228 protein-coding genes, 1 tRNA gene, 6 pseudogenes and 1 riboswitch (2 of these 236 only partly in view) are annotated in these 221286 nt (G+C 63.3%); of the genes and pseudogenes, 132 read left to right on the forward strand and 103 right to left on the reverse strand.

Annotation, left to right across the window (positions count from 1 at the left end; all coding sequences use genetic code 11):
• Positions 1-445: the 3' portion of a DeoR/GlpR family DNA-binding transcription regulator gene (locus tag AC5RU9_RS16295; RefSeq protein WP_494017250.1), read on the forward strand. Its footprint begins 323 nt before the window's first position; only the last 445 of its 768 coding nucleotides appear in the window; the start codon falls outside the window, past its left edge; the stop codon is at positions 443-445.
• The gene (locus tag AC5RU9_RS16300) at positions 442-1629 is read left to right on the forward strand and encodes an MFS transporter (RefSeq protein ID WP_494017251.1); all 1188 of its coding nucleotides are present in this window, start codon (positions 442-444) and stop codon (positions 1627-1629) included. Before AC5RU9_RS16295 ends, AC5RU9_RS16300 begins: the two co-directional genes overlap by 4 nt.
• Here the strand turns inward: AC5RU9_RS16300 and AC5RU9_RS16305 are convergent.
• Positions 1574-2278: a phosphatase PAP2 family protein gene (locus AC5RU9_RS16305; RefSeq protein WP_494017252.1), complete on the reverse strand. Its 705-nt coding sequence runs from the start codon at positions 2276-2278 to the stop codon at positions 1574-1576. The genes AC5RU9_RS16300 and AC5RU9_RS16305 overlap by 56 nt on opposite strands.
• 61 nt (positions 2279-2339) lie before the next feature.
• Here AC5RU9_RS16305 and AC5RU9_RS16310 point away from each other — a divergent pair, with 61 nt between their 5' ends.
• The 5 genes from AC5RU9_RS16310 to AC5RU9_RS16330 all read left to right on the forward strand — a co-directional run bounded on the left by AC5RU9_RS16310 (position 2340) and on the right by AC5RU9_RS16330 (position 7797).
• Positions 2340-3842 carry a bifunctional phosphatase PAP2/diacylglycerol kinase family protein gene (locus AC5RU9_RS16310; protein ID WP_494017253.1) on the forward strand — a complete coding sequence of 501 codons (1503 nt, stop codon included), beginning with the start codon at positions 2340-2342 and terminating at the stop codon, positions 3840-3842.
• Positions 3843-3993: 151 nt separating this feature from the next.
• Entirely contained in the window at positions 3994-4938 is a 945-nt protein-coding gene (locus AC5RU9_RS16315) for an ABC transporter ATP-binding protein (protein WP_211710278.1), read from the forward strand.
• A gap of 2 nt (positions 4939-4940) precedes the next feature.
• Positions 4941-5792, forward strand: coding sequence for an ABC-2 transporter permease (locus AC5RU9_RS16320; RefSeq protein ID WP_494017254.1), 852 nt, complete (start codon positions 4941-4943; stop codon positions 5790-5792).
• 26 nt (positions 5793-5818) lie between these two features.
• On the forward strand, positions 5819-7108 hold the full coding sequence (locus AC5RU9_RS16325) for a sensor histidine kinase (protein ID WP_494017255.1): 1290 nt from the start codon (positions 5819-5821) through the stop codon (positions 7106-7108).
• The gene (locus tag AC5RU9_RS16330; RefSeq protein ID WP_211710261.1) at positions 7105-7797 is read left to right on the forward strand and encodes a response regulator; all 693 of its coding nucleotides are present in this window, start codon (positions 7105-7107) and stop codon (positions 7795-7797) included. The genes AC5RU9_RS16325 and AC5RU9_RS16330 overlap by 4 nt, the downstream gene beginning before the upstream one ends.
• Here the strand turns inward: AC5RU9_RS16330 and AC5RU9_RS16335 are convergent.
• Positions 7791-8537, reverse strand: a complete 747-nt coding sequence (locus tag AC5RU9_RS16335; RefSeq protein WP_494017256.1) for an HAD hydrolase-like protein — start codon at positions 8535-8537, stop codon at positions 7791-7793. The two genes, AC5RU9_RS16330 and AC5RU9_RS16335, sit on opposite strands and share 7 nt — an antisense overlap.
• 35 nt (positions 8538-8572) lie before the next feature.
• Between AC5RU9_RS16335 and AC5RU9_RS16340 the strand changes: the two genes are divergently transcribed.
• Entirely contained in the window at positions 8573-9022 is a 450-nt protein-coding gene (locus AC5RU9_RS16340; protein ID WP_494017257.1) for an Lrp/AsnC family transcriptional regulator, read from the forward strand.
• A gap of 1 nt (position 9023) precedes the next feature.
• On the opposite strand, the gene AC5RU9_RS16345 is transcribed toward AC5RU9_RS16340, so the two are convergent.
• Genes AC5RU9_RS16345 through AC5RU9_RS16355 form a run of 3 tightly spaced genes read right to left on the reverse strand, consistent with a single transcriptional unit; the run spans position 9024 to position 12878 of the window.
• Entirely contained in the window at positions 9024-10412 is a 1389-nt protein-coding gene (locus AC5RU9_RS16345; protein WP_494017258.1) for an aspartate ammonia-lyase, read from the reverse strand.
• A complete protein-coding gene (locus AC5RU9_RS16350; protein ID WP_494017259.1) occupies positions 10409-11839 on the reverse strand; it encodes an aldehyde dehydrogenase family protein in 1431 nt (476 codons plus the stop codon). Before AC5RU9_RS16350 ends, AC5RU9_RS16345 begins: the two co-directional genes overlap by 4 nt.
• Positions 11832-12878, reverse strand: a complete 1047-nt coding sequence (locus AC5RU9_RS16355; RefSeq protein WP_211710248.1) for a homoserine dehydrogenase — start codon at positions 12876-12878, stop codon at positions 11832-11834. Before AC5RU9_RS16355 ends, AC5RU9_RS16350 begins: the two co-directional genes overlap by 8 nt.
• Positions 12879-13162: 284 nt before the next feature.
• Here AC5RU9_RS16355 and AC5RU9_RS16360 point away from each other — a divergent pair, with 284 nt between their 5' ends.
• Together AC5RU9_RS16360 and AC5RU9_RS16365 are read left to right on the forward strand one after the other, a co-directional pair.
• Positions 13163-14605, forward strand: a complete 1443-nt coding sequence (locus AC5RU9_RS16360; protein ID WP_494017260.1) for an amino acid permease — start codon at positions 13163-13165, stop codon at positions 14603-14605.
• A 174-nt stretch (positions 14606-14779) separates the two neighbouring features.
• A complete protein-coding gene (locus AC5RU9_RS16365; RefSeq protein WP_494017261.1) occupies positions 14780-15550 on the forward strand; it encodes an IclR family transcriptional regulator in 771 nt (256 codons plus the stop codon).
• On the opposite strand, the gene AC5RU9_RS16370 is transcribed toward AC5RU9_RS16365, so the two are convergent.
• Genes AC5RU9_RS16370 through AC5RU9_RS16380 form a run of 3 tightly spaced genes read right to left on the reverse strand, consistent with a single transcriptional unit; the run spans position 15547 to position 17538 of the window.
• Positions 15547-16326, reverse strand: a complete 780-nt coding sequence (locus tag AC5RU9_RS16370; protein ID WP_494017262.1) for an IclR family transcriptional regulator — start codon at positions 16324-16326, stop codon at positions 15547-15549. The two genes, AC5RU9_RS16365 and AC5RU9_RS16370, sit on opposite strands and share 4 nt — an antisense overlap.
• A 25-nt stretch (positions 16327-16351) precedes the next feature.
• Complete coding sequence (locus tag AC5RU9_RS16375; protein ID WP_494017263.1) at positions 16352-17092, reverse strand: cyclase family protein; 741 nt, start codon at positions 17090-17092, stop codon at positions 16352-16354.
• On the reverse strand, positions 17089-17538 hold the full coding sequence (locus AC5RU9_RS16380; protein ID WP_494017264.1) for a hypothetical protein: 450 nt from the start codon (positions 17536-17538) through the stop codon (positions 17089-17091). Before AC5RU9_RS16380 ends, AC5RU9_RS16375 begins: the two co-directional genes overlap by 4 nt.
• Positions 17539-17716: 178 nt before the next feature.
• Between AC5RU9_RS16380 and AC5RU9_RS16385 the strand changes: the two genes are divergently transcribed.
• The 3 genes from AC5RU9_RS16385 (at position 17717) to AC5RU9_RS16395 (ending at position 21580) form a co-directional block, all read left to right on the forward strand.
• Positions 17717-18595, forward strand: coding sequence for an intradiol ring-cleavage dioxygenase (locus AC5RU9_RS16385; protein WP_494017265.1), 879 nt, complete (start codon positions 17717-17719; stop codon positions 18593-18595).
• A gap of 37 nt (positions 18596-18632) precedes the next feature.
• Positions 18633-19940: a M18 family aminopeptidase gene (locus AC5RU9_RS16390; protein WP_494017266.1), complete on the forward strand. Its 1308-nt coding sequence runs from the start codon at positions 18633-18635 to the stop codon at positions 19938-19940.
• Between the two features lie 224 nt (positions 19941-20164).
• Positions 20165-21580, forward strand: coding sequence for an amino acid permease (locus tag AC5RU9_RS16395; protein WP_494017267.1), 1416 nt, complete (start codon positions 20165-20167; stop codon positions 21578-21580).
• Between the two features lie 81 nt (positions 21581-21661).
• On the opposite strand, the gene AC5RU9_RS16400 is transcribed toward AC5RU9_RS16395, so the two are convergent.
• Positions 21662-22321 carry a DUF1345 domain-containing protein gene (locus AC5RU9_RS16400; protein ID WP_494017268.1) on the reverse strand — a complete coding sequence of 220 codons (660 nt, stop codon included), beginning with the start codon at positions 22319-22321 and terminating at the stop codon, positions 21662-21664.
• A gap of 141 nt (positions 22322-22462) precedes the next feature.
• On the opposite strand from AC5RU9_RS16400, the gene AC5RU9_RS16405 reads away from it, so the two are divergent.
• Positions 22463-22545 (forward strand) — tRNA-Leu (locus tag AC5RU9_RS16405).
• Between the two features lie 55 nt (positions 22546-22600).
• Here AC5RU9_RS16405 and AC5RU9_RS16410 read toward each other — a convergent pair.
• Complete coding sequence (locus AC5RU9_RS16410) at positions 22601-22939, reverse strand: YnfA family protein (RefSeq protein ID WP_211710218.1); 339 nt, start codon at positions 22937-22939, stop codon at positions 22601-22603.
• Positions 22940-23169: 230 nt separating this feature from the next.
• Between AC5RU9_RS16410 and rpsF the strand changes: the two genes are divergently transcribed.
• From rpsF to rplI, 4 genes are all read left to right on the forward strand, one after another.
• Positions 23170-23475: a 30S ribosomal protein S6 gene (gene rpsF, locus AC5RU9_RS16415; RefSeq protein WP_011776755.1), complete on the forward strand. Its 306-nt coding sequence runs from the start codon at positions 23170-23172 to the stop codon at positions 23473-23475.
• A gap of 50 nt (positions 23476-23525) precedes the next feature.
• On the forward strand, positions 23526-24110 hold the full coding sequence (locus AC5RU9_RS16420; protein WP_211710216.1) for a single-stranded DNA-binding protein: 585 nt from the start codon (positions 23526-23528) through the stop codon (positions 24108-24110).
• A 128-nt stretch (positions 24111-24238) separates the two neighbouring features.
• The gene (gene rpsR / locus AC5RU9_RS16425) at positions 24239-24478 is read left to right on the forward strand and encodes a 30S ribosomal protein S18 (RefSeq protein WP_003800144.1); all 240 of its coding nucleotides are present in this window, start codon (positions 24239-24241) and stop codon (positions 24476-24478) included.
• 18 nt (positions 24479-24496) lie between these two features.
• Positions 24497-24949 carry a 50S ribosomal protein L9 gene (gene rplI / locus AC5RU9_RS16430; RefSeq protein WP_211710215.1) on the forward strand — a complete coding sequence of 151 codons (453 nt, stop codon included), beginning with the start codon at positions 24497-24499 and terminating at the stop codon, positions 24947-24949.
• Between the two features lie 78 nt (positions 24950-25027).
• Here rplI and AC5RU9_RS16435 read toward each other — a convergent pair whose 3' ends face one another.
• A complete protein-coding gene (locus AC5RU9_RS16435; protein WP_494017269.1) occupies positions 25028-25450 on the reverse strand; it encodes a DUF1801 domain-containing protein in 423 nt (140 codons plus the stop codon).
• 58 nt (positions 25451-25508) lie between these two features.
• Between AC5RU9_RS16435 and AC5RU9_RS16440 the strand changes: the two are divergent.
• Positions 25509-26358 (forward strand): annotated as a pseudogene (locus AC5RU9_RS16440) (PhzF family phenazine biosynthesis protein).
• An 8-nt stretch (positions 26359-26366) separates the two neighbouring features.
• On the opposite strand, the gene AC5RU9_RS16445 reads toward AC5RU9_RS16440, so the two are convergent.
• Genes AC5RU9_RS16445 through AC5RU9_RS16455 form a run of 3 tightly spaced genes read right to left on the reverse strand, consistent with a single transcriptional unit; the run spans position 26367 to position 28829 of the window.
• The gene (locus AC5RU9_RS16445; RefSeq protein ID WP_494017270.1) at positions 26367-27896 is read right to left on the reverse strand and encodes a DUF6297 family protein; all 1530 of its coding nucleotides are present in this window, start codon (positions 27894-27896) and stop codon (positions 26367-26369) included.
• A 4-nt stretch (positions 27897-27900) separates the two neighbouring features.
• Entirely contained in the window at positions 27901-28578 is a 678-nt protein-coding gene (locus tag AC5RU9_RS16450) for an ABC transporter ATP-binding protein (protein WP_494017271.1), read from the reverse strand.
• A gap of 41 nt (positions 28579-28619) precedes the next feature.
• Positions 28620-28829 (reverse strand): hypothetical protein, encoded by a 210-nt coding sequence (locus AC5RU9_RS16455; RefSeq protein ID WP_211710201.1) that lies wholly within the window; start codon positions 28827-28829, stop codon positions 28620-28622.
• Positions 28830-29002: 173 nt separating this feature from the next.
• Here AC5RU9_RS16455 and AC5RU9_RS16460 point away from each other — a divergent pair, with 173 nt between their 5' ends.
• Both AC5RU9_RS16460 and AC5RU9_RS16465 read left to right on the forward strand, forming a co-directional pair.
• The gene (locus tag AC5RU9_RS16460; protein WP_494017272.1) at positions 29003-29920 is read left to right on the forward strand and encodes a diacylglycerol/lipid kinase family protein; all 918 of its coding nucleotides are present in this window, start codon (positions 29003-29005) and stop codon (positions 29918-29920) included.
• A 57-nt stretch (positions 29921-29977) separates the two neighbouring features.
• The gene (locus AC5RU9_RS16465) at positions 29978-30715 is read left to right on the forward strand and encodes an ANTAR domain-containing protein (protein ID WP_494017273.1); all 738 of its coding nucleotides are present in this window, start codon (positions 29978-29980) and stop codon (positions 30713-30715) included.
• Between the two features lie 7 nt (positions 30716-30722).
• Here the strand turns inward: AC5RU9_RS16465 and AC5RU9_RS16470 are convergent, their stop codons facing one another.
• On the reverse strand, positions 30723-31631 hold the full coding sequence (locus AC5RU9_RS16470; protein ID WP_494017274.1) for a putative periplasmic lipoprotein: 909 nt from the start codon (positions 31629-31631) through the stop codon (positions 30723-30725).
• A 147-nt stretch (positions 31632-31778) separates the two neighbouring features.
• Here AC5RU9_RS16470 and AC5RU9_RS16475 point away from each other — a divergent pair, with 147 nt between their 5' ends.
• Positions 31779-32072, forward strand: a complete 294-nt coding sequence (locus AC5RU9_RS16475; protein ID WP_494017275.1) for a DUF4287 domain-containing protein — start codon at positions 31779-31781, stop codon at positions 32070-32072.
• 84 nt (positions 32073-32156) lie between these two features.
• Positions 32157-32606, forward strand: coding sequence for an SRPBCC family protein (locus AC5RU9_RS16480; protein WP_211710189.1), 450 nt, complete (start codon positions 32157-32159; stop codon positions 32604-32606).
• On the opposite strand, the gene AC5RU9_RS16485 is transcribed toward AC5RU9_RS16480, so the two are convergent.
• Both AC5RU9_RS16485 and AC5RU9_RS16490 read right to left on the reverse strand, forming a co-directional pair.
• Positions 32603-33556 carry a hydroxymethylglutaryl-CoA lyase-like TIM-barrel protein gene (locus AC5RU9_RS16485; RefSeq protein WP_494017276.1) on the reverse strand — a complete coding sequence of 318 codons (954 nt, stop codon included), beginning with the start codon at positions 33554-33556 and terminating at the stop codon, positions 32603-32605. The genes AC5RU9_RS16480 and AC5RU9_RS16485 overlap by 4 nt on opposite strands.
• Positions 33553-34803 carry a CaiB/BaiF CoA transferase family protein gene (locus tag AC5RU9_RS16490; protein ID WP_494017277.1) on the reverse strand — a complete coding sequence of 417 codons (1251 nt, stop codon included), beginning with the start codon at positions 34801-34803 and terminating at the stop codon, positions 33553-33555. Before AC5RU9_RS16490 ends, AC5RU9_RS16485 begins: the two co-directional genes overlap by 4 nt.
• 61 nt (positions 34804-34864) lie before the next feature.
• On the opposite strand from AC5RU9_RS16490, the gene AC5RU9_RS16495 reads away from it, so the two are divergent.
• From AC5RU9_RS16495 to AC5RU9_RS16515, 5 genes are all read left to right on the forward strand, one after another.
• Positions 34865-35377, forward strand: a complete 513-nt coding sequence (locus AC5RU9_RS16495; protein ID WP_494017278.1) for a GNAT family N-acetyltransferase — start codon at positions 34865-34867, stop codon at positions 35375-35377.
• An 83-nt stretch (positions 35378-35460) separates the two neighbouring features.
• The gene (locus AC5RU9_RS16500) at positions 35461-36540 is read left to right on the forward strand and encodes an alpha/beta hydrolase (RefSeq protein WP_211710176.1); all 1080 of its coding nucleotides are present in this window, start codon (positions 35461-35463) and stop codon (positions 36538-36540) included.
• A 57-nt stretch (positions 36541-36597) separates the two neighbouring features.
• Complete coding sequence (locus AC5RU9_RS16505) at positions 36598-37554, forward strand: alpha/beta hydrolase (protein ID WP_494017279.1); 957 nt, start codon at positions 36598-36600, stop codon at positions 37552-37554.
• Positions 37555-37646: 92 nt separating this feature from the next.
• A complete protein-coding gene (locus tag AC5RU9_RS16510) occupies positions 37647-38273 on the forward strand; it encodes an FMN reductase (protein WP_211710172.1) in 627 nt (208 codons plus the stop codon).
• Between the two features lie 77 nt (positions 38274-38350).
• Positions 38351-38719, forward strand: coding sequence for a TFIIB-type zinc ribbon-containing protein (locus tag AC5RU9_RS16515; RefSeq protein WP_494017280.1), 369 nt, complete (start codon positions 38351-38353; stop codon positions 38717-38719).
• 6 nt (positions 38720-38725) lie between these two features.
• Here the strand turns inward: AC5RU9_RS16515 and AC5RU9_RS16520 are convergent, their stop codons facing one another.
• Entirely contained in the window at positions 38726-39301 is a 576-nt protein-coding gene (locus AC5RU9_RS16520; protein ID WP_211710168.1) for a hypothetical protein, read from the reverse strand.
• 7 nt (positions 39302-39308) lie between these two features.
• Positions 39309-39782, reverse strand: a complete 474-nt coding sequence (locus AC5RU9_RS16525) for a hypothetical protein (protein ID WP_494017537.1) — start codon at positions 39780-39782, stop codon at positions 39309-39311.
• A 594-nt stretch (positions 39783-40376) separates the two neighbouring features.
• Here AC5RU9_RS16525 and dnaB point away from each other — a divergent pair.
• Together dnaB and AC5RU9_RS16535 are read left to right on the forward strand one after the other, a co-directional pair.
• Entirely contained in the window at positions 40377-41762 is a 1386-nt protein-coding gene (gene dnaB / locus AC5RU9_RS16530; RefSeq protein WP_235518206.1) for a replicative DNA helicase, read from the forward strand.
• A gap of 21 nt (positions 41763-41783) precedes the next feature.
• Entirely contained in the window at positions 41784-42371 is a 588-nt protein-coding gene (locus AC5RU9_RS16535) for a hypothetical protein (RefSeq protein WP_494017281.1), read from the forward strand.
• Between the two features lie 89 nt (positions 42372-42460).
• On the opposite strand, the gene AC5RU9_RS16540 is transcribed toward AC5RU9_RS16535, so the two are convergent.
• The 4 genes from AC5RU9_RS16540 to AC5RU9_RS16555 form a co-directional block, all read right to left on the reverse strand.
• A complete protein-coding gene (locus tag AC5RU9_RS16540) occupies positions 42461-43435 on the reverse strand; it encodes an acyl-CoA thioesterase (protein ID WP_494017282.1) in 975 nt (324 codons plus the stop codon).
• 73 nt (positions 43436-43508) lie between these two features.
• The gene (locus tag AC5RU9_RS16545) at positions 43509-44075 is read right to left on the reverse strand and encodes a hypothetical protein (protein ID WP_494017283.1); all 567 of its coding nucleotides are present in this window, start codon (positions 44073-44075) and stop codon (positions 43509-43511) included.
• On the reverse strand, positions 44075-44401 hold the full coding sequence (locus AC5RU9_RS16550; protein ID WP_211710159.1) for a PEP-utilizing enzyme: 327 nt from the start codon (positions 44399-44401) through the stop codon (positions 44075-44077). The genes AC5RU9_RS16545 and AC5RU9_RS16550 overlap by 1 nt, the downstream gene beginning before the upstream one ends.
• Positions 44398-44799 (reverse strand): hypothetical protein, encoded by a 402-nt coding sequence (locus AC5RU9_RS16555; protein WP_494017284.1) that lies wholly within the window; start codon positions 44797-44799, stop codon positions 44398-44400. Before AC5RU9_RS16555 ends, AC5RU9_RS16550 begins: the two co-directional genes overlap by 4 nt.
• A gap of 119 nt (positions 44800-44918) precedes the next feature.
• Between AC5RU9_RS16555 and aztD the strand changes: the two genes are divergently transcribed.
• Positions 44919-46232 carry a zinc metallochaperone AztD gene (gene aztD, locus AC5RU9_RS16560; protein ID WP_494017285.1) on the forward strand — a complete coding sequence of 438 codons (1314 nt, stop codon included), beginning with the start codon at positions 44919-44921 and terminating at the stop codon, positions 46230-46232.
• Positions 46233-46440: 208 nt separating this feature from the next.
• On the opposite strand, the gene AC5RU9_RS16565 is transcribed toward aztD, so the two are convergent.
• The 3 genes from AC5RU9_RS16565 to AC5RU9_RS16575 form a co-directional block, all read right to left on the reverse strand.
• A complete protein-coding gene (locus AC5RU9_RS16565) occupies positions 46441-46875 on the reverse strand; it encodes a DoxX family protein (protein ID WP_494017538.1) in 435 nt (144 codons plus the stop codon).
• Between the two features lie 194 nt (positions 46876-47069).
• Entirely contained in the window at positions 47070-47228 is a 159-nt protein-coding gene (locus tag AC5RU9_RS16570) for a hypothetical protein (RefSeq protein ID WP_494017286.1), read from the reverse strand.
• On the reverse strand, positions 47225-47821 hold the full coding sequence (locus AC5RU9_RS16575) for an antibiotic biosynthesis monooxygenase (RefSeq protein ID WP_494017287.1): 597 nt from the start codon (positions 47819-47821) through the stop codon (positions 47225-47227). The genes AC5RU9_RS16570 and AC5RU9_RS16575 overlap by 4 nt, the downstream gene beginning before the upstream one ends.
• 42 nt (positions 47822-47863) lie before the next feature.
• Between AC5RU9_RS16575 and AC5RU9_RS16580 the strand changes: the two genes are divergently transcribed.
• The 4 genes from AC5RU9_RS16580 to AC5RU9_RS16595 all read left to right on the forward strand — a co-directional run bounded on the left by AC5RU9_RS16580 (position 47864) and on the right by AC5RU9_RS16595 (position 50854).
• Positions 47864-49204 (forward strand): MATE family efflux transporter, encoded by a 1341-nt coding sequence (locus AC5RU9_RS16580; protein WP_494017288.1) that lies wholly within the window; start codon positions 47864-47866, stop codon positions 49202-49204.
• Between the two features lie 9 nt (positions 49205-49213).
• Entirely contained in the window at positions 49214-49798 is a 585-nt protein-coding gene (locus tag AC5RU9_RS16585) for a hypothetical protein (protein WP_494017289.1), read from the forward strand.
• Positions 49799-49867: 69 nt separating this feature from the next.
• On the forward strand, positions 49868-50224 hold the full coding sequence (locus tag AC5RU9_RS16590; protein WP_494017290.1) for a hypothetical protein: 357 nt from the start codon (positions 49868-49870) through the stop codon (positions 50222-50224).
• Between the two features lie 180 nt (positions 50225-50404).
• Entirely contained in the window at positions 50405-50854 is a 450-nt protein-coding gene (locus AC5RU9_RS16595; RefSeq protein WP_494017291.1) for a hypothetical protein, read from the forward strand.
• Positions 50855-50873: 19 nt separating this feature from the next.
• Here AC5RU9_RS16595 and AC5RU9_RS16600 read toward each other — a convergent pair whose 3' ends face one another.
• The 4 genes from AC5RU9_RS16600 to AC5RU9_RS16615 form a co-directional block, all read right to left on the reverse strand.
• Positions 50874-51830: a class C sortase gene (locus tag AC5RU9_RS16600; RefSeq protein WP_494017292.1), complete on the reverse strand. Its 957-nt coding sequence runs from the start codon at positions 51828-51830 to the stop codon at positions 50874-50876.
• Between the two features lie 111 nt (positions 51831-51941).
• A complete protein-coding gene (locus AC5RU9_RS16605) occupies positions 51942-53426 on the reverse strand; it encodes a SpaH/EbpB family LPXTG-anchored major pilin (protein ID WP_494017293.1) in 1485 nt (494 codons plus the stop codon).
• Positions 53427-53516: 90 nt separating this feature from the next.
• Positions 53517-56258: a DUF7927 domain-containing protein gene (locus AC5RU9_RS16610; protein ID WP_494017294.1), complete on the reverse strand. Its 2742-nt coding sequence runs from the start codon at positions 56256-56258 to the stop codon at positions 53517-53519.
• A gap of 162 nt (positions 56259-56420) precedes the next feature.
• Complete coding sequence (locus AC5RU9_RS16615) at positions 56421-56969, reverse strand: CGNR zinc finger domain-containing protein (RefSeq protein ID WP_494017295.1); 549 nt, start codon at positions 56967-56969, stop codon at positions 56421-56423.
• A 71-nt stretch (positions 56970-57040) separates the two neighbouring features.
• On the opposite strand from AC5RU9_RS16615, the gene AC5RU9_RS16620 reads away from it, so the two are divergent.
• Entirely contained in the window at positions 57041-58075 is a 1035-nt protein-coding gene (locus tag AC5RU9_RS16620) for an EamA family transporter (RefSeq protein ID WP_494017296.1), read from the forward strand.
• Positions 58076-58143: 68 nt separating this feature from the next.
• On the opposite strand, the gene AC5RU9_RS16625 is transcribed toward AC5RU9_RS16620, so the two are convergent.
• Positions 58144-58407, reverse strand: coding sequence for a WXG100 family type VII secretion target (locus AC5RU9_RS16625; protein WP_011776688.1), 264 nt, complete (start codon positions 58405-58407; stop codon positions 58144-58146).
• Between the two features lie 157 nt (positions 58408-58564).
• Here AC5RU9_RS16625 and AC5RU9_RS16630 point away from each other — a divergent pair, with 157 nt between their 5' ends.
• Positions 58565-58837, forward strand: a complete 273-nt coding sequence (locus tag AC5RU9_RS16630) for a DUF2277 domain-containing protein (RefSeq protein WP_211710125.1) — start codon at positions 58565-58567, stop codon at positions 58835-58837.
• A 27-nt stretch (positions 58838-58864) separates the two neighbouring features.
• Here the strand turns inward: AC5RU9_RS16630 and AC5RU9_RS16635 are convergent, their stop codons facing one another.
• The 4 genes from AC5RU9_RS16635 to AC5RU9_RS16650 all read right to left on the reverse strand — a co-directional run bounded on the left by AC5RU9_RS16635 (position 58865) and on the right by AC5RU9_RS16650 (position 64220).
• On the reverse strand, positions 58865-61225 hold the full coding sequence (locus tag AC5RU9_RS16635) for a heavy metal translocating P-type ATPase (RefSeq protein ID WP_494017297.1): 2361 nt from the start codon (positions 61223-61225) through the stop codon (positions 58865-58867).
• 8 nt (positions 61226-61233) lie between these two features.
• Positions 61234-61467 carry a heavy-metal-associated domain-containing protein gene (locus AC5RU9_RS16640; RefSeq protein WP_026541102.1) on the reverse strand — a complete coding sequence of 78 codons (234 nt, stop codon included), beginning with the start codon at positions 61465-61467 and terminating at the stop codon, positions 61234-61236.
• A 49-nt stretch (positions 61468-61516) separates the two neighbouring features.
• The gene (locus AC5RU9_RS16645; protein WP_211710122.1) at positions 61517-61882 is read right to left on the reverse strand and encodes a metal-sensitive transcriptional regulator; all 366 of its coding nucleotides are present in this window, start codon (positions 61880-61882) and stop codon (positions 61517-61519) included.
• Positions 61883-62015: 133 nt separating this feature from the next.
• Complete coding sequence (locus tag AC5RU9_RS16650; RefSeq protein ID WP_494017298.1) at positions 62016-64220, reverse strand: FG-GAP repeat domain-containing protein; 2205 nt, start codon at positions 64218-64220, stop codon at positions 62016-62018.
• A gap of 291 nt (positions 64221-64511) precedes the next feature.
• On the opposite strand from AC5RU9_RS16650, the gene AC5RU9_RS16655 reads away from it, so the two are divergent.
• From AC5RU9_RS16655 to AC5RU9_RS16680, 6 genes are read left to right on the forward strand one after another with little or no spacing between them, the layout of a single operon-like run.
• Positions 64512-65804 carry an extracellular solute-binding protein gene (locus tag AC5RU9_RS16655; RefSeq protein ID WP_494017299.1) on the forward strand — a complete coding sequence of 431 codons (1293 nt, stop codon included), beginning with the start codon at positions 64512-64514 and terminating at the stop codon, positions 65802-65804.
• 34 nt (positions 65805-65838) lie between these two features.
• The gene (locus AC5RU9_RS16660; protein ID WP_494017300.1) at positions 65839-66831 is read left to right on the forward strand and encodes a carbohydrate ABC transporter permease; all 993 of its coding nucleotides are present in this window, start codon (positions 65839-65841) and stop codon (positions 66829-66831) included.
• On the forward strand, positions 66828-67739 hold the full coding sequence (locus AC5RU9_RS16665; protein WP_211710119.1) for a carbohydrate ABC transporter permease: 912 nt from the start codon (positions 66828-66830) through the stop codon (positions 67737-67739). Before AC5RU9_RS16660 ends, AC5RU9_RS16665 begins: the two co-directional genes overlap by 4 nt.
• Entirely contained in the window at positions 67736-69346 is a 1611-nt protein-coding gene (locus tag AC5RU9_RS16670; protein WP_494017301.1) for a beta-N-acetylhexosaminidase, read from the forward strand. Before AC5RU9_RS16665 ends, AC5RU9_RS16670 begins: the two co-directional genes overlap by 4 nt.
• Complete coding sequence (locus tag AC5RU9_RS16675; RefSeq protein ID WP_494017302.1) at positions 69347-70162, forward strand: IclR family transcriptional regulator; 816 nt, start codon at positions 69347-69349, stop codon at positions 70160-70162.
• The gene (locus AC5RU9_RS16680) at positions 70159-70563 is read left to right on the forward strand and encodes a rhodanese-like domain-containing protein (protein WP_211710116.1); all 405 of its coding nucleotides are present in this window, start codon (positions 70159-70161) and stop codon (positions 70561-70563) included. Before AC5RU9_RS16675 ends, AC5RU9_RS16680 begins: the two co-directional genes overlap by 4 nt.
• 16 nt (positions 70564-70579) lie before the next feature.
• On the opposite strand, the gene AC5RU9_RS16685 is transcribed toward AC5RU9_RS16680, so the two are convergent.
• Positions 70580-71017: a VOC family protein gene (locus AC5RU9_RS16685; protein WP_494017303.1), complete on the reverse strand. Its 438-nt coding sequence runs from the start codon at positions 71015-71017 to the stop codon at positions 70580-70582.
• A gap of 77 nt (positions 71018-71094) precedes the next feature.
• Here AC5RU9_RS16685 and AC5RU9_RS16690 point away from each other — a divergent pair, with 77 nt between their 5' ends.
• Complete coding sequence (locus AC5RU9_RS16690; protein ID WP_494017304.1) at positions 71095-72105, forward strand: YdcF family protein; 1011 nt, start codon at positions 71095-71097, stop codon at positions 72103-72105.
• 6 nt (positions 72106-72111) lie between these two features.
• Here AC5RU9_RS16690 and AC5RU9_RS16695 read toward each other — a convergent pair whose 3' ends face one another.
• Positions 72112-74139, reverse strand: a complete 2028-nt coding sequence (locus AC5RU9_RS16695; protein WP_494017305.1) for a glycoside hydrolase family 3 protein — start codon at positions 74137-74139, stop codon at positions 72112-72114.
• Between the two features lie 185 nt (positions 74140-74324).
• Between AC5RU9_RS16695 and ppk2 the strand changes: the two genes are divergently transcribed.
• From ppk2 to AC5RU9_RS16710, 3 genes are all read left to right on the forward strand, one after another.
• The gene (ppk2, locus tag AC5RU9_RS16700) at positions 74325-75260 is read left to right on the forward strand and encodes a polyphosphate kinase 2 (RefSeq protein ID WP_494017306.1); all 936 of its coding nucleotides are present in this window, start codon (positions 74325-74327) and stop codon (positions 75258-75260) included.
• 105 nt (positions 75261-75365) lie between these two features.
• A complete protein-coding gene (locus tag AC5RU9_RS16705; protein WP_494017307.1) occupies positions 75366-75887 on the forward strand; it encodes an RNA polymerase sigma factor in 522 nt (173 codons plus the stop codon).
• Positions 75887-76552 carry a hypothetical protein gene (locus tag AC5RU9_RS16710; RefSeq protein ID WP_494017308.1) on the forward strand — a complete coding sequence of 222 codons (666 nt, stop codon included), beginning with the start codon at positions 75887-75889 and terminating at the stop codon, positions 76550-76552. Before AC5RU9_RS16705 ends, AC5RU9_RS16710 begins: the two co-directional genes overlap by 1 nt.
• Before the next feature lie 68 nt (positions 76553-76620).
• On the opposite strand, the gene treS is transcribed toward AC5RU9_RS16710, so the two are convergent.
• The 5 genes from treS to AC5RU9_RS16735 form a co-directional block, all read right to left on the reverse strand.
• Positions 76621-78915, reverse strand: a complete 2295-nt coding sequence (gene treS / locus AC5RU9_RS16715; RefSeq protein WP_494017309.1) for a maltose alpha-D-glucosyltransferase — start codon at positions 78913-78915, stop codon at positions 76621-76623.
• A gap of 192 nt (positions 78916-79107) precedes the next feature.
• A complete protein-coding gene (locus tag AC5RU9_RS16720; RefSeq protein WP_494017310.1) occupies positions 79108-79824 on the reverse strand; it encodes a YoaK family protein in 717 nt (238 codons plus the stop codon).
• Positions 79825-80019: 195 nt separating this feature from the next.
• Entirely contained in the window at positions 80020-80592 is a 573-nt protein-coding gene (locus tag AC5RU9_RS16725) for a flavin reductase family protein (RefSeq protein ID WP_494017311.1), read from the reverse strand.
• A 2-nt stretch (positions 80593-80594) separates the two neighbouring features.
• A complete protein-coding gene (locus tag AC5RU9_RS16730) occupies positions 80595-81641 on the reverse strand; it encodes a methionine synthase (RefSeq protein ID WP_494017312.1) in 1047 nt (348 codons plus the stop codon).
• 20 nt (positions 81642-81661) lie between these two features.
• Complete coding sequence (locus AC5RU9_RS16735; RefSeq protein ID WP_211710105.1) at positions 81662-82654, reverse strand: DUF1852 domain-containing protein; 993 nt, start codon at positions 82652-82654, stop codon at positions 81662-81664.
• A gap of 120 nt (positions 82655-82774) precedes the next feature.
• Between AC5RU9_RS16735 and AC5RU9_RS16740 the strand changes: the two genes are divergently transcribed.
• Entirely contained in the window at positions 82775-83716 is a 942-nt protein-coding gene (locus AC5RU9_RS16740; RefSeq protein ID WP_494017313.1) for a LysR family transcriptional regulator, read from the forward strand.
• Positions 83717-83853: 137 nt separating this feature from the next.
• On the opposite strand, the gene mtr is transcribed toward AC5RU9_RS16740, so the two are convergent.
• Positions 83854-85278, reverse strand: a complete 1425-nt coding sequence (gene mtr / locus AC5RU9_RS16745) for a mycothione reductase (RefSeq protein ID WP_494017314.1) — start codon at positions 85276-85278, stop codon at positions 83854-83856.
• A gap of 125 nt (positions 85279-85403) precedes the next feature.
• Here mtr and AC5RU9_RS16750 point away from each other — a divergent pair, with 125 nt between their 5' ends.
• The 3 genes from AC5RU9_RS16750 (at position 85404) to AC5RU9_RS16760 (ending at position 88619) form a co-directional block, all read left to right on the forward strand.
• The gene (locus AC5RU9_RS16750) at positions 85404-86381 is read left to right on the forward strand and encodes an NAD-dependent epimerase/dehydratase family protein (protein WP_494017315.1); all 978 of its coding nucleotides are present in this window, start codon (positions 85404-85406) and stop codon (positions 86379-86381) included.
• A 66-nt stretch (positions 86382-86447) separates the two neighbouring features.
• Positions 86448-87761: an LssY C-terminal domain-containing protein gene (locus AC5RU9_RS16755; protein ID WP_211710101.1), complete on the forward strand. Its 1314-nt coding sequence runs from the start codon at positions 86448-86450 to the stop codon at positions 87759-87761.
• A 93-nt stretch (positions 87762-87854) separates the two neighbouring features.
• Positions 87855-88619, forward strand: a complete 765-nt coding sequence (locus AC5RU9_RS16760; RefSeq protein WP_494017539.1) for a polyprenol monophosphomannose synthase — start codon at positions 87855-87857, stop codon at positions 88617-88619.
• Positions 88620-88718: 99 nt separating this feature from the next.
• On the opposite strand, the gene AC5RU9_RS16765 is transcribed toward AC5RU9_RS16760, so the two are convergent.
• The 3 genes from AC5RU9_RS16765 to AC5RU9_RS16775 are packed head-to-tail and all read right to left on the reverse strand — an operon-like array spanning position 88719 to position 90903.
• Positions 88719-89123 carry a RidA family protein gene (locus tag AC5RU9_RS16765; RefSeq protein ID WP_211710100.1) on the reverse strand — a complete coding sequence of 135 codons (405 nt, stop codon included), beginning with the start codon at positions 89121-89123 and terminating at the stop codon, positions 88719-88721.
• Complete coding sequence (locus AC5RU9_RS16770; protein ID WP_249183920.1) at positions 89120-89881, reverse strand: IclR family transcriptional regulator; 762 nt, start codon at positions 89879-89881, stop codon at positions 89120-89122. Before AC5RU9_RS16770 ends, AC5RU9_RS16765 begins: the two co-directional genes overlap by 4 nt.
• On the reverse strand, positions 89878-90903 hold the full coding sequence (locus AC5RU9_RS16775) for a sugar kinase (RefSeq protein WP_211710099.1): 1026 nt from the start codon (positions 90901-90903) through the stop codon (positions 89878-89880). Before AC5RU9_RS16775 ends, AC5RU9_RS16770 begins: the two co-directional genes overlap by 4 nt.
• Before the next feature lie 190 nt (positions 90904-91093).
• Between AC5RU9_RS16775 and AC5RU9_RS16780 the strand changes: the two genes are divergently transcribed.
• Genes AC5RU9_RS16780 through AC5RU9_RS16795 form a run of 4 tightly spaced genes read left to right on the forward strand, consistent with a single transcriptional unit; the run spans position 91094 to position 96110 of the window.
• Complete coding sequence (locus tag AC5RU9_RS16780; RefSeq protein ID WP_494017316.1) at positions 91094-92407, forward strand: alanine racemase; 1314 nt, start codon at positions 91094-91096, stop codon at positions 92405-92407.
• A 6-nt stretch (positions 92408-92413) separates the two neighbouring features.
• Positions 92414-94063: an N-acyl-D-amino-acid deacylase family protein gene (locus AC5RU9_RS16785; protein ID WP_494017317.1), complete on the forward strand. Its 1650-nt coding sequence runs from the start codon at positions 92414-92416 to the stop codon at positions 94061-94063.
• On the forward strand, positions 94060-94695 hold the full coding sequence (locus AC5RU9_RS16790) for a bifunctional 4-hydroxy-2-oxoglutarate aldolase/2-dehydro-3-deoxy-phosphogluconate aldolase (protein WP_211710096.1): 636 nt from the start codon (positions 94060-94062) through the stop codon (positions 94693-94695). The genes AC5RU9_RS16785 and AC5RU9_RS16790 overlap by 4 nt, the downstream gene beginning before the upstream one ends.
• Positions 94696-94718: 23 nt before the next feature.
• Positions 94719-96110: a GntP family permease gene (locus AC5RU9_RS16795; RefSeq protein WP_211710095.1), complete on the forward strand. Its 1392-nt coding sequence runs from the start codon at positions 94719-94721 to the stop codon at positions 96108-96110.
• A 307-nt stretch (positions 96111-96417) separates the two neighbouring features.
• On the opposite strand, the gene AC5RU9_RS16800 is transcribed toward AC5RU9_RS16795, so the two are convergent.
• Genes AC5RU9_RS16800 through AC5RU9_RS16810 form a run of 3 tightly spaced genes read right to left on the reverse strand, consistent with a single transcriptional unit; the run spans position 96418 to position 99807 of the window.
• The gene (locus AC5RU9_RS16800) at positions 96418-96924 is read right to left on the reverse strand and encodes a universal stress protein (RefSeq protein WP_494017318.1); all 507 of its coding nucleotides are present in this window, start codon (positions 96922-96924) and stop codon (positions 96418-96420) included.
• Positions 96925-96983: 59 nt separating this feature from the next.
• Positions 96984-97337 carry a CU044_2847 family protein gene (locus AC5RU9_RS16805; RefSeq protein WP_494017319.1) on the reverse strand — a complete coding sequence of 118 codons (354 nt, stop codon included), beginning with the start codon at positions 97335-97337 and terminating at the stop codon, positions 96984-96986.
• Positions 97321-99807, reverse strand: coding sequence for a CHAT domain-containing protein (locus AC5RU9_RS16810; protein WP_494017320.1), 2487 nt, complete (start codon positions 99805-99807; stop codon positions 97321-97323). Before AC5RU9_RS16810 ends, AC5RU9_RS16805 begins: the two co-directional genes overlap by 17 nt.
• A gap of 137 nt (positions 99808-99944) precedes the next feature.
• Here AC5RU9_RS16810 and AC5RU9_RS16815 point away from each other — a divergent pair, with 137 nt between their 5' ends.
• The gene (locus tag AC5RU9_RS16815; RefSeq protein ID WP_211710091.1) at positions 99945-100145 is read left to right on the forward strand and encodes a hypothetical protein; all 201 of its coding nucleotides are present in this window, start codon (positions 99945-99947) and stop codon (positions 100143-100145) included.
• On the opposite strand, the gene AC5RU9_RS16820 is transcribed toward AC5RU9_RS16815, so the two are convergent.
• Both AC5RU9_RS16820 and AC5RU9_RS16825 read right to left on the reverse strand, forming a co-directional pair.
• Entirely contained in the window at positions 100142-101176 is a 1035-nt protein-coding gene (locus AC5RU9_RS16820) for an LLM class flavin-dependent oxidoreductase (protein ID WP_494017321.1), read from the reverse strand. The genes AC5RU9_RS16815 and AC5RU9_RS16820 overlap by 4 nt on opposite strands.
• A gap of 95 nt (positions 101177-101271) precedes the next feature.
• Complete coding sequence (locus AC5RU9_RS16825; RefSeq protein WP_494017322.1) at positions 101272-101613, reverse strand: CBU_0592 family membrane protein; 342 nt, start codon at positions 101611-101613, stop codon at positions 101272-101274.
• A 179-nt stretch (positions 101614-101792) separates the two neighbouring features.
• On the opposite strand from AC5RU9_RS16825, the gene AC5RU9_RS16830 reads away from it, so the two are divergent.
• Positions 101793-102716: a LysR family transcriptional regulator gene (locus tag AC5RU9_RS16830; RefSeq protein WP_211710088.1), complete on the forward strand. Its 924-nt coding sequence runs from the start codon at positions 101793-101795 to the stop codon at positions 102714-102716.
• A 58-nt stretch (positions 102717-102774) separates the two neighbouring features.
• Here AC5RU9_RS16830 and AC5RU9_RS16835 read toward each other — a convergent pair whose 3' ends face one another.
• Positions 102775-103554 carry an isocitrate lyase/PEP mutase family protein gene (locus AC5RU9_RS16835; protein ID WP_494017323.1) on the reverse strand — a complete coding sequence of 260 codons (780 nt, stop codon included), beginning with the start codon at positions 103552-103554 and terminating at the stop codon, positions 102775-102777.
• A 512-nt stretch (positions 103555-104066) separates the two neighbouring features.
• On the opposite strand from AC5RU9_RS16835, the gene AC5RU9_RS16840 reads away from it, so the two are divergent.
• Positions 104067-105086, forward strand: a complete 1020-nt coding sequence (locus tag AC5RU9_RS16840; RefSeq protein ID WP_494017324.1) for a S1C family serine protease — start codon at positions 104067-104069, stop codon at positions 105084-105086.
• A 62-nt stretch (positions 105087-105148) separates the two neighbouring features.
• Here the strand turns inward: AC5RU9_RS16840 and AC5RU9_RS16845 are convergent, their stop codons facing one another.
• On the reverse strand, positions 105149-106354 hold the full coding sequence (locus AC5RU9_RS16845) for a GGDEF domain-containing protein (protein ID WP_494017325.1): 1206 nt from the start codon (positions 106352-106354) through the stop codon (positions 105149-105151).
• Positions 106355-106605: 251 nt separating this feature from the next.
• Here AC5RU9_RS16845 and AC5RU9_RS16850 point away from each other — a divergent pair, with 251 nt between their 5' ends.
• Both AC5RU9_RS16850 and AC5RU9_RS16855 read left to right on the forward strand, forming a co-directional pair.
• Positions 106606-107832, forward strand: coding sequence for a WD40/YVTN/BNR-like repeat-containing protein (locus tag AC5RU9_RS16850; RefSeq protein ID WP_494017326.1), 1227 nt, complete (start codon positions 106606-106608; stop codon positions 107830-107832).
• 7 nt (positions 107833-107839) lie between these two features.
• Positions 107840-108127, forward strand: coding sequence for a MoaD/ThiS family protein (locus AC5RU9_RS16855; protein ID WP_494017327.1), 288 nt, complete (start codon positions 107840-107842; stop codon positions 108125-108127).
• A 25-nt stretch (positions 108128-108152) separates the two neighbouring features.
• On the opposite strand, the gene AC5RU9_RS16860 is transcribed toward AC5RU9_RS16855, so the two are convergent.
• Positions 108153-108389, reverse strand: coding sequence for a hypothetical protein (locus AC5RU9_RS16860; RefSeq protein ID WP_235518305.1), 237 nt, complete (start codon positions 108387-108389; stop codon positions 108153-108155).
• 61 nt (positions 108390-108450) lie between these two features.
• Between AC5RU9_RS16860 and AC5RU9_RS16865 the strand changes: the two genes are divergently transcribed.
• The 3 genes from AC5RU9_RS16865 to AC5RU9_RS16875 all read left to right on the forward strand — a co-directional run bounded on the left by AC5RU9_RS16865 (position 108451) and on the right by AC5RU9_RS16875 (position 110894).
• Positions 108451-109101 (forward strand): SAM-dependent methyltransferase, encoded by a 651-nt coding sequence (locus AC5RU9_RS16865; RefSeq protein WP_494017328.1) that lies wholly within the window; start codon positions 108451-108453, stop codon positions 109099-109101.
• Positions 109102-109548: 447 nt separating this feature from the next.
• A complete protein-coding gene (locus AC5RU9_RS16870) occupies positions 109549-109914 on the forward strand; it encodes a hypothetical protein (RefSeq protein WP_494017329.1) in 366 nt (121 codons plus the stop codon).
• A gap of 452 nt (positions 109915-110366) precedes the next feature.
• Positions 110367-110894: a hypothetical protein gene (locus tag AC5RU9_RS16875; RefSeq protein WP_494017330.1), complete on the forward strand. Its 528-nt coding sequence runs from the start codon at positions 110367-110369 to the stop codon at positions 110892-110894.
• A 352-nt stretch (positions 110895-111246) separates the two neighbouring features.
• Here the strand turns inward: AC5RU9_RS16875 and AC5RU9_RS16880 are convergent, their stop codons facing one another.
• On the reverse strand, positions 111247-111783 hold the full coding sequence (locus AC5RU9_RS16880; protein ID WP_494017331.1) for an NADPH-dependent FMN reductase: 537 nt from the start codon (positions 111781-111783) through the stop codon (positions 111247-111249).
• Positions 111784-112049: 266 nt separating this feature from the next.
• Between AC5RU9_RS16880 and AC5RU9_RS16885 the strand changes: the two genes are divergently transcribed.
• The 3 genes from AC5RU9_RS16885 to AC5RU9_RS16895 all read left to right on the forward strand — a co-directional run bounded on the left by AC5RU9_RS16885 (position 112050) and on the right by AC5RU9_RS16895 (position 116625).
• Positions 112050-114737: an FG-GAP-like repeat-containing protein gene (locus AC5RU9_RS16885; RefSeq protein WP_494017332.1), complete on the forward strand. Its 2688-nt coding sequence runs from the start codon at positions 112050-112052 to the stop codon at positions 114735-114737.
• Positions 114738-115216: 479 nt separating this feature from the next.
• Positions 115217-115801: an RNA polymerase sigma factor gene (locus tag AC5RU9_RS16890; RefSeq protein WP_494017333.1), complete on the forward strand. Its 585-nt coding sequence runs from the start codon at positions 115217-115219 to the stop codon at positions 115799-115801.
• Complete coding sequence (locus AC5RU9_RS16895) at positions 115798-116625, forward strand: peptidase M56 family protein (protein ID WP_494017334.1); 828 nt, start codon at positions 115798-115800, stop codon at positions 116623-116625. Before AC5RU9_RS16890 ends, AC5RU9_RS16895 begins: the two co-directional genes overlap by 4 nt.
• A gap of 205 nt (positions 116626-116830) precedes the next feature.
• On the opposite strand, the gene AC5RU9_RS16900 is transcribed toward AC5RU9_RS16895, so the two are convergent.
• Positions 116831-118168 carry an MFS transporter gene (locus AC5RU9_RS16900; protein ID WP_494017335.1) on the reverse strand — a complete coding sequence of 446 codons (1338 nt, stop codon included), beginning with the start codon at positions 118166-118168 and terminating at the stop codon, positions 116831-116833.
• 203 nt (positions 118169-118371) lie between these two features.
• Between AC5RU9_RS16900 and AC5RU9_RS16905 the strand changes: the two genes are divergently transcribed.
• From AC5RU9_RS16905 to AC5RU9_RS16960, 12 genes are all read left to right on the forward strand, one after another.
• Positions 118372-119142 carry an IclR family transcriptional regulator gene (locus AC5RU9_RS16905; protein ID WP_494017336.1) on the forward strand — a complete coding sequence of 257 codons (771 nt, stop codon included), beginning with the start codon at positions 118372-118374 and terminating at the stop codon, positions 119140-119142.
• A 220-nt stretch (positions 119143-119362) separates the two neighbouring features.
• A complete protein-coding gene (locus tag AC5RU9_RS16910) occupies positions 119363-120280 on the forward strand; it encodes a shikimate dehydrogenase (protein ID WP_494017337.1) in 918 nt (305 codons plus the stop codon).
• The gene (locus AC5RU9_RS16915; protein ID WP_494017338.1) at positions 120280-122151 is read left to right on the forward strand and encodes a bifunctional sugar phosphate isomerase/epimerase/4-hydroxyphenylpyruvate dioxygenase family protein; all 1872 of its coding nucleotides are present in this window, start codon (positions 120280-120282) and stop codon (positions 122149-122151) included. The genes AC5RU9_RS16910 and AC5RU9_RS16915 overlap by 1 nt, the downstream gene beginning before the upstream one ends.
• A 52-nt stretch (positions 122152-122203) precedes the next feature.
• Positions 122204-123073 (forward strand): protocatechuate 3,4-dioxygenase subunit beta, encoded by an 870-nt coding sequence (gene pcaH / locus AC5RU9_RS16920; RefSeq protein WP_211711068.1) that lies wholly within the window; start codon positions 122204-122206, stop codon positions 123071-123073.
• 4 nt (positions 123074-123077) lie between these two features.
• Positions 123078-123680, forward strand: coding sequence for a protocatechuate 3,4-dioxygenase subunit alpha (pcaG, locus tag AC5RU9_RS16925; protein WP_494017339.1), 603 nt, complete (start codon positions 123078-123080; stop codon positions 123678-123680).
• Positions 123677-125092, forward strand: coding sequence for a lyase family protein (locus AC5RU9_RS16930; RefSeq protein ID WP_494017340.1), 1416 nt, complete (start codon positions 123677-123679; stop codon positions 125090-125092). The genes pcaG and AC5RU9_RS16930 overlap by 4 nt, the downstream gene beginning before the upstream one ends.
• The gene (locus AC5RU9_RS16935; protein WP_494017341.1) at positions 125085-125888 is read left to right on the forward strand and encodes an alpha/beta fold hydrolase; all 804 of its coding nucleotides are present in this window, start codon (positions 125085-125087) and stop codon (positions 125886-125888) included. Before AC5RU9_RS16930 ends, AC5RU9_RS16935 begins: the two co-directional genes overlap by 8 nt.
• A complete protein-coding gene (gene pcaC, locus AC5RU9_RS16940; RefSeq protein WP_494017342.1) occupies positions 125885-126349 on the forward strand; it encodes a 4-carboxymuconolactone decarboxylase in 465 nt (154 codons plus the stop codon). The genes AC5RU9_RS16935 and pcaC overlap by 4 nt, the downstream gene beginning before the upstream one ends.
• 95 nt (positions 126350-126444) lie before the next feature.
• Complete coding sequence (locus AC5RU9_RS16945; protein WP_494017343.1) at positions 126445-127662, forward strand: thiolase family protein; 1218 nt, start codon at positions 126445-126447, stop codon at positions 127660-127662.
• Positions 127663-127666: 4 nt separating this feature from the next.
• Positions 127667-128353: a 3-oxoacid CoA-transferase subunit A gene (locus tag AC5RU9_RS16950; protein ID WP_494017344.1), complete on the forward strand. Its 687-nt coding sequence runs from the start codon at positions 127667-127669 to the stop codon at positions 128351-128353.
• 2 nt (positions 128354-128355) lie between these two features.
• Complete coding sequence (locus AC5RU9_RS16955) at positions 128356-129024, forward strand: 3-oxoacid CoA-transferase subunit B (RefSeq protein WP_494017345.1); 669 nt, start codon at positions 128356-128358, stop codon at positions 129022-129024.
• A gap of 86 nt (positions 129025-129110) precedes the next feature.
• A complete protein-coding gene (locus tag AC5RU9_RS16960; RefSeq protein ID WP_494017346.1) occupies positions 129111-129914 on the forward strand; it encodes an IclR family transcriptional regulator domain-containing protein in 804 nt (267 codons plus the stop codon).
• Here AC5RU9_RS16960 and AC5RU9_RS16965 read toward each other — a convergent pair.
• Positions 129911-130270, reverse strand: a complete 360-nt coding sequence (locus AC5RU9_RS16965; protein ID WP_494017347.1) for an iron chaperone — start codon at positions 130268-130270, stop codon at positions 129911-129913. The genes AC5RU9_RS16960 and AC5RU9_RS16965 overlap by 4 nt on opposite strands.
• Positions 130271-130315: 45 nt before the next feature.
• Between AC5RU9_RS16965 and AC5RU9_RS16970 the strand changes: the two genes are divergently transcribed.
• Positions 130316-131722: a DUF2252 domain-containing protein gene (locus AC5RU9_RS16970; RefSeq protein WP_494017348.1), complete on the forward strand. Its 1407-nt coding sequence runs from the start codon at positions 130316-130318 to the stop codon at positions 131720-131722.
• Positions 131723-131755: 33 nt separating this feature from the next.
• On the opposite strand, the gene AC5RU9_RS16975 is transcribed toward AC5RU9_RS16970, so the two are convergent.
• A complete protein-coding gene (locus tag AC5RU9_RS16975; RefSeq protein WP_089596898.1) occupies positions 131756-132154 on the reverse strand; it encodes a RidA family protein in 399 nt (132 codons plus the stop codon).
• A 137-nt stretch (positions 132155-132291) separates the two neighbouring features.
• Between AC5RU9_RS16975 and AC5RU9_RS16980 the strand changes: the two genes are divergently transcribed.
• The 7 genes from AC5RU9_RS16980 to AC5RU9_RS17010 are packed head-to-tail and all read left to right on the forward strand — an operon-like array spanning position 132292 to position 140462.
• Positions 132292-133146, forward strand: coding sequence for a fumarylacetoacetate hydrolase family protein (locus tag AC5RU9_RS16980; protein ID WP_494017349.1), 855 nt, complete (start codon positions 132292-132294; stop codon positions 133144-133146).
• A gap of 27 nt (positions 133147-133173) precedes the next feature.
• The gene (locus AC5RU9_RS16985) at positions 133174-133656 is read left to right on the forward strand and encodes a cupin domain-containing protein (protein ID WP_494017350.1); all 483 of its coding nucleotides are present in this window, start codon (positions 133174-133176) and stop codon (positions 133654-133656) included.
• A 3-nt stretch (positions 133657-133659) separates the two neighbouring features.
• Positions 133660-134532: an acyl-CoA thioesterase gene (locus AC5RU9_RS16990; RefSeq protein WP_494017351.1), complete on the forward strand. Its 873-nt coding sequence runs from the start codon at positions 133660-133662 to the stop codon at positions 134530-134532.
• 57 nt (positions 134533-134589) lie between these two features.
• On the forward strand, positions 134590-136284 hold the full coding sequence (locus tag AC5RU9_RS16995) for an AMP-binding protein (protein ID WP_494017352.1): 1695 nt from the start codon (positions 134590-134592) through the stop codon (positions 136282-136284).
• A gap of 14 nt (positions 136285-136298) precedes the next feature.
• A complete protein-coding gene (locus tag AC5RU9_RS17000; protein WP_494017353.1) occupies positions 136299-138689 on the forward strand; it encodes a bifunctional salicylyl-CoA 5-hydroxylase/oxidoreductase in 2391 nt (796 codons plus the stop codon).
• A 2-nt stretch (positions 138690-138691) separates the two neighbouring features.
• Positions 138692-140050 (forward strand): MFS transporter, encoded by a 1359-nt coding sequence (locus AC5RU9_RS17005; protein ID WP_494017354.1) that lies wholly within the window; start codon positions 138692-138694, stop codon positions 140048-140050.
• Positions 140051-140057: 7 nt separating this feature from the next.
• Positions 140058-140462 carry an acyl-CoA thioesterase gene (locus AC5RU9_RS17010; RefSeq protein ID WP_494017355.1) on the forward strand — a complete coding sequence of 135 codons (405 nt, stop codon included), beginning with the start codon at positions 140058-140060 and terminating at the stop codon, positions 140460-140462.
• Positions 140463-140522: 60 nt separating this feature from the next.
• On the opposite strand, the gene AC5RU9_RS17015 is transcribed toward AC5RU9_RS17010, so the two are convergent.
• Positions 140523-141056 carry an ABC transporter permease family protein gene (locus AC5RU9_RS17015; protein ID WP_211711086.1) on the reverse strand — a complete coding sequence of 178 codons (534 nt, stop codon included), beginning with the start codon at positions 141054-141056 and terminating at the stop codon, positions 140523-140525.
• Positions 141057-141220: 164 nt separating this feature from the next.
• On the opposite strand from AC5RU9_RS17015, the gene AC5RU9_RS17020 reads away from it, so the two are divergent.
• The gene (locus AC5RU9_RS17020) at positions 141221-142120 is read left to right on the forward strand and encodes a PaaX family transcriptional regulator (RefSeq protein ID WP_249184049.1); all 900 of its coding nucleotides are present in this window, start codon (positions 141221-141223) and stop codon (positions 142118-142120) included.
• A gap of 52 nt (positions 142121-142172) precedes the next feature.
• On the opposite strand, the gene AC5RU9_RS17025 is transcribed toward AC5RU9_RS17020, so the two are convergent.
• Positions 142173-142955, reverse strand: coding sequence for a VOC family protein (locus AC5RU9_RS17025; RefSeq protein ID WP_494017356.1), 783 nt, complete (start codon positions 142953-142955; stop codon positions 142173-142175).
• A 232-nt stretch (positions 142956-143187) separates the two neighbouring features.
• A complete protein-coding gene (locus AC5RU9_RS17030) occupies positions 143188-143829 on the reverse strand; it encodes an NADPH-dependent F420 reductase (RefSeq protein WP_211711088.1) in 642 nt (213 codons plus the stop codon).
• An 83-nt stretch (positions 143830-143912) separates the two neighbouring features.
• Here AC5RU9_RS17030 and AC5RU9_RS17035 point away from each other — a divergent pair, with 83 nt between their 5' ends.
• Entirely contained in the window at positions 143913-144224 is a 312-nt protein-coding gene (locus tag AC5RU9_RS17035; RefSeq protein WP_249184050.1) for a hypothetical protein, read from the forward strand.
• The gene (locus tag AC5RU9_RS17040; protein ID WP_494017357.1) at positions 144214-144912 is read left to right on the forward strand and encodes an HAD family hydrolase; all 699 of its coding nucleotides are present in this window, start codon (positions 144214-144216) and stop codon (positions 144910-144912) included. The genes AC5RU9_RS17035 and AC5RU9_RS17040 overlap by 11 nt, the downstream gene beginning before the upstream one ends.
• Before the next feature lie 97 nt (positions 144913-145009).
• On the opposite strand, the gene AC5RU9_RS17045 is transcribed toward AC5RU9_RS17040, so the two are convergent.
• Together AC5RU9_RS17045 and AC5RU9_RS17050 are read right to left on the reverse strand one after the other, a co-directional pair.
• Positions 145010-145399, reverse strand: coding sequence for a hypothetical protein (locus tag AC5RU9_RS17045; protein ID WP_494017358.1), 390 nt, complete (start codon positions 145397-145399; stop codon positions 145010-145012).
• A 126-nt stretch (positions 145400-145525) separates the two neighbouring features.
• A complete protein-coding gene (locus tag AC5RU9_RS17050) occupies positions 145526-146137 on the reverse strand; it encodes an NADPH-dependent FMN reductase (protein ID WP_309992968.1) in 612 nt (203 codons plus the stop codon).
• Between the two features lie 187 nt (positions 146138-146324).
• On the opposite strand from AC5RU9_RS17050, the gene AC5RU9_RS17055 reads away from it, so the two are divergent.
• From AC5RU9_RS17055 to AC5RU9_RS17075, 5 genes are all read left to right on the forward strand, one after another.
• Positions 146325-147521, forward strand: coding sequence for a Re/Si-specific NAD(P)(+) transhydrogenase subunit alpha (locus tag AC5RU9_RS17055; protein ID WP_494017359.1), 1197 nt, complete (start codon positions 146325-146327; stop codon positions 147519-147521).
• Positions 147521-147850 (forward strand): NAD(P) transhydrogenase subunit alpha part 2, encoded by a 330-nt coding sequence (locus AC5RU9_RS17060; protein WP_494017360.1) that lies wholly within the window; start codon positions 147521-147523, stop codon positions 147848-147850. The genes AC5RU9_RS17055 and AC5RU9_RS17060 overlap by 1 nt, the downstream gene beginning before the upstream one ends.
• Positions 147847-149220, forward strand: coding sequence for an NAD(P)(+) transhydrogenase (Re/Si-specific) subunit beta (locus tag AC5RU9_RS17065; protein ID WP_494017361.1), 1374 nt, complete (start codon positions 147847-147849; stop codon positions 149218-149220). The genes AC5RU9_RS17060 and AC5RU9_RS17065 overlap by 4 nt, the downstream gene beginning before the upstream one ends.
• A gap of 154 nt (positions 149221-149374) precedes the next feature.
• Positions 149375-149566: a hypothetical protein gene (locus AC5RU9_RS17070; RefSeq protein WP_307843756.1), complete on the forward strand. Its 192-nt coding sequence runs from the start codon at positions 149375-149377 to the stop codon at positions 149564-149566.
• A 102-nt stretch (positions 149567-149668) separates the two neighbouring features.
• The gene (locus AC5RU9_RS17075) at positions 149669-150016 is read left to right on the forward strand and encodes a hypothetical protein (RefSeq protein WP_494017362.1); all 348 of its coding nucleotides are present in this window, start codon (positions 149669-149671) and stop codon (positions 150014-150016) included.
• On the opposite strand, the gene AC5RU9_RS17080 is transcribed toward AC5RU9_RS17075, so the two are convergent.
• The 12 genes and pseudogenes from AC5RU9_RS17080 to speB form a co-directional block, all read right to left on the reverse strand.
• Positions 150013-150741 (reverse strand): maleate cis-trans isomerase family protein, encoded by a 729-nt coding sequence (locus AC5RU9_RS17080; protein ID WP_494017363.1) that lies wholly within the window; start codon positions 150739-150741, stop codon positions 150013-150015. The genes AC5RU9_RS17075 and AC5RU9_RS17080 overlap by 4 nt on opposite strands.
• A 9-nt stretch (positions 150742-150750) precedes the next feature.
• Complete coding sequence (locus tag AC5RU9_RS17085) at positions 150751-152166, reverse strand: amidohydrolase family protein (RefSeq protein WP_494017364.1); 1416 nt, start codon at positions 152164-152166, stop codon at positions 150751-150753.
• 26 nt (positions 152167-152192) lie between these two features.
• Positions 152193-153002, reverse strand: coding sequence for an aspartate/glutamate racemase family protein (locus tag AC5RU9_RS17090; protein WP_494017365.1), 810 nt, complete (start codon positions 153000-153002; stop codon positions 152193-152195).
• Complete coding sequence (locus AC5RU9_RS17095) at positions 153003-153683, reverse strand: GntR family transcriptional regulator (protein ID WP_211711106.1); 681 nt, start codon at positions 153681-153683, stop codon at positions 153003-153005.
• Between the two features lie 104 nt (positions 153684-153787).
• The gene (locus AC5RU9_RS17100; protein ID WP_494017366.1) at positions 153788-155137 is read right to left on the reverse strand and encodes an MFS transporter; all 1350 of its coding nucleotides are present in this window, start codon (positions 155135-155137) and stop codon (positions 153788-153790) included.
• Positions 155138-155602: 465 nt separating this feature from the next.
• Positions 155603-155707 (reverse strand): annotated as a pseudogene (locus AC5RU9_RS17105) (LmrA/YxaF family transcription factor); the annotation flags it as partial.
• 139 nt (positions 155708-155846) lie between these two features.
• The gene (gene mscL / locus AC5RU9_RS17110) at positions 155847-156311 is read right to left on the reverse strand and encodes a large conductance mechanosensitive channel protein MscL (RefSeq protein WP_494017367.1); all 465 of its coding nucleotides are present in this window, start codon (positions 156309-156311) and stop codon (positions 155847-155849) included.
• Positions 156312-156435: 124 nt separating this feature from the next.
• Positions 156436-157728 carry a D-arabinono-1,4-lactone oxidase gene (locus tag AC5RU9_RS17115; RefSeq protein ID WP_494017368.1) on the reverse strand — a complete coding sequence of 431 codons (1293 nt, stop codon included), beginning with the start codon at positions 157726-157728 and terminating at the stop codon, positions 156436-156438.
• Positions 157729-157757: 29 nt separating this feature from the next.
• Positions 157758-159265: pseudogene (locus AC5RU9_RS17120) on the reverse strand (aldehyde dehydrogenase family protein).
• A 42-nt stretch (positions 159266-159307) separates the two neighbouring features.
• Positions 159308-160066, reverse strand: a pseudogene (locus AC5RU9_RS17125) (purine-cytosine permease family protein); the annotation flags it as partial.
• A 15-nt stretch (positions 160067-160081) separates the two neighbouring features.
• Complete coding sequence (locus tag AC5RU9_RS17130; protein ID WP_494017369.1) at positions 160082-160747, reverse strand: purine-cytosine permease family protein; 666 nt, start codon at positions 160745-160747, stop codon at positions 160082-160084.
• Positions 160744-161748, reverse strand: coding sequence for an agmatinase (gene speB, locus AC5RU9_RS17135; protein ID WP_494017540.1), 1005 nt, complete (start codon positions 161746-161748; stop codon positions 160744-160746). Before speB ends, AC5RU9_RS17130 begins: the two co-directional genes overlap by 4 nt.
• A 178-nt stretch (positions 161749-161926) precedes the next feature.
• Here speB and AC5RU9_RS17140 point away from each other — a divergent pair, with 178 nt between their 5' ends.
• From AC5RU9_RS17140 to AC5RU9_RS17220, 17 genes are all read left to right on the forward strand, one after another.
• Positions 161927-163453 (forward strand): PucR family transcriptional regulator, encoded by a 1527-nt coding sequence (locus AC5RU9_RS17140; RefSeq protein ID WP_494017541.1) that lies wholly within the window; start codon positions 161927-161929, stop codon positions 163451-163453.
• Positions 163454-163527: 74 nt separating this feature from the next.
• Positions 163528-163626, forward strand: a riboswitch (glycine riboswitch).
• 136 nt (positions 163627-163762) lie between these two features.
• A complete protein-coding gene (gene gcvP / locus AC5RU9_RS17145; RefSeq protein ID WP_494017370.1) occupies positions 163763-166627 on the forward strand; it encodes an aminomethyl-transferring glycine dehydrogenase in 2865 nt (954 codons plus the stop codon).
• An 11-nt stretch (positions 166628-166638) separates the two neighbouring features.
• Entirely contained in the window at positions 166639-167775 is a 1137-nt protein-coding gene (gene gcvT, locus AC5RU9_RS17150; protein WP_494017371.1) for a glycine cleavage system aminomethyltransferase GcvT, read from the forward strand.
• A gap of 92 nt (positions 167776-167867) precedes the next feature.
• Entirely contained in the window at positions 167868-168251 is a 384-nt protein-coding gene (gene gcvH, locus AC5RU9_RS17155) for a glycine cleavage system protein GcvH (RefSeq protein WP_494017372.1), read from the forward strand.
• Entirely contained in the window at positions 168248-169567 is a 1320-nt protein-coding gene (gene glyA, locus AC5RU9_RS17160; protein ID WP_494017373.1) for a serine hydroxymethyltransferase, read from the forward strand. Before gcvH ends, glyA begins: the two co-directional genes overlap by 4 nt.
• A 210-nt stretch (positions 169568-169777) precedes the next feature.
• Positions 169778-171178, forward strand: coding sequence for an L-serine ammonia-lyase (locus AC5RU9_RS17165; RefSeq protein ID WP_494017374.1), 1401 nt, complete (start codon positions 169778-169780; stop codon positions 171176-171178).
• A 22-nt stretch (positions 171179-171200) separates the two neighbouring features.
• Positions 171201-172208 carry a lipoyl synthase gene (gene lipA / locus AC5RU9_RS17170; protein WP_309996322.1) on the forward strand — a complete coding sequence of 336 codons (1008 nt, stop codon included), beginning with the start codon at positions 171201-171203 and terminating at the stop codon, positions 172206-172208.
• Between the two features lie 515 nt (positions 172209-172723).
• Positions 172724-173176, forward strand: coding sequence for a hypothetical protein (locus AC5RU9_RS17175; protein WP_494017375.1), 453 nt, complete (start codon positions 172724-172726; stop codon positions 173174-173176).
• 122 nt (positions 173177-173298) lie between these two features.
• On the forward strand, positions 173299-174174 hold the full coding sequence (locus tag AC5RU9_RS17180; RefSeq protein ID WP_494017376.1) for a COG1470 family protein: 876 nt from the start codon (positions 173299-173301) through the stop codon (positions 174172-174174).
• A gap of 1 nt (position 174175) precedes the next feature.
• Positions 174176-174691 (forward strand): hypothetical protein, encoded by a 516-nt coding sequence (locus AC5RU9_RS17185; protein WP_494017377.1) that lies wholly within the window; start codon positions 174176-174178, stop codon positions 174689-174691.
• Complete coding sequence (locus AC5RU9_RS17190; protein WP_494017378.1) at positions 174688-175941, forward strand: Ig-like domain-containing protein; 1254 nt, start codon at positions 174688-174690, stop codon at positions 175939-175941. Before AC5RU9_RS17185 ends, AC5RU9_RS17190 begins: the two co-directional genes overlap by 4 nt.
• Positions 175942-176109: 168 nt before the next feature.
• Positions 176110-177183 (forward strand): FUSC family protein, encoded by a 1074-nt coding sequence (locus tag AC5RU9_RS17195; RefSeq protein ID WP_494017379.1) that lies wholly within the window; start codon positions 176110-176112, stop codon positions 177181-177183.
• A 73-nt stretch (positions 177184-177256) separates the two neighbouring features.
• Complete coding sequence (locus AC5RU9_RS17200) at positions 177257-177757, forward strand: MarR family winged helix-turn-helix transcriptional regulator (protein WP_494017380.1); 501 nt, start codon at positions 177257-177259, stop codon at positions 177755-177757.
• A gap of 80 nt (positions 177758-177837) precedes the next feature.
• The gene (locus AC5RU9_RS17205; RefSeq protein WP_309992912.1) at positions 177838-178239 is read left to right on the forward strand and encodes a hypothetical protein; all 402 of its coding nucleotides are present in this window, start codon (positions 177838-177840) and stop codon (positions 178237-178239) included.
• Positions 178236-179096: a serine/threonine-protein kinase gene (locus tag AC5RU9_RS17210; protein ID WP_494017381.1), complete on the forward strand. Its 861-nt coding sequence runs from the start codon at positions 178236-178238 to the stop codon at positions 179094-179096. The genes AC5RU9_RS17205 and AC5RU9_RS17210 overlap by 4 nt, the downstream gene beginning before the upstream one ends.
• 72 nt (positions 179097-179168) lie before the next feature.
• Positions 179169-179429, forward strand: coding sequence for a GlsB/YeaQ/YmgE family stress response membrane protein (locus tag AC5RU9_RS17215; RefSeq protein WP_211712160.1), 261 nt, complete (start codon positions 179169-179171; stop codon positions 179427-179429).
• 301 nt (positions 179430-179730) lie between these two features.
• On the forward strand, positions 179731-180951 hold the full coding sequence (locus AC5RU9_RS17220; RefSeq protein ID WP_494017382.1) for a hypothetical protein: 1221 nt from the start codon (positions 179731-179733) through the stop codon (positions 180949-180951).
• 33 nt (positions 180952-180984) lie between these two features.
• On the opposite strand, the gene AC5RU9_RS17225 is transcribed toward AC5RU9_RS17220, so the two are convergent.
• Positions 180985-181740, reverse strand: coding sequence for a ZIP family metal transporter (locus AC5RU9_RS17225; protein ID WP_494017383.1), 756 nt, complete (start codon positions 181738-181740; stop codon positions 180985-180987).
• A gap of 219 nt (positions 181741-181959) precedes the next feature.
• On the opposite strand from AC5RU9_RS17225, the gene AC5RU9_RS17230 reads away from it, so the two are divergent.
• From AC5RU9_RS17230 to AC5RU9_RS17240, 3 genes are all read left to right on the forward strand, one after another.
• A complete protein-coding gene (locus AC5RU9_RS17230; RefSeq protein WP_494017384.1) occupies positions 181960-182565 on the forward strand; it encodes a TasA family protein in 606 nt (201 codons plus the stop codon).
• Positions 182566-182724: 159 nt separating this feature from the next.
• Positions 182725-183435, forward strand: coding sequence for a signal peptidase I (locus tag AC5RU9_RS17235; RefSeq protein ID WP_494017385.1), 711 nt, complete (start codon positions 182725-182727; stop codon positions 183433-183435).
• Between the two features lie 118 nt (positions 183436-183553).
• Positions 183554-183844, forward strand: coding sequence for an Hpt domain-containing protein (locus AC5RU9_RS17240; RefSeq protein ID WP_494017542.1), 291 nt, complete (start codon positions 183554-183556; stop codon positions 183842-183844).
• Here AC5RU9_RS17240 and AC5RU9_RS17245 read toward each other — a convergent pair.
• Positions 183841-185117 (reverse strand): annotated as a pseudogene (locus AC5RU9_RS17245) (MFS transporter). The gene AC5RU9_RS17240 and the pseudogene AC5RU9_RS17245 sit on opposite strands and share 4 nt — an antisense overlap.
• Before the next feature lie 176 nt (positions 185118-185293).
• Here AC5RU9_RS17245 and AC5RU9_RS17250 point away from each other — a divergent pair.
• Both AC5RU9_RS17250 and AC5RU9_RS17255 read left to right on the forward strand, forming a co-directional pair.
• On the forward strand, positions 185294-186031 hold the full coding sequence (locus AC5RU9_RS17250; RefSeq protein ID WP_494017386.1) for an IclR family transcriptional regulator: 738 nt from the start codon (positions 185294-185296) through the stop codon (positions 186029-186031).
• 119 nt (positions 186032-186150) lie between these two features.
• A complete protein-coding gene (locus tag AC5RU9_RS17255) occupies positions 186151-187338 on the forward strand; it encodes a 4-hydroxybenzoate 3-monooxygenase (protein ID WP_494017387.1) in 1188 nt (395 codons plus the stop codon).
• Positions 187339-187485: 147 nt separating this feature from the next.
• Here the strand turns inward: AC5RU9_RS17255 and AC5RU9_RS17260 are convergent, their stop codons facing one another.
• From AC5RU9_RS17260 to AC5RU9_RS17275, 4 genes are all read right to left on the reverse strand, one after another.
• Positions 187486-189237 carry an HNH endonuclease signature motif containing protein gene (locus AC5RU9_RS17260; RefSeq protein WP_494017388.1) on the reverse strand — a complete coding sequence of 584 codons (1752 nt, stop codon included), beginning with the start codon at positions 189235-189237 and terminating at the stop codon, positions 187486-187488.
• A 159-nt stretch (positions 189238-189396) separates the two neighbouring features.
• Positions 189397-190266, reverse strand: a complete 870-nt coding sequence (locus tag AC5RU9_RS17265; RefSeq protein ID WP_494017389.1) for a class II glutamine amidotransferase — start codon at positions 190264-190266, stop codon at positions 189397-189399.
• A 21-nt stretch (positions 190267-190287) separates the two neighbouring features.
• Positions 190288-191688: a glutamate decarboxylase gene (gene gad, locus AC5RU9_RS17270; RefSeq protein ID WP_494017390.1), complete on the reverse strand. Its 1401-nt coding sequence runs from the start codon at positions 191686-191688 to the stop codon at positions 190288-190290.
• Between the two features lie 251 nt (positions 191689-191939).
• Positions 191940-192269, reverse strand: coding sequence for a hypothetical protein (locus tag AC5RU9_RS17275; RefSeq protein ID WP_211711749.1), 330 nt, complete (start codon positions 192267-192269; stop codon positions 191940-191942).
• A 360-nt stretch (positions 192270-192629) separates the two neighbouring features.
• Here AC5RU9_RS17275 and AC5RU9_RS17280 point away from each other — a divergent pair, with 360 nt between their 5' ends.
• Both AC5RU9_RS17280 and AC5RU9_RS17285 read left to right on the forward strand, forming a co-directional pair.
• Positions 192630-193463: a DUF2382 domain-containing protein gene (locus AC5RU9_RS17280; protein WP_494017391.1), complete on the forward strand. Its 834-nt coding sequence runs from the start codon at positions 192630-192632 to the stop codon at positions 193461-193463.
• Between the two features lie 124 nt (positions 193464-193587).
• Complete coding sequence (locus tag AC5RU9_RS17285) at positions 193588-193788, forward strand: hypothetical protein (protein WP_494017392.1); 201 nt, start codon at positions 193588-193590, stop codon at positions 193786-193788.
• On the opposite strand, the gene AC5RU9_RS17290 is transcribed toward AC5RU9_RS17285, so the two are convergent.
• The 3 genes from AC5RU9_RS17290 to AC5RU9_RS17300 are packed head-to-tail and all read right to left on the reverse strand — an operon-like array spanning position 193757 to position 197187.
• A complete protein-coding gene (locus AC5RU9_RS17290; RefSeq protein ID WP_494017393.1) occupies positions 193757-195616 on the reverse strand; it encodes a glycoside hydrolase family 15 protein in 1860 nt (619 codons plus the stop codon). The genes AC5RU9_RS17285 and AC5RU9_RS17290 overlap by 32 nt on opposite strands.
• 45 nt (positions 195617-195661) lie before the next feature.
• Positions 195662-196588: an EamA family transporter gene (locus AC5RU9_RS17295; protein WP_494017394.1), complete on the reverse strand. Its 927-nt coding sequence runs from the start codon at positions 196586-196588 to the stop codon at positions 195662-195664.
• Complete coding sequence (locus AC5RU9_RS17300; RefSeq protein WP_494017395.1) at positions 196585-197187, reverse strand: helix-turn-helix domain-containing protein; 603 nt, start codon at positions 197185-197187, stop codon at positions 196585-196587. Before AC5RU9_RS17300 ends, AC5RU9_RS17295 begins: the two co-directional genes overlap by 4 nt.
• Before the next feature lie 111 nt (positions 197188-197298).
• On the opposite strand from AC5RU9_RS17300, the gene AC5RU9_RS17305 reads away from it, so the two are divergent.
• The 3 genes from AC5RU9_RS17305 to AC5RU9_RS17315 all read left to right on the forward strand — a co-directional run bounded on the left by AC5RU9_RS17305 (position 197299) and on the right by AC5RU9_RS17315 (position 198946).
• A complete protein-coding gene (locus AC5RU9_RS17305) occupies positions 197299-198198 on the forward strand; it encodes an SDR family oxidoreductase (protein WP_494017396.1) in 900 nt (299 codons plus the stop codon).
• Positions 198199-198306: 108 nt separating this feature from the next.
• Complete coding sequence (locus AC5RU9_RS17310) at positions 198307-198537, forward strand: DUF6458 family protein (RefSeq protein ID WP_211711755.1); 231 nt, start codon at positions 198307-198309, stop codon at positions 198535-198537.
• A gap of 124 nt (positions 198538-198661) precedes the next feature.
• Positions 198662-198946 carry a hypothetical protein gene (locus AC5RU9_RS17315; protein ID WP_494017397.1) on the forward strand — a complete coding sequence of 95 codons (285 nt, stop codon included), beginning with the start codon at positions 198662-198664 and terminating at the stop codon, positions 198944-198946.
• 26 nt (positions 198947-198972) lie between these two features.
• Here AC5RU9_RS17315 and AC5RU9_RS17320 read toward each other — a convergent pair whose 3' ends face one another.
• Complete coding sequence (locus tag AC5RU9_RS17320; protein ID WP_494017398.1) at positions 198973-200193, reverse strand: MFS transporter; 1221 nt, start codon at positions 200191-200193, stop codon at positions 198973-198975.
• 102 nt (positions 200194-200295) lie between these two features.
• Between AC5RU9_RS17320 and AC5RU9_RS17325 the strand changes: the two genes are divergently transcribed.
• Entirely contained in the window at positions 200296-200874 is a 579-nt protein-coding gene (locus AC5RU9_RS17325) for a TetR/AcrR family transcriptional regulator (RefSeq protein ID WP_494017399.1), read from the forward strand.
• Positions 200875-200902: 28 nt separating this feature from the next.
• Here AC5RU9_RS17325 and AC5RU9_RS17330 read toward each other — a convergent pair whose 3' ends face one another.
• Entirely contained in the window at positions 200903-201619 is a 717-nt protein-coding gene (locus AC5RU9_RS17330) for a hypothetical protein (protein WP_494017400.1), read from the reverse strand.
• 95 nt (positions 201620-201714) lie between these two features.
• Complete coding sequence (locus AC5RU9_RS17335; protein WP_494017401.1) at positions 201715-202308, reverse strand: histidine phosphatase family protein; 594 nt, start codon at positions 202306-202308, stop codon at positions 201715-201717.
• A 294-nt stretch (positions 202309-202602) separates the two neighbouring features.
• Between AC5RU9_RS17335 and AC5RU9_RS17340 the strand changes: the two genes are divergently transcribed.
• The 4 genes from AC5RU9_RS17340 (at position 202603) to AC5RU9_RS17355 (ending at position 205830) form a co-directional block, all read left to right on the forward strand.
• Complete coding sequence (locus tag AC5RU9_RS17340) at positions 202603-203238, forward strand: hypothetical protein (RefSeq protein ID WP_494017402.1); 636 nt, start codon at positions 202603-202605, stop codon at positions 203236-203238.
• A 2-nt stretch (positions 203239-203240) separates the two neighbouring features.
• The gene (locus tag AC5RU9_RS17345; protein ID WP_494017403.1) at positions 203241-203402 is read left to right on the forward strand and encodes a hypothetical protein; all 162 of its coding nucleotides are present in this window, start codon (positions 203241-203243) and stop codon (positions 203400-203402) included.
• A 168-nt stretch (positions 203403-203570) separates the two neighbouring features.
• The gene (locus AC5RU9_RS17350; RefSeq protein ID WP_494017404.1) at positions 203571-204155 is read left to right on the forward strand and encodes a GNAT family N-acetyltransferase; all 585 of its coding nucleotides are present in this window, start codon (positions 203571-203573) and stop codon (positions 204153-204155) included.
• Between the two features lie 307 nt (positions 204156-204462).
• Positions 204463-205830 (forward strand): protein kinase domain-containing protein, encoded by a 1368-nt coding sequence (locus AC5RU9_RS17355; protein ID WP_494017405.1) that lies wholly within the window; start codon positions 204463-204465, stop codon positions 205828-205830.
• Between the two features lie 85 nt (positions 205831-205915).
• Here the strand turns inward: AC5RU9_RS17355 and AC5RU9_RS17360 are convergent, their stop codons facing one another.
• The gene (locus AC5RU9_RS17360) at positions 205916-207145 is read right to left on the reverse strand and encodes a GAF domain-containing sensor histidine kinase (RefSeq protein ID WP_494017406.1); all 1230 of its coding nucleotides are present in this window, start codon (positions 207143-207145) and stop codon (positions 205916-205918) included.
• A gap of 217 nt (positions 207146-207362) precedes the next feature.
• On the opposite strand from AC5RU9_RS17360, the gene AC5RU9_RS17365 reads away from it, so the two are divergent.
• Positions 207363-207761, forward strand: a complete 399-nt coding sequence (locus AC5RU9_RS17365; protein WP_494017407.1) for a DUF7793 family protein — start codon at positions 207363-207365, stop codon at positions 207759-207761.
• 56 nt (positions 207762-207817) lie between these two features.
• Here AC5RU9_RS17365 and AC5RU9_RS17370 read toward each other — a convergent pair whose 3' ends face one another.
• The 13 genes and pseudogenes from AC5RU9_RS17370 to AC5RU9_RS17430 form a co-directional block, all read right to left on the reverse strand.
• Positions 207818-208822 carry a hydroxyacid dehydrogenase gene (locus tag AC5RU9_RS17370; protein ID WP_494017408.1) on the reverse strand — a complete coding sequence of 335 codons (1005 nt, stop codon included), beginning with the start codon at positions 208820-208822 and terminating at the stop codon, positions 207818-207820.
• Complete coding sequence (locus AC5RU9_RS17375) at positions 208819-209730, reverse strand: carbohydrate ABC transporter permease (RefSeq protein ID WP_494017409.1); 912 nt, start codon at positions 209728-209730, stop codon at positions 208819-208821. Before AC5RU9_RS17375 ends, AC5RU9_RS17370 begins: the two co-directional genes overlap by 4 nt.
• Entirely contained in the window at positions 209727-210674 is a 948-nt protein-coding gene (locus AC5RU9_RS17380; protein WP_494017410.1) for a carbohydrate ABC transporter permease, read from the reverse strand. Before AC5RU9_RS17380 ends, AC5RU9_RS17375 begins: the two co-directional genes overlap by 4 nt.
• Positions 210675-210734: 60 nt before the next feature.
• Positions 210735-212048, reverse strand: a complete 1314-nt coding sequence (locus AC5RU9_RS17385) for an ABC transporter substrate-binding protein (protein WP_494017411.1) — start codon at positions 212046-212048, stop codon at positions 210735-210737.
• A gap of 136 nt (positions 212049-212184) precedes the next feature.
• A complete protein-coding gene (locus AC5RU9_RS17390; RefSeq protein ID WP_494017412.1) occupies positions 212185-213282 on the reverse strand; it encodes a LacI family DNA-binding transcriptional regulator in 1098 nt (365 codons plus the stop codon).
• Between the two features lie 84 nt (positions 213283-213366).
• Complete coding sequence (locus AC5RU9_RS17395) at positions 213367-213717, reverse strand: hypothetical protein (RefSeq protein ID WP_211711771.1); 351 nt, start codon at positions 213715-213717, stop codon at positions 213367-213369.
• Entirely contained in the window at positions 213714-214328 is a 615-nt protein-coding gene (locus AC5RU9_RS17400) for an Asp23/Gls24 family envelope stress response protein (RefSeq protein ID WP_494017413.1), read from the reverse strand. Before AC5RU9_RS17400 ends, AC5RU9_RS17395 begins: the two co-directional genes overlap by 4 nt.
• Positions 214319-214903: an RNA polymerase sigma factor gene (locus AC5RU9_RS17405; RefSeq protein WP_494017414.1), complete on the reverse strand. Its 585-nt coding sequence runs from the start codon at positions 214901-214903 to the stop codon at positions 214319-214321. The genes AC5RU9_RS17400 and AC5RU9_RS17405 overlap by 10 nt, the downstream gene beginning before the upstream one ends.
• A gap of 47 nt (positions 214904-214950) precedes the next feature.
• Complete coding sequence (locus tag AC5RU9_RS17410) at positions 214951-215556, reverse strand: hypothetical protein (RefSeq protein WP_494017415.1); 606 nt, start codon at positions 215554-215556, stop codon at positions 214951-214953.
• Entirely contained in the window at positions 215553-216134 is a 582-nt protein-coding gene (locus AC5RU9_RS17415; protein ID WP_494017416.1) for a hypothetical protein, read from the reverse strand. The genes AC5RU9_RS17410 and AC5RU9_RS17415 overlap by 4 nt, the downstream gene beginning before the upstream one ends.
• A complete protein-coding gene (locus AC5RU9_RS17420) occupies positions 216131-216508 on the reverse strand; it encodes a hypothetical protein (RefSeq protein WP_494017417.1) in 378 nt (125 codons plus the stop codon). Before AC5RU9_RS17420 ends, AC5RU9_RS17415 begins: the two co-directional genes overlap by 4 nt.
• Positions 216505-216696 carry a DUF2273 domain-containing protein gene (locus tag AC5RU9_RS17425; RefSeq protein WP_211711776.1) on the reverse strand — a complete coding sequence of 64 codons (192 nt, stop codon included), beginning with the start codon at positions 216694-216696 and terminating at the stop codon, positions 216505-216507. Before AC5RU9_RS17425 ends, AC5RU9_RS17420 begins: the two co-directional genes overlap by 4 nt.
• Positions 216693-217168 (reverse strand): annotated as a pseudogene (locus AC5RU9_RS17430) (Asp23/Gls24 family envelope stress response protein). The gene AC5RU9_RS17425 and the pseudogene AC5RU9_RS17430 overlap by 4 nt, the downstream one beginning before the upstream one ends.
• Before the next feature lie 191 nt (positions 217169-217359).
• On the opposite strand from AC5RU9_RS17430, the gene AC5RU9_RS17435 reads away from it, so the two are divergent.
• From AC5RU9_RS17435 to AC5RU9_RS17450, 4 genes are all read left to right on the forward strand, one after another.
• Entirely contained in the window at positions 217360-217638 is a 279-nt protein-coding gene (locus tag AC5RU9_RS17435) for a hypothetical protein (protein ID WP_494017418.1), read from the forward strand.
• A gap of 146 nt (positions 217639-217784) precedes the next feature.
• Entirely contained in the window at positions 217785-217988 is a 204-nt protein-coding gene (locus tag AC5RU9_RS17440) for a hypothetical protein (protein ID WP_211711779.1), read from the forward strand.
• Positions 217989-218122: 134 nt separating this feature from the next.
• The gene (locus AC5RU9_RS17445; protein WP_211710779.1) at positions 218123-218926 is read left to right on the forward strand and encodes a DUF1206 domain-containing protein; all 804 of its coding nucleotides are present in this window, start codon (positions 218123-218125) and stop codon (positions 218924-218926) included.
• An 85-nt stretch (positions 218927-219011) separates the two neighbouring features.
• Positions 219012-219947 carry an SDR family oxidoreductase gene (locus AC5RU9_RS17450; protein ID WP_211710778.1) on the forward strand — a complete coding sequence of 312 codons (936 nt, stop codon included), beginning with the start codon at positions 219012-219014 and terminating at the stop codon, positions 219945-219947.
• 118 nt (positions 219948-220065) lie between these two features.
• Here the strand turns inward: AC5RU9_RS17450 and AC5RU9_RS17455 are convergent, their stop codons facing one another.
• Together AC5RU9_RS17455 and AC5RU9_RS17460 are read right to left on the reverse strand one after the other, a co-directional pair.
• A complete protein-coding gene (locus AC5RU9_RS17455; RefSeq protein ID WP_211710777.1) occupies positions 220066-220326 on the reverse strand; it encodes a hypothetical protein in 261 nt (86 codons plus the stop codon).
• The gene (locus tag AC5RU9_RS17460; protein ID WP_309992821.1) at positions 220319-220588 is read right to left on the reverse strand and encodes a GlsB/YeaQ/YmgE family stress response membrane protein; all 270 of its coding nucleotides are present in this window, start codon (positions 220586-220588) and stop codon (positions 220319-220321) included. The genes AC5RU9_RS17455 and AC5RU9_RS17460 overlap by 8 nt, the downstream gene beginning before the upstream one ends.
• Positions 220589-221162: 574 nt before the next feature.
• Here AC5RU9_RS17460 and AC5RU9_RS17465 point away from each other — a divergent pair.
• On the forward strand, positions 221163-221286 hold the 5' end (the start) of the coding sequence (locus AC5RU9_RS17465) for a hypothetical protein (RefSeq protein ID WP_494017419.1). It continues 299 nt past the right edge of the window; only the first 124 of its 423 coding nucleotides appear in the window; its start codon is at positions 221163-221165; the stop codon falls past the right edge of the window.

A 221286-nucleotide genomic window follows, 5' to 3' on the forward strand; every position in this document is an offset into this window, starting at 1 on the left:
GCGCAGGCTCAGCACCCGCGAACTCACGGTCATGCCCATGTCCCTTCACGGCGTCGAAGCGCTGACCCGCGTGAAGGATGGCCGCTCACCCCAGCTCATCCTCCCCGGCGGCAGCCTCGTCCCGGGTGAGCAATCCTTCCGGGGACCCATGACGGAAGCCAACATCCGCTCGCTGAGGTTCGACACCGCCGTCGTAACCCCGTGTGCCCTCAACCTGAAAGACGGCCTCCTGGCCCACGACCTCGACGACGCGGCGGTGAAGCGGGCCGGCCTGGAGTCGGCGGCGCGTGTCATTGTGGCATCAGCCGGTACCAAGTGGAATGCCAGCGCCGTGGCCCTGGTTGCCGCCATGGACACTGTGGATGTCATCGTCACAGACCTTGAACCATCCCCCGAAGATCTTGCCCGGCTCAACAAACTCTCCGTGGAAGTTGTGATTGCATGACCACCAGCATCGAAAGCTCCAAAAGCGTCAACGCCGCGGCGGTGGCGACGTTCCTGATCTTCGGCATGAACGGCCTGGTCTTTGCCAGTTGGGCCGCCCGCATTCCGGCCGTCACCGAAGCACTCAGCCTCACCTCGGGCCAGATGGGCACTTTGCTGCTCTGCACCGCCGTCGGGTCTTTGCTTGCGTTGCCCTCCGCGGGCTGGGTGGTGGGCAGGATCGGGACAGCGAATACGGTCCGGGTGGCCGGCATCGTGGCTGGCGCCGCGGGAGCAGCCATTGCTTTCTCGCTGATGGCCGCCTCAGTCCCGGCAACCGCCATAGCCCTGTTCTTCTTCGGCATCGGAATCGGCCTGTGGGATGTCGCCCAGAACATCGAGGGCGCAGACGTTGAACACCGGCTCAAGCGCACCATCATGCCCCAGTTCCATGCGGCGTTCAGCGGAGGCGCGTTCGTGGGAGCGTTGATCGGCGCCGGTCTTTCGAAGCTTGGTGTCGGGCTGCCGGCCCACCTGCTGGTGATCGCTGCCATCGCCGTCGCCCTCGCGCTGACGGTCCCCAAGTTCTTCCTGCCGCACGAGGTCGCTGAAACGCACGACGACGGCGCTCCCCTTGAGAAGGGACCCTCGGCTTGGCGGGATGGCAGGACGCTGCTCATCGGCGTGGTGGTCCTGGGTGCGACGCTCACCGAGGGGGCCGGCAACGATTGGATCGCCAAGGCAACCGTGGACGGTCTGGGAGCTACTGAATCAACCGGAGCGCTCCTCTTCGCCCTCTTCGTTGCGGCGATGACACTCATGCGGTTCCTGGGCGGGAAGGCGATCGACAAATTCGGCCGGGTTGCTGTCCTCCGCGCAAGCATGGCCGCGGCAGCAGCGGGCCTGGCGTTGTTCGTCTTCGCTGACAACGTGTTCCTGGCAGGCGTCGGGGCGGCGTTGTGGGGCATTGGAGCGGCCCTCGCCTTCCCCATGGGTATGTCCGCGGCGGCTGACGACCCCAAGCATGCTGCGGCCCGTGTTTCTGTGGTGTCCACCATCGGGTATGTCGCATTCCTTGCCGGACCACCGCTGCTTGGCTACCTAGGCGACCACACGGGAATCCACATGGCCCTCCTGGCCATCGGAGCGCCTATTCTGCTCGCCCTGCTCCTGGCCGGCGTCGCAAAGCCCTTGCGGACCAAATAGCTTTCCCATCGGACCTGGCGTCCTCCGCAATGCATGAACGGCGGAAGCGCCACCACAGAAGGAACACCACCCCTGAGGCCAGGCAGGCTCCGCCAAACACATCGCTGAGCCAGTGCGCTGAGAGGTAGGTCCGGCTGATCATCATGGCGATCACCCCGACCATGGCCAGCAGGGTCACCCACCATCGTCCGAGCAGGACAACCAAAACCACCAGGAATGCCGTGGTTGCCGATACATGCCCGGAAGGGTATGAACCCGTATCAGTCAGGACCTTGGCTCCTTCCGGGCGCTGCCTGCCCACAACTACCTTGGCTAGTTGCGTGAGTGCCAGCGCAGCCACTCCTGAGGTCAGGGCGAAGGTGGCCGTGACTGGCCGGCGCCACACAAGGAGCGCTGCGGCCAACAGCGCGTGGAGCACCAACATCCCCACGTAGCCGATGCTGTTGAGGAACGCGTTGAGCCCGTCCCAAAACGGCGAGCGAAGTGTGAATACGAAGGCCTGCCACCAGGTGTCCACCCGGGTGAACACGGGCTCACCTTGCCCAACCAGCAGCATCACGCCGGGGATGACGAAGGCGCTGAAGAGAAGGACGCCGGCCAGCGCCGGTTGCCAGCCTGGCCGCTCGCGGAGGTGAAGGACACGAATCATGCCTATATGGTAGTCACCGCGGTGTTGCACTTTCGGGCTGGTCGGGCGTTAGTGTGTTGGGATGCGAGGCTTCGTGGGCAAAGGCCCCAAAAGGGTGGCACGGTTGGACCGCTTCCTGCTGGGGGCTGTGTCCCGGCAACCGCAAGGCGATCACGACGTGTTGTTCCGGCGGCTCTCCGCGGCGGCTACCAAAGGCAAGCTGTGGTTCGGTATCGCGGGAGTCATGGCCGCGTTTCCCGGCAAGCCGCGCAGGGCGGCCCTTCATGGCGTGTTGGCCTTGGGCGTTGCCTCAGGCGTCACCAACGTGATCTTCAAGCGGTTACTCCCCCGGAGGCGCCCGCTTCCGGAGCACCTGCCGCTGTTTCGTTTCGTGAACCCACAACCAACCAGTTCGTCGATGCCCTCCGGCCACTCCGCTTCCGCGGTGGCCTTCGCTGTAGGCGCCGGCATCGTGTCTCCTGCCATCGGAGTTGCCCTGGCCCCGATTGCCGCTGGCGTGGCCTATTCGCGGGTGCATACGGGTGCGCATTGGCCATCCGATGTGGTGCTGGGATCCGCCCTGGGTGCCGGCGCTGCTTGGGCGACCCGCAAGTGGTGGCCAGCGCGGCCTCCCGAACCGACTCCCCGCCGCACGCCGGCAGAGGCGCCAGCAATTCACGACGGCGAAGGGCTGAGCATCGGGATCAACGCCATGGGCGGCTCGTACACACCCGAAACGGGAGAACTCCTAAAAGGCATATTCCCTAAAGCGTATATACATGAAATCGCCGAGGGTGAGGACGTAGCAGCCGGGATGGAAGCCGCAGCCACCCGGCCCGGCACCGTAGCGCTGGGTGTCTGGGGCGGCGACGGAACGGTGGGCACTGCGGCCGCTGCCGCCGTCGAGCATTCACTCCCGCTCCTGGTACTACCGGGCGGAACCCTCAACCATTTCGCCCGGGACCTCGGAACCAGCTCGATCGATGACGCCATTGAAGCCGTGACCAAAGGCCTGGCAGCGTCCGTCGACCTGGGGCACGTGGTGGTCCAGCGCGGCCTGCCTGACATGCCGGAAACCTCCGAGCTGGCCATGCTGAACACCGCCAGCGTTGGCGTCTACCCCAACCTTGTCCGCCGCAGGGAGAGGCTCCAGCCTGCCATGGGAAAGCCGCTGGCCGGTGTGGTGGCGTCGCTGCGTACCTTCGGGGTGAACTCGCCCACCACCCTCACCGTGGACGGCGTGAAGCACAAACTCTGGATCCTCTACATGGGCCGGGGAAGGTTCTACCCCAGCGACCACGCGCCACTGCGCCGGCCGGTGCTGGATGACGGAGTGTTCGACCTCCGCATGATCACAGCGGATGAGCCCTTCGCCAGGGCGCGGCTGCTGTGGGCGGTCGTGACCGGCACTGTCTCGGCTTCAAAGGTCACCCACCTCACCGAAGTCACCGAGGTCACCGTGGAAGCAATCGGCCAGCCGTTGGTCCTGGCGGTTGATGGCGAGCCCAAGCCGGGCGTCCGCAGCGCAACCTTCAGGGTGAAACAAGGGGAACTTCGCGTGTACTCGCCGTTGCCGGCCGAATAGTCCCATCCGGCGTCATCCGCGAGGACTACCCTGACTGGACCCTGAATCATCCCTGAGACAGGCGATTTGCGCTGCCGCCGTGAGTAGCGTGGTGAGTACATTCAAAACTCACTTGCACACAGATGTTGTGCTCCGAGGAGGGAACGCTTCCATGATCGAAGCAAAAGGCCTGACCAAGGTCTACGGCGAGAAGACCGCCGTCGGCGGTGTCAGTTTCACTGTCCAAGCCGGACGGGTGACGGGCTTCCTGGGCCCGAACGGTGCCGGCAAGTCCACCACCATGCGCATGATCATGGGACTGGATGCTCCTACGTCGGGTTCCGTGACGGTGAACGGTGAGCCGTTCGTGCAGCACAAGGCACCGTTGCGTGAGATCGGCGCCCTCCTGGACGCCAAGGCAGTCCACACCAGCCGCACCGCCTACAACCACCTGCTCGCCATGGCCGCGACGCACAGCATCCCGAAAAGCCGGGTGCGCGAAGTCATCGAAATGACCGGTCTGGGTGACGTTGCCAAGAAGAAGGTCAAAGGCTTCTCGCTCGGAATGGGCCAGCGCCTCGGCATTGCCGCCGCGCTGCTGGGCGATCCGCAGACCATCATCCTGGATGAGCCGGTGAACGGCCTCGATCCTGAAGGCGTGGTCTGGGTCCGCAACCTGGTCAAGTACTTGGCCTCGGAGGGACGCACAGTCTTCCTGTCCAGCCACCTCATGAGCGAAATGGCGCTCACGGCAGACCACCTGATCGTGATCGGCCGCGGCAGGATCATTGCCGACGCCCCCATCGCCGACATCATTACGGGCAAGGGCCAGATACGGACCCGCGTCCGCACTGACCAGCCGGAGCGGCTCATGCAACTGCTCGCCGGCACCGGGGTTTCGGTGGAAGTCCACGAACGCGAACTCCTGGAAGTTTCGGGCCTGGATCCGCGTGGCATCGCCCGGGCCGCCTTGGACAACCAGGTCATGGTCTACGAATTGACCCCACTCCAGGCGAGCTTGGAAGAGGCCTACATGGAACTGACCAAGGACGAGGTCGAATACCACTCGCACATCACCGCCGGGGCCTCGGTTCCCGCTCAGGCCGGAGGGAAATAGACATGAGCACTACCACTTTGGACCGCAAGTCCATCCGCAACTCCGTTGGTCCGGGACCGGCCTTCCACCGCGTCCTCAACTCGGAATTCATCAAGTTCCGCACTTTGATGTCCACGCTGATCCTGCTGGCTTCCACCGCTGTGGTGATGGTGGGCTTCTCCGCCCTCGGCGCATTGGGAACCGGCGAGTTCGCCAAGCAGATGGCGCGGGATCCCCAAGCCACTGCAGCGATCGCCGCGCAGGGCGGGGACCTGGCTGTCACGGTACCTACGTCCGGCATCGTATTTGCCCAGCTGATTCTCGGCTCCCTGGGCGTCCTGCTCATGAGCTCCGAGTTCACCACGGGCATGGCCCGCTCCACCTTCGCAGCCGTACCCCGGCGGTTGTCGCCCTTCCTGGCAAAGCTCATTGTGGTGTCAGTGAGCGCGTTCGTCCTCACCGCAGTAGCGACCTACGTTGCCGGACTTGTGGCGCTGCCCATCCTGAACAACTACGATCTCAAACTTGACCTCGGCAGCTCGCAATCGGTCAAGCTCCTGCTGGTCAACAGCATCTACGTGGCGGCCGTGGCAGCCATCGGCATGGCCCTTGGCACCCTGGTCCGGAACTCGGCCGGCGGCATCATGAGCCTGGTGGGACTGTTCTTTGTGGCGCCCATCGCCTTCCAGTTGATCCCCGGCGATTTCTTCAAAGAGGCCAGCAAGTACCTTCCCGGCAACACCATCAGCCCGCTGACCGCCGTCGAGCACGTCCCGGACACGCTTGAGGCATGGCAGGCCGGACTGGTCCTGGGCGCTTGGGTAGTGGTACCGGTGGCCCTGGCCATGATCCTGCTGAAGAAGCGGGACGTCTAGGACGGGTTGCCGTCTAGGCTCGATCCATGACTGAAGCTCTGCAGACGAAGGACGCGTCGGCCACCCCGGCTGACGCGTCCTTCGCTGAAATCGCCCAGCGCCGCAGGGGCAGAATCCGGCGCTACTTCTTCCAGCGGCCGCGTGCGATGGATGCCGTGGTGGTCCTTTGCTACGTGCTCCTTGCCCTCCCCACCATCATCACCTCGGTCGTCGACGCCAAGTGGTTCGTGGTGGCCCTGCTGCTGATGATCGCCCTCGCCTTGGTCTTCAGGCGACACTTCCCCCTTCCGGTGGTTGCCGCCGTCGCGCTCCTTGAAGTCGCGGCGACCATCCTGAACCCGTGGGGTTCGAACGTGTCGGTGGGTCTTTGGTTCGCTCTCTATGCGCTGGCATCACTCAAGCGGCGAGCGATTGCGCTGGTCGTTTTCGCCGTGGCCAGCCTGCCGCTCAGCTTGCTCTACCTGTTCATGTGGACAAGTCCCACTCAGATGGACACACTCCAGGACGTCCCCGAGAACTTCCACCTGATCAACAACATTGCCACCGCGATAACCATCATGCTCTCCAACCTCCTGGCCACCGGGATCGGCATTTCCGTGCGCCAACGCAGGGAACATGAGGGAGAAATCGCCGCCTGGGCTGCCCGGACCACCCAGTTGGGCAAGGTCACCGAGCGCAACCGGATAGCGCGCGAGATGCACGACGTCGTGGCCCACTCCCTGACGGTGATGATCAGCCTGTCCGACGGCGCAGCCGTTGTGGTCAAAAAGGACCCGGAGAGGGCCGGGGAGGTCCTGAACGAATTGTCGCGGACCGGCCGGGCTGCCTTGGCCGACATGCGCCGCGTGTTGGGCGTACTGCGTGACGATTCGGGGCGGCCAGCGCCGCTGGCGCCGCTGGAATCGGGTCACAACCTGGCTAACCTTTTGGAGGGATTCCGAACGGCCGGGCTCCCTGTGCATTACGCACACACCGGTCCCGGGCTGCCGTCCGACCCGGCCTTCCAACTCACTGTCTACCGGATCGTTCAGGAGTCGCTGACCAACGTCCTGCGGTATGGCCGCTCGCTCAGCCGCGTTGACGTGCAGGTGGCGCGCGACGGCGATTTGGTCACCATAAACGTCAACGACGACGGCCGCGGAACCCATGAGGGCGGCAGCGAATTCGCGGGCAGCCTGGGCACGGGGCAGGGGATCGCCGGAATGAATGAACGCGCCGGAATCTATGCTGGAATCGTTACTGCCGGTCCAGGGAAAAGGGGAGGCTGGGCGGTCCATGCCGAGCTCCGCTGGAACGGCGACAAGGGGGAATCATGACAGGCGACATCATCAAAGTGCTGCTGGTGGACGATCAGCCGCTGCTGCGGATGGGCTTCAGGCTCATCCTGGAAGGCGAAGCTGACTTCACGGTGGTGGGCGAGGCTTCCGATGGTTTGGAGGCCGTCCGGCAGGTTGAGGCGCTTCAACCCGACGTTGTGCTGATGGATGTCCGGATGCCCGCCATGGATGGGATCGAGGCGACACGTCGCATCTCCAGTTCAGGTTCCGATGCGCGGGTCATCATCCTCACCACCTTCGATCTCGATGAGTACGCGTTCAGCGGCCTGCAGGCCGGTGCGTCGGCCTTCCTGCTCAAGGACGTGGCGCCGGCCGAGCTGGTCCACGCAGTGCGCCTTGTAGCCAGCGGCGACGCAGTGGTAGCTCCGCGGGTGACCCAGAGGCTATTGGAAACCTATGTCCGCGGAGGAGCCCTGCCCGGTCATTCCCCCAGCCCGCACCGTGACCCGCTCCTGGACGAGCTCACCCCGCGCGAAACGGAGATCCTCACCACCATCGCCGAGGGCCTGTCCAACGCGGAGATCGCCCACAAGTTCTTCCTCTCTGAGGCCACTGTCAAAACCCACGTCCGCCGGATCCTGAGCAAGCTGCAGCTGCGCGATCGGGTGCAGGTGGTGGTCTACGCCTACGAAACCGGGCTCGTGGTGCCGAGCAACCCGGACTACTGACCCGTCGTCGAATCCTGCATGGTTCCTTGGAGCAACGGCAAGAGCTCGCTGGGAGACGAAGCTGTGGCAATAGCGTGCACGGACTCGTGTGGTTCGCCGTAGCCCCAGAGCGCAAAAATGGCTGGCATCCGGAATGTGGCCGCTCCCTCGATGTCGTAGATACGGTCTCCCACCATGACGGGCCGCGAGGTGTCGACACCGCGTGAGCGGAGCCGGCGCAACGTCTCCGCAATCACCGCGTCTTTCCGCGACCGCCCCAAGGCATCCGAGGCACCGCAGACATCCGAGAAGAAGTGGTCCACACCGAAATGCCGTGTGAGCCGGATGGCTTGATCCTCAACTTTTGACGTAGCCACAGCCATCGGCATGTCCTGTGAGTGCAACTGCTGAAGGAGCCCCTCAACACCTTCATAGAGCCGGGCTTGGAGGGCTCCGGTCTTGGCGTAGGCTACCCGATAGTGCTGCAGCGCCTCGTTGGCCCGGTCCTCGTCCAGCCCAACAACGGCCCGGAACGAGTCGATCATGGGTGGACCCACGAACCGGCGCAACTGGTCAGGACCCGGGACGGTTGCTCCGACGGATACCAGGGCTTCCGCCGCACTGGCCGTGACGCCGCTGGCAGAGTCAACCAGTGTGCCATCTATGTCGAACAGAACGCATGAGTAGCGCTCCGCGAGTGGTTCGTGGTGCTCGGGACGTATCATCTTCTTCGTGGCCTTTCGGTCAAAGGCAGGAGCCACGGGGCTCCTGGCGGGCTATTTCTTGGAAGGGATTCATGGAGCGAGCGGGCCTCGACGGCATCGATCAGAGGATCCTTTCAGAACTCACCAGGAACGCCCGCATGCCGCACGCGGAACTGGCAGGAAAGGTCCTGCTTTCCAGGAACGCTGTCCGTCAGCGGATCGAGCGCATGGAGCGGCAGGGGTACATCCAGGGCTATACGATCGTCGCCGGAGCAGAGACCCAGGACCTTGTGTCCGCGTTCCTGATGGTTTACCGGAAGGACCGCATGCGGGGCGCCGATGTCCTGACTGAGCTCAGGGCGATCCCCGAAGTCGTTCTGTGTGATGTCCTGAGCGGTGACTTTGATTTGATGGTGCGCGTCGAAGCCCGCTCCCACGGCAGGGTGCAGGAGATTTGGGAACAGATTTCTTCTCTGCCCGGTGTCACGGACACTGTCACGGCCATGACGTTGTCCAATGTGATCCGACGGGTGTCGCAGTGACTCAGCGTCCACGCGTGGAAGCTCCCTCAAGTATCAGTGCAGCGGTGTCCCATTCCATGAGTCCCATCGACGTGACGGCGTCGATCACCGTCACGCGCCCGGTCAGCGCCTTGTTGGCCACCTCCGCCGCGGCGGCGTAGCCAAGGGCGGGGATCAGCGCAGTGGCCAATCCCGCCGAGCCCGCAGCCCGCCCGCCAAGCAGTTCCTCGTTTGCCGTGATGCCCTGGATGCAGTGGGTCCTGAGGATCCGCGCGCCGTTGATGAGCCAGGAGAAGCCCTGCAGCAAGGCATGGGCAATGACGGGTTCAAAGGCATTCAGTTGCAATTGGCCGTTGTCCGCGGCCATGGTGACGGTAGTGTCCGCACCAGCAATAGCAAAGGCGATCTGGTTCAGTGTCTCGGGAATAACCGGATTCACTTTGCCGGGCATAATCGATGACCCGGCTTGGCGGGGTGGCAGTTGGATCTCCCCGAAGCCATTTTGCGGTCCGCTGGACAGCAACCTCAGGTCGCTGCTGATTTTTGAGATCTTGATGGCCGACCGCTTCAGCATCCCGGACACATGCATGAAAACCCCGACGTCGGATGTCGCCTCCAGCAGGTCGGCTGCCGGCACCAGACGCAGCCCCGTAATTTCGGCGAGGGCTTCAATAGCCCGCTCCCGGTAGCCCGGCTCGGCAGTAATCCCTGTGCCTATCGCCGTTGCTCCCAGACTGCATTCGAGCATGAGTGCCGCGGACTCCCGCAGCCGGCATCTGTCTTCCTCAATCGTCGAGGCGAAGGCCCCGAACTCCTGACCCAACGTCATGGGGACGGCGTCCTGTAGCTGGGTGCGCCCGATTTTGGCCACGTGGGCGAATGCGACCCGCTTCTCCCGCATGGACTCCGTCAATTGACCGAGTTCGTGGTCAAGCTCCTGGACAGCGGTGATCAGTGCCAGCTTGATGGCGGTGGGGTAGACATCGTTGGTCGACTGGCATTTGTTCACGTGGTCGATGGGGTGCAGATGCTGGTAGCTACCGCGGGGATGACCCAAGGTTTCCAGGGCCAGGTTTGCGATCACCTCGTTGGCGTTCATATTGGTGCTGGTCCCCGCGCCGCCCTGGATCATGTCCACGCAGAAATGCTGGTGGTGCTGCCCTTCTTCGATGTCCCGGCACGCACGGCTGATCGCGTTGGCCACGGCGGGTTCCAGGACCCCGAGGCTGGAGTTGGCGCGGGCCGCTGCCCGTTTTACCTGCGCCAAGGCCACCACCAGTCCGGGATACCGTGAAACAGGGATCCCGCTGATGGGGAAGTTGTCCAGGGCCCGGGCCGTGTGCGCGCCCCACAAGGCGTCCGCTGGTATGCGTATGGACCCAAGGGAATCGGATTCGAGGCGATACGTCATAGCCGGGCCGTACTGTTCTTGATGCAGATGACCTTGGGCTGGGTCATTTCCTCGTAGGCGAAGTGAACGCCTTCACGGCCCAGGCTTCCGTACTTGAACCCGCCAAAGGGCATTCCATCGAACCGGTAGTCGGACGAGTCGTTGATCATGACACCACCGGCCTGGATCTCCTTTGCTGCCTTCATGGCGTCCCCGAGGGATGCAGTGAAGATTCCGGCATGCAGACTGAACTCGATGGAGTTGGCGATCCCGATCGCTTCCTGAAGGCTGTCCACAGGGCGGAGCATCACCAGTGGGCCGAATACTTCCTCGGACCACAGCCGGCTGTCTTCCGGCACCTCCTCGAGGACGGTGGGATGGAGGATGTTCCCGGTAGCCACGTTTCCTGCCAGGACAACTGCCCCGCGCTCCACTGCTTCGTGGACTTTCGCCCGCACATCTTCCAGGGAACGTGCGGTGATCATGGGCCCCACGTCCGTCAGTTCATCGGACGGGTCGCCAACCACAAGTTCGTTGGTCGCGGCGATGAAGAGCTCCCGGAATTCGGCGTAGACGAGCTTGTCGACCAGGATCCGCTGGACACCGACGCAATTCTGGCCGGCCGCCCAGAACGCACCGGAAACACAGGACGCCACCGCTTCCGGGAGGTCTGCGTCCGCCATGACGATGACCGGCGCGTTTCCGCCCAGGTCCATGGAGAGCTTCTTTAGTCCAGCTGCCGAGGCGATGGACTCCCCGGTGGAGAACCCGCCGGTGAATGACACCATGCGTACGTCCCTCGCCGCGATGATTTTCTGCGCAATGTCGCGGTCCCCATGGACAACTGTGAGGACTTCCTGCGGGAGTCCGGCCTCCAGGAGTGCCTCGGTGAGCAGCTGCGCGGATAGGGGCGTGAGGGCCGAGGGCTTGAGGAGAACGGAGTTTCCGCCCGCTATGGCAGGTCCGATCTTGTGGGCTACAAGGTTGAGGGGGTCGTTGAAGGGCGTGATTGCAAGGATGATGCCCAGCGGCTCGCGGGAGAACCACCCCAGCCGGTCCTCTGATCCCTCGTAGGCGTCGAAGGGAACAACTTCACCGGCGTTGCGGCGAGTTTCTGCCGCCGACAACCGCAGTGTATTGACTGCACGCAGAACCTCCTTTCGGGCCTGCCTTACGGTCTTGCCGGCCTCAGCGACGATGGTTTCGGCAAAGAGATCGCGACGGTCTTCCACCAGGTTGGCTGCCCGGTCGAGTATCTTTCCCCGCGCGTCCCGGGAGAGGCCCGCTGCTACTTTGGCTCCCGCGCGGGCAGCATCCAGGACACTGTCGACGGCGGTGGCGTCGGTCAGCGGAACGGCGCCAACAACGCGCTGGTCGTAAGGGCTGGTGACGTTCTGGAACATCGGCAGGGCCGATGCCTCGGCGGTGCTGGGTGAGGACTTAGGCATGGGAGGGAACCTCCGAGGTGTGGTGCATGGCGATGATGTCTGAGAGCAAGGCGTAGGCAGTTTCGACGCGTCCGGCGCCGGGCCCGGAAACCATCACCGGGCCCAGAAGATCGGTGTTGAACGAAACCGCGTTGGTGGCGCCGGAGATTCCAGCAAGTTCATGGGCCAAGGGCACAGCTACGGCCTTCACGCCAGCTGTCACTGCCCCGTTCGCGGACCTCTTCGCTGAGCCAATGAGTTTCCAACGCAGGCCTTGGCGGGCAGCTTGTTCAATGTCATCGCGGGTCAGGGAGGAGATGCCCTCACAGGAGACGTCCTGCAAGGTGATGTCTGCCTCGAGCAATTGGTTGGCCAGGATGAGCACTTTGAGCCGCACATCGTAGCCCTCGATGTCTGCTGCAGGGTTGGCTTCGGCGTACCCCAGATCCTGGGCTTCCCGAATAGCGGCATCCAGGTCCAGGCCGGATTCCATGCGACCGAGCACGTAGTTGCTGGTTCCATTCAGGATTCCTTCAAAGCCGTCGATCTTCAGGCCGGCGAACATCTTTTTGGCGAGGCGGATGACAGGGGTGCCACTCATGACTGCGCCCTCGAACTCGAAGTGGACACCATTGCTTGCGGCCAGCGCGGACAGTTCAGGGCCTCGGAGTGCCACGGGTCCCTTGTTGGTTGTGCAGACACTTTTGCCTGATTCCAGGGCCCACCGTACGTGCGAGACGGCAGGTTCGCCGTCGTCGGGATTTGTGAAGGTGGCTTCGCAGACGATATCTGCCGTGCAGGAACGGATCACGGCTTCGTTGTTGGTGTCCCGGGAGCCGCCATGGTCCGCGAACGTTTCGTTGCCGCCAAGATTGAGCGCCATGTCAATGTCGATGCCTTCGGCCTGGACCAGGGAGCCGAGCCTGAGATCGGTGATGGCCACAACCCTGAGGCCGAAGCCCAGCTCCGAGCGGAGGGCGTCTCCCCGGGTGGCGATGATTTCGGCGAGGGTCCGGTTGACGCCGCCAAAGCCGATCAGCGCGAGATCGTAGGTTTTCATGGTGCTCCTCAGGTAGGTGGAGGGGTGATGCTTCAATCCTGCGGGCCTTCGATGTCCGTCCAACCATGCTGAATCGCCCTTAAGAATGGGCATTCTGACCATTCGACTGCCGATCTGCCTTCGGGCCCATGTCGAGCAATGTGCGCTATACGCATTAACAAATGTTTTTAATGACCACTCGATGTGATTCTGTGTTACCTTCGTCACTACAGACGCCCTCCCGGCACCCCGACCCCGGACTTCAAGGCGTACCGTTCGCATCCGACACATACCGGAGACACCACATGGAATCTTCAGCACCCGTGCAACTTGACCATCAACCTGAGGCAGTCGACGCTCCGGTCGAACCCGGACTGCGCCGATCAATGGGACCACGGCACCTCATCATGATCGCGATGGGAGGTGTCATTGGATCCGGGTTGTTCCTGAGCTCCGGATACACGATCTCCCAAGCCGGCCCGCTCGGGGCTGTGATCGCCTACTTGGTGGGTGCATTCGTGGTCTACCTCGTGATGGCCTGCCTTGGCGAGTTGGCCATCGCCTACCCCGTATCAGGTGCCTTCCACATCTACGCGTCCCGATCCATCGGTCCAGCCACCGGCTTTGCCACGGCCTGGCTCTACTGGCTCTGCTGGGCGGTGGCCATCGGCTCGGAATTCACGGCATCAGGACTCCTCATGCAGCGCTGGTTTCCCGACGTCGAGGTGTGGGTGTGGTGCCTCGTCTTCGCAGCCATCCTGTTCGGATTCAATGCCGTATCTTCCAAGTTCTTCGGGGAATCCGAGTTCTGGTTCGCCATCATCAAAGTGGGCGCGATCATTGCCCTGATCGTGTTGGGTGGCGCAGCCCTTTTCGGATTCCATCCCCTCTCCGAGTCCGGCAACCACCCCTTCATGCTTGAGAACTTCAACACCTCCGGAGGATTGTTTCCCAACGGCTTTACCGGAGTCCTGGTGACGGCGTTGGCGGTCTTCTATGCGTTCTCCGGTTCGGAACTCATTGGCGTGGCCGCCGGGGAGACCACCGATCCGGCGCGGAACATTCCCAAGGCCATGCGCAGCACAGTGGTCCGGCTGCTGATCTTCTTTGTTGGTGCCATCGCGGTCATTGCTGCAACCGTCCCGTTTGACCAGGTGGGGCTTGACGAGAGCCCGTTCGTGACGGTGTTCTCCTCCGTTGGAATTCCCTACGCCGCTGACATCATGAACTTCGTCATCATCACGGCCCTGCTGTCGGCCGGGAACAGCGGATTGTTCTCCTGTGCCCGTATGCTCTACTCCCTGGCAGACGAGGGACATGCACCGAAGGCTTTGAAAAGGCTCACCCGGCGGGGCATACCGCTTGTAGCTCTCTCGGTCAGCATGGTTGGCGGCATTGCATCGCTGATCAGCAGTGTGGTTGCACCTGAAACCGTGTACCTCGCCTTGGTCTCCGTGGCCGGTTTCGCGGTTGTTGGTGTGTGGATGTCCATCACTGCGTCCCACTTCTTCCACCGCAGGGCCTTTGTACGTAACGGCGGGAGCGTGAAGGACCTTGCCTACAAGGCACCCCTCTTTCCGTTGGTCCCGATCCTGGCTTTCGCGCTGTGCTTGATTTCATTGGTGGGCATTGCGTTTGACCCACAGCAGATCGCCGCCCTGTACTTCGGCGTTCCTTTTGTCGGGGCCTGCTACGCCTACTTCTACTTCAGGTACCGGCGCCCGGCGAAGTCCAGTCCGACGTCGTGAATCCACATCCGCTGAGCCTTGCGGCCGGGCCCTCGGTCCGGCCGCAAGGCGCTGACGGGGGAATTGATGGTGCAGGGATACTCGCAGATCCGTACACAGTGTGGGGGGCCCGAATCCTTGCGGCAGACACGCCCGTGTGAGAATGGCGTGAGCGCGTGGTGGAAGGAGTGGATTGTGGATACGTCACCCGAAGCGTCGTCTTTGGCCCAGGGTCTTCGCCTCGTTCGCCTGATTACGGACCGCGAAAAGCAGGGCCGTCAGCTTTTGGGTGTCTCCCAACTGGCCGCCGAATTGGACATGGAACAAAGCAGGGTTTCCCGCTTGGCCCAGGAGTTGTGTGATCTTGGCTTGTTGGAACGGGTGGACAGGGGCCCGTTCCGCGCGGGCTCGGGCTTCCTGGACCTGGCAGCTTCGCTCAACAGTGGCTGGGTGCAAAAGTCACGGGCAAAGCTGGAGGAGCTGGTGTCCGCCTTTGGCTTGCGATCACGGCTCTCCGTTCGCGACGGCGTCAGGGTCCTCCTCTTGCGCGCATCCACGAACAACTCATTCCCGGGCGGCTACGCCAAACCGGGTATGGTGACGCCCGTCTGGTGCACCGGAGCGGGCAGGGCCTTGCTGTGGGATCACTCGCCCGGTGAGCTGGAATCCCTTCTCCGCGACGTGAATTTCATCGGTGTGGGCGGTCCCGCGGCGGCACATTCCGCGCCGGAAGTCCGTGACCTCATGGACCGTGACAAGTCCCGCGGATTTGTTGTCGCCGCCGAGGAATTCGAGCATGACGTGTGGGAAGTGGCCGTACCAGTGCGGTCCGACGGCGGGAACATCGTTGCCGCCCTCAGTGTCCTGGGCAACCGTTCCAGTATCGAGAAGGCTGCCCCGGAGATCGCCGGGGTGCTCCATGAAACCTCCCAAGCACTTGGCGCCCACGGCACCGTACTGACCTAGGCCTGGTGCGGAGCTGTGGCCTGGCCACCCACCATCGCTTCCAGCCACTCGCACCATGAGCGGAGTGCCATGGCATGGCTTTCACGCAGTGGCTCAACCCGCGTCCTGGGGCCGACGATCTGGAGCGCTGCAACGACCTCATTCTTGAAATCGCGGATGGGCGCGGCCAGTGAATAGAGTCCGGGTTCGGCTTCTTCATCAACAATTGAGTACCCGCGTTCCCGGGCTTGGTGGAGCCGGTCCAGGAAGTCCTCAACGGATGAGGGCGTATTAGGTCCGTGCTTGACGAACTCCACGGTCTTGAAGAGCGTCCGGACTTCCTCATCCGGTGCATCCCAAAGGAGCGCCTGGCCGGCGTCACTGCAGTAGGCCGGATAGGGCCGGCCCAGCCAGGAACCCACCAGATTGGCACTCGCAGGTACTTGCTCGCCAATGGTGACCGTACTGTTTCCGCTCAGCACGCCCAGGAAGCAGGCTTCGTTGGTTTCGGCGGCCAAGCCCTCCAATGCGGTGAGTCCGTCGGTCTTCAGGCGTTGCTCGGTGACCAACTGGGCGTCAGCCAGGACTGACCAGTCCAAGCGGTACTCCCTGTTGTTGGTGCGGGCAAGGAAGCCCTCCTGCAAAGCCCCCTTGAGGCTTCGCGACACCTGGCTGCGGTCCTTCTCCAGGTGGGCCGCGATGTCGGCCACTGTACCGCCGTCGTGCCCTTGCGCATGGCGCGCCCCCACCGCGAGGATGGCCATCATCCCGCGGCCCATGCTGGAGCTCTTAGACATGGAACGATTCTAGCGACCCGCAGCCCTAGTGGATGGCGAAAACCCTTGCCGGGAAGCCGCTCCCTCCCAGGGGTTTGGCCCAGCTTGCCACCAGTACGCCACCGGATTCGGGCAGGCCATCAAGATGCGCCAAAAGTTCAATCTGCCATTTGTCCTGCGCCAGGACGTAGGTTTCCAGGCTGAAGTCCTGCCGGGAAGTGGGCATGCCAGGGTCCGTGTCTGTCTGTTCGTGTCCCACCGCCGCCACGCCCCGCTCTTCGATCAGGCATCCAAGGACCTCTTGCGACCAGCCGGGAGTATGGCTTGTTCCGGATTGGTCCTTGTTGGCCATGGCCTCAGGGTCGGGCCAGCGGTGGCTCCATCCTGTGCGGAGGGCAACGAACGAACCAGCGGGGATGGTGCCGTTTCGCGATTCCCAATCCTTGATGTCGCCCAGTGTGGGCGTGGCATCGGGGTCCGTGCGCACGCGCTGGCTGATGTCCAGGACAACCAGGGGAAGCACCATCTGGTCCACGGGAATCTGGTCCAGGGTCCGGCCACCCCGCACAAAGTGCGACGGCGGATCCACGTGGGTACCCCATTGGCCCACTATCGAGTAGCGGTGGGCTGTGAAGCCGTCGCCTTTCTCCATATCGAAGAGCGCCTCGCGGGATTCATCCGGGAAAGCGGCAAACCGGGGCTGGCCGGGATGGAACGCGTGGGTGAGGTCCGTGAAGGTTCGGTTGCCGAGAAGGGGCGCGAGTTCCTGCCAAAGTCCCGTGGTCATGACGCGATCCGGCTCTCGCCTGCATGGGTCAGGACACTGCTGGAGACGTTCAGGGGTCCGGACACTTCGATCACCGGGACCTCCCAGGGATGGATGTCCACGATCCGCTGGACCAGGCGGTGAACGTCGTCTTCATCCAGCGAGTCGTCGAAGTAGGAGGTGAAAACGAAGGTCGGCGAGATGGTTCGCTGGCCCACACGGCCCAGCGTGGGGTTCGCGCCCTCAGCAACGGTGAAGCCCTCGTAGCCCGCGGAGGACTCGAAGACATGGTGGTAGTTCCCGAAGCCGCCCAGCTCGGGGCACTCCGTCAGCGCCTGCAGCAGGGATGAGATGCCGCTGTCCGCTTCCAACGCGGCGAGGTTTCCTCCGGCCAGTTGAGTCATGGTTTCGACCGGGATGGGCCAGTGGATGCGGAGCTTCCGCACTGGTTTCAATTGGATCTTCATGGGAGGGCCTTCCGTGGATGTGGATTCTGTGAGCCATAGTGGCACAATGTGATGATCATTACAAGCATATTGATTTGCTCATAGTGCACATTCGGTGTCTTCAGCTCTGAAACCAGATCACAGCCCCTGCACAGTTGCCCCATGTACAAGGCATAGGGGGTGCGGGTTGCATGGACACATGACTACTCCGCATCCCAACCACGACCGTGGCCTTGAGTTCGACCTCGCCACCCTCCTGAGTCGCCGCCGCACCCTCGGGGTCTTCCTCGGGGCAGGAACCGCGGCGGCTTTGGCAGCCTGCACCCCCGGAACTGAATCCGGCAGCGGCGGTGGCGGGTCGGCGTCGGGCGCTGTTACCGGCACAGCTACGGAAAGTTCGACGGCGGTCGCCTCACCTTCCAGTACGGTCACCCGCGCCTTAGCCGAATGCGGGGTGGAAATCCCGGACGAGACCCTTGGCCCGTATCCCGGTGACGGCTCCAACGGTCCGAATGTACTGGAAGCTTCAGGAGTTGTGAGGCGGGACATCAGGTCGAGCTTCGGCACCTCCACGACGAAGGCTGATGGTGTCCCGCTGACGGTGACGTTGACCCTGCTGGATAACGCCAACGGATGCTCGCCGCTGGCCGGTGCCGCCGTGTACGTGTGGCATTGCGATCGCAACGGCAAGTATTCGCTCTATGACTCGGGGCTCAAGAACGAGAACTACCTCCGGGGCGTGCAGGAGGCAGACAGCAACGGCCAACTCACCTTCAGCACCATCTACCCTGGCGCGTACAGCGGTCGCTGGCCACATATTCACTTTGAGGTATTCGAATCGATGAGCAATACCTCGGCGGCGGGAAGGGTGCTGGCGGTCTCACAGATCGCCCTCACCGAGAAGGCATGCAAGGAGGTGTACGCCACGGAGGGCTATGAATCCAGCGCGCAGAATTTCCCCAAGACCTCGCTGACCTCGGACAACGTCTTTGGTGACGACGGCGGCATATACCAACTGGCGACTATTTCCGGTTCAGTGGCCGGCGGCTATACGGCCGCGCTGAACGTCACCGTCTAGCCCGGCTGTCGTCCTAAGCGGGGCTAGACTCGGGGGCATGCCTTCGAATGCCTCCGCCGCAGTTGACCACATCGAGGACCTTGGCGCTTACGTTTCGGCGTCTCCCTCCAGCTTCCACGCCGTGCACGAGGCCGCGCGACGGCTGGACGATGCCGGCTTTACGTCCCTGGATGAACTGCAGCCGTGGGATGGGGGCGCTGGCAAGTTCTACGTGATCCGCGACGGCGCACTCATCGCGTGGGTTACTCCCGAAAATGCCGGCCCCACCACGGGATTCAACATCCTGGGTGCACACACCGACTCGCCCTCCTTCAAGCTCAAGCCAAAGCCCACCACGGGGAAGTTTGGGTGGTTGCAGGCCGGCGTCGAGGTTTATGGCGGACCGCTCTTGAACTCCTGGCTGGACCGCGAACTGCAGCTCGCAGGCCGATTGGTACTGCACGACGGCACGCAGCACCTCACCGCCACGGGACCCCTTCTGCGCTTCCCCCAGTTGGCCATCCACCTGGACCGTGGGGTCAACGACAACGGCCTGCACCTGTCCAAGCAGCAGCACATGAACCCCGTCTTCGGTCAGGGAGACCCTGCAGGTGAGGATCTCCTGGCACTGCTGGCCGAACGCGTTGAGGGCGCCACCGTTGATGCCGCGGACATCGGCGGATACGACGTCGTGGTGGCAGACACGCAGGCCCCCGCGGTTTTCGGGGCCAAGGGTGAGTTCTTCGCTTCAGGGCGCATGGATAACCTTTCCTCCACACACGCTGGCCTGGTGGCCTTGATAGGGCATGCTGCGGCCGGCCCGAGTGGCGGCCCGATCGCCGTCCTTGCAGCCTTCGACCATGAAGAGATCGGGTCCAACTCCCGCTCAGGTGCCTGCGGACCCATCCTGGAGGACATCCTGGTGCGCATCTCCGACGGACTCGGTGCTTCGGTGAGCCAGCGGCGCCAGGCCCTGGCGGCGTCGTTCTGCGTGTCCGCCGACGCGGGCCACGCCGTCCACCCGAACTACGCGGAAAAGCACGATCCCGCCAACAGGCCAGTGCTCAACGGCGGTCCTTTGTTGAAGATCAACGCCAATCAGCGGTACGCGACAGATGCCACCGGTGCCGCCCTGTGGGCCCGGCTGTGCAAGGAGTCCAACGTCCCGTACCAGGAATACGTGTCAAACAACGACCTGCCGTGCGGTTCTACGATCGGTCCGCTCACGGCCACCCGGCTCGGCATCAGGACCGTGGACGTGGGCATTCCCCTGTTGTCCATGCACTCCGCGCGCGAGCTCTGCGGCGTGGAGGATCCCAAGAGCCTGGCGACGGTTTCGCAATTGTTCTTTGGGACCACCGTCTAAGTCAAAGCCTCAAGCAGTCATTTCAAGGGTGTTGCAGATGTTTCCTTGAGGAAACATTCGATGCCTCAAGGTTTACATTTTGTGCATCGCTCCGTTTTCGGAGATCGCAAATTGTTTGCTTGCACAGGATAGGTGCCGGTGTAGCAGGTTAGCGTGATTTAGTCATGTGGCCCGTGGCACACCACGGTGGCCAACCCCTAAGACCTGAAGGACGGCGCCGATCCATGCACGCTGACCAACAACTATCGAAGTCCCTGAAGCCCCGACACCTCTCCATGATCGCCATCGCCGGCGTCATCGGAGCCGGCTTGTTCGTTGGCTCCGGAGCTGCCATCCAACAGGCTGGCCCGGGAATCCTCGTGGCCTACCTGGCCGCAGGCCTGGTGGTCATCCTCGTCATGCGCATGCTCGGCGAAATGGCTGCGGCGAATCCAGAGACAGGCTCGTTTTCCACATACGCAGATAAGGCCCTTGGCCGCTGGGCGGGCTTCAGTATTGGCTGGCTGTATGCGTGGTTCTGGATCATTGTCCTCGGTATCGAAGCGACGGCGGGTGCCGCCATCATGCACCGCTGGGTTCCCGGCGTCGATCAGTGGGTCTGGGCATTGGTGCTCATGGTCCTGCTGACACTGACCAACCTCGGTTCCGTGAAGTCCTACGGAGAATTCGAATTCTGGTTCGCCTCCATCAAGGTCGCCGCCATTGTCATCTTCCTCCTGGCCGGCATTGCTGCGATCCTCGGGCTGATGCCGGGCGTATCCGCGCCGGGCGTGAGCAACCTCCTGGACCAGGGTGGGTTCATGCCCAACGGCCCCGGCGCCGTCCTGGCGGGCATCCTCGTGGTGGTCTTCTCCTTCTTCGGGGCGGAAATCGCCACCATCGCAGCTGGTGAATCCGAGAACCCCGTGGACGCCGTCAAGAAGGCCGTGAAATCCACCGTATGGCGCATCCTGATCTTCTACATCGGCTCCATCGCCATAGTGGTCACCCTCCTGCCATGGAACGACGCCTCCGTTGCCAAGAGCCCCTACGTTGCAGTCATTGAGCTTTACGGGATTCCGGGCGCCGGCACCATCATGGACATCGTCGTCCTCACTTCCGTGCTCTCCTGCTTGAACTCTGGCCTGTACACGGCAAGCCGCATGCTGTTCTCGCTCTCGCAGCGAGGCGACGCCCCCAAGTCCTGGATGAAGATCTCCAAGCGGGGCGTCCCGGCCGCAGCAGTACTGGCATCCACCGTGGTCGGCTTCGTCACCGTAGGCCTCAACTACATTGCTCCGGACACCGTGTTCCTGTTCCTGGTGAACACTTCCGGTGCCATTGCGCTGTTCGTGTGGTTGGTTATTTCGGCGTCGCAGCTGATTCTTCGCCGCCGCATGGGCGCGGCCGCCAAGGACCTGGAACTCAAGATGTGGTTCTTCCCCTACCTCACCTGGATTGCCATCGCCGCCATCGTGGCCCTCATCATTGGCATGGTCATCATCGAATCCACGCGCGAGTCGCTGTTCCTCTCGCTGGGACTGGCCGCAGTAGTCGTGGCTATCGGCGTGTGGCGGTACCGTAAGCGTGGTGCCACCGGGGCCGTGGCGACCACCACGGAAGCCGAGCGCGCAGACATCGGTTCCGGACCGGCGTCGTAAACGTCTTTACGCAGTGGGGCAGCCGCCGTCAATATACGACGGCGGCTGCCCCACTGCGTGGTTAACGGAAGTCCGGGTGGCCTACTGGGCCAGCCCGATGACCAGGTTGATGGTCACTGCCAGGATGACCGTGCCGAACAGGTAGGACAGCAGGCTGTGCTTCAACGCCTCGACCCGGATCCGGTGGTTGCCCAGGTTGGTGTCCGAGACCTGGTAGGTCATGCCCAAGCTGGTGGCGAGGTAGGCAAAATCCGTGTACTGGGGTGGCCTGTCCTGGTTGAAGCCGATGCCACCCACCGCACCTCCGGCTTCCGGTTCAGGGCTGTAGTAGAGCTCGGCATAGCGCAACGTGAAAAGGGTCTGGACGAGCATCCAGGACAAGGCTACGCAGACCAACGCAAGCGCCCCTGAGTACAGGCGGGTAGTGGCGCCCTCAGCGTGGGAATTGACGATCACGGCGGCCGCAGCGGCGATGCTGGCGAGGTTCGCGATCAGGATCAGAAGGTCAGTGACGCCGCGGGACGGGTCTTCGCTGGTGGCATGCTGGCGTGTGTCATCGGGGTCCATGCGGCCTATCACCAGCCACACCCACACGACGTAGATGAGCGCGGCCGTCGCCCATCCGACTGCCGGGGCATCCACCCAATTGCCTGTGCTTCCCGTGGCGATGACAGCTGCGGCTCCAGCGATCATCATGACCAGGAAGCGCAACCTGCTGCGTCGGACTCTGACGTTGCTCATCTGCCCACTTTAGTTAGCGGGCGCCGGTTTGCGTCACGCCATGCCTCCGGCGACCAGGAATCCACGTATTGCCGTTCCTCGTGTTAGTGTCTTTGTCGCTGTCGAGGAGAAAAACGAAACACTGTTTCTCCTGATCACCTTGCGCGGGTGGCGGAATGGCAGACGCGCTAGCTTGAGGTGCTAGTCCTCGAAAGGGGGTGGGGGTTCAAGTCCCCCTCCGCGCACAATGAACCCCCGGTCTTCGGACCGGGGGTTTTGTCGTTCCATGCCGGCTTGCACCTACGCGCCCGGCCGGGGTGCGAACATGATCACGCCCACTCCCACAAGGCAGATCGCGGCGCCGATGACATCCCAGCGGTCGGGTCGGAAGCCGTCAACCAACATGCCCCACGCGAGAGAGCCGGCGATGAACACGCCGCCGTACGCGGCAAGGACCCGGCCGAAGTGGGCGTCCGGTTGAAAGGCCGCGAAGAAACCGTAGATTCCCAGGGCAATGATCCCCAGCCCGGCCCACCACCAAGCCCGTCCTTCACGAACGGCCTGCCAGATCAGCCAGGCTCCGCCGATCTCTGCGACGGCGGCCAAAACGAAGAGGACAATCGGCTTCAGGACGGTCATGGATCCAGTATTCACTGCCTATGGACCGGCGTTATCCACATAGCGCAGCTTCCTGGTTTCCGGTGAGGATGCCGCCGAATAGCTTTGAGTGCAGGAGATGCACTAAGATATTGAAGTCTGTGTTACGCCCTCCCCCGGAATTTTCGGTGGGGAGCTGGCACGGCATCGCAAATGAACCTCCTGTTACGGAAATACCGTAACCGCTTAGCCCAAAGGAGGTGGGTTCACATATGCGTCCTTACGAATTGATGGTAATCATCGACCCCGAGGTCGAAGAGCGTACCGTAGAGTCGTCGCTTCAGAAGTTCCTCAATGTCATCACCACCGATGGTGGAACCATCGAAAAGGTAGACATCTGGGGCCGTCGCCGTCTGGCGTACGACATCAAGAAGAAGTCCGAAGGTATCTACGCCGTGGTGAACTTTACCGCTGCTCCGGCTACCGCCAAGGAACTTGATCGCCAGCTGTCTCTCAACGAGACGATCATGCGCACCAAGATCATCCGCCCTGAAGACCAGAAGGTTGTTGCTGAGTAATCAGCCCCTTTCAGATCTTTACCCCGCAGGAACGAACAAGGAGGCAGTAGATGGCAGGCGAAACCACTATTACGGTCATCGGTAATCTCACCAATGACCCCGAGCTGCGGTTCACCCCGTCTGGCTCAGCAGTAGCGAACTTCACCATCGCTTCTACTCCCCGGACCTTTGACCGCCAGTCCAATGAGTGGAAGGACGGGGAAACCCTGTTCCTCCGCGCATCGGTATGGCGCGAAGCAGCCGAGAACGTGGCCGAATCCCTGACAAAGGGTATGCGCGTCATCGTTTCCGGCCGTTTGAAGAGCCGTTCTTACGAAACCAAAGAAGGCGAGAAGCGCACCGTTATCGAGCTTGAGGTCGACGAAATCGGCCCCAGCCTGCGTTACGCCAACGCCAAAGTCAACCGTACCCAGCGCTCCGGCGGTGGCCAGGGTGGCTTCGGTGGCGGTAACGCCGGTAATTCCGGTGGCTTTGGAGGTGGCGCTCCTGGTGGAAACCAGGGTGGCGGCAACTCCGGTGGAAACTGGGGCGGCAACAACCAGCCCGCACAGCAGGATGATCCTTGGGCCACGCCCGGGGTCAGCAATGCAGGCGGCGGTTGGGGCAACGGCCCGGATTCCGAACCCCCCTTCTAAACATCACATAAACGTCCGACGCCGGTCGCTCACCGGGACTGCCGAAAGGCACCTTGGCGATCACCGCCGTCGAACACCACCATCCCGTGGATCAATATCCACGGGCTCCATAGAAAAGGAGCTCCACGATGGCTAAGGCTGAACTCCGTAAGCCCAAACCAAAGTCCAACCCCTTGAAGGCCGCTGACATCACTGTCATCGACTACAAGGACGTAGCACTGCTGCGCAAGTTCATCTCCGACCGCGGAAAGATCCGCGCTCGTCGCGTCACTGGCGTTACCGTTCAGGAACAGCGCAAGATCGCCCAGGCAATCAAGAACGCCCGCGAAGTTGCTCTGCTGCCTTACTCCGGCGCTGGCCGCGGCTAAGGGAAGGGATTAACTAACATGGCAAAGCTCATTCTGACCCACGAAGTAACCGGTCTCGGTGCTGCTGGCGACGTTGTCGAGGTCAAGGACGGTTACGCACGTAACTTCCTGCTGCCCCGCGGCTTCGCCCTGACCTGGTCCAAGGGTGGCGAGAAGCAGGTTGAGTCCATCAAGGCTGCACGCGCTGCTCGTGCGCACGCTTCCGTTGAAGCTGCACAGGCCCAGGCTCAGGCACTGTCCTCCAAGAAGGTCAAGCTCGAGGTGAAGGCCGGCGAGTCCGGTCGTCTCTTCGGCACCGTCAAGCCTGCTGATGTCGCTGCTGCTGTTGAGGCCGCTGGCCTCGGCTCCATCGACAAGCGCAACGTTGAACTGCCGAACCACATCAAGTCTGTCGGTTCGTACCAGGCCAACGTTCGCCTGCACGAGGACGTTTCCGCTGTCATCGACCTCGAGGTCGTAGCCAGCAAGTAGTCCCTGACTGCAAAGAAGGCCCCCGCTTCCGGTTTCCGGAGGTGGGGGTTTTCTGTTCCCCAAAACCTCGGAGGGGGTTTACGGGGTGTGTACTTCCGTCATGGTGTGGTGGTACCCACTGCGGATCATCTCGGCGAGGACATCGCGGTCCACATCGCCCAGCTTGTTGATGTACAGGCACGCGGTACTGGTCTTGTACTTTCCGAGTTCCGGCAGCAGGCGGTCGGCATCGGGTCCGTCCGTGAGTCCGTACAGCACCAGGTTCGCCTTGCGCGGAGAAAACCCGACGGCGGCAGCGTCGCCTTCGCGCCCGCTGCTGTACTTGTAGTGGTAGCTGCCGAAACCTACGATCGTTGGCCCCCACATCACCGCTTCCTGGCCGGTGGCCCGGCGCATCATGTCCAGCAGCTCCAAGCCGTCTTTCCGCCGCTCGGGATGCTCCACCGCCGCCAGGAAATCTTCCACGGAGACGTCCGTGGGCTGTGTCTTGTTCTCTGCCATTCCCGTAGTCTCCCAGACGTGGCGTGGACCGGCCAGCACCCGGTGATAGCCTGCACCAGTGACTTCCGAAGCCCCCCGTAACCGACCGTTCCATCAAGTCGACGTCTTCTCCGACCGGCCTTACCTCGGCAACCCCCTCGCCGTGGTCGTGGATGCGGAAGGGCTCAGCGGCGAGACCATGCAGCACTTCGCCAACTGGACCAATCTTTCCGAGACCACGTTCCTCCTCCCGCCCAGCGACCCCGCTGCCGACTACAAGGTGCGGATTCACGGGTAGCGAGGAGTTCCCCTTTGCCGGGCACCCCACCCTGGGGTCTGCGCACACCTGGCTCCAAGCCGGGGGAGTGCCCAAGACGGACGGCGTGGTGGTCCAGGAGTGCGGCGCTGGTTTGGTCCGGGTGAAGCACGACGCCGGTCGGTTGGCTTTTGCTGCGCCGCCGCTGACGCGCTTTGGGCCGGTATCGGACGATGTTCGCGCGCAGCTTGCCGCCGGTTTGCGGCTACCGGAGGAAGCGCTGCTGGATACGTCGTGGCTGGTCAACGGCCCGGCGTGGATCGGCGTGCTCCTGGAATCGGCCGGGCAGGTTTTGAACATCGAGCCTGATTTCGCAGCAATGGGTGACTTGAAGGTGGGCGTGATCGGCCCGCATGAGGCGGGTTCCGACGTCGATTTTGAAGTCCGGACTTTTATCGCCCACGACGCGATGACCGAGGACCCGGTGACGGGCAGTTTCAACGCGGGCGCAGCCCAGTGGCTGATTGGCAGCGGGCGCGCGCCGGACGAGTACACGGCGGCTCAGGGCACCGTGTTGGGCCGCGCCGGACGCATCCACGTCAAGGCGGAAGACGGCGAAATTTGGGTTGGCGGGGCCTCGGCCACTTGCATCGAGGGCACTGTGCTCCTGTAGTGATTCGTTCAGGCGTGCTTGGGGCGGGATAGCGCAACCACCAGGACTATGCCGGCACTGAACACCAGCTGCACAACGGCCACGAGTGACGGTACGTACCCGAGGTACAAAGCCACCATGAGCGGAATCATGGCCAGGACGGTCACGTCCAGCCCGCGGAGCAAGGATCCCAGCTGGGCGCGGGGGACCGGACCAAAGGGGGTCTCCACCGGTGGCGCGGACCAGTCGGGCTGTGTGCGGATTGCCGCGCGGATACTGCCCGCTCCCATGCCGATTCCTGCCATGGCGCCCACTCCGATCAACGCGGGATTGGCTGCACCGAGGAAAACCAGGACCCCGCTCAGCATGCCCATCCACACGGCCATCGCGGCGCACGGCATGAGCATGCGGCTGGTCCGTACCAGTGCCGCGTGAATCGGCAACAGCGCGTCGATTTCCGGAACCATGGCCGTCCTGCGCGCCACCGTGCCCATGCCCGAAGCCGTGGCGCAGCCGGCGATGACCAGCACGGCCAGTTGGACGAACTCGGGAAGCCCGCCCTCCACCAGGAGTATCGCAATGGTGCCTGCAAGCCACATGATCGGTGGGACCAGTGGCGGGTTCAGCCTGAGGAAAGCCACAATATCGGCCCGGATCAGCGCCCCGAGCGGGCTACGCGGCGGGCGCGTGTAGAACCTGGCCGCACGGCCGCCGTCGACCTTTTTCCGTCCGGCACCAAGGGCGCGGAGTACCTCGTTGGAATCCATCATGAACAGCGATGCGCCGGCATGCCCGGCGACGGCCCCGCCCCGCACCAGCTCCTCACCGGGGACCTCACCGGCGCGCGTCCCCACCACGGCTAAGAGCCCAACGGCGACGACGGCGGCGAACGCCGTGGGCCATGGAGAGGCCGACATCAAGGTGGCGGCCGAGCACGCGGCAAGTATTACCGCGGTGACCATGCGACCGCTCCATCGACCCAGCAAACCGAGCTGCTGGGCGGCCGCCAGGACCACCGCGATGACAGCAGCCGCCCCGAAGGTGAGCGCAGCCCAAAAGTGCTCCAAGGGGCCCCGGTCAACGGCTGTCACCATGCTGAACGGCACGTAGGCGAGCACGGATCCAGCTGCGGTAAGCGCCGCCTTGCGGAGGAATGGAGGCAGGACCATGGGCCGGCGGTCCAGCGGAAGGGGGAGCCACCACGAGCTCTCCGGCCCATTGACCGCCAAGGGGCCAAGCTTCCTGGCGAGGTTTCCCACGGCGAGCAGGACAACGAAGGTCAGGCAGGTCCACAGTACAGGTTCCGGTAGGACAAGCCACTGTTCCCGGATGATGCTGCCTGAGGTTGAGGCTCTACTGGCAATCTCGTTGCGCAACGCAAGGACGAACGAGGCCGCGATGGTCAGGGAAACGCCAATGCCCAGGCCCCAGCTGTAGGCATCCACGAAGCGGTCGCCCCACGAGGATTGGCTGCGCCTGTAGCGTCGGGCGGACCGGCGTGTGAACCGAACGATGTCGGCCGTGAGTAACCGGTCCTGCCGGGAAGTGTCCGTGCTCATCGTGTCAGGATCCGGAAATGATCGAAGCGCCGTGCTCCGGGGCGAGTTCCCGGACTACCTCGTCAATGACCAGGCAGGTGGAAGCAATAGCGAGCAGCAGTTGGGGATCGTGGGTGACAAGGACCACTGATCCACCGTGATCGGCGTGCTCCGCGATGCGGGCACCCACTGCGACGCGCATCTGCGGATCGAGCCGTTGTTCAGGTTCGTCCAGGATCAGGAGCGACGACGGTCGGATCAATCCAGCGGCCAGGAGCAGTCGCCGCCGCTGGCCCGAAGACAAGGCGTCAGGTATCGCGTGGGCCCGCCCCAGGAGGCCGAAGAACTCCAGTTCCTCCTCGACCTTCGTCTCGGGGTTCTCCAGCGAGTGCCCGCGGGCGATCAGGAGCAAGTGCTCCCGGACTGTGAGGGACGGAAAGAAGAGGTCGTCATCGAAAACAGCCGAAACCTGCCGGCGGAACGGAACTGCGTCCGGATCAATCAGGAGGCCATTGACTTTGACATCTCCTGCCAGGGGAGACTGCCGCCCGGCGATGGTCCGCGCTACCGTGGACTTCCCTGCGCCGTTGACGCCCACGATCCCCAGCACTTCTCCGGCCGCCACGGTCGCAGTAACCTCGCCACACACCGGATCGCCGGCATAGCCCACGCTCAAGTTTTCAACCTCAAGAACCGTCCCCATGGTGTAACCCTACCGGGGGTGTTTGGTCCGGTTTTGCTATGTCACAGAAGTGATCGGGCCTCGAGGTCTTCCATGGCCCAGGCAAGGATTTTCAATTCGAAAGGATCACGCTCTTCGATTCCGAACAGGTAGGCGTCAAAGTCCCACTGCCTGGCGTTTCCGCCGTTGGCCCAGTACCAGGCCCATAAATCCTCAAGGGTTATTTCATGGTCCAGGACAAGTGTTCGCGCTGTTTCCCGTGAGTCTTGCATTCAAGCCCCCCACCGCTGACACAGCACCGGACTGCGTCAGGCTGATTGTCGTGTACCCCGGCTTCTGCGGGCACGATTCATGCTTTCACGTTCACGCCCCATCCGAAACCCCACCGCGTTTGCGAATACTATGGGAACTTCGAGGAAAACAGCCGCCTGTAAGGGACCTCGCAATGAATCAGGAGCGCATCGTGGATTCTGCCCGGACCTTTGAGTCGATCGTCATTATTTTCAATCCCAACAGCACGGGGGACGCGCCTGAGTTGGCGCAGCAGTTGCACGACAAGTTGAAGAGTCTCCTCACGTACCAACCCGAGATCATCCTCCAGCCCACTGAGCATGCAGGCCACGCCGTGGACTTGGCGCGCGAAGCAGCGGCCAAGGGTGGGGACGTCCTTGTGGTTTCCGTGAGTGGGGACGGCGGATACAACGAGGTGGTGAACGGTGTCATGCAGGCCGGCAACCCCCGGGCCGTTTGTGCCGTGAGGGCTGCAGGGAATGCCAACGACCATAGCCGGATTACCGCCACAAAACCCTTGGAAGAGGCCATTGCCGAGGGCCGTGTGCACTCGATCGACCTTCTCCGTATCCATACGGGCCAAAAAGACCATGAGCCCCTGGAATATGCGCACTCCTATATCGGATTTGGCCTGACCCCGGTTGTGGCCACCGAACTGGAAAAAGGCAGCAAAGGCGCGCTCAAGGAAATGGTCACGGTAATACAGACTTTCTCCAAATTCGAGCCTTTCGCGATCCGCCTCGAGGACGGGAAGCGTCACAAATTCGACAGCCTCGTCTTCGCCAACATTCCGGAGATGGCCAAGTACGCCACGCTGAGCGAAGCGGACAACCTGCCAAAGGACGGCAAGTTCGAGGTCATCGTGTTTCCGCACATGCCCAAGTGGCGCGTGCTGCTGACAGCGTTGCGTGCCACCACACAGGGTTTGGGGGATCAGCCGAGCGTCAGCAGCTACGAGTTCACCACGCTCAAGCCGTTGCCGTACCAGGTGGATGGCGAAGTCAAGAGGGTGGAAGCGAACGTCACAGTCAAGGTGGAAAGCGCCCCATCTGCCCTTCCCATCATCGGCTAGCCAGGCGATTCCTGCCGGACTGTTGTGGCCAGCTCCAGGGTTCTCTAGATTGAGGTCATGGGTGAAGGAGACTGGGCGGAAGATTTCGAGCAGCTGGTCGATCTCATTGCCGGGACCGAGGACGTCAAGGCATTCCTGGACGGGCTGACCGGCTTCGCCGCAGGCATGATGACCAGGGTGTGCACCGCGCATATTGAGTGTGCCGTGACGCTGAGGCGCCGTAAACGGACCGCCACGATTGGCGGCAGCAGCGAACGTGCCCTGATCTTGGACCGGATTGAACAGTCCTTGGGTTCGGGGCCGTGCGTCGACGCGCTGGACAGTGGTGTGCCGGTCCTCCTGGGGGATGTTGATTCCGATCCGCGCTGGCCCGAGTATCGGAAGGCCCTTGCCGCGGCGGGAGTCAAGAGTGCCTTGGGCGTGCCCATGACCTTGGGAGAGGACTCCGCCGCGGTACTCAATTTCTTTGCGCCCGAGCCGGGGCTCTTCACGGAACAGGCCATCTCGGATGCTGTGCTTTTTGTTGAAATGGCCAGTAAAGCGATGCGCTTGGCGATCAGGCTCGCAGCCGCACATCAGCGCGGCGATGACCTGAAGGCCGCCATGGATACCAGGACTGTTATTGACCTTGCCTGCGGAATGATCATGGCCCAGAACCGTTGCACCCAGGAAGAAGCTTTCGATGTCCTGCGCAGGGCTTCCAGCGATCGAAACCAAAAGCTCCATTCCGTTGCGCAGTCCATGGTGGACCGTATTTCCGGGCAGCCGGATGCCGTGGCCCATTTCGACGACTGAAACCGCCTTATCCGTCACCGCATGCGGCAGTAACGAAGTCATAGATGCGGCCACGGAGGTCCACTGAGGCCGCGATTTTCAGCAGGCCTTCGCGGTCACCCACGGTTACCCTGAGCGGCAGCAGCGTCCCTACTTTGTCCTCAGCCACGGCGTGAGGATCGCAGCGTGCCGGACGGATTCCCAGGGACAGTTCCATGGGGGCGGTGCCTTGGCTGATTTTGACGTTCCGCGGCCACGGCTGCTTGTCAGCCTCGGCCAGCAGGGTTGTGCCGTCGATGCCCTGGATGGTCAGCGTCCGATGGGAACCGCCGTCGGCTGCTGGCGTGATCAAAAGACGTACGACGGCGGTGCCGCCGTCAGCGGCAACCTCCAGTTTCGGGTCCAGGACCATGGTGGCGACGTCGGCTGCTTGGGCGGCGAGGCACAGCTCGCCGGCGTTCCTGGGGAGGACACCAAAGGGGTCGGAAGCATCGGAAGTTTGTTGACCGGGGTCCTTGCCGGCTTCTGCGTAGTCGATTTTGGCTTTGAGATCCGTGGTGGCATCCTTTGGCGTATCGCATGCTGGCGCAGGCAGGGCCGTGGGAACACTCTTGGGCTGGTTGGGCGGCAGGACCAAGCCGCCTTCCGACGCCCTCCACACGATGTCTTCCTGGAACAGGGGTGAGTCCAGTTGGGCGGTGCTCACGGTCAGCGGCGCATCTGAGGTGTTGGTCAGCTGGATCTGGATGGCCTGCTTACCGTACTGGTCCCTGGACTGGTTGACCTCGACGGTGATGGGTTGGTGCGTGGCTGCGCTCGAGGGCGTCTCCACGGCTGGCGTGGTGGCGCCAGGCCCGGTACATCCCGCCAGAAGGGGAATGGCGCAGAAGAAGGCCACGACGAAAGCCCAAGCCCGCACCGCCAGCTCTCCGCGCATGCTGCCAGTGTAGGCGGTTGGAAACACCTCGACACCCCTCTCCAGTGCCCCATGTCGGCGGCATCCAGTAGAGTCGCGCGTACTTGGGATTTCCTTCCCTGCGGACCTCGCCAGGAGGCCCGCGGCGACTGACGAAAGGCACTATTGATGTCCTTCCAGGCATACCTCGACGCCGTCGAGGACAAGACAGGGCTGACGCCGAGGCAATTGGTCGACATTGCGGAAAGCAAGGGCTTCAACGACCCGTCAGTAAAGGCGGGAACCATCCTTGAATGGTTGAAGACGGATTACGGCCTGGGGCGTGGACATGGGATGGCGTTGGTCCACGTCATCAAGAACGGCCCGAAGATCGACAGCAAGCACGTGGGTGCGGATGGGACGCACCGGGATGAATCGGACACGCTCTGGCTGGACGGTAAGGCCAGCAAGCCCTCGCCATAATTGCGCGGCCGCTGGCAGGCGAACAGTAAGCATGCTTAGCTTATGGTCACCGATGGTGCCGGACAATGCGTGGAAGGGCTACAGATGTCAACAGTGACCGAAGTACTCGACTCATCGGCTGACCGCGTTTGGGGCGTGATCGCCGACGGATGGCTCTACTCTGGCTGGGTGGTGGGCGCCTCGCGGATCCGTGCCGTGGACGATCAGTGGCCGCAGGTAGGTGCCCGGCTCCACCACTCCGTGGGGGCCTGGCCGTTCCTCATCGACGACAGCACCAGTGTCACCGGCATGGAGCCCAAGCGGGAACTCAAGCTCCTGGCGAGGGGCTGGCCCATGGGTGAGGCGGAAGTGCTCATCACTCTGGAGCCCCTCGGCAGCGCCCAGTGCCGGGTCTCCATTTCCGAAGACGCCGTCCGTGGCCCCGGAAAGTTCGTGCCCAAGGCATTACGGGATCCCATGATCGGCGTTCGGAACCGTGAAACCCTCAAGCGCCTGGGACTGATGGCCGTTGGTGGGGCTGGAGGAAACGGCTAGAGAACGGGCATCACCCACTCAAAGGCTGGAGCCTTGGAGTGGGCGCCCTGTGCTGCCTTGGAGCGGTTGGGTTCGCCCAGCTCCTCCAGCAACTTACCGGACAGGTGCACCAGTTCGCCGAAGACTTCCGGGTTCAACCAGCCAGGCCGGGTGGCGAACAGGATGTCCTCGCTGGAGGTGTTGCCGCTGGCGCCCGGAGCAAACGGGCAGCCTCCCAAACCGCCGAGGGCACCGTCCACCATCGCGGCGCCGGCTTGGATCGCTGCCAGCGTGTTAGCCACGCCCAGTCCCCAGGTGTCGTGGCCGTGGTAGACGATCCGACGGGCAGGAGACTCGTTGCGGACCCGGGTGATCAGCTGGGAGACCTGGGCCGGAACTGCTTGGCCCAAAGTGTCGCAGATGACGATGTCCGTGGTGCCCACCGCCCGCGGATCGTTGGCGATCGACAGGACGCGTTCCTCCGGAATATAGCCTTCGAACGGACACGTGAAAGACGTCGCGATGCACAACTGAATTTTTCCACCCACCGATTGCGCCAGTTCAACGGCTTCCGGCAAGGCATCCAGGCTTTGGTCCGTGGTCCGGCCGATGTTGGCCTTGTTATGGGAATCCGAGGCCGACAGGCAGTACTGGAAATTCCGTGCTCCCGCGGCCGAGGCCTCTGCGACATGGCCCGGCGTGGCCACCCAGATCCAGCATCTTTCCAGTTCGTCCGCAGTCAGTGCCTGGACCACTTCAAGCGTGTTGGCCATGGTGGGTACCAGGTCGGCCCGGGCCATTGAACCCAGCTCGATCGCTGGTACGCCCAGGCGCAGCAGCTCGCGGACTGTTTCGATCTTCCGTTCCGTCGGCAGGATTTTGCCGGTGAGTTGGAGTCCGTCGCGCAGCGTCACATCCCTCAGGATCGCGTTACCGAGGGTGCTGGAGAGCGGATTGTCGATGCCGTTCATGGCAGGTGTACCTCCTCGGTTCCTGAAGCCGCACTGATCTGGGCCGCGTCCATGTTCAGGAGGCCGCCGAGGATCTCCTGCGTGTTTTCGCCAAGATCCGGGCCGAGGTTCCGGATGGGCAGGGACTGCTCACCGATCACGGGAACGATGCCCGGGAAACCCACATCCGGGAGGACTTCCTCGCCCGTAGAGACATCGAACTTTTGGATCATGTTTCGGGCCGCGTACTGGCCGTCCGTGCTGATGTCCGCCGCCGTATAGATAGGTCCGGCCGGGACTCCGGCGGCTTCAAGGGCGGCGAGGGCCTCCGGAGCGCCCAAGGTCGAGGCCCACTCACCGATGGCCTGGTCCAACTCTTCACGTTTTGCCCAGCGGCCGGCATTGGACTGCAGCCCGGGATCCCCGGCAAGGTCGGGCCGCCCAATGGTGTGCATGTACCGCTGGAAAATCGAGTCGCCATTTCCCGCCACCACGATGCTCGCCCCGTCCCCGCACACATAGGCATTCGAAGGTGCAATACCCTCCATGCGGCCACCGACGCGCTGCCGGTCCACGCCATAGGCCTGGTAGTCCGGGATCAGTGACTCCATCATGGAGAACATTGCCTCGTTCAACGCGACGTCGATGATGCGTTCGGCGAGCGGAACCGCACCAGCCGCGTCCCGCCGTCGTGCTTCACGCTGGTACAGGCTCATCACGGAGCCGAAGGCGGCATAAAGGCCGGCGATCGAGTCACCAATGGAGACACCCACCCGCACCGGTGCCCGATCCGGGTCGCCCACCAGATTGCGGAACCCGCCGTATGCTTCGGCGACGGCCGCAAAACCGGGCCGCCCGGACAGCGGCCCCGTCTGCCCGAAGGCAGAGATACGCGTGACGATGAGGTTCGGGTTGGCCTCGTTGAGGACCTCCGGCCCGAGGCCCCACTTTTCCAAGGTGCCGGGCCGAAAGTTTTCCAGCAGTATGTCGGAGTGGGCGACGAGCTCCAGCACGGCCTGCTTTCCCGCCTCAGTGCGCAGGTCCAGGACCACGGACTTCTTGTTGCGGTTCAACGTGCGGTACAGCATGGACGTCGTCCCCTTGTGCAGGCGCCAGTTGCGGAGCTCATCTCCGGTCCCGGGGCGCTCCACCTTGATGACTTCCGCACCGAAGTCGGCCAGCAGCCTGCCGGCGGTGGGGGCGGCAATGTAATTTCCGAGCTCAAGGACCCGGATGCCGTCCAACGGGGCGATTGCTTCCTGTGTCATGCCTCCCAGACTATGATCTTGGACTCGTACTGCAAGATTTCACCGCAACTAGGCTGGAAACATGACTGTCGTGATCCGCACCGCCGTCGAAGCCGATGTGCCCGGGATTGTTGAGGTCGATCTGGCCGCCGGTCGCGTTGACGGTGCGAGCAAAGGGAACTTCTCCTCCAGCATCTCGGCCGCGATTGCAGACCCTGCCCGCTTGGTTCTGGTGGCAGCGATGGCCCAGTGCACTCCGAGGGAAGGTGCGCCGGCCGTGGTGGGCTGGGCCAAGACACACCATTGGGATTCTGATGAGGGAGCTGCGCCCGCGGGCCACTACCTCGCCGGGATTACGGTGCTGCCCGACTTCAGGCGAAGAGGGGTTGCGGGGAAGCTCACCGAGGCCCGGCTTGCATGGATCTGGCAACGTGCCGATAGGGCCTGGTACGTGGTCAATGCCCGCAACCAGGCGTCACTGGCATTGCACCGGACATCGGGCTTCCTGGAGGTGGCCCGCGGGCCGCGATTCCATACGGTGACCTTCGACGGCGGCGAAGGAGTCCTGCTCGGAGCGGCACGGCCGCTGGCCTGACGTGGACGCGCGCCGGTTCCCCCACGCGGGCCGGTCTTTGCCCTTAGCATGGTCCACAGGTGCACCGACCGGGGGAGTGTGTGATGGGACCGTTGGAATCGATCCAGGCCAGCGCGGAGAAGCATGTAGCAACAGGAACGGGTGCCGGTCCGCGCGCACCCCGAAAGCGCTCTTTGCGCCTCAGGAAACTGGACCTGGCGATCCTCGTCGTCTTGGTTGTGCTTCTGGCGCTTTCGGCAACGCCCTGGCCGTCGGCGATGTTGATTCGAAGCGTCTTTGAACGCGGTGCGCAGTCCACCATCGACGAGATGACCCCGTACGTTCCCGATACTCCGCTGCAGGCCCAGACAGGTATCGTCTACAAACCCGGATCCACCTTCGATGCCTTTAGTCCTGCCGGGACTGCCGCAGCGCTTCCCACCATCGTGTGGATCCACGGAGGTGCCTGGATCTCCGGCGCGCAGAGGGACGTTGAGCCCTACCTTCGGATTCTGGCAGCAGAGGGCTACACCACCATCGGCCTGAGTTACCCGATCGCGCCTGAGGCGACGTATCCCACAGCCGTTCGCGACATCAACGACGCGCTCGCTTACATCAAGGCGCACGCGGCGGAGCTGAACGTGGACGCGGGCCGCATCGTTCTGGCGGGGGACTCTGCCGGCGCACAGTTGGCCAGCCAAATGACAACGCTCACCGTGAATCCCGAGTACGCCAACCTTCTGGGAATTCAGCCAGCCCTGCAGAAATCAGACCTGGCCGCGACCATCCTGCACTGTGGTGTGTACGATCTCCGGGCCATGGCGGATCTCAACGGCATTGTCGCCTGGGGCTTTAAGACCTCCCTGTGGGCTTACACCGGAACCAAGGACTGGTCCGCAACGTACGCAGGCGCCACCATGTCCACGATCGACTTCGTCCAGAACGACTTTCCACCGACATTCATCAGTGGCGGAAACGGTGACGGCCTGACATGGCTTCAGTCGGTTCCGTACAGCAACCGTTTGAAAGAGGCCGGCGTTCCCGTCACGGAGCTGTTCTGGCCTGCTGACCATCAGCCAGAACTTCCCCATGAGTACCAGTTCCATCTGAACTTTGCCGAGGCTCGGGAGGCCCGGGACAAGCTGCTCGATTTCCTGTCCACGAACGCCGCCAGGAAGCAGTAGGTCCGGCTGCTGGCCGCCATGTCGAAATTATCTCCATGATGGAACTATTGTTGAGATATGGTTCTCCGTTCGGCTCACTCAGAAGTCACCACTCGCCGCCCTGCCCTCTACTGGGCCTCCTGGCTTTGCGCGGCAGCCCTGATATCGGTGCCCGCCGCAATGCTGATCGGGAACCCGGCTGTCCTGCGTGGCCACCCGCTGCTGCCAGCGATATTGGTGACTGCCGCCGTCGTCGGACTCTTTTGGTCGGCCCTGCTCTGGCGAGGGCGCAATGTGCGCCTGCGCCGCTCCACTCTTCGTGCTGTCGGGGCGTGGTTGGGGAGGGGTGCCGTCCTGGTGTTGGTGGCAATCCTGGCCTGGCTCAACCCCTTCGCCTGTCAGGCGGCCCCCGCGGGTCCCACATCGGAGCTTTCCGTGGTGGAAACCCCGACGGCGATCACGTTGTCGCCGGATGGCGGGCAAGCCACGAAGGGCCTGGTCTTCTATCCGGGAGCCAAGGTGGAGGCCCGGGCCTACGCGGACATCCTCAGGCCCGCTGTCGAGTCCGGATTCCTGGTGGTCATCCTGAAGACTCCCCTGAATCTCAGCCTGCTTGACGGCAACCAGGCCAGGAGCGCCATGTCGGACCATCCAGGCATCAGCTCGTGGGCCGTTGGGGGACATTCCCTGGGCGGCGTCAGCGCGAGTTCCTTCGCATTGAACAACAAGGACGTGGCCGGTTTGCTGCTCTTCGCTTCCTATCCCCTTGACTCCATGCAGGACCGTGCGGGCCTGAAGGTGCTTTCCATTTCCGGTACTGAGGACGGACTGAGTACGCCAGGCAAGATCGACGCATCCCGTCAATTGCTTCCCTCCGACGCCGCATTCCTGGCGGTGCAGGGTGCCAACCATGCCTACTTCGGGGACTACGGTCCGCAGCCTGGCGATGGTGAGCCGACGGTGGCCCGGGACGTAGCCCAAAGGCAGATATCGTCCGCCACCGCGGCGTTCCTGGCAGGGCTCGGGGCGAAGTAGCGCAACCGCGGGAATACATCGAGAGGCGGCCCTGTTCATTGATGTAGATGCAAATGCATGTAAACTGAATGAACGAGCAATAGGAGAATGCCATGGAAACCCGCCGCATCACCGTACTTTCCGCCGGTCTGGGCGTGCCGTCGTCGAGCCGCTTGCTGGCTGACCAGCTGGCAGCGTCCACCGGTCGGCAGCTACGCGCGGCAGGCTACGAGGCAAAGATCGACGTCGTTGAACTGCGCGACCTCGCCGTGGACATCGCCAACAACTTCGTAACCGGTTACGCCGCCCCGCGCCTCGCGGAGGTAATCGCCGGCGTCGAGGATTCCGACGCCATCATCGCCGTCAGCCCCGTCTTCAGCGCCTCCTACAGCGGACTGTTCAAGTCGTTCATCGACGTTCTTGATCCCAAGTCCTTGGACGGCAAGGCCGTGTTGCTCGGCGCCACCGGCGGCACCGACCGCCACCAGATGGTCCTCGACTACGCCATGCGCCCACTCTTCAGCTACCTGCGGACCAGGATCGCTTCGACCGGCGTGTTCGCCGGGCCCCAGGACTGGGGAAACACCGACGACGGCGGCTCGCCCCTTTCGTCGCGCGTGGACCGGGCAGCGGGCGAGCTGGTGCAGTTGCTCAGCGGAAACCAGCCGCACCGCAAGAGCGAAGCGCTGGAATCACTGCCGTTCGAACAGCTGCTGGCCGGGATCTCAGCGGGCAGGTAACCCGAACAAGCGGCCGGGCGTGGCCAGGCCCGAACTATTCCGTTCCGCCGAACGTTGGGGCAAACATGAAATGTCCTGTGGATTCCATTGACCTGGTGATGAGCGAACGAGGCGGCGTCGAGATCGACTACTGCCCCCAATGCAGGGGAGTGTGGCTGGATCGTGGGGAGCTGGACAAGATCATCGATCGCGTGGCTGCGGACTCAGGCCCCGCCCCGCGATCGGCCACTGCTCCGGCCCAACCTCCGATAGCCCCGCCGCCCCTCTATAACCCCTTCGAGTCCCGTCCGCAGCAGCCACGGTACGACGACCGGGACAGGCGTGACGGCCGTGGAGACTATGACCGGCCCGACTACGACCGTAGGGGCGACTACGATCGCCGCGACCAATACGGCCGCAAGCGCAAGAAGAAGGAAGGCTTCCTGGGCGACCTCTTCGACTTCTGATTCCTGCTAGTCGTCCAGGAGCTCGATGAACTCGCGGGCCTGCTTGATGGTGATGTCGGAGTGGCGCGTGAGGGCCAGTGCCGCGCCTTCGACGTCACCGCTCTTAGCCAGGGTCCTGATGCGGCCGTAGATCTCGTCGTTGAGCATGTTGCTGCTCACTTCCCGGGTGACTTCTCCCTTGCTGACGATTGCACGGTACCTGTACGGGAAGCGCTCGGGCTCATCGTCATCATCCGCCAGCGGGTCCTTGGCCGGACCTTCGGGGGTGAACGGTTGCGGGTGGGCGGCCAGGGCACCCACGGCATCCCGCGAGGCACGCAGTCCGTCGCCTGTTGCCTGCAGGTAGAGCTTGATTGCCGCCATGCCTTGTCCCCGGGCGATGAGTGAGTAAATCTGGCGGTGCTGCTCCTGGTTCAGCTTCGCTGCAGACTCCTTGGCCAATTCGACCGGGTCCTTTGAAGCGCTCGCCGTGGCGACACCCGACTTGGTTTCGGCGGTGCGCTTGGTGAACGACCGGATAAGCAGGAGTACGCCCGCTACGACCGCGATCAGGATCAGGAGCGGAATGAGGATGGAGTCCATAGCGGTGTCAGAGCCGATCTACGTAGTTCTTGGCAGTGAGCAAATCTGAGTGGGTGGCTTGGCGTAGGACTTTGATGGCTTCGATCTTCTTGCCGCTGCGGACGAGGTTTTGCAGCTCAAAAGCCAGCTGTGGGTTGAGCTCTCCATTGGGAAGGACCGCTGGCTGCTGATTAGGACGGCCAGTCGTGTGGGATGGTCCGTTTTGGGCTTGAATGGACGCCTTGTGATGCTGTGCCTGCTCATTTTGGCTGGCCGCGTTCTGGCTGGGCTTGGTGGAGGCCTCGATGCGGGCCCGCAGGGCCAACGCAGCCTGCACTTGGGAGGCTTGGTGGGCAGCGGAGCGGGCGGCCAATTCGCGCTGATACCTCTCGGCGTCAGAAAGCCCGGTATCGCGGGGTTTGAAGGCCGCAGTCAAGGCCCAGAGCAGGCCCACCAGGATTAGTAGTGGAAGGACAATCGTCAGCACGTCACCAAAGTTCATCCCCATGCCTAGAGCTTATGCCAGAAGTTGGTTATCCACAGCACATTCCATTACGGGCATAAGCTTCTGAGAGGGCTCTGTCAAATTCAAGGCTGAGCTGTAAGATGCATCACATATTTGGCATGTTTAGGGCCCCTTCACTGCCTGACGGGCTCGACGCGGCCGATTGTCTGTGGATGATTTTGTGCAAAATCTTTCTTCAGTCCACAGCCTGTTTTGAACGTTTCCGCAGGTCAGAGCCTGGTTTCCGACGAAAGAATTTCTCTATCCACAGAGTAACCCACAGTCTGTGCACAACGTGGCGCTGCTATTCCACAGGTTATCCACAGGGGTGTTCCGGCACCTGCTGTAACGTGTCTGAAGTGTCCATTTTGGGCACATTTATCCCCTGTCGGCATTCCCAAGCCTCGTCCTCACCAACTATCGAGGACGCCCCTGCGGAACCGGCTGTGGATAACTTGTGGATACGGAACGCTATTTTGTCGGACGTCCCTGACATAGTCAGGTGCAACCGGCGGGATCCCTACCCGCATACAGCGCTTTACGGACCGCCGGGATTGCACACCAGCAGCGGTACACAAATGGAGGACGGCTTTGTCAGTTACGCACTTGGACTCAATCGAGGGCACTCGCGCTTCAGACTCGAGCCGGAAACCGCCGCAGGACATCCCGGCTGAACAGTCGGTCCTCGGCGGCATGATGCTGTCCAAGGACGCGATTGCCGACGTCGTCGAAATCGTCCGCGGGCACGACTTCTATCGTCCGGCGCACGAGACCATCTACGAATCCATCATCGACCTCTATGGACGTGGTGAACCTGCCGATGCCGTGACGGTATCCGATGAGCTGACCAAGCGCGGTGAGATCAACAGGATCGGCGGACCGGCCTATCTTCACGAGCTCATCCAGACGGTTCCCACGGCGGCCAACGCGGGCTACTACGCCGAGATCGTGGCAGAACGCGCTGTGCTCCGCCGCCTCGTCAACGCCGGCACCAAGATCGTCCAGATGGGCTATGGCCAGGACGGCGAAGTGGAAGACCTCGTAAACCAGGCCCAGGCCGAGGTGTACGCGGTTGCTGAAAAGCGCACCGCCGAGGACTACGTCGCGTTGAAGGACGTCATGGAGTCCACCGTGGACGAGATCGAGGCCTCCGGCCACCGCGGTGAAGGCATGACTGGCGTCCCCACGGGATTCTACGAACTGGACGAACTGACGCACGGCCTCCACCCCGGCCAGATGATCGTCATCGCAGCCCGTCCCGCCGTTGGTAAGTCGACGTTCGCTCTGGACTTCGCCCGCTCCGCTGCCATCAAGAACAACCTGGCCACAGTGATGTTCTCGCTCGAAATGGGCCGGAACGAAATCGCCATGCGCCTGCTGTCCGCAGAAGCCACCATCGGACTGCAGGACCTCCGTAAGGGCACCATCAAGGACGAGCAATGGTCCAAGATCGCCACCACCATGGGTCGCATGAACGACGCCCCGTTGTTCATTGATGACAGTCCAAACATGTCCCTCATGGAGATTCGGGCCAAGTGCCGGCGCCTCAAGCAGCAGCACGATCTCAAGCTCGTGATCCTCGACTACCTCCAGCTCATGAGCTCGGGTAAGAAGGTGGAGTCGCGCCAGCAGGAAGTTTCCGAGTTCTCGCGTGCGCTCAAGCTGTTGGCCAAGGAATTGCAGGTTCCCGTTATTGCGCTCTCGCAGCTGAACCGTGGTTCCGAGCAGCGTCAGGACAAACGCCCCATGGTGTCCGACCTCCGTGAATCGGGCTCCATCGAGCAGGACGCTGACATGGTCATCCTCTTGCACCGTGAAGACGTCTACGACAAAGAATCACCCAGGGCCGGTGAAGCGGACATCCTCATCGCCAAGCACCGTAACGGTCCTACCAAGGACATCGTTGTCGCTTTCCAGGGCCACTACTCACGCTTCGCCAACATGGCGGGCGACGCCGGTGGTGGCGGCGGCTTCTAGCCCTCATGGACGCCGACGCCCGTGACGAAGTACACCAACGAAGAGCTTGTCAGTGTCGCCGGGCAGATTAAGGAAGCTGATGGCAGCAGTCGCGCCGTAATTTCCGGCCAGGACGTTGTGGCCCAGTACGAACCGATTCGCGTGCTCAACAAGGCAACCATCGAACCCGCTGAATGCGCGGATCTCGGCACGCTTGGAATGTATCAGCCCGTGGACGGTGCCACATCCGCAGGCACTACCAGGGCCAAGACAGGTGAGTTCATCACAAGTGTGGCGCTGACGTCCGGCGTCGAACCCGCACAGCTGCAGGCGCGCCTGGACAAGAGCACGGCGCAAATCGAGGCGTGCAAGAAAATGACCCTTTCCGCGGAGGGGGACACCATGACAGCTTCCACGGAAAAGATCGATGGAGTCGGCACTGTGCCCGGAACGGTGGCGTCCAAGACCGTCATGACCATACCGGGTGGACGGACTGGGGCCATCTACAATGCTTACGCTCTCAAGAACGGCGTCCTGATTTCAGGCTCCGCATCCTCTAGCGAAGCTGCAACTGGCGGCCCGGAAGCACTCGGTGCACTGATGGGCCAGGCTGCAGCCCTGATCAAGTAGCCACACCCAAGGGCGGATGAGCCCTAGCGACGTTCCTGGCCCGCTGTCCCGTTGTTGGGCAACGACGTAGGAGCGGGGCAACGACGGGCTTAGGCGCCGGCGGCCTTCAAGAGGTGATCCGGCAGCCGGTTTCCCGGTGCGCGACCACGGATTTCCAGCAGTTCGCGGGCGTGGGCATGCAACTTCTTGTCCTCGTCGGTCACCGGTTCCCAGGCAGGGATGGGCACGGCCGTCCCGGTCTCGTCCCGGGCCACCATCACAGTGAGGCAGTACGTGGTCAGGTTCATTTCGCGGGTCTTGGGATCACCGGAACGGACGTGGACCGCTATGTGCATACCCTTGGCGCCGGTGTAGACCAGACGCGCCTCGACTTCGACGACGTCGCCGATCAGCAATGGGCGGTAGAAGCGCACACCGCCGGAGAAAACTGCCACGGTGTCCTTGCCGCAGTAGCGGGACGCGCAAACGTAGGCTGCTTCGTCAATCCACTTCATCACGATGCCGCCGTGGACCTTGCCGCCCCAGTTCACATCAGTGGGGGACGCCATGAACCGCAGTACGACGCGCTCGGCTGTCCCGGCGTCGGTATATTCCTGCGCGTTCATCGCATTGACGATCTGCTCACGGACTTCGATGCGCGCCAGCGCATGGTCCCGCTGCTCAATCTCCACAGGCGTGGACGGCTCAAACTGCGGAACCGGGATCGGCTTGCCGTCCGGACCAACGGCCACGAAGATCACCATGCACTGGCTGTGCATCGTCTCGGGCCCGCCTTTGGGATCCCGGGAACTGACCACGGTGTGGATGTGCATGGAGGAGCGGCCCGTGTAAACAATCGTGGAGGTTACTTCCACCATGTCTCCGCTGTTCACCGGATCGGTGAAGTGGATGTTGCCCACGTAGGCCGTGACGCAATAGGACTTGGCCCAGCCCACCGCCGCCGCATAGGCGGCCTTGTCCACCCACTCAAGGACGGTCCCGGCGTCGACAGACCCGCTGTGCCCGACGTCGGTGGGGGCCGCAAGGAAGCGGAGGGTCACGGAATTGCCGGCAGCGTCGCTCATGCTGGAAGTTTACTGTTGGCAGGTTTCTGTTACGTGACTAAGTCAGCGCCGGACGTCTCGGCGGACAGACGCTTCACAGCCCACGCTGGATGCCGAGGGTCGCAATGAGGTCCTCGTGCAATTCGAACCAGGCGCGGTGGAAGGAATCGCGATCGGTGGCGGTAATCCACGCGGGCTCCCTTGCTGCCTGTTGGAGTGCGTGTTGGAAGCGCCCCGAGTAGCCCTCGAAACGGGGCAGCACTTCAATTAGCCGGGTTTCGAGAGGGCACCACGCTGCCACGGCCTCCGCCAGGAGCTCCATGGCATCCGCGCTGCTCGATGCCTGAAGCTGCATGGCACCGCACGCGCTTACGACGCCCGTGTTGGATTCCGCGAAATCGTCGTGCACAGCCAGCACCAGGCTTCGCGCACCCGTCCGGTCCAGCTCATCAGCGAGAAGCTGTTCATTCTCGACCCGGCCGGCACCCGACAACGACCAACCACTGAACCCAGCGAAAGTGCTGCGCGAAACGAAACCGTTCACTCCGGCGTCGATAAGCTGGGCCTCCACCAGACCCGTGTCCTGGGCGAAGCGGGCCGCTACGGCCTGTGTGTCAGCGAACCCAAGGAGGCGAACGGCGTGCAGGGTCAGCAGCGTCATCAGGCGTCCATCAGGGTGACGGTTCCCCGCGCTCCGTCCACGGCTATCGCGCCACCGTCAGCGAGCAATGCCAGCGCGTCACGCACGCCCAGCACGGCAGGAATGCCAAACTCCCGGGCGACGATCGCGGCGTGCGACAACATACCGCCGGTCTCCGTGACCACCGCCGACGCCAGCCCGAAGAGCGGCGTCCACGCGGGGTCAGTGGTGCGGCAGACCAGGACGTCGCCTGCCTGGAAAAGGCCGAACTCGTCGGGTCCGTGAATGAGCCGGGCCCTTCCTTGGGCGGTGCCGGCGCTCGCAGCAGTTCCTGCCAGGACGGTCACCGTGCGCTCCTTGCAGTTGTGTGCGGGCGGTCTGCCAGCCGGTCCAGCCGCTGCTGCGCCGCCTGCGCGGAGCGGAGCCCGAGGCTGTCCGCGATGTGCGGCCACGTCAGGCCTTCCGCTCTGGCAAGGAACAACAGCGCGGATTCGACGGCGTCCATCTCGCCCCGCGCGGCGGACACCAACGCGAGGGCCGCGCGGAGGTCCAAGGCATCAGGCTCAGGAGCGGCGTCCGTGCGCCGGGAACGCCACAGTACGTGCTGAATGAGGTCCATGGCGGAGGGTGGCTGGTCTTCATGAAGCCATGGACGGGCAGGAAGATCCGAAGCGCCCCTGTCCAAGAGCAGCCGGGTTGCTTGCGCTTGAAGCTCAGCCGCCTGGGCGTCAGTGGGGTGGGTCATTGCTCCAGCTTTGAACATCAACAATCTGTTGTCAACATCATGTTGATGTGATCCTCTTCGAGGCGACATGTTTCCGCGGGCAAGTTGCGGTCTAAATGAGAATCAATATCATTTAAGCCATGCCACATCACTCAACCCCCATGACCCCTGTCCACTCCACCCGCCGGCGACGCGTGCACGCGCAGCCGATTGCCGCCGTCGGACTTTCCGCTCTGCTCCTGACGGCTTGCGCAGCCCCCGGCGGCTCCGCCGGTGACGCCGTAGAGGCATCGCCTTCAGCTGCCTCCGAAACGAGCCCCAAGGAGGCGGGTGCGCCAACGCCGCGTCTCGTCTACACTCACGACGCAGGCATCGGAGTCCTCGATGCCACCTCCCTCGAGCAGGTGGGAAGTGTGGAAATGTCCGGCTTCAACCGGCTCAATCCTGCCGGCGACGGCCGGCACGTTTTTGTCTCCACAGGCGACGCTTTCCGCCTGTTCGACGCAGGCGCCTGGACCGAGCCGCACGGCGATCACAGCCATCATTATGTGGCAGACCCCAAGCTGACCGAGCTGGCCTTTGAGGCGGATAAGGCCGGCCACGTCGTGTTGCACGCGGACAAGACCCTGCTCTTCAACGACGGCTCGGGCAAGGTGGAAAGCTTCGAAACATCGGCCCTGGCCGGCGCGGTGGAGGACGGGAAACTGCCGACGACGGACACCTACGTGACGCCGGAGGCGCACCATGGGGTGGCTGTTGAGCTGGAGGACGGCAAGCTGCTGGTGACCCTCGGCAACGAGGAAAGCCGCTCCGGAATCGCAGTGCTCTCGGCCGGCAAGGGGCAGGAGCGGACGGAAATCGTGCGCAACGAGGACTGCCCGGGTGTGCATGGCGAGGCCGTCGCCGCAGGTGAGGCCGTTGTGGTGGGGTGCGAAAACGGCATGCTGATTTACAAGGATGGCGCCATCGCCAAGGTGCCCAGCCCTGACGCCTACGGGCGGTTGGGCAACCAGGCCGGCTCGGAAAAATCCCCGGTGATCCTGGGCGATTACAAGGTGGACAAGGCCGCAAAACCTGAACGGCCCACCCGGATCTCGCTGGTCAACACCGAAACCGCCACCATGCAGCTCGTCGACATCGGCACCAGCTATTCCTTCCGCTCCCTGGGTCGCGGTCCTTCGGGTGAAGCGCTGGTGCTTGGCACTGATGGTGGGCTGCGGGTCATCGACCCGCTTTCCGGCGCCGTCACATCCTCCATCCCCGTCGTGGCCGCATGGGAAGAGTCGGCAACATGGCAGGACCCCCGTCCGACGCTCTTCGTTCAAGGCTCGACGGCGTTCGTCACCGAACCTGCCTCACAGTCACTTCACGCCGTGGACCTGAAGTCCGGCAAGGTGACCAAATCGGCGAAGCTCCCCCACGTCCCGAACGAGCTCACGGGGATCACGGGTTAGGACGCTCCTTCACGTCCCGCCCGTTACCCGCCGACGCTCTCTCACGTCCCGCCCGTTAACCGCCGACGCTCTCTCACATCCCGCCCGTTACCCGCCGACGCTCTCTCACGTCCCCGAAGGGAGTGAGGGAGCGTCCGGGGGAATGGGGTGTTTCGTGAGGGAGCGTCGGGGGGAATGGGGTGTTTCGTGAGAGAGCGTCCGGGGGGGCTTACGCGAGGACGCGGAGCTTCGATCCTTTCCGGCCGAAGAGTGCGGCGTCGGCTGAGATCCTGCCCGCGCCCGCGAGTGCGAGTGCCAACGCGGCGCCCGCGAAGAGCAGGACCAACTCGTACCCGCCATTGGCGACAAAGACGCCGGCCGGCGCGTGCACCAGGAACAGTGCGCCGAGCATGTCGACGGCCAGGAGGGCGGCGAAGACGCGTGTCAGGAAGCCGATGATCAGGGCGATGCCGCCCACGAGCTCGAGGGTTGCGACGACCGGGGCGACTGCAGACGCGCCCGGAACGCCCATTTCGGCGAATGATGCCTGGGTGCCGGCGATGGTGAATTCGTTGAACTTCTGCCAACCGTGCGCGGCGAAGAGAAATCCTGCAATAACGCGCAGGATGGTCAGGGCTGTGGTGGTTAAGCTGGACTTGTTCATATCTTCAACACTCACGGAAGTAAGTTGAAGTGTCAACTAATCGAGGCCCATTGTGACGAAGGCCGCGAACTACCGAACTTCGGGTCGCTCCAAATACCGGGTGTCGGGATCGCCGAATCCAAACTGCCGGTAGAGCCTATGGGCATCGCTGGTGTGCAGCATCCAGCGGAAGTTGGCCCCCGGCCCGGCGTCGATCATTTCCCGCACCATCGCTTTACCCGCCAGGCGTTCTCCAGTTGCGCCTCGACGTCCGCCCGCGTGCGCCACCTGGCCCAATACACGTTGGTGGAGAGCTCGGCCCAGAGCCAATCGCGATCCACGCGGTCCTTGTCAGTGGAAAGAACGTACGTCATCGTGCAGTCCCTTTGGCTTGTATCCGGCGCTTCCTGGGCGGCTTCTGCAGCCACGGCTGAAGCAAACGGGTAGTGATTGGCAGGAAGATATATGTCATCAGCGGGGTCAGGATGACGATGTTGAGCAGTACCGCAAGCACCAATGGCCAATGCTGGGTCACCGGATGCAGCAGGAAGTTCGCCAACAGGCTGAGCGGGAAGAACGGCAGGAAAATGCTGATGGCCTGCTTCCAGCGGGGTGGCGCCACGGTCTCGGGAAGCACCACAGAAACATCACCGGGCCGCGAAAACCAGCCCTCGATTCCCGTGTGCCGCTCCACCCGGGTGGTCTCCATCATGTCCCTGGCGCTGTCTATCCACCAGCGGCGCTCCTCGGAATCTTCCCAAGCCTGCAGCGCGCCGGCATCGGCGAAGCGGTACAGCATGTGCCACTCGTTCGAGCCCGCGCCGTTTCGCACCCACCCGGATCCGAGGTAGCCGGGCCATTCACGCGCAAGTTCCTGGCCTGCGTGCGCCCACGCATTTGCCTGCCGCGTGTAGCCGGGAAGGATAGTACGGGCCACGGAAACTGTGACGGGATGCTCGTTGGACACGGCCTCAAATGTACCCGCCCCGTGGCCCACTAGGCTGGTTTAGTGCCTGAGACCACAACCACCACACCCCGCTCCAACGCCCGCGAGATCCTGCGCCTGGCGGTTCCGGCCTTCGGCGCACTGATCGCCGAGCCCCTGTTCCTCCTGGCCGACTCCGCGATCGTGGGCCACTTGGGGGTGGACCAACTAGCCGGCGTTGGGCTCGCCTCCACCATTTTGCACACCGCGGTGGGGCTCATGGTCTTCCTGGCGTACTCGACGACGCCGGCAGTCGCCCGCGCGATCGGCGACGGCAAGCTGGGGAAGGCTTTGGCAGCAGGGCGCGACGGCGTTTGGTTGGCCCTGCTGCTCGGCTTGGCGCTCGCGGCGATCGGCTTTGTTGCCGCCGAGCCGCTGGTGGGTTTCATGGGCGCGACCGGGGATGTGCGCGCATTCGCCGTCGACTACCTGCGGTGGTCCATGCCCGGCCTGGCCGCCATGCTCTTGATCTTTGCCGGGACAGGCGTGCTCCGTGGACTCCAGGACACCCGCACGCCGCTCCTCGTAGCAACGGCGGGGTTTGCGCTGAACATCGCCCTCAACTGGTTCCTTGTCTATGGGTTGAACTTGTCCGTTGCGGGTTCGGCGATCGGCACCAGCATTGCCCAGTGGGCCATGGCCGCCGTCTACCTGGTGATGGTCAGCCGGAACGCGCGGCAACACGGCGTGTCCCTACGGCCCGACTGGCACGGCATCAGGGCCATGACAAGAGTCGGCTCCTGGCTCATGCTTCGAACGCTCAGCCTGCGCCTCGCCATCCTCGCTACCGTCCTGGTGGTCACCGCGCAAGGTGCCGTCAACCTGGCAGCGCACCAGTTGGCCATGACAATTTTTTCCTTCCTCGCCTTCGCCCTCGACGCACTGGCAATTGCCGCCCAGGCCCTGGTCGGCAAGGAACTCGGTGCCAGGAACGCTGGCCGCGTCCGGGAACTGACGCGCACCATGGTCCGCTGGGGCCTCGGATTCGGCGTGATCACGGGGGTCTTGCTGGCGCTCGCGGCACCCTGGGCGGGCTACCTTTTCACCGCCGATTCCGGCGTCCGATCCGCTTTGACCGTTGCGCTGTGGGTGCTGGCACTCGGGCAGCCACTGGCAGGGTATGTCTTCGTCCTCGACGGAGTCCTCATTGGCGCCGGTGACGCGCGCTATCTGGCGATTGCCGGCGTCGTTAACCTGGCCGTTTACTTGCCGCTGCTGTACGCCATCCACCAAATAAAGCCCGACGGCGAGGCGGGGCTGCTGTGGCTGTGGGCCGCCTTTGCGCTGGGCTACATGCTGGCCCGTGGCGTGACGTTGGGATTGCGGGCAAGGACAGATCGCTGGATGGTGCTGGGTTCGCACTAAACTGGACGGGTGACTCTCCCAACAACTCCCGCCAAGACTTCTTCTGCCGCTGCGGCGGGGCTCTGGAAACCCGTGCTGATCCGTGCCACGGTTGCGCTGATCTTCGGGGCCGTCACTATCTTCTGGGCTTCGCCTTCGGTGCAGGTCCTTGCCTGGGCCGTGGGGTTGTACCTGCTGGGAACAGCCGCGGCCCTGTGGCTGTCGCGGGCCCTGCCGATTGCTGTTCCGGTGGTTGTCGCCGCCGGCGGTGCGGGCGCTTTGGCCACCCAGTCGGATGCGGGTGTGGCTTTATCGGCAATGCTGGCGTTGCTGGTGCTGGGCCTGCTTGAGTTGGTCCGCGGCCTCCGCAAGCGGGACGCGGTAGCCCGCGACTGGCTTTTCTCCGGAATCATTTCCGTTGGCACCGCTGTACTGCTGCCGTTTTTTACCGCGCTGGGGGCCCATGCGCTGCTTGGTGTGGCCGGCGGCGGCGCCATCCTTTCGGGAGTGCTCTGGATGCTCTCCGGGTTGACCCTGAAGCACGACGCCCGGACGGGCGCCGCTGGGTCGGCAACGGCCTCTGCGCCGGGAGCTTCGCCCGAGGCCGTAAACTAGTAGCTGGACGTTCTACTCGCTGTAGAACTTTTGCAGACCGGCGGAACACCAACCGCCATCATTGGAGGAATGACCGTGGCAGACCAGACACCAGGAGAACCGCGCAAGATGCGGACCTCGGTCAAGGGACCCCTCATGTTCTCCGCGTTCTTTGCAGTACTGGCCTTCGTAGCCGTACTCATCTTCGCTTCGGGCGGCAGCGCACGGGCTCCGCGGTTCGACCTCGCCTTCACCGGCGCCGGTATCGCCTTCATCGTGAGCCTGGTTGTTGCGGCAATGCTCTCCATGAGCCACAAGGAGAACGCCGACTATCTCGGCAAGGGTTCGGGTGTGAACCTCAGTTCCAAGCGCGGCCACGGTGCTCCCGGTTCGCCTGGTTCACCTGATTCGCCCGACGAGACCGAAACGCCCGACGCCGGCCGGTAACCTTCAAGCGCTCCCCCACCGAGGTGGGGGAGCGTTTTTTGTTGCGCCCACGCTGCCCTTTGCCGGCCGGAACTGTGCGTGGCCTTCCGTTCTGATTCTGCAAGGCATTTCGCTGGAGGACCGCCGGGAGTAGGGTGAGCCGCACGGCAAGCGGCAGGACGACGTTTCTTGGGGGAACAGATGGCTTCATGGCGGGAATCCGTGGATCAGACGGCGCAGGATGATGTGGATTCCCTGCTTAGCGAGGCCTTACCTTTCGCCGTTCGCTGCCTCACCGCCTACGGGGAGCTGTATCCGTTCGCGGCGGCGATCAAGGACGACGGCGAGCACGTGTACCTTGCCACGGAAACAATGTTGGCCGATCAGCACCTACCGGCCAAGTCCGTCATCGCGGAATGCTACGAAGCGCTCGCCGCACAGCGGGAGGACCTAAGGGCCGCCGTCGTTGTTTCGGATGTCCGGCTTGCCGGGCTGGGTGGTGATGCCATGCACTTCGCCTTGGAACACTCAGCCGGCTTCGCGCTGGGCTTGGTTCAGCCTTATGTCCTGGTTCCAGGCAGAGACGTAAGCCTGGGACGTATGTCCTTGGTGGCAGGGGACCGGGTCACCTGGCCGGACAACGCGGCTTAGCTGTGCTGCCCGTGGAAACTTAGCCCAGCAGCGCGTCTGCGAGGTCGTCGGTGGGCGCGTCCGGGGTTTCCGGTTCCTCCGCTTCTTCTGACGGAGCCTTTCGCGGTTTGGTGACCACGACCATCAAGATGGCGCTGCCGATCAGGCCGAGAGCCCACCAGGGGAACCCGGGATCCAACGCTTGGCTGGGAACTGTTTGGGCAGAGTCACCCGTCGGGGCGTCGATGCGCTCACCCCGGACCAGTAGCCGGTGGCTGTTGATGCCTTTGGGGGTGCAGGTGACAAGCGTAATCAGGTCTTTGCCGGGGACTTTTCGGAGTGCCTCGGTATCTTCGGGCAGGACCGTGAGGATTTGATCGACTTTGTAGTAAATGGTTTGACCGAGGACCGTGACGGAGAAAGTGTCTCCTGTGACCACCTTGTCCAAATGGTCGAAGAGGGTGGCGTTGACGAAGCCGGAATGAGCGGTGATGACACTGTGCGTATCTGTGCCGCCCACCGGGAGGCCTGAGCCGAAGAGATGCCCGGCGCCCTTGGACAGGGTTTCTTCATCCGTGTCGTGGAAGATGGGCAGATCTGCGTGGATGGAAGGAATGCTGATGCGTCCCATCATCCCGCCCGGACCCACGTCGAGCAGCTTCTTGTACGCCTCCGAGCCGGCGCCAACGACTGTCTGTTCGCCTTGTTCGTTCAGCGAGTACGGGTCACGAAGCGGGCCTGAGGGCAGTTCTTCGTTGAACTGGCGTGCCTCATCCAGAAGGGCCTTTTGAGCGGAAGGCGACAGGCTTTCAACAGTGTTCACGTATCCGCTGATCTCGGTGGCGTGGACGCGATCGGAGAACCAGGCAGCCGCTGTGGGATATAGCAGGATCCCGATGCCAAGCATCGCGGCTACAACGATAAGGATGCGTTGCGTGCTCCACGTATCGCGCAGGGTCCACCGTGCTCGCGGAGTGGGGGTTTGAGGCTTTGTCATAAAGAATCCTGGGGAAGGTTGTGCTCTGGGAGAAGCAAAGTGGGGAAGAGCGCGTACCTGGCGTTCTTCCCCACTTCGGTGTTCATGCTGGGGACCAAAGGTCCTCAGTTACTAGCTGTTGTTGGTGCTCCGGCGTGAACGAACCAGCAAGAGAGCAGCGCCAACTACAAGGAGCGCACCAGCCGCGTACAGGACTCCGGTACCAACACCACCGGTCAGGGGCAGTTGGAAGCCGCCGTTGGACGGGATGTTCTTGACCTGCAGGTCGATGCCGACAGCGGTGGATGCCTGGTTGATCAGGAAGGAGATCGGCTCGGCGAGCAGTTCGTAGCCTGCCGGGGCAGTGGTTTCCACCAGGTAGTAAGTGCGGTAGTCCGCGGAACCGGGAGCAACAGCGGCGCCGTTGGCCCAATCCGAGTAGCGGAGACCGGTGAGCGTCAGGGTACCGTCAGCGGCAACGGTGAACGTGGTCTGGCCGCCGAGGGTGATCGGGTTGGTTCCGGCCTTGGCGTCAGCCTGGTTGGCGTACACCGAGAAGGAAGCACCGGACAGGGCTGCGCCGTTCTGGTCAACCTTCTGCAGAGTCATTGCGCCCCACTTGGTGACAACCGGGGGAGTGACGATGGGGCCGCCGGGCTGGCCCGGGGTTCCGGTGAAGCTACCCGCGTTGGGGTAAACCACGGCAACGTTTTCGATTTCACCGATGGTGTTGACCGTGGTGTTGACAACAACCTGAACGCTGGTGGTGTTGTGGGCTGCGAGGATCAAGCGGCCAGCCGGCGTAAAGACTACCGAGACGGTGTTGGTGGCGGCGTCGAAAGTAACGTTGTAATCGGTGCCGTTGGTAATGACGGTTCCGTCAACCAGCGTGGCGGTAGCGCCGACGTAGGTGAGCTTGGGATCAAGCTTATCCGTGACCTTGTAACCATCGATGACGGCCTCGTTGGGGATATCGCCCGTAATGGTGAAGTTGACTTGGTCGCCGTACTTAACCGCAGGAGCATCGGTGACGGTCTTCTGTGCACCGGTCACGGAGTTTTTCGGGTAGACGTTGACGTCGTAGATCCAGTTGTTCTTGTTGTTCGGGTCCGTCAGCGGCACGGAAACCAAGAACGGAGCCGACGGCGTTACGCCGGCGGGGTAGTTCGTTTCAGTGACAAGGTAGAGGCCCAGCGGCAACGTGCCGAATGCGGCGGTTCCGGCGGCGTCGGTGGTCTGTGCCTGAGCCGTTCCCAGGGTGTAACCGGCGCTGGTGATGGAGCCCGTGGGGTTTGAAGCGGAGAAGGAGCTGCTCAGGTTGTTTGCTTTGTCCCACCCAGCGTTGGTGGAGAGGTCGATGGTGTTGACCTGCTGGATGGTGAACTGGATTCCTGCCAAGGGCTTGAGGCCGGTGGTGTCCACAGCCGTGCCATTGTTGGGCAGGCCGGTGGGAGTGGCCGGGCGCTCAAACTTGTGAACGGTGATGGAGCCGGTCTTGGTGTTGTCTACCAGTGGTGCGGCCGTTGCGGGAGCCACGGAGAAGGACATTGCCAACACCGCCCCGGCAATGGTGGCGGCGGCGGTCTTCCAAAGACGCCGGGAGCTGTGATTACTCACTGTTTCCTCTTTCTTGTGATGGTGCGATGCTCGGGAGCGAACATTTTTGGGTTGCGGTCATGCCAATCGGTGGCAGGACCGTGACTGAAGTCAGATGGATGTGGAGATTCGGGTGCGGCGTGCGTTGCGGGAAGCGAGGGCGACGGCTACCAAAAGCAGTGACGCTCCGCCCGCAGTAAAGGGCCACCACCCGATGCCGCCGGATTCCGGCAGTTTCAGGGTGGGGACGTCCCGGACAGTGACCAGGTAGATGCCGTCGGCATCGGCGTCAGCGGCCGTGACTACGCCGGATCCGCTTCCCTTCCCGAGGGTTACAGAGCCGTTGGCGGCGACCGTGAACTGCACCGGTTCTGCCAGCAGGTTGAATCCCTGTGGAGCCGCGGTTTCTTCGAGCCAGTACACTCCGGGCTCGATGCCTTCGAGCTGGAACTGCCCGGTTTGGGACTGGATTGGCGAGACCGTGTAGGTGGAGTTGACGGTACCCGGGGCACCGGCTGCGTCGTTGAGAACGGCCCAGGTGGAGCCCGACATAGGCACCCAGGTTCCACCGGAGGACTCGCCGATTTTTTCGAAGAGGATCTTCGCCGGGGTGTGGTGCGTGGTGGAGCACTCAGGCGCCAAGGGGGTTGTTCCGGTAGCGCAGCGGACGGGATTCACGCTGCCTGTGCCAGTTGCGAGGTTGACCAACTGGGAGCTCCAGGCACCCTGCTTGACGGTCACTTTGTAGGTGAGGGTGGCGACCTGGCCGGCAGGGAGCGTAAAGGGCTGTGTCGTCAGGGTGGTTGACGGCGCTACCGGGTTTGCTACCGCCACCGGGGCGGCCGTGCCGATGGTCAGGACAGCGGAGCCCGGCACGAAGGTTGCCTGGTCCAGGACATCGGCCAGGTTGTCGGTGAGGACAACGTTGTTGATCTGTCCGCGGTTGCTGGTGGCCTTCACGGTGTAGGTGATGGTGTCGCCGGGCTTCACGGACGCGCTGTCAGTCGAGGTGCCGTTGACGGTGGCGGTCTTTGCGATGGTCCATTGTGGGTCCACCGGGGTGTTCACCGTAGCCGAGCAGCCCACACCTGGCGAAGGCGGGCAAGCAGTGTCCACGGTGGGGACCGGGGTGGTCGATCCTGGAACGGGATTGGGTCCGCCCCCTGGCATGTTTGGCACGGTCGTCGTCCCGGCCGGGACGATCGTGGCGGTGTTGGAAATCGTTCCCGTGGTTCCCAACGCTACGGTTCCGTTGACCGTGTATGTCAGGGTTCCGCCGGTGTTGATTCGAACGGTGCCGGAGATACTGCCGGTGCCGCTGGGAGCGTTGCAGGCTGTTGGCCCTGCCGGGGGAAGGTTCGAGGTTCCAGCTGCCGTGACAGCACAGGTCCACGTAGCGCCGGTAATGGAAGCGGGCAGGGGATCCGTGAAGGCCGCATTGATGGCATCGCTTGGCCCGTTGTTGTGGACTACTACCGTGTAGGTGATCGGCTGGCCCGGGATGTAGGCCGTGATGTTGGCGCTTTTGGTGATCGAAAGGTCCACTATGGGCCTAACGGTCAGGGGAGCAGTACCGGGAGGGTACAGGCCGGTGATCGTAGGAAAGTTGTTGGTGCAGTTCGGGATCGCCGTTCCGTTGTTGGCCACGCATCCGGAGTTGTTGTAGAGGCCGGGCGTATTGCTCGTCACCGCCACGGTGATGGTGCACGAAGCGCTGCCTTGGTTGAGGTTTCCGGTGACATCGACCGTGCCGCCGGAGACAGTGCCAGCGGTGCGGACGCACGTGCCACCCAGTGGGCCGACAGCCGTCAGGCCACTAGGCAGGGAGTCAACGAAGTGCCAGCCGTTCTTGGCCATCAAGTCGGAGGTGTTCGTGACGGTGTACGTCAGGGTTGTGGTCTGTCCTTGGAAGATGCTGCTGGGGGAGAATGCCTTGTCCAGTTGCGGCGTGACATCAACCAGTTGGGGTAGATCGAAGCCGACGTCGTTACCGTTGCCGTTTGCCGTCAGGTTCCGCACCCTGATACCTAGAGTGGGGGTGGTGCCGGTCACTGGGACCTGTATGGCCCCGGACTGCAACTTGGCGACGCTGAAGTTGCTGTTCAGGTAGGTGATGTTTTGCGTGCTGGGATCCGTGCACGGATCAAGGTTTGAGCCAACCACCGTGGGGACGCCGTTGACCAGGATGGAGAACTCCTGGCTTGCGTGGTTGGAGAAGCAGCTCGTCGCTCCAAAGATCCCGGAGACCGCGTAGAAATGGCCGGCAATGGTGGGAATGCTGTTTTTGGTGGTCTGGAGCTGCCGGCCCGCAAGCTGAACGCCTGTGGTGCTGTTCGTGTACTCGCTGAGGATTTGATTTTGGGCGGCTTGTGCGTCAGTCATTCCCTGGTAGAGGCCCATAGCGTGTGCCATCTTGCCGAGTTCAGTGAATGCCGTGTTGCGACCGCATTGGTCGTTCGTAAGGATGTTGAGGATGCCGCCGTTGGCGGGGAGGGGAGTGCCCTCCCGCATAATCCAGCCATTGCACGCCTGTGCCCCTGGAAGCCAAGTAGCATCGGCCGTGTATTGCTCGTTACCCGCTGCTGCCCCACCAACGTAGGAGCCGAGAGCGATGGGCGCTGCGGCAGCACTCTGATTGGAAAAATCTTCGCTGTAGATCAGGCTGCCCGGTTGGGTGACCCCTGGGGAGCCAGGTAGGGCAGCGACGGGTGTGGGGGCGTTGATGACGCCGTAAGCGCTCATCCCCATCACCACAAGAAGCACGCACGTCAACAGCGTGAGCAAGGAGTTGCTCCGGCCACCACCCAGCCTGCCCCGAACACGAGCACGTATGTGCTCCGATTGCTTCCGCATGCGATTCCTTTTCCCTGGCACCCTCGTCAGGCAGCCCCTTGAGGGCAGCCCGAATCTTTTCTCTGAGGGGTAGGTAGTGCAGGGTGTGGAATCGTGTTGCAATACAAAATGTGACCTTGGTCACATTGAGGATAGTGCGAGGCGGGTCGCCCGCGTCGGGATCTATTCGGTTCCCGCGGCCTTCCTTGCCCGATATGCAGCAACGTGTGCCCGGTTGGCGCAATTCCCCGTGTCGCAGTAGAGCTTGGACCGGTTGCGGCTGAGGTCCAGCACGGCGGCATCGCAGTCCTCTGCCGCACACACCCGCATCCGCTCCATTTCCTTGCTGCGGATCACGTCAATAATGGCCATGGCGGCTTCAGTTCCCATTCGGTCCGCCAGTGGCGCTTCCGGCGTGGTGGCGTGGAGATGCCAATCCCAGTGGTCATGCTTCACGAGCTGCGGGAGCGCCTTGGCGTCGGCAAGAAGCTTGTTGACGGACTTGGCCGCAGTGTCTTCATCCGAACTCCATAGCGCGGCCAGCTCGCTCCGGAGCCGTTTGATGCTGCTCAGTTCAGCGGGCGAGTTGGTCCGTGAGCCCGTGAATTCTTCGGCATCCAGGAACGCGTCGAGGTCCTCTGCTGTGGCCAGCGATTCTTCCCCGTTGGCCGCGGTGTTGATCAGATTGACGACGCTACGGAGGGCGACCTCGGTGTCAGGCGCAAAAAGCACTTTGACTCCTTACAAGGCTCGGGAGTACTGTCATGACCATAAGCCCACTTTACTCCTGACAGGAGGCTGCTGTGTCAGCTCCAACGACGAAGGCTGATGCAAAGGGTTTCCTCGCATCAGGACTCGGCATTGCACTGTTTTCTTCTGCCGTTTTCGGTACATCCGGATCGTTCGCCAAGTCGATGCTGGAGACCGGGTGGTCACCCGGGGCAGCAGTTGCCGTGCGGCTGACTGGTGCCGCACTGATATTGGTGGTTCCCGCCGTCGTGGTTCTTCGCGGCCGCTGGCACCAACTGAAGGACAACTGGCTCACCATCCTGCTGTTCGGGCTCATTGGAGTCGCCGGCTGCCAGCTTTTCTATTTCAACGCGGTTGCCCGCTTGTCTGTGGGGGTGGCGCTGCTGCTTGAGTACCTTGCCCCAGTGATGATCGTGCTGTGGCTTTGGATCGCCAGCCGGCGACGCCCGCGCGCGCTCACCGCCGCGGGCGCCCTGTTGTCGTTGGGCGGGCTGGTCCTGGTGCTGGACCTGACCGGTTCCGTGAAGGTGGACTTTATTGGCGTCCTCTGGGGCATGGCCGCCGCCGTTTGCCTGGTGATCTACTTCTTCATTACTGCCAAGGAAAATGACACCCTTCCTCCGCTGGTACTCGCTTCAGGCGGACTCCTGGTGGGGGCTCTTGTGATGTGGCTGGTGGGCCTCTCGGGACTGCTCCCCATGACCTTCAGCACTGCGGACACCACCCTGGGACCGTGGACCACGCCGTGGTGGGTATCCGCCGTGGGCCTCATCATCCTGGCCACCGTGCTCGCGTACGTTTCCGGCATCATGGCCGCCCGCAGCCTTGGCTCCAAGGTGGCGTCCTTCGTGTCCCTGACAGAAGTCCTGTTCGCCGTGATTTGGGCATGGCTACTTCTGGGTGAGCTCCCCGGACCGATCCAACTGCTGGGCGGACTCCTCATTGTGGGCGGTGTAGTGCTGGTCCGCGTTGACGAGTTGCGGGGCGACCGAAGGGCGGCCCGCGCAGAGTTGACGTCCGTCCTGGACCATCCGAACAACGTCGAACCTGTTCCTTCCGGACCGGTCACCAAGTCGCCCCGGAACTAACCGGACTCTCATCGCTTTAAGAGCAAAAAGGCCCGGACGCGTGTGCGTCCGGGCCTTTCCCAACTGTCTTAGTTGGAAGCCTGCTGCTGCTGCTCAGCGTTCTTCTGAGCGCGATCGCCGGCTTCGCGAAGTGCGTCGGCAACCTTCTTCAGGTTGGAAGCGTGCTGGCTGTCCCACTCACCGCGGAACTTGTCAGCGTCCGGGCCCTTCCAGTCGGTGCCATCAAGGGCACCCTTGAGCTGTGAGCGCTGCTGCTCGATGTTCTCGGCACCGGCCTTCAGCTTGTTACCGAGCTGACGAAGCTGATCAACATCTGCACCCCAAATAGCCATGAGATTCTCCTTCATTGTTCGGACCCGAGCTCTTCGGCATCCCCAGCGGCCTCCGGCTCATCCGGAAGATCCAATAGCTAAAACCTATCCCGGCATTCACAAACCCGTCGATGGGCACCCCTCCCCATGCAGCACTGCCCATAGTTAGCATGGGGTTATGTGCCGCAATATCAGGACCCTTCATAACTTTGAACCGCATGCCACGACCGCTGAAGTGGAGGCCGCAGCGCTGCAGTATGTGCGCAAAATCAGCGGATCCACCAAGCCGTCCAAAGACAACGAGGAAGCCTTCGCCGAGGCTGTCCACGAGATCGCCCACATTACGCAGCATCTCCTGGATTCCCTGGTGAGCCATGCCCCAGCGAAGAACCGCGACGAGGAAGCAGCCAAGGCAAGGGCCAGGGCAGCGGTCCGTTTCGGGACCGCCTAGCCCTGGCTCCTGCTGCCTGCCCCGGGACTACTTCCCGAAGGAGCGGAGGCGTAGCGAGTTGGCCACGACCAGCACGGAGCTCGCCGCCATAGCTGCGCCGGCAATCATCGGGTTCAGGAAGCCCAGTGCAGCCACCGGGATGCCGATCGCGTTGTAGAAGAAGGCCCAGAACAGGTTGGTCTTGATGGTGGACAAGGTCTTGCGGGAGAGCTCGATGGCCTGAACCAACTGACCAAGGTCGCTGCCCATCACGGTCAGGTCAGAGGCCTCGATGGCGACGTCCGTCCCGGAGCCCATGGCGATTCCGAGGTCCGACTGCGCCAGGGCGGCAGCGTCATTGACGCCGTCGCCGGCCATGGCGACCGTCGCCCCCGATTCCTGAAGCTTACGAACGGCCTCGACTTTGCCGTGCGGCAGCACCCCGGCGTAAACGTCGTCAGGTGAAATTCCGACGGCGGCCGCCACCTGCGCGGCTACGGCAGCGTTATCTCCGGTCAGCAGAATGGGGCGGATGCCCAACTCCTTCAATTTCCGGATGGCTGCGGCGGAACCAGGCTTGATGGTATCGCTCAGGCTCACAATCCCGGCAGGCTGCCCATTCACGGCGACCCAAATTGCGGTGGCGCCGCTGTTCTCCTCGGACAACAGGACTTCCCGTTGGTCCGAGTCAAGGGAGATGCCGTTCTCCTCGAGCCATCCCGAGCGCCCAACCACCACTGCCTCGGTGGCGGCATCGAGAGTCACGGTTCCCCGGACTCCGCCGCCGGGAGCGGAACTGAAGCCGTCAACGCGGGGAAGTGCGCCGCCGTCGGACATTGCGTCCTTGGCTGCAGAGGCGATCGCGTGGGCGATCGGGTGCTCCGACGCTGACTCAACAGCACCGGCCAACGTGAGGACGGTTTCAGGGGAGTAACCATTCAGTGCCACGGTGTGGTCTACGGAGAGCTTGCCACTGGTGACGGTGCCCGTCTTATCCAGCAGGATGGTGTCCACGTGCCGGGTGTCTTCAAGTACCTGCGGGCCCTTGATCAGGATGCCGAGTTGGGCGCCGCGGCCCGTTCCGGTCAGGAGGCCAACAGGTGTGGCCAGGCCCAAGGCGCAAGGGCACGCGATCACCAGAACGGCAACGGCCGCGGTGAAAGCTGCGTTGAGGTCGCCAGTGAAAAGCAGCCACGCAAAGAACGTCACCAGGGCGATGACCAGGACGATCGGTACGAAGACCGAACTGATCCTGTCCGCGAGCCTGGCTATGGGAGCCTTGCCCGTCTGCGCCTGGCTGACCAAGCGGCCCATCTGGGCGAGTGTCGTATCTGAGCCGACGCGCGTGGCCCGGACCAACAAGCGGCCGGACGTGTTGATCGTAGCGCCCGTTACCGCGCTTCCGGGAACGACCTCAACTGGAACGGATTCCCCGGTCACCAGTGAAGCGTCCACCGCAGATGTGCCATCTGTGACAACGCCATCGGTGGCAATTTTCTCGCCCGGGCGGACCACGATGACGTCGTCCACAAGGAGCTGGTCCGCAGGTATTTTTTGCTCCTGGCCATCGACCAGGATGGTTGCATCCTTGGCGCCCAGATTCAGGAGTGCTTTGAGTGCATTCCCGGCCTTGGCTTTGGCGTTGGCCTCAAGGTACCGGCCCAAGAGCAGGAACGAGGTAACCACGGCTGCGACTTCGAAGTACAGCCCGCCTCCGGACATGCTTTCCATGCCGGGGTGCTCAGTCATCCGGGGATCAGCGAACAACTGCCAGGCCGAGTACAGGTATGCGGCAATAACACCGATGGATACCAGGGTGTCCATGGTGGAAGCGAAATGCCGGGCGTTGATGGCTGCGGCCCTATGGAAGGGCCAAGCCGCCCAGCTCACCACGGGCAGGGCCAGGGCTCCGACAACCCAGCCCCAGTTGGCAAACTGGAGGGCGGGAATCATCGAGATCGCGAAAACGGGGATGGTCAGCACCGCGGCAACGATCAGGCGCGGGCGAAGCGTAGAAGCTGACGGACCGTGGTCCATGTGGTTTTCGTGCCCGGCGTGCTCCGTGTGCTCCGTGTGCGCGGCGACGCCGGTGCCATGCTCGGCATGCTCGGTGGGCTCGTGGGTTTGGTTCATGGAATCGTGTCGAAGCCGGACGCTTGGGGCCGGAGCCTGGCGGATGGTGGCTTTGTAGCCCGTCGCGTTGACCGTGTCCACGATCTGCTGATCCGTCACGTCGGCTGGGGCGGTTACATGGGCCGATTCGAGGGGCAGGTTGACGCTGGCTTCGACACCTTCGAGTTTGCCCAGTTTTCGTTCCACCCGGTTGACGCACGAGGCGCAGGTCATGCCCTCGATGTCCAGTTCGATGACCCGGTGTGCGGGTTGGTTGAAAGTCTCCTGGCTACTCAAGAGGACTCCTAAGCTTCGTTGGCTACCACCAGGTAGCCGGCTTCTGCCACGGCCTCGCCAATTTCAGACGGCGAGAGCTCCTTGGTTGATGTGATGGTCACGGTGGACAAGCCGCCGGGGTTCAGGTCAACGGCCACGTTTTCGACGCCGTTAAGCGACTCAAGTTCTTCACTCACGCTGGAGACGCAGTGGCCGCAGGTCATACCCGATACGTTGACGTTGGTCTGGATGGTCTGGCTCATGGTGCTCTCCTTGGTGACGAGTTGGATGGTGTGGTGTTTGTTGCCGGAGTTACCGCAGCAGGCGCCCGATGGCATCGGTGGCTTCCTTCACTTTGGCGTCGATCTGTTCGGCGCGGGCTTCCGGGTTGGGTTCGGAGGCGGCGCCCACGACGCAGTGGCCGATGTGCTCCTCTACGAGTCCGAGGCTGACCGCATGGAGGGCCTTCGTGGCAGCGGCTACCTGGGTGAGGATGTCGATGCAGTATTTGTCGTCCTCAACCATGCGCGCGATACCGCGGACCTGCCCCTCGATCCGTTTCAAGCGTTTGAGGTACGCGTCCTTATTGCTGGTGTACCCGTGTGGCGCGGCGGTTTCCAGATCCGCCTCGATGACGGGTGCGTCCGGATGGCTCATGCTCAGGTCTGGCGTGCTCATGAATTGAACTTATACCCCAAGGGGGTATTTAGCAAGTACCCCCAGGGGGTATCCTCAACCGCGAAGGGCACATCATCCCCTCAACGGGTATGACGTGCCCTTCGAGTAGTGCAAAGGTGCGGAAGACTGACTATTAGAACACCGCCGTGAAACCGCCCCAGCCCCAGCCCACCACTGTTTGCCCCTTCCAGAAGCCGCAATCGAGACCGCAACCATAAATTCCAGTGCCGTTGCCCCAGTACATGGTCATGGTTCCGTTGGCATCCACGCCGAAAACATCCGGGCTTCCGTCGCCATTGAAATCGCCGGGCCCACCTGCCGTGACAACACTGTTCCATCCCGAACCGACGGTGGTTCGGAAGTCAAAGAAGCCGGTGTCGATTCCGGCGTACAGTTTGAGCTCGCCGGATGTGGTCTGACCCAGGATGTTTGATTCGTGGTAGCCCGTCCACCAGCCCGGAGCAATAAGCCTCGAGTATCCGCCCCAGCCCCAACCAACGGTCACGGGGGTTTTCCACCCTCCACGGCCATCGCCCGGGTATAGAACCAAGCGGTCCGCGCTGTCCCTCGCGAGGAGATCGTGGGAGCCGTCCCGGTTGAAGTCACCTGGGGCCACAATCTCCTTGAAGCCCTGCCACCCTTGGCCAATCTGTCGACTGCCCTTCCAGCCGCCGGACCCATTGCCGGAATAAAGGAACAGTCTGCCGGAACGGTCCCGGCCGATCACATCCGTGGATCCGTCGCCGTCGAAGTCCCCGGGCGCCAAAAGGACATCGAAAATGCCCCAGCCGCGACCGATGCTTTGCGCCGGTAGCCAGCCGCCCTTGCCGTTGCCGGGGTAAAGGAGCAGATCCCCGGAAGCCGTCCGCGCAAAGATGTCCGCGGTGCCGTCAGCGTTGAAACCGAGGCCTCGTTGTGTATGTGGAATCGGAACGTCGGCCGTTAATGTCTTTTGCGTGAGGGGTTCGTACATGATGTTGAGTTCGACAGTGAGCGTATGCCCCATGTCGGCTGCCGTGACGGTGTGTATGGCATTGACCTCGCCTGGAAGGACTACGCCATCGCGTTTCCACATGTAGGTGTAGGTGGGCGTTCCACCTTCGGGAAGGACCCATGGCGGCGCGGCCCATGTGGGGTAGACCTGCCCGCCGAGAACCGCATTTCCTGTCACCCACATGAAGTGGGTGTTGAGGAGCCGCGGCATCGGCCCGATAGCTTCCGACGTAACAGTGGTGGGCACATGGCCGTTGGCATGTGCGGTTACCTGCACTTTCAAGGTTTTTCCGCCAATGTCTGCCTTGAGGATGCGGTCGGTGGCTCCGTCGATGGGGGAACCATTCATGAACCACTGGTATTCGAGCCGGGCATCGGATGGCGACATCGCCCCAACGTCCGCAGTCGGCAACGTCTCCAATTTGTAGTCGGTGGCGATCTTTACGCCGTCGGGAAACGCGACAGGCTTGAGGATCGCCTGGAGGTTGCGCACCGAGAAGTCGCCCTCTTCCAGCGGCACACGATCGCCAGGACTCGGGTCCAAGAGTCCTTCGTAGGTGCCGTTGCGGTGGTAGACGGCTGTCAGCCCGCCGAGATAGGTAATTGTTGCCCGGTTCAGCTTGTAGCGGCCGTTGTAGTCGGCCGAAGTAATAGGTGTTGTCGCGACGCCGGAAGCGGGTTGTGCGGCGATGGGGCCGCTCCATGTGAGCGACAAGCCCGTGATGCCAGACTCATCCAGATACTCAAGTTCCACTCGCTGGGCGGGAAGTCCGAGCGAGAATTTCACGGCTGCGGATTGTCCTGGTACGGCAGGGGACGTCGGCTCCTCGAGGGAGGCGAAGGTCGGGGCCAGTCGTGGCAGCGCGGGATTGTCAACGTGGACGTCCTGCTCATGAAAAGGACCTAAAGGGACGGCCGGGCCGCTGAAGGAGCCATCGCGTCGGAAGGACACGGGATCCGATCCGTGCACACCTACCCGGATGGTCTGAATTTGAACAGGTCCGTCAGGCCACGTGTCCACCGGAGTGTTCAGCGTGATGGAACCGGACGTCGATGGTGTCTGCGATTTCCACGCCGCCGTTGCCGTCCGCGTCTCCCTGAGCCACAGGGAAACCTCTATCTCCACACGGTCGACTGGCTTGGACGCTGTGAAATCGAAAATTACCGGTTGGCCGGCTTGCATGGTGAAAGAAGACGCACGCTTGAACGTAAACACCAGCGGATCGGCAGCCGAAGCGGGCGAGCCGGGCACTACGAGCAGTAGCGCCGCGGCCGCAAGGGAAAGTACGACGGCGATAAGCCGCCTGATGTGCGCGCGCGAAGCACGCGAGTGTGCAGAATCCACGGAGTCCCCCAAAGAGGCTGATGGGTAACAGCCAGTACAAGTGATGGCTCACTCTACCAATCGCTCATCCGTTAGATAGGGAAGGGAACAAAACAGCTGGCTTTTGGTCTAGACCAAGCCCCCAAAAACCCAGTAGGTATAGACCAAAATGCCCAAAATCTGGATTCTTGTTTTGCAGTGCAAACCTTTTGGTAAATGTGCTTCCGCCCACACCCTCGGGTTCATAGTGTTTGGTCTCATAACCGCGGAGGGGGAAGTCCCGCGGAACCCAACTTTTTCCATGGAGGACACTTGAAACTCGCACGCTCCGCCGCGGCAATCGCCATCGCAGCGCTCGCACTGACCGCCTGCGCTCCACCCACGTCAAACAACGCAGCTTCGAGTTCGGACGAGCAGACCGGCACCGTCCGTGTCTGGCTGTTCTCCGAGGTCAACCAGGATCCCAAGTCCGCCGTAGTCAAGGAAGCTGTCACTGAGTTCGAAGCGGCACACAGTGGTGCCAAGGTCGACGTTCAGTACATTCCGGTGGACAGCCGCGCCGAACGGTTCAAGGCCGCGTTCAACGATCCCTCCAGCGCTCCGGATGTTGCCGAGTTCGGCAACACGGACCTGGCCAGCTACGTTGCATCCGGCGGCTTGGCCGACGTCACAGGAGACATCAAGTCCTGGGACGAGGCCAAGGACCTTGACCAAAAGATCCTGGACACCACCGAAATCGACGGCAAGAACTACGGTGTCCCGTGGTTCGTTGGCGTTCGCGCCCTCTATTACCGCACGGATCTCCTGCAGCAGCTCGGCCTCCAGGTCCCCAAGACCTTGGATGAGGTAGAAACCGTTGCCCGGGCAGTTCGGGCAGCAAACCCGGACCTGCTGGGTATTTCCGTGGGCGGCGCCGCGCAGTTCTCCGCCATGCCGTACCTATGGGCCAACGGCGGCGAGATCGCCACGAAGGAAGGCGACAAGTTCGTCTCCAAACTGGACTCTGCTGAATCCCGCGAAGGAGTTGCCGCCTATACCCGCCTCCTCAAGGACGACATCTGCCCAGCCCAGACATGTGCGGAGTTCGGCGGTAACGCAAGCGTCCAGCAGTTCATCGCAGGTAAGTCCGCCATGACCATCGGCGGCGACTTCAACTACAAGGCTGTGGCCGCCAGCGCTATCAAGGATAAGTTCGCCGTAGTTCCGGTTCCCGGCAAGACTGCCGGTTCCATCGCCCCCGCTTTCGCCGGCGGCAACAACCTGGGCGTCTTCAACAGCAGCGAACGACGCACGCTCGCCGCTGACTTCGTGAAGCTGCTGGCCAGCAAGAAGTACCAGCAGAAAATGTTCGACTCCATGGGCAACCTCCCCACGTTCAGCGACGTCCAGAAATCCGTGGCGGAGAACAACAAGCAGGTTGAACCGTTCATCAACACCCTTGGAGCGGGCACCAAGTTTGTCCCGGTCACGGAGAACTGGTCCACCATCGATGCCCAGGGTGTCTTCACCGGCATGTACCAGAAGGTGGTCACGGGCAAGGCGGACGTCAACGCCGCTACCACCGAGGCTGCATCAGCCATGAATACGGCATTCGGGTCAAAGTAATGCGCTGCACCCCATCACATCCCGGAGGCGCAGCATGACGGCGCTGACCCCGGTTCTGCCCGATGCGCCTCAGGGCGGTACGCCCGGTAAGGGAACGACGACGGCGGCACGCAAGTCCCAGCGTTTCTCCAACGGAAAGCGCGGTCTGGAGCCATGGCTCTACCTGGCCCCGGCGTTCATTGTCCTGATCGCACTGCTGGGCTATCCGATCTTCCAGCTGATCAACGTCTCGCTGTACGACTACCGCCAAGCCCAGGTCAGCGGCAAGGCACCCCTGAACTTCGTGGGCCTTGAGAACTACCAGAAGCTCTTCGCTGATCCACAGTTTTGGACCGTCCTGGGCAACACCGTGGTGTTCGCCACCGCTTGCGTGGTCTTCACGTTGTTGGTGGGCAGCTCGCTGGCAGTGCTGGCAACAAGGCTGCGCCCCTGGGTCCGTTCGATGCTTTTCGTGGTGTCGCTCGGCGCCTGGGCCACCCCGGCAGTCACGGGCAGCGCCGTGTGGCTCTTCCTCTTCGAGCCCACGCTCGGCTTGGTCAACAAGACGCTGGTCTCAATCGGCCTGACGCAGTTCCAGGGCTACTCCTGGACGTACGACAAATGGTCGGCTTTCGGACTCGTGGCCAGCGAAGTGGTGTGGTGCTCGTTCCCGTTCGTCCTGGTCACTGTCTACGCAGGCATCCAGGCAATCCCCACCGAGGTCATTGAGGCCGCCAGGATCGATGGCGCTTCCATGCCGCGCATTGCCCGCAGCATCATGCTCCCGATGCTCCGTCCAATCGTGATCGTGGTGACCATCCAGTCCATCATCTGGAACTTCAAGATCTTCTCGCAGATCTACATCATGACCAACGGTGGTGGGATTGCCGGCCAGAACCTGGTGCTCAACGTCTACGGCTACCAGCAGGCGTTCGCTGCGAGCCTCTATGGCCTCGGCTCTGCGCTCGGCGTGATCATGACTGCGCTGCTCATGGTCATCACGCTTGTCTACCTCCGGATCCTCAAGAGAACAGGCGAAGCCCTATGACCGCCGTCGACGTTTCATTGGCCGCACGCCGAAACACCAAGGCCGACGTCCCGCAGAAGCTGCGCAAGCAGGGCAAACGCCGTTTCGGCGCCGATGCTGCCGCGATCGTCATCGCGCTGATCGTTGCCTTCCCGCTGTTCTGGATGGTGCTGTCCGCGCTGAAGCCAAAAACAGCGCTCGACGCCGGTGATGCAGCCCCGTACACGCTGGAACCGTCGCTGGACTCGTTCGGCCGCGTCCTTGGCGTGAACAATTTTGGCCAGTATTTCCTGAACAGCGTGATCGTGGCGCTGGTGGTTGTGGTGCTCTCCACCATCCTCGCCTTCCTCGCCGCGGTGGCGTTGACCCGGTACAACTTCAAGATGCGGACCAAGCTTCTGGTCATCATCCTGGTCTCGCAGATGGTGCCCGTTGAGGCCCTCACGATTCCGCTGTTCTTCCTCCTGCGCAACGCCGGCGAGGCCATCCCGTTGGTTGGCCTGAACCAACTGGGTTCGCTGGTCCTCGTTCACGTCGGTTTCAGCATTCCGTTCGCGATCTGGATGCTGCGCGGCTTCGTGGCGGCTGTTCCATTGGAAGTGGAGGAGGCGGCCCGCTTGGACGGTGCCAGCAGCTTCCGGTTTGTCCGCTCCATCCTGTTCCCACTGGTGGCTCCAGGCGTGGTGGCATGCTCGGTGTTCTCATTCATCTCCACGTGGAACGACTTCCTGTTCGCCAAGACGTTCATCATTTCCGCCCAGGAGAACCAGACGCTTCCCATGGCACTCTTGACGTTCTTCAAGCCCGACCAAAACGATTGGGGCGCTATCATGGCCGGCTCGGTCATCATGACCATTCCTGTGCTGATCTTCTTCGTATCGGTCCAGCGCAAGCTGGTATCCGGCCTGGCTGGGGCGGTGAAGGGATGAGCGCGCTCCATCAGCTGGTCCCTGCGCCGTGGTCCTTCTCTGCGGGGACAGGCGAACTGGTGCTCGACGCCGGAACAACTGTGGGTGCTGACCCGGAACTGAGCGGCGCACGGCGTTGGCTCTCCCGGGCTTTGGGGGCAGCGACCGGCTGGGACATGGCGCCTGCACCAGCCCAGAGCGCGGCCATTCGACTCCTGCTTGACCCCGCACTCGACGCCGAGGCGTACCGCCTGGAGGTGGGCGACGCCGTCGTGATTTCCGCGGGCGGCGACGCTGGCGCGTTTTACGGTGCGCAGACGCTTCTGCAGCTGTTGGGACCGGCAGCGTTGCGTCAAGCTCCTGTTGCTGGTTCCGACGCGTGGCCGGTGCCGCGCGTCTTTGTGGAGGACAAGCCACGCTTCGGTTACCGCGGGACCATGTTGGACGTCGCACGGCACTTCATGCCCAAAGAGAACGTGCTGAGGTTCATCGAGGTCATGGCCATGCACAAACTCAACGTCCTGCACCTTCACCTAACGGATGACCAGGGGTGGCGGGTTCAGATTAACCGCTATCCCAAGCTGACTGAAACGGGTGCTTGGCGCCGTGAGTCTTCGCTGGGTTCCTGGCGTGCTGGCGTTTTCGACGGGCGTCCGCACGGTGGCTTCTACACGCAGGATGACCTTCGCGAAATCGTGGCCTTTGCCGCTGACCGCCACATCACCGTCATCCCGGAGATCGATGTTCCGGGGCACAGCCAGGCTGCTATCGCGGCGTACCCGGAGCTTGGGATGGGCGAGGGGCCGGTGGAGGTCTGGACGCGCTGGGGTATCAACGAGACGGTTCTGGAAGTCTCCGAAACTTCGCTCGATTTCTACCGCAACGTCTTGGACGAAGTGGTGGAGATCTTCCCTTCCCCGTGGATAAGTCTTGGCGGCGACGAAGTCCCACTGGCCCAATGGCAAGCCAGTGCCCAGGCGCAGGCCAAGGCGGCCGAGTTGGGGCTGGACGACGTTTCAGGCCTGCACAGCTGGTTCGTCGGGCAGCTGGCGTTGCACCTGCAAAACCATGGCCGCGCCACATCCGTCTGGGATGAAATCGGCGACGGCGGACTGCCGGACGGCGCGCTCGTGGCGTCCTGGCGGGGATACGAGGGCGGGATTGATGCCCTCCGCAAGGGCTATGACGTAGTGATGTGCCCGGAGCACAAGCTTTACCTGGACCACAGACAAGCCGATGGCGACGACGAGCCGGTGCCGGTGGGTTTCGTGACGACGCTTCAGGCTGTCTACGAGTTTGAGCCGTTGCCCGGCGTGGACGGCACGAACTTCCCGGGGCGCCTGCTGGGAGCCCAGGCCAACATCTGGACCGAGCACTTGGACTCACCGCGCCGCGTGCAGTTCGCTGCCTTCCCGCGGCTGAGCGCGATCGCCGAAGTGTTCTGGTCCAACCCGGAAAACCGGGACTACGATGAGTTCCTGAAGCGGCTCACACATGCACATCTGGCGAGGCTCGAAGCAATGGGTGTGGAATACCGGCCGCTTGCAGGCCCCGCACCCTGGCAGCAGCGTCCTGGTGTTGAGGGCTGGAAACGCGATTACGACGCCGAGCAGCTCGTGAGGAACTGAGTGACTACTGAAGGCAAAGAGGTCCGCAACTCCTCGGCCTCGCTCCGCAAGGCGTTGGCGCTGCTGACAGTGGTGGCCGAGGAGCCCGGCAACGGTGATGGTCTGGCGCTGGTGGAGCTTGCCCGACTCTCAGGCTTGAACAAGAGCACGTTGTTGCGCCTTGCTGCTCCGCTCCTCGAGGAAAACCTGTTGGAGCGTGACCACGAGACGGGCAAGTTCCGGCTGGGCCACGGCTGCCTGCGCCTGGGACAGTCCTACCTTGACCGCGTAGACCTGCGAAGCGTTGCCAATGGCGAACTCCGGGCCCTCATGCGCGCCACGGAGAGCACCTGCCACCTGGTGGTGCTTTCCGGGCACGACGTTGTCTATCTGGACAAGGTGGAGGACGAGGCTACGGTGCGCATGGCGTCGAGGGTCGGGGCCACCATGCCGGCGTACTGCACCGCCGTTGGCAAGGCCATGCTCGCATTCAGTCCAGAAGAGGTGGTGGGCCCCATCCTGGCGGGCGAATTGGTGCCCCTCACTGACAAGACCATCACCGATCCGGCATTGCTCCGCGCTGACTTCGAGGCCATAAGGCGACGGGGTTATTCCATCGATGACCGTGAGAACGAGCCGGAAGTCCGCTGCGTCGCAGCTCCAATCTTCGGCCATGATGATCACGTGGTGGCCGCTTTGTCCGTATCTTCCCTGTCGTCACGCATGACCGCCAAGCGCGTGCGTGAAGTTGGACCGATGGCGGCCGAAACAAGCCTTCGCATTTCCGCGAAACTGGGTTCCCGCAGGGCAAGCGCGAAGCTGGCGAAGCTCGCATGAGCCTGGATCCCGCAGCGTACTTCCGGGCAAAGCTGCAATGCGAGATTGACGTCATGGACGTGGCTGACGCCGAGGCGGGTTCCCTGGTCATAGTGGACACGCGCCGGCGTTCCTCGTGGGACCACGGACATATTCCCGATGCCGTACATATCCCGACCGCGCAGATCCCGGAACTCGCGGCCGAACTGATTCCGGCCGGATCACAGATCGTGGTCTATTCCTGGGGGCCGGGATGCAATGGCAGCACCTTCGCCGCGCTCGCATTTGCCGAGTTGGGGTACCCGGTGAAGGAAATGATCGGTGGCATCGAGTACTGGATCCGGAACGGGCTCCCAGTGGAGACAGCTGCGGGAATCGTTCGAAGTAGCCCCGACGCGCTGGTGACCGCGCACAAGGCCTGAGTCGAAGCGAGGGAGGTCAACTCTTCTTCAGTTCCTGGGCGAGCATCACCAGGATTCCGCTGGGCCCGCGGAGATACGTGAGTTTGTACACGTCGCCGTATGTGGCGACGCCACGCAGCGGCGTGCATCCGTGCTTCGCCGCTATCTCCAGGGCGTGGTCGATGTCGTCAACGGAGAAGGCCACCCGATGCATGCCGATCTCGTTCGGCAATGTTGGTTCCGTTTCGATCGCATCAGGATGGATGTACTCGAAGAGTTCCAGTTGTCCCTGGCCGTCCGGCGTTTGGAGCACCGCGATTTTCGCGTGGTTGCCGTCAAGCCCGACGGCGGTATCAGCCCACTCGCCGCTGACCGTGTCACGACCGACCACCGAAAGGCCGAGGTCCGTGAAAAAGGCGATGGTTTCTTCGATGTCCCGAACCGCAATACCGACGTTCTCAAGTTTGATGGCCATGGGTCGAAGCTACCAAGGCGTCATGGATAGCTCCAGCGCCGACCACGCGGGCCGACACCACCTAATAGGCTTGGACCATGCTGAACCTGGTCCTTGGACTTCTCTTCGCGGGCCTCTTCCTCGCCTCCTACCAGTCGGATCGGCGGCGGTTGCGTAACGGCGTGCTGCTGCTGGTGTCGGCCTGGTTCCTCCTGCAGGCGATCCTGGATTTCCTGATCGACCTGAACCCTTGGTTCCAATGGCTCAACCTGGTGGTTTTGGTGGTCCCCGTGGTGAGCATCTTCGTGTTCGCAAGCTTCCTGATCGCCAACGGCATCACGATGGTCCGCAGGGAAGGTCCAGGCATCACCAGCTTCCTCCCGATTGCCGTTGGGTTGGCGGTGTTCCTGGCCCCCGTCGTCGCGTTCCTTTTTGTTGTCAGCGGACAACCAGTCCTGGCTGGCATCGCCGCCCTGGCCTTCTTCCTCTGCGCCTACCTTGGCTGCGCGTTCGTGGTGTTCCTCGGGTACGCGGTGGTGTACTCGAGGATGCGCTTCAGCCCCAACCCTGCAGCTGTCATCGTCCTGGGTTCCGGACTGATCGACGGCAAGGTCCCGCCGTTGCTCGCCGCGCGCTTGAACAAGGCCCTGGAAATTTACGACGGCGTCACTCCGGTCAGGCCCGTATTGGTTCCTTCCGGGGGCCAGGGCGCGGACGAACCCCGGCCGGAGTCCGCGGCAATGAAGGAGTACCTGGTAGCGAAGGGTGCCGCTTCGGGCGACGTGCTGGAGGAGGACCAGGCCACCACCACCCGCGAGAACCTGGCCTACTCCGTCGCCCTTCTGGCGGCGAAGGGCATCAACGGTCCGCTGCTGGTGTGCACCAACAACTACCACGTCCTCCGCGCCGCGCTCCTGTCACGTCGGCAGAAGATCAACGCCGAGGTAGTGGGCGCCCCGACGGCCAGGTATTTCGTACCCAGTGCTTTCCTCCGCGAGTTCGTGGCCGTGATGAGGGACAACCGCCTGACGAACGTGGTGCTTTGCCTGCCAATGTTCGGGATTGCCCTGCTCATCACGGTCGCACTGATGAACTCGCCGGTAGTCTAGCTCCGGCTACGGGTTCGGGAGTCCCGTGGTGAACGTGTGGTTCCACCGGGTCACGGCACCCTCAGTGAAGACGTACCCCTTCATGGGAACTGCTGTGACGGTCAGGTCGCCGTCGGGCTTCCTGTAGGTCCCCGCGGCGATCACCTTGCCGTTAAGCACATAATCGACGCCCGCCACCGCGGGTACGGTGTACGAGTCCTGCCCACGACCCGGCTTGTCCGTGAAGGTGACGGCTGCCGGCGTCGCGGTGTCGTAGCTCAAACCGAAGCCCAAAGGCAGAAGGATGCCGCCGCCGTCGGCTGCTGGTATGTTGACCGGCAGCTTGCCGCCCGGATTGACCGTGCCAGAGATGGCCCGAACCACGCCGTGGAAATTGACGTTGGCCACCCCATAGCTGTTCAGCACTGCCGCGGCACCCGGGAAAACGCTGATGTCATAGGGATTGCGGGTGGCGATCACAATGACCGGTTTGCCGGTGGCGGCGAGCTCGGCCACCATTTGTTGCTGGGCCGCGTTGGAGGTGGCGTTGTACGAGGTAAAGACGACTGCGTCCACCTTGCTTGCTGCCGCAACTGCACGCGCCCGATAGGCGGCGGAGGGCGAACTCCCGTTTTCGTAGTCTTCGGTGACCGCGAATCCTTGATCCTTCAGCTGAGGCCCTACAAGTTCCGGCCAACCTGAACCGGAACCCACCACCAGTACCGAAGTGCCCGGGGACAGCGGCAACAGCCGGTCCTTGTTCCGCAGCAAGGTAACGGCGCGGTCCGAGATCAGGTTGGCCGTAGCGAGGTTCCCTGCCGTACCAACCAGACTGTCCACGCGGGCGGTATCCGCAAGGGGTTGTTCGAAGACTCCCCGCTTGACCTTCCATTCGAGGATCCGCCGGACGGATTCGTCGAGGCGGCTTTCGCTCAGTTCCCCGGACCCGACGGCGGCGCGAACCCCTGCGAACGACGCGTCCACATCGGGGGAGTTCAACAGGATGTCCGAGCCGGCCTGGATGGCTTTGACCGCGATTTCTTCCTGCGGCCACTCCGCTGCCATGGCCGCCATGTCCAGGGCGTCCGTGGTGACCAGGCCCTTGAACCCGAGTTCATCGCGGAGTAATCCGGTCAGCACCTTATGGGAAAGGGTTCCAGGCATCTCCGGATCGATGGCCTGGACGATGATGTGGGCCGTCATGACCATGTCCACACCGGCGTCGATGGCCGCTTTGAACGGTTGAAGGTGCTTGTTCAGCGTTTCGCGATCATAGGTGACAGTGGGCAGCCCGTAGTGGGAGTCCACTGATGTGTCGCCATGCCCAGGGAAGTGCTTGGCGGCAGCTCCGACGTCCTGGGACTGCATACCCTCGATCTGGGCGACGCCCAGTGAGCTGACAAGGGCCGGGTCCTCACCCATGGAGCGGATGCCGATGACCGGGTTGTCGGGGTTGGAGTTCAGGTCCAGCACGGGGGCGAAGTCCACGTTGATGCCCATGGCACGCATCTCCGACCCGAGGATATTTCCTTGTGCCCGGGCAAGGTCCTTGTCCGCCGCGGCGCCGAGGGCCATATTGCCGGGGAGGACCGTGGCAGGGGGCCCGATGCGGGCCACGGGGCCGCCCTCCTGGTCGATGGTCACCGCTAGGGGAATGCCGTTTCCGTCAGCACCCATCGCCCTATTCTGCAGGCCGTTGGAAAGTCCCGCGACTTGCTGCGGGTTGTTGGTGTTGCCGGACCAAGCGAAATAGAGGACACCGCCGAGGTTGTACTTCTCCACGACTTCGCCTGGGGTGTTGACGCCGTACCGTTCCTGGTTGCTTGCAGCCATGGACGTGTCATCTGCCGACGAGCCGTAGACGTGGGTCCAGGTCATCTGGCCGATCTTTTCGTCCAGGGACATTCCCGCAATCATCGCCTCGATGTCCGGTGCGGTGCTGGTCGCCGTCGTACGTTCCGCCGTGGTGGGCACGGCCGCGACCGCAGTGCCAGCGGCAGTCATGAGCAGTACAGTCGTGGCCGCCGTCAAGAGGGTGGTTCCGTTTCTGGGCATCTGCATTCCAATCGGTTGGTGGAGCAGCGATGTATTTACGAGCTAAGTCATGTATATGACAAGAAAGTCGATTTGTCTCCGAGGGGCGGGTCGGCGCCGCACTGCTGACCCGAGGGCTTGTTCACCCTCCCGTCATCCGGCGCTGTTAGGCTGCCCGGCACTACCCGGCTGACCAGGAGGACCGCATGACGGAGGCAAACCCACTAGCTGCATCGTTGGACAATTGGTGGGTCAGGGACAACCTGCGTGAAACCATCGATCACCTGGTGGAAATGGGCTACACCATCAGCGGCGGCCAAGGTGAAGACCCGGACCTTATCGACCCAGGCGGATCCGCGGTGGAGACCTGGCACGAGGGTTACCCGTACAAAGAGCGGATGACCCGTGATGAGTACGAGATCGAGAAGTACCGGCTCCAGATTGAGCTGCTGAAGTTCCAGTACTGGGGCCAGGACCTTGGGTTGAAGCACGTGATCGTCTTCGAGGGACGGGACGCCGCCGGCAAGGGTGGAACCATCAAGCGCTTCACCGAGCACCTCGACCCTCGCTCGGCCAGGACCGTCGCGCTCGCCAAGCCATCCGACCGGGAGCAGGGCCAATGGTACTTCCAGCGCTACATCCAACACCTGCCCACCGCCGGGGAGATCGTGATGTTCGACAGGTCCTGGTACAACCGGGCCAACGTTGAGCGCGTCATGGGCTTCTGCAACGAGGATGAGTACAACACCTTCATGGGCCAGGCACCCGTCTTCGAAAAGATGCTGGTGGACGCAGGCATCCATGTGACCAAGTTCTGGTTCTCTGTCACCCGCCAGGAACAGCGGACTCGATTCGCGATTCGCCAGATCGACCCCGTGCGGCGCTGGAAACTCTCACCCATGGACCTCGCGTCACTGGACCGCTGGGAAGACTACACAGACGCCAAGGAAAAGACGTTCCTGCACACCGATTCGGACCATGCGCCCTGGATCACCGTCAAATCCAACGACAAGAAGCGCGCCCGCATCAACGCCATGCGCTTCTTCCTCAACCAGTTCGACTACGCGGACAAGGACACCTCGGTCGTTTACGACGCCGATCCGCTCATCCTCCGCCGCGGCCGCGACGCAGTAGGCGACTAACAACAGGGCGCGACGTCGGCACTCACCGTGAGTGCCGACGTCGTGCCTTCCGCGTATTTTTCGGAAGTTGGTTACATTCTTCCTACTGCCGGACATTAACCGGGTATGAGCTCGCAAACGGAGCAGGGGGATCGGGTGGAGTCGGCCAGGCAAAAGCATTTCCTGGCAGCACACGCGGCTTGCCATGACCAGGTTTATCGGTACTTCCGTCGTCGAACGGAGGGGGTGCCGGCGGCCGAGGACCTTTGCGCAGAGGTTTTTCGGATCGCGTGGGAGAAGTCCATGGACCATGAACTATCCGTGCTGATGGTGTTCGGCATAGCCCGGAACGTCCTCCGCAACCACTACCGTTCGAACCTGCGCTCCCTCCACCTCACCCAACAGCTGGAGCGGCAGCCGATACCCCTGTTGGATTCCGAAGACGGCGTCCTCAGTGAGGCGTTGGACCAGCTCAAGCCGGAGGAACGGGAGGTGCTCCTCCTGACCTATTGGGACGGGTTCAGCTCAGCCGAAGTTTCCGGTCTCCTTGGTGTCACGGGCACGGCCGTCCGGATGCGTCTGCATAGGGCGCGGAAGTCACTAAGCCAGCTACTTCGGACGGATCCAGCCATAGAGGATGTGCAGTGATGAAGAACAAGGAAACGCTGGAACGCCTCTCCGCAGCCGACCCAGCCTTGGCAATCACGGAAGAAGACCTGGCCCGTAGCCGGGAGAAAAGCCTCGCCGTCATGCGCACTGACGCGGAACAACTCTCTGTCAGTAGCTCCGCTGAGTCGTCACCTCCCGGTCGGCTCAGGGTGGCGGCTGGGCTCGGCCTGGTCGCCGCTGTCGCTGCCGCTGCCGTGATCCTTGGGGTTGCGGTCTCGACAACACCCCCGCAAACGGTGCAGCAGGCGGCGCCAGCCAGCAGCTCACCGCTGCCCGAAATCACGGGTGTCCGGATGCCGACGTTCGACGCCGGGATCGTCACCGGCGTCAACGGCAACAAAGCCGCCGTGGCCACGGACCCGGAAGCAGACGTCCACATGGAGGCCCTCAACACGGGAACGCTCGGCCTGAACAGCGGCGGATGCATGGCCCGCGTGGACCCCGACGGCAGTTCAAGCGGCCTCATTTTCCCTCGCGGAACCCAAGTCATGGGGACGGGGGTGGTTCTGCCCGACGGAACAGTCATCAGCATCGGCCAGGAATTCGCTTTCGGCGGAGGAAGCTCACCGGCAAACACGGACCTGGGAGAGTGCGCCCCAACCGGGACGGCATTCCTTGTGCAGAATTGGGGTCCGCTGCCCTAACCGCGCAGGGGACCAAACCAAGGCCAAACCTCGACGTCGGACTCACCGTGAGTGCCGACGTCGTGCCCCTATTCGGTGACGTCTTCCTCCACAGGGTCCTTCAGCAGCAGGGCGGTGCCTTGGAACGGGCGGAGCTCCAGGAAGAAGCTGCCCAGGTCGTCCACCTGGCCGACGTCCTCGCCGCTGAACAGGTCGTGGACAGTGGCGCCCGGAACAAGGTGGGAGGACTGGATGCTGCCCGCGATGTCCTGGTCCGAGAAGTTCAGGACCGTGACCTGCAGGGCTCCGTCAGCGAGCTGGTTCACCAGGACCAGCAATCCCTTGTTCGACACGTCCGGCACATCCAGGAGGGTGCTGGTTGCAATCCCCGACGCTTCCCGAACCGCGAGGATCTGCTGGAGCCGCCGCGCATAGGAGTTGGAGTCTTTCAGCTGCTCGGGCAGCGGACCGTAGAGGCTCCGGGCCCGGGGCATGCCCGCCAGCGAGGTCGTAGCGTCCGGGCTGGTGCCCATCAGGTCGTGGGCGCCGCGGTTGATCCAGCGGGTATCGCCCTGCGAGGTAAGCTCGCCCACTGTCTGGCGGTCCAGCGCCGTGATGCCGGTGAGGTCCCAGCCGGACAAAGCGAAAACGCCCGGCTGAAGTGCGTTGTACATGGACAGGAGCACATGCGCGTCCAGGACCTGGGATTCCTGCTCGGGAGTGATGGCATCCGGGTCCTTGACGCCCAACGCCGCCATCAGGAAGGACACGGTGGTGCAGGCAATGCCGTTGGTGGTGAAGACCGCGTTGTAGGGTCCGTTCTCACCCGTGAGGCGTTCCCGCATGGTGTTCTGGACCTTCTCGGCAACCTCAGCACCGGTCAGTTCCTCGCCTCCGAGCTCGAAAATGTCCTCCCGGTGGCCGGCTGCGAAGTGCAGCAGCTCGTAGGTGAGTTCGTCGTGGTTCTGCAGTGCGTGGACCAAGGAGGCCTGGTCCACGCCGATCTCCATGGCCAGCTTGAGCGTAAGGCGGAGGAACTCGGTGTCGCCGGTGACCAGCGCGTAGTGGTACGCGGGCCTGGTGATGAAGTCGTAGGAGAGGTCCGGGCCGGACTCGGACTGGGACTTGATGTCATCAATGGTGAGGTTGAGCTCCTGGAAGGAGAATCCGCCCACCTTGCGGATCATGGAGCCGATCAGCTGGTTGGCCGCCTCAGACAACGGGTGTCCTTCGGACCAGCCAGGCTCTTCCTCCGCGCTCTTCTCAACGCCGAGGAAGCCGTTGGCATCCAGGCGCAGGGCACCCGTGCCGAGGTCCAGCAGTGAGTGCAAGGCATCGCCCACCACCAGGCGCATTCCAGCGAAGGTAGGGTCCAGCCAGTTGATGGAAGGCTGGCCGGCCTTGAAGTAGTGGAGGTACACCCAACGGCGCTTCTTGCCCGTGGTGTCAATGATCGGCTTGGTGGCACTCCAGTTGGTTTCCTTGACCCCGGGTTCGTAGAAAATCACGCGCTGGAGCCGGCCGATGATGTAACCCGCCTCTTGGAGGGCCTTCTCCGCCTCGGGGCTGATGTTGACCGAATCCGCATTCTCCGGAACATCCGGCAACAGGTGCCAGTCCTCTTCCGGGATATCGACCATGTGATAGATGCCCGGGTAGTCCCGGAAATTCATCTCGGCCAGCCTGAAGTCGGCGCCCTTGCCGGTGTGACCTGGGACGATGTCGTCAATGACCGTGCCGCCGTGCTCTACTGCGACCTCACACATCTGGCGGAACTCCTCCTCAGTTCCGAAGGCGGGGTCGATTGCCATGCTGATGCGGTCGAAGTGTCCGTCCACGCTGGGCGTCTGCGACCATCCCCGGATCCCGCCCGCCAGCTTGACCGGTCCGGTGTGCAGGCCCCGGATGCCGATCTGGCTGAACGCATCCCAAAGTTCCGGATCGCCAAGAGCCGAAAGGAACGACTGGCCATCCTTGGTGATGAAGGACAAGGGGTAGGCCGTGAACCAAACGGGTGCACGCTCCACAGCTGCCCGCGGATTTGGCCTGGCATACGAGTTCTGCCACATGCTCGCCTGGCCCGAAAGCTGCCGGGCCATGGTGTTGGCGTCGCCGAGCATCGACTGGTTACGCAGCCAGTCCACATACGTCTTGTTGAGGCCGTCGAACTCAAGTGACGGTCGCGCCGCGAAGAACTGACGACGCCGGGCAATGGGCCGTAGCGCTTTGGGACGGGCAGGGTAGAACTGCTCGTCGAAGGTGATCTCCGGCGACTCCGTTGCGGTTTCCTCGGATTCCTGGGGCTCTACCTGCGGTTCTTCCTGCGTTTCGGCTGGATCAGCGCCGACTTCTGCCGCGCTCTCGTTGACTACAGGCTCCCGCACAGCATTCTCCTTTACGTGGTCGCCGCAGCTGCGCCGACCGTCCGAGGGGTCATTCAAGAGGTCACGTACCCGGGCGCACCCGGCGTAATCATGCTAAGCATCCTTGGCAGCTGTTTGTCGACCTCGAGGAGAAGTGAGTCGTGCGGGTTGCGTCAGGGGGAGGGCGACGCGTCATCCATGAGAAGCAGCGCATCAATGCCAGCGGCGACTCCCCAGGACCGTCACAACGGCGGTGATGGCGATGCCGAGGCCGATCGGGACGCTGAGATGGATCTGGAGCAGGAGTACTCCGATGGCGGCCCCGGCGAACATGGCGAGGACAGCGCCCAGCCGTCGGTTGAATAACCGGGGCCGTTGCTTGCCCACAAGTGACTCTCCGGCGAGGGAAGTTATGGTGGAAGTAATGACCACTGTGGTCATGTCTCGTACGCCCAAATGCCGCGCAATCAGGGCCTGGGAGCCCATATGCATGGCGATAACGGCGGCAACAATGGCACTAATGGACTGCCGGCCGACGTCTTCCACGATGAGAGAGATCGCGGCGGTTCCCGTCAATGCGATACAACCCGCTGTGAGAAGGAGCGTGACCCTGCGGTTCCAGCCTTTCGGGCTTGACTGGAGCGTAAACCCGGCGACCGCCGCGCCGAGGAGAAAGGCGCCAAGTGCTACCAGTGGGCCCAAAGTTGGCAGGTTCGCCGCCCCGGCCAATGCCATCGCAAGAATCACCACGTTGCCGGTCATGTTTCCGGTGAAGACGTGATCAAGTCCAAGGTAGCCGACCGCGTCAACCACACCTGTAACGAGCGTGAGGGCCATCATGAGCATCAGTCGGAACTTTTCGGGAGACGACGCATCTTCTTGTTGGGTAGAGGCGATTTTGGTATCTGAGTTGGCTACGGCTGATGTCATGGTTTATGGGATCCTTCAATCGTGAGGGGTGGTCTCTATGACGACCCCTCAGACATGCTTGTTGATGGTTTTAGGTGGACTGGCTGGCAACTAAGGCGATGCCGTCGCTCCGGGGATCCGCGCGCGGACGGCGGGAGTTATCCTCCCGCCGTCGTGAGCCGTTCGGTTTGCCGCCTCGCATTGTTGGCGCGGCGCTTAGCCTTCAAGCTTGGAATGCTCGCCCAGCCGGTGCCATGAGCGGTTGTGGTAGACCAGAGCGTCGCCGGGATCGCCCGCTTGGACGTCACGCATCACGCGGGACTCCAAGGCGTGAACGGCGATGATTGTGGAGGTCCCCACCTCCATGCGATTGATGACGGCGCAGCGCACCCATGCGCGGACATCGTCATACACCGCTTCGCCGGTTGCAAGGGCCGACCAGCGGTGCGTCTGGTCAAAGCGGTCGGCGCCGGGGGTCGCTCCAAACTTCGCCAAGTCGACGTCGTGCGCGTCCAGCAGGTGCACGACGACGGTTTCGGCGCGCGAGAGCACCTCGGACGCAGAGGACAGTGCCGAGACCGAGAAAATCAGCAACGGAGGTTCCGCACTCACTGACACCACCGACGAAACCGTCAGCGCCACAGGTCCTTCGCCGGCATCCGCCGTAATGACGGCGACACCCCCCGGGTGGCCGCGGAACAGTGCTTTGAATTCGTCGGCCGAGAGGGAGGACGGAAAGCTTTGCTTCGGAGCCTCGAGCCACGTGTCTGCGGGGTAGGCGTGAAACATCGTTATGACACCCTGGGGGCGGAGCGGGCGAGTTCCTCGCGGACAATTCTGGTCCCTGCGCTGAGGGCACTCAGTTTGGCCAGTGCGACGTCGCGGGGGAACGGTGCCATGCCGCAGTTGGAGCTGGCGATGAGCTTGTCCGCATCGACGAACTGCAGGGCCTTGCGGAGCGTGTTGGCGACTTCCTCCGGGGTCTCGATGGTCTCGCTTGCCACGTCGATTGCCCCGAGCATGACTTTCTTGCCGCGGAGGAGCTCGATGAGGTCCATGGGAACGTGGGAGTTCTGGGATTCCAGCGAGATGATGTCGATGCTGGACCTCTGAAGCAACGGGAACGTTTCCTCGTACTGGCGCCACTGCGAGCCGAGCGTCGCCTTCCAGTCATTATTCGCCTTGATCCCATAGCCGTAGCAGATATGCACGGCGGTCTCCGCGCGCAGCCCTTCTGCCGCTCTCTCAAGCGCAGCCACGCCCCAGTCCTTGACCTCATCGAGGAAGACGTTGAACGCGGGCTCGTCGAACTGGATGATGTCCACGCCGGCCGCCTCCAGCTCTTTCGCTTCCTGGTTCAGGATTGCAGCGAACTCCCAGGCCAGCTTCTCGCGGCTCTTGTAGTGGTCATCGAAAAGAGTGTCCACCATGGTCATTGGACCGGGCAGAGTCCATTTGATCGGCCGGTCGGTGGTTGCGCGGAGGAACTTCGCGTCGTCGACGAATACCGGCCGCTCGCGGCGCACCGGTCCGACGACGGTCGGCACGCTCGCGTCGTAGCGGTCGCGGATGCGCACGGTCTTGCGCTGTTCAAAGTCGACCCCGCTGAGGTGCTCGATGAAGGTGGTGACAAAGTGCTGGCGGGTTTGCTCGCCGTCGCTGACGATGTCGATGCCGCGTCGGCTCTGCTCGTGGATGGCAATGCGCAGCGCATCCTGCTTGCCCTCGATCAGCGTGTCTTCGTCCAGTTTCCACGGGGACCAAAGAGTCTCCGGCTGTGCGAGCCACGATGGTTTCGGCAGGCTTCCAACAACGGTGGTGGGCAAAAGTGTGTTCATGATTGACGTTTCTCCGTGGGTCAGTTGACGAGAGCGGGGTATTTGGCGGTCCACTGGTCCAATAGATCCTTGTGGGGCGTGATGAAGTGTTCCTCCGTGTACTTCGCCTGAGTGATCGCGAGCTGACTGCGCTCGACGCGGTCGTAAGCGATCTGGGTCCGCGAGTAATCCTGCTCTCCCAGGTTCGGCTGGTAGACGACGGCGGCGGCGGAGTTCGCGTTGTAAATCTCCGGGCGGTAGATCTTCTGGAACGTCTCCATGGTGCTGATCGTGCCGATGAGCTGCAGGTTGGAGTAGTCGTTGAGCAGGTCGCCGCGGAAGTAGAAGGCGAGCGGCGCAACGCTGCCGCGTGGCATGAAGTAGCGGACCTGTAGCCCCATCTTTGCGAAGTACGCGTCCGTCAGCGAGAACTCGTCCTGCTGGTACTCGACGCCCAGGACCGGGTGGCGGTTCTCCGTTCGCCGGTACGTCTTGCTCGTGGAGACGCTGATGCACACCACTGGCGGCTGCGGGAAGCGTTCCTGGCATGCCGGGGAATTGAGGAATTGCTGGAACAGTTTGCCGTGAAGATCGCCGAAGTCCTCGGGAACGGTGGGCTTGCCTGCCGCTGCGGACGCCGCTGGCAGTACGACGCTGAAGTCGAAGTCACGGACGTAGGAGGAGAAGTTGTTCCCCACGATCCCTTGGTGGCGGACCCCGTTCAGCTGGTCAACGATCTGGATGTCTAGAACCTCGAACAGTGGGAACTGCTGATCCGTACCTTCTGCAGTGAACTCGATCTGCACGGAAACGATTTCAAGCTCGAGGGTGTAACGGTCCCGGTCCGGGTTGTCCCAGCTCGCGAGATCGTTGAAGCGGCGCCGAATCATGGTCAAGGCGTTGCGGAGGTTCTCCTGGCGGTGCTCGCCCCGTGCCAGGTTGGCGAAATTCGTGGTGATCCGCGAGCCTTCCGACGGGGAGTAGTCCTCGTCGAAGGGAGTCGTGGTGATACTGAAGGTGAAGTCGTCTGCCATGTGATGCCAATCCGTTGATGGGCCGGAGACGGCCTTTCCGAGGGGTATGTATTCATGGTGCAGCCTTCTGTGGGGTATCAGGTAACTAGTGCTTGCTATGCATGCCTATAGAATCTTCCTATGGCCCAGATTTCGAGCGGATTGACCCTGCAGCAACTCCGTTACTTCATAGAGGTTGCAGCTGAGGGTTCGATCTCCGCGGCCGCCGACCTTCTCTACGTAGCGCAGCCGACAATGTCTGCGGCGATGAAGGACCTTGAGGCCCGGGTGGGCCGTGCGCTCCTGGTTCGCTCTGCCCGCGGAGTCACCCTCACCGCCGACGGGGTGGAGTTCCTCGGTTACGCGAGGCAAGTGGTGGAGCAGTTCGCCCTCCTCGAGCAGCGCTACCTCGGCAGGCCACCGCGGCGACGCCTGCTCGGTGTGTCGACGCAGCACTACTCGTTCGCGGTGGACGCCTTCGTTCGGATGGTCAAAGCCACTGAGGTGGCCGAATACGAGTTCTCGCTGCGTGAATCCCGTACCTGGGACATCATCGAGGATGTCCGGACGCTCCGCAGCGAGATAGGGATCCTCTACCGGAATGATTTCAACCGGAAGGTCATCGACAAGCTGCTCCGGGAATCCGGGCTCGCGTTCACTCCTCTTTTCCTCGCCGATCCGCACATTTTCATTTCACGGAACAACCCGCTGGCCTCAAAAGAGCGTGCGACTCTCGCCGATCTCGCCGACATGCCGCGGCTAACCTTCGATCAAGGTGCGAACAACTCTTTTTACTTCGCCGAGGAGATTCTCTCCACCTTGTCCAGTAAGCAGGAGATCCGGGTCTCTGACCGTGCCACGATCTTCAACCTCATGATCGGGCTCCACGGCTACACGATCTCGACGGGTATCATCAGCGGGCAGCTCGACCCGGAGATCGTCGCGATTCCGCTGGACGTTGACGAACGCATCGAGATCGGCTGGATCGGCCACGCCTCAATCCCCCTCACCGACCAGGCGCAGCGCTACCTCAGAGAGTTGCGGGCCGTCGTCGCTGAGTTCGGCGTGGCGCTACTCGATTGACTGCAGTTGGGCGAGAAATGTCCAAAATAGGTCAACCCGACACCTTGGATGCGAGAACTCCCGTACTTTAAGAGCCGACAACGAACGTTCTGTAAAGCTGAATCCGCCGACCCGAATCGTTCACGCCGCCACCCACATCACCGCGGTCCCGTCCCGTTGAAGGTGAGGCCGAGCAACGCGTTTTCGGTGACTTCGGGCAGTGCGGGGTGGATCCAGTACTGTTTGGCGGCGAAGTCGCGCACGTCGAGGTCGAAGGCCAGGACGGTGATCATCTGTTGGATGAGAGTGGATGCTTGGGGTCCCATGTAGTGGGCGCCGAGGAGTTTGCCGGTGTCGCGGTCGGCGATGAGTTTGCAGATCCCGGTGGTGTCCTCCAAAGCCCAGCCGTATGCGACGTCTCCGTAGTCCTGGATTTTGACGGTCAGGTTGTAGCCGTTTTCGCGGGCTTGGGCTTCGGTCATGCCCACGGTTGCGATTTGCGGGTTGGTGAACGTGGCCGCGGGAACATGGTCGTGCGGCATTTTTCGGAGGTTGTCCGGGTTCAGCAGATTGTGGCGCACGGAGCGCATCTCGGCGTTGGCGACGTGCTTGAGCATGTAGGGGGAAGAGACATCGCCAAGGGCCCAGACACCGGGCGCGGAGGTTGACCGCCCGTACTCGTCGACCTTGATGCGTCCATGCCCATTCATCTCGATCCCGCCGGCGGCGGGGTCCAGCAGGTCCCCGTTGGGGATGCGCCCCGTGGCTACCAGCAGTACCTCGCCGGTGGCGGAGGTGCCGTCGTCGAGCCTGACTGTTATGCCTTGGTCTGTCTGCTCGGCTCCTATGGTGCTCCGGCCCGGCCGGATGTCGAAGCGTTTGGCGGCCAGGGCGTTGAACCGGTCGTGGAGGTCGTGATCCAGATGCCGCAGGAGCGTTGAGCGGGGAATGATGGTGACGTCGGTGCCGAGGGCGTCGAACACGTGGCCGAACTCCATGGCGATGTAGCCCCCGCCAATGATCACCAAGGATTTGGGCAACTCCGGCAGCCGCATGATGTCCTCGTTGGTGTAATACCGCACGCCCGAAGCTGCGATGGCATCGGGAATCATGGGCCTGGAGCCGGCGGCGATGACTACCTGGTCACCGGAGATGGTTTTTTGGTGGGCGCCTTCACCTATGCGCAAAGTACGTTCTCCGACGAAAACGGCGTGGTGGTCGTAGACGTCGATGTTTGGGCTCCGCGGGCCACGGCGGTAATCCTCGCCTGAAGCGGCAATGGGGTCGATCCGTTTTTCAAAGATACGCTCGACTATGCCCGGCCAGTCCACGGAGTTGAGCTGGGCGTCGAGGCCCAGTTGCTTGGAGTCAGCAATCTCCAGTGCGGTGTCGGCAGTGTGAACGTACATCTTTGACGGAATGCAGCCGACATTCAGGCAGGTACCACCGAACGTTCCTTCTTCGATGATCGCGATCGACCGGTCTTCGAACTCCGGTCCGGGAATCGAGTTCCCGGACCCGGTGCCGATGATGATCAAATCGTAGTGCCGGTCCACGGCGATGTCGCTGGCAGCGGTGTCCATTTGGTGATCCTCACTCTGGGCTTCTCTCCACCCTAGTGAACCAATGGCGAGTGGGCCGGGGGATCGCGCGCCAAGATCCGGTCACGTACAGTGAACACCCACGCCCCACCCAGCGCAGGAGAACCATGAAAATCGTCGTCATCGGTGGCAGTGGCCACATCGGCTCGTTCCTCGTTCCCAGGCTAGTGCGCGGCGGCCATGAGGTCATCAACATCACCCGCGGCACCAGCACGCCCTACATCGACACCCCCGAGTGGCAGCAGGTCCGCCAGGTCACCGCGGACCGCGCGCAGGAGGACCGGGAGGGCACTTTTGGTGACCGGGTCGCTGACTTGGGTGCCGACGTCGTTGTTGACCTGGTGTGCTTCACGCTCGACTCAGCCACGAACTTGGTGAACCGGCTCCGCGGCGAGGTGGGTCATCTCCTGCACTGCGGGTCCATCTGGCGCTACGGTGCGAGCCGGAAGCTGCCCATCTCTGAGGACTCGCACTCCACTGCGGAGCCGCTGGATGACTACGGCATCCAAAAACGCGACATCGCCCGGATGCTGAAAAAGGAAACGGCCGACGGCGGTCTGGTCACCACGTCGCTGCACCCCGGACACATCGTAGGGCCGGGCTGGCATCCGGTAGGCCCACTGGGGAATTTCGATCCTTCCGTCTGGGAACGGATTTCCGCCGGACAGCCCCTCCAGATCCCGGGAAGTGGCACGGAACTGATGCACCACGTCCACGCCGACGACCTCGCCCAAGCCTTCGAAAAGGCCATCCAGCGGCGGGAGGCGGCTGGCGGGGAGGACTTCAACATCGTGGCTCCATCGGCCCTGACAGTTCGCGGCTACCTGGAATTTGCGGCGTCGTGGTTCGGGCAGGAGCCGCACTTTGACACGGTCAGTTGGGACGATTTCCGCGGGACGACCACGCCGGAAAACGCTGACACGAGCTGGGCCCACCTCTCCCGCAACCACTGCGTCAGCATCGAAAAGGCCAAGGCGCTGCTGGGGTATGCGCCGCGGTATGAACCGGAACAGGCTGTCCGCGAGGCACTGCAGTGGCTGATCGGGAACAACAGGCTGCCCGTCGAGAGCCCATTGAGGGCTTAATCCCGCCTACCCCATGTACAACCCCAGCCCCAACCCCGAAGCTTAAGAAGCAAAAGGGGGAGCTTCATGGATAAGGTGCCACGCCTCAACGTGACCGACAGCCGGCTGGATCATGCGTTCTTCATCCTAGGCGGTGCGGCAACCATTTGGCTTGCTTTCCTGCTGGTGGGCGAAAGCTTTCAGCTGGGGTGGGGCCAAGTCTGGTTCTACGTCGTTTTCTGGGCGTTCCTCGCGTACTTGCTCCTGCCCCGACTACACCGCATCCTCACCACGATCTACGTTCCCGGGTACTTCATTGGACGCGCCAGGACCAGTGATGGACTGCTGGGTGATCCCGTGAACGTTGCGTTGCTGGGCGCCGAAACCCAGATCCACGCCATCATGCGGGCCGCCGGTTGGACCATGGCCGACGACGTCACCTTCGCCAGCAGCCGCCGAATCATCAGTTCCACCATTTTCCGGCAGAGCTATACAGAGGCGCCGGTGAGCCCGCTCTACCTGTTCGACCGCCAGCAGGACTTCGCCTACCAGCAGGAAGTGGACAACAATCCGGGCAAACGCCACCACGTCCGTTTCTGGCGCTGCCCCGAAGGTTGGCTCCTCCCCGGCGGGCACAAAGTGGACTGGCTTGCCGCCGGAACCTACGACCGCAGCGTCGGCTTCTCACTCTTCACGCTGCAGGTCACACACAAGATCGAGCAGAACACAGACGTGGAACGGGACCATATTGTCTCTAGCGTTTCGGCTGCAGAGCCAGCCGTCGCGGTGCAGGTCATCGAGGACTTTTCCACCGGCTACCACTCGCGCAACGGCGGCGGCGATTCGATCTCCACCGACGGCGACCTTCCCATTGTCGATGCCCGCAGCGTCCGGGTGCCCACCGATCAACTTCCCCGTCAGACTGACAGTCGCGACAGGCGGCCCGCGCCCATCATGATGGGTGCGGCGTTGGTTGTCGCCAGGTCCCTGGCCGCCTTCGTCCTGGCGCTCACCCTTTTGACCTCGGGCGGCGACATTGAGGGCGTCACCTTCGATGACAGCTCAACAGACCCACAAACCACGACGGCGGCACTGGTCACCGTGGCGGTCATCGTGCTGCTCTTCGGACTCGGTGAAGTCTTCCTTGCTTGGCGGATTTTCCTCGGCAGCAATGGTGCCCGCGTGATTGCGATGGGCTTGAGCTCCATTTCGATCGTGGCCCAAGCCGTCGACTACTCCACGGGGAGCGCCAATCTCACTCTCGAAGCCGGCCTGTCCGGTCTGGCGACGGACATCCTGGTGCTCCTGGCGTTGTCGAGCCAGCGGGCCAGGGTGTACGCCAAACGGCAGCGGGTTCCGGCGGTCCCGCCGTCGGTGGTGTCCAGGCGCGTGCCTTCCTGACGGTGAGTGCCGCCGGGAAACGCCAGGCCTCATGGTGGCCGATTCGGTCAACAAGAAATGGTCAATAGACTGGCTGGGCCCGTCATGTGCGCCATGCCGGGTCCGAACACTGAATTGGGGACCCACGTTTTGACTGCAGAAAATCCGAAAATCACCGTTGTTGTGCCTACCTACAATGAGCGGGAGAACTTGCCGGTTCTTGTTGCCCAGCTCGATGGGCTTGGGATCACGAATCTCAATATCCTGGTAGTGGATGACAATTCTCCCGATGGCACCGGGGCGGTGGCTGACCAACTGGCATCGGATTCCAAGGGGAACGTGTCCGTCTTGCACCGCAAAGAAAAAGATGGGCTGGGGCGGGCTTATGTCGCAGGAATGACCAAGGCCTTGGCAGAGAACTCGGACGTTGTCATCCAAATGGACGCAGACCTCTCCCACCCCGTCTCGGCCATCCCCACGATGCTTGACCGGATCCGCACCTCCGGCGCCGCGCTGGTCATCGGCTCGCGCTATGTCGCCGGCGGGTCTACGGCCGCGGAATGGCCGTGGTATCGCAAGGCACTCTCGGCTTGGGCCAACTTCTATGTGAGTGCGATCCTGGGCCCGAAGATCAAGGACGCAACGGCGGGGTTCAAAGCCTGGACGGCTGATGCCTTGAACCGGATTGACGTCGCAACCGTTCGCAGCGATGGCTACTCATTCCAGGTAGAGATGAACCACCGAGCCGTCCGTCAGGGACTGAAGATCGCCGAGGTACCTATCCACTTTGAAGAACGCGTGGAAGGTGCTTCCAAGATGAATCTCCGCGAGCAGTTGGAGTCCGCGCTCACGCCGTGGAAACTTCGCTTTCAAAGGTAGGGCGGCCCGGCACTACGGTGAGTGCCGGCGTCGGACGTTGCTGCCCCGCTACGGCGTCGTTGGGCAACGACGGAACAGCGGGGCAGCGACGGGGAAACGCTAGGCCGTGACGGCCAGGGCGTCGATCTCGACCAGCATGACCTCGTGCGGCAGGTCCACGAACACCGTGGTGCGGCTGGGCAGCTGGCCGCTGGGGACGTTCTCGCGAATGAACTCGCCGTAGACCTCGTTCATGGCGGCGAAGTCGTCGCGGGTGGTGAGGTAGACGCGGAACATGAGGACGTCTTCAACGGAGGAGCCGCCGGCTTCGAGGATGGCCTTGACGTTGTCCAGGGTGCGACGGGTCTGGACGCGGACGTCGCCTTCGCCGATGTACTGGTTGGTGGCGGGGTCCATGGGTCCCTGGCCGGAGACCTGGAACATGCCGCCCTTCTTGATGCCCTGGGAGAATACGTGCGCCGGGGCGGGGGCGTTTTCGGTCAGTACTACGGTCTTTTCACTCATGCTGAGTTCCTTTCGTGGCTGATCCAGCCGAGGTCGTTGGAGATGGCCTCGGTGCTGGCTTTGAGGTCGGGCAGCAGCTCAAGCAGGCCTTCATAGCTGAGCATGACTACCGGTACCGAACAAGAGGCTGCGGCTACGACGGCGCCGCTGGCATCGCGGATGGGGGTCGCGATGCAATGCACGAAAGCTTCGTGCTCGGCGTTGTCGTGGGCCCAGCCTTGGTCCTTGACCCGCTCAAGTTCGGCCAGCAAGGCCTCCGGCGAAGTCAAAGTGTTCTCGGTAACTTTGATGTAGTCCAGCCCCGCCGCGATCTTTTCCTGCCGGCTGCGCGGCATGTCGGCGAGGAGGACTTTGGACACGGCGGCCGAGTGCAACGATGCAGTGAGGCCGATGCGTGAGTACATGCGGACGGGGTGGTGCGACTCGAACTTGTCGATGTACACCACCTCATTTCCTTCGAAGGCGGCGAGGTGCACAGTGTGCCCGGTTTTTCCGTTGAGCTCGGCCAGGTGGGGGTGCGCGACCTTGCGGATGTCCCGCTGCTCCAGCGCCAGCGAGGACAGTTCGAACAGCTTGGAGCCGAGCATGAACCGCTGGTCCTCGTCGCGGACCACGAAGCGTTTCTCCTCCATGGCGTGCAGGAGCCGCATCACGGTGGTTTTGTGCACGGCGGCCTTGGACGCGAGCTCGTCCAGGGTTGCGGGTTTGGCGGCGAGTTCGCCGAGCAGGTCGATGGCCCGCATGAGGCTCTGGCTCAAGGTGTCACGCTCCGTTTGCTGAATTGTCCGTCTTCAACATGGATAGCAGCCCAGGCGTCATCCGAAGAATCGAGGATGGCTGCGAGCTCGGCGGCGTCGGGCAGCGGGCCGCGGTCGCCGTGGACGGTCAGGGTGCAGGCAGCGGCAACATGGCCTCTGCGCAGGCTCTCCTTTTGGCCGAGTCCGAACAGCATGCCGCTGAGGTAACCGGCGGCGAACGAGTCGCCGGCACCTACAGGCTCGACGACGGCCACCGACAATGCGGGTACCTCTTCCCGGGTGCCCCCCGGGTCAGCGCTCGAACGGGTGAGCGCTATGGCGCTGATCGCCTCGTTCTTGATGACCAACACGTCCGGGTCCGGCATCATGCGGCGGAGTTCGGCTTCGTCGGTGGTGCCGAAGGCGTGCTCGGCTTCGTCTTTTCCAACCAGCACGACGTCGGCCAGGTTCGCCAGCCGCTGCAGGACGGAACGGTCTTGGCCCGCCCATAAGGCGGAACGCCAGTTGACGTCGAAGCTGATGGTCCGGCCGTTCCGGGGTGCGCTCAGGATGGCTTCCAGCAGGGAGAGGCATTCGGGGGAGAGGGCTGCGGTGATCCCGCTCAAATGGATGAGCGCGGCGTTCTCCAGCAGTGATGACACGTCAGGGTTGGAGAGCGTGTCGCGTCCCATGGCCGAGGCCGCAGATCCTTGCCGGTAGTACAAAACTGAACTGCCGCCGTCGGGCGCCGAGTCCTGGGCAGGCACTTTGACGTACAGGCCGGTGGGTCGCACGGGGTCCACCTCCACGCCGGAAACCCCCACGTAGTGGTCGCGGAGTTCGTCCAGGATGCGCGTGCCGAAGCCGTCGCGGCCCACGCGGCTGACCCAATGGGTGTCCAGACCCATGGCTGCGAGGCCCATGGCGACGTTGGACTCAGCGCCGCCGATCCCGAAGTGCAGTTCGGTTGCCAGGTGCAGCGGAACGGCGTTGACAGGGGTAAGCATGGCCATGGTTTCGCCAACGCATACAGCTGAAAGCATCGTTCTCCCGCACTTGTTTGTGCCGCCAAGCGGCCTTGACTCTCGATCCGCCACCATGTTAGACATATCACCATCAGGTTTGCAACCAGCGTTGCAAAATACGCAACGCATGAACTGTAACGCAACGCATGAACCGGCGGCCACTATCCCGCAGCCGCACTATCGCAGCACCGCGAAGGGAACGAAACGCGTGAACACCTCCGAAGCCATCTCGGCATCCGCCGTGAAGGACCTTGCCGAACGCCGCCTCGACTGGCGCCACAAAGCCGTGCCGGCAAGCGAAAACGGGACCACCCACGCGGACTTCCTCGCCGCCAAGCACACACTGGCAGACCTCCAGACGCCGCTGCTGACACTCGATGCCGACGCGCTGACGGCCAACGCTGACCGCCTCGCGAACTGGTGCGCCGAAAAGGGCGTGCTGCTCGCCCCGCACGGAAAGACCACCATGTCCCCGCAGCTCTGGGCCGAGCAGTTGAACCGTGGCGCATGGGGCATCACGCTGGCCAATTTCGCGCAGCTTCGCGTGGCCCGGGCTTTCGGTGTCCGGAACCTGCAGCTCGCCAACAGCCTCACGGATCCACGGGCCATCGAGTGGGTGGCGTCCCAGGACTCCACGATCCTGTCCTGGATCGACTCCCCGGGAACCGTCGACATCATCAACCGGACCTTGGCCGGCAGCGATGCCGTCCTGGAGGTCCTGGTGGAACTCGGCGCCCACGGCGGCAGGACGGGTGCACGCGGTGTGGATGCCGCCATGGACGTGGCCCGCGCCATCTCGGCCTCGCCGAACCTGCGCCTGGTGGGGGTCAGCGGTTACGAAGGCTCGCTCGCGCACACAGCGGACGACGCCGGCCTGGCCGCCGTCCGTGGCTACCTCGCCCAGATGCGGCTGCTTCACGAGCGGTTGCTCGACGAGGGACTGTACGGTTCCAGCGACGTGATCCTCACCGCGGGCGGCAGCGCGTACTTTGACGACGTGGTCTCGGTCCTGTCGCCGTGCATCAACGACGGCTCATCGTCCGAAGAAAAGCGCGTGGACCTTATGATCCGCAGCGGCGCCTACATCATCCACGACGACGGGTTTTACCGCGGGATCTCCCCCTTCTCCCGGGACGGGGATCAGCCGTTCACAGCCGGAATGCACGGTTGGGCCCGTGTTGTTTCCCAGACGGAACCCGGCTTGGCCATCCTTGATGCCGGCAAGCGTGACCTCCCCTTCGATGAGGGGCTGCCCGAGCCGCAGCTCATCGGACCAGCCCTGGGTGATGCCATGACGCCCCTGGTCGGAGCTGAAATCACGTCAGTTAACGATCAGCACTCCTTCATGACCTACGACGCCGCCACCACCACTGTGCGCCCCGGCGACGTCGTGCGCCTGGGCCTGTCACACCCGTGCACCGCGTTCGACAAGTGGACCGTCATTCCGGTCCTCGCGGGCGCTGCATCCGCAAACAGCACAGGCGAGCAAACCGTCGTCGACCTCATCCATACCTTCTTCTAGGACGCCATGAAGACCCTGATCAGCAACGCCACCCTGGTGGACGGAACCGGAGCGGACCGCCGCCCCGCAGACGTCCTCCTGGATGGTGCGGTGATTGCCGCGATCGTCGACGCCGGGACCCTCACCGCCGCGGAAACCGGCGCGGACCGTGTCATCGATGCCACAGGACTGGTCCTCAGCCCCGGTTTCATCGACATGCACGCGCACTCGGACCTGCAACTGCTGGTCAACAGGGACCACTACGCCAAGCTCAGCCAGGGCGTCACCACGGAACTGCTGGGCCAGGATGGGCTCTCCTATGCGCCGGTGGACGACGCCACGCTCGCCGGTGTCCGGGAGAAGATCGCCGGCTGGAACGACAACCCGGCCGACTTCGCCTGGAACTGGCGGACGGTCGGAGAGTACCTGGACCGCCTCGATCAGCTTGAAGACGGCGGCCGCATCGCCACCAACGCCGCCTACCTGGTACCCCAGGGAACCGTCCGGGCCATGGTGATGGGCTTCGCCGAGGGTGACCCCACCCCGGAGCAACAGCAGAAGATGCAGGACGTCATCCGCACAGCGATGGAGGACGGAGCCGTGGGCATGAGCTCCGGGCTGACCTACACCCCGGGCATGTACGCGCAGACCGAAGAACTCGCCGGGCTCTGCCGGACAGTAGGGGAGCTGGGTGGCTTCTACGCGCCGCACCACCGCTCCTACGGCAAGGGTGCGCTGGACGCGTACGCCGAGATGATCGGGCTGAGCCGCGACACCGGATGTGCCCTCCACCTGTCCCACGCCACTATGAACTTCGCAGAGAACAAAGGCCGCGCCGGGGAACTCCTGGACCTGATCGACTCCGCGCTCGACCAAGGCGTGGACATCACCCTGGACACCTACCCCTACCTCCCCGGGGCCACCACGCTCTCGGCGATCCTCCCCAGCTGGGCCTCGTCCGGCGGAACGGATGCCACCTTGGCGCGGCTGGCAGATCCGGAAACCCGTGCGCGCATCCGTGAGGCCGTGGAGATCTACGGATCCGACGGCTGCCACGGCGTGGTTGCCGAGTGGGACACCCTGGAAATCAGCGGCGTCCAGAACCCGGCGCTCGCCGGTCACGTGGGCAAGACCATCAGGGACATCGCTTCCGCAGCGGGCCAGGAGCCCTTCGACGTCTTCGCGAGCATCCTCACCGAGGACCGCCTCGGCACCGGCATCCTGCAGCATGTGGGCCACGAAGAAAACGTGCAGGCGATCATGAAGCACCGCACCCACACCGGTGGCAGCGACGGACTCCTGGTCGGCGCCAAGCCACACCCCCGCGCCTGGGGCACGTTTCCCCGCTACCTCGGCCACTACTCCCGCGACCTGGGACTGCTGAGCCTCGAGGAAATGGTCCACCACCTCAGTGGCCGGCCTGCCGCACGACTCAAGCTCCACAAGAGGGGACTGGTCCGCGAAGGCTACGCGGCCGACGTCGTGCTTTTCGATCCGGAAACCATCCGCGATACCGCCACTTTTGAGAACCCCCGCCAAGCCGCCAGCGGCATCCAGTACGTCTTCGTCAATGGCACGGCAGCGATCGACGGCGGCAACCCCACCGGCGCGCGCGCCGGCCGCGCCCTGCGTCGCAGCAGCGACGGCCTCACCCGAGAAGGAAGCAGCACCCCATGACCCCCGAAGAGTTCGTCCAGCAGCTCGAAGCCGACCGCACCCTCGCCGTGGTCCGCGCGCCCTCCATCACGGACGCCGCGGATCTCTGCAGGGCACTGGCCGACGGCGGCATCCGCAGTGTTGAGCTGACGTTCACCACCCCGGATGCACTCAAGCACGTCAAGCGTGCGGCGGAGACCGCAGCGGAGCATGGTGCCGCCGTCGGAATTGGAACGGTGATGACCGCCGACCAAGCCCGTGCAGCGATCGACGCCGGCGCGCAGTTCCTGGTGACGCCGGGCCTCCGGCCCGAGGTCGCCGCCGTCGCCGCGGCTGCGGGTATCCCCTTCAGCCTGGGCGCCATGACCCCCACCGAGGTGGCGCAGGCCCTGGACCTGGGTTCAGCCGCCGTCAAGATTTTCCCCGCCCGGCAGCTCGGTCCGGCGTATTTGAAGGATTTGCAGGGCCCCTACCCCGGGATCCGCCTGCTGCCTTCAGGGGGCATCGATGCCTCCAACGCCAAGAGCTACCTCGACGCCGGTGCTGCCGCAGTCTGCTGCGGCACCAGCGTAGTCCCGCCCGCGGCAGTTGCCGCAGGCGACTGGGCAGACATCGCGGCACGTGCCGCCGCCTTCACCGGCACCCTCAAGTAGGACTCACCCAGAAAGATACGCCCATGAATGAATTCCTTGAATGGCTGCGGCACGACACCGCCGGCCTGCTCCTCCTGGCGGGTGCAGGCATCGCCCTTCTGCTGTTCCTGATCATCAAGGTCAAGCTCGAGCCGTTCATCGCCCTGGTGGGAACGGGTGTGATCGTGGCCTTGGTGGGCGGGATCTCCGTGGAAGCGCTGGTCGGTTCGGCCACCAAGAGCAGTGACGCACTTATTGAGAAGGGCTTCGCGGGCATCCTCGGCCACATCACAGTGATCATTGGCCTCGGTACCGTCCTTGGCGCGATCCTCGAACGGTCCGGCGGCGCGGAAGTGCTGCTGGGAAGGCTCGTGAAGATCTTCGGCGAAAAGGGCACCCCGCTGGCTATGGGCATCACCGGCTTCGTGCTGGGTATCCCGGTGTTCTTCGATATCGGCATCTTCGTCCTGGCGCCCCTGGTGTACGTCGCTGCCATTCGTGGCGGCAAGTCACTGGCACTGTATGCCCTGCCGCTGCTGGCAGGCCTGTCCGTCACCCACGCTTTCCTTCCGCCACACCCCGGCCCCGTGGCCGCTGCCGGACTGTTCCACGTAGACCTTGGCTGGATCATCCTCATGGGCCTGATCTGCGGTATCCCAGCGTGGTTCGCCTCCGGTATTTTGTGGGGCACCTACATTGGCAAGCGCGTCATGGTCTCAGTCCCCGAGGACCGGATTGTTGCCGAAGCGGACACCGCCAAGGGCAACGAACCCTCCATCGGCCTGGTCCTGCTTGCCATCGGCCTGCCCATGATCCTCATCCTCGGCGGCACGTTCGGTAACATCTTTGCTCCCGCCGGTGTTTTCCGGGACATCCTCCAGTTCTTCGGCAACCCGGCCATCGCACTCACCGTGGCCGTGCTCCTGGCCATGTGGCTGTTGGGTATCCGCCGCGGCATGACCTCCGCCGAGCTCAGCGAAATCACGGGCTCGTCGTTGCGTCCCGTGGGCATGATCCTGCTGGTTGTTGGCGCCGGTGCGTTCTTCGGAGCGGTGCTGTCGGCTACCGGTGTGGGCAAGGCCGTGGCGGATTCGCTGGCCCAGGCCGGCCTGCCGATCATCCTGTCCGCGTTCGTGATCAGCGCAGGGATGCGCATCGCGCAGGGCTCGGCAACGGTGGCGATCGTGACCACTGGCGGCATCCTCGCCCCCAGCCTGGCCACGGGTTACTCCCAGCCCCAGCTCGCACTGATCGTCGTGGCCATCTCCTCCGGCTCCATCATCGCCAGCCACGTGAACGATGGCGGGTTCTGGATCATCTCCAAGTACTTCAACATGTCCGTCAAGGACACCCTGAAGACGTGGACCGTGCTGGAGACCGTGCTGTCCATTGTTGGCTTCGGAATGGCGGCGCTGCTGTACACCTTCGTAAGGTGAGGTTCCCGCACACCAGGTGAGGGCCGGCGTCGTACGCTTCGTCCTGCAAGCCGTGCCGCCCCCACCAACGTTGAAACTGAAACGGCCCCGACACACCTGCGCAAGGGTGTGTCGGGGCCGTTTGCGAGTCAAAGAAGGTGGTGGCGGCGCGGGAAGAAACCCGGGCTTAAACAAAGAGCTCCGGAGTGCGTTATTGGGGGATACGCACTCCGGAGCGGTCTTTGAGCAGGGGCTTTCACCGGCCTGCAGTAATTACTCTACGTTGCCCAGGACCCCATTGCCACCACCTCGAATAAGTACTTTCGCTTTAGTTTCGATGGGCCGCTTCCTGCCTCTTTTTCTGGGGCACGATCAGCACCGGGCGGCGCTGGTGATGGCTGAGCCAAGCCGCAACCGAGCCGTTCAGGGCCTCGGAAATACGGTGCCCCAAACCAGGCTCAGGGGTGCCCACAATGATCATCGACGCTTTGATGTCCTCGGCGAGCCGACCAAGGGCGCGGGCAGGATCCCCGGCAAGAAGACGCAGGGTCCAGTCAGCGGTTCCACCGTCAAGCGCGTCGCCGATGACCTTGCCCAAGTCCCCGCGAACCGCCTCGACGTCGGCCTGGTCCTTCTCGGGGTGCAACGACATCCGGTGCGCATCACGGGCCGGATCCCACTCGACGAGGTAGCTGGCCTCGTCCACGTACGCACAAACAAGCGGCACGCCCAGCTGTTCGGCCAAGGTCCGTGCCGTCTGGAGGACCTCCACATGCTGGTCCGGCAGCACTCCCACCACCAAGGGGATCGGTCCGCTGAAATCTTCTGCAGCCATACCCTTATTGTTGCGCCGCTGCGTGGTGTTGAACAGGGCGCCGACCCCTCAACTGCGGCCTAGCTGGTGGCGCTGGGGTTGGCCGGTTTGTTCCACGTAAGCCGCACCTTAAAGTTCGATGCCGTGCTTGCCGAGGCGATGAAAGCTCCCGCCTCGGCATGGAGGTCGATTCCGAACTCGACGCTCACCTCGTCCGGCCGGTTCTCGAGGCTCAGCAACTCATCGATCACCCCTTGGACCGCTGGCCTGACATGTGCCAACGCCCGCTCGAACGTCTGTTGGGCCCTCGCGAACACCCCCGAGGAATCACCGGTGTGGTCCCCGCCCCTGGTGACCAGGCTCCCCGCGGAGCTCGCGACCTCCACAACCACCGTGCCGCCGTCGTCCGTTGTGAACTCAACCAACCGGCTCATGTTCCTGACCCTTTCCGGAGAACCCACGCAGGCGGCGCGCGGCGACCACGAAGCCGATGCCGGCCCCGCACAAAACCAGGAGCTGCACCAAGGCAAAATAGGCGTGCGTCCGGTACCACTCCTCCAGGAAGGTCCCCTTGTCCTGGATCCAAACACACGGGATGGTTGCCGTGGCCAGCAGCAACAGCCAGCCCAGGGTCCGCAGCGGCGGGAAACGCAGGGCAAGGATCCCCGCCCAAATTCCCAGGCCGGCAACGAGGAGACTGGAGTAGACGGCCGTCGCTTCCACCGCGTAGTTGAGGCCAGCCAATCCGAACACTGCGTGGGAAACCACCAAGCCAGCCATGACCACCCGGCCCACGACGGTGCGATCAGGAAGGCCGGCGACCGCGAGCATGAGATATCCAAAAGGTGCGATCAAACCGTAGACCACCCTGAGCGATGCGTCGCCGCCGCTTTCGTACCAGTAGTTGTCGTCGAACCAGAGGAAGTAGACCGCGAAGCCCGCCCCGAGTCCGCCCGCGACTGCCAGTGCGGCACCGCCCCATGCGAGTGGCATCCAGTTGAGGGGCGGCGATACGGCCTTGGTGCGGGGTCTGGAAACAGCAGCGTTCGACGCCGGGACCCGGTTGGGTGGAGGGGCGTGGGGTTGCGCTGGGGCTTGGGATGCAGCTGTGTACGAACCGCGCGCTGCGGCCTCTGGCGCGGCAGGCTTGGGTGTGTCCTTTTGCTTCTTCTTCTCGATCTCAACCCTTGCAGCGGTTGCGAGTCCGTCAGGGTCCGCCGAAGCCGGGTCCGCCGTGGCCAACTCGGCGGACACGTCCAGCACCGTCTCCCAGGCACCCATGGAGGAGTGGTAGCGCAACTCACCCTGCAGGTCAGAAATACGTTGCCGACGCTCGCAGTCCTGCTTCCGGGCGGCTGCTTCGGGGAATTCCGGGTCGCCTTGGACCACGGCGTAACCGTCGGCTGCGGCCAACCAATCCCCGGATTCCTCAGCCTCCAAGGCCGATCGGTAGACCTTGGCCATCTCCAACCGTTGCCGGGCATGGTCGCGAAGCGCGGCAGCGTCCCGGTATCCGGGTTCCAGGGTCAGGAGATCCTCGAACAACTCGACGGCCTGCTCAAAACGCCGTGCGCGAAGTTCCGCCGATGCCTGCACGTAAAGGGCGCGCAGTTGGGCGCGCTTCATCGCCCGCTCAGCGTCGGCGTGTGCCTGGCTGGCTTGTGTTTGGCTGGCTTGCGCTTGGCTGGGTTGCGCTTGGCCGGCCAACGCATCCGGCTGAGCAGTGGAAGCTGCCGCCTGACCGCCTGGGCCGCGTGCCGTCGTCGTGCCCTCCGTGTTGGAAGCTGCGCGTGGTGATCCTGTCAGCGTGAACAGCTGGGTGGAACCGCCGCGGACGTAGAGGGCGGGGGTGACCCATTCCAAGGTGCCGTCGGGGCTGGCCATCACCGAAATCCTGCCTACGCGGGCGGCTTCGTCCACTGTCCGGCCGTTGGCTATGGCGGCGTAGAAGCCGTGGGCGAAGGCGATGGCCGCGTAGTCGCTAATAGCGAATTGCATGGCGGCCACAGCGCCGATCCCGCTCCTGACCAGCGCGGATGCGGTCCCGGAGAACAGGTCGGACTGTCCCATTTCACCCGACGAACAGGAGTTGAGCACCACCAGCCGTGGCCGTGGGGATGCGACACTGAGTAGTGCCATGAGCCTGACTGCCCGGACCATCGCCGCCCTGCCGTCGGGCCCCACCAGCGCGATCCGGCCCTCGTCAGTCCGGGAGTCGTAGTCGCCGTGGCCCACGAAATGCACCACGTGCCATGGGCCGGCCAGCAGCAAGGACTGCACATCGTCCCAGGTACCGCTCTTTGCCCAGACCAGTTCCACGCGGCCCTCCGACGCCGGACCGGCCAACGCCCTGCTGAGGTGGTCCTTTTCCGTGGCGACATCCAGGGCCGGGAGGTCGCGTGGTGAGGCGACAATTCCCAGGATGCGCAGCGGGGGAGCCACGTCCAGGGGATTCTGGTTGTAGTCAGGGGCCGGGATGTGCCGGAGCAGCGGTTCGGTTTGGCACAAGTAGGTTTCCGTTTCAGGGTCGAACAGCGTCTCCCAGGGCATCGCGGCCAACTCGGGCGCAGCCAGCCGCAGCACCACCCGGAGTTGCTGCCCCGCATGCTGGGCCGCTCCCAGGCTGGCACGGTACGTTCCGTACACCTCACGGGTGAACAGGGCCTGGAACAAATCCTGCCCTACTTCACGGACGGCCATCTCGGCTACCGGGGCGGTCCGTCGGGCAGCGACGGCTGAGGCCAGGACGGTGGCCTCAAGCTGGGGAAGCCGGTCCAGTACACGGTCCACATCCAGCCTGAACTCCCCCGAAGCGTGCCCTCCCGCCGGTGCACGGACCACGTGCACCGTGTATTCGCCGCGTGCAGAGCCGGCGTCGATTTCCAGCTCGATGTCACAGTCCATCGCGGGTCCTCTTACGACGGGACACCCCTTGGGAGGCCCTTACGTACAGAGTGGCCCTACGCCGGGCCCGCCACAAGGGGCTCTTGTAGACACTGTTTGCCCGGGCCTACGGTTAATCCCAAGGAAGGCGGTCTGCGATGGAAATTTACATGTGGTGGCTCGATCTGCACCTGGACAGCAAGGAGTGGCTGCGCGAGAACCTGCGTGCCGACGAACTTCCCCTGCAGGTGCTGCAGCACATTGCCGAGGCCGGCGGCCCGCATCCGGATAGGGTGAGCGGAGTGCTCACCGACGCGGATTGGGAGTTCATCCAGACGCAGTCGGAGTTCGTGGACTAGCTTCCTTGGCGCCATCCCAGGGCTGGGCCGAGGGTGCCTGCAATGTCCGTGAGGATCTGGACGTAGTCCTCGTGGTCGAAGCTGAAAGGCAACGCAAACGCGACTTCGTCCACCTCCTGGAACCCGGCGTGCGCATATAGTTGCTCGGCGATCTGCTCACTGGTGCCAATAAGGTCCTTGGCGAAGAGCATGCCCTTGGGTCCTTGCGGCACACTGGTGCGGGGCGTGCGCTCATCGACGTAACGCTGGTATTTCTCCCGCTGCGCGGCCGATGCCGAATCGGTGGGGATCACCACCAGTCCCTGCGAGACCCTCGCAGGCTTGTGCCCTTGCGCCGCGGCGGCTTCACGGTACGTACGGATCTGGTTTTGCTGGACGCGGGCGAAGTCCGGCTCTTCATCGGGGGAGGGAAAGACCACGCTGCTGGAGAGCAGGTTGAAGCCGTTCTCACCAGCCCACAGGGCCGACTTCAGGCTGGCTGCCCCATACCAAAGACGGTCCCGCAGCCCGGGGGAGTGCGGCTCCACCCGGTTCGAGAACTCCTCCACTACGCCCTGCTTGCCGGAGAACTCGCGGACCTTCTCCCCTGCGATCAGCCGGGCCAGCCGTTCCACGCGGGCGTAGCTGAAGTCTTCGACGTCCGCGGAGTCAGGATAGAGCTCGTGCTTCACGGTGTCGTAGTTCATGGGTTCGCCCACGCTCAGCCCGGGATTGATGCGTCCGCCCGCCAGGATGTCCACGGTGGCCAGGTCCTCAGCGAGGCGCAACGGGTTTTCCCATCCCAGCGGAGTGACGGCGGTGCCAAGCTCGATCCTGGAGGTGCGCTGGCTGGCCGCGGCCATCACTGCGACGGGCGAGGAGATGCCGAACTGCAGGTGCCGGTGCCGCAGCCAGGCACTGTCGAAGCCCAACTGCTCGCCCAGCTCGATGATGTCCAGCGTGGACTGGTGACCCGCAGCCGGGTCCGCGGGATCGAAGAGTCCAATGGTCAGGAATCCCAGCTTTTTCAACGGGCGTTCGGGGGCGGGCATGGGGCTCTCCTTAGCTGTCGGTCAGCGGCTATTGCCCACCTTATGCGGTGGACAGTACGACGACGGCGCGAGGTTACCTTGTGTGATGCCGCAGGTTAGGGGCAGTTCACCACTGCTTGGGGGACCGGAATGACCAGGTGGGTGCCAGTGTCGGATGTCAGCGGTGATCGCTGCTCCGGAACCTCCACGCGTGCAGGCTGTTGCGCTGCCCGCAGGCGGTGCAGTGCCACCGCTGAGATGAGGAACCACGCAACGTTGGTGGCTACCGACGGCCAGGCTCCGTGCAGCGTGCCATTGATGATGAAGGCGCATGATCCGAAGAGGTTCGCGGTCTGGAAACTGATGCCCGGCTTCAACCAACCCATGGACACCGACAGGTACGAACCGAGCATCGCGGCAGCGCCAGCCCAACCGGTCATTTCCCACAGCAGTTCCATCGGATTCCTTTCAGGACGAAGCGCCCGGCTGGGGTTGCCGGTGGCGTGATTTTTAGGATTTGGGGCTGCCCTGGCTCATCCTTCGTTGGACTGAACAGCAGCTCTGAGATAGATATTGCTGGAGATTCTTCTTTAGATCAATTGCATTCCGCTGAATCCCGTATTTAGGATTTCTTAACATGGAAATGGACCCGCGCCGGCTGCTTGTCCTCCTTGCCGTAGCACGCACTGGAGGCGTTCTTGCCGCTGCCGATGAACTGAGGATCACGCCGTCGGCAGTGTCCCAGCAACTCAGCAAACTTGAGAGCGAAGCGGGCCAGGCTTTGGTCATGCGAACACCCAAGGGATCTGTCCTGACGCCGGCCGGACTGGCGGTGGCGGAAGCAGGCGAAGAGATCGAGCGGGCACTCAACGTTGCGCGTGCACGGATGCAGGGCGAGGCCCAGGTAGCAGGCATGGTGCGCATCGGCGGCTTCACCAGTTTCATGCGCACCGTGGTGATTCCACGCCTGCCAGAGTGGCGCAGCCTGTACCCCGAGTTGCAGATCCGGATCGTCGAGGACAGCTTTCCAGCACTCATGCGGCTTTTCAGGCAACGACAGCTCGACGCCGTAGTGATCGAACAGGATTCGGCGACGGCGGTGCAGCATCCGCTCGCCGCCGGAATGGTCGAGGAGCCCTTGCTCGATGAGCCATGGAAGTTGGTGGTGCCGGCTGGATCTTTGCTCGCCACGGACAGCATCGACCTGAGTCGGCTGCACCTGCCCTGGCTCGGAGTGGAGCCGTCTGCAGCCAATGACGCAGTGCTGGGTCGCCTTCGCCACACCACCGGTGCGCGTATTGAGACGGTCCATCAGTACCAGGACACGCTCACAGCATTCGCACTGGTCGCCGCCGGAGAAGGCGTCGCGATTGTTCCCACCCTTGCACTGACCGGGGTGGTCCAGGACAACGTGGACATCCTGGACGTGCCGGGCTTGGGCACCCGCCACATTGCCCTCCGCCGTTTCGACCGGCGGAGGCCAACGAGCCTGCCGCTGGATACCGTCGCACGTCTTCTCCGGGAATCGGCAGCGGCCTTCGACACGCGGGCAGGCTCCTGAAAACGGGTCCCGCCGCGTGTTAATGCGGCGGGACCCGGTTATTGCTTTGCTGCTGCGGTTAGTTCAGGGCAGGAGTGTCAGCAGGGATGACACCCGATCCGTACAGATCCGCGGCCAAGCCTTGAAGGGCGCGGAGGGCCACTCGCTGGGTGAAGGGTCCGTAAGAGACCCGTGCCACGCCGAGTTCCTGAAGCTCCGCCGCGGGAAGGGCGCCGGGAGCACCAATGACGGAGAGCTTCCCGTGCCCGAGGCCCTCAACCAGCGGCTCGATGGTTTCGCGGGTCAGTGCGCCCGGCACGAAAACCAAAGCAGCGCCGGCGTCGAGAAACGCCCGGCCACGCGCGATGGCGTCGTCGAGGCTGTCCTTGATGGGGCGGTCGCCGCCGCGGACGATCGCGTCCGTGCGGGCGTTCAGCTGGAAGGCAATGCCCTCCTCCTCGGCGGCCTTGATGATCGCCTGAACCCGGGCAACGGCCTCGTCGAAGGGGCGCAAGCGGTCCTCGACGTTCGCACCCACTACCCCGATTCCAATGGCCCGGCGGATGGTCTCGGCAGGGTCCTGGTAGCCGTCGTCGAGGTCTGCTGTGACCGGCAGGTCAACGGCTTTGACGATCCGCTCCACCCCACTGAGCGCCACATCCAGCGGCATTTTTCCGTCCGCGTAGCCGAACGCAGCAGCAATCGAATGCCCTGCGGTGGCGATGGCCTTGGTCTCCGGAAGGGCCGCAACTGTGGAGGCGCTGATGGCATCCCAGACGTTGACAACCCGCAAAATCTCCGGTGCTTCGTGAAGGTCCTTCAGTTGCTGCGCACGTGTGGTGGTGTTTGCTTCTGTCATGGGTTTCCTCCGTCGTGGTTTGGGAATCTTGCCAACTTCAGCCTAGGCCTAAGGCGTGGCGGTTTCTCCCTGGCCGGCTTTTCCGGAGTTACGATGTGCTTGCTGGGAAACACGAGTCGAGTAAACGGCCGTCGATTTGCATCATGGGTCTCGCATATCCATTCCATGATCAATCTCTTACGACGGCGGCTTACCCGACTTTTTCTTTTGAGGGCGCAGTTGCAGGAGCGATCCAGAACTCGCTCATGCCGCTGCTCGCCCTCAGCGTCAGGAGGTCCTTGATGAACAGCACACCAAACCCCTTTGTCCGTTGCACAGTCATAGCGTCTATAAGCCTGTGTCTTTTGACGACGGGCTGTAATGCCGGCTCCAGTCCGTCCCCTCAAACGTCTTCATCACAAGCAACCAGCCAAGAAGTCCCCACCCCTTCCCCGAGCACGCCAAGCCCAAACGGAAGCCCTGCTGCCGACCCCAGCACCAGTACGTCTCCTGAGCCAAGTACGTGGCCTGACGTGGTTGCCCAAGTGCAGTCGGGCGTGGGGCAGTTGACCGTCACGACGTGCGATGCCGGTTACACGGGTACGGGGTTCCTTGTGGGACCGGACCTGGTGGTCACGGCCGCCCATGTTGTTCGTGACGCATCCGCGATCAGCATCGCCTTCGGCCGGACCTCCGTAGATAGCACGGTTCTCGGCAAGAATGACGTGGCGGACATCGCGGTTGTTAAAACCCGAAGCCCTGTGGAAGGCCATCAGTTTCAACTACGAAGCAGCGAGCCCCCAGTCGGGAGCGATGTGGCCGCACTCGGATTTCCCCTGGGCCATCCGTTCACCTTGACCAGGGGAACGGTGAGCGCACTCGACGTCGAACAACACATCGGTGACCGGACTCTCCCGAACCTTATCCAAACAGACGCCGCCATAAATCACGGGAACAGTGGAGGGCCGCTCATCACCCAGGACGGGAAGGTTTCCGGTGTAGTGGTCACCATTGAACCCGAAGGCAACGGCAGGGCAGAAGGCATCGCTTATGCAGTAACAGCACCCCGTGTTTCCGCGGCTGTGGACGAATGGAAATCCCGGTCCACACCTGTGGCCTTCGACGAATGCGGAAATGCGCCGGCGCCGGGATCAGGGTTCTTTCCGTTCACTGTTTCGGCGAACCACGATCAGGCCCGCAGCGTAGGGCAGAGCCTGATTCTTCACGGGCAAGGCATCAACCAAGGTGCATACGCTGCGGCCTCCAAAATTCTCACCCCCGAACTCCAGGCGACCTTTGGAGACTCGGTTAAGTGGAGCGAAGGGCTGGGTTCGTCCTACTGGACCCAGGCCGAGCTCTACAACGTCACCAATACACAGTCCGCGGATGACCTGAACGCCAATGTAGTCCTTCAGACCATCCAGGACGCGGCCCATGGCAGGAACGGCCAGACATGCTCGAATTGGCGGATCCAGTATGCGATGCACTGGGACGGCTCCCTCTGGCGCATAGCAGGAACCTCATTGCCGTTCGGGGATCCGACGGCCTGCTAGGACGGTGAGTGGCACGCGCTCACGGGTGCGTGCCACTCACCGGAGCCGATGCGCGACGATGCCTAAGGTGTTGCCTTGTCCTCTGCCGATTCAGCGTCCAAGGGGTCCGCTCCCACAACCCGGTTCCTGCCCTGGGCCTTTGCGCTGTACAGGGCGGCGTCTGCCACGTTGATCATGAACGCCAGGTCAGGATCCCCGGTCCCCGTGGACGTGACACCGTAACTGACCGTCGGAAAGGGCAGGCCATCCGTGCCCTCCATCGCAGCCAGGCGGTTGCTGATGTCCGAGGCAATGGCCTCGGCCCGTTGCTGCGAGGCTCCGGGCAGGAAAAGGATGAACTCCTCCCCGCCGTAACGTCCTATGAGGTCCGTTGACCTGACGGCGGCTGAGCTGGCTTTCGCGAAGGCCCGGAGGGCGGCGTCCCCCGCCGAATGTCCATATTCGTCATTGACGGCCTTGAAGTTGTCCAGGTCGGCCAGGATCAACGCAGCGCCGCGGCCTTGCGAAGAGCGCGCAAGTTCCCGGGCAGCCAAATCCAGGAAAGCGCCCCTGTTGAGCAGTCCCGTCAAATGGTCCCGTTCCGCGCGCTCGCGTAGGCGCCGGATGAGTTGCCTGTTGCTGAGGGTATTCATGGTGGATGACACCGCCACCAGAAGCATAAGGTGGATCAGGGCGGCAGGAGCGTAGCCGAAATATGTCCGGAAGAGCCAACTTTCGGCACCGTACAGAATGTAAGTAAGCGTGCGCAGCAGGTAATAGGCGGCCGTCAGCCCAGCCATGATGGACAGAAACTTGGTGATTCTGGACCGGGCCGACCTTGTGAACCACAGTTCAATTGCGGCAAAAGAGATTCCGGCTGTGGTCATTGCCAGGTAAGCCACCCCGCCTGACCACACGCTTGAACCTGGGTCATCCAGGATGGAGGCCAAACCTGCCAGTATCGGTCCCGGCAGCAGCTGCCACAGAGTGGCCTGACGGTCGCGGAGAGTGCGCGCTCCCGCCCAGACACAGAAGGCGCCGGCCACCACCAGGAACTTACCAGCAGGGTTGGCCCACCATTGGAAAGGCGTGCTGTTTAACAGGAAAGCGGCGTTCCCGACGAAGAACAGGAAGAGGGCCGCCCGCCACCAGTCGGCGTAGGGGGTGCGTTTCCGTTGCGACGTAACGCACGAGATGACAATCAGTGCCAAGGTCACCAAACCAAGGATGATTCGGACGGCGAAGGGGTCCAGGACGATCGTTCCCTCTTGCAATGCAAGCGAATTCATAAAAACGGTCCCGCTACCGGCCAGTAACCAAGGAGCTCCCAGTCAGAATTATCATTGGCTGCCATCTCCGTGATTCATTTAATCCCCCAAGGTTGTTACTGCGACCGAATTCGGCCGCAAAGTCAATAGTCAAGCATGTTTTCCCCCAACAGTGAATAGGCCCCGGGGTACCGGTTTGCGGTTTCGGCGCTTGGAGATGCGCCCGAAGAAAACCATTGCCCTCGCCATCCAGCGGATGGTTGCATGGGTTCATGGCTACCCCAGAGAGTTACCTCTTAGCGATCGGGACCAAGAAAGGCCTGTGGCTCGCAACCAGCACAGACCGCAAGGACTGGTCCATCTCCGGCCCACATTTCCTGATGAGCGAGATACCGAGCATCGGAATAGACACCCGGGACGGCAAAACACGGATCATGGTGGGGGTGCGTTCCGAACATTGGGGTCCCACCGTTGTCCACTCCGATGACCTTGGCACCACGTGGACCGAGCCCGAACAAGGTGCCATCAAATTCCCCGAAGATACTGACGCGGCCCTGGAGCGCATTTGGCAGATCCACCCCGACGCCGACTCCCGGCCCGGCGTCGTGTGGGCTGGTTGCGAGCCGATTTCGGTGTGGAAATCGACCGACGGCGGCCAGCACTTCGAACTGAACCGCGGACTGTGGGACCACCCCCACCGCAGTGAGTGGGGTGCAGGCTATGGTGGCGCGGCGGCGCACTCGATCGTGGTGGACCCGAGCGGCGAGAAAGTGCACGTCGCCATGAGCACGGGCGGCGTTTACAGATCGCTCGACGGCGGTACGTCGTGGGAGCCCCGGAACAAGGGGATATCTGCCTACTTCATGCCCGACCCCAACCCTGAGTTCGGCCAGTGCGTCCACAAGATCGCTGCGGACGCCGCCGTCGACGGTCGTCTTTACGCGCAGAACCATCACGGCGTGTACCGCACTGATGATGACGGCGAGAACTGGAATTCAATCGCGGAAGGCCTGCCCGCGGACTTTGGGTTCGTGATGCTGACGCATCCACGGCGCGAGGGTACGGCTTGGGTGATTCCCCTCAAAGCCGACGGCGAACGTATCCCGCCGGACAGCAAGCTCAGCGTGCACAGGACCCACGATGCAGGAAATACGTGGACGGAACTCCACGCCGGACTCCCGGACCACGAATACAACGCGGTCCTCCGTGACGCCGCATCGGTGGACACGGCCGAGCCCGTTGGCGTGTATTTCGGCACCCGCGGCGGCACCGTCTACGCCAGCGCCGACGAGGGCGTGACCTTCATTGAAGTGGCAGCACACTTGCCGGACGTACTGAGCGTGCGTGCCGCCGTCGTGGTTGGAAACCCGGCAGGGGCGGAAGCGCCGCTTGCTGCCGCGGAGGCAACAGTGCTGGCAGAGGCCGCTGTCATTGTGGATGCAGCCGCCGAGACGGCTGTGTCTCCCGAAGACCAACCCGACGCCCCGGTACCCGGTTAGGTCCGCTGTGGCTGACTATACGGTCCTGTTGCCTGGCGTCCTGCAGCCGCTCGTCGGCGGACAGTCCTATCTGACTGCGTCCGCCGACGGGGCTGTGACCGTGGGACAGTTGCTGGACTCAGTCACCGGAGAATATCCGGTGCTGGCCAGGCGCTTGCGTGATGAGACCGGGGCGCTTCGCCGTTTCGTGAATATTTACGTGAACGGGGATGAAGTCCGGCGTCTGAAGGGTCTTGATACGGAGGTTGCGGCTGGCCAGGAGGTCTTGATTATCCAGTCCGTGGCCGGCGGCTGAGCGGGTGTTCGGGGTCGAGCCCTGTTCAGGCGACGCGCCAAACACTGCATTCATCGGTATTGATCGCTTTTCTCATGCCTGAAGCGTGATCCATGATCCAGACGACACCGATTCCCGGCGCTGTTTCCTGGACCCGTCCGCGGCGGATGACCACGTCATCGTAGGCGGGGCCGACCGACAGGCGGGCTTCGATCTCGTCTCCGCGGTGGAGCTGGCTGATCGCGCGTATACGTGTTGTGTGAGTTGGGACTTCCTTCAGCATGGTGTCCTCCTGGCTGGAGCTGGGCGCCTGCACTTGCCGGCTATTCCAGTGTGGCGCGGCAATGTTGCCACCGTATTTCCGCGTGGTTAGGGTCCGGTTAGCATTCCGGGGTGGTTGCGTTTCGCGGTTGTCGGTCCACGTGACCGCTGAGGTCCTGGATATGGGGTGCGGTTGGGGTGAATTGCTCCTTCGGGTTTTGGCGTCGGCCCCGCAGGCACGGGGACACGGAGTGGACGCCTCGTCCAAGTCCATCGAACGCGCGAGGCAACAAGCATTTAAACGTGGACTCCTCGACAGGGCGACGTTCGATTCGATGCCTGGGCTGGAAGTCCGGAATCGCCGCGCAGACGCAGTGATCTGCATCGGTGCGAGCCAGATCTGGGGGCCGCCAGTGGGGGACGCACAGCCACTCGATTACGCAGCAGCGTTACGCGCGCTTCGATCCCTGGTGCTTCCCGGCGGCCGGCTCGTTTACGGCGAGGCGATCTTGGCCGCTGGTTTCGAAGTGGTGGACGACGACCAGGCGAGCATTCAGGAGTGGGACGTCTTCGAGGCCGGGTTCCGCGGCAGGTTTACCCGCTGGTTGGAAGCACACGACGCCGACCATCCCGCCGCGGAGCAGGTCCGCCGGCAATATGAGGAACAGCGCGCTGCCTATGAAGAGGGGTACCGGGGCGTACTGGGGATGGCGCACTTCTGCCTCAGGGGGTAGGGGCTGGTGCGTAAGTGCGGGTTTAGGCGCGTGCCCCGTTGTCAGGCCCGGCCCGCTGTCATGTACCCCGATGGCAATTGCCCTTGGCCCACTGAACGGAAGGGGCGTTGTCCCAGCCAGGCTGGGTGGTTCGATTCGTGCGCTGAGGCTGATGGGGCCGCCGGGCGGGCCGACGCGCAGCGCGTTGCCCAGGAGACCGTCAATGATTTGGTGAAGCCGTTCGGGGTCGGCAGCACCGACGACATTTTCGCTACAGATTGAGGAGGAAGGGCGGCACGCTGCGTGGCTCAATACCCAACCAACCGAATAAGGGGCAGATATTCGCTCGGCTGTAGTCTGGAGACCTTGCGGTCTAGCCGCCTCAACAAGTAGCTGGAGATTGAGGATTCGAAGATGGTTCATCCCATTGCACATATGACAGCAGGCACCGTCCCAAAAGTCCTTCGAATGTCAACTTACCTCTGGCTGGCAAGTGCGATCCTGGCTTGCTTTCAGCCAGTCATCTTGATCATCACGCGTGAGCCAAGCGTGATTGTTGTCCTCGTTGGCGGTCTGTTCCTGCTCCTATTTACGGTCATTCAGGTCAGGGCAGCATTGGGACTCCTTCGAGGTCAACGCTGGGCGAGGGTGGTTCTTTCCATCTTGGCTGTTTTAGCTCTCGGAGGAGTTTTCAATCTCGTCCTGACGCCGCTTACGGTAATGGTCCTGATTTTGACGTTCGCAGGTTCTGTGACGATGTGGATGCCCGCATCCAGCGGATATATCCGACAGTCCGGTCCCTCGGATGACCAAGCCCCGGCTCGCGATTCCTGACTCTAGAACTCGTAGAGCGGTGTCTTCGTTCCCGCTCGGCCCTTATGTCCGGTAAGGGACCAGCCTACGGGAGAGGAGCGATTCTCTGGCAGTACGTTCTCTTATCGCAGCGGGTGGAATGAACACATTTCCCTGGCTAAGCAGACCTACACGGTTTCTGACTCGCTCGACATCTTCAGTGCAGCCGGTCTCTGGAAAGAAGCCGCCGTCGAGCCACGACTATCCGCGGACGCAGGTCGTCGCTACCATCAGAAGCTGGCGTGGATGAACAAGTACCTCGGAATTATCATTTTCAAACTTCGTCCGCTGCCGCGATGAGTTTCCGATAAGGGACCCGCTTATGGGCAGCGTTTGGAGTACGCCACGTTGTAAGGGCGGCTTCGTCGTATTGCGGGATACACTTCCGGATGGAAAGCGCGACGCTTCCGCCGTACACGCGAGAGGGAGCGCAAATGGACAACGAACTGCAGCCGCAGACCGACAAATCGGGTACCGGAGTGCTGCCTAATACCCAAGCACCGGCACCGGGTGTTTTACCGGATGGAGCCACGAGATTCAGGCGTTACTGTCTCGGGTTCATCGACTTGATGTCGGCACTGTTCATGGCAGGGGTCACCGTCAATAGTGCCGTTGCGATCAACGGACAATTCCTCGAGTACCAGGCCGCGGGGACTCGCGTATCTGCCGGATGGATCGCAACCGTTGTCGCTGTGATCGTGGGTCTCAGCATGGTGTCTCTCGGAGGTCTTCTCATTGGAATCTGGAATCTAAGCGGGCTAAAGACGATGAGTCCAGCACCATTGGTTGCTGCCATCGTCTACTCATTGTTTTTCATTGTTATGACAGTGGCATTCCTCAATGAATTTAGCGCCACGCTTATCTTGGCCCTTCTGCACGCCCTGGTGATCGTCATGACGATTAGGATCCTTCGTCACGAAGGCGTCAAATCTCTCAAGGATGTTCGCCGGCGAATCGCTTGAACAGCAAAGTGCCGCACAAATTTTTAGCGCTACCGTCCCGTCCAGGGATCCTTTTTCGGGCACTACGAGCTCACATCATGGGCCGGGACGATTGGTGTCATGCTGGCGAAGCTCAGGCATCTGCAGCTCGCCCAAGATTTGGTCAGCTCACTTAACCCCGGGCAACATCAGAAGCGTCGCGGGGCATCCCGAACACGCTGTTTCTTACGCTCTCGTGTGGTTAGGGACGTTCTGCGAGCTACGGGCCACAAGTTGGTGAGCTAAGGCGACGGGGCCCGGTCGAGGATGCTCTACCGCAGCTTTTGGTAACGGAATGAGAGTTGCGTTCCGCGCCAGCCGCGAATTGCGTTCCCTAGCCTATGGACTGTGTCAGTGCCTCGATTGCCTCCGATATCGCTCTACGAATCGCTTGGTCTTCGATGACCCCATCTGCCCCGATCGACTGCCTTGGGACCGGCACGTCAACACAGGCACCACTGACCAGGGTCGCACCCGTGTACTCCAGGACAGTTGCAAGCGATGCATAGGTGTTTTTTGCCCTGAGTGGGTTTGTCGAAGGGTTGATCCACCCAGTCGGCTTGTCCGAAATCTCGACCCCTCCGACGGTCCACTCGAGCAGATTCTTGAGCGACCCAGGCATCGCCCCTGCATACTCGGGAGTGCTGATTAGGAGTGCAGATGCCCCTCGAATTGCTGCCCGCAGTTCTGCGACGTGTGCCGGAAGGGGGTCGTGGTCCAAGTCTGGGTTGAAATGCGGAAGCTCACCTAGCCCAGCGTATGTGTCAGTTGTGAAAGGTTCTTCTACCAGGTCGGCTACGGTTGCGATGACCGCCGCGTTGACCGAGCCGACCCTCACGCTCCCGCAGATTAACAAGATTGAGGGAATCATGTCCCCAGATTATCGGGCACCACTGCACACGGACGCCCAACGCAGGCACTAAGGGGTGTCGGCCCCCACCCCCTCACCGCACGCACACAAAGCCCCTCGACCGAAGCTACAAAGACTCGCCGACGTTACGCCCGCATGTGCGCAGGGTACTGTCTAGCCGCCTGTAACCTGACTGTGGCTCTTGAGACTCACAGGAACCACAGACTCCGTCCCCGGGAGATTCAATGGGAGTTTTGCGGCGATCGATCGCGTTGTCCACAGGTCTAATGGTTTTGGCCACAGGCCTGTTTTTCGTACAGGCTCCGGCTACGGCCGTGCCGGTTCCAGGGCCGGACAACCCAAATGTTCGGTTCGTGGAGGGGACGCCGCACTCGGACCATATTTTCGAAGGACCCGGCGCCGCGCCGTTGGACACCGCGACGACCAACACCGCGCCGGACAACATGGTGGCGGCCACAGGGCCCAGCGGCGACATCCGCGTGCGGTTGGTAACTGCAAAGCTGGCAGACAACGGCAACCCCGTTTCCATGGCCGGCGCCGAGAAGGCCGTGGTGTCCACCAGTAGTTACTGGAAGGCAATGACGGACAACAAGCTCTCCATGACCGTCAACAGCAGGGTGGAGGGCTTCCAGTCGAAGGCCCGCTCAACGGACAGCTACGGCACCATCATTTCCACGATCACCAGCGAGCTTCAATGGTCGGCCAGTCCGTACACAGCGCTGGTCATCTTCATCCCCACGTCGACGCTGTCCGGCAACGCGTTGGGCGCCGGGTACAGCAGCGGAGCGTACAGCGGCCGCGTGCTCATGCCGCAGCTCAGCGACTTCTCGAACAACGTGATGAGCCACGAGTTCGGTCACGTCATCGGCCTGATGCACGCAGACGCACTGCAGTGCGGCAGTGGCGCATCCGACGTCGGCGTTAACAGCGACGGCCGCTTCACAGACCCGTCCTGCTACATCCGTGAGTACGGCGACACCACCGACCTTATGGGCGCGGCGCAGTACGCCCAACCCGTGGTCAGTTCAACGTTCTGGGATTACGCCAAGCTGGGGCGCGGCGATGAAATCAGGGACGTCGGAGTGGCAACGGGCGCCAAGACCTACACGTTGAAGCCGTGGGGCGGCACCGACGCGCAGCGTGCCATCAAGTTCACCGACCCCATCAGCAAAGAGGTCTATTACCTGGAGCTGAGGGAACCCGCCGGCTACGACAGCTATTTGGGCGACGCCGGCAGGCCGCAGGGCAACATGGGCGTCAAGGTTGTCCAGCGGGGCGGTGCCACCATTGCCTCCTCGCTGATCCTCATGCCGTCAACGGTGCCCTTTACCGAGCCCTACTACGCCAAGAACCACGCATGGCAGGCGGGCAGCACGTTCACGACGTACACCGGGACCCAGGTGACCATCAACGCGGTCAGTAAGACCTCGGCGTCGGTCACTATCTTCGCTGATCCGAAACTTACGGCGAAAGTCCGCTTCTCCGCAGGCGATTTCGACGGCGACAAACTGGCCGATGTCCTTTCCCGGGAAGCCGACGGCTCCTTGATGCTCTATGCCGGATTGCCAGGCAACCGCCTCGATAACCCCCGACAGGTGGGCTCCGGCTGGAACATCTTCAACGCCATCACTGGCATCTCGGACTTTGATGGCGACGGCCGCGGAGACGTCCTGGCGCGCACCAGCGATGGTGATTTGCTGCTGTACCCGGGCAACGGGAAGGGCGGATTCCTCGCCAGCAGGCAGATCGGATCCGGTTGGCAGGGCTTCTCAAATATCATCGGCGTGGGGGACTTCGACGGCGATGCCCGGCCCGACCTCATGGCCACCAAGCCCGATGGCACCTTGTGGCTCTACCCAAGTGACGGCAAGGGCGGATTCCGTCCTTGGTCGCAGATCGGTTCCGGCTGGAACGGGTTCACCAGCATCACCTCTGACGGCTCCTTTGGCGGCGCCGGCGCCGGATTGCTCGCGCGCGCAAGCGACGGCACTCTTTATCTGTATCCCGGAAATGGCTGGGGTGGCTTCGCTCCGCGCGTCGCCGTCGGTAGCGGTTGGAACAGCGTTGGCGACCTGGTGGGCGGGCAGGATTTCACTGCTGACCAGCGTGCGGATGTCCTGACAATGACGTCGTCCGGGAGCATGCGCTTGTATCCGGGAGATGGTTCCGGTTTCGCTGACCGCCTCGCTATCGGTGCTGGATGGGGCCAGTTCGCCCAGGTCTGGGAGGCAGGCGATTTCGACGGCGATGCTGTCGCTGACGTCCTCGCCCGGGGAACCGACGGCACACTGTGGCTTTACCCCGGCAACGGTTCGGGCGGCTTTTTGCCGCGGGTGCAGGTGGGCTCCGGCTGGAACGCCTTCAATTCCGTGGTCAGCGCAGGAGATTTCGACGGCGATGGCCACCCCGACCTTGTAGCCCGCACTGCCGATGGGGTGCTGTGGCTCTACCCGACGGATGGCAAGGGCCAGTTCCTGGCGCGGCAGCAAATCGGCGCGGGCTGGCAAGGCTTCACCCAACTGCTCGCCCCGGGTGACTTTAATGGCGACGGCAAGGCAGATCTTGTGGGACGGGCAGCAGATGGAAACCTCTGGCTCTATCCGGGCAACGGTGTGGGCGGATTCCAGCCATGGCGCCAGATCGGCACGGGCTGGAACATCTTCAACGCCGTGCTCCAGGGCGGCGACTTCAACGGCGATGGCAACGAGGACATCATGGCCAGGGGCACTGATGGTGCGCTCTGGCTCTACCCCGGCAACGGTTCCGGCGGCTTCCTGGCGAGAACAGCGCTGGGATCGGGGTGGAACATGTTCAGTTCCTTTACAGCCCTCGGCAACGCATTCACCGGCACCGGCAATCCGTCCGTTGTGGGTGTTGCCGGTGATGGCTCGCTCTTCCTGTACACCGGGACCGGGCGGGGCGGCTTCCAGTCAGTGGTGCTCGACCCGCGGTAAGTTGTCGCCGAGCTGAGACCCGGGTGCCGAAATCTTGGAACGAACCCATCCCACCTTGGTACAAGGTGAGAGCATTCCGCGTTGCTTCAAGCAGTGCGCACGGATCTGCGAGATCGAAGAACTGTTTTTCGAGCCAGTCGGCAACTTCTATCCGGTGCGTGCCATGCTCTGCACAGGCCCCAGCACTTAGCTCTGCGACCGCGGCGATGACCTAGTTTCGGATAGCTTCAATGTCGTGCTGATTGCGGCTCACTCACAACTCCTATGTAGTTGCTGTGCCCTTAGTCGCAGCGAGGTCGACTAGAGGCGGCCAGTGTTCCAAGGTCCTCGTCTACGCCCTTGAGTACGGACATCTGGAGCATCAGTCCTCCAGCCATCTCATGAGAGGGTGCTCAGTTGGTGTGTGCTGCTGGTCCGTTCGCTTGAAAGTTTCTTGGGGCATTGTGAAACCTTTTGGCTGGCGCCGGACAATACAGGGCATGGGGACCAATGAAACCGACGACGGCCAGCTCTGGCAGAAGAGTCTCAGGGGTGACGGTGATGCCTTCGGAGTACTGTATGACCGACACCGTGACCGCGTCTTCCGGCACGCCTACCGTCTCACCGGTGACAGACACGAGGCCGAAGACATCATGTCCGCCACCTTCCTGGAGCTGTGGCGGCGGCGGTCCAAGGTGCGGATGGTCAACGGGTCAGTACTCCCTTGGCTATTGGTGACTACAACCAACGTGGCCCGCAACGCGAAAAGAGCCGTCTTCCGTTACCGGAAGTTCCTCGACACCCTGCCACGCTCTCCAGAGGTTGCTACCTCGGCGGATGAGCCCTTCCTCCAAACCGAAATGGACCAGGACGCGGCGAGAGCGTTAGGCACGCTGAACGAGCTGGACCTGCATTTGGTCAGCCTGGTCATCTTCGAGGAATACACCATCGCTGCCGCTGCGACCATCCTCCATCTGACGCCGGAGGCGGCGAAATCTCGTATGCACCGTGCCCGGCAGCGTATGAAAGCAGCATTGAAGAATCCAACCCGGCCAGTACCCGCATTGGAAGGAGACCGGTCATGAACCAGCTAAAACCGGATGAGGCCTTGAGCCGGGCGCTCCGCGCCGAGCTGGTATCACGGGTCCAGAACGCCACACCGGCCCGCAGACGGAAACGCCTGCGCCTGTGGCTGGGCGCCGGCACCGTAGCGGGCCTCGGGCTTGCAGGCGGCGTGGGCGCAGCAGCTGCAGGATATTTCGTGATGCCCGGCGGCCAGGAGGTGACGTCCCTGTCCAAGCCCATCACCGGGACCTACGAGGGAACCGCCACCATCGACCTGGGAGAACCTCCATCCGGGACAACCGGTGTGGAGATGGAACTTACCTGCCTGACACCTGGCTATCTCAAGATCGGAGAGAGGGGCGCCGGTATGGGATGCACCAGCGAGGACCTACTCACCGGCCCCTCCACCGCACGCGGCATCACCCCCTTGGTAGCTGGCGAAACCAGCATCACCATCAGCACCGGATCAATCACACGCTGGAAAATCACTGTCGAGTACGTGAACCAGGAAACAACACCGTGGGCTATCAACAAGGACGGTAAAACCTACGGCATGGAAAACGAGAACGGAGCGCCGGACCTCGTGGCAGTAATGGCCACCAACAACACCCGCGGCTATGTGTACAACACTGATTTGGAAGAGGCGAACGGGACAGCCGCGGCGAAAACCTTCAAAAGCCCGGCCGAAGCCCTGGCCTGGCAGGAAGCACGCGGGAACGCCGCCGTATCGATCCCCGTCTACGACGTCGACGGCAAAACCGTGGTGGGCGAATTCATCATTGGCGGGGGCGACCCGCAAATCGTGGAAAGAGCAAGCGAAGCTCCTCCCTCAGGCACCCAATGAGCCCGTGAACCGTGATGCGATGGCGGCCTTCATGTCCAGATTCAATGCACAGGATAGCTAGCCGCGCCTCCTGCGTGGGTTGGCGCGGCCCGTCCCCGGTGCCTCCGCCGGTACCGTATCAGGCGCAGCGAAAAGCCCGGAGTGTCAGGTGACATTCCGGGCTTTCCGTGCTCCAGTTCCGACTGCGTGGGCAGGAGCGTCGGTGTTACGCGGGCTGGGCTTGCTTGTGCAGGCCGAGCTGCGACGTGGGGGTCTTGGCCGATTCGCGTGCCGTCATTGCGGAGACTGCTGCGATGGCACAAATCACTGCGGTGAAGATGGAGATCTGGACCCATCCACCGGGCTTGGTCCCGCCGAGTGCAGTCACGATTGCCGGAGCGAACCCTGCCATGAGGAAGCCGAGCTGGGTGCCGATCGCCAGGCCGGAGAAGCGGACCTTCGTGCTGAACATTTCACCGTAGAAGGAGGGCCATACGGCGTTCGCTGCTGCGTATCCGAAGGCGAAGAAGACCACGGAGACCAGGAACATGAGAGGAACGTTGCCGCCTTCGAGGGTCAGCAGGAACACCGGGGTCATAATGGCGCTGGCGATGGCTCCGTAGATGAAGACGGGTTTCCGGCCGATCTTGTCCGCGAGCATGCCGAACAGTGGCTGGGTTCCTAGGGCTACGACGTTGGCCGCAACAACCAACCACAGGGTGATGGTGCTGTTGACGTGGGCCACGTCCTGGGCGTACTTGATGGCGAGGGTGCCGAACACGGTGCTGACGGCGGCGATGAAGGCGCAGCAAACCACCCGGAGCACGTCGCGCCAGTGCAGGCGAAGAAGGTCAGCGACGGGAAGCTTGGAAATCTGGTTGTTCTTCTTGGCCTCGGCGAACGCCGGTGGCTCGTGCAGGGTGCGTCGGATGAAGAAGGCCACAATGACCACCACGGCGCTGAGCCAGAAGGGGATGCGCCAGCCGATGCCGTATTTGATCTCGTCTGGCAATGCCACGACGGGGATGAAGACCAAAGCTGCCAGGATCTGGCCACCCTGCGTACCGGTCAGGGTCCACGAGGTGAAGAAGGACCGGCGGTTATCCGGGGCGTGCTCGAGGGTCATCGATGATGCGCCGGCCTGCTCGCCGGCCGCGGAAAGGCCTTGGCAGAGTCGGGCGAGGACCAGAAGCACGGGGGCCCACCAGCCAATGGTCTTGAAGTCCGGAAGGCAGCCGATGACGAACGTTGCCGCACCCATGAGAACCAACGTGAACATGAGGACTTTTTGCCGGCCGATCCTGTCGCCGAAGTGGCCCAGGATGATGGCGCCGATGGGTCGGGCGACGTAGGCGAAACCAAAGGTCGCGAAGGACATGATGGATGCGTTGGCATCGGCGTCCGGAAAGAAGACGTGCGGGAAAATCAGTGCCGCTGCCGAGCCGAAGATGAAGAAGTCGTAGTATTCGACGGCGCTGCCCAGGAAGCTGGCGAGGGCTGCTTTGCGGGGAGTTCCGGTGATGGTTTCAGTGCCTGGCGTCGCTGACGGCATTGTTTGGCTCATTGGGTGTTCCTTCTGTGACGACGATGTCGCGGATCTAGCGTCTGTGGGAGACCAGAGCGAGGTGCGGCCGGATCATCCCTCAAAGTAACCACATGGTGAGAGCTACTTGTGCAATACAGCAATAGTGGCTGTGAGTGCGGTCACTTGTCAAGAGATGCCACCACCATCTAGAAATAGCTCTCACCATGTGAGAGCATCGAAACATGAGTGTGAAAGATGACACAAAGACCGACATGGTCGGCAAGGCCCTGAGCCTGCTGGTACTGCTTGGTGACGAACCCCGTGGGGCCAGTGCCGCGGACCTGGCGAGGAGTGCGGGCCTCCCGTTCAGCACCACCTACCGCCTGCTGGGGTCCCTGACCCGCGACGGTTTCGTCGACTACGAGCCCGACGGACGGCGGTACCACTTGGGCCTGCGGGTCTTCCAGCTGGGTCAGCGGGTTTCAAACCACCACGGCTTTGCGGCTACCGCATTGCCTGTCCTCCAGCGTGTCACCGAGCGCACCCACGAGGCCACCATCCTCTCTGTCCGGGATGGGAACCATCACCTGACCGTGAACAAGGTGGACGGACCCAGGACGTTCCGGGTCACCAGCGACCCCGGCCACCTGGGTGCGCTGCACACAACCTCGGTGGGCAAGGCCATTGTGGCTTTCGAGGAGGAAATCGAACGCAAGCGACTCCTGGAGGAACTTCCGTTGGATGCGCTCACGGAGCACTCCATCACTGATCGTGACGCATTCCGTGAGGAGATTGAGCAGGTGCGCCGCCAGGGCTACGCGGTGATGGACGAGGAAAACGAGATTGGCATGCGGGCCGTCGCCGTGCCGGTCCTCAATTCCCAGGGCCACGCCTTCGCATCCCTGGCCACGGCCGTGCCGGTCTTCCGCCTCACCATGGAGGAACTCATTGCGCACGTCCCCACCCTGCAGGAGGCCGCGGCCGAACTCGCGGCCCGCCTGCCCCGACGCTAGCCCCCGGCCGGTAGCCCCCGTTGCGAGGCCCGCTAAGCAGGGTATTACCCTGCGAAATCCTGCAGAGCGGGCCTCGCATAGCGAACCCCGCAGAGTATTTGTTCGCGATAAGAACATGCGTGCGGAATATGAACATCTGTAGTAACGTAAATAACACCCGGCATGCGGCGCGTAGAAAACGCCACCTGTCCGCGGTGCTGAAGTTAGAAGGAGCTTGAGGATGAGCAACCGAGCCGAATCCGTTCTGGTGGGCCTGATTGGCGAAGGCGTCATGCCCTCGCTCACTCCGCCCATGCACGAACGCGAAGCCGATGTGCAGGGCCTTCGCTTGCTGTACCGTCCCATCGACCTGCTTGAACTCGCATTGCCGGCCGCCGCCGTCGGGGATCTCCTGACCGCGGCCCAGCGCATGGGCTTCAACGGCTTGAACATCACGCACCCGTGCAAACAGCTGGTGATGCAGCACCTCGACGAAATTTCCGACGACGCCGCTCGCCTGGGTGCCGTCAATACGGTCCTGATTCAGGACGGCCGGTTCATCGGACACAACACAGACTTCTCCGGGTTCGGCTCGGCGCTCGCCGACGGCCTCCCGGATGCCAAACTCAACCGCGTCGTCCAGTTGGGCGCTGGCGGTGCCGGGTCCGCCGTCGCCTACGCGCTGCTCAAGGCCGGAGTCAAGGAACTGGACCTCGTGGACATGGACGCGGACCGGGCGGCCGAACGTGCTGCGGAACTCGGTGAACTGTTCCCCGAGGCGTCGGTTACGCCGCACACGCCGCATGAACTCCCACAGCTCATGCCCCGCGCTGACGGCCTGGTCCACTGCACCCCCATCGGCATGGCCGCGCACCCGGGCTTGCCTTTGGACATCGAACTCCTTGAGCCGCGGCACTGGTTGGCGGACATTGTCTATCGCCCGATCGAAACGCAGTTGGTCCGTGAAGCCCGCGCCAAGGGTTGTGCCGTCCTCGACGGCGGTCGCATGGCGGTCGGTCAGGCCGCGGACGCTTTCCAACTCATCACCGGTCGTGAAGCGGACCGTGAGCGGATGCGGGCCCACTTCCTGGAGCTGATCGCCCTGGAGGACACAGCCGCCACTCTGAACGAGGGCACCCTCGCAAAGGCGGCCCGCTGATGCGCACTGGAATCGCCACCGTCTGCCTGTCCGGCACGCTGAAGGAGAAGATGCAGGCCTGCGCCATTGCGGGCTTCGACGGCATCGAGATCTTCGAGCAGGACCTGGTCACGTCACCCCTCAGCCCGGAGGAAGTGCGGAAAATGGCCGCAGACCTCGGCTTGGGCCTTGACCTGTACCAGCCGTTCCGGGACTTCGACGGCGTCACTCCGGACCTGCTGAAGGCCAACCTCAAGCGCGCCGAGGCAAAGTTCAACCTGATGGAACGCCTGGGCATGGACACCATCCTGGTGTGCTCCAACGTGGCAACGGCAACCATTGACGACGACCACTTGCGGGCTGAACAACTGGCTGAGCTCGCAGCACTGGCCGGGGACCACGGCGTGAAGGTTGCCTACGAAGCCTTGGCCTGGGGAAAGTACGTCAACGACTACGAGCACGCATACCGCCTGGTCGAAATGGTGGACCACCCCAACCTCGGCACCTGCCTGGACTCGTTCCACATCCTCTCCCGCGACTGGGACACCGCCCCGATCGAGGACATCAACGCGGAGAAGATCTTCTTCGTCCAGGTTGCCGATGCCCCCAAGCTCTCCATGGACGTCCTCTCCTGGAGCCGCCACTACCGCGTGTTCCCGGGCGAAGGGCAGTTCGAGCTCGCCAAGTTCATGGGTCACGTGGTCCGCGCAGGCTACACGGGCCCGGTTTCCCTTGAAGTGTTCAACGACGTCTTCCGCCAGTCCGACGTTGAGCGGACCGCAGTGGATGCCATGCGCTCCCTGATCTGGCTTGAGGAACAGAGCGCCAAGTGGCTGGCCAGTAGCCCGGCGGACGCCGCAGCAGGAACCCAAGCCAAGTCCCGCCGTCGTTATCCTATGGAACTTGCCACGCTGCCCAAGGTGAACGAACCCGCAGGATTCAACTTCGCCGAGGTCAAAGCTGACGACACCGCGCAGCTCGAGAAGCTCCTGGGCCAGCTCGGCTTCGAATTCGAGGGCCGCCACCGCACCAAGGACGTCCAGCTCTGGACCATGGGCCAGGCCCGCGTGATCATCAACGAGCAAGCAGCTCAACACGCGGAACCGGCTATCGCCGCTTTGGGGTTCGACGTCGACTCTCCAGTGATTGCCTCCGCTCGCGCCCAGCAACTCAAGGCGCCTGTGGTGGCCCGCAAGGTCCAGGCTGATGAAGAGGTGTTCCAGGGCATCTCGGCGCCGGACTCCACCGAGATCTTCCTTTGCCAGGGCAGCCCGGACGGAACCGCGGCCTGGACGCACGAGTTTGGGGAGGGGCTGGAGCACGCCGGCGCCGGTCAAACAGCGGTCATCGACCACGTGAACCTGGCCCAGCCGTGGCAGCACTTCGACGAAGCCGTCCTCTTCTACACCAGCGCACTGGCCCTGGAACCGCAGCCGTTTGCCGAAGTGCCGAGCCCCAGCGGCCTGGTCCGCTCCCAGGTCATGCAGACCAGCAACGGCGCGGTGAGGCTGGTGCTGAACCTGGCACCGGCACAGCAGGCCGAAAAAGCACGCAAAACGTACCAGGAACACATCGCCTTCGCCGTGGACGACCTCGTGGCAACAGCCCGGTCCGCACGCGATCGAGGGCTGGAGTTCCTGCAGATTCCGGCCAATTACTACGAGGACCTGGATGCCCGGTTCGATCTTGAACCCGGGTTCCTGGCCACCCTTAAGGAACTGAACCTCCTGTACGACCGGGACGCCAACGGCGAATTCCTCCACTTTTACACGGCCACCGTGGGCAGTGTGTTCTTCGAAATGGTGGAGCGGCGCGGCAACTATGACGGCTACGGTGCGCCCAACGCTCCGGTGCGCCACGCCGTCCAATACGACTCGCTCCACCGGGTGTAAAGCCCTCCGACCAGTACCACCAAGAATCCATCCAAACCGAAAGGAGCCGGCTGTGCCGCAAGACCACACCGCACAAGCTCTCGAAACCGAGGAACTCGTGCCGCCAGCTGAGCCACACGCCGCGCACGACACCAAGAAGGTGGAAACCCAGGCAGATCTCAGTGCTGAGATCCAGGCCATCGGCAACCGCTACGCCCAGGCCGTCAAGGACGGCAAGGGACCCGAAACCATGCCGCGGCTGGACTACGCGCCGTACCGGAGCAGCATCCTGCGCCACCCCACGAAGAGCCTGCACCATGCGGACCCGGAGACCATCGAGCTCTACTCGCCCGCGTTCGGTCACCAGGACGTGCACGCACTGGAATCGGACCTGACCATCCAGCACAACGGCGAACCGCAGGGTGAGCGCATCATCGTTGCCGGCCGCGTCCTCGACGGCGACGGACGCCCGGTTGCCGGGCAACTCGTGGAGATCTGGCAGGCAAACGCCTCAGGCCGCTACATCCACAAGCGCGACCAGCACCCCGCCCCGCTGGATCCGAACTTCACCGGCGTCGGGCGTTGCATCACCGGCGACGACGGCTCCTACAGCTTCACCACCATCAAACCCGGCGCGTACCCGTGGAAGAACCACCTGAACGCCTGGCGTCCGGCCCACATCCACTTCTCCATGTTCGGCTCCGAGTTCACGCAGCGCATCGTCACCCAGATGTACTTCCCGGGTGACCAGCTCTTCCCGTTGGACCCCATCTACCAGTCGATCGTGGACCAGGACGCCCGCGACCGCCTGGTGGCCCAGTACGACCACGAGCTGACCAGCCCCGAGTGGGCCCTCGGTTACAAGTGGGACATCATCCTGACCGGGTCCAAGCGGACCTGGACGGAAAACGAAGCATACGGCGACGCCGGGGACGAGGAGTAAGCGCATGAGCAAGCTGGCACCCACACCGGGACAGACAGTTGGCCCCTTCTACGGCTACGCCCTTCCCTTTAATAAGGACAACGAGCTCCTCGCCCCGGGCAGCCCGGGCAGCATCCGCCTCCAAGGCACGGTTTACGACGGCGCCGGCAACACCATCCCGGACGCCATCCTCGAAATCTGGCAGCCCGACTCCGAGGGCATCATCGTCCAGCGCACCGGCTCCCTGGTCCGCGACGGCTACACGTTCACCGGTTGGGGCCGCAGCGCAGTTGGCAACTCCGGGGTGTACACGTTCACCACCGTGAACCCGGGGCCGGTTAAGCCCGGCGGTGCCGCTTTCATTTCCGTGGCTGTTTTCGCCCGCGGCCTCATGAACCGCCTCTTCACCCGCGTGTACCTGCCGGAAAACGAGGAAGCGCTGGCCAACGATCCACTGCTGAGCTCCCTGGACCCCGAGCGCCAAAAGACGCTGATCGCACGCCGCGACCCTGACGGCGGCCTCACCTGGGACATCCGCCTGCAGGGCGGCGACGAGACCGTGTTCCTGGACTTCCAGCAGGACGGTTCCCTGGATTTGGGTTCGTCCGGGGATTTGGCAACCCCATGACCGACGGCGACTTCGGCCTCCTCAGCCCCGTCTCGGCGTCGCCCGCTGTGGCGTCGCTGACGGGCGACCGTGCCGTGATCGCGGCAATCCTGGACGTCGAAGCCGCCTGGGCGGGCGTCCTCGAGGAGGCGGGGCTGGTCCACGCCGGATCCGCCGCCGTGGTGGCCGAAGCCGCCGACGCCGGCTCTTACGACGTCGCCGCTCTCGCCGAGCGTGCCCAGGGCGGTGGAAACCCGGTCATTCCGCTGCTCGGCGATCTCCGCGCCCGGGTCAAGGCCCTGGACACCGCCGGAATCGGCGCGGCTTCCGCGGTCCACACCTCGCTGACCAGCCAGGACGTCCTGGACTCCGCCCTTATGGTGCTCGCCAGCCGCACCGTTTCTGCGTTGCTGGTTGACGTCAAAAGAACGACGACGGCGCTCGCCGCCTTGGCCGAACAGCATGCGGACACGCTGTGCGTGGGCAGGAGCCTGACTCAGCATGCCCTTCCGTACACGTTCGGGCTCAAGGCAGCACAGTGGTTCCAGGGAGTTGCCGCGGCTTCCCGGCGACTGGAATCGTTGGAGCTGCCGGTCCAGTTCGGCGGTGCCGGCGGAACGCTTGCCTCCGGGGCCAAGCTGACAGCGGGTTCGAGCTCAACGCCGTTCGCTCTTGCCGATGCCCTCGCCGCCAAGCTCGGGCTGGCGCCCGCCCCGGCTCCGTGGCACACCAACCGCCTGGCCATCACGTCGTTGGGCGACGGGCTTGCTGCCCTGATCGACTCCTTCGGCAAGATCGCCGCGGACCTGCTGTTCCTCAGCCGCCCGGAAGTAGCCGAACTCGGCGAACCACTGGCTGCCGGGCGCGGTGTTTCCTCGGCCATGCCGCAGAAGCAGAACCCTGTGCTGTCGGTGCTGGTACGCAGTGCGGCGTTGCAGGCTCCCGGCCTTGCCTCGCAGCTTCACCTCGCGGCGGCCACCTTCAACGATGAACGCCCGGACGGCGCTTGGCATAGTGAATGGCCGGCTTTGCGCCAGTTGCTGGCACTGGCTGCCGGTGCGTCCGGCCACCTTCGCGAACTCACGGAAGGCTTGCGCGTTTTCCCTGACGCCATGCGCCGGAACCTCGGAATCTCGGGTCCCCTGCTGCTCAGCGAAGGTGTGGCGGCCGCCGTCGCACCTCTCCTGGGTGACGACGGAAAGCAAAAGCTGCAGGCCGTCGTCGACGAAACCCTCACCGCGCCAGCCCCCGAGCAGGCTGACACCTACCGCAAGCTGCTGCGCGAGGCCGTGCCGTCGGACAAGCTTTCCGACGTCGAACTTGAGGCGCTCCTGGATCCGGCGAGCTACCTCGGCGTGGCACGCGAGATCAGCCGCCGGATCCTCGCCGCCTACCCCGAATTCACCTCCACGAAAGGAACCACACGTGGCTAAGCCAACAGTCAAGGCAGTGCTGCTCTCCCCGCAGCGGGAACTGGGAGCCAAGCCGCTCCTGGTTGTTGGCCCGTCGCTGGGCACATCCACTGTTCTCTGGACAGAAACCGCAGCCCTTCTCGGCGATGAGTACGACGTCATCGGCTGGGACCTCCCCGGCCACGGCATCTCGCCGACCACCACCGAAGGTTTCGATGTCGCGGAACTGGCGGACGCCGTCGTCGATCTTGTCGATTCGGTGAGCCCGGGCGCGCTGTTCCACTACGCGGGGGTCTCGCTGGGCGGTGCCACCGGACTGCAGCTCGGCATCAAGCACGGCGACCGCCTCCGCAGCTTGTCGGTCCAGTGCTCCGGACCGAAGCTCGGCACGCCCGAGGGTTGGCTGGAACGCGCTGAAACTGTCCGCAAACTGGGGACGCCGGTGATGATCCAGGGTTCTGCTGAGCGATGGTTCGGCCCAGGATTCATGGACCGCCAGCCGGAGATCAGCAGCCGCCTCCTGCACGCCCTCCGCGACGCCGACCGCTTCGGCTACTCGTTCTGCTGCGAAGCCCTGGCCGCTTTCGATGTGCGCGACCAGCTCGGGAGCATCACCGTCCCCACGCAGGTGATCGCCGGCGTCGAGGACACTGTGGCGCCGCCGTCCATGGCGGAAGAGACCGCTGCCGGCATCCGGACGGGCGGCGGTTTCGCCGTGGCGGAAGCGCTCGACGGCGTCGGACACCTGGCGCCAGCAGAGGCACCGGCCGTGGTGGCCGGGCTGATGCGGACCTTCATGAAGGAGAACGGACGATGAGTGCTTTGAACCCCGGGCACAACGACGCAGTTCGGAACGGTGCCGTCCAGCCTGACGCTTCCGCGCAGGACATTTACGACGCCGGCATGATTGTCCGGCGCGAAGTGCTTGGCGAGGCCCATGTGGACCGCGCGAATGCCAACAAGGATTCCTTCACTGAGGACTACCAGGACATGATCACCAGGATCGCCTGGGGCGGCATCTGGACGCGGCCAGGACTTAGCCGGCAGATGCGTTCCGCGGTCACCCTCACGGCCCTGGTGGCCCACGGGCATTGGGAGGAGCTCGCCATGCATGTCCGGGCGGCACTCAACAACGGCCTCAGCAGGGACGAGATCAAGGAAATCCTGTTGCAGACGGCGATCTATTGCAGTGTGCCGTCGGCCAACTCGGCTTTCAAGACGGCCCAGAAGGTCTTCGCCGAGATCGACGCATCCTCCGCGTCCACCACTCCCAACTAACCCCCGTTTACCCAACTAGGGGACAGCTCTTGTCCCACTGACGGCTCATAGCGACGTGTGCTGTCCCCTAGTTGGGCAAGCAGAAAGAGAAACCCATGAACCAGGCTTTTGTGTACGACGCCGTGCGCACGCCCTTTGGCAAGTTCGGCTCCGGCCTTGCTGCTGTCCGTCCCGATGACCTTGCCGCCCACGTGGTCCGCGAGTCCGTGAAGCGGGCGCCCGGGCTGGATGTTGAGCGGATCGACGAGGTGGTGTTCGGCAACGCCAACGGCGCCGGCGAGGAAAACCGCAACGTCGCCCGCATGGCCACCCTGCTGGCCGGTCTGCCCGTGTCGATTCCGGGCACCTCGGTGAACCGTCTCTGCGGTTCGTCATTGGATGCGGCGATCATCGCTTCGCGCCAGATCAACGCCGGCGATGCCGAGCTCATGCTGGTGGGCGGCGCCGAGTCGATGTCCCGTGCGCCGTGGGTTTTGCCCAAGACCTCCAAGCCCTACCCGGCCGGAGACATGACGCTGGCGTCCACCACGCTGGGATGGCGTTTGGTGAACCCGGCCATGAACAAGGACTGGACCATCTCCCTGGGCGAGGCCACCGAACGTTTGCGTGAGAAGTACGGGATCACCCGTGAACGGCAGGACCAGTTTGCCGCTGATTCGCACAACCTGGCTGATGCCGCGTGGAACGAGGGGTTCTACGACAACCTGGTGACCGCGGTCCCCGGTACGGACTTGGTGCGTGATGAAGGCATCCGCGCTGGTTCGTCTGCGGAGAAGCTGGCCGGGTTGAAGACCGTGTTCCGTCCTGAGGGCTCAGGGCCCGACGGCGGCACGGTCACCGCCGGGAACGCCTCGCCTTTGTCCGATGGTGCTTCGGCTGCGTGGATCGGTTCCGAGGCTGCCTCGGGGATTCTCGGTTTGGATCCCTTGGCCCGCATCGCCGGCCGCGGTGCGCACGGCAACGATCCCCAGTTCTTCGGGTACGCCCCGGTGGAGGCCGCGAACAAGGCCCTCGCGAAGGCGGGCATCGGCTGGGACCAGGTGGGCGCCGTCGAACTTAACGAAGCGTTCGCCGCGCAGTCGCTGGCGTGCGTGGATGCGTGGGGGATCGACCCCGCAATTGTGAACCGTCACGGCGGCGCGATTGCCATGGGCCACCCGCTCGGTGCTTCCGGCACCCGCGTCCTGGGCACCCTCGCCCGGTCTTTGCAGGCCTCCGGGCAGCGCTGGGGTGTCGCGGCGATCTGCATCGGCGTGGGCCAAGGCCTGGCCGTGGTGCTGGAAAACGTTACTGCTTCAGTGAAGGGGGCATAGGGCTGTGTTGAGTTTCATTGACACTGTTGGCGAGGCGGTCGCCGGGATCAAGGACGGTTCCACGGTGATGATCGGCGGGTTCGGTAACGCCGGGCAGCCGTTCGAACTCATTGATGCGCTGATGGATTGTGGTGCCACGGACCTGACCGTGGTGAACAACAACGCCGGGCAGGGTGACCAGGGCCTGGCGCTGCTGATCAAGGAAGGCCGGGTCCGCAAGATGATCTGCTCGTTCCCGCGGCAGTCCGATTCGTGGCACTTCGACGCGAAGTACCACGCCGGGGAGATCGAACTGGAACTCGTCCCACAGGGCAATCTGGCCGAGCGCATCCGTGCTGCCGGGGCCGGTATCGGTGGCTTCTTCACGCCCACCGGATACGGCACCACCTTGGCTGAGGGCAAGGAGACCCGGATCATCGATGGTCGTGGACAGGTGTTCGAAACACCGATCCACGCGGACGTTGCGCTGATCAAGGCACTCAAGGCCGACGGCAAAGGCAACCTCGTATACCGCAAGACCGCGCGGAACTTCGGGCCCATCATGGCCGCTGCCGCCAAGCACACCATCGTTCAGGTCTCGGAGATCGTTCCCACCGGTTCGTTGGATCCGGAGAGCGTGGTGACGCCGGGGATTTACGTCAACAGCGTGGTCCGCGTTGATTCCGCTGCTACGAACGGAAAGGTGGCCTGATCATGGGCACGCAGACGAGTATCCAAACCTCCGAAAAGCCGCTGGGCCGCGACGAGCTCGCACAGTTGGTGGCCCGCGACATCGCTCCGGGTTCGTTCGTGAACCTGGGAATCGGCCAGCCCACCCTGGTGTCGAATTACCTCACCGAGGAACAGAACATCACGCTCCACACGGAGAACGGGATGCTCGGGATGGGTCCGGTGGCTGAGGGAGACGAGATCGACGGCGACCTGATCAACGCGGGCAAGATTCCCGTCACCGAACTGCCCGGGGCGTCCTACTTCCACCATGCTGACTCGTTTGCGATCATGCGGGGTGGTCACTTGGACATTTGTGTCCTCGGCGCGTTCCAGGTCTCCGCAACGGGAGATCTCGCCAACTGGCACACCGGGGCCCCGGACGCGATCCCCGCCGTGGGTGGCGCGATGGACCTGGCCACCGGCGCCAAGGACGTCTTCGTGATGATGACCTTGCTGACGCGCGAAGGCGTGTCCAAACTCGTGGAACAGTGCACCTACCCGCTCACCGGCGTCGGCTGCGTGACCCGCGTGTACACGGACAAAGCAGTGTTCCTCACTGGCGCTGACGGCGTCACAGTACGTGAAACGTTCGGCTGCACGTTCGAGGAGATCCAGGAACTGGTTCCCTTGCCGCTCAAACGCGGCGCCTGACTCCCGTTGTGGGGCCCGCTCCGCAGGGTATTGGGGGTTTGATGCGTGCAGAGCAGGCCCCGCAACGCGTTCTAGGATTGGTAACCATGAGTGATTCCGCGGTTTCCCCGCAAGCCAGCGACCAGTACGTCCAGTCGCTGGCCCGCGGGCTCGCCGTCATCCGGGCGTTCGACGCGAACAACCCGGTGATGACACTGAGCGAAGTCGCTGCCCGCACGGACCTGACCCGCGCCACGGCACGGAGGTTCCTGCACACCTTGGTTGAGCTGGGCTACGTCCGCACCGACGGCAAGACCTTCGCGCTCACGGCCAAGGTGCTTCAACTGGGCTACTCCTACCTGTCGGCACTGTCCCTTCCGCAGTTGGTGCAGCCTCACCTGGAGCAGCTCAGCCTGAAGCTGGGGGAGTCAACCTCGGCCGCGGTTCTGGATGGTCCGGACATCTTCTACGTGGCCCGCGTTGCTACCCGCCGGATCATGAACGTCGGGATCACGGTCGGCACCCGCTTCCCCGCCTATGCCACATCCATGGGTCGCGTCCTGCTCGCCGGATTGCCGCAGGCCAAGTTTGAGGCCTACCTTTCGACGGCGGAACTCACCCCGCTCACGCCGCGAACCGTCGCCAGCGTGCCCGACTTGAGGGCCGCCGTCGAACATGTCCGCCAGCAGGGCTGGTGCCTGCTGGACCAAGAGCTGGAAATCGGGCTCATGTCCATCGCAGCGCCGGTGTGGAATCACAACAACGGCGACAATGTTGCCGCGATCAACGTGTCGCTGCAGGCGCAAGCGGTCGCCGCGCAGCCAGACCCCGCAAAGTACTTGGAGGATGTGCGCCAGGAAGTCGTGGCCGCGGCCAACGCAATATCCCAGGACGTCTCCGCAAAGCACTAGGCGTTGACGGAGTAGCCCCGGATCGCCGCCAGCCGGGTCTCCAAGATGCGGCGCACCATTGAGTCCGGCACCGGATTGTCCACAGAGAATCGCAGCGTCCCCGGCGACCACGAGTACCCCCCAAGCTCCTCCGACATTGTCGGCAGGATCTGCCCGCTGAACGGGTATAGAGCCAGGTGCTTCTTCGTCTCGAGCACGCTCACGAACCCCTTTCCGTCCACGAGCAGCGCGGGCATACCGTAGCTGACACCTTCCTCGGCCTCCGGCGCGAGTTCGCGCGCGATACCCACTATCCGCTCCAGTATCGGCCGGTTGTCAGGGCTAACGCTTTCCAGATATTCAGTGACAGATCCCATAGGGACATGGTTCACCCAAGACGACCCGGATGCCACACTTGGGGCATGAGTCCGCTCGTCAGTGGTACGTGGAGTCCAGTCGACCAAGACCGTGCCAGGGGTAAAGCCGCCCGAGAGGCCTTGCCGCGGAGCGCCCAGGGAAAGTTCTCGACGCCGGACCGCAGCCCGGTATCGATTCTTGAGGAACAGCACGCTTCCCGGCTGGCGCACCTTGTTCCCGTGCGGGTGGGCCGGATGGTGCAGACGCCTTTCGCCTTTTTTCGGGGTGCCGCGGCTGTCATGGCCGGGGACTTGTCCCTCGAGGCGACCTCCGGGCATCAGGTGGTGGCTTGCGGCGACGCCCATCTGGCAAATTTTGGGCTGTACGCGTCACCCGAGCGGCGGCTGGTCTTCGATCTAAACGACTTTGACGAGGTCTTTCCCGCTCCTTGGGAGTGGGACGTCAAGAGGCTGGCAGCAAGTATCTGGCTGAGCGGACGCAACAGCGGCCACTCTGAGGAACAATGCCAAACGGCTGCTGAAGGTTCGGCGAGGGGGTACCGGGTGGCGATGCGGAGGTTGTTCGAGGGTACGGCCGCAGAGAGGTACTACTTCCACGTCGATATGGACGTGCTCATGGCAACCATGGCGTCCGGGAGGCTTTCCAGGAAAAACATCCTGGAAAAGGACGTCGAGAAGGCCAAGAGGCGGACCTCCGAACAGGTTCTGGCCAAGATGACTACGGAGACAGTCCAGGGGGAGCGGAGGATCGTCGACCAGTGGCCGTTGGTCTACCACCCTGAAACTACGACGCTGGATCGAGTGAGCGCACTCTTTGACCAGTATCGGGATTCATTGCGCGCCGACACGGCAGTGCTGGTAAGCCAGTACCGGCTGGTGGACGTAGCGTTGCGGGTGGTCGGAGTGGGTAGCGTCGGAACCCGTTGCTGGGTGATCCTCATGCTGGGCCCATCGGAGGAGCCCTTGTTCCTGCAAGCAAAAGAGGTGCAGCGTTCCGTGCTGGAGAGCCACGGAGGCTCCCGACCATCCTCAAATGTTGTCCGGTTGCTGACTAGCTTCGGCCAAGGCTACCGAACCGTGGCCGGCCAGAGGATCATGCAGGCCCAGTCCGATCCGTTCCTCGGATGGGTGGGCAACACAGTGGAATCCGATGGCCAGCTGCGGGACTACTTCGTCCGTCAATTCCGCGACATGAAGGGGTCCTTCGCCGTGGATCAGTTGGGCCCGGGGGCACTGGCCGACTATGCCCAGCTGTGCGGGGGTGTGCTCGCCCGCGCCCACTCCCAAACTCCCGGCACCGCATTCATCGCCGGCTACCTCGGCCGCTCAGAGCTGTTCGAAAAAGCAATGGCGGGATGGGCGAGACACTACGCAGACCAGACCGAGAAGGACCATGCGGAGTTGGAACGCGCAGTCCGCGCGGGCCGCCTCGATGCCGCAAGCGGCATCTGAACCCGCACGTCCCACAGACTTGGCCTACCGGGCTTAGCGTTCCGGAATCACCGCGATGCCCTGGATTTCGATCAAGGCTTCCTTCTGCCACAACCTCGTGACGCCGATGCCGGCCATCGCCGGGTACTGCGATCCGGCCATTTCCCGCCAGATGCGTCCGATTTCGCGGCCGTTCGCCATGTAGTCGTCCACGTCCGTGAGGTAGATGGTTACGTTCACCAGGTCCTCCGGCTGGCCGCCGGCTTCGCGCAGCGTCGTGATGACGTTGGAGAACGCCTGGGTGAACTGTTCCACGATGCCGCCGGGAACGATGTTCATGTTTTTGTCCAGCGCGGTTTGCCCGCCCAGGAACACGGTGTTGCCGGCAAGGATGCCGTGCGCGAAACCTGAGGGCTTGGGCAGGGATTCGGGGTTGATCGTCTGGTGGCTCATGCTGTTCCTCCTCGTTGTGGCAGCTGCAAAAACTTTTGGAAAGCCTCTGTGCAGATCATTTCTCTCGTGCTACGTTGAGCATATGTGACGATCGTAAAAAAGTCGACACATCATCAAAACCCGAAGGGAACCAGCACATGAAACTCGCCACCCTGCGCACGGCAAACGGAGGTACGACGGCGGCACTCGCCACGGGCGCCGACTCATACCTCGCGCTTCCGGCCACTGACGTCGGGGCACTCCTGGCCCAGCCTCAGTGGCGGTCCGTGGTGGAGGATGCCGCGGCCTCGAAGGAGCAGGCTGTCATTCAGTCGGCCGACGCCGATCTGGCACCGCTCCTGCCCCGTGCCGGCAAAGTGATTTGCTGCGGCCTGAACTACGGTGACCACATCCAGGAAATGGGCCGTGAACTCCCCGAGTTCCCCACCCTGTTCGCCAAGTACGCGGACACCCTGGTGGGCGCCACCGACGCTGTAGAAGTCCACGGCAGTGGCCGCGTCGACTGGGAAGCCGAGCTCGCCGTCGTCGTTGGCTCTGAACTGTTCCGCGCCGATGAGGACCAAGCCCGGCAGGGCATCGCCGGGTACACGGTGGCGAACGACGTTTCCATGCGCGACTGGCAAAACCGGACGCTGCAGTGGTTCCAGGGCAAGGCCTGGGACGGAACCACTCCGGTGGGCCCGGTCCTGGTCACCGCGGACGAGGCGGGTGAACACTTCCGGGTCAGGGGCTACGTCAACGGCGAGCTCGTCCAAAACGGCAACACCAGCACCCTGGTGTTCGGCCCCGCGCAACTCCTGTCCTATATCTCGCAGTTCACCATCCTGCGCCCTGGCGACCTCGTCCTCACGGGAACGCCCGGGGGAGTGGGCATGGGAATGACTCCGCCGCGCTTCCTCCAGGACGGTGACGTGCTCACCACCGAAATCGACGGGATTGGCCGGCTGGAGAACCAGTTCCGGATCCATGCACCCGTCGCTGCACACGCCTGATACCAACCCATTCAAAAGGAGAGACCAATGAGCCAGACCACCACTGAGTACGTCCTCGAAGGCGACAACTCCATCTATGCCCAGCCTGATGGCAAGGTTGTTCCGGTCGTCACCCGCTCCGGAGCTGAAGACACCAACACTGCCCAGTCCGGTGACTGCATCCGTGTTTCGGGAGTCAGCATCCAGCACACCCCGGCAACCAAGATCTGGTTCGGCCAGGTGTCCAACACGCCCGGGTACCGGAGCCTGCCGCACCACCACGGCGAGGCTGAGACGGGCGGCTACGTCCTTCGTGGCCATGGCCGGATCTACTTTGGCGAGAACTACTCGGAGTTCATTGACATGAAGGCCGGCGACTGGGTGTTTGTGCCGCCGTTCATGCCCCACGTCGAAGCCAACATGTCCGTCACCGAAGAACTCGTCTGGTTGACGGCCCGCACGCCGGAGAACCTCGTGGTCAACCTCGAAGACGTGGCTGACGAAACCCTCGCCGACTACCGCCGGGTCTGAGCAATGATCACTGGAACCCTGACGTCGGAGACGTTCCTGAAGGCGGTTGAACTGACCGCCACCGAGCCGCAGGTCTTCGACGAAGCCTACGAAGCAACCACCCAGTACGTGCCGTGGCCAAAAGCCTACGGTGGAGACATGGTGGCACAAGCAGCGGCCGCAATGATGCGGTCCGTTGACGCTGACAGGACCCTGCACTCGATGCACAGCTACTTCATGCGTCCGGTGGATATCGGTTCCAGTGTCCGGTACGAGGTGGAACGTTTGCGGGACGGGCGCGGGTACTCCACCCGCACGGTGCGTGGCTTCCAGAACGGCAAGCCCGTATATGCCGCGATGGGATCCTTCCAGGTTCCCGAGGACGGACCGGACTTCCAGCCCGAGGCGCCTGCCGCCGTCGAGCCTGAATCGCTGCGGTCTGCGGCGGAAGTGCTGGACGGAATCGACGGTCCGGCCGCAGACTATTGGTCCACGGGTCGAAGTTTCGACATGCGGCATATTCCCGGTCCCGTATATGTAGAACTCGAAGGCGGTGCGGTGCCCCAGCAAGCTATTTGGGTCAAGGCCTTCGACGCACTGCCCGACGACGCCGACCTCCACCGTACGGCCCTCGCCTACGTCTGCGATTACACCATCTTGGAGCCCCTGCTTCGCGTCAATGGACTCAACTGGTCCAGCCCAGGACTCGCCACCGCCAGCCTGGACCACTCAATGTGGTTCCACCGCGACGGCCGCGCCGACGACTGGATCCTTTACGCCCAGGAAGCCATCTCCGGACAAAGCAACCGGGGTCTGGCCATGGGTCGCTTCTTCGATCGGCAAGGAAGGCTCCTTGCCACGGTTGCCCAAGAGGGCATGATCCGGGCCGGTGCCTGAACAGCTTTCCCCCCACCATTCATCCGCTTCAACGACGCACCACTGAAAGGAACGGCCATGAGCATGACGCCATCGGCCCACGTGGACACGTTCACCCGCGACCACCTGCCGCCCGCCGACACCTGGCCGGCGCTTGAATTCACTCTTCCCGAACTCCAATACCCGGAGCGGCTCAACGCTGCCGCGGTGCTGATCGACGACGCTGTCGACCAGTACGGCGCAGACCGTCCCGCCCTGTGGACCCCCGACGGCACAGTCTGGACCTACGGTCAGCTCCAGACGCGTTCCAACCAGGTTGCGCAGGTCCTCACCGAAGACCTCGGAGTTGTACCCGGCAACCGTGTCCTGCTGCGTGGTCCGAACAACCCGTGGATTGTTGCTGCGTGGCTCGGTGTCCTGAAGGCAGGCGCCGTCGTGGTGACCACCATGCCCATGCTCCGCTCCACAGAGGTCTCCACGCTCATCCAGCTCACCAAGCCAGTGGTGGCCATTTCGGACCACCGGTTCGTGGATGAGCTCGCGATCGCCGCCGGGGATGACGTCACCGTCCTGACGTACGGAGCCGGCAACGGGTTCGACGACGACGGCGACCTCGCCTCCCGCTGCGGGCACAAGAGCGGGAAGTTCACGGCTGTGGACACGGCCGCCGACGACGTTGCCCTGTTGGGTCCGACGTCGGGCACCACGGGTGTGCCGAAGGTGACCATGCACTTCCACCGGGACATCCTGGCCAACGCCGACACCTTCGCCCGGTACATCCTGCAGCCCACCGCGGACGACGTCTTCGCTGGTTCACCTCCACTGGCCTTCACCTTTGGGCTCGGGGGATTGGTGGTCTTCCCGCTGCGGTTTGGCGCGTCATCCCTCCTGACCGAGAAAGCCGGACCCGTGGAGCTGGCCGAGCACGCATCGAAGGCCGGAGCCACCATCCTCTTCACCGCTCCCACGGCCTACCGGGCCATCCTGAAGGAGAAGCGTGGGGACCTCCTCCGCGGCCTGCGCATTGCGGTCTCCGCCGGGGAGCACCTTTCCAAGGAAACCTGGGAAGCCGTCCGCGAGGCGACGGGACTGCGGCTGGTCAACGGAATCGGTGCCACGGAAATGCTGCACGTCTTCATTTCCGCAGCGGGCGATGACATCCGCCCCGGCACCACGGGCCGCGCCGTACCGGGTTTCCGGACCACCATCCTTGACAACGACGGCAACGAACTTGGCCCCGGCAACATCGGACGGCTGGCCGTGATTGGTCCAACGGGTTGCCGCTACCTGGATGACCCCCGCCAGGCGAACTACGTGGTCCGTGGCTGGAACGTCACGGGTGACACCTTCGCCATGGACGCGGACGGGTACTTCACCTACCAGGCCCGTTCGGACAACATGATCGTCTCCTCCGGGTACAACATCGGCGCGCCGGAGGTTGAAACCGCCATCGACCAACACCCGGACGTGGTGGAAAACGCGGTCATCGGAATTCCGGACGAGGAGCGGGGCAGCATCGTCTGCGCGTTTGTGGTCCTCCGCGACGGCGTCGAAGGAGACGCCGCCAAGCGCAAGGAAATCCAGGACTTCGTGAAGCAGACCATCGCTCCGTACAAGTACCCGCGCGATGTCCGTTTCGTCACCGAACTTCCGCGCAATCCCAGCGGAAAACTCCAGCACTTCAAGCTCCGTGACGGCCTCGTCCCAAAGGACGCCGCCGGGAACGCGAGCGAGACCGTACAACTTACCCCCGCCGGCCAGGGCCAGGCCTGAGAAGGAGCATCACCATGAAAATCGCAATTGTTGGAGGCGGGCCAGGCGGCCTGTACTTCGCAGCACTGATGAAGCAGTTGGACCCGTCACACGACATCACCCTCTGGGAACGCAACGCAGCGAGCGACACCTTTGGTTTCGGCGTCGTCTTTTCCGATGAGACGCTGGGTGGCATCGGCAACGCCGATCCCGTGGTGGCCGAGTACATGAGCCGCCGCTTCGCCCGCTGGTCCGATATCGATATCCACTTCCGCAGCGAGATGATCACCGTTGGTGGCCAGGGTTTCGCTGCCATGAGCCGCAAGGAATTGCTCGAGTTGCTGCAGCGTCGCTGCATCGAGCTGAATGTCGACGTGCGCTTCAGCACCCTTGCCCCGCCCGTCGAAGAACTTGAAGCCAACTACGACCTGGTGCTTGCCGCGGATGGCATCAATTCCCAGATCCGCGCCAAATACGCCGACTCCTTCAAGCCGGACCTGGACCCGCGGACCAACAAGTTCATGTGGCTGGGCACGGACCAGGTGTTCGAGGCCTTCAAGTTCTTCGTGAAGGAAACCGAGTGGGGTGTCATGCAGATCCACGGTTACCCCTACTCGGATGAGGGCTCCACCTTCATCGTGGAAATGCACCAGGACGTGTGGCACGCGGCAGGCTTCGACGAGACCGCCAACGAGGTCTTCCCTCCAGGCGTCTCGGACGAGAAGGCCATTGCCAGGATCCGCGAGATTTTCGCCGAGGAACTGAACGGCTACGAGGTCCTGACCAACAACTCCAAGTGGATCAACTTCACCACGGTGCGCAACGAAAGCTGGCGCCACAACAACGTGGTCCTCCTTGGCGACGCGGCGCACACGGCGCACTTCTCCATCGGCTCCGGCACCAAGCTGGCCATGGAGGACTCCCTGGCCCTGGCTGCGTGCCTGCACGAGCACCCCACGGTGCAGGAAGCCTTGGAAGCCTACGAAGCCGAACGCCGTCCCGTAGTCGCTTCCACGCAGCGTGCTGCCCAGGCATCGCTGGAGTGGTTCGAGCGCATCGGCCAGTACAAGGACCAGGATCCCACGCAGTTCGCGTTCAACCTGCTTACCCGCAGCCGCCGCATCACCCAGGAAAACCTGCGCCTTCGCGACCCCGAGTTCGCCGACGCCGTGGACCGCGACTTCGCGTCGTCGCAGGGACTCACTGAGGTAGCCCCGGCAATGTTCCAGCCGTTCCGCATCGGCGCCCTCGAGCTCAAGAACCGCATTGTGGTCTCGCCGATGGACATGTACTCCGCCGTCGACGGGATCCCCGGCGACTTCCACAAGGTCCACCTCGGCTCCAAGGCCCTGGGCGGCGCCGGCCTGGTCATGACCGAAATGGTCTGCGTTTCCGAAACCGGCCGGATCACCCCGGGCTGCAGCGGACTGTACACGGATGCCCAGCGCGATAGCTGGAAGGAGATCGTGGACTTCGTGCACGGCCGTTCCACCGCCAAGATCGGCGCCCAGTTGGGCCACTCCGGCCGCAAGGGCTCCACCAAGCTCATGTGGGAAGGCATCGACCAGCCACTCGACTCCGGCAACTGGACCGCCGTCGGCCCTTCTGCCTTGCCGTACAGCGCCGAGAACCAGACCCCCGTGGAACTGGACCGTGCAGGGATGGACGCGATCAAGGCGGAGTTCGTGGCCGCCGCCAAACGAGCCGAGCAGGCTGGCTTCGACCTCCTGGAGATTCACGCCGCGCACGGTTACCTGCTCTCTTCCTTCCTTTCGCCGGTGTCCAACAAACGGACCGACGAGTACGGCGGCAGCCTGGAGAACCGGCTGCGGTTCCCGCTGGAAGTGTTCGACGCCGTTCGTGCGGCTTGGCCTGCCGGCAAGCCCCTGACCGTGCGCATCTCCGCGACGGACTGGATCGAGGGCGGCAACACCTCAGACGATTCCGTGGCGATTGCCAAAGCATTTGTCGAGCACGGCGCTGCAGGCCTGGATGTCTCCACCGGCCAGGTCGCCAAAGAAGAAAAGCCCGCGTTCGGGCGCAGCTACCAGACCCCGTTCGCGGACCGGATCCGTCAGGAAGTCGCTGCCCCTGCAGGCGTGGCGGTCATCGCCGTCGGCGCCATCTCCAGCTACGACGACGTCAATTCCATCCTCTTGGCCGGCCGTGCGGACCTCATCGCACTCGGCCGCACGCACCTCTACGATCCCCAGTGGACCCTGCATGCTGCGGCTGAACAGGAATACCAGGGCCCGGGTGCCCAATGGATCCCGCAGTTCCGCGCCGGACGCCGCAAGCCGCCGAGCTCACGCACCGACGCCGTCCGTCCGCGCCTGTCGCTGCTCAAGGAAGCGGACATTGAAGAGGCCACCACACACCTTCGCTGGACTCCCCGGTCCGACGCAGCATCGGTCTTGGTGAAGTAGTCATGGCAACCGCACCCGTCAATGACTGGAATGTACCCACCAAAACAACCGGCCTGGTGTTGTTCTGCTGCTGGATCGCGATCCTCGCCGAGGGTTACGACGTAGGCGTGCTCGGAGCCGTCCTTCCCGCACTGGCGGAGTACAAGGAATGGAATCTCTCGCCGCTCGCGCTGGGCGGCCTGGGATCATATGCTCTGATCGGCATGCTTATTGGCGCACTCTTCATCGGCACCCTGAGTGACCTCGTGGGCCGCAAGAAGATGCTCCTCGCCTCCATGGTCATCTTCACGATCACCCAGGCAGGGGCGGCTTGGGCTCCAACCCCTGAACTGTTCGGTCTCTTCCGCCTCATTGGCGGGCTGGGCATGGGCGGGGTCATCCCGGTAGCTGCGGCCCTGACCATCGAGTACTCGGCTCCGAACAAGCGCTCCTACAACTATGGCCTGATGTATTCCGGCTACTCGCTGGGCATCGTGGCGGCGGCACTTGCGGCCCTGTTCGTCCTGCCCATGGGTGGATGGCGCGCCGTCATCGCGATCGGTGCCGCACCGGTTGTCCTGCTGCCCATCATTTGGAAGTTCCTTCCCGAGTCCCTCGAATACCTTGAGTCCAAGGGGCGGCGGGCTGAGGCCAAGGCGCTGGCAGCCAAACTGGACATCCGCGACTACCGGCCGGTGGCCCAGTCGGCTCCTGTGGCCGGCGTGCAGGCCGACCCGTGGTGGAAGACGATCACCACCATGTTCTCGCGGAAGTACCTGCGGTCCACTGTGTTCTTCTGGATCTCGCTCTTCTGCGGACTGGTGCTGGTCTACGGCCTGAACACGTGGCTGCCGAGCATCATGAAGAAAGCCGGCTACGACCTCGGCTCGTCGCTGACATTCCTCCTGGTCTTCAGCCTGGCTTCCGCGATCGGTGGCCTGCTCCTGGGCCGGGCGGCGGACAAGTACGGCAAGAAGCTCATCCTGGTGGTGTTCTACATCCTGGGCGGCCTGGGCATCATGCTGTTGGTCTTCCCGAACACCATGGTGGTCAACCTGCTGTTCGTCGCATTCGCCGGCGTCGGTTCCATCTCCACGTCCTTGGTCCTGACCGGCTATATCGCCGACTACTATCCCGCCAAGGTCCGCGGCACCGCAACGGGTTGGGCCCTGAGTTTCGCCCGGCTTGGTGCCATCTCGGGACCCCTGATCGGTGGCTGGATTGCCGGCTCGAAGCTGCCATTTGAGGCCAACTTCGCGATCTTTGCCGGCATCGCGGTACTGGCAGCCGGAGCGGTGGCCTTGATTCCAAAGCCGCAGCCCGAGGTGCCGGTTGCCGAGGCGGGCGTAGACCCGGACGACGTCGCAGTAAGCGCCCGGTAGGAGCATCGTGGACAGGTTTCCGGAGGCGTGCATCGAGCGAACGGTGGAGTGGGTAGACACCGACGCCTCCGGACACCAACACAATTCGGCCATCCTGCGCTGGGTGGAAGCTGCCGAAGCTAAGCTCTTCCGGTCCCTGGACCTGCCGGACTATTTCCCCAGCGCACCCAGGGTCCAGCAGGTCATCAATTACAAAGCCAAGCTGTGGTTCGGCCAGCGCATCACCGCGACGGTGCGGGTCAGCGCGCTGGGGCGGACCTCGCTGACCATGGCATTCGACGTAACGTCCGACGGCGGTGACGTGGCGGCTTTCGGGACGGTCACCACCGTCCACGTACCCAGCGGAACCACCTCAGCGCACCCGTGGCCGGAGCACTTCGTCCGCAGGATCACCGCGCGAGATGGCACCTAATGACAATGGGGAGGCCCCGGATTGTCATCAAATGCCATCTCGGCGGGGTCTTCGGAGCCCTTAGCGGAGGCCCTTCAGGATGTTCTTGGGCCGCTGCATCTCACCGTGCTTGGCGCCGAGGATGATCACCCAGGCTGCGAAGGCGGGAATGGCCCACTGCAGCGCCTTCAGCTGGTTCTGGGCTGATTTCAGTTCATCGGAAGCACCTGCGCGGGGCTCGGTGGCTCCTTCCGCACCTTCTTCGGAGAGCTCATCCACCTTCTTGCCAACGACACCGGCGTAGAGGGTGACGGCAGCTCCGGCCAATGTCACCACGGTCTTATAGATGGTGTTGGCGGCGACGCTGTCCTGCTTCGCGATCCTGCCCTTGTTCTCCCAAGCGATTGCCAGGTCCGATGCGAGGTGCCCGGCGAAGGCTGCGGTCTGCACAGGAGCCCACTTTCCCCAGCCCTTGCTCGACAACCGGGTACGCTCCGTGGGATCTTTGGCTTCCGCGGCGGCCCCATTAAGACCAATGGCCCCCATCAATGAGCCGCCGAACCACGCAGCGGCCGTAAGGTCGTGGATGGAGCGTGCTACCAGATTTCCTGCCATGATGTGCTTCCTATCGTTGAACGGAAAGGACTCTCCGGGGCGTTAAGAGCCCCCGAGCAGCGTCCGTCTATAGTAAGCATGCTTAGTATGGCCCGGCTAGTCTCGGGCGGGCTACAGCCCGCACCTATGATGAACTGGAGTGGCGCCCAACGCGGGGCGCGGAAATGAGGATCCTCCAGATGTTCGCCGTCCCGGCACCCCCGGTGCGCCACCAGCAGCTGCTCGTCACGATCTTCGGGCTCTACGGTCGGAACGCAGGTGATGCCTTGCCGGTGTCCGCACTGATTTCCATGCTGGGCTCGCTCGGCTACGACGCGCCGGGCGTGAGGTCCTCCGTCTCCAGGCTCAAGGCCAAGGGCGTGCTGAAGAGTGTGCGCGAAGGCGGGATTGCCAAGTACAAGATCTCGGAATCGGTAAGCGATGTGTTCCGTGAAGGTGATCGCCGCATCTTCGCCCCTGAGCAGCCTGCACCGGTGGACACGTGGGTGCTTGCCGTGTTCTCCGTGCCCGAATCGATGCGGAACCGCCGGCACCAGCTGCGCTCGGCGTTGTCCGGTTTGGGGTTTGGGTCGGTGGCCAACGGCGTGTGGATTGCGCCGGCACACAAGCTCGAACAAGCCAGGGAGCGCCTCACGGCCAGTGGGTTGATCGAGTTCGTGGACCTCTTCCGTAGCGACTATGTCTTTGACGGACCCATGCGGCCCAAAATCTCGGAGTGGTGGGACCTCAAGGAACTCGATGAACAGTTCACCGAGTTCCTTGGGCTCTACGGGGAAGCGGAGCAGCAGTGGGTTGAGCGCGTGGGTGAGGACCCCGACGTTGCCCTGGCCCAGTCCACGGAGGAGCTGCGGCGTGACGCGTTCCGCTACTACATCCCCATGCTGACCATGTGGCGCCGGTTCCCGTACCGGGACCCCAACCTGCCCACGGACTACCTCCCGCCCGAATGGCACGGCCCCGCCGTACGCAGGACCTTCCAGGCCGTGCATCGCCTGGCCGCGCCGTTGGCCGCTGCCCACGCGCACGAAATCATCGCCGAAGCGCTGGACCCGGCGGTGGCCTGACTGTTCGCTGGATCCAGCGGCGGCCTGACTATCCGCTGGTATGCGGCGCGTCCTATTCGCTGGTGCGCGGCGCGTCGATGAGGCCGAATTTCTCGCCCTGCGGTCCCCGCACTACGGCCATGCGTCCCAGCGGGCTGTCCGTGACCGGCTCCAGGAGCGTCGCACCCAGCTCCACGGCCCGGGTGGCGGAGCCCTCCACGTAGTCGCTGGCGAACCACGTCATCCAATGGTTGGGTGTGGTCCCGGAGAGCTCGGTGTCATGGTGAACCCCGCCCACTTCACGCCCGTCCAGCGGCCTCCTGATAGTGGAGTAGACCAAGCCGTCCTCGGTGACGTCCTGGTAGCTGACGTCGAAGACCTCGGCGTAGAACGAGCGGGCGGCTGCATAGTCACGGGTATGGAGCTCGTTCCAGCACAGTGCGCCATGCTCGTTGACGCGTTCCGCGCCGATGTGGTTGCCTGCCTGCCAGACCCCGAACACTGCGCCGGCACTGTCCACGGCCAGGGCCATGCGGCCGGAATCCATCACGTCGAACGGTGGAGCGATCAGCTGTCCACCAGCTGTGGTTACCTTCTTTGCGGTGACGTCGACGTCATCCGAGCTGAGAAAGGTGGTCCAGGTGGTGGGCATTTGCGGGTCCTGTTTTGGGCCCAGTCCTGCCACGGCACGCCCGCCGATGCACGCCAGGACGTAGCCGCCCGCGTCGTCGCCACCGGTGATGAAGTCCCAGCCGAACAGGCCCGAGTAGAAGTCCTTCGCCGCTTCGGGATCATCTGCGCCCAGGTCCACCCACATGGGCGTTGCTGCAGGCCAGCTCGAGATTCTTGTGGACATGGGACTCCTCGCGTAGGGGCTCTTAGGGCGAAAGCTGCCTCCCCGGAAGCCCATGCGCCGGGCCTATCGGGGAGGCAACCACCCATAATGTGTGCGCCGCCGCCGATTCGTGACACCGTTTCGCCGTCCTTTTTGGACTCCACAGTGATGGAAGTTCCGTAGCCCAAGGCACCCAAAACAAAGGCGGCGGGCAAGCGTAAAGGCGCTTGCCCGCCGTCGTGCGTTCCGGGATTTAGACGGTGCGGGTTGCCTTGGCGAGGTTCTCGCGGAGTTCGTCCGCGTTTTGCCGGATCACGTACGCGGGGCGGTCCCGCTCCACGCGCCAGCTGTCTTCCAGCGGGCCGATGTTGACGGTGTCGAAGCCGAACTCGTCGTAGAGCTTGGTGACCAGTTCCGCGGCTTCGGGGAAGTCGCTGGCGGTGGCCAGTGCGCGACGGTTCGGCGTGCCGGCAGGGGTGCCGTCAGTGGTGATGTCCTTGGCGAAGATGTGGTTGAAGCCCTTGGCTACCTTGGAGGTGGGGAGGTGCTTTTGGAGCAGGCCCGATGTGGTTGCCTCGCCGTTGTCCAGCTCGGGGATGCGGCCGTCGCGCTCCCAGTAGTAGTTGTTGGTGTCGATGACCACCTTGCCCTCGAGCGGCTCCGTCGGGATGCTTTGGTAGTTCTTCAGGGGAACGGTCACGACGGCGAAATCGCCTGCCGCTGCCGCTTCGGCTGCCGTGGCGGCGCGGGCCCTGGGCCCAAGTTCCGCGACCAGCTCGCCAAGCGTTTCGGGACCCCGTGAGTTGCTGATCACGACGTCGTAGCCCAGTTCCACGGCCTTGCGTGCTACCTGGCTGCCAATGTGTCCTGCACCGATGATTCCAATTGTTGTCATGTCGGTGCCAACAAGATGTTGCATGCGCGTATTTCCCGCGTTACGCCACATTTCTTAGGTGGCCTATACTAAGTAGTCTTACTATGCAGTTCATCAACGAAGAGGAGGTTTGCGTGGCCGGACACTTGGAGATGGTTGAAACGCCCGATGGGGGATATCGGATTCTGGTGGTGGATGGCAATGACGCCCTGATGGGCCTCTCGAAGCGCTTCTCTTCCGTGGATGAGGCGGTGGAAGGCGTCGAGGCCATCCGGGAAGTTGCCGGCACCGGCCTGCTGCGGCAAGCCTCCCCTGAGCGGTACGCGGTACTGATGCTGGAAGAGCCCGCCATTGATTCGGCGCTCGCGGACCAAGGTGCCCAAACGACGTCGAAAGTGGTGAGCTGTGGCAGCTGATGTGAAGTCCCAAAAGAAGCGCGGAGTCCTCTTCGATGTGGACGGTACCTTGATCGATTCCAGTTACTTCCACGCGATGGCCTGGTGGCAGGCGTTCAGGCGCGAAGGGCTGGACATTGAAATGTCCGCTATCCACCGCCGCGTAGGCATGGGAGGCGACAAGCTCATCCAAAGCCTGGTCCCGGACTGCACCGATGAAATGCAGGAAGACCTGAAGTCGGCCCACGGCGCAGTGTTCTCGACGTTCTGGCCGACGCTCCGGCCATTCGATTCGGCACGCGACCTTCTTGCGGCATGTTCCGACGCCGGGCTCGCGGTCGGGTTGGCATCGTCGGCGCAGGAACGCGACCTGGACGTGAGCCGCCATCTCCTCGACGCGGGCTCCTCCATCGACGCCTGGACCAGCTCCAACGACGCCGAGGAAAGCAAGCCCGCCCCGGACATCCTGGTGGCGTGCCTGGAGAAGCTCGGCGTGAGCCCGGAGGATGCGGTATTCGTCGGCGACGCCGTGTGGGACGTGAAGGCCGGTGCTGCGATCGGGGTGCCCGTCATTGCCCTGACCTGCGGTGGAATCAGCGAAGCGGAACTGCGGGACGCAGGTGCCGCGGAAGTCTACGACAATCCGCAGCACCTGCTGGAGCACTTGGAGACGAGCCTGATTGGCAAGTTGGTCAGCTCTGCGGGCTGACTCCGCGGGCTGATTAGCCCGGCAAGCTGATCAGCTCGGCAAGCTGATCAGCTCGGCCGCCCGCGCTGGGCACCCTGGGGTGCGTCGTCCCGCCCGGCTACCGGACGTCGTCGTGCTGGATGCCCTTGTCCCGGCCGCGGCGGTTTCGCAACGTCCAGATGATGAGCGCGATGATGATGACCGCAGCTACTCCGGCCAGGACCCACGGAACAACATCTGTCCGGGTTTGCTGCTGCTGGTTGGTTTCGCTGGTGCCGGGGTTGGCCGGTCCCGTGCCCGCGGGATTGGGAGCGTCGGAGGTTGGCTCCGCCGTGGGGGTTGCGGTGGAAGGGCCGGAGGGGTTGCTGGGCTCGGGTGACGGGCTCTGCGTGGTTGCGGCAACGCTGCCCTGAAGGCTGGTGGCCGCGTTGGCGGCTCCGGCGGTGGAGGTGGCGGAACCGGCAAAAAGGGCCAGCGCCAGGGCGGTCATAGCTACTCTACGAAGCATCTTTTCTCCTGAGGTAGGGGCCTGTTCGGAAATCCTCGTAGTAGTAAGCATACTGACTAAATCGTAGACGGGGCCGGCCTTCCGGGTGCCGCCCCTAAGAATCCAGGCGACACCCAGCCCGCAGTCCTAGCGGTTCAACTTGTCGGTATCCGGTTCCGGGTCGCCGATGTGGCCAGGAGCATTGGCCGCAAGGACGCGCTGGACGAAAGCGCTGTATTCTTCCATGTAGTGCCGCAAGAGGCCGGCGGTGCCTTCGTCCTTAACGGAACCGTCGTCGTCGTAAGCGTCTGCGACAAAACGGATGTACGCCTCCGGTGCGTTCAACTGCGGTGCATCCAGGAAGCTCAGCACGCTCCGCATGGACGACTGCATCACCGCCGTGCCGATGCCGCCTGGCGAAGCGCCGATGATTCCCGTGGGTTTCCGGGCGAACGAATTGGTGCCCCACGGGCGCGAGCCCCAGTCGATGGCGTTCTTCAGCGCGCCCGGAATGGAGCGGTTGTATTCGGGGGAGACGAACAGGATGCCGTCCGACGCCGCGATGGCATCCTTCAATTCCTGGCCGGCAGGCGGGAACTGGGCATCGTAATCAGAGCTGTAGAGGGGGAGATCCTTGATGGCGATCTCATGGAATTCCAGCTCCGGCGGAGCGACGCTGATCAGGGCCTTGGAAAGGACCCGGTTGATGGAGGTACTAGAGAGACTTCCTACGAAATAGCCGATTTTGAACGTGTCCATAGCGGCGTTCCTTCCCGACGGCACGGCCGGAACCGGCTCGTCGACGGTGTGGTGGCTGGTTGCCACCAGCTTCCACCGACCCTAGTGGACTTGTGCACATAGCGCAGCCCCCTACTCCCGCCCGAACCCTTGCGGTCATAGACTCATGCCAACTGGTTTCTGGCGGTTTCCGGAAGAGGGGTGGCGGGTGAAGGCAGGCATAGCGCGCGAGGCGCTCGATGGTGAGCGACGGGTGGCCGCCACGCCGGAAACGGTCAAGCAGTTGGTGGGCCTGGGCCTTGACGTGGAGATCCAGTCCGGGGCCGGGCTGGCCTCCGGCCATAGCGACGACGACTACCGCCAAGCAGGTGCCTCGGTAGTGCAGGCCTTGGACGTCGGGTCCTTGGACGTCTACTGCCACGTGCGGCCTCTGGAACCGTCGACGGCGGGATCCCTCCACCGGGGTGCGGTCAGCGTGGGACTGGGGTCGCCGTCGTCGGAGTTGCCTACCGTGCGTGCCCTCGCCGCCGGCGGCATCACGTCGTTTGCGCTGGAATTGGTGCCCCGGATTTCACGGGCCCAATCCATGGATGCACTGACTTCCCAAGCCCTCGTGGCCGGATATCGGTGCGTGCTTGAGGCAGCAATGCGTTTGCCGCGGTTCTTCCCCCTCTACATGACGGCGGCCGGAACCATCCCACCGGCCAAGGTGCTGGTGCTTGGAGCGGGCGTGGCTGGATTGCAGGCGATCGGAACAGCCAAAAGGCTTGGCGCCCGCGTTTCTGCCAACGACATCCGGCCCGCATCCGCCGACGAGGTAGCGTCCATGGGCGGGACGTTCATCAAGCTCGACCTCGAAACGGCCGAAGCGTCAGGTGGATACGCGCGCGAACTGAGCGCCGACCGGGGAGCGCTGCAACGCGCACTCCTTGCTCCGCACGTTGCCCAGGCCGATGTCCTGATTACCACGGCCGCGGTTCCCGGCAGGCGCGCTCCCCTCCTGGTCAGCCGCGAGATGGTGCAGGGCATGCGGCCCGGGTCGGTGGTGATTGACCTGGCGGCTGAATCAGGCGGCAACGTGGAAGGGAGTATCGCGGGGCAGGACATCCCCGTCCCAACCGCCGACGGCCAGGGCACTGTGACACTGGTGGGCATCAAGGATCCAGCCTCCGCCATGCCCGCGGACGCCTCGCGCTTGTACGCCAAGAACGTGGCCAACCTCCTGGCACTCATGACCCGCGATGGCGTGGTTTCACCCGACTTCGGGGATGAAGTGGTGAACGGTGCGTGCCTCACCCACGACGGCAAAGTCCGGCACGCCCCCACAGCGGAGGCACTCACGGCGCTCGCCGGCGAAAAGGCACCCTTCGGCAGTACCCACACCGGAACAGAAGGAGTGCGTTGATGGATGGAATGAGCCTGCTGACCATCACCGTGCTGGCTGTTTTTGTGGGCTTCGAGGTCGTTTCCAAAGTGTCCAGCACCCTCCACACGCCCCTCATGTCCGGGGCGAACGCCATTCACGGGATCATCCTGGTGGGGGCCATCATCGTCGCTGGGCAGGCCTCGGATCCGTGGGTCCTGGCGGTTGGACTGTTGGCTGTCGTCCTGGCCACGGCCAACCTCGTGGGCGGGTTCGTGGTGACCGACCGCATGCTGGAGATGTTCCGGGGAAGGCAACGGCCGCCGTCGAAAATCGATACCGGGCAAACCGGCAAGGAGGGCCGCCCGTGACCCTTCTCAACCCCCTCTGGACTGCGCTGCTGTATCTCGTAGCTGCCGCCTGTTTCATCCTCGCCCTGAAAGGCCTGAACTCGCCCCGGACAGCCCGGCGCGGCAATCTCATCGGGGCGTTTGGGGCACTTTTGGCCGTGCTGACGGTGTTCCTGTCCGTGAAACTGGAAAACATCCCGTGGATTCTTGGGGCCATAGTGGTGGGTGCCGGTGTTGCTGCCCCCGTGGCCCGCAGGGTGCAGATGACCCAGATGCCGCAGCTTGTGGCCCTCTTCAACGGTGTGGGCGGTGGTGCTGCGGCGCTGGTGGCGCTTCTGGAACTCCCGCATTCCAGCGACTCGTGGGTTCGTGTGGCTATCGTGTTCACGCTCCTGGTGGGTGCGGTGTCGTTCGCCGGGTCAGCCGTCACCTTCGCCAAGCTGCAGGGGCTCATGACCACCAGGCCGGTGACGTTCCCCGGGTTGCCGGTGCTGATGGGCGTTGTGCTGCTGGCAGCCGTGGGGAGCGGTGCCGCGGTGGTCCTGGGCGGATCGCTGCTGCTGGCCTTGGCGCTCCTGGGGTTGGGGCTGGTGGCCGGTGTCCTTCTGGTGCTGCCGGTGGGTGGCGCCGATGTGCCGATTGTCATTTCGCTCCTGAACGCCTTCACGGGCCTGGCTGTCGCGGCGTCGGGACTCGTGTTGGGGAATGTCCTCCTGGTCGTTGCCGGAACGCTGGTTGGAGCTTCCGGCACCATCCTTACCCGGGCCATGGCAGCGGCGATGGGACGCAGTGTTGCCGGCATCATGTTCGGGGCCTTCAAGGGTGGCTCAACCGCAGGCTCCACGGCGGTCAGCGAACGTCCGGTCCGCTCGTCCAGCGCGGAGGACGTCGCAGTGCTGCTCGGCTACGCGCAGCGGGTGATCATCGTCCCCGGGTACGGACTGGCCGTGGCCCAGGGGCAGCACACCGCAGCCGAGCTTGCTCTGGCTTTGGAGGCCCGGGGGATCGACGTGGACTTCGCCATTCACCCTGTAGCCGGTCGCATGCCCGGACACATGAACGTGCTCCTGGCCGAGGCCAACGTTCCCTACGAGTCGCTGAAGGAAATGACGGACATCAACTCCGAGTTCAAAACAACGGACGTCGCGCTGGTAGTGGGTGCCAACGATGTCGTGAACCCCGCGGCCAAGACCACATCGGGCTCGCCCATCTACGGAATGCCCATCCTGGAGGTGGCCGACGCCCGGCAGGTGGTGTTCCTGAAACGCTCCATGAGGCCTGGGTTCGCTGGGATCGAGAACGAGTTGCTCTATGAGCCGCAGACCACTTTGCTGTTCGGTGATGCAAAGGACTCGCTGACCAAGGTGTTGGGGGCGGTGAAAGCACTCTGATGAATGTGGGCCGCATAAACGCGTCATTTATGCGCCACTGATGGCACACGTCATGTACAGGAACCGTGTACAGCAGGCTAGGAGTCATCGAGTGAAAGACCGTGGGAAAGAATCGTTGTTTGGTTCACGCCTCGAAACAGCGAGGGGGAAGAGGGTGTCCAACTGGAAGCTGTTGGTGGGCCAGGCCGTCCAGATCTGGCGTGGGAACGAGATTGTTGACCAGGGGTTGGTGGAAGCAGTAACTGCCGATGGCAGCGTCCTGTGGCTGACCCAAAAGGGGGCAATCGGACGCCGGATGGTCACGAAGGAGCGGGGTACGGGCCTCTGGGTCCAGCTCATGAACTGACCCCAGAGGCTCGCCGTCGGGTATTCCTGGCCGTCCGTCCTCGCCCTAAGCTGGGTCGTACCAGTCCAAAGCCCGAACTGAGACGTCAAAAGAGGTTGTGTCATGACCGTGAAGCTCAACAAGAAGGCCTTCGAGCATGCCAAGGCCTTGATCCGTGACGGCAAGGTGGTCGAGGACACCCGGGACGACTGGAGTGAGCATGCCCCCTCAACCAAGGACGAGAATGCGTTCCTGGACAAGCATGGCCATGCCGAGTACTCCAAGTGGTTCCTCGGCGTCGACGACGAACACCCGGATGACCAAAAGGGCCACTACAAGTTCCCCATCGGAGACTTCACAAAAATCCACCGCTGCGGTGTCATCGCCGCCGAAAGCCGCGCCGGCCAGAACGACTACGACGACATCCGCGATGCCCTGGGAAATTTGCTGGACCGGATCGACAAGGACTAGCCGGCAAGCAACCTGCCCCATGCGGGGTCAAGCAGCGGCGCGCCGGCCAGCCTCAGGGCGTGCCAGAGGGTGACCGCCACGGAATCGAGAACGGGTACTCCGGTGCGGGCCTCCACCTCCGCCGTGATGTTTGCGCCGTAGAGGTTGGTGCACAGGTACACCAAGGCATCGGGGTGGGTTGCAGCCAGTTCCAGTGAGCCCGGGAGCATCTCCTGGTCGGTGACCCTGGCAAAGGATTCGTTGTCGCTGAGGTCCAGATGCCGGTGGTCGATGGTCTTGATCCCTTCCCGCGCATAGGAAGCGATCACGGCCTCATTCACATCGGAGGTATACGGGGTGAACAGCCCGATCCGTTCTGTCCCAAAGGCATCAAACGCCGAAAGGTAGGCCAGCGTGGACGTCGTTGCCGGGATGCCTGTGGCTTCCGTGATCGCCCGGACGATGGCGTGGTCATGCGCGGCCCCCAGCCAGGATCCCGAGGTCCCGTTCCATGCAATGACGTCAACGTTCGCCGTTGCCAGGAGTTCGGCAGCAGCACGCATTACGGTGGAATCGAACTGCTTGTCCGAAGAATCGTCCAAGGCGATCCGGGTTACGGGGATGCGGGTGGAATGGATGGTTACGTCGCGCCGGTCGCCGAGGATCCGGTAACTTTGCGGCTCGAGGCACGTGTTGGAGGACGGGACGATCATGCCGATGCGTGTCGGTCGGTCGAGGGAAGGCATCAGGAACTCCTAGGCGGGAACGGGTGCAGGGATGGAGCGGTGTTCGGTGAAGCCATTCCTGGCTACGAACCTGCCTACGGGCCCGGGATCGTGGAATCCTGCCTCATCCAGGACAACAACTCCGGCAGAAACCACGACGGCGGGCCAACCGTTCAGCGTTTTCCCTTCGAAAGGCGAGAAGTCAGTCCCCATGTGCAGCGCGCCGCCGTCGACAACGCGCTGGGTGGCGGGATCGAAGATCACCAGGTCGGCGTCGAAGCCTTCCGCCACGACTCCCTTTCCTGGTAGGGCATTGATACGGGCCGGGCCAGCGGAAAAGACCGCCACGAAGTCCTCTACCGAACCACCGGTTTCCGTGACGAGGGCCGTGAAGCTGACCGGCATGCGGGTCTCTACGCCCGGCAGTCCGTGGGGCATGAACCGGACGTCATCCGTGCGCTCACGCTTCTGGGAAAGGTCGTAGCAGGAGTGGTCCGAGGACACTGTGTGGATGGCTCCGGAAGCGAGCCGTTCCTTTAACGCTGCCACCATCCTGGCATCGCGCATGGGCGGGCAGCAGGCGTACCATTCCGGGAAATCGGAGCCGTAGACGGTGTCGTCCAGGGTGACATAGTGCGGACACGTCTCGGAGAAGGCTTCCAAGCCACGTTCGCGGGCAGCTGTCACGAGGTCAACCGCTCCGGGCGTTGATTGGTGCACAAAGTACACGGGCGCTCCGGTGTACTGGGCCATCGCGAGGGTTTCCTTGACGGAGATCTCCTCCGCCAGCCCGGGCCGCGTCCGGTGCAGGTGTTCAATCCCGATACGACCATCGGTGGCGTGCTGCTCAGTGCAATCCGTGATGATGGCGTCGTGTTCGGCATGGATGTAGGTCAGTCCGTCCAACCTGACCATTTCCCGCATTACTTTGAGGATCGTGTCGCCGTCGGCCATCGTCGATCCGCGGTTGGTGGTGTACATCTTGACGGATCGTACCCCCTCCTCAGCTAGCTGCTCCAGCTGCCACGGCACGGTTTCGTCCCAGGTGATCACGGAACCGTGAAGCGCTACGTCGCAGCGTGATTCCGTTGCCAGGCGCTTCTTGTTCAGGACTGCGTCGAGGGGTGTTTCCTGGGCGTCGCGCGGGATGCCGAAGTCGACGATGGTGGTGGTTCCGCCCCACAGTGCGGCTGTCGACGTGGTGGCGTAGTCGTCCAGGGTGCGGAAGCGGCCGGTGACCTGGGCTACGTGGCAATGGCCGTCCACTCCGCCCGGAATGACCAGCATTCCGGCGGCGTCCACGGTGCGAACAGCTGTGGGTACGGGTTCTTGGGCGTCGAGCAACCGGGTGATCCTGCCGCCGTCGACGACTACATGGGCGGCTTGCCGTCCAAAGCTGTTCACCACCGTGCCGTTGGCGATCACGAGGTCTGGGAAGTGGGACATCATTGTCATCCTGTTCTGGGAAAGTACTAAACGGTGGTCTGGAGCTGCGCCGACTGCGCGATCGCCAAGGCCGAGTCGAGGTGTTCGGAGAGACCACGGCGGGCCTTCACCGGCGGGGCGGCAAACGAACCGCCGCGGTGGACACCGGACTTCAGCGCAACCACGGCCTCAGCCATGCGAATACCCGCGGAGATCCCGTCCACCACCGGCACGGGGATCTGTCCCTCAAGCTCACGGGCAAGTCCGGCCAGGGGCGCACCCGCAAGGATCACGACGTCGGCGCCGTCCTCCGCGACGGCCTTTCGGCTGAGTGCCAAAAGGGTTTCCTTGAAGTCGGCCTGCACGGAACCGATCGAGTTCAGGGATTGGTTGATGGAACGGATTGAGGCGAGCCGGCCACCGAACCCGAAGCGTTCCACGCAATCGCGGTACCAGGCCTGGATCCGGTCGGAGATGGCGATGATGGAGAAACGCTGGCCCTGCAGGGCTGCCGCGCACAGGGCAGCCTCCGTGATGCCGATAACGGGAACGTCCACGAGTTCCTTCAGGCCCGGCATCCCCGGGTCGCCGAAGGCGGCCACAACGACGCCGTCCACAGCGGAACCGGCACCCTCAGACCCGGCCGGGCCGCCGTCGTCGTGCGCGTACTCGGCGATGACCTCCGCAACCGCGCCGGCGGCGATGAGTGATTCAAAGCGGGTCTCTATGTATTCGACGCCATGGCCGGCGGTGCGGACAACCAGTTCGGTGTCCGGGGCCGCGGAACGGAGCGCCTCGGCTTCGATAAGGGCGGTGACGGCATCGCTGATGTTGGGATTGATGACCAGGAGTTTCATTTATTTTTTCCGTTGCAGCTTGGGCTCGTTGGCGCTGGATTCCTCCGGGAACTGCTCACGGTACTTGCCGATGTGCGACGCCGATTGCGCGGCGGCGCGGTCCGGATCGCCACTGGCGATGGCTGCGTAGAGTTCGCGGTGCTCCTGGATGAGCTCGGGCAGGTCGCTGACGTGGCGGAAAAGCCAGTGCATGCGTCCCTGCAGCGGTTCCAGCGCGGAGCGGAGAAAGTCGTTGTTGGCGATGTAGGTGATGGCATCGTGGAATTCACTGTTGGCCCGGTGCGCTTCCAGGATGGAACCCTTCGCGAGGCAGCGCCCCGCTTCGTCGAGAAGCTGTTCCAGGCGCTGGAGGTCCTCAGTAGTGGCGCGCTTCGCTGCGAGCCGGCAGGCGAGCACTTCAAGCGACTGCCGGACATCGAAGAGATCTTCCACGTCTTTGGGGCTCAGCCCGCTGACTTCGGAGCCACGTCCCGCGCGGTCCCTGATGAGGCCTTCCTGCCTGAGCATGCGGAGCGCTTCGCGGATGGGGAGGCGCGAAACGTTGAATTCGGCGGCGAGATCGCGTTCAACCAGCCGGGTGCCGGGCGCGTAGTGCCCCTCAAAAATCCTGGAACGGAGCGTGTCACGCACTGACTCCCGGAGGGGGCGGTCAGTGTTCTTCGTGGCTTCTGCGGCTGGCATTTCAGGCTCCATTTCGTGATGTGTGAGGCAGTGCGCCCGGTGACCCGGCGGGCTGCCGGCCCTCCGGCGGTTCAGGACCGTCCGGCCGGCCCGGTCTGTGCGAGCTAAACCGGGAGTCGCTTGTTGTAGTCCAGCGCCAGGACAGAGATGCCCATGATGACAGCGGATCCAACGAAGTACAGCAGGGCCCAGGTGTATGAGCCCGTGGCCCCAACAATCAGGCCTACCACAATGGGTGTGACGAACCCGGCAATGTTGCCGCTGAAGTTCATCGCACCACCGAGGACGCCGGCGTTGGTCCGCCCGCCAAGGATGGACGGGATGGACCAGAACAGGCCAACCCAGCGAAGGAAGAACAGGACAACCGAGAGAAGCACGACGGCGGTGATCGGGTCAGCGACCACTGTCACCCCTACCAGCCCACCCACCACGACGACGCTGGAGAAGCCCAGCAAGGTGCGCATGACGCGGTTCGCGGAGGCGCCGGAGGCGCGCCACTTGTCGGCGATGATGCCGCCCAGGATTTCACCAACGAAGCCTGCACCGAAAATGACGAACGTGGACCAACCGATGGTCTTCAGGTCGAAGCCCTTGGCCTGTGCCAGATACAGCGGACCCCAGGTGAGCAGGCCGTAGAAGACTCCGTTGAAGCCAAGCCAGCCGAAGCACATGGCCCAGAAGGAGCGGAATTTCAGGTAGGGGAGCAGGGCACGCTTTCCGTGCGCCCCTTCCTTGGCGGCTTCTGCGTCGTCCTCGGCGTGGGAGGCCTCGAGGTAGGCGGCCTCGGCCTCGTTGACGCCCTTGTGCTGGCGCGGATTATCACGGATGTACCACCAGACAGCCAAGCCCATGAGTACGGTGGCGGCACCTGCGAGGATGAACGACATCCTCCAACTGCCGGTTGAGGCGATCAGCCAAGTGATGAGGATGCCGCCCAGGCCGGCACCCAAGGGGGCCCCGGCGTCGAGGATGGTGGCACCACGGCCCCGTTCCTTCTTGTGCATCCAGATGGCGTTGAGCTTGCCGCCGGCGGGCATGACACCGGCTTCCGTCACGCCGATACCCAGGCGTGCAATGAACATGCTGAGGAATCCGCCGGCGAAGCCGGAAGCAGCAGTGGCTGCACCCCAGCCGATGCAGGAGGCAGTGACTACTTTGCGGGGGCCGAATTTGTCGATCAGCCAGCCGACCGGGATCTGCATCAGGGCGTAGGTCCAGAAGAAGGCCGAAAGGAGCAGGCCTACCAGCTCCGGTGGCAGATTGAATTCCTTCTGGATGATGGGCAGGGCTACGGAGATTGAACCACGGTCGATGTAGTTGACCGAGACGAGGACCAACAGCAGGATGAAGAGCTTCCAGCGGACGTTCGTGCGTCGCTGCACGCCGTTCTTGCCGGATGTGGGCTCGTTGTCCTGGGCTTCCTCGGTTGCCAGTTGGGTGTTTTGGGGAGACACAACTTCTCCTTCATTAGGAGTCAACGGATGGGAATGTCTTGGGGGGATGAGCCGGGCGGGATACCGCTGCAGCCTGATCCGTTCCGGCGGCAACTGTTGCGGTCCCTGCCGATCGATGCGGCAGAACCACAGCCGGTGCGAATCTTTTGGGATCCCGTTTTGGGATCCCAAAATTAAAGATAAGTGTGAGCCGGGACACTGTCAAGGCTTTTGGTATACCTGGACTTCGAGCGGAATGTGACCGGGATGGGCGCGTGGCTTGGAGTAGGTGCGAATGCATCCCCTGCCCGAGGCGCCGGGAGGTATTTGGGATACCAGTGCTGACCTCCGCTGCAGTTTGGGGAGGTCCTCGGCTTAGGGAGGTCCTCGGCGAAGTCCATCAGCTTCTCGACGACGCCGAGGTTCGGCTACGTGCCTCTTGAGAGGGCATGCCGAATCGAGCAGCGCGGACGTCGGGACGATCCACTACTCGAAGGCAGTGGCGCACGCCTGCCGCAGCCGCTCGCTCTCAGCGCCCATCTCCAGGGTGACGACGGAGACGGGGCAACCCAGTTGGAAGTTGCTTTCGCTGACAGTGGTCTTTGATAGCCATAGAAAGACCGGTCCACGAGTTTCTTAAACTGAAGGGACACAACGCAAGGACCCGGCGTCCTCGCTGGGAGAACACCGGGTCCAGTGGAAAACTCGGAAGGACTGCGCTGGCGCCGACCTAGCGCGTGCGGTCTGAATCGAGGTCCGGGTCGAGTGCGGAAGCGGTACCTGCGTTGCGGGCCGCGGCTGCGTCCTTGAGGAGGTCGCGGATTTCGGCGAGGAGTGCCGTATCTGCGGGGAGCGGCTCTTCCTCGGGTTCCTCGGTGGAGAGGCGGTCCTTGACCAGGGAGTTGATCTTGTTCATGGGCGCCACGAAGATGAAGTAGACCACGGCGGCCGTGATGACGAACGTGACCAGGGCGGTCAGGACGGCCCCGAAATCGACGAACGTGGCGGGGTTGTTTTCCCAGATCTTGAAGCCCAGGCCCTCGGCGTTCATGCCACCGGCAGCGGCGATGACCGGGTTGATGATGTGGTTGGTGAAGGCTCCGACGAGTGCGGTGAAAGCACTGCCGATAACCACGGCAATAGCCAGTTCGATCACGTTGCCGCGAAGGATGAAGTCTTTGAAACCCTTAAACATGGAGTGTCCTCAGCTCGGGTGCGGATGTCTGCCTCAGCAGTGAACAAACTACCATCCCCATGTTTCAACCCGGTGAAACGGGTAGGGGAGTGCGTCACGCGTGCTCCCCCACCCCGTGATGACCTCAGCCAAACAAAGACCGGGTGTGGTCGTTCAGGAACATTCCGCGGGGATCGAATTCGCGGCGGACCTGGAGGAAAGTGTCCAGCTCCGGGTAGAGGCGTTCCAGCCGGCTGCGGGTCATGAAGTGGATCTTCCCCCAGTGCGCCCGGGGCTCGAATTCCTGGAGCACGGCGTCAGCATCCCGGAAGAACTGCCAGTAGTCGGTGCCTGGCTTGGTGGTCAGGGTGACCACAGTGCTGTCGCGGCCCTGGAACTGGGACATGTAAGCGTCGTCGGCCTTCACCCAGCGCACCTCGACGGGATACTTCTGGTCCGGGTGCTTGGTGCGGATCAGCTCCTGGATGGCCTCGACGGCGGCCAGGCCGTCCTCGCTCCGGACAAAGTACTCAAGCTCGTGGAATTGGGTGGTGAATCCGCCCGGGTAGATCCGGTAGGAGCGGTCCAGCCGGGCGCCTTCAACTGTGGAGATCTGGCGCTCGTCCTCGACTGAAGCCACGTTGTACCGCTTGGTGTAGCTCCGGTTTCCCATCCGGTGATCCGGTGAGCCCGGGAGGTCCAGGAGCTCGCACGAGTCATCCTCGGGGCACCACAGGAACGAGTAATGCCGGTTGTCATCGATGTCGGCCTGCCATGTGGAGATTGTTTCCGCCCACGTGGGATAGGTGATCTGTTCCTGCAGGTAGTACTTGTCCTCCACTTCCAGTTCCACCTCCAGGAAGATCCCCAGCGTGCCAAGGGCCGTCTGTGCCGCGCGAAGTTCGCGGAGCTGGTCCTCGCCGATCTCCACGATCTCGCCGTAGCCGTTGATCAGTTTCACCCAGCGCAGTTTGGAGGAGAAACTGCCCAGGTCCTTTCCGGATCCGTGGGTGCTGGTGGCCAGGGCCCCGGCGATCTGCTGCTTGTCGATGTCACCTTGGTTACTCAGCGCGAGACCTTGCTCCCACAGGGCCTCACCAAAAGCATTGATGGTGGTGCCGGCCAACGCCCTGGCCCGACGCGCCAGGCGGTCAGTGCCGGTGATCGCGGTGAGGCCCGACATGTCCATCAGGACCCCGCCGGTCTGCACCAGCGGTGAGGAGGAGTGACCCGAGCCGACTGCCCGCACGGGCAAACCTTCGCGGATGGCGAAACGGACGGCGTCGAGCGCTTCTTGTTCGTTCCTGGGCCGAACGGTGAAGGCGGGCGTCGCGCTCTGGTTACCCCCCCAGTTGGTCCAGGTGGCGTCGGTGTCGAAAGGGGCTGTGGGGGTGGCTGCCGCCGCTGCACCCGATGCCCGGGAAACGTGAGTGGTCATGGTGAAAGCTCCGTTGCTTGTCTGAACGCTTACGCGCCGTGGTTGATCATGACGTGCTTGGTGCGCGAGTAGTCATCCAGGGCGTAGAGCGAGAGGTCGCGGCCGTAGCCGGAACCTTTGAATCCGCCCCACGGTACCTCGCACGCCAGGACCAGGTGGGCATTGACCCACACCGTGCCGAAGTCCAGTTGCTTGGGTATCCGGAGGGAAAGGCTGGAATCGCGCGTCCACACCGAAGCGGACAAACCGTACGGGCTTTCGTTGGCGCGGGTGACTGCCTCTTCCGTTGATGCGAACGTCTCCACAGTGACCACGGGGCCGAAGATTTCGTGCGTCGCGATGGGCGCTCCGGCCGGAACGTTGGTGATGACCGTTGGCTCGATGAAGTAGCCGGTGCCTTCCACGGCCGAGCCGCCGATGGCGATCTCCAACCCCGCAGCGCGGGCCTCGGCCAGTGATTCCTTGACCCGTTGATAGTGCGGAAGGGAGATCATGGGGCCAATTTCGACGTCGTCCCCTGCGTCGGGCGCGCCCAGAACCAAAGTGCCTACTTCCCGCACCAGGTGCTGGGTGAACTCCTCTGCCACGGCTCGTGGACCAGGACGCGGCAAGCCGCGCCGCAGTCCTGGCCGGCGTTCCAGAAGCCGGCGTTGCGCACGCCGGCAGCGGCGGCACGGAGGTCGGCGTCGGGGAAGACCACTACGGGAGCCTTCCCGCCGAGCTCCAAGTGCACGCGCTTGACGGACTTTGCAGCGGTTTCCGCCACGGCCTGCCCGCTGACGACACTTCCAGTCAGGGCCACCAGGGCAATGTCCGGGTGTTCGGAGAGCCTCTGCCCGACGGTCCGCCCACGGCCGGTGACCACGTTGAGGATGCCGTCCGGGATGCGCCCGGCCAACACTTCCACCAACTTCAATGTGGTCAGCGGGGTTTGCTCGGATGGCTTGATGACGATGCTGTTGCCGGCGGCGAGGATGGGCGCGATCTTCCACGCGGCCATCAGCAGCGGGTAGTTCCACGGGGTAATCACGCCGACGACGCCAACAGGTTCGCGGAGGATCACGCTGGTGTGGTCCGTTGCGTAGTCGCCGCCGGCCATGGAGGTCAGGGTCCGGGAAGCGCCGGCCATGAACCGGAACGTGTCGATGGTGCTGGAGACGTCGTCTTCGGAGACTGCCTGCGGTTTACCCGTGTTGGCTGACTCGAGGGTCTCAAAAGCCGCGCGGTTCTCTTCGATGATGGTGGCGATGAGGTTCAGGACGTCAGCGCGTTCCTTCGGGGTGGTGGCACCCCAGCTTTTTTGGGCGACGACGGCGGAACTCACCGCAGTGTCGACGTCATCGGCGGTCCCGGCCTGCACCGAGGCGATGACCTCCTCAGTGGTGGGATCCACGACGTCGATGGTCTGGCCCGAGGAGCCGGGGACGAAGGAACCGTTGATGAAGTGTCCGGTGGGCGGGAGGACCGCAGCCACGTTGGAGGCGCCTTCAGCCGCGGAACGTTTGACGGTGAACTTTTCGGTCTGGGTAATGGTCATGGTGATTCGCTTTCAGGGAAGGTCTGGTCAGGGAAGATCGGGTCAGGGGAAGTCGGGGGCGAGTGCTGTTGCTGGAAAGGTCGCGGCTTCTGTCTTCTTGCCGAACACGCGGGCCGCCACGTAGTACAGGGGAGCGACCACCACGAGCCCCACGATCCAGGAGATGTCCACGCCTCCCAGTGCGGCGGCCATCGGGCCTGTGTAGATGGCGGTTGCGGAGAAGGGAACCTGGATCAGGGCGCCGGCTACGTAGGAGCCGATGGCGACCCAATTGAACCGCCCGTACACGCCGCCGTCGCGCTTGAAGAAGTCTTCAACCCGGTAGTCGCCGTGCCGCAACAGGTAGTAGTCCACCAGGTTGATGGCCGTCCACGGGACCAGGACGTACATCAGGAAGGACAGGAAGTTGGTGTAGAAGAGGATGAAGTTGTCGCGGGCGAACAGTGCAATCGAGACCGCCAGGACAAAGAGGACGACGGCGGCAATGCTGCGGGTCTTCGCACGGGGCAACCACGTGGGCTTGAACGTCTGCCCGATCGTCAGGGTACAAAGGACGCCGCAGTACAGGTTCATGGCGTTCGACGCAGCCACCCCCAGGCAGAAGATGCCCACGATGATCAGGGTCCACGGTTGAAGTAAAGAGCCCAGGCTGCCCACGATCTCGACGTTCTCAGCACTCAAGGTCATGGCCAGTGTGCCCACCAAGGCGCCCAGGATCATGGGGAACAGGGTGCCCAGGACACAGCCTGAGTAGGAAGCCCAGAAGGCGGGCCCGGACCCGGTGCCCTGCGGCATGTAGCGGGAGTAGTCCGAAACTTAGGGTGCGTAGGCCAGTTGCCACAGGGCTGAGACGGAGATGGTTCCCATGAAGCCAACCCAGTTGAAATTGCCCGTTTCCAGGAAGCTCGCGGGCAGTCCGTCGACCAGCAGGATCCAGCCGAAAGCCAACAGCAGCGCCAGTCCGGCTGCCACGCTCAGGACACGTGCATAGGCGTGGATGAGCCGGTACCCGAAGATCGTGGCGATCACACTGACCACCCCGATGATGATGATGCCTGCATCAACGCTGATGCCCGGGCTGACGGCGGCCATGGCCTCGCCGCCGAACACCAGGTTGGCTGCGAAGAAACCGACGTACATGACCACCACGATGACCACGATCAGCAATGCCCCGAAGGAACCGAACTGGCCGCGGGTCTGGATCATCTGCGCCACGCCAAGTTGCGGACCCTGGGCCGAGTGCAGCGCCATGAAAATGCCGCCCACCAGGTTGCCAATGATGATGCCCACGATGGCCGGCACGAAGCCCAGTCCGAACACCGTGGTGGCGAGTCCGCCGGTCACGATGGTCATGATCATGATGTTGGAACCGAACCAGATGGTAAACAGGTCCCTGGCCTTGCCGTGCCGCTCGTTCAAGGGGATGGGCTGGATGGTCTTGTCCTCCAGCCGGGGCACTTCCGTGACAGGTGCGGCGCTCATGATGCGCTCCGGGATGCCGAAGCCAGTTCACGGTCAACTGCGGCGCTTGCCTTGCTGCGGTTCACCATCAAACCGAGCAAATCGAACACCAGGGTAGCCGCAGCCACAGTGGTGATGTCCGCATGGTCGTACGCCGGAGCGACTTCGACGACGTCCGCGCCCACGATGTTGATGCCATCCAGCCCGCGAAGCAAGGCCAGTAGTTCGCGGGAGTGGAGCCCGCCCATCTCCGGAGTGCCCGTGCCGGGGGCGAACGCCGGGTCCAGGACATCGATGTCGATCGAGACGTAGACCGGGGTTTCACCGAGCCTGTCCTTCACCTGCTGGATCGCGGCCGGGACGCCAATAACGTCCAGGTCCGAGCAGCGGATGATCTGGAAACCGAACTCGTGGTCGCGGAGGAAGTCATTGCGGTCATAGACGGGGCCGCGGATGCCCACGTGCATCGACTTGTCCTCCACCAGGAGGCCCTCCTCAAAAGCGCGCCGGAAGATGGTCCCGTGCGTGATGGGCTGGTCAAAGTACGTGTCCCAGGTGTCCAGGTGTGCGTCGAAGTGCAGCAGCGCAACCGGTCCGTGGACCTTATTCAAAGCCCGAAGCATGGGCAACGCGATGGTGTGGTCGCCGCCGATGGAGATGAGCCTCTTCTCCCCGCTGATCAGGGGCAGCGCCTGCTCCTCGATCTCACGGACAGCCCGGGTGATGTCGTAGGGGGTGCAGGCGATGTCGCCGGCATCCACCACCTGCGCCTCGTACACAGGCTCGACGTCGAGCTCCGGGTGGTAGCCCGGGCGCAGGAGCCGCGATGCTTCGCGGACTGCGGCAGGACCGAAACGGGCGCCGGGGCGGAAGGAAGTTCCGCCGTCGAACGGCACACCGACGATCGCGATGTCGTAATCCGGGACGCGGTCGATTTGGGGGAGCCGGGCGAAAGTGCCCAGGCCTGCGTAACGGGGAACTTTGGTTGCATCCACGGGGCCAATGGGCTGGTGCGTTGTCATGGCTGGATCCTTCAGGTAGCTGGGGCGCTCGCCGTTGAGCGGGAAGTGCATAACTCAATTCTTGGTGACGCGGATCACTCCGGATAGCGGTACATTGACTACAAATGGTCGAGGCGTTTAGACAAACGTCTAAGCGCTGCGCGGCGACGGCCATGCGCAAGTGAAAGGAGGCCCCGGAATCGCCATTACGGTCGCCGAACTCGTGGCTGAGCCGCAGTTGGGACTCACGCTCTTGGCCGGTGCCGCCGGACAAGACAACCGCATCACCTGGGCACACACCTCAGACCTCCCCAGGCTGTGGGAATGGGTCACGGGCGGCGAACTCATGATGACCAACGGGCTGTCCATCCCGCCCGATCCGGCGGGCCAGGTGGCGCTCGCCGAGGCATTGGTGGACGCAGGTGCCAGCGCCTTGGCGATCGGCGAGAAGATGCACGCACCGCCGCTGACGGCCGGGTTCCTGGCGGCCTGTGAACAGTTGCCCCTGCCCCTGATCAACATTCCGTATCCGCTGCCGTTCATCGCCATTGCGCGCTCTGTGGCCGAATCCTCGCTCCTCGAAGAATCGCGCCGGCTCAGGCAAACCGCGCGGGTTTATGACCTGTTGCGGACAGCCGGCGCCTCCGAGGACCATTGGCAAAGCCTGGTGCAGCGGCTTGCGACGGAGCTTGATGCCCATTTGTTTGTGGTGGACCGCAGCTGCCTCCACCCCTGGCATCCGGACGGGCAGGCGCTGCCGGATTTCCTGGCCGACGCCTGGGCTCCCGCGTCGGGCCAGGCATCCTCAGGGCAGGCGGCGCCCGCTGGGAAGAACTTCCAGTGGCATCGGATCCGTGGCCGGCACGTGCTGACCATGGACATCCCCACCCACGCGAATGCGCTCCTGGTGGTGCTGCCCAACAGCGAACCGCACCCGGACGCCGTCGTACTCCTCCACGCCGCAACCGTGCTGGGACTGCAGCTCTCGCGGATTGTCCTGTCGCTTGAAAGCCGCCACCGGCTGGCCGGCGAGTTCCTGCTGCAGGCCGCGGACGGACGGCTCGGGGTGGCGGAAATGGAAAGCCGGATGGTCTCGTTCGGCATACCGGCTACGGACTTCCTGATGGTCACCATGGCATCGGGTAACGCAACGCAAGCGCACGAAGACGACCGGCTGGCCGGCGTCCATATCGAACTGTGGCGGCATGGGGTTGCGTCGGCGTCCTTGAAGCGGAACAACCGGCTCCACGTGGTGGTTCCAGCGGATGTATCCGACGACGTCCTGGTGCATTGCGGTGGCCTTGGCAGCGTGATCGGGATCAGCGCGCCGGCGGCTGTTGCCGGGATCCAGCGGGCGTTGCAGGAGTCCCTGTGGGCCCTGGGGTCAGCCCGTGCCAACAGGCTGGAATTGGCCCGATACGCGCAGGGACCGTCGTGGCTTGGGTTGACCGGATTCGAGGAGGGGACGGCGTTGGTGCGGCGCCTGCTGGGTCCGATTTTCGACTACGAGCAGAGCCAGGACGGTGATCTGATCCTGACCCTGAGGACATATTTGGACTCTCAACGTTCCTGGCAAAAGACTGCTGCGGCGCTGTTCGCGCACCGGCAAACCATCATCTACCGGATCCGAAAAATCGGTGAGTTGACGGGGCTGGACATGGGTGAAACGTCCACAGTTGCGCAGTTGTGGTTCGCGCTGCAGATCCACGAAGCGATGCATCAGTAGCCACAGCTTGCTTGCGCTTTTTCAAAATAACCGGCTATGGTGTGAAGCGTGTCACTCACGTGATGCAACGCTTTTGATCTGCGGCGGGAGAGTCCTGCCGGTACATCCAGTCAGGCGCCGTAGGAGCAAATCCTCCCCAGGAATCTCTCAGGCCCATGTACCGCCGCGGTTAGGCAACTCTGGAAAGCAGTCCGGGCAACCGGGCTCACCGACGGTGCAAGCAGGCAACCATTCCTGCGGAATCTCTCAGGTCCAATACAGAGCGGGGAGGAACCCACATCATCGTGGCGCTCAGTGGGCGCCTGAATCATGGAGTTCCTCTTGACTGTTCAATCAACCCCTACCGCGTTCGCGGACCGGCATATCGGCGCACGGCGCCAGGCCGATGTTGACACCATGCTCAAGGCCATCGGCTACGACTCTGTCGACGGCTTGGTGGACGTTGCTGTCCCCGATTCCATCCGCCAGGACACTGCCCTGAAGTTGCAGGACGCCCTCACCGAGGTGCAGGTCCTCACCGAGCTGCGCAAGCTGGCTTCCAAGAACAAAACCGCCGTGCAGATGATCGGCCAGGGCTACTACGACACCGTGACCCCGCCCGTTATCCGCCGCAACATCCTGGAATCGCCCGCTTGGTACACGGCCTACACCCCGTACCAGCCGGAAATTTCCCAGGGCCGCCTCGAAGCGTTGCTCAACTTCCAGACCATGGTCCAGGACCTTACTGGACTTCCCGTGGCCAACGCCTCGCTGCTGGACGAAGCTACCGCCGTCGCAGAGGCAGTGCTGCTGATGCGGCGCGCCAACAAGTCCAAGACCGCCAAGGACGGCAAGACTGTCCTGGATGCGGATCTCCTCCCGCAGACCATCGCGATCGTCAGGGGCCGCGCTGAGGCGCTGGGCTTCGAGGTCGAGATCGCGGACCTTTCTGCCGGCCTGCCCGACGGCGACATCAACGGTATTGTCCTGCAGCAGCCGGGCGTCTCGGGTCGCGTGTTCGACCACTCTTCCGTGATCGCGGAGGCCAAGGAGCGCGGCGCACTCGTCACCGTCGCTGCCGACCTCCTGGCGCTCACCCTCATCACGTCGCCCGGTGAGCAAGGTGCCGATGTCGCCGTCGGAACCGCGCAGCGTTTCGGCGTCCCGTTGTTCTTCGGCGGCCCGCACGCCGCCTACATGGCCGTCCGCGAAGGCATGGAGCGCACGCTCCCTGGCCGCATCGTCGGCGTCTCCAAGGACAACGCGGGCGTTCCCGCCTACCGCTTGGCGCTGCAGACCCGTGAGCAGCACATCCGCCGCGAAAAGGCCACGTCCAACATCTGTACGGCCCAGGCATTGCTGGCCATCGTGGCTTCGATGTACGCGGTTTACCACGGCCCGGAAGGCCTGAAGTCGATCGCCGAAACCGTTCACGGCCATGCACGCACGCTTGCGACGGCGCTGAAGGCGGCTGGCCGCGAACTCGAGACCGAGTCCTTCTTCGACACCCTCACGGTCCGGGTCCCAGGCAAGGCGGACAAAGTCATCGCCGCCGCCGAAGCCCGCGGTATCAACCTCCGGTTCATCGACGCCGACACCGTGGGTGTCTCCATTGATGAAACCACGACGCCGGAGGTCCTCTCCGCAGTAGCCGTTGCCTTTGGTGCCGGTCCGGTAAGGGACGCGGCCGACTTCGAGCTGCCCGCGGACGTGGTCCGGACCAGCGATTTCCTGCAGCATCCGGTGTTCAATACGCACCGTTCCGAGACGCAGTTGTTGCGCTATATCCGCAAGCTGTCCGACCGGGACCTTGCGCTGGACCGCACCATGATCCCGCTGGGTTCGTGCACCATGAAGCTGAACGCCACCGCGGAGATGGAAGCCATCTCCTGGCCGGAGTTCGCCTCCATCCACCCTTTCGCTCCCGACCACCAGACAGCGGGCTGGCGTGAACTGATCGAGGACCTGGAAGCGGACCTGACCGAGATCACCGGCTACGACCAGGTCTCCATCCAGCCGAACGCCGGTTCCCAGGGTGAGCTCGCCGGGCTCCTCGCGATCCGCGGCTACCACCTCTCCCGGGGCGACGAGCAGCGCACTGTCTGCCTGATCCCCGCTTCCGCCCACGGCACCAACGCCGCATCGGCAGTGCTGGCAGGCATGAAGGTGGTTGTGGTGGCGACCGCTGCTGATGGCACCATCGACCACGCGGACCTGACCGCCAAGATCGAAGCCAACAAGGACGTCCTGTCCTGCATTATGATCACCTACCCGTCCACGCACGGTGTCTACGACGCTGATGTCCGGGAAGTCTGCGACGCGATCCACGCAGCCGGTGGCCAGGTCTATGTTGACGGCGCCAACCTCAACGCACTGGTTGGCTTGGCCCAGCCTGGCAAGTTCGGCGGCGACGTCTCCCACCTTAACCTGCACAAGACCTTCTGCATCCCGCATGGTGGCGGCGGACCCGGCGTTGGGCCGGTTGCGGCCAAGGCACACCTGGCACCGTTCATGCCGGGCGATGCCAACAAGGCAGCCCATGAACCGGGTCATGGCGTCGCGATTTCCGCTTCGCGTTATGGATCCGCCGGCGTCCTGCCGATCTCCTGGGCTTACGTGAAGCTCATGGGCGGCCAGGGCCTCACAGAAGCCACCAAGTCGGCGTTGCTGGCTGCGAACTACGTAGCTTCCCGGCTGGATGAGCACTTCCCGGTTCTGTACACCGGCGAAGGCGGACTCGTGGCGCACGAGTGCATCCTGGACCTGCGTGAACTGACGGCCCGCACCGGGGTCACGGCTGAAGATGTGGCCAAGCGCCTCATCGACTTCGGCTTCCACGCCCCCACCCTGGCATTCCCGGTGGCGGGCACGCTGATGGTGGAGCCCACCGAGTCCGAGGACCTTGCCGAGATCGACCGCTTCATCGAAGCCATGATCACCATCCGTGCGGAGATCGAGCAGGTGGCCAGCGGTGATTTCACTGTTGACGGGTCGCCGCTGCGCAACGCGCCGCACACCGCTGCCGCCGTCGTGAGTTCTGACTGGGACCGGGCGTACCCGCGTGAGCAGGCCGCCTTCCCGGTTCACCACCTGAAGCAGGACAAGTACTTCCCGCCCGTTGGTCGTATCGACGGCGCAGCTGGCGACCGCAACCTCGTGTGCTCCTGCCCTCCGATCGAAGCTTTCGAGAACTAAGGACTCCTGACATGCCTGAGAACTACACCGCTCTGTACGAGCAGCACAAAAAGGCGGGCGCCTCCTTCACGGACTTCGGCGGCTGGCAGATGCCACTGAAATACGAGTCCGAGCTCGCGGAGCACCACGCAGTCCGTAAGTCCGCCGGCCTGTTCGACCTCTCCCACATGGGCGAAGTCTGGGTCACCGGCCCGGAAGCCGCTGCGTTCCTGGACTACGCGCTAGTGGGCAAGCTGTCAGCCATCGCGGTGGGCAAAGCCAAGTACTCGCTCATCTGCGACGCCGACGGCGGCATCATCGATGACCTCATCACCTACCGTCGCCCCTCGCCCGAAGAAGGCGTGGACCAGTACCTGGTGGTCCCCAACGCGGGCAACGCCAAGACCGTCGCCCTGGCGCTCCTTAAGCGCGCGGCCGGTTTTGACGTTGCCGTTGAGGACGCGTCCGCCGAAACCTCGCTGATTGCCGTGCAGGGACCGAACGCCGAAGCCATCCTCCTGAAGCTGGTCCCCACGGAACAGCACGCGCTGGTCACCGAGTTGAAGTACTACGCGGCCGTGGAAGTGAGCATCAACGGGCAGGCCCTGCTGCTGGCGCGGACCGGCTACACCGGCGAAGACGGCTTCGAGATCTATGTCCCGAACGTGGACGCTGCCGGGCTGTGGGAAGCCCTCCTTGAAGCCGGAGAAGGCCAGGGGCTCATCCCGGCTGGGCTGGCCGCCCGTGACTCCCTGCGCCTTGAAGCCGGCATGCCCCTCTACGGGAACGAGCTTTCGCGCCATGTGAATGCCTACGCAGCCGGCCTGGGGCCCGTGGTTTCGCTGGCCAAGGAAAGCGATTTCGTTGGCCGGGAAGCACTCGCCGCCATCAAGGCTGCAGGTGTCGGATCCACGCTCGGCCAGAAGCTCGTGGGGCTCAAGGGCGCCGGCCGTCGTGCCGCCCGGGGCCACTATTCGGTCCTCAAGGACGGTTCACTGATCGGTGAGGTGACCTCAGGACAGCCAAGCCCGACGCTCGGTTACCCGGTCGCTTTGGCGTATGTCGACGTCGAGCATTCAGAGCCGGGAACGATCGTCGACGTCGATCTCCGCGGCAAAGCCGAACCGTTCGAAGTTGTGCCGCTGCCGTTCTACAAGCGCTCCAAGTAGCCCGGCACCGCAGGGGCTGCTGCGCTGTTTGATTTGTCGACCTGCCGCGGGTGATCTTGAAAAGTTTTCAGTTAGTGAGAGAAGGAGTTGGAATGAGCAAGGTAGTTGCTGAATTGAAATACTCGGCTGAGCACGAGTGGGTTGCCGCTGATGGCGGCGGACCGGTTGGGATTGGGATCTCCGCGGTCGCAGCCGACGCGCTGGGCGACATTGTGTATGTGGACCTGCCCGAGGTTGGATCCACTGTGACCGCAGGAGAAACCTGTGGCGAGGTGGAGTCCACCAAGTCCGTGTCCGATCTGTACTCGCCCGTCACCGGGGAGGTCACCGAGGTCAACGACGCCGTTGTCAGCGATCCGGCCCTCATCAACAACGATCCCTATGGTGCTGGCTGGCTGTTCAAGGTGGCCGCCACCGAGGAAGGGCCGCTCATGTCGGCCGAAGAATACGCTGCAACGAACGGTGGAGAACTGTGAACCCTGTAACTGTTACTGAATACCAGCAGGTTGTGTCGGCGTCGTTGGATGCCCAGCTCTCCGAACTGGATCCGGAGATCGCGGCCAAGATCGACGACGAACTGGGTCGCCAGCGTGACGGCCTGGAAATGATCGCCTCCGAGAACCACACGGCCGTTGCCGTGATGCAGGCGCAGGGCTCGGTGCTGACCAACAAGTACGCCGAGGGCTACCCCGGCAAGCGGTACTACGGCGGTTGCGAGCACGTTGACGTGATCGAGCAACTCGCCATCGACCGCATCAAGTCGCTGTTCGGCGCCGAATACGCGAACGTGCAGCCGCACTCCGGTGCGCAGGCCAACGCTTCGGTGATGCATGCGCTGATCAAGCCCGGCGACACCATCATGGGCCTCAACCTCGCCCACGGTGGCCACCTGACTCACGGCATGCGCATCAACTTCTCCGGCAAGCTGTACAACGTGGTCCCGTACGGCGTCCGCGAGGACACCCACACGGTGGATATGGCCGAAGTGGAACGCCTGGCGCAGGAGCACAAGCCGGCTCTGATCGTGGCTGGCTGGTCCGCTTATGCGCGGCAGCTGGACTTCGCTGAATTCCGCCGGATCGCCGACTCCGTTGGCGCGTACCTGATGGTGGACATGGCGCACTTCGCTGGCCTGGTGGCCGCTGGTCTGCACCCGTCCCCGGTTCCGCACGCCCACGTCACCACCTCCACCACGCACAAGACCCTCGCCGGTCCGCGCGGCGGAATCATCCTCTCCAACGACGCCGACATCGCCAAGAAGATCAATTCGGCCGTGTTCCCGGGCCAGCAGGGCGGACCGCTGGAACACGTCATCGCGGGCAAGGCTGTCGCGTTCAAGATCGCCGCCTCGGTGGAATTCCGTGAGCGTCAGGAGCGCGTCCTCGCCGGTTCCCGGATCCTCGCCGAGCGCCTCGTCCAGCCGGACGTTGCCGCCAAGGGCATCAGCGTCGTCTCCGGTGGAACCGACGTCCACCTGGTGCTGGTGGACCTCCGTAACTGCGAACTCGACGGGCAGCAGGCCGAAGACCGCCTCGCCGCGATCGACATCACCGTCAACCGCAACGCAGTCCCCTTCGACCCGCGCCCGCCAATGGTCACCTCCGGATTGCGGATCGGCACCCCCGCGCTCGCAACCCGCGGGTTCGGGGAGGCCGCGTTCCGGGAGGTCGCGGACATCATCGCGGAAGCCCTCATGGCCGACGCCGATGCGGACCTTTCCGGGTTGCGTCACCGCGTCGATGCCCTTGCGAAGGCGCACCCGTTGTACCCGGGAGTTGCGAACCTCTCGTAGTGGCGCATGTCGGTCGGGTTCGGCCGTTGGGGCGCCGACGTCCTCCGCGTGCTCGGTCGCGAAGACGCCCGCTGACGGACGTGACGCTCCCTTGGACGCACGCTTCCGGACGCCGGCGCCCCAAAGGGGCCGGGCCAGCCTTGGCTCGGGATTTGGTCCGGCCCCACCTTCTTGTTTGTCTTCTTCTCCTCCCTGAAAGGGATCACGGCCATGGCTGTTGGTGTTTTCGATTTGTTCTCCGTGGGCATTGGCCCGTCGAGTTCGCATACGGTGGGCCCGATGCGTGCCGGGGCGGTGTTCGCCCGGGAACTTCGTGAATCCGGTGTGCTGTCTTCTGTTGCAGGGTTGCGCGTTGATCTCTACGGTTCGTTGGCAGCTACCGGTAAAGGCCACGGTACTTTCACTGCGACCCTGCTTGGCTTGGAGGGCTACGAGCCGGAGTTGATCCTGCCCGATGAGGTGGAGGAGCGGTTGGCGTCAATCGAGGAAACAGGCAAGCTCAACCTCGCGGGCGAAGTGCTCTTGGAGTACGGCGTTGGGGATATGGTTATGCACCCTTTGACGGTTTTGCCGCGGCATACGAATGGGATGCGGTTTGCTGTGTCTGATGCCGGGGGCAATGTGCTGAAGGAGGCGACGTTCTTTTCGGTCGGTGGTGGGTTCATTGTCCGTGAGGGTGAGGAGAACGCGGCGCAGGCTGAGTTGGAGGAGTCCAAGAAGGAGTTGCCGTTGCCGTTTAGGACGGCGGCGGAGTTGTTGGGCAGGTGCGCGTCCAAGGGGTTGGGGATCAGCGACATCATGTTCATTAACGAGCGGGCGTCCCGGTCCGAGGAGGAGATCCGGGAGGGTTTGCTGCATATTTGGTCGGTGATGGAGGCCTGTGTTGAGACCTCGTTGAAGCGTGAGGGTGTGTTGCCGGGTGGTTTGAAGGTCCGGCGTCGTGCACCGGATTGGCTGGAGCGGCTCCTGAAGGAGGATAAGGACCGGAACGATCCGAAGTATTGGCAGGAGTGGGTGAACCTGATCGCGTTGGCGGTCAATGAGGAGAACGCTTCGGGTGGCCGGGTGGTGACGGCTCCGACCAATGGTGCGGCGGGGATTATTCCGGCGGTGTTGTATTACGCGTTGAATTACGCCCCGGGCATGGACAAGGCCACTCAGCAGGACCGGGATGATGTGGTGGTGAAGTTCCTGCTCGCGGCCGGTGCGGTGGGTGTGTTGTATAAGGAGCAGGCGTCCATTTCGGGTGCTGAGGTGGGTTGCCAGGGCGAGGTGGGGTCGGCGTCGTCGATGGCTGCCGCGGGCCTGGCTGAGGTGATGGGTGGTACCCCGGGGCAGGTCGAGAACGCGGCGGAGATCGCGATGGAACATAATCTGGGGTTGACGTGTGATCCGATTGGCGGGTTGGTGCAGATCCCGTGCATTGAGCGGAACGCGATTGCTGCGGCGAAGGCGATCAACGCGGCAAAGATGGCGTTGTGGGGTGACGGGACGCATCGGGTCTCGTTGGACGAGGTGATCGTGACCATGCGTGAAACGGGCAAGGACATGTCCCACAAGTACAAAGAAACAGCGATGGGCGGCCTCGCCGTCAACGTCGTCGAATGCTGAAGAATCAACACGAAGGAACGTCATGACACTCGCACCTGAAGGCCGTAAGTTGCTGCGCGTTGAGCAGCGTAACGCGGCGGTACCGGTTGAACGTAAGCCTGAGTGGATCAAGGCCAAGGTCCAGATGGGTCCTGAGTTTGTCCAGCTCAAGAACCTGGTGAAGAAGGAAGGGTTGCACACGGTCTGTGAAGAGGCCGGCTGCCCGAACATTTTCGAGTGCTGGGAAGATAAGGAAGCGACGTTCCTGATCGGCGGGTCCGAGTGCACCCGGCGCTGTGATTTCTGCCAGATCGATACCGGCAAACCCTCCCCGGTGGACATGTTCGAACCCACGAAGGTGGCCCGCTCGGTGCAGGCCATGCAGTTGCGCTACGCCACGGTGACCGGTGTGGCCCGTGATGACCTGGCCGATGAGGGTGTCTGGTTGTACGCCGAAACGGTGCGGAAGATCCACGAACTGAACCCGGGCACCGGGGTGGAGTTGCTGATCCCGGACTTCTCCGGCAAGCCCGAGCACATCGCGGCGATCTGCGATTCCAAGCCCGAGGTGTTCGCGCATAACGTCGAGACCGTGCCGAGGATTTTCAAGCGGATCCGGCCGGCGTTCCGGTACGAGAGGTCCTTGGATGTCATCACCCAGGGCCGGGATCTGGGCATGGTGACCAAGTCCAACCTGATCCTGGGCATGGGCGAGACCCGTGAAGAGATTTCCGAAGCCCTCCGGGATCTGCACGCCGCCGGGTGTGATTTGATCACGATCACCCAGTACCTGCGCCCCTCGGAGCGGCACTTGCCGGTGGACCGGTGGGTCAAGCCGCAGGAGTTCGTGGACCTCCAGCACGAGGCCGAGGAGATCGGTTTCCTCGGCGTCATGTCCGGGCCCCTGGTCCGTTCCTCCTACCGGGCCGGGCGTCTCTGGGCCACCGCGATGCGCAAGAAGGGCTGGGAAATCCCGGCCGCCCTGGCCCACATCGAGTCCTCCGGCACCACCCGCCAGGAAGCCTCCACCATCCTCGCCGCCCACAGCTAACCACCTGCCGCCCAGCGCTAAAGACGTACGACGGCGGTCTGGTCATCTCTCCGGAGGTGACCGGACCGCCGTCGTGGTCGTTTAAGGCCGCTGAGGTTCCTTGACTTGGGGGAGTAGTGCGGCAGCGGTGGGGAAAAACGTTCGAACACCAGCGCAGTTTTTGCTCAAGACAGCCACAATCTTTGCGCACTCACGCTCGAGGGCCATCCCGAGGAGGATGCCGGGCCCCTGTCCACCCCTTGGACAGCTCCTGCCGGAAGCGGGTACCGGGCCCTTGCCCTGCCAGCAATCGGGCGAGGGGCGCCAAGTAGTCGGCCACCCAAAACTGAGTACCTGCATGATGCGTGTGGGTATCTCGAGTGCCATGTTCGGATGAAAAAGAGGCGTACACCGGACCCTAGCGGCCGGACGTGCCCGGCCTGAAGCATAGGTGGCATCGCTTCATCCGCCACCCTCGGCCGGATGGTGGGGGTTGCCCAGCGGCTCCCGGTACCGATCAACCAAGGAGTTACATCATGCGCAAACTTTCCAAGAAGAGCCGGGTCACCGCTGCAGTCGCAGGCGTCGCATTGGTGGCGGTGGGTGGCGGAGCCGCTTACGCCTACTGGACCACCACAGGTTCGGGCAGCGGCGCGGCTACCAACTCGGCCGGCGGCGGTACCGTCGCCCTTCACGCGACCTTCGCAGGCGGACTCGCTCCAGGTAACTCCGTCCCGGTTTCCTACACCGCTGACAACTCGACGACGTCCAGCACCGTGGTGGGGACCCTCAGCGCGAATGTGACCACCAACGTGGCGGGCTGCCTTCCTGCCTGGTTCGAGGTCACGGCCGTGACGACGAACAGCCCCGTGGCCGCCGGCGCCACCGGAACACCCGTAGGCAGTGGCGTCCTGAAGTTCAACGACGCCGCGGTCAACCAGGACGCCTGCAAGTCCGCGATCGTTACGGTCAACGTCGGCAGCCTCTAGGCCGTCACGCGCCGGGGGCCACGTTTCACACGGCGGCCCCCGGCTCACCCTTTCACCGCAACGTCTTCCACGCACCCAAGCTGCCTCCAACGCACCCAAGCTATCGTCCGAAAAGAGCCTCCATGGACCACCGGCCACAGCGCACCGCACCATTCCAGCGAGTTGGAATTCCACTCCGTGCCCTGCTGCTCGCACTGGTGGTCGCCGTGATACCCGTTGCGGCCCTGGCTGCCAGCAACGGGCACGGCAATGGACAAGGCAACGGACAAAGCGCCAGCCAAGGTGGCGCCGCAGCCACCGTCAAGGGGATCACCGTGGCACTGTCCCCATCGAGCCGCACCGTCGACCAGGGACAGTCCGCAACCTTCACGGTGTCTGCCACCTCAACGGGAGGCTTCACCGGTCCGGTGACGTTGGCAGTGACCGGGCTGCCGGCTGGAGCGACAGCCAGCGCGGCGCCGTCGTCGGTTAACCTCACCTCCGGGAGCACCGCCCAGACCACCCTCACCGTTTCGACCTCCCCCACTACTCCAGTGGCCAAGACGGATTTCACGGTCAAGGGAACCGGCGGAACAACGGTGTCCAACGCGGCGCCCGGCCAGTTGCAGGTCCTGGAAGTCAAACGGACCTTCGGCGTTACGGGGTCGGTGAACGGGCTGCTCGCCCCCGGCGTCTCCCGCTCCGTGGACCTCCAGATCTCCAACCCGCAGAACAAGGCCATCGCGGTGACGAACCTGTCGGTGGAGATCACCCAGGTGGTCCGGACCTCCGCAGCTGTGGCGGCCAACCTTCCCTGCACGACTGCGGACTATCAACTCACCCAGTACTCGGGCGCGTACCCGTTGACCGTGGAACCCGGCACCCGCTCCCTGTCAGGCCTTGGCGTGGCTCAAGCGAAATGGCCCCAGATCAAGATGCTCGATACCAACAAACTGCAGGACGGTTGCAAAGGCGCGACCCTCCAGCTCACCTACACAGGCACGGGACAGGCGAACTGACATGAAGACGACAGTCCGAATCCCGCGCACCCCCAGCACCGGGCGCCTGGCACGAACGGCGGCGGCCACCGTGGCGCTTTGCCTACTGGGCGGCGCAGGTTCCGCCTACGCTTACTGGGCAACTACCGGTGCCGGTTCCGGAGCGGCAACCAACGGCACCATGCAGACCGTCACGGTGGACGCACTCGTCCCGGGCGATACCCTGCAGACCAGCTTGGTGCCCGGCGGAACCGCCGACGTCATTCTCCGGGCCAGCAACCCCAACCCCCATCCGGTGACCATCTACGGCGTCTCCGGCAACGGTCCCGTGACCGCCGACGCAGCCCACTCCGGCTGCACCACCACGGGTGTCACCTTTACACCACCGCCGGCACCGTTGACGCCTCCGGTCACCATTCCCGCGAGCAGCTCAATCCTGCTCACTCTGCAAGGCGCGGCATCGATGGCCGCCACCTCCCTGTCCGCCTGCCAAGGAGCCCAATTCGGTGTTCCCGTCACGTTGGAGGTACGGAAGTGAACCGGCACCGCACTGTCCCCGTCACCGCTTTCGGCAGGTGGAACCGTCTTGCCCTGATCGTCGTGGGAATCCTCCTCGTCTCGTGGGGCGGTCCGGCAGCCAGCGCGTTCTGGGGCTCGTTGGGCTCCGGCTCCGGCTCCGCAAAAGCAGACGCCGTAGCCCAGGGCGCCAAGCCCACCACCACGGTTTCCGGCGCCAACGTCACCGTCACCTGGACGGCAAGTACGACGGCGGCAGGACGGCCCGTGGGCGGCTACAGCATCGCCCGCTATGGGACAGCAACCGGCGGAACCAAGGTTGCGGCTACCGGTGGCTGCAGTGCCGCCATCGCAGGACTGAGTTGCGTTGAAACCAGTGTTCCTGCGGGGACCTGGTACTACACAGTGACGCCCCTGCTCTCCCTCTGGCAGGGCGCTGAGAGCGCACGCAGCGTTGGTACGACACCCATCACCGACACTACGCCGCCACTAGCTCCCGTGATCACGGCTCCCACCTACGTCCATCAGGGCAACGTCACCAATTTCCTTGTTGGTGGCACCGCGGAGGCCAATTCAACAGTGGTCCTCACCATCACCGGCGGCGGGGCCGGGCCCGTTACCCAAAACGCCACCACCAGTAGCGCCGGTAACTGGAACGCTGCACCGTTGAACCTCACGGCCTTCAACCCGGGCACCATCACGTTCTCCGCCAAGGCAACTGACGCGGCGGGTAATACGGGACCGGCGGGCACGACGACATCAACCAAGGACGTCTCATCTCCCACGGTCACGGGGGTGCAGTTGATCAACGGTGGCGGTACCGCCGGCAGCGGAATCATGGCTCCCGGCGACAAGGTCACCCTGACGTTCTCCGAACCGCTCACCGCCAGCTCCATCTGCACGGCGTGGACCACCAACACGGCCCAGTCGCTCAGTGGCAACGGAGTTGTGACGGTGGCAGTCTCCGCGGCCAACGACCTCACAGTCACCAGCAACGGATGCACTGTCGGAAAGGTAGCGCTTGGAGCTATCTACACCTCGACGGGAATGACGTTCTCTGGAAACGGAAGCAACGCCTCCATCCTGGCGTGGACTCCCACCCAGACATCCGGGACACTGACCATCACCCTCGGAGGAGGGAACATAGCCGGGGACAAGACAGTTACTTCAACCTCAGTGTTCCCCACTTACACCCCAGGATCGGGCATGACCGACCTCGCAACCAACCCGATTGTCCCCGGTGGGGTAAACGGCGCACCCTCCCGGTTCTGATCCCTCCATCGATCCACAGCAGTACGTCACAGATAGTGCCCCTCAAAGTGATGAGGGGCACTATCTGTGCCTGATCCCTGAGTAGGCCAGCGCTCGGAGCGTAACCTTGAAGCGGACGCCAGCGCCGCCGTCGTACGTTTGATCCTGCGACGAAAGGCGAGCCGCCCCTTGAAGGCTGTAGCGGAAATGTTCACGATGGGTCCGGGAAACAAGGACCACCATCCCGCCCTTCGCTGCGCCGTAGGCGTGTTCGTGCCACTGATCGCGTTGACGCTGCTGGGTCGACTGGATCTGGCAGTGTTTGCGTCGTTCGGGGCTTTCACCGGAATTTATGGCCGCAATGAACCGCATAGCGTGCGTTTCCGGAGCCAACTGCGGGCCGGCGGCTTCATGCTTTTCATCATTCTTTGCGCCACGTTGATAGCCCGGGGGGAGCATGCCTGGGGCCTCGATGCTACCGCGTATTCCTGGCTCCTGATCGTCGCCACCACCGTTGTGGCTGGTGCCTGCTCCGTGGTGGTAGCTGCCTGGCGCCTCCGTCCCGGAGGCTCCCTCTTTCACATTTTTGCTTTTGCTGCGATCGCTTCGATTCCCACCCAGCCGCCCTTGTGGGAGGCGATGCTGGTGGCAGTCCTGACCACCGGCTTCTGCCTGTTGGTGGGCATGTCGGCGCGTGTGGTCAAAAGCCATCGGACGCCATGGAAACGCCCCCCGCGCATCCGCCACACACCTGCCGAACGCCGGGCCATCTGGCTTGAAGGAGGGGGCTACCTCATAGCAGCTGGACTGGCCGGGACCATCGCGACGTTGGTGGGGGAGCGGCTCGGATTTGGCCACACATACTGGGCCATGGTGGCGGCGGTGGTGCCGTTGGTAGGCCATTCGACCCGGCATCGGGTGAGCCGAGGTATCCAGAGAATCGCGGGAACCATGGTGGGCCTGGTGTTGCTCGCGGGCATCCTGTGGCTCAACCCGGCGCCGTGGGCCATGGTGCTGGTGATAGCTGCGTGCCAGTTTGGTGCGGAGATGTTCATAGCCAGGCAGTACTTCATTGCACAGCTTTTCGTCACCCCGCTGGCGCTGATTGCCACGCTCCTCGCAGCGCCGGTGGACCCGGGCCTGCTCCTCCGGGACCGCATCATCGAAACCGTCATAGGTGCAGCTGTGGGTGTGGCAGTGGTTGTGGCACCGGCCGTGTGGCGCCGTGTCCGGGTGCGGCAAGCCGCCCTGAGCGAAGCCTGATCCGGTTTATTCGCTTCATGGATTAGTATCAACTGGTTAGACAAGCGAGATACATGTCTACCAAAGGACTGGTGTGAGCGACAAGGACGAACGCAAGGGATATTGGTACGGGCTGGAGAGCCGCAAGCAGATGGGCGCGGTGGACGTCCTGAACGCACTCAGGGACTACCGGACGGCCGAAGCTGACATGCGGCGCCGGACGCGTGCCTCGATGGGCATGGGCGAAACCGACCTGTTGGCGTTGCGGTACCTGCTTGAAGCCGAGCGTGCCGGCCGCGAGGTGGGCCCGAAGGAGTTGGCGGTACGGCTGGGGGTGACCTCGGCCTCCATGACGTCACTGGTGGACCGCCTGGTGAGGTCCGGCTACGTAACCCGAGAGCCGCACCCAACTGATCGTCGAGCCCTTATTCTGCGCCCGACTCCGGGGTCGGACCAGGAGGTCCGCAGCACCCTGGGCGACATGCATTCGCGCATGATGGAGGCCGCTGAAACGCTGAGCAGCAAAGACTCCGCAGTGGTGGTTGAGTTCCTTCGGCGCATGCGAAAGGCGATCGACAGCGTCTCCTCTTCCTGACGCACAGTTGGACATAATTGATAAGTACACATATAACTAGATAGCCAAGCTACTTACTAGTGAATGTGTGGGACAAGACGATGACAATCGCGCTGCGTGAACCAAGCTCCACACCAGTCGCTGAGAATGACGTTGACGTCATCACGGAACAGGTCATTCCTGCGGGTCCCGTACATTGTGGTTCACGGATGGCGATTTCCGCCGGGCCTACCTTCGATTCGATGCAATGGGTTTCCGTCGAGCCGATCTGGCCGGAATGGGCCTGCGGTTGCGGCTTCCGGATGGACATCGACGCCGTCGATCCCGTGAGCGGGGTCTGGATCGCAGCCCTTCGGCGGCAAAGCCTGCAGCATGAGCTCGCAATATCCCAGAACACCTTGGCGCTGGCCTTCAAGAAGGCCGTTGACGCCGGAGTCAACCCGCTTGCCCTCGCCGAGGTGGCAGGCGTGCCCGCCGCTGAGATTGAACAGCTCCTCCAATGACGCTCATGGATACGGCGGCCGTCCGCGTTGATCGCGGGGCCGCACCTTCCGACGTCGTCCTTGGAGGACGCTATCGGCTCGGCAAGCAGTTGGGTGGGGGATCCGAAGCCTACGTCAAGGAAGCTCTCGACCTCCAGGCAGGCACCACTGTGGCCATCAAGATCTTCAGGGCCACGGAACCGGCCAACGACGCCCCGTTTCGCCGCGAACTGGACATCCACGGTCCGTTGCGCCACAAGAACATCGCCAAGGTGGTCTCATCCGGAACCACCGGGGGCGAGGACGTCCATGGCCATCACAACTATCTTGTGATGGAACTGATCAAAGGCCAGGACCTGCGGACCCTCCTCGACCAAAGGCCGGCCTCTCCACGGCAAGCAATGGAGTGGATGAGCGGAATCGCAAGGGCGCTGACGTTCCTTCACCGACGCGGGATTGTCCACAACGACATCAAGCCCGGCAACATCCTGGTGGACTTCGCTGGTGACCCGGACGGTGTAGGCGTGGCCAAGCTGACCGATTTCGGCATTGCCCTCAACGGACGGCATTCCGCGCCGAGCTCCTCGTCCGGGACGCCACATTACCTGAGCCCGGAAGAAGTCTGCGGGGGCACGTCAACTGCTGCCAGTGACATCTATTCGCTGGGATTGGTTGCCCTCGAATGCCTCACCGGCACAAAAGCCTTTCCTGGCCCTCCCCTCGAGTCCATGGTTGCAAGGACCCTGGGGGAACCCCGAATTCCCGGCACGGTACGGCGGCGCTGGTCCATGGTGCTTCATGCCATGACAGACCCCGATCCGGCGGGTAGACCGTCTGCCAGCCAAACCGTCGGTATGCTCCGACGGCTCAGCTGGTAGCCATCAATCAGGTCGATAGCGGCGTGCGCTCTCATGCCGAACTGGGACCTAATCACGAAAGAGAGATGAAAAATGGGAATCATTGGTTGGATTATTTTGGGTTTGATCGCCGGCGCCATTGCCAAGGCCATCCTGCCGGGCCGTCAGGGTGGCGGCTGGATCGCTACGCTGCTCCTGGGCATCGTTGGCGCCATCCTGGGTGGATGGATCGGCAGCGCGCTGTTCAACGTTGGCATCAACGAGTTCTGGTCGCTGTCCACCTGGCTGCTGGCCATCGTGGGCGCACTGATCGTCCTGGTTATCTGGGGCCTGGTTACGCGCAAGAAGGCGTAACTGGCTGACAGCCTGAGGCCCCGTCGCCGCGTTTCACTACGCAGGCGCCGGGGCCTCTGGTCTTTTAGGCGGCCGTTGTTGGCCTGGCAGGGAAGCGCGAGATAGACCAGGAGCCAGGCCCCGAAACCGGTCTCGCGGAGAGGGACGGCGATAAAAATCACCCACTTCTGACGAGTGTCCCACCATGGGTGGTCCTGGCCCTGCCGGTCACATTTCTCCCGTCCAAGCCCGGCTGGGTGCGGCTCCCCGGGCTCGGCTACGCTGCTCGACGTCACCACCCACCGCACGCTAAGGGCCAACGATGCACTCTTCAGTCGCCGCCGTCATCAAAGGGCGGCCGGGACAGACCCGCAAGCCCGGCATCTTCGGGACAGCCGTGGGCGCCTTCGGAGTCACCGCCATCATGGGCGTCCTCGCTGTGGTCCTGCAGGTGTTGGGGCAGCGATCCGCGCACCTTGGGCCCGGCTACTCCGGCTGGGCCGAGGCTGCGGCGGAGTCCCCGGTGGCTGCTGCGAGGTGGTTCCTGGGAGACATGACTGAGCCGCTCTTCTACAAGTCGGACCTCGCAGCCCTTGGACTGTTGGCCGGGGCCGGGTTGTCGTGGTGGATCGGCCGCCGGCGAGGCCGGGTTGAGCGGGGCCGGGACAAGCGAGGTGGGGGCCTGGGTCCTTGGATCCTTGCGTCGGCTTCGCTGAGTTTGTTGCTGTCCAACCTGGCATTCGGATGGATGCTCGATGACGGGTGGCAGCCAACGTTCGTGCCTTTCGTTTGCGTGGCCCCGGCCGTGGTGATCCTCTATGGGCCGGGGTGGAGGACGTGCATCACAGGCGCGGTGCTCGGTGCGGCCACCGTCACGCCCTTGGCGTTGATTTTCATCCCCACCGTCGCCAGCCCCCTTGGCCTGCCGCTTGTGGTGGCAAACGTCCTGGCGATGTCCGGGGGGTCCGTCCTCGCGTTCCTGGTCGCGCGACAATTGCCGTGGCTTCACCTGCGCGAGCCGGGCCTCCAACCAGAACGGAACCTGCCGGCGTCGGGCCTGCCCCGAACGGTCGTCGGGGACGCTTTGTGGGCTGCGCGGCGGGTCATCCGGGACTTCACGGAGACCCACTTCATCGCCAAGGGGCTCGCCAGCGCCGGCATGATTTCCGGGGCTGCCGTGGCGTATGTCCTCAACCCGGGGCTGCCGGCGTACGGGACCAACCTGCTTCCCCACATCCTGTTCGCGCAGGCGCTCACCTCGGCCATCGGCGTCGTCCTCTGGCGGGGCTGGTACCGGGACGAGGGTTGGGTCGCGACCTATGCGTCCGTGGTGTCCGTAGCCCCGGCGGCGGTCCTCGCAACGGGGGGCTCCTGGTCCGGCGTCGTCGGCGGGGCGATCCTGGGTGCAGTTTTGGCACCGCCCCTGGCCCGGGCTTTCTCCGCAAAGCTGCCCGCGGATTTCCACCCGGTCATTGGCAACACGGCCGCCATGGCGGTATCGACGGCGGTCACGTTGCCGTTGCTTGGACTACTGCCTGCCTGAGGCAGGGCCGGCCGCCGGAGCAATTCCGGAGGGTCAGCCCCCGACGTGGTGAATCGTGAAGGCGCTAAGGAACCCGACGGCGGCCGTCAGCCCGGTCAGGTTGTGGTGCTCCTCGAAAGCTTCGGGAATCATTGTGTCGGCCAGCATCGCCAGAATACCGCCGGCTGCTATGGCTGTAATGAAGGCGATCACAGTTTCAGGCGCGTTCTCGAGGGCGGTGTAACCCACCAGGGCAGCAAGTCCGCTGAAGACCGCGATGCCAATCCAGGTACCGAACACGTAGGCCGGGCTGCGTCCGGACTTCTTCATGCCTGCAGTGCTGGACAGGCCTTCGGGGACATTGGAGATGAAGACGGCGGCCAGCATCGCCGGACTCACGGCGCCACCGGCCAGGAGTCCCACGCCAAGGACCACCGATTCGGGTATGCCGTCAATGAGCGCACCCACGGCGATAGCAGTGCCGCTTCCGGGCGAGTCCTTCTCGCTGGGCTGTGGCTCGCTGGAACGCTTCCGGTGCTTCGCGCCCGCGCGGGCCAACAATACGTTGGAGCCCACAAAGATCAGTGCGCCCAAAAGGAAGCCGAGGACCGTGGGGATCAAACCGCCGCCGTCCACGGCCTCGTCCACCAGCTCGAAGGCCAGTGCAGATATCAGGACCCCCGCGCCGAAGGCCATGACCGTGGACACCACCTTGGCGGGTACTTTCCACATCCACGCGACACCGGCGCCCAGGACCAAGGCCCCGCCTGCCAGGGTTCCCCACATCAGGGCCTGCAACCACATCGGCATTGACTTGCCCTTTCATCACCGGTCCATATGCATCAAGCAGTGTTTCATAAGGAGCCTTAGAAGTTGCAAAAAGTCTTGAGGTTTTCCTGAGGGACTGTTGCGGGTTTGCAGGATTGGTTCTTGAGGGTGGCCCGGCAAAGTAATTCCTGTCAGCCAAACAGGCCGACGCGAACTGGCCGGCCGGTCTCACGGTGGCCTACCGAAAGGACACTGATTCCCATGGCCATCAGCCTCAAGACCACCTCCGGCAAGATCCTCGCCTCCGTCGCACTGGTCGGCACCGCAGCCGCCGTCGCCGGCATGGGAACCTACGGCGCGTTCACCTCCTCCACCTCAGCCTCACAGGCCGTCACCGCAGGAACCGTCACCATCGCCCTGGGCACCGGCGCCAACAACACCCTCAACGTCCCCGTCGCCGGCCTGCTGCCCGGCGACAAAGTCGAAAAGCTCGTCACCTTGGCCAACACCGGAAACTCAGACCTGAACAACGTCACCCTCACCACCTCCGCCGGCGCCACCGGGTCCCTGCTCACCACCGACACCACCAACGGCCTCCAGCTGAGCATCGAAAACTGCTCCGTCGCCTGGACCGGCACGGCCGCCCCCTACACCTGCGCCGGCACCAAAACCACCGTCCTGGCCTCCGGACCGGTGATCGCCGCGAACAAGGTCCTGAACAACCTGACTTCCCTGACCAACGCCAAGACCGACAACCTCAAAGTCACCACCGCCTTCCCCACCACCGCGGACAACACCTTCCAAGGCGCCACCTCCACCATCGCCTTCTCCTTCACCGGCACCCAACGCACCGAAACCACCAAGTAACCACAAGCCCCGCCGGGCCTGATCGGGCGTCCCCCTGCCCGATCAGGTCCGCCGGCTTTTCCTGAGCCAGACTTGAGGAATTTCCGCAGCAAGCCTGAGCCATGCCATTCACACTGGGAAACAGAAGACGAAACCCCTACCGGAAGGAACGCCAGGACAATGAGCGCACTGAGCACCATCCCCACCCCAGCCCTCCGCGGCCGGCGTTCCGCGAAAGCCGCCCCGAGTGCCGCCGTCGAGCACGTAGCCCCGGGTGCCGCCGTCGCGAGTGCCGCCGTCGAGAGTGCCGCAGGCACCCAACGCGGGGCCCGTCGGGTTGCGGGCCTGGTTGTTAAGTCCGTCGGCATCGGCATGCTGGTCCTGGCGGCGCTGGTGTTCCTGTTCCTTGCGATCGGCCCGCGGGTGCTGGGCTACCAGACGTCCACCATGCTGACCGGCTCCATGGCCCCGCTGATCAACCCGGGCGACGTCGTCGTGACGGTCCCCACCCCCATCGCCGACGTCAAAGTTGGCGACATCATCACCTACCACATTCCGGTTGAAGACCAGCGGGTGGAAACCCACCGCATCACCGAAATCACCGCAACGGCCGATGGCGGCGTGGCTGTGCAGACCAAGGGCGACGCCAACAACGGCATCGATCCATGGATCGCCACCTTGCAGGGCAAGACCGTGGACAAGCAGGTGGCAACCATCCCGTACGTGGGCAACGCGATCCGTGCGCTCCGCGAACCCATGGTTCGAAACATCCTGATGTACGGCGCGCCGGCAATCCTGGTGATCGGCATGCTCGCCTCCATCTGGACCAAGGACAGCACCAAGCCGACGCCGAAGGCCGCCGCCGAGCCGCAGGCGGCCAGCGGTGAGTGAGGGACCGGGCATTCCCGCACTGGAACCGTGCAGGCTGCAGGCGCTGGCCGAGGAGTTGGGCGACTCCCGGCCGGCGCTCCGTTTGCTCTCGACCTATCTGTCGATGTTGCCCGGAAGGATGCTGAGGATCTCCACCGGGCTGTGCCAAGGCGACAGGGAGGCGAGCATGGATGCCATCCTGAGCCTCAAGATCTCCTCTGCAATGGTGGGCGCCCTGGAGACAGAAGACCAGTGCCGGGCCATTGAAACGATGATTCGCGAAGACCACTTGGACGTCGCAGTCCAGGCGCTGCCCGAGCTACGACTCTCAACCGACCGGTGCTTTGCGGCGGGGCCGCAACTGCTCGGCACTGCGCAGAGCTCCCTGTGTCGGCCGCCCCGGACGCCCCGGGCACCGAGGCAGGGTTAGCGACCCGCGAGCACGTTTGGGTCGGCGGTTTTGAATTCGCGGGGCACCAGGACCAAGGCGGCAACGGCCAGCAGTCCGGCGATCGCGAACACGTAGAAGCCCGCCGGTAGGCGATGTTGGCAGCAACCAAAGTTCCCGTTACTGCCGGGCCGACGATTGCGCCGAGCCTGCCAACGCCGGCGGCGAAGCCCAGCGCGGTTCCCCTGAGCCGGGGTGGGAACAACTGGCTGACCCACGCATAAACCAGTACCTGGGAGCTGAAGACGAAAACGCCGGTGACGAACACGGCGGCATTGAGCAGGAATTCGTTCGGGATCTTGACGCTGAGGATTGCCAGGAGCACCGCGGACAATCCAAACCACAGCAAAACGATCTTCTTGGTTCCGTGCTTGTCGGCGAGGAACCCGGCCAGGAACAGGCCTGCAACAGCGCCCAGGTTCAGGACCAACAGCAGCGTCAGGCCAGTGCTTACGGGGTATCCGGCGGCGGCCATCAGCTGTGGAAGCCAGGTGTTCAGCCCGTAAACCAGCAGCAGCCCCATGAACGAAGCGATGCCGATTCCCAGGGCAACCAGGGGGTATGGCTTCTGCAGCAGGTCACGGAAACCGGTCTTGGGTGCGGCCTGGCTGCTTTCAGCGGAACGCACGACGGCGGCCGGGGCCTTGGTAGCCGGGGTGGACGCGGCGTGGGCTGCTTCGGGCAGGGACTCGGGCAACTTTGCCCAAAGGAAAGGCAGAAGGACCAGGCCGGCAGCGCCGCCGACGATAAACATGAGCCGCCAGTTCGGGACGATCAGGATTGCCAGCAAAGCGGTTGCGACGGCGCCAACGTGATACCCCGTCATGGTCCGGGTGGTGGACTTGCCTGCTGAGCCCGCCGGGGCGTAATCGTTCATGTAGGCCAGGGCGGCGGGAAGGCACGCGCCCAGCCCCAACCCGGCAAGGAGGCGCAGCACTGAGAAAACTGCCACGTTCGGTGCGAACGCGACGCCTATGGTGAAGATCGAGAAGCCGGCGACGCATGCGATCAGCAGTTTGCGGCGGCCGAACGTGTCGGAGAGGGGTGCGATGAACAGCGCACCCAGGCCTACGCCCACCAGGGAGATGGTGGCGGCGAAGGTGGCACCGACTGCATCAAAACCCAACTCCCCGGTCTTGATGAGTGTGGGTATGACAGTCCCCAGGACGACCAGGTCGAAGCCGTCCAGCACCATGGCTAGCCAACACAGCCAAACGGGCCATTGAGAGCGGTGGGCAGATGGCATCGTTGGCATAGCGTCCTAGGTACGTCGTGGTGGTGCGTTTTGATGATGGTCCCAGCCGCCAGAACGGCCGGTCGGTTATGAGAGTTGTATCACCGTGGAATGTTGTCTGGCACACGTTCTACCATTGAATGGAAGGCGTCGTTCGATGCTTTCTGTTCTGGATGGCTCTAACTGAGGATGGCATCGTGGCTAACTCCGCATCCGGGGATTCCGTGGTGGACCGCGTGGTGCGGGTCATCGAGGCATTCCCTGAGGGTGTCACCACTCTGCAGCTGACGGAGTTGGCAGATCGGGCGGGGCTCCCGTTGTCATCTGCCCATAGACTGGTCCGTCAGCTTTCCCACCATGGGCTTCTGGACCTCGGGGCCGGCGGCACGGTCCGTTTGGGATTGCGCCTGTGGGAACTCGTCAACCGGAATTCGCCCACGCTGGCCCTCCGGACGGCAGCCATGCCGTTCATGGAGGACATTCAGCAAGTCCTCAACCAGAACGTGAACCTGGCTGTCCTGGATGGGTGGGAAGCGCTGTTCGTGGAAAGGCTCTCCCGCCGCGGGTCGGTGGCCAACCGCGCGCAAATCGCTGGTCGCATGCCCGTGCACATCTCCTCAGCCGGCTTGGCCCTGATGTCGCACCAGTCCCGGGAGCTGCAGGCCGAGTACCTCCGACAGTTCAACGACCCAGCCGGGAAGGTGAGCGCCGACGTCGTGCGCCATCTCCTGGCCGAAGCCGCCCAACAGGGGTACGCGCAACTGGCTGGGGTGGTGGATCCGGACACGTGGGGAATCGCCGTTCCGGTGATGAACGGGAAGCGGAAGACGGTTGCCGCATTGGGGGTCGTAGTGCCCCTGGCCGAGATGCGGCTCCAGGCGCTGGTGCCGGCCCTTCAGACTGCCGCCCGTGGAATCGGCCGGCAACTCGCCTAGCCCTCGATTTCCGTTGAACGGAATTGTTGTAACGGCAATCACGTCGATGGGGCCAGACTGATGCCAGACCAATTCACCTGGCAGAAACGCCGGGATCCGCAACGAAGCGAGGAACAACCATGGCACGCACGCCTATCAAAACCCAAGTGGCCATCATGGGAGCCGGCCCCGCAGGCCTCATGCTCTCCCACCTTCTGGCCAAGCAGGGCATCGAATCGGTCGTGGTGGAAATCCGCAGCCGAAAGGAAATCCAGGAAACCGTACGAGCCGGCATTCTGGAGCATGGCACAGTGAACCTGCTGGTTGACTCGGGAGTGTCCGACCGTGTGCTTCGCGAAGGCGACCGGCACGACGGCATCGAACTGCGCTTCAACGGTGAAAGCCACCGCATCAACTTCAAGGAACTTGTGGGCGAATCCGTATGGCTCTACCCACAAACGGATGTTTTCATGGACCTGGCTGCCCGACGTGAGGCCGACGGCGGTGCCGTCCACTACAGCGTCACGGACACCACTTTGCACGACCTCGAAGGCAAGCCGAAAGTCTGGTTTACCAATGCCGACGGGCAGGAGTTCGAGATTCAGGCGGACTTCCTCGTTGGCGCCGACGGATCCCGAAGCCACTGCCGATTCCAGATTCCTGAAGCGAACCGCAAGTGGTACTTCCACGAATATCCCTTCGCATGGTTCGGTATCCTCGCCGAAGCCCCACGCAGCGCAGACGAGCTGATCTACGCGAACTCGGAAAACGGCTTCGCCTTGATCAGCCAGCGCACCGAGACCGTCCAGCGCATGTATTTCCAGTGCGACCCCAAAGAGAACGTTGCCGACTGGGGCGACGAACGCATCTGGTCCGAGTTCCGCAAGCGTGTCAACGGCAACGGCTTCGAGCTCAAGGAAGGACCGGTCCTCGAAAAGATGGTCCTGCCCTTCCGCAGCTTCGTCCATACCCCCATGCGCCACGGAAACCTGTTCCTCGCCGGCGATGCGGCGCACACGGTCCCGCCTACAGGTGCCAAAGGCCTCAACCTGGCCATCCACGACGTCAAGGTGCTCTTCGAAGGTCTCGACTCCTTCTACTCCAACGGCTCCACCGCGCTGCTGGACTCCTACAGCGACCGGGCGTTGGACCGGGTGTGGAAGGCCCAGCACTTCTCCTACTGGATGACATCCATGCTGCACACCGTGCCCGGCGCTGACGAGTTCGATCGCGCCCGCCAACTCGGCGAGCTCCACTCCGTAGTGACCTCTGAGCATGCCAAGGCGTACCTCGCGGAGTCGTACACAGGCTGGCCGACCTCACGCTGACGCATTACCCGGCACGCCACCTGCAGCGCCCGACGGCGGGAAGCCTCCTTTGGAGCTCCCCGACAGTCGGGCGCTTGTTGCGTTAACTGCCCTCGACCTGAAGGTGGCCCATAGGGTTTGCCTGGGCGGCCGCCAACCCCGTCAGCCTCATGTTCTGAGGGGTGTGTGGTGGTGGTTGCGGCGGGGTGTTTGTGTGGGGTCGATGTGGGGTGGGGGGATGAACCAGGGGGTGCCGTTGGTGTTGGTGATGGTCCATTGTTCTTTGTGGATGAGGTGGTGGTGGTGGGAGCAGAGGAGGGTTCCGTTTTCTGTTCCTGTGGTTCCGCCGTGGGACCAGTAGGTGATGTGGTGGGTTTCGCACCAGGGTGCGGGCATGGTGCAGTCGGGGAAGGCGCAGCCGCCGTCGCGGGCGGTGATGGCTTTGCGGATGTGGGGTGGGAAGATCCGGGTGGTGCGGCCGATGTCCAGGACGCGGGAGTCGGTGCCGAGCAGGACGGGGATGATGTCGGCGTCGCAGGCGATTTTGCGGATGGTGTTGGGGTGGAGGGGGCCGGTGAACGTCGCGGTGCCGGTGCCGAGCGATGGTGTGCTGGTGCTGGTGTTGAGCGGAGGCAGGGCAGGGCCGGTCCCACGGGGCTGGGTGTGCGGGGCTGGTTGGTCGTGTCCCGTGAGTTGGTCGAGGAGGTCTTGGTGGCTGATGGTGACGGTGAGTTGGGGTCGGAGTCCGCCGTTGGTGGGGAGTTTGCCGGTGGTCATTGCGAGGTTGCAGGCGCCGACGAGGCCGTCGAGGAGTTTTTGTGCCCGGGAGCGCCGGTCCAGGTCCGGGCCGGTGGGTTGGCTGGTGAGTTGGGTGGTGTGTCGGGGGTTGGTGGCGGTGTTCATAACGGTGGTGAGGGTTTCGTATTGTTCGGTGGTGGCGAAGATTTCGAGGTGGTGCAGTCCGTAGCGGCGTCTGCGGCGGAGGAAGGTGCCTTGGAGTTGGTGGAGGGCTTCTTCGGAGGGTTCGGTTCCGTCTTGGTCGATCCTGTCGGTCCAGCGTTGGGCCGTTTTGGTGAGGAAGTCCGGGTCGCTTTCGGTTGCGGTTCTGGTCAGGGCGTGTTCCATGCGGGTGATGGTTTCGGTGTCGGTGAGGTGCCGGACTTTATCCAGGGCGGTGCTGATGATCGTGGCGGAGCGGGAGGGTATTTGGGCTGATCCGATCGCGTCGGCGAGCGTTTCCCGTCGGGCGGGGAGGGGTTGTCCGGCTATTCCGGGCTGGGGGAGGACCTCGGCGGCGAGGGCGAGTCTGCGGCGGGCTTCGCTGATACTGATCCGCAATCGGGCGCGGAGGAACTGTGCCGTGTTCCCGTAGCCGTCATCGAGCAGGGCCGCATCCCCGACCCGAACAACCTGAGCAGCAGCACTGGCTTGGCTGGTGACATCCCGGTCCTGGGTGTTTTCCTGGGCGTCGGTCCATCCGGTGCGCCAGCCGGGGTCGGCGGAGGACTGGGCACCTCTAGCTTCATTCCGGGTCCGCTCCACGGCCTGGGCCGCGACCACCTGCAAATACTCCAACGACCGCGAAAGCTCCTCGACCCGGCCAGCAAAATCCGCCGCCTCCACAAGCCCCAGGAGCCGTGCTTGCCCAGGAGCCGACGCCCTCAGCCACCCCAGAGCGGACGCACTGTCCTCCAGCGCGTCGGCCAGTTCAAGGGTGGCGTGCTTTGTGTGCGCAGGATCCAACCCGTTCAACAGCTGTGAGACCTCGGGCTGCGACGCCCCCGGATCGGCGGCACGGTCCGTGGTCGCCGTCGAACCTTCGAACAGGGCCCGCATCGGGTCGTTACCAGAATCGAGCGACAGCGTATCGCCGCGGGACGGACCCGTCCGCCGCTCCACCGCCTGCCTGCTGCTTCCCATACAAGAACCCTGTCACGCCGAACCTCCCCCAGATCAGCCCCTTTCCGGCCTATGTGGAAAACCCCAACAACGACCCCGCACCACGAGCCACCCACCACCAGCCCGCGACGGCGGCAGGTCGCCGTCGAGCGTTACAAGTCGGGTGTAGACCCGGGCGATTTACGGTGTCTGCGATGCCGCTGCTGACGGTTCAAGATCCGCGAGCGTCAGGAGGCGGACGGGGTCGCCGTCGAAGGGCTTTGTGGACGTCACGGCCAGGTCCGCGCCAACATGGACCAGCTCCCCGGACGACAAGGGGTGCCACCGCGGATTGTGGTCCATGGGTTCGGTGGCAAAGAGGACGTGGGGGGATCGGGCAAGGTCCGTGCTGCGGGAGCTGATCCGTTTGCTCCTGGCGTCGAGCGGGGTTCCAGGATCGGGTGCCGTGGCTGGATTCCGTTCCAACATATACAGAGGGTGCGTGGCAGGGTACCTGAGCGCCCACATGTCGGTCGCTGTAGACAGGATGAAGTTGAGGCTGAAGACGGGCAGTTCGCGCGCGATCCAGCGGACGGCCTGCACAATGCCCTCGCCAACATCCCCTCCAGCGCGTCGGGTTTCGGCAGTGATCAGCGCGAAGAACCGCTCGCTGTCCGATTGCCCCTGCACCAGGCCCATGACGCCGAGGGAAGTGAACCGCCGGTCGAGTTCGTCCAGCCCATGGAGCACTCCGTTGTGGGCAAACAGCCGGTTGTCCTGCTCGAACGGGTGGGTGTTGACCATGGTGAGCGCACCGGTGCTCGCGTATCGAACGTGGGCCAGGAACGTGGTGCTCTTCAGGTCACGCGCCTCGCGTGCAAAGGCGTGATCCTCCCAGGCGGCCAACGGTTGCTTGGCCACGCGGGCCTCGCCCTCGGCGTCATACGTCCCTATCCCTGCCCCGTCAGGCTCCCGGCGGCTCTGCACCGACAGGCTGTCCGGGGCATCCAGCAGCCAGAAGGTGGCTCGTACCGGTCGGGCGCCGGCATGGAGGCCAAAGAGACGGCACATGCGTGTCTCCTGTTCACAGTGTCAGTGGTGGAATCCTTCTGATTGCTTGTCTGAAGGCATGGGTGCGGTGAGGCTGTCCAGGTAGTCGACCTCTTTCTTCAGGTCGGCAAGGAAACTCGAGGCGAGGTCGCGAGTGAAGCCGTTACGGACCACAATCCTTTGGACCGTGACGTCACTTAACCCGTCGGGCAGGGGATACGCCGGCACCAGCCATCCATTCATCCGCAACCGCTCTGACAAGTGGTGGAGGTTCCAATGCTCCGTGTGGCCGTCGCTTAGCTGCCATGCGAAGACGGGAATGTCGGAACCATCGCTCCACAGCGTGAAGGCATCCATGGCACCGATCTCGTTGGACAAGTAGAGCGCGACGTCCCGGGAGGTCGCCTGCACCGCCCGATACCCTGCGAAGCCGAGCCGGAGAAAGAGGTAGTACTGCAACAGCACCTGCGCGCCGGGCCTCGAGAAGTTCAGGGCAAAGGTGGGCATATCCCCGCCGAGGTAGCTGACATGGAAGATCAGGTCCTCGGGCAGTGCCGCGGCGTCCCGCCAGACAACCCAGCCGAGTCCTGGGTACACCAGCCCGTATTTGTGGCCTGAGGTGTTGATGGAAGCAACCCGCGGGAGCCGGAAATCCCAAACCGTCTGGGGCTGCAGGAAGGGGGCAACCATGGCTCCGGAGGCGCCGTCGACGTGGATGGGAATGTCCAGGCCGCGGCGTTCCTGGATGTCGTCGAGGGCCTCGGAGATGAGGCGGACGGGTTCGTAGACGCCTGTGTAGGTGACTCCCATGATGGCTACGACGCCGATGGTGTTTTCGTCGACGTATCGGTCCAGGTCATGCCCGTCGAGCATGGGGTGTTCGGCGGAGACGGGAACGAACCTGGGCTCCACCTCCCAGTAATTGCAGAACTTTTCCCAGCACACTTGGACGGCTGAGCTGAGGATGAGGTTTGGTTTGTCTGTTGGCTTACCTGCCTCGCGCCGGGCGTGCTGCCAGCGACGCTTCAAAGCTAGGCCGCCCAGCATGCAGGCTTCGGAGGAGCCAATGGTCGACGTTCCGATGCTCTTTTCGGGATCCGGCGCGTTCCACAGGTCCGCGAGCATCCGCCAGCACCGTGTTTCGATGAGTGCCGTTTGAGGGTATTCGTCCTTGTCGATCATGTTCTTGTCGAACGTCTCGGCGTACAGCTGGGACGCTTCGGGTTCCATCCATGTCCCCACGAACGTCGCCAGGTTCAGGCGCGAGTTTCCGTCCAGCATCGCCTCATCATGGACAACCTGGTAGGCCGTGGATGGCAGGGCTTCACCCTCTGGCATGGTGAAGCGCGGAAATATGGTTGATTCTCCGGGCCTGCTGAACAGGGGATTGAGTTCGACGGCGTTGTTCGGCTCGCGCTGTGACGTTCGATGGGATCTGCTCATGGGCTGGCTCCTAGGGGCTCGTCCTCGGGAATGGTCCGCGCGGGGCGGAGCAATACCTGTCTGTGGCTCACGCTACCTGCGGAAGCCGGCATGCCCAAACACTGGCACGCGAACACTTGCGCCCACAATGACAGGCGTCTGGAGTGACTGGCGGCGGCCTGGCGGCGGGCTTTGGTAGGCACATGAAAAACGTCCGACGGCGGTGCTCGCCGGCGGACGCTTCATGGCGCGGGTGCCACAAGGGCGGCAGGCTAGTCCGGGATTTCCATCTGGAAGCCGCACTCATCGCAGTGCAGGACCCGGGTGTTGAGGTAGACCTCAAGCTCCGGATCGACGATGCGTCCGGTGGTGGCGGAAATCCGGTTTAGCTTTCCGGCGCCAGTGTGCATGGGGAGCCCGCAGTGCAGGAAGTGCTTTCCGAACTGCAGCAGCCCGGAGGATGGGTTAGAGGTGTTGAGGACATCGGCGACGTCGGCCACGGTTGCTGCATGCGCGCGGAAGGATCCGCATTTTCTGCAGTTGTAACCGACGCGGACAAGGCCCATCGAGAGGTCTGAATGGGCGTCGATGGTGTCGACCATGAGGTGTTGGTTGGTGCGGCACTTTTCGCAGCGGGGCTGGCGTGCCTGATGGGAGGAAGAAAGAGGTTGCTGTGCTGACTGAGCAGTCATTGTGGACCCTGAAGGTGGAAAGGGAGGTGGGTACCTTTGGCACAAGTACGGTTTCTCCTCATCGAGCGTAAGCTCCTGCTGGCCCGGATAGCAAGCGTGGGAATACTTGGCCCAGGGGCTTGCCAAGCAAACGCTAAGCATGCTTATCATTTATTTGTTCCTTAAAGTCGATGGGTTGATTCACTTCCCCATCGGCGTCCGGAAATCCTGCCCGGTGATGCAGCCCGCTCGGCAATCCACAGTAAGAGAACCGCATTCCAAGGAGACATCATGCTCGCGAGGGAAAACATTGACCGCCTGATGGGCCTGAATGGAAACGTCCGCACCACGGAGGGTGACAAGGTCGGATCCATCGGCACGTTCTACACGGACGACGACACCGGCGAACCCACATGGGTCACCGTCAAGACGGGCCTTTTTGGCAGTTCGGAGTCGTTCATTCCACTCCAGGAAGCCACGGTGGACGGCGATGACGTGGTAGTTCCGTACAGCAAGGACCACATCAAGGACGCGCCGAGGGTTGCCGAAGACGGGCACCTCGACCCGGGCGAGGAATCCCGCCTCTACAACCACTACCAACTTGATGGCGGGACTGGATTTAGCGGACAGGATGACTACGCCACCCGAGACACCAGCACAACCCGCGACACGGAGACGGTCCGCGACACAGGGACCACCCGCGACATGGGGACGACGCGCGACGCCAGCACGACCCGCGACGACGACGGTGCGATGACCCGCTCGGAGGAACGGCTCAACGTTGGCAAGGAAAGCCAGGCCACCGGCCGTGCCCGCTTGCGCAAGTACATCACCACCGAGAACGTCACCACCACAGTCCCGGTGCAGCGCGAGGAAGTCCGGGTCGAACGTGAACCGATCACGGACGGGAACTCGGGCGATGCCATGAGTGGCCCTGAACTCACGGAGAGCGAACATGAGGTGACGCTGCACGAGGAGCGTCCGGTGGTGGACAAGGAGACCGTGCCGGTGGAGCGCGTACGCCTCGAAAAGGACACGGTTACCGACGAAGTCCAGGTTGATGAGGAAGTCCGCAAGGAGCGCATCGAGACCGAGGGCACGGGAACCGGCGAAACCCGCCGCTAACCACTCGTTGCTAGGCCCGCTTTGCGCCCAAAGATCACGTCGGAGGGTGCGGAGCGGGCCTCACAACGCGGCTGCCCGGTGATTGCGGCTACCGCAAAGGCGCCGGCGATGGGACGATTTCCATATGGGCGAACAGGAGCAAGAGCAGCCCGGCACGCCGTCGGGTGCAACGTCAGAGGACCGGGGAGACCCGACGACCCAGCAGATGAGGACAGTAGGGCAGCGGCGGCGTGAGGCCGAACGCAAGTTGGACCTGCACCTCGAAGAAGCCAGTCACAAGGGTGAAACGTCAGTTACCGAAGGCGAGGATCATTCCGAAGCATAGAGCCGCTGGCCGAGGTTGGATGCTTGGGACGGCCCATCGGCTGGTCGCTGCTGTGTGCTGCGCCATGGTGTAGCTGCATAGCGCTGTGGATGAGCGGGAAGTGGCTGAAGGCTTGCGGCGTGTTACCCAGCTGCCTATGGGTGCGGGGGTCCCATTCTTCGCTGAGCAGGCCAACATCGTTTCGCAGGGTCAGGAGCCGTTCGAAGAGTTCCGTGGCCTCGTTCGTGCGGCCGATGCCCAACAATGCGTCGACCAGCCAGAATGAGCAGGCAAGGAAAACGCCTTCATCGCCGGGTAGTCCGTCATGGCCGGCCTCGGTGCGGTAGCGCAGCACGAAGCCGTCCTCGGTGAGCTCCTTTTGGATGGCGTCCACCATCCCGACCACTCCGGGGTGCTTGTGCGGCAGGAAGCCGACCCGGGGTATCAAGAGCAGGCTCGCGTCCAGTTCCTTGCTTCCGTATGCCTGGACGAACGTGTTGCGTTTTGCGTCGAAGCCATTGGTCATCACGTCGGCGTGTATTTCGCTGCGCAGGGCGGCCCACCGGTCGTGGGGACCCGGCAACCCCGATGTGCGTACGGCCTTGACCATGCGGTCGGCGGCAACCCATGCCATCACCTTGGAGTGCGTGAAGTGCTGCCGTGGCCCACGCATTTCCCAGAGACCGTTGTCAGGCTTATCCCATGCCCCTTCGAGGTACTCCATCAGCGCCACCTGGATGTCCCAGGAATTATCCACCGTGCCCCCGGGAGAAGCGGCGCGCGTGAGTGAGAGGCCGTCCAGGACTTCGCCCCAAACGTCCAGCTGCAGTTGTGGTGCGGCGGCGTTGCCCGTGCGGACCGGATGTGAACCCTCGTAACCGGACAGCCACGGTATTTCTGCCTCGGGGAGCCTCCTGGCGCCGTCGAGCCCGTAAACAATCTGCAGCTCGGAAGGGTCCCCGGCGATGGCGCGAAGCAGCCAATCGCGCCAGGCGGCCGCCTCTTCCGTGTAGCCGGCAGCGAGAAGGGATTGCAGGGTCAAGGTGGCGTCCCGCAACCAGCAGTAGCGGTAATCCCAGTTGCGGGGACCGCCGATCTGCTCCGGCAATGACGTGGTTGCTGCTGCGACGATACCGCCGGTGGGCGCATAGGTCAGGGCCTTGAGGGTGATCAGGGACCTCTCGACGGGTTCCTTGTATTTTCCCGTCATTTCACTGCGGCCGATCCACTCAAGCCAGAAAGACTCAGTGGCCCCGAGGGCCCTGTAGGGGTCGATCCGCCGAGGTTCGCGCTCGTGGCTAGGGGCCCAGCGCAACACGAAGGGTACTTTGTCGCCTGCCCGAACAGTGAAGTCGCTGTACGTCCGGCGATCCCGGCCTTCGAGCGGGGCGTGTGTTGTGAGGTAGGCGGAGTCCGGGCCAGCCACGGCGCTGATGCCGTGCTTGCCGTGCCGGACCCAAGGCACTACCCGGCCGTAATCGAAGCGCAGGACCAGCTCCATGTGCATGTCCACCTCGCCGGAGAGCCCTTCGACGATCCGCACCACGTCCACCGCGTCGTCGCGGACCGGCATGAAGTCGGTGACCTTGACGGAGCCGCCGTCCACGTCCCATTCGGTTTCCAGGATCAGCGTGTCTTCGCGGTACTGGCGGCGGGTGCAGACGCCGTCGGCTGGTGTCCCGGCGGGCGCGATCAACCAGCGGCCCGCTTCGGGGGAGTCCAGTAACGCTGCGAAGCATGCGGGTGAATCAAACCGTGGCAGGCACATCCAGTCAATGGACCCGCTGCGCCCCACCAAGGCGGCAGTGTTCAGGTCCCCGATGATCGCATAGTCCTCAATCCTGGCCATGGAACCGATCCTAGCCCGCGTCGCTGTGGAGGCTTTGCAGGCCCGTCAGGATTTACTGTCGGAACCGCCAGCGATCGCCGTTTCCGGGGCCGGCCCGCTGATCCCGGGTTCGATCAGTGCTGGTGGGTTCCTGTCGCCGCCGCGTTGTGCCGCGGCCCCGGCAACCACCACCAAGGTGATGCCCAGGAACTGGATCACGGAGGGTTGCTGGTGCAGCACCACGAGTCCCAGGAGCACCCCGAAGGCCGGTTCCAAGGACATCAGCGTGCCAAATGCGGTGGATGTCATGCGACGCAGTGCCGTGAGTTCCAGAATGAACGGAAGGACAGGCATCAGTATGGCCACCCCCAGCGCGCCCAGTAGAACCGTGGGACTCAGGTTTCCGGCGGCCTGCGGGATACCCACAATTGCGGCGGTGACCGCTGCAACCGGAACGGTAAGGGAGAGCGCGCCGATCCCGGTAAAGCGATCCCCGATCCGCTGCGTCAGGAGTATGTAGGCGCCCCAGCCTGCGGCGGCAATGGCCGCGAACAGCACGCCGAGAGGGTCGATGCTGCCGTGCCAGGGCTCGGTCAGCAACACAACGCCAGCCAAGGCCAGCGCCGGCCATGCCAGGGCGCGCCGGTTCCGGCTGAGGACGGCGGCGACCGTCAGGGGTCCGAGGAATTCGATGGCTACCGTGGTGCCGAGTGGGATGCGCTCTATGGCGGCGAGGAACATGATGGTCATGAGGCCGGTTGCGACGCCTAGCCCCAGCAGGGTGGGGATGTCGTTCCGGCGCACCGATCGCAGCGGAGGCCGGGCGATGGCCAGGAAGATGACCGCGCCCATGGTCAGCCTCAACCAGGCCGTTCCGGCAGGACCCACCTCGGCGATGAGCCCTACGGACAGTGAAGAGCTCAGTTGCACCGAGATCATCGCTGCCACGGCAAGCATCCATGGTGGAACGGAACTGCGCTTGCGGGAACTCATGAGCCGGCCTCCTGCCGGTGTCCCGAACCCACTCCTGGTTCGAATACCGCGAGGGAGAATCGTGCTGGTTCTGTGCCCAGATTGGCGTAGGAATGCGCCACGTCTCCGGGGAAGGTCATGGCGTCCCCGGCTTGGAGGGTCGCGACCTGGCCTGCGACGTCCACGGTGACCGCCCCGCCCAGGACCTGCAGGAGTTCCTTGGTTCCGGATGCGTGGGCCTCACTGGCATGGCTGTCTTCCGGGCCGAGCGTCCAGTCCCAGAGTTCAACCACGTCCGGAGATTCGGTGCCAGCCACCAACGTTCCACGGCCGCCTTGTCCGCTGGTCCAAAGGGTGGCGCCCTGGCCCTTGCGGGTGATTTTCACGGGTTTCGGGCGTGGAGGTTCCACCAGCGCAGGCAGTCCGACGCCCAGGGCGTCACTGATCCTCAACAGCGTTCCCACACTGGGATTCGCTGCTCCCTGTTCCACATTGACGATCATCCTGCGGCTCACGTCCGCGGCTTCGGCCAGTTGATCCAGGGTCCAGCCGCGGGCTTGGCGCTCCTGCCTGACCCTGGCGCCGATGGCCAATGACAACGTTGTGGTGCTTTCATCCATAAGTGCATCATAGTGCACTCATAGTGCAACGCATGCAACTAAGCTGGCAGGTCTGGCCTCGCGTGGGCGGTCGTGCTACCAATGAGCCAGGAACTACTCCCGGGAGAATCCATGGCTGACGATCTGCCTGTCCTCGTAGTTGGCGCCACCGGTTTCCTGGGCGGCCAAGTGGTTGACGAGCTGCTCAAGCGCAGCAAGAAGGTCCGGGCACTGGTCCGGCCAAAGTCCAGCGCGGCGAAGCTTGAAGCGAAGGGCGTGGAAGTAGTCCGAGGCGACATGCTCGACGCCGGCTCGCTGATCACCGCGATGACGGGCGTGTCCGCCGTCGTCTCGACGGCCGCCGGGTATACGCGGAACGACAAGAACGCCAAAGCCATCGATACCTACGGCAACAGCAACCTCGCGGTTGCGGCCAAGTACGCCGGGGTGCCGCGGTTCGTTCTCATCAGCATCGTCACCAGCGACCAGACGCCGCAGATCCCGCACTTCTGGAACAAGAAACTTGCCGAGGACAAGCTGGAGGAACTGGGAGTGCCTTTCGTTGCACTCCGGCCGGGGGCCTTCTTTGACCAAGTGGCCACCATGGGTGGCGGGAACCCCTTCGACAAGGGGCGGCTCAACTGGATGGGTTCCAAGGATGTGCCACTCACTTTCGTTCTCGCCAGCGACCTTGCAGGTTACCTGGCGGAGGCCGTGGACGCCGACGTTACCTCTGCGGAAAGGATCGATATCGGCTGGACCCGTCCAGTCAGCATCCTTGAGGTGGCGTCATTGGTTGAGAAGCACTCCGATAAGCCGGTCAAGGTCATGGCAATGCCCGAGCCCTTGCTCATTGGCCTGGGCAGGGTTACCTCAAAAGTCGTCCCGTTGGTGAGTGACATGGCGAGCATGGTCGCGTGGTGGGACACGGGAAAATATGTTGCCAACACCACCCGCCAAGGGCAGGTCTTTGGACCGGTTCCCACCCCGGAGGATGCAATCGCCCGGCTGGCGGCCCGATTCGGGCGCTGAATCTGGCGTTCGGTTGGTGCTGGTGGGAGCGACTAAAGATAAGTATCCTGATGATACGAATTCGGCCGGGGCATTGACCTCGCGCTGGACAAACATGAGGAGCACGCTATGAGAATCGGTTCTTCCATTGCCCTGATCGCCATCGGCGCCATCCTGGCCTTCGCGCTCGCCCCCGGACTCATCCCCTTCCTGGATCAGGTCCTGGTTGGTTACATCCTGATAGTGGTAGGCGTCATCGGCCTGATCATCTCCATCGCCATGTCCAACAGGACCCGTCGTACGGTCGTTGAGCGGCGCACGGCACCGGCGACCGTGGTTGAACGGCGCCCCGAGGTCTAAGCGACCGCAGGTTCAGCAGCCGAGGTTAAGGCAACAAAGGCACGACGGCGACCTTCCGCCGTCGTGCCTTTCCTCTTGTCTCGCTGTGGGCAGCAGGATGCTCAGCACAGCGTAGGCTGCTTCCATGGAGAAGACATTCGACATCGAGCCCGTGAACCAGAACGAATACCTGGTGCGCTGGAGATCAGAAGGGCAAACCGGGGAATCGCTGGTCCACACCAACCCGGACTTCCTCGCGGAAGCCGGCCTGGACGGCTTCGACGAGCAGCTCGTCGTTGAGGAAACCACCACCTACATGGCGGAGCGCCAGCCGGTGATCGACTTTCCCCAGACCGTGGACCTGGAGGAGGTCGCGGCAGCCTACGGAGACTATGCGGAGCAGCTTAAAGCACGGCTTCAGGCTCGGTAGTTTGTTCGGGTCCGGGCGTTACCGGCTCAGGCGGCCACTTTTGCCGGCACGGCTTCAGGGGCTTGCTGTTGCCTGAGGCGGATCGCCTGCATCGCAACTCCCAAGGCAGCGAAGACCAAGATGGTCGCTGCATAGAACTGCAAAGTGGTCACCAGCCCAAGCAGGGGAATCAGCAGGCCTGCGGTGATCACCGGAATGCTGAAGGCCAGGTAGGCGGCCGTGTAGATCCCGGCGAAGACGCCAGCGCGCTGATGCGGTTCAACCAAGGGTGCGATCAGGCGGATTTGTCCGCTGAAGGACCCGCCAAAGCCGATCCCTCCCAGGGCTGCGCCTGCCCAGACGGCGGGCAACCAGGGTGCGCTGATTCCGATGAGGACCACCACGATTCCGGCGAGGATCAGCGACACCCCAATAAGGGTGCTGCGCCGGGCGGGTTGCCGTGCGAAAAAGAACCCGGAGACCGCCGCGGCAAAGGGGCCCAGGAAGGCTGTGAAGCCTGCAACCAATCCGCCGTCCAGGCCGAACTGGATTCGAAGCAACGCGGGCGAGAGCCCAAGGAAAAGTGCGGGGAACATCCATCCGGCGATGTGCACGGGTATGCCGGAGCCAAACTCGCGTCGGACTGAAGGGGGCAGTCCAAGTCGGGGAGTGAGCGACGCAAGGGCGCCCGGCCTCTTCAGTCCCGTTTCAGCCGTAAAGCTGACGTAGATGATGGCGAGGAGCAGGACTCCCGCGAGAATGGCAAAGATCAGGGTGTTGGCGTCCGGAGTGAGTTGGACCGCTGCACCTGTGACCAGTGCACCCATGCCCAGGCCGCCGGCAACGGATGCCCCGGCCAGTCCTCCGGCCAGGTTTTTCCGGTGGGCAGGTGCGTGTTCAGTGATGGCTGCATTGAAGGCGCTGGTGGCCAGGCCGGTACCCAATCCTTGGATGGCCCGGGCGACGATGACCCATGTGATGCTGGGGGCCATGATGAAAACCAGCATGGACAACAGTTCGCCGTAGAGTGCCATGAGCATCACCGGCCTGCGCCCCACATGGTCTGACAACGAGCCGCCTACCAGAAGCGCCACAAGCAAACCAATGGCGTAAATGGAGAACGCGATGGTGAGCGCCCCGGCTGAGAAACCCCATTCCTGTTGGCGAAGGGCCAGGAGGGGCGTTGGTGCGCCGGCTGCGAAGAAGAAGGCTGCAAAGACAGCAGCCAGCCCGATGAACGTCGATTGTGAGGGGGCAGCTTGAGGCAAAAGGAGGCTCCTTGGACAGGTTTGTCTAACTCTTCCTAGTTAGACAGGTCTGTTCAATAAAGTCAACAAAGTTTAGACAGGTCTGTCTGATAGCATTTTCCTATGCCCGTTGCAAAAGCTCCCGCCCGTCAAAGGCTCCTCGAGGCTGCAGACAGGCTTTTCTACTCCGAAGGCATCCACACCGTGGGGATCGACAGGGTCATCGAGGAAGCTGGCGTAGCCAAGGGCTCACTCTTCTACAACTTCTCCGGCAAGGACGACCTCATCGCCGCCTACCTGAGCGGCCGCGACCAGCGTCGCCGGGACCGCATCGCCAAGTTCCAGGACGGCAAGGAGCAGCCCGTCGATAAGTTGCTGGCCATCTTTGATGCACTCGGCGAAGCTGTCGCCGAACCGGGGTACAAAGGCTGCCCTTTCGCCAACGCGAATGCTGAAGGCCGCCCCGGAAGCGTGGAAGCCAATGCCCTCCGCGCATTCCGGGACTGGCTGGCCGACGCCATGCAGTCCCTTTGCAGGGAAGCGGGTTTTGTGGATCCGGCCCACGTTTCTGCCCGCCTCCGCCTCCTCTACGACGGGGCCGTGGCCAACTCCAACCTCGACAATCAGCCAGGCGCCGTCGCGATAGCCAGGGAGTTGGCCGCGATGGTCATGGACACCTCACCGCGCGCCCCGCAAACGTGAAGCGGCTTCGCGAGGCCTTCGGGGATAGCTACTTGATCAGGTCGGCAGCCTGTTTCATGAGCGCTCCCGCAGTTTCCGCGCCGCTTTCTCCGGCCCCTTTACCCGACGCCGTTGCGGAGATCATGACGCCGTCTTTGATCGCGTAGGCCATGTACGTGCTTTGCGAGGAGCCGCTCGGCGTCGTGATGTCGGTCTTGTAGGCGACCGTTCCGGGGACGGTGTTGATGCCGTCGTACTTCGCGGTGGACACGTCCATCGATTGGCCCGACATGGACAGCGTCATCTTGGCGCACTTTGCGGCTTCTGCGCTGCTCGCGTCAACGCTTTCCTGGAGCTTCTGGACATCCAGGCCCGACGTCAGTGTCACCATGGTCATCACGCCGGAAGCGGCGTTCAAGTCCGCGCCTGCTGCCGTGGTTGAACCGGCCAGGACATCGGATCCGCCCAAGGTGGAGAGCTTGTTGCATTCCGCAGGCTCCACCGTGAACATGCTCATGAGTGCTTTCATCGGGTTTTCCTGGGCGAGTTCTTCGCTGGAAGCCACGGTTAGGTCCGCGCCCGACGGGCTCTTGATGCTCTTCACCATGGCCATGAGCTCGTCATTGGTGTACTGCTTGGCCGTGGTGGGTGTGGCGGAGGGTTCGGGCGAAGCCGCATCCTTGGATCCGGTTGAACCGCCGCAGCCGGTCAATGCCATCATTACCAGCGCCGATGCTGCGGCGCCCTGCAGCGCAAACTTCTTCACGATATTCCCCCAATTACTACTGCGTGTGGTGCCCGGAGGGTTTCCAGACGAGATAACACTATCGATATCCGCCCAAGGGGGCCAGATCTGCTAGCTCAGGCGTCGACGTCGGCTGTGACCCGTTCGCCGTTGAAGTATTCCAGCTGCCACCCGTCCGTGACGTGGTGGTGGGCCAGGTTCAGGACAGCGTTCTGGACGCTGTCCGGCGTCCGGCCGATTGCGCGATTGAGCGTCAACCGAATCAGGGTACCGTGCGCAACCACCAGGACGCGCTTTCCAGCGAACTCAACGGCCAATGACTCCAGTGCCGCCAAGCCGCGGGCGGCGGCGTCGTCATCACTCTCGCCTCCGCGGAAGCCGCCGGGAATGCGCAGGGCCTCCAACTCGGGGCCCGCCTGCAAGCCTTCTGCGGGGCCAAAACTGCGCTCAATAAGGTCCGGAACGAGCCGCGAAACAGTGAGTCCCAGACCCTCGGCAATGATCTCCGCGGTCTCGGCGGCGCGGCCCAGAGGTGAAGAGACCACCACGTCCCAGTGCTGGTCCGACAGGGCAGCCACCGCAACGCGCGCCTGGCCGCGGCCGACGTCGTTGAGCGGGATATCAGTGGAACCCTGCAACCGCCGCTCCGCGTTCCAATCGGTCTGGCCATGGCGGACGAGGGCGAAAGTTGTTCGGGTCATGCATTCCATTGTGCCCTGCGTACAGTCCGGACCGCAGTTTCGTACGTCACCTGGGGACGGCACCTCCCGTAACGAAGCGTCCGACGGCGGGAGGTCGCCGTCGGACGTTCAGCGGTGCCTTCTCCGGGCCTTGCCACCATCCGGTGGCGTCTGATCCCGCCTTGGGCGAGGCGCGCAAGCGTCAATTCTTCGCCTCTGGTCCGGGGATAGACTGGGGCCGGTAAGGACGGATTGGGGGATCCAAAACGGCGTAATGCTGTTCCGCTGGTCGGTCTCAGCTATCGAAACCCGCAGGAACCAACCGTGACCTTCTTTCAGGACTTCTCGATCCCGACCCCGCCTCCGCGCGCACGGATGCCACGGTTCACGCCCCCTCCTTGGACGGACGCACCCCGCTACGAGCTGCCCGTAATCGTCCCCGTAGGACGGTTCGTCCACAAGTCACCGGGCTTTGCGATGGCCGTCGAAGCCGTAAAGGTCTACTCCACTGGATGCATCATTGATCTGAACTGGATTCTGCGCCGCACCGACCAGGTGGACCAGAAGTGGACGGAGATCAGCGCCGTCTTTCACCAGCAGGCACCGCAAGTGCGCGATGGGCACATTTCCGCCGATTCCCTCCTCCTGCTCGGAATCCAGTTTCCGGACGGCAGCAAGGCAGTCAGCTCGTCCCTGGCGATGTACGGGAACAGGCCGCTGGAACAGGAACCTGACGGCCCGGTCTTCGAATACCGGCCCAAAGGCGGTAATGGCGGTGAAGACGACATGTCAGCGAAGGCGGCCCTGTGGCTCTGGCCGCTGCCGCCGGCCGGTGATCTGCGCATCGTCGCCCAGTGGACCGGCATGGGTATGCCCGAAAGCTCGATCACTCTCGACGGTCGTCAGCTTCGAGAGGCCGCTCCAGGAGTCCAGAAGTACTGGCCCAGGGAAGAGGTGTAGTAATGGATCCACTCAACAACCTGGTCCTGCTTGTGGTCTTCGCGGCGATCTTCTTCTATGTCCTCTATGGCGTTATTCGCGCCGCCGTCCGCGACGGGATCCGCCAAGCCGACGAACATCGTGAGAAGGCACTAACCGAGATCGATGATGGCGAACGGAGGTGAGCTGCAGTCCGTAAAAAGGGGCTGCGGAATTCCAGGGTCCGCTACGCTCCGTTATAGGCCTTCCTCTTGGACCTCGGGATGATGGCGGTGTTCCTCGAGAGTCGATTTAGATCGACCGTCCCGTTGAAGGATCCGGTACTGGCACTAGGGCTCTGACAAACTTTGACCATGGAAATGTCTGCAGCACTCAACCCCTGGCCCACGGTCGACCCGACTGATGGGAATGTAACGCTACGACAGTTCTGTTCGGCTGACGTTGACATGGCCAGGGAGCTGTCCTGTGATCCCTACATCTCGGCAATTGGCACGCTGCCTGCACACGCCACAGTCAGCCAAGCGCAGCTATGGGTGGAACGGCAGCAGAATCGTTACGCTGAAGGCGCTGGCTTCTCCTTTGCAGTTATCGATGATGCTCAAGGGCGCTGCGCTGGCTTTATTGGGTTGTGGGTCCGGGAGTTGGGCGAGGGGCGGTCGAAAGTCGGTTACGGCATCGCCCCGTCTTTCAGAGGTCGCCGTCTCGCCGCCGATGCCGTCCGTGCAGTCACAGCATTTGGCTGGACAATACCGAAGCTTCATCGCATGGAGCTCTACATCGAGCCATGGAATACGGCGTCCATTAAGACTGCCGAGCAGGCAGGCTACCTCCGCGAAGGACTTCTCAGGTCCCATCAAGAAATCAGTGGAGAGCGACGGGACATGCTGCTCTACTCGAGCCTACGCAGCCAAAACGCGCACACCGGCTCCGCCCGGTGAAGGTGCACCTAAACGCTAATCGTTTACCAGTCCCAGTCCCTCAGAAGCGGAATGGTCCTGATCCTCTGTGGCGCTTGGGGCGCCTGTGACGGCCGCATTGCCCTTCCCCCCTCTTACTAAGTATCCTGATTACTAATCTGGTGAACCGGATGATGCTGTTTGGGCTGGGGGTCGCTCAAGCCGCGGTGGCTGAAGCAGTCGGCGACGCGCGGCTACCGTGAAAGTTTGATTGACGGCATTGCTTGGTGACGGCGGACCCCGATGGGGTTACGTGCAGCCGGGTGGGGCCTGAAGGGCGTGACAATTCGTGGGCAACAATGACGAGGCCGTGGACTCCCGCGTCCCCGATTCCATCGACGACACACTGGATGGCCGATACCAGCTGGGTCCAATTTTGGGCCGAGGGGCCATGTCAACCGTGTACCGGGCGACGGACCTGCTTCTGGGCCGGGACGTGGCCATCAAGATCTTCCTCCCGGGCTCCGGCGACGATTCGTTCCGTGGCCGGCAGGAAACAGAGATGCGCCTCCTGGCCAGTTTCGACCACCCGGGACTCGTGGCCGCCTTCGACGTGGGTGTCGATACGCGGAACGACGAAGAGCGGGCGTACCTGGTCATGGAGCTCGCTGAGGGCCGCGACCTCCGGGCCGTGCTGGCCGACGGTCCGCTCACCGTTCCCGAGGTTGCCCGCATAGGTGTACAGATCGCGGGCGCACTCTCCCAGGTGCATGGCCACGGCGTCATCCACCGGGACATCAAGCCAGCCAATATCCTGGTATCCGACGACGCCGGGCTCGCCCAAAAGGTTAAGCTGGCGGACTTTGGCGTCGCCCTGGTGGTGAACGACAGCCGCCTGACGGCAACGGGCTTCACAGTGGGCACCGCCCAGTACCTCAGCCCGGAGCAAGCGCAGGGCCTGGGCCTGACTCCCGCGAGCGACATCTACTCCTTGGGGCTGGTGCTGCTGGAGTGCCTCACGGGCAGGGCTGAATACCCCGGAACCCCTATTGAGACCGCTTCCGCACGCCTGCATCGCGCCCCCGAAATACCGGCCGGGTTGCCTGCACCGCTGCGTTCGCTGCTGGAGTCCATGACTGACATGGATCCGGGAAAACGTCCCGCCGCGGCTGATGTACAAGAGGCGCTGGCAGAGGACGGAATCCAGTCGGGCCGGAGGACAGCTGTGCTGCCGCCCCTGCCTACGCGGCCGCCCGTACCGGCAGCCGAAACCAAAGCTTCGCTGGCCACGGTCCGGACGTTCCGCAAGCGGCGTCCCAAGGCTCTGTGGGGTGTCGCAGCAGCGGCGGTGACCGTCCCGCTGGCCCTGGTGATCTTCACCCAAGGTTTAGCTCCCTCAGGCTCCACGGCGGACAACTCCCTGCCCGCGGAATCGGATGTGTCCCAAGCGGATCCGCAGCCCACCACGCCAGTTGTTCCGGTTGCCCCGACGCCTGCCGGTGCCAACCCAGTAGATGCCAACCCGGTCGACGCCAACCCCGTGGTTGCTGTTCCGGCTGAAGTCGTCAACCTGCCGGAGCCCGCGCCAGTCCCCGCCGTCCAGGCTCCCGCCCCTGGCCCGGTCGTGGCGCCGGGCGCAGCAACGGCGGACGAGAAGAGCAAAGAACGCGGCGGCAAGAAGTCGGACAAGCCCAAAGGAAACGGCCCCAACAAGTAGGCCAACGCCAGTTAAGAAACGCACGACGGCGGGTGTCCGCCGTCGTGCGTCTGTTAAGTCGTGCGTCTGGTAACCAGGTGCGTGGTTAGGGTTCGGCGGGAAAACTGACGGCGACGGTAGTTCCGCCGCCCGGTGTCTCGGTGAGGTTGAGATCGCCGCCGTGTGCTTTGGCGACGCTGCTGCATGTGGCGAGGCCGAGCCCGGAGCCGGGGCCATCACCACTGCGTCGCAAGCGCACCAAAGGTTCCAGGACTTTGGCGCGGTCCTCCGGTGCGATGCCTTTGCCGTTGTCGGCCACGAAGACGGTGGTGCCGTGGTAGTTGGAGGTGCCGCTGATGCGGATCCGGAGTTCCCGTTCGGTGCTGCGGTAGTTCATGGCGTTCGACACCAGGTTCTGCAGGAGGGTGCGGAGCTGCCCGCGGTCCGCATGCAAGCTGACGTCTTCAACCTCCACGAATCCGTCGTGTTCCACCCCGAGGTCACGGACAACCTCCTCCGCAACGGCCTGCAGGGACAACTGTTCCCGGCGGATTCCGCCGCCGATGCGGGAGTAGCTGAGGACGTCTTCGAGCATCCCCAGCATCCGTCGCCCGCTGGCACCGATCCGGTCCAGGTACCTGGCGGCGGTGCTGCTTGGTTCGACGTCGGGGTCGTCCTCCACTAATTCCACATAGCCCAGGATGGTGGTCAGCGGGATCCGGAGGTCGTGGCTGACCCGGCCGGCGAAACCGGCGAGCTTGGCGTTGCTGTCCTTGAGCTCGCTGTAGGTGCGGTCAAGCTGGACGGTGCGGTGCTGCAGCTCGAGCAGCTCCACAACCTGCTTGGCAAGAACCTCCAGCATGCTCACCTGTTCGGGGCGGAGCTCCTTGGTCTTGTCGGAGAAAACACAGAGGGTGCCCGGGACGAAACCTGACTCTGTCTGCAGCGGCACGGAAGCGTAGAAGCGGACTTTGCCGATTTCCCCGGTGACAAAAGGGTTGTCGGCGAAACGCGGGTCCTGCGAAGCGTCGGCCACCACGGTCCGCTCCCGCGAAAGGAACACTTTGGCGCACATCGAATCTTCGCGCGAGCACACGCCGGGGTCGACGCCCCAGGCACCGATCTGGTGCTGGTACTCGGCACTGATGATGTTGACCACTCCGAAGGGAGCGCCGCACAGCTCAGTAGCCAGGCGTACGAGGTTCTGCAGGGCGTTCATGACCGCAGCGTTGGGAAGCAAGGTGGAACCCGCCTCGGGATCCAATCCGTACTCCTGCAATTGCAGGTCACGGCCCAGGTCATCGGTGAAGGACAGCTGCCCCCGAACTTCCGTCATTAGAATATTCCCCCAAGCGTCTCCAGGATTCCCTGCCGATACTACCGGGCTGTTGGCGCCGATGGTTTACTGGGACACGTGACCGAGCAGGACCCGGCCGACACGTCCACCAACTGAAAGATCACTCCTTTAGGATGAGTCTCCGTATTCGCCCACGGGTGCAGGGTGGAGCCAGCGCCTGGCAAGCGGGTAGTTCTGCAGGGATGGAGGAATTTCTATGGCTCAGGCCGAACCCGACGATTACGTTATCCAGTTCGAGCCGGACAACGTCATGTCGTTGGCCTGGAAGCCCGGTGTGCGCATCGAGGCCGGTAACGCCCGCGCAGCCGTTGAAGCGGTCAACGATTTCGCGGCGGGCAGCCGGTACCCGCTGCTGGTGAAGATGGCCAACGCCGGCCACCTCAGCCGTGCCGCACGCGACGTTTTCGTGGAACCCTGCGCAGCCTCCAGGATTGCGCTGCTTGGAAGCAACCCAGTGGACCGCATGCTCGCCGACTACCAAATCGCTGCCCATGAACCGCCCTGCCCAACCCGGTTCTTTGTCTCCGAAGACGAGGCGATGATGTGGCTCAAGAATCCCGGCGATGATGACCGGAAAGGCGAAACGGTCCAATAAACGCACGACGGCGGCAGGTCGCCGTCGTGCGTTGCCTCAGTCCGCTGTGCGGTCACCTACGCCGTGAAGGCGAGGTCCTCAACCCTGACCCTGAACCGCAGGGACTCGCCGCGTGCCAGCCGCAGTGCCTCATCCACGGCGCTCGCCGCCATCCGCTCAAGCTCATTGCCCAGGGAGCCCGCCACATGCGGGGTGAGCAGCACATTCGGATGGGTGTAGAACGGGGAATCGGAAGGCAGCACCCAGGGCGTCGTGACGTCCAGGATTGCGTACAGGTCGCCCTGTTCCACCCTGGCGAGCAGCGCGTCCTGGTCCACGAGTTCGCCGCGCGACGTGTTGATGAACGTGGCACCCGGCCGCATCCGCCGAACCAGCGCGGCGTCCATGAGGTTCTTCGTGGAGGGCAACGACGGCGCGTGGAGGCTGACGACGTCGCTGTCCGCCACCAGCTCGTCCAGGCTGACGAGCTGCACGCCCAAGGCCGCGGCTTCCTTCGCGTCCAGGTAAGGGTCCGAAACGACGACGTCCAAATCGTAGGGGGCGAGCAACCGGATGACGTGCCGCCCGATCTTCGATGCTCCAATGATCCCTACTTTTTTGCGGTAGTTGCCCATGTCCGGGAAGAGCTGCTCGGCGGGAACGTCCGTCCGGGTGGAGTGCAGGGTCCGGGCAATCTGGAGGACCCGTTTGTTGGCAAGGACGATCATGGCCACCGTGTACTCGGCCACCGGGATGGCGTTGGCATCGGCGGCGGAGCTGACCTGGACACCACGTTCCCAGCAGGCATCGCCGATGTGGTGCTTCACGCTCCCGGCGGCGTGCAGGACATAACGCAAACGGGGCGCCGCTTCCAGGACAGCTTCGTCAATCATGGGGCAGCCCCAGCCGGTGATGAGGATGTCGGCCTTCGCCAGCAAAGAACGGGCGGCCGGTGAATGGAAGTCCTGGATGGGCTCGCGGCCAAGCAGGTTCAGGGAAGGTTCCAAGGGATCCAGGCTTCGCGGCGGAAACACGGCCCGTGCTGTGTGGACCGGCATGGCCAAGGCAACGTTCAAACTCATTTGACGCTCCCTGCGGTCAGGCCCGACTTCCAGAACCGTTGCAGCATGATGAACGCCAGCAGCAAGGGGATGATGGAAAGCAGCGAGCCGGTAATGACCATGGGCGTGAACTCGGGCTGCGGTACGGCGTATCCCTGCCAGATGGAGATACCGACGCTGACGGGAAGCAGTTGCTGGTCCTGGAGCATCACCAGGGGAAGCATGAAGTTGTTCCACACCCCCACGAATTGGAACAGGGCGATGGTGACGTAGCCGGGCATCATCATGGGGAGGCCCAGGGAAAAGAAGGACCGGACGGGTCCCGCACCGTCCACCCGGGCGGCTTCGAGGGTCTCGGCAGGGACGTACGCGGCGGAGTAGACCCTGGCCAGATACACGCCGAAAGGGTTGCACAACACCGGGATGAGGATGGCCCAGACGGTGTTGGTGATCCCGAAGACGGAGGCCAGCAGATACATGGGCAGGACGGTGGCAGTGTTGGGAATCAGCACCCCCACCAGGACGATGCCAAAGAATGAGTTCCGGCCGCGGAACTGGAATTTGTCGAAAGCGTAGCCGGCCATGACGGAGATGAGCCCGCCGAAGACCGCGCCGAAGGCTGCATAGAACATGGAGTTCGCCATCCACCGGAGGAACAGTCCGCCGTCCTGGTTCAGCACGGCGGCGACATTGTCGACGAACGCCGGCTGGCCAAACGCGTAGGCGGCGGTGCCGTAGAGATCTGCCGTGTTCTTGGTGGAGGCGAAGAGCAGCCACACGACGGGAAGGACCATGTAGGCGCAGCCCAGGACCAGGAGCGCATTAACGGTCAACGAACTGGCAAAACCGCCGCTGGGGGCAGATCGCCGTCGTTTCCGCGGAGCGGCCGGGGCGGAGATCGCCGGGCGCGACAACGTTGAGGTGCTCATGCTTTGTCCGTCCTTGAGCTGAAGCGGGTGACGGCCCAGGACAGCACGGCGGCCATGAGCGCGATGATGATGGAAGCGGCAGCGGCCTGGTTGAGGTTGTGCCTGTTGAACGCGGCGTCGTAGGCCCACATGTTGGGTACCCACGTGCTGGTGACCGACGCCGTGGCCTTGGAGATAATCGAAGGTTCCGTGAACAACTGGAGCGTTCCGATCATCGTGAACAGCATGATGACGCTCAGGGCCGGGAGGATCAACGGCAACTTGATGCTCAGGGCAGTCCGTATTTCACCGGCCCCGTCAACCCTGGCTGCCTCCAGGATCTCCCGCGGCACGGCCTGCAACGCGGTGAAGAGCACAATCACGTTGTAGCCGGTCCATTCCCACACCGCGATGTTCACGATGGAAGGCAGGATCATCTGGTTGTCCAGGAAGTTCACGGCAATCCCACCCGATTCCAGTACGGAGACGATCGGGCTGACACCGGGTGTGTACAGGTACGCCCAGATCAGGGCAGCGATGACCCCGGGTACAGCATGCGGGAGGAAAACGAGGAGCTGGAAGAGTTTCCTTGCCCGGGCCACAGCGGCATCCAGCAGGAGCGCGAAAGCGAGTGCCCCGCCCACCATGCACGGGATGTAGAGCGCGCAGTACATGGCGAGGCGGCCGATTCCGCCCACAAAGCTCTCCGACTGGAGGACCTGCAGGTAGTTTTCCAGGCCAACGAACGAGGTCTTGGCCTCGCCGAAGCCCAGGCCGGATTTCTGCTGGGCGAAGAAGCTCAGCACCACCGCGTAAATGACTGGGGCCACCATCGCGAGGGCAAATACTGCGAAAAAGGGCGTGAGGAACAGTGCTGCGGTCCGTCCTCCCGTGCCGGACATGGCGCGTTGTTTGCGGGATTGCAGGCGATCGACGCCTCGGGCGGTGGGTACTTGGGTGACCATGGTTATTCTCCTCGCCGGTGGGGTGGGCCCAGGACTCCCGGGCCCACCTGCCTCGTGGGCCTACTCCTTGACGGAGAGGCCGTTCTGCTTGAGTCCGTCAACTGTCGCCTTCTGCGCGGTGTCCACTGCAGCCAGGACTTTGCCGCCGGTGGTCAACGTCCCGTAAGCGTCCTTGAGGGCCGTGTTGGTGATGTCCCAGTTGGGACCCCACTGCCAGCCGGGCGTGATGGTGGAGTAGGCCTTGTCGAAGACTTCGTAGATGTCGTTGCCGAAGTAGCTGGCATCGAAGGCGCTTTGTGCGATGGGAGTGAGCCCAGGCGAGGCGAGGAAGGCCGAGCCGGTGTTGCCGCGGGCCTTGATGGCCTCCGGGTTGGTGGTCAGGAACTCGATGAACTTCGCTGCTGCTGCGGGGTTCTTGCTGCTCTTGGTGACATTGAAGCTGGATCCACCGTAAAAGGCGTCCGACGGCGACCCCCAGTTGGGCACCTCCGCTGCGATCCACTGCCCCTTCTGCCCGCTGGCTTCGGTACGCTTCTGGATGCCGGTGGCGCTCCAGTTGGCGCCGAGAACACCCACGACGGCGCCACTGGCCAGGTCCGCGGACCACTCGTCGCTGAAGGACTGCTGGACTTTGACGATCTTCTGGTCGATCAGCTTCTGCCAGTAGTCCGCTACCTTCCGGGTGGCCTGGTCGTTGATCCCCACCTTCCAGCTGTCGCCTTCGGTGCCGAACCACTTCGCCCCGGCCTGCCAGGAGAGGGCGGCGGTCAGGGCAGCTTCGTTGGGATTGAAGCTGGCCAGGTGGGCCTCGGGAGCCACGGCCTTGATTTTTTGGCCGGCTGCCTCGAACTCCTCCCAGGTCTTTGGGACCCCAACGCCTGCCTTCTCCAGCATGTCCTTGCGGTACCACATGATCATGGGGGCGGCGTCGTAGGGGAGCGCGTAGGTCTTTTCGCCGAACTGCACCAGGGCTTTGGTCTCATCCGTGAGCTTGTCCAGTGTTCCGGCCTTATCGATCAAACCGTCCAGCGGCTGGAGCTGGCCGTTGCTGACGAACTGCGGCAGCTGCGGGTATTCGATGGTGGCAACATCGGGGCCGTTTCCAGCAGTGATGGCGGTGGACAGTTTTGCGTAACCGCCGCTGGCGCCGTTGGGTACGGTCTCGAACGTGACCTTGATCTTGTCCTGGCTGGCGTTGAAGGCAGCAGCCACCTTGTCCATGCCTGCCAGGGAGGACCAGAACGTAACGGTGCCGGTGGGGTCCCCCGTGGGTGATGGCGCGGAGGTGGAGGCCGGGGAACTGCCGCAGCCGGCGATGAGGGCAGCACTGGCCATGAGGCTGACCGTTCCGAGCAGAAGCTGGCGACGCTTCATTCTGTTCTCCTTTGAAGTTCACGATGCGAAGTTGCGGAGTGCTCCAGGGCACTTTCGAACTACGCACCATCAAATCCACAAAAGTGAACAATTCCTACAAAGTGAACAGAAATAAACAGGATGAGAAAGCAGGGGCTTACAGCTGTGTCGAGTCCCGGACAACGAGGGTCGGCGAAAGATTGACCCGCTGCAGTGCGGACGTGCCTCCACGTGCGGCTCCGATACGGTTCAAGCACATCACCAAGGCCTGGTGGCCGACGTCGTATTTGGGCGGTGCCACGGCAGTCAGCGGTACTGCCCCCAAAGCCGCAATCTCGTCGTCGTACGCAATGATCGCAAAGTCCTCCGGCACCCGGGTTCCCCTTTCCTGGCAGGCGCTGGCGAACTGGAGCGCGTCCTCGTCAGTGTGGACGATTGCCGCTGTGACCTGCGAACTTGCACACCACGACAGGATTCCGCCCACCATGACCCGGTGCGCCTGTGGATCGTTTTGCGCGCGCGGCATGGTGCGCACCAGGGAATCGTCACGGGAATGGCCCGCGCGCTGCAGGGCCAAGTGGAAGCCATCGATGAGCTGTGGGGCCGTGGGGCTGTCCTCGCGCAGGCAAATGGCGATGCGGTGGTGGCCCAGTCCCAGGAGGTGGTTCACGGCGATTTCCGAGCCGCGGACGTGGTCGCTGCGGACCGATTCGAGGCGGCCGTGGTCAAGGGCATCGTCGATGGACCGCTCCACCACCACCACGGGAACCTCTGCTTCCGCGAGCAGCCCCAGCGTTTCCGTGCCCGCGAGCGACTGCCCGCTTGGCGTGACAAGGATTCCGTCCACGCCGTGCTCGTAGAGCCGCTTCAGCTGCCGCCGTTCTTCCGGCCCCGAGTAGTTTGATACTCCCAGTACCAGCCGGACCCCCACTTCCTGCGCGGCCGCTTCCGCGCCCCGGATCACGCCCGGGAAGTAGTACGACGCCGACGGCACAATCATGCCTATCGTCGCGAGCGGCCGCCTGCCGCCGGGACGCCAAGTGGTGGACCTCGAGGTGCCGGGGCCTGAATTTGCTCCGCCGGAGATCGCACCCCCGTGGACCCGTTCCAGCAGGCCCCGCTCGGCGAGGACCGCCAGGTCCCGCCTGATGGTCATTCCGGAAGTACCGATCTTGGCGGCGAATTCCCCGGCGTTAAGGGACCCGTGGAGGGCGAGTTCCTTCAGGATGAGCTGTTGACGATCCTCGGACAGCATGCAGGACTCCGCCTTATCACGTTCATTTGTGTTCAGTTTGTTCATTATGAACCAGAACACCCCACCGGCGGGAGTGACGGCGCCCTAACCGCCCACTTTCACCACGTAAACCTCGACGACGGCGGCGCGGGGGAGGAGGTGCCTCCGGATAGCTTGGGCTACTTCGCGGGCCACGGCTGGGGCCGGATGGGGAGTGTTTACGCCTATCCGTGCTTTGACGGCCAGTGTGCCTGCTGTGTCCGTCAGGCTGATCAGCGGAAGGGCTTCTCCTGTCACCGCTGACAACGCGGCGCCGGCTATGGACTGCCACAGCGGCTGCGCCGGGTAGACCGCGCTGACACCCGGAAGGGATTGGACCACGTCCAGTAATTCCACAGCCAGGCCGGTGGGAGGGGTGGACGCAGATGACTCCGCGGCTTCCAAGGGCTCGGTCATGGCTGGTCCTCCATGGTGGATGGGGTGGTTGGGGTTGCCGGCGCTTCCAGTACATCCGTAACGGTGATGTTGATGGCTTCGATGGCGAGTTCTGTGTGGGTGGCCAAGGTCTGGGCAAGTTCCTGCCGCAACTGACCGGCGCGCTCCTCCATGGAGTGTCCGTAGATAACTGCTATCTCTACCTCCACGGTGATCCCCGCGCCAGGAGTGGTGACGTCGCCATGCAGTCGGCACTTGCCGGCAGCTGTGCCTGGCAGGGCGTCAACGACGGAACGGATGAGTGCCGAGATGGATCCCTCGGTTTCCCACAGGGTGTCATCCGGATGGTCAGACTGCAGGGGGATGCTACGCCCCGGCCTCAATTCCAGCTGAAGGTTGTCCAGTATTGACTGCATCCAGTCGTCATTGCCGGAACCTGCATCGGCCACGTCCGACCTGAGGAGGTCGCTGCCCAAAGCCGAGAGGTTGCGCAGGGATGCCAGGCCTGTCTGGCATTCGGGGCATGAGTCCAGGTGGGCAGGGTCGGCAATCTGCCCCGTATCCAGGTAGGCACTCAATTCCGCCAGGCTATGCCCGCAGTCGAGGGTGTCGCGGGGTGTGTTCATCGCCATTCCTCCATCCTGCGCGCGAGGGTGACCCGGGCCCGGGCCAGACGTCCCCGGACGCTGTCCGCGCTGATGTTCAACGTCAGCGCGATCTCCTCGTAGCTCTGGTCATTGAATTCCTTGAGCACCCAACACCGCCGCTGCTCCTCGGGAAGCCCCGCTAGTGCGGCTTTCAGGGCCTCCACCCGTGAGCTGCTGAGGGCATTATTTTCGGGGTCTTCGGGCCGCGGCCGCGCGTGGTGGTCCACTAGGTTCTCCGCATCATCGAGGTCCGCGTGGTTGCGGCGTTTGCGCAGGTAATCGATGCTCCGGCTGCCAACTATCCTGAGCAACCAGCCCTTGACCGCTGCAGGGTCGCGCAGGTTGTCCAGTTGCTTCCAGGCCTGCACCAGTGTTTCCTGGACCACGTCGTCGGCGTCTGCCAACGAGCCGGTCAATCGTCGTGCGGTGGCCCGCATCAACGGTCCGTGCCTCCGGGCGAGTGCTTCGAAGGCAGCGGTGTCGCCGTCGGCGGCCCGGCCTGCCAGCAGGGCGTCGGGCACGAGGTCCAGTTGATGCTGGGCTGTGGGTGAACCAGTCACGTTCCTGCCTTCCCTATCCACGGTGGTCTGTGCGGAAGCCCATTGGCTCACTTTGCGCGCTGGGAACCGGACGTCCGGGTCCGGGCGCCGCTGGTGATTCGTACCAGTACAGGCACCGGATGGCCCAGCCACGAATCGATCTGCCTGACGAGCTGTTCAGCGGTATCCGCAAGTTCCCGCGGCGAGCTTCCGTGGCGGGCTTCCATGCGGAGCCGCAACGCTGTTCCACGCCGCGATTCCCACGCAGACACCGACGTGGCCAGGACGTTCCGGTTCCCGCTCAGTGCTTCCTGCACTGCCGCGGAAATGAGGCCCACATCCACCACGGTCCGGCCGTCGGCTCCCTCGGATTGTTCAGCCAAGCGTGGCGTCCGGCCCCCTCCTTGGGAAGCCAGCCATGCGGTGCTGAGTCCAGCGCCGAGCAGGAGGACGACGATTCCGGCTATCAGCCACCAGCTCCGTGCCGGCTCCGGCAGGGGTGCGGTGCTGGCCAAATTCCGGACCTGGTCCGTGAGGTTCGCGCCGATGCCGGCCCATGCGTCGGCAACTCCCGGCAGGGTTCCGGCCGCGATGAGTGCGGCTCCGGCCCCTACCAGGATGATCCCGAGGATCGCCAGCAGGATGCGGTTAAGCGCCCGATTGGTCCCTCTCATTGTCCTATCGCTCCTTCGTTCGCAACCCGGACGTTCGTCGTGACCTGCCGGTCGAGCGCGTAGGCGGCCAGTTCGCCGTCGAGCGCTGTTTCGATGGACGCAAGGTCCAAGGGAACGCCCGACGTCGGTCGCACCTGGACGCGTACGGACCGTCCGCCAACGGTGGTGCTTACTTGCCCCGGTGAGAGGCCTGCTGCGAGCCGCGACGTGCTGGACACAGCGGCGGCGATCACGTCGTCGTCCACCACGGTGGCGGTTCGGTCGCTGGCCAGGGCGCGCCGCGCGAGGCGACCTTTACCGACGGCCAGGCCCACGAGCAGGAGTCCCAGGATTCCCAGCCCAACGCCGGCTGCGGTCAGCCCTGCGGGGACGGTGGTGCCGGGAAGCCCGACCAGCCATTGACGGATGTGGGCGGGGCTGGCCAGCAGGGGCTGGTCATTGAGCAGCCACAGCGTGGCTTCCACCGCCAGCCAAAGGAAAACGAGGAGCAGGATGCTTGCCGCCACGATCGACGGCACGGCCCGCGACGAGTGGGTTTCGCGTCGGACCATGCGTCGAAGGGTTCGATCCTGGCTCATTCCACTCTCCTTTCCTTGGATTGTTGGGGCTTGGCTCCCATGAGCCTGATGTCCACGCGGCCAAGTTCCAATCCGGTCAACTCCAGCCCCCGGGCCACCAGTTCGGTGCGCACGGCGTGGGCTTGGTCGAAGATGGTGCTGCCCATATCTTTTCGTGGTGCCAGCAGAGGGGGAAGAGCCATCTTCACTGTGAGGTTGACGCCCAGCTTTCCGGCATCGTCCTCCAGTTCAGCCCGCACCTGGTGAGCTTCCACCCGAAAAGCGCGGGCCGTGATTGCTTCCACGGTCTTTTGGAGCGCGGCCCGGGCGATGCGGGTGTGGCCTGCCCTGGCCGGTGCTGTCCCGGCTGGCAGGGTCCCTGTTGCCCCGCTCATGTGGAGGAGCGCTTGCCCCGCAAGGCATCCAGCACCACGCGGAGGTCAAGCTTTCCCTCGGCGGAGCGGCCCAGCACCGCCCCTATCGCCATGAACAGGGCTGTCACCAGCAGGCCCCAGAACCCGAAAGCCAGCGAAACAACAGCCAGGACCGCGCCTATGGCCAAACCGGTGATGGTGGGGCTCATGCGACCCTCGGCTCACGCTCGGCATCATCGGCGTCCGCATCCTCGGACGGGACGTGGATATCTGTAATCGTGATGTTTACCTCCGTTACTTCCATGCCCACCAGGTCCTCGATTGCCGTGTAAACGGCGTCGCGGGCGTTGTCAGCCACTTCCTGGAGCGGGTGGGGATACTCAACTACCAAGGTGACGTCTACTGCTCTTGGGTTTGTCCAACCTCAACACTGACACCTTGCGTGAGGTCCTTCTGGCCGACCTTTTCGCGGAGGCTTCCGATGGCCCTGGCTGCGCCGCCGCCGAGGGCATGGACGCCGGGGATTTCCTGGATTGCAATACCGGCGATCTTGGCTACGACGCCGTCGGCGACTGTGGTGGCTCCGCGCCCATCCTTGCCCTTATCCAGCACCGGTGCCGGGGTGGCGGCTGCGGTGTTCTTGGCCGGTACGTCTGCGGGGGTGTGCGTCTGGACGGTCATGGCATTCACTCCTATGCGTTGGGTGCGGCGTCTTGTGCGCCGTCATGAATAAGACGTTCCGGTGCGGTGATTCCTCACGCGAAGAGTTGTGTGACGTGTGTCACTGGTGGTTTCCGGCGACTGAATCATGTAGTTAGATTGCCATATAACTAGCTAATCGAGTTACATTTCACCCTGAAGGAAGGCGCGCTATGACTGTGGCACTGACGGCGGAGACGACGGACCAAGCTCTTCCTGGGCCAGCGAACGAGGGTGCTCCCTCCATCCCCGCGCCATTGCGGCGAACCATGTTGCTGGACGACGTCTGGGCCGCCTCGGCCCGGGTCGAGGGCCTGCAGTGGGAAATGGACGGAGCTGAGGACTCCCTGTTGCGCGCCATGAGAAGCGCCGCTGCGGCGGGAGCGCAACTCCCGGATCTCGCGATCGCTTCGGGACTGGGCTTCGCCGATATCGAGCGCCTAATGGCATAGCAGCCGCCGTTCAGGCGGGTTCGGTCAGGCCCGAAATTCTTGAGCCAATCTTGAGATGACCCGGCGTGGTTCTTGAGCGCCCAGTCCGATGGTTGAAACATCAGCCAATCAAAGCTGATGGGAACTTCCAGGAAGGACCACCGAAAATGCCTGACCAGATCACCGCCATATCTGTCAGTACCGGCCCTGCGCTCGTCACGTCCGACCCCCTTGCCGGCACCGCTGACGCTGCCCGTCACACAGGAGAGGTCCCGGGCCAGGCCCGTGCAGTGGTGAGCGTCCGTGAGCAGTTCAACCCCCTTGGCGTGGGCCTGAGGAGCATCTGGCCGCAGTCGGTCGTCGGGTTCTAGGGCGGGCAAAGGAGTTGTGGCGGACAGGCACCCAAGGTGCCTGTCCGCCGTCGTTAACCTGGTGGCCTGGACAACGATCGAATGGCACGATGGAGTGCAGGCGATAGCTAAGGAGGCTTGTCATCAAAGAGGAGATGAAGAAGGCAGCTGACGTGGCCGAGGATGCCTCAAACTCACGTGCCTTCGCAATAATTGCCAGGGCAGGCTTTGCCGTCAGTGGGCTGCTGCACTTGCTCATCGGCGCCATCGCCCTCCAACTGGCGTTCGGGCGTACCGGCGAAGCCGACGTCTCCGGGGCCGTGTCGTCGCTGGCCAGCCAACCCGCCGGACCTTTCCTGCTCTGGGCATGCTTCGCCGCCTGTGCAGCGTTGGCGCTCTGGCAGTTGGGAAACGCCATCCTGGGGTACCGCAGGAAGTCGGACAACAAGCTCACCAAGCGGCTATCAGCAGCTGGCCAGGCCCTGGTATTCGCCGCGCTCGCCGCCACGATTGTTTCCTTCGTTATGGGCAAAGGACGGAACAGCCGGGAATCCACCAGCGATTGGACCCTGACACTCCTGAAAGCTCCTTTCGGGGTTTTCCTGCTGGTTGCCGTTGGCGCGGGAATCGCTATCACAGGCATCGTTTTCGCCATCCGTGGCTTCCGGCAAACGTTCACCCGGGACCTGTCGCTGTCCTCCACCCAGTCCGTCCGCAAGTTCCAAACCGGTGTTGGCGTGGTGGGCTACATAGCAAAAGGCATAGCCCTCTTCCTGGTGGGGCTCCTGGTGGTCATCGCCGCGCTGCGGGCCCAGCCCGAGCAATCCACGGGGCTGGACGGGAGCCTGAAGGCCCTCAAGGAGCAGCCATACGGCCCATACCTTCTGGCCGCAGTGGCTGTTGGCCTCATCGCTTATGGACTCTTCCTGATGGTGAAGTCCAAGACCTTGCGGACTTAGCCCCCAAGGTTTAGGCGGGGTGTGCCCGGGTACACAGCAGAAGTAGCGTGAACTGTTGACGTGCATTCCGGGAAGGGGCAGGACCATGACTCATGACGACTCGCAACCAACTGACAGGCCGCAAGCGGAGGGGCACCGGCTCACTTCTGCGCCGTCGGACCCGCGCAGCGGATACCACTCCGGGGAATTTCCCGCACAGGAGCAGAAGCAACCAGGGCTCACCAGGCCCTTGGACCCACAGCCGGACCATGGCGAAAAGAGCTACGTAGGGCACGGCCGCCTGCAGGGCAGGACAGCGCTCATCACCGGAGGAGATTCCGGAATCGGAGCTGCCGTGGCCATTGCCTATGCCCGTGAAGGGGCCAACGTGGCCATCAGCTACTTGCCTGAAGAGGAAGAGGACGCGCAATCCACTGCCGAATGGATCCGCGAGTGTGGCTCTAAAGTGCTTCTGCTGCCTGGTGATGCCAGGGATGAAGGGTTTGCCGCCGACATTGTTGAGCGGACCGTCCAGGAGTTCGGTGGATTGAGCATCGTGGTGGCCAACGCCGCCTACCAGAAGAATCGCGAGGGTCTGGAAACCATCCCCACAGAGGAGTTCGATCGAGTCTTCAAGACAAATCTCTACTCGCTCATCTGGACAGTCCAGGCAGCCATTCCGCACCTTCGTCCGGGAGCCTCAGTCATCGTGACCGCTTCCATCCAGGCGTTCAACCCATCAGCCCAGCTGATCGACTACGCCATGACCAAGGCTGCCCAAGTGGCCTTCACCAAAGCCATGGCCGAGGAACTTGGGCCCAAGGGCATCCGGGTCAACGCCGTGGCGCCAGGCCCCATCTGGACTCCATTGATTCCAGCCACCGAATGGCCGGACAAACTTCCCACTTTCGGGCAGGACACGCCGCTGGGCCGTGCAGGTCAGCCGGCCGAACTGGCGCCCGCCTACGTTCTGCTTGCGTCGGACGAGGGGTCCTATATTTCCGGGGCGGTGCTGCCGGTCACTGGCGGAAAGGGGCTCTGACGCGCCAGGTCCCAGCACGCCATGGCCCCTTCTGGAGCCCGATCTGCAAGGACGCCGTAAACGAAAGAACCCGGAGGCTGCAAACGCAGTCCTCCGGGTTCTTTGCTGTGTTCAGTTGTTACGGTCGGCTGGAGCCCGAGGCTTCGTCGTCCGGTTCGGATGAGAACGGACGATCCTTCGGGGTCTCCTCCGTGTTGCGCTCATCAAGCTCGGCGTCAGCTGAAGGGACCGTCTTCTCGGCGTAGTCACCTTCGGTGTAGTCCCCGCCGGCGTCGTCCTTCAGGGTTTCCGGTGAAGCACCGGCGTCGCCGTAGTCACCCTCAACGTACTGTCCGTCCAGTTCCTCGCCGTTGGCGTCCCGATTCTGGTTGTTAGCCATGGTGGGTCCTGCGGTTGGTGACGAGGCCCCAAATCAGCAGGACGATGATGGATCCGCCGATGGCAAGCAGCCATGTGGTCAGGGAGAAGAATTCCTGCAGGCCGGTGCCGAAGATGAGGCCGCCGATCCAACCACCCAGCAGAGCGCCCACGACGCCCAGCAGGAGGGTTACGAGCCAGCCGCCACCCTGGCGGCCGGGAAGAATAAGCTTAGCGATAGCGCCGGCCAAAAGACCGAGCAGTAGAAAACCAAAGAAACCCATTTTTGTTCCTTCTTTCTTGTTGATGGAAATTCCATGAACATTATGAAGAGGTTCAGTTCATCGGGTGCCTGTTCCAGTGTTCAGGCACCATAATGGGGCCCCTGAAGGCCCTTTTCAATGCGGGGAGTGGAACGGTTACGAAACCCCGATGAATTTGTTAACGACGGCCAATAAAGCACTCCTGCCGATTGGGTCGGTCTTGCTGCTACACCAGTAACGCTAGCCGCTCCCGGGACAAGTAGCAAGTAACCTGTCTATTTGTCGGCATGTGGCACCAGCCCTTGGCCCTCTGCCTGTAAGCTCCCTGTCACCGGTCGATTCGCCCGTCTTTCCTTCAGTTTGCCCGCTGCTTCTTCGGCGCTTTTTTAATCTTGTCACCCAGTCCCATGGTTTTCACTCCTCGGGTGTGATGCGGTTGCCGCGAGCGGATTTCCGCTGCTTGGCATAAGAGTTTAGTGGCTTCTTCAAATTCAGCAAATGTTCACTAACCGAGTACATGAAGAATGCGTGCGTGACAGCGGGTAGGCTGCCGGACTAGTGTCGAAGGATAAACACCTCGGAAGGAGTGATTGCTGTGAAAGGTAAGGCATTGTTCGCCGTTGGCGTGGCTGTCGGCTACGTGTGGGGATCCAAGTCCTGGCCGGAGGTGTACCGGCGGCTTCGCGGGGGTACTGAGAAGGTCCTGAACAACCCCGAAG

The sequence above is a fragment of the Arthrobacter sp. B0316-5-4 genome, from assembly GCF_059090325.1.

Excerpts from the sequence above, each read along its gene's own strand:
- AC5RU9_RS16300 (WP_494017251.1), top strand. The coding sequence starts at position 442 with ATGACCACCAGCATCGAAAGCTCCAAAAGCGTCAACGCCGCGGCGGTG.
- AC5RU9_RS16305 (WP_494017252.1), bottom strand. The coding sequence starts at position 2,278 with ATGATTCGTGTCCTTCACCTCCGCGAGCGGCCAGGCTGGCAACCGGCG.
- AC5RU9_RS16310 (WP_494017253.1), top strand. The coding sequence starts at position 2,340 with ATGCGAGGCTTCGTGGGCAAAGGCCCCAAAAGGGTGGCACGGTTGGAC.
- AC5RU9_RS16315 (WP_211710278.1), top strand. The coding sequence starts at position 3,994 with ATGATCGAAGCAAAAGGCCTGACCAAGGTCTACGGCGAGAAGACCGCC.
- AC5RU9_RS16320 (WP_494017254.1), top strand. The coding sequence starts at position 4,941 with ATGAGCACTACCACTTTGGACCGCAAGTCCATCCGCAACTCCGTTGGT.
- AC5RU9_RS16325 (WP_494017255.1), top strand. The coding sequence starts at position 5,819 with ATGACTGAAGCTCTGCAGACGAAGGACGCGTCGGCCACCCCGGCTGAC.
- AC5RU9_RS16330 (WP_211710261.1), top strand. The coding sequence starts at position 7,105 with ATGACAGGCGACATCATCAAAGTGCTGCTGGTGGACGATCAGCCGCTG.
- AC5RU9_RS16340 (WP_494017257.1), top strand. The coding sequence starts at position 8,573 with ATGGAGCGAGCGGGCCTCGACGGCATCGATCAGAGGATCCTTTCAGAA.
- AC5RU9_RS16345 (WP_494017258.1), bottom strand. The coding sequence starts at position 10,412 with ATGACGTATCGCCTCGAATCCGATTCCCTTGGGTCCATACGCATACCA.
- AC5RU9_RS16350 (WP_494017259.1), bottom strand. The coding sequence starts at position 11,839 with ATGCCTAAGTCCTCACCCAGCACCGCCGAGGCATCGGCCCTGCCGATG.
- AC5RU9_RS16355 (WP_211710248.1), bottom strand. The coding sequence starts at position 12,878 with ATGAAAACCTACGATCTCGCGCTGATCGGCTTTGGCGGCGTCAACCGG.
- AC5RU9_RS16360 (WP_494017260.1), top strand. The coding sequence starts at position 13,163 with ATGGAATCTTCAGCACCCGTGCAACTTGACCATCAACCTGAGGCAGTC.
- AC5RU9_RS16370 (WP_494017262.1), bottom strand. The coding sequence starts at position 16,326 with ATGTCTAAGAGCTCCAGCATGGGCCGCGGGATGATGGCCATCCTCGCG.
- AC5RU9_RS16375 (WP_494017263.1), bottom strand. The coding sequence starts at position 17,092 with ATGACCACGGGACTTTGGCAGGAACTCGCGCCCCTTCTCGGCAACCGA.
- AC5RU9_RS16380 (WP_494017264.1), bottom strand. The coding sequence starts at position 17,538 with ATGAAGATCCAATTGAAACCAGTGCGGAAGCTCCGCATCCACTGGCCC.
- AC5RU9_RS16385 (WP_494017265.1), top strand. The coding sequence starts at position 17,717 with ATGACTACTCCGCATCCCAACCACGACCGTGGCCTTGAGTTCGACCTC.
- AC5RU9_RS16390 (WP_494017266.1), top strand. The coding sequence starts at position 18,633 with ATGCCTTCGAATGCCTCCGCCGCAGTTGACCACATCGAGGACCTTGGC.
- AC5RU9_RS16395 (WP_494017267.1), top strand. The coding sequence starts at position 20,165 with ATGCACGCTGACCAACAACTATCGAAGTCCCTGAAGCCCCGACACCTC.
- AC5RU9_RS16400 (WP_494017268.1), bottom strand. The coding sequence starts at position 22,321 with ATGAGCAACGTCAGAGTCCGACGCAGCAGGTTGCGCTTCCTGGTCATG.
- AC5RU9_RS16410 (WP_211710218.1), bottom strand. The coding sequence starts at position 22,939 with ATGACCGTCCTGAAGCCGATTGTCCTCTTCGTTTTGGCCGCCGTCGCA.
- rpsF (WP_011776755.1), top strand. The coding sequence starts at position 23,170 with ATGCGTCCTTACGAATTGATGGTAATCATCGACCCCGAGGTCGAAGAG.
- AC5RU9_RS16420 (WP_211710216.1), top strand. The coding sequence starts at position 23,526 with ATGGCAGGCGAAACCACTATTACGGTCATCGGTAATCTCACCAATGAC.
- rpsR (WP_003800144.1), top strand. The coding sequence starts at position 24,239 with ATGGCTAAGGCTGAACTCCGTAAGCCCAAACCAAAGTCCAACCCCTTG.
- rplI (WP_211710215.1), top strand. The coding sequence starts at position 24,497 with ATGGCAAAGCTCATTCTGACCCACGAAGTAACCGGTCTCGGTGCTGCT.
- AC5RU9_RS16435 (WP_494017269.1), bottom strand. The coding sequence starts at position 25,450 with ATGGCAGAGAACAAGACACAGCCCACGGACGTCTCCGTGGAAGATTTC.
- AC5RU9_RS16445 (WP_494017270.1), bottom strand. The coding sequence starts at position 27,896 with ATGAGCACGGACACTTCCCGGCAGGACCGGTTACTCACGGCCGACATC.
- AC5RU9_RS16450 (WP_494017271.1), bottom strand. The coding sequence starts at position 28,578 with ATGGGGACGGTTCTTGAGGTTGAAAACTTGAGCGTGGGCTATGCCGGC.
- AC5RU9_RS16455 (WP_211710201.1), bottom strand. The coding sequence starts at position 28,829 with ATGCAAGACTCACGGGAAACAGCGCGAACACTTGTCCTGGACCATGAA.
- AC5RU9_RS16460 (WP_494017272.1), top strand. The coding sequence starts at position 29,003 with ATGAATCAGGAGCGCATCGTGGATTCTGCCCGGACCTTTGAGTCGATC.
- AC5RU9_RS16465 (WP_494017273.1), top strand. The coding sequence starts at position 29,978 with ATGGGTGAAGGAGACTGGGCGGAAGATTTCGAGCAGCTGGTCGATCTC.
- AC5RU9_RS16470 (WP_494017274.1), bottom strand. The coding sequence starts at position 31,631 with ATGCGCGGAGAGCTGGCGGTGCGGGCTTGGGCTTTCGTCGTGGCCTTC.
- AC5RU9_RS16475 (WP_494017275.1), top strand. The coding sequence starts at position 31,779 with ATGTCCTTCCAGGCATACCTCGACGCCGTCGAGGACAAGACAGGGCTG.
- AC5RU9_RS16480 (WP_211710189.1), top strand. The coding sequence starts at position 32,157 with ATGTCAACAGTGACCGAAGTACTCGACTCATCGGCTGACCGCGTTTGG.
- AC5RU9_RS16485 (WP_494017276.1), bottom strand. The coding sequence starts at position 33,556 with ATGAACGGCATCGACAATCCGCTCTCCAGCACCCTCGGTAACGCGATC.
- AC5RU9_RS16490 (WP_494017277.1), bottom strand. The coding sequence starts at position 34,803 with ATGACACAGGAAGCAATCGCCCCGTTGGACGGCATCCGGGTCCTTGAG.
- AC5RU9_RS16495 (WP_494017278.1), top strand. The coding sequence starts at position 34,865 with ATGACTGTCGTGATCCGCACCGCCGTCGAAGCCGATGTGCCCGGGATT.
- AC5RU9_RS16500 (WP_211710176.1), top strand. The coding sequence starts at position 35,461 with ATGGGACCGTTGGAATCGATCCAGGCCAGCGCGGAGAAGCATGTAGCA.
- AC5RU9_RS16505 (WP_494017279.1), top strand. The coding sequence starts at position 36,598 with ATGGTTCTCCGTTCGGCTCACTCAGAAGTCACCACTCGCCGCCCTGCC.
- AC5RU9_RS16510 (WP_211710172.1), top strand. The coding sequence starts at position 37,647 with ATGGAAACCCGCCGCATCACCGTACTTTCCGCCGGTCTGGGCGTGCCG.
- AC5RU9_RS16520 (WP_211710168.1), bottom strand. The coding sequence starts at position 39,301 with ATGGACTCCATCCTCATTCCGCTCCTGATCCTGATCGCGGTCGTAGCG.
- AC5RU9_RS16525 (WP_494017537.1), bottom strand. The coding sequence starts at position 39,782 with ATGAACTTTGGTGACGTGCTGACGATTGTCCTTCCACTACTAATCCTG.
- AC5RU9_RS16540 (WP_494017282.1), bottom strand. The coding sequence starts at position 43,435 with ATGAGCGACGCTGCCGGCAATTCCGTGACCCTCCGCTTCCTTGCGGCC.
- AC5RU9_RS16545 (WP_494017283.1), bottom strand. The coding sequence starts at position 44,075 with ATGACGCTGCTGACCCTGCACGCCGTTCGCCTCCTTGGGTTCGCTGAC.
- AC5RU9_RS16555 (WP_494017284.1), bottom strand. The coding sequence starts at position 44,799 with ATGACCCACCCCACTGACGCCCAGGCGGCTGAGCTTCAAGCGCAAGCA.
- aztD (WP_494017285.1), top strand. The coding sequence starts at position 44,919 with ATGCCACATCACTCAACCCCCATGACCCCTGTCCACTCCACCCGCCGG.
- AC5RU9_RS16565 (WP_494017538.1), bottom strand. The coding sequence starts at position 46,875 with ATGAACAAGTCCAGCTTAACCACCACAGCCCTGACCATCCTGCGCGTT.
- AC5RU9_RS16570 (WP_494017286.1), bottom strand. The coding sequence starts at position 47,228 with ATGACGTACGTTCTTTCCACTGACAAGGACCGCGTGGATCGCGATTGG.
- AC5RU9_RS16590 (WP_494017290.1), top strand. The coding sequence starts at position 49,868 with ATGACCGTGGCAGACCAGACACCAGGAGAACCGCGCAAGATGCGGACC.
- AC5RU9_RS16595 (WP_494017291.1), top strand. The coding sequence starts at position 50,405 with ATGGCTTCATGGCGGGAATCCGTGGATCAGACGGCGCAGGATGATGTG.
- AC5RU9_RS16600 (WP_494017292.1), bottom strand. The coding sequence starts at position 51,830 with ATGACAAAGCCTCAAACCCCCACTCCGCGAGCACGGTGGACCCTGCGC.
- AC5RU9_RS16610 (WP_494017294.1), bottom strand. The coding sequence starts at position 56,258 with ATGCGGAAGCAATCGGAGCACATACGTGCTCGTGTTCGGGGCAGGCTG.
- AC5RU9_RS16625 (WP_011776688.1), bottom strand. The coding sequence starts at position 58,407 with ATGGCTATTTGGGGTGCAGATGTTGATCAGCTTCGTCAGCTCGGTAAC.
- AC5RU9_RS16630 (WP_211710125.1), top strand. The coding sequence starts at position 58,565 with ATGTGCCGCAATATCAGGACCCTTCATAACTTTGAACCGCATGCCACG.
- AC5RU9_RS16640 (WP_026541102.1), bottom strand. The coding sequence starts at position 61,467 with ATGAGCCAGACCATCCAGACCAACGTCAACGTATCGGGTATGACCTGC.
- AC5RU9_RS16645 (WP_211710122.1), bottom strand. The coding sequence starts at position 61,882 with ATGAGCACGCCAGACCTGAGCATGAGCCATCCGGACGCACCCGTCATC.
- AC5RU9_RS16660 (WP_494017300.1), top strand. The coding sequence starts at position 65,839 with ATGACGGCGCTGACCCCGGTTCTGCCCGATGCGCCTCAGGGCGGTACG.
- AC5RU9_RS16665 (WP_211710119.1), top strand. The coding sequence starts at position 66,828 with ATGACCGCCGTCGACGTTTCATTGGCCGCACGCCGAAACACCAAGGCC.
- AC5RU9_RS16670 (WP_494017301.1), top strand. The coding sequence starts at position 67,736 with ATGAGCGCGCTCCATCAGCTGGTCCCTGCGCCGTGGTCCTTCTCTGCG.
- AC5RU9_RS16680 (WP_211710116.1), top strand. The coding sequence starts at position 70,159 with ATGAGCCTGGATCCCGCAGCGTACTTCCGGGCAAAGCTGCAATGCGAG.
- AC5RU9_RS16685 (WP_494017303.1), bottom strand. The coding sequence starts at position 71,017 with ATGGCCATCAAACTTGAGAACGTCGGTATTGCGGTTCGGGACATCGAA.
- AC5RU9_RS16690 (WP_494017304.1), top strand. The coding sequence starts at position 71,095 with ATGCTGAACCTGGTCCTTGGACTTCTCTTCGCGGGCCTCTTCCTCGCC.
- AC5RU9_RS16695 (WP_494017305.1), bottom strand. The coding sequence starts at position 74,139 with ATGCCCAGAAACGGAACCACCCTCTTGACGGCGGCCACGACTGTACTG.
- ppk2 (WP_494017306.1), top strand. The coding sequence starts at position 74,325 with ATGACGGAGGCAAACCCACTAGCTGCATCGTTGGACAATTGGTGGGTC.
- AC5RU9_RS16705 (WP_494017307.1), top strand. The coding sequence starts at position 75,366 with ATGAGCTCGCAAACGGAGCAGGGGGATCGGGTGGAGTCGGCCAGGCAA.
- AC5RU9_RS16710 (WP_494017308.1), top strand. The coding sequence starts at position 75,887 with ATGAAGAACAAGGAAACGCTGGAACGCCTCTCCGCAGCCGACCCAGCC.
- AC5RU9_RS16720 (WP_494017310.1), bottom strand. The coding sequence starts at position 79,824 with ATGACATCAGCCGTAGCCAACTCAGATACCAAAATCGCCTCTACCCAA.
- AC5RU9_RS16725 (WP_494017311.1), bottom strand. The coding sequence starts at position 80,592 with ATGTTTCACGCCTACCCCGCAGACACGTGGCTCGAGGCTCCGAAGCAA.
- AC5RU9_RS16730 (WP_494017312.1), bottom strand. The coding sequence starts at position 81,641 with ATGAACACACTTTTGCCCACCACCGTTGTTGGAAGCCTGCCGAAACCA.
- AC5RU9_RS16735 (WP_211710105.1), bottom strand. The coding sequence starts at position 82,654 with ATGGCAGACGACTTCACCTTCAGTATCACCACGACTCCCTTCGACGAG.
- AC5RU9_RS16740 (WP_494017313.1), top strand. The coding sequence starts at position 82,775 with ATGGCCCAGATTTCGAGCGGATTGACCCTGCAGCAACTCCGTTACTTC.
- mtr (WP_494017314.1), bottom strand. The coding sequence starts at position 85,278 with ATGGACACCGCTGCCAGCGACATCGCCGTGGACCGGCACTACGATTTG.
- AC5RU9_RS16750 (WP_494017315.1), top strand. The coding sequence starts at position 85,404 with ATGAAAATCGTCGTCATCGGTGGCAGTGGCCACATCGGCTCGTTCCTC.
- AC5RU9_RS16755 (WP_211710101.1), top strand. The coding sequence starts at position 86,448 with ATGGATAAGGTGCCACGCCTCAACGTGACCGACAGCCGGCTGGATCAT.
- AC5RU9_RS16760 (WP_494017539.1), top strand. The coding sequence starts at position 87,855 with ATGCCGGGTCCGAACACTGAATTGGGGACCCACGTTTTGACTGCAGAA.
- AC5RU9_RS16765 (WP_211710100.1), bottom strand. The coding sequence starts at position 89,123 with ATGAGTGAAAAGACCGTAGTACTGACCGAAAACGCCCCCGCCCCGGCG.
- AC5RU9_RS16775 (WP_211710099.1), bottom strand. The coding sequence starts at position 90,903 with ATGCTTTCAGCTGTATGCGTTGGCGAAACCATGGCCATGCTTACCCCT.
- AC5RU9_RS16785 (WP_494017317.1), top strand. The coding sequence starts at position 92,414 with ATGAAGACCCTGATCAGCAACGCCACCCTGGTGGACGGAACCGGAGCG.
- AC5RU9_RS16790 (WP_211710096.1), top strand. The coding sequence starts at position 94,060 with ATGACCCCCGAAGAGTTCGTCCAGCAGCTCGAAGCCGACCGCACCCTC.
- AC5RU9_RS16795 (WP_211710095.1), top strand. The coding sequence starts at position 94,719 with ATGAATGAATTCCTTGAATGGCTGCGGCACGACACCGCCGGCCTGCTC.
- AC5RU9_RS16800 (WP_494017318.1), bottom strand. The coding sequence starts at position 96,924 with ATGGCTGCAGAAGATTTCAGCGGACCGATCCCCTTGGTGGTGGGAGTG.
- AC5RU9_RS16805 (WP_494017319.1), bottom strand. The coding sequence starts at position 97,337 with ATGAGCCGGTTGGTTGAGTTCACAACGGACGACGGCGGCACGGTGGTT.
- AC5RU9_RS16810 (WP_494017320.1), bottom strand. The coding sequence starts at position 99,807 with ATGGACTGTGACATCGAGCTGGAAATCGACGCCGGCTCTGCACGCGGC.
- AC5RU9_RS16815 (WP_211710091.1), top strand. The coding sequence starts at position 99,945 with ATGGAAATTTACATGTGGTGGCTCGATCTGCACCTGGACAGCAAGGAG.
- AC5RU9_RS16820 (WP_494017321.1), bottom strand. The coding sequence starts at position 101,176 with ATGCCCGCCCCCGAACGCCCGTTGAAAAAGCTGGGATTCCTGACCATT.
- AC5RU9_RS16825 (WP_494017322.1), bottom strand. The coding sequence starts at position 101,613 with ATGGAACTGCTGTGGGAAATGACCGGTTGGGCTGGCGCTGCCGCGATG.
- AC5RU9_RS16830 (WP_211710088.1), top strand. The coding sequence starts at position 101,793 with ATGGAAATGGACCCGCGCCGGCTGCTTGTCCTCCTTGCCGTAGCACGC.
- AC5RU9_RS16835 (WP_494017323.1), bottom strand. The coding sequence starts at position 103,554 with ATGACAGAAGCAAACACCACCACACGTGCGCAGCAACTGAAGGACCTT.
- AC5RU9_RS16845 (WP_494017325.1), bottom strand. The coding sequence starts at position 106,354 with ATGAATTCGCTTGCATTGCAAGAGGGAACGATCGTCCTGGACCCCTTC.
- AC5RU9_RS16850 (WP_494017326.1), top strand. The coding sequence starts at position 106,606 with ATGGCTACCCCAGAGAGTTACCTCTTAGCGATCGGGACCAAGAAAGGC.
- AC5RU9_RS16860 (WP_235518305.1), bottom strand. The coding sequence starts at position 108,389 with ATGCTGAAGGAAGTCCCAACTCACACAACACGTATACGCGCGATCAGC.
- AC5RU9_RS16865 (WP_494017328.1), top strand. The coding sequence starts at position 108,451 with ATGTTGCCACCGTATTTCCGCGTGGTTAGGGTCCGGTTAGCATTCCGG.
- AC5RU9_RS16870 (WP_494017329.1), top strand. The coding sequence starts at position 109,549 with ATGTCAACTTACCTCTGGCTGGCAAGTGCGATCCTGGCTTGCTTTCAG.
- AC5RU9_RS16875 (WP_494017330.1), top strand. The coding sequence starts at position 110,367 with ATGGACAACGAACTGCAGCCGCAGACCGACAAATCGGGTACCGGAGTG.
- AC5RU9_RS16880 (WP_494017331.1), bottom strand. The coding sequence starts at position 111,783 with ATGATTCCCTCAATCTTGTTAATCTGCGGGAGCGTGAGGGTCGGCTCG.
- AC5RU9_RS16885 (WP_494017332.1), top strand. The coding sequence starts at position 112,050 with ATGGTTTTGGCCACAGGCCTGTTTTTCGTACAGGCTCCGGCTACGGCC.
- AC5RU9_RS16890 (WP_494017333.1), top strand. The coding sequence starts at position 115,217 with ATGGGGACCAATGAAACCGACGACGGCCAGCTCTGGCAGAAGAGTCTC.
- AC5RU9_RS16895 (WP_494017334.1), top strand. The coding sequence starts at position 115,798 with ATGAACCAGCTAAAACCGGATGAGGCCTTGAGCCGGGCGCTCCGCGCC.
- AC5RU9_RS16900 (WP_494017335.1), bottom strand. The coding sequence starts at position 118,168 with ATGAGCCAAACAATGCCGTCAGCGACGCCAGGCACTGAAACCATCACC.
- AC5RU9_RS16905 (WP_494017336.1), top strand. The coding sequence starts at position 118,372 with ATGAGTGTGAAAGATGACACAAAGACCGACATGGTCGGCAAGGCCCTG.
- AC5RU9_RS16910 (WP_494017337.1), top strand. The coding sequence starts at position 119,363 with ATGAGCAACCGAGCCGAATCCGTTCTGGTGGGCCTGATTGGCGAAGGC.
- AC5RU9_RS16915 (WP_494017338.1), top strand. The coding sequence starts at position 120,280 with ATGCGCACTGGAATCGCCACCGTCTGCCTGTCCGGCACGCTGAAGGAG.
- pcaG (WP_494017339.1), top strand. The coding sequence starts at position 123,078 with ATGAGCAAGCTGGCACCCACACCGGGACAGACAGTTGGCCCCTTCTAC.
- AC5RU9_RS16930 (WP_494017340.1), top strand. The coding sequence starts at position 123,677 with ATGACCGACGGCGACTTCGGCCTCCTCAGCCCCGTCTCGGCGTCGCCC.
- pcaC (WP_494017342.1), top strand. The coding sequence starts at position 125,885 with ATGAGTGCTTTGAACCCCGGGCACAACGACGCAGTTCGGAACGGTGCC.
- AC5RU9_RS16945 (WP_494017343.1), top strand. The coding sequence starts at position 126,445 with ATGAACCAGGCTTTTGTGTACGACGCCGTGCGCACGCCCTTTGGCAAG.
- AC5RU9_RS16955 (WP_494017345.1), top strand. The coding sequence starts at position 128,356 with ATGGGCACGCAGACGAGTATCCAAACCTCCGAAAAGCCGCTGGGCCGC.
- AC5RU9_RS16960 (WP_494017346.1), top strand. The coding sequence starts at position 129,111 with ATGAGTGATTCCGCGGTTTCCCCGCAAGCCAGCGACCAGTACGTCCAG.
- AC5RU9_RS16965 (WP_494017347.1), bottom strand. The coding sequence starts at position 130,270 with ATGGGATCTGTCACTGAATATCTGGAAAGCGTTAGCCCTGACAACCGG.
- AC5RU9_RS16970 (WP_494017348.1), top strand. The coding sequence starts at position 130,316 with ATGAGTCCGCTCGTCAGTGGTACGTGGAGTCCAGTCGACCAAGACCGT.
- AC5RU9_RS16975 (WP_089596898.1), bottom strand. The coding sequence starts at position 132,154 with ATGAGCCACCAGACGATCAACCCCGAATCCCTGCCCAAGCCCTCAGGT.
- AC5RU9_RS16980 (WP_494017349.1), top strand. The coding sequence starts at position 132,292 with ATGAAACTCGCCACCCTGCGCACGGCAAACGGAGGTACGACGGCGGCA.
- AC5RU9_RS16985 (WP_494017350.1), top strand. The coding sequence starts at position 133,174 with ATGAGCCAGACCACCACTGAGTACGTCCTCGAAGGCGACAACTCCATC.
- AC5RU9_RS16990 (WP_494017351.1), top strand. The coding sequence starts at position 133,660 with ATGATCACTGGAACCCTGACGTCGGAGACGTTCCTGAAGGCGGTTGAA.
- AC5RU9_RS16995 (WP_494017352.1), top strand. The coding sequence starts at position 134,590 with ATGAGCATGACGCCATCGGCCCACGTGGACACGTTCACCCGCGACCAC.
- AC5RU9_RS17000 (WP_494017353.1), top strand. The coding sequence starts at position 136,299 with ATGAAAATCGCAATTGTTGGAGGCGGGCCAGGCGGCCTGTACTTCGCA.
- AC5RU9_RS17005 (WP_494017354.1), top strand. The coding sequence starts at position 138,692 with ATGGCAACCGCACCCGTCAATGACTGGAATGTACCCACCAAAACAACC.
- AC5RU9_RS17015 (WP_211711086.1), bottom strand. The coding sequence starts at position 141,056 with ATGGCAGGAAATCTGGTAGCACGCTCCATCCACGACCTTACGGCCGCT.
- AC5RU9_RS17020 (WP_249184049.1), top strand. The coding sequence starts at position 141,221 with ATGAGGATCCTCCAGATGTTCGCCGTCCCGGCACCCCCGGTGCGCCAC.
- AC5RU9_RS17025 (WP_494017356.1), bottom strand. The coding sequence starts at position 142,955 with ATGTCCACAAGAATCTCGAGCTGGCCTGCAGCAACGCCCATGTGGGTG.
- AC5RU9_RS17030 (WP_211711088.1), bottom strand. The coding sequence starts at position 143,829 with ATGACAACAATTGGAATCATCGGTGCAGGACACATTGGCAGCCAGGTA.
- AC5RU9_RS17035 (WP_249184050.1), top strand. The coding sequence starts at position 143,913 with ATGCAGTTCATCAACGAAGAGGAGGTTTGCGTGGCCGGACACTTGGAG.
- AC5RU9_RS17045 (WP_494017358.1), bottom strand. The coding sequence starts at position 145,399 with ATGCTTCGTAGAGTAGCTATGACCGCCCTGGCGCTGGCCCTTTTTGCC.
- AC5RU9_RS17050 (WP_309992968.1), bottom strand. The coding sequence starts at position 146,137 with ATGGACACGTTCAAAATCGGCTATTTCGTAGGAAGTCTCTCTAGTACC.
- AC5RU9_RS17060 (WP_494017360.1), top strand. The coding sequence starts at position 147,521 with ATGGATGGAATGAGCCTGCTGACCATCACCGTGCTGGCTGTTTTTGTG.
- AC5RU9_RS17075 (WP_494017362.1), top strand. The coding sequence starts at position 149,669 with ATGACCGTGAAGCTCAACAAGAAGGCCTTCGAGCATGCCAAGGCCTTG.
- AC5RU9_RS17080 (WP_494017363.1), bottom strand. The coding sequence starts at position 150,741 with ATGCCTTCCCTCGACCGACCGACACGCATCGGCATGATCGTCCCGTCC.
- AC5RU9_RS17085 (WP_494017364.1), bottom strand. The coding sequence starts at position 152,166 with ATGTCCCACTTCCCAGACCTCGTGATCGCCAACGGCACGGTGGTGAAC.
- AC5RU9_RS17090 (WP_494017365.1), bottom strand. The coding sequence starts at position 153,002 with ATGAAACTCCTGGTCATCAATCCCAACATCAGCGATGCCGTCACCGCC.
- AC5RU9_RS17095 (WP_211711106.1), bottom strand. The coding sequence starts at position 153,683 with ATGCCAGCCGCAGAAGCCACGAAGAACACTGACCGCCCCCTCCGGGAG.
- mscL (WP_494017367.1), bottom strand. The coding sequence starts at position 156,311 with ATGTTTAAGGGTTTCAAAGACTTCATCCTTCGCGGCAACGTGATCGAA.
- AC5RU9_RS17115 (WP_494017368.1), bottom strand. The coding sequence starts at position 157,728 with ATGACCACTCACGTTTCCCGGGCATCGGGTGCAGCGGCGGCAGCCACC.
- AC5RU9_RS17130 (WP_494017369.1), bottom strand. The coding sequence starts at position 160,747 with ATGAGCGCCGCACCTGTCACGGAAGTGCCCCGGCTGGAGGACAAGACC.
- speB (WP_494017540.1), bottom strand. The coding sequence starts at position 161,748 with ATGACAACGCACCAGCCCATTGGCCCCGTGGATGCAACCAAAGTTCCC.
- gcvP (WP_494017370.1), top strand. The coding sequence starts at position 163,763 with ATGGAGTTCCTCTTGACTGTTCAATCAACCCCTACCGCGTTCGCGGAC.
- gcvT (WP_494017371.1), top strand. The coding sequence starts at position 166,639 with ATGCCTGAGAACTACACCGCTCTGTACGAGCAGCACAAAAAGGCGGGC.
- gcvH (WP_494017372.1), top strand. The coding sequence starts at position 167,868 with ATGAGCAAGGTAGTTGCTGAATTGAAATACTCGGCTGAGCACGAGTGG.
- AC5RU9_RS17165 (WP_494017374.1), top strand. The coding sequence starts at position 169,778 with ATGGCTGTTGGTGTTTTCGATTTGTTCTCCGTGGGCATTGGCCCGTCG.
- lipA (WP_309996322.1), top strand. The coding sequence starts at position 171,201 with ATGACACTCGCACCTGAAGGCCGTAAGTTGCTGCGCGTTGAGCAGCGT.
- AC5RU9_RS17175 (WP_494017375.1), top strand. The coding sequence starts at position 172,724 with ATGCGCAAACTTTCCAAGAAGAGCCGGGTCACCGCTGCAGTCGCAGGC.
- AC5RU9_RS17180 (WP_494017376.1), top strand. The coding sequence starts at position 173,299 with ATGGACCACCGGCCACAGCGCACCGCACCATTCCAGCGAGTTGGAATT.
- AC5RU9_RS17185 (WP_494017377.1), top strand. The coding sequence starts at position 174,176 with ATGAAGACGACAGTCCGAATCCCGCGCACCCCCAGCACCGGGCGCCTG.
- AC5RU9_RS17205 (WP_309992912.1), top strand. The coding sequence starts at position 177,838 with ATGACAATCGCGCTGCGTGAACCAAGCTCCACACCAGTCGCTGAGAAT.
- AC5RU9_RS17210 (WP_494017381.1), top strand. The coding sequence starts at position 178,236 with ATGACGCTCATGGATACGGCGGCCGTCCGCGTTGATCGCGGGGCCGCA.
- AC5RU9_RS17215 (WP_211712160.1), top strand. The coding sequence starts at position 179,169 with ATGGGAATCATTGGTTGGATTATTTTGGGTTTGATCGCCGGCGCCATT.
- AC5RU9_RS17220 (WP_494017382.1), top strand. The coding sequence starts at position 179,731 with ATGCACTCTTCAGTCGCCGCCGTCATCAAAGGGCGGCCGGGACAGACC.
- AC5RU9_RS17225 (WP_494017383.1), bottom strand. The coding sequence starts at position 181,740 with ATGCCGATGTGGTTGCAGGCCCTGATGTGGGGAACCCTGGCAGGCGGG.
- AC5RU9_RS17230 (WP_494017384.1), top strand. The coding sequence starts at position 181,960 with ATGGCCATCAGCCTCAAGACCACCTCCGGCAAGATCCTCGCCTCCGTC.
- AC5RU9_RS17235 (WP_494017385.1), top strand. The coding sequence starts at position 182,725 with ATGAGCGCACTGAGCACCATCCCCACCCCAGCCCTCCGCGGCCGGCGT.
- AC5RU9_RS17240 (WP_494017542.1), top strand. The coding sequence starts at position 183,554 with ATGCTGAGGATCTCCACCGGGCTGTGCCAAGGCGACAGGGAGGCGAGC.
- AC5RU9_RS17255 (WP_494017387.1), top strand. The coding sequence starts at position 186,151 with ATGGCACGCACGCCTATCAAAACCCAAGTGGCCATCATGGGAGCCGGC.
- AC5RU9_RS17260 (WP_494017388.1), bottom strand. The coding sequence starts at position 189,237 with ATGGGAAGCAGCAGGCAGGCGGTGGAGCGGCGGACGGGTCCGTCCCGC.
- AC5RU9_RS17265 (WP_494017389.1), bottom strand. The coding sequence starts at position 190,266 with ATGTGCCGTCTCTTTGGCCTCCATGCCGGCGCCCGACCGGTACGAGCC.
- gad (WP_494017390.1), bottom strand. The coding sequence starts at position 191,688 with ATGAGCAGATCCCATCGAACGTCACAGCGCGAGCCGAACAACGCCGTC.
- AC5RU9_RS17275 (WP_211711749.1), bottom strand. The coding sequence starts at position 192,269 with ATGGTCGACACCATCGACGCCCATTCAGACCTCTCGATGGGCCTTGTC.
- AC5RU9_RS17280 (WP_494017391.1), top strand. The coding sequence starts at position 192,630 with ATGCTCGCGAGGGAAAACATTGACCGCCTGATGGGCCTGAATGGAAAC.
- AC5RU9_RS17285 (WP_494017392.1), top strand. The coding sequence starts at position 193,588 with ATGGGCGAACAGGAGCAAGAGCAGCCCGGCACGCCGTCGGGTGCAACG.
- AC5RU9_RS17290 (WP_494017393.1), bottom strand. The coding sequence starts at position 195,616 with ATGGCCAGGATTGAGGACTATGCGATCATCGGGGACCTGAACACTGCC.
- AC5RU9_RS17295 (WP_494017394.1), bottom strand. The coding sequence starts at position 196,588 with ATGAGTTCCCGCAAGCGCAGTTCCGTTCCACCATGGATGCTTGCCGTG.
- AC5RU9_RS17300 (WP_494017395.1), bottom strand. The coding sequence starts at position 197,187 with ATGGATGAAAGCACCACAACGTTGTCATTGGCCATCGGCGCCAGGGTC.
- AC5RU9_RS17305 (WP_494017396.1), top strand. The coding sequence starts at position 197,299 with ATGGCTGACGATCTGCCTGTCCTCGTAGTTGGCGCCACCGGTTTCCTG.
- AC5RU9_RS17310 (WP_211711755.1), top strand. The coding sequence starts at position 198,307 with ATGAGAATCGGTTCTTCCATTGCCCTGATCGCCATCGGCGCCATCCTG.
- AC5RU9_RS17315 (WP_494017397.1), top strand. The coding sequence starts at position 198,662 with ATGGAGAAGACATTCGACATCGAGCCCGTGAACCAGAACGAATACCTG.
- AC5RU9_RS17325 (WP_494017399.1), top strand. The coding sequence starts at position 200,296 with ATGCCCGTTGCAAAAGCTCCCGCCCGTCAAAGGCTCCTCGAGGCTGCA.
- AC5RU9_RS17335 (WP_494017401.1), bottom strand. The coding sequence starts at position 202,308 with ATGGAATGCATGACCCGAACAACTTTCGCCCTCGTCCGCCATGGCCAG.
- AC5RU9_RS17345 (WP_494017403.1), top strand. The coding sequence starts at position 203,241 with ATGGATCCACTCAACAACCTGGTCCTGCTTGTGGTCTTCGCGGCGATC.
- AC5RU9_RS17350 (WP_494017404.1), top strand. The coding sequence starts at position 203,571 with ATGGAAATGTCTGCAGCACTCAACCCCTGGCCCACGGTCGACCCGACT.
- AC5RU9_RS17360 (WP_494017406.1), bottom strand. The coding sequence starts at position 207,145 with ATGACGGAAGTTCGGGGGCAGCTGTCCTTCACCGATGACCTGGGCCGT.
- AC5RU9_RS17365 (WP_494017407.1), top strand. The coding sequence starts at position 207,363 with ATGGCTCAGGCCGAACCCGACGATTACGTTATCCAGTTCGAGCCGGAC.
- AC5RU9_RS17370 (WP_494017408.1), bottom strand. The coding sequence starts at position 208,822 with ATGAGTTTGAACGTTGCCTTGGCCATGCCGGTCCACACAGCACGGGCC.
- AC5RU9_RS17375 (WP_494017409.1), bottom strand. The coding sequence starts at position 209,730 with ATGAGCACCTCAACGTTGTCGCGCCCGGCGATCTCCGCCCCGGCCGCT.
- AC5RU9_RS17380 (WP_494017410.1), bottom strand. The coding sequence starts at position 210,674 with ATGGTCACCCAAGTACCCACCGCCCGAGGCGTCGATCGCCTGCAATCC.
- AC5RU9_RS17385 (WP_494017411.1), bottom strand. The coding sequence starts at position 212,048 with ATGAAGCGTCGCCAGCTTCTGCTCGGAACGGTCAGCCTCATGGCCAGT.
- AC5RU9_RS17390 (WP_494017412.1), bottom strand. The coding sequence starts at position 213,282 with ATGCTGTCCGAGGATCGTCAACAGCTCATCCTGAAGGAACTCGCCCTC.
- AC5RU9_RS17395 (WP_211711771.1), bottom strand. The coding sequence starts at position 213,717 with ATGACCGAGCCCTTGGAAGCCGCGGAGTCATCTGCGTCCACCCCTCCC.
- AC5RU9_RS17400 (WP_494017413.1), bottom strand. The coding sequence starts at position 214,328 with ATGGCGATGAACACACCCCGCGACACCCTCGACTGCGGGCATAGCCTG.
- AC5RU9_RS17410 (WP_494017415.1), bottom strand. The coding sequence starts at position 215,556 with ATGAGAGGGACCAATCGGGCGCTTAACCGCATCCTGCTGGCGATCCTC.
- AC5RU9_RS17415 (WP_494017416.1), bottom strand. The coding sequence starts at position 216,134 with ATGAGCCAGGATCGAACCCTTCGACGCATGGTCCGACGCGAAACCCAC.
- AC5RU9_RS17420 (WP_494017417.1), bottom strand. The coding sequence starts at position 216,508 with ATGAGCGGGGCAACAGGGACCCTGCCAGCCGGGACAGCACCGGCCAGG.
- AC5RU9_RS17425 (WP_211711776.1), bottom strand. The coding sequence starts at position 216,696 with ATGAGCCCCACCATCACCGGTTTGGCCATAGGCGCGGTCCTGGCTGTT.
- AC5RU9_RS17435 (WP_494017418.1), top strand. The coding sequence starts at position 217,360 with ATGACTGTGGCACTGACGGCGGAGACGACGGACCAAGCTCTTCCTGGG.
- AC5RU9_RS17440 (WP_211711779.1), top strand. The coding sequence starts at position 217,785 with ATGCCTGACCAGATCACCGCCATATCTGTCAGTACCGGCCCTGCGCTC.
- AC5RU9_RS17445 (WP_211710779.1), top strand. The coding sequence starts at position 218,123 with ATGAAGAAGGCAGCTGACGTGGCCGAGGATGCCTCAAACTCACGTGCC.
- AC5RU9_RS17450 (WP_211710778.1), top strand. The coding sequence starts at position 219,012 with ATGACTCATGACGACTCGCAACCAACTGACAGGCCGCAAGCGGAGGGG.
- AC5RU9_RS17455 (WP_211710777.1), bottom strand. The coding sequence starts at position 220,326 with ATGGCTAACAACCAGAATCGGGACGCCAACGGCGAGGAACTGGACGGA.
- AC5RU9_RS17460 (WP_309992821.1), bottom strand. The coding sequence starts at position 220,588 with ATGGGTTTCTTTGGTTTTCTACTGCTCGGTCTTTTGGCCGGCGCTATC.